Below are 227,000 nucleotides of genomic sequence, written 5' to 3' on the forward strand. Positions count from 1 at the left end.
AGGCCAGCGGCGAATTCCGAGACGATGCCGAGCCGCTTGAGCATGGTCGCGATCTGCGGCCCGCCGCCATGCACGACCACGGGATTGATCGCGGTCTGCTCCAGCAGCACGATGTCGCGGGCAAAGTTCTTCGCGGTCTCCTCGTCGCCCATGGCATGGCCGCCATATTTGATGACGATGGTTTCCTCGTCATACTGCTGCATGTGCGGCAGCGCTTCGGACAGGATGCGGGCCTGGTCGAGCGGGGAGATGTCGGTCATGGGGCGGATCTCGCTGGCGGGACTGTCGGTGCGCGTTCTATCCGATTGGCGGGCGCGGCGCAAAGTGTGGCTGGCATGCCGAGCGTAGCCCGGATGGAGCGAAGCGAAATCCGGGGCCGGTGTCTGCGGTAAGAACCCCGGATTGCGCTTCGCTCCATCCGGGCTACGGACTGCGCTTCGCCACCACCGCGGCCAGCGTCACCGCGAGCCAGCCCAAAATCATCACCGTCCCGCCCGTCGGTGCCGCCATGGGAAACAGCGAATGTCCCGCATATTGCCGCAAGGTGAGGTCGCCCGCGAACAGCGCCGCGCCGATCACGAAACCGAATGCGGCGATGAGCCCAATTCCGCCATGCAGAAGGCCGCGCGCGAGCAGGGCCGCGGTCGCGAGTATGGCAGTCGCATGAAACAGCAGCATGGCGCTGGCGGCGGCAAGCCGGCTCGCATCCGCGCCGTGCGCGGAGGCGGCGGCCAGCGCGACGCCGGCGGCGCCCATCAAACCGGCAAGCCCAATCAGCAGGCGGTGCGCCAGCATCACGACGCCCGCTCTTCCAGCAGCTTCGCCATCGCGGCGCGCAGCTCGGCCATGCCGGTTGAGCTGCGCGAGGAGGTCGCGAGCACGTTCGGGAACGCGGCCGGATGCTTTGCCAATGCGGCCTCGGTCTCGGCGATGCGTGATTGCAGCTCGGAGGCCTTCACCTGGTCGGCCTTGGTCAGCACGATCTGGTAGCTGACCGCGGAGCGATCGAGCGTCTTCAGGACTTCGAGATCGACGTCCTTCAGCCCATGCCGCGCGTCGATCAGCACGTAGACGCGCGCGAGGCTGGCGCGGCCCAGCAGGAATTTGTGGATCAGCTCGGTCCAGGACGCGACCTGGCTCTTCGGCGCCTTGGCATAGCCGTAGCCGGGCATGTCGACGAGGCGGAGGTCGCTCTTCCCGGGGACCTCGAAGAAGATCAACTCCTGGGTGCGGCCCGGCGTATGCGAGGTGCGTGCCAGCGCATTGCGACCGGTGAGCGCGTTGATCAGGCTGGACTTGCCGACATTGGACCGTCCGGCAAAGGCGATCTCCAGCCCCGCCATCGGCGGCAGCGTTTGAATCGACGGCGAGGCCCAGATGAACTGCCAGTCGCGCGCGAACAGCTTTCGTCCGGCTTCGATCAGTCGCTCGTCTCTCTTCTCGTCCATGAGAAGGGTCTATCCTCTCGTCATGGCCGGGCAAAAGCGCGAAGCGCGTCTTTCCCAACCAAATGTCCCGGCCATCCACGTCTTCACGGAGCCAGCTTCCAAAACGTGGATGCCCGGGACAAGCCCGGGCATGACGATGTGGAGGCATTGTGCCCGCATGACCGGGCACGCTTCGTGTGAAGCTACGTCGCCTTCCTGGCGAACGTCGCCTTGAGATTGTCGAATAACTCCACCTTCACGCCGTTGCGGCGCATGATGAAGCTCTGCTGCAGCACCGAGAGCAAATTGTTCCAGGCCCAGTAGATGACGAGACCCGCCGGGAAGCCCGCCAGCATGAAGGTGAAGATCAGCGGCATCCAGTTGAAGATGATCTGCTGCGTCGGATCCGGCGGCGTCGGGTTCAGCTTCATCTGGAACCACATCGTGATGCCCATGATGATCGGCCAGATGCCGAGCGCGAGGTAGTGGCCGAACACCGGGATCGTGGTCGGATCGACCGGGATCAGCCCGAACAGGTTGAAGAGGTTGGTCGGATCCGGCGCGGAGAGATCCTTGATCCAGCCGAAGAACGGCGCGTGCCGCATCTCGATGGTGACGAACAGCACCTTGTAGAGCGAGAAGAACACCGGGATCTGGATCACCACGGGAAGACAGCCGGCGACCGGATTGATCTTCTCCTTGCGGTAGATCTCCATCATCTCCTGCTGCTGCTTCACCTTGTCATCGGGATAGCGCTCCTTCAGCGCCTGAAGCTGCGGCTGGATCGACTTCATCTTCGCCATCGAGGCGTAGGACTTGTTCGCCAGCGGGAAGAACAACAGCTTCACGATCACGGTCACGAGCAGGATCGAGATGCCGAAATTGCCGAAGAAGCGGTAGAAGAAGTCGAGGCCGAGGAACATCGGCTTGGTGATGAAGTAGAACCAGCCCCAGTCGATCAACAGATCGAAATGGTTGAGGCCGAGCTCCTTGTTGTAGCCGCCGAGGCCGGCGAACGGGAACACGCCGACGACGCCGGCTTCCTTGGCACCCGCGAACAGCCGCGCGTTCGCGGTGGCCGTGCCACCGATCGCGACGGTGACGGGATCGAGCAGATAGTCGGTCTGGTAGGTGTGGACGTTGCCGGTGAGGTTCGAGGAGAACTTCGCCTGAAGTTGCGCGCTGGTGTCGGGCAGCAGCGCCGAGGCCCAGTACTTGTCGGTGATGCCGAGCCAGCCATTGGTGGCCTTGAAGTTGACCGTCTTGGCTTCGTCGATCTTTTTGTAGGCGTATTCCTGCAGGCCGTGCTCGCCGAGATAGCCTATCAGGCCCTCATGCAGGATGTAGTAGCCCGAGACCTGCGGCGTGCCGTGGCGGGAGATCAGCGCGTAAGGGTAGAGCGTGACCGGCGCATTGCCGACATTGCTCACGTCGTCCTTGATGGAGAAGAGATAGTGGTCGTCGACCGAGATGGTGCGGCGGAAGGTGAGACCTTCGCCGTTGTCCCACTTCAGGACCACAGGCGTCGTCGGGGTCAGGCTGCCGCTGCCGTCCTGCTGCCAGATGGTCTGGGCATCAGGCATCTTGGCGGTCACGCCCGTGGCGGCCACCCAGCCGAACTCGGCGTAATAGGGCTCAGCCGTGCCCGAGGGCGAATAGAGGATGATCGGCGGCGATTTCGGGTCGACCGTCTCGCGGTATTGCACCAGCGCGAGGTCGTCGATGCGGCCGCCCTTCAGCGAGACGCTGCCGGCAAGCCGCGGCGTGTCGATCTTGACGCGCGGGCTGGCTTCGATCGCGGCGCTGCGGGCAACGACCGGCTGGGCCTGCTGGTTGCCCGGCGCCGCGGCGGGCGCGGGCGCATTGCCGGCCTGCGGCGTCGCGCCCGGCGTTGCGGTGGCGGTCGGCTGCGGCGTGTTCTTCTGGAGCTCGGCCTGCGCCTGCTGCTGGGCGCGCTGCTTCTCCATCTGCGGCACGTTGTAGAAATATTGCCAGGCGATCAGGACGAGGCCCGACAGAATGACGGCGAGGATGGTATTGCGATTGTCGGTCATCTCTAATGTCTCGTCATCAATCCGGTTTGCGGCCGGCAGGCGCGGTGGCGCCTGGCCTCTGGCCGCGTCCCTTTGCGGGTGCTTTGGCCGTATGCCGCGCGGGCTTCGTGAACGCTATGCGCAGATCGTCGAGCATGGTGGCGAAGTCGCGCGAGAGCGCGTCCCTCCGGCCGACCAGTACATAGTCATGATGGGGCTGCATCGACACCGGATCGAGCCGCTTCACCAATTCGCGAAGCCGGCGCCGGATGCGATTGCGCTCGGGGGCGTTGCCGTTCTTTTTTGTAACGGTGAAGCCGATCCGGATCGGACCAGAATCGTCGCGGCGGCGGCTTTGCAGGACGAACGCGGGACTATTCGCCCGCGCGCCATTGGCAACGGCGAGGAAATCCGCCCGCTGCCTCAGCCGATCCATGATGAAATCCCAAAAATGGGGGTCCGGCTCAGGCGCTCAGACGCTTGCGGCCGCGGGCGCGGCGGGCGGCGAGGACCTTGCGGCCGCCGGCAGTGGCGAGACGGGCACGGAAACCGTGACGGCGCTTGCGCACCAGTTTGCTGGGTTGATAAGTCCGCTTCACGGGTTTTTCTCCGCTGACCGGGCAATTTGCCTGTAGAATTGATGGTAAAGTCCGGAAGATGCGGCCCAAAACGGGCCCTTTTCGGCCCCAAGAGAGCCGCTCCCGGCGTCACACCGGGTCATCGCGGACAATTCGCGCGGCTTATAAGGGAGCGTCTTGTTTTCGTCAACGCCGCAAGAACGCGCTGTTCCGGTGAATATCGCTGTTTGTGCGGGGTTTTTAACCCTTGAGGTGGCGACTCGCCGCGTCCGTGATTACATCCCACCTCGGCAGATTAGCGATCTGTAATTTGACCGGGCGGGGAGCGGACCGCATCCTTCCTCAGCCAGATCGTTCACCAAGCAAGTTGTTCACTCGGCAAGGCAGCGAGGACGAATTTCGTGGCAGCGACAGACCTCCAGCCGATCCAGGATGCGGATCAGCGGGACCCGGCGGCGACGCGGCCGCGGGGGCCTGACGGGCTTGGGCTGTCGGGCAAGCTGCTGCTGCTCACCGTGCCCCTGGTGATGATCGCGGCCATCCTGCTGTACGTGCCCGCCATCGCCAACTTCTGGGTCAACCGCCTCAACGACCGCGTCGCGGCCGCCAACACGGCGGCGCTGGTGCTGGATGCAGCCCCGCTCGGCATGGTCCCCGATTCGCTGTCGCGCGAGATCCTCAAGAGCATCAATGCCCGCGCCGTCGCCATCAAGATGGGCCAGCAGCGCCGTCTGCTCGCCAGCGACAATCTGCCTACCACGATCGAGCATGACGTCGACCTGCGCGACATGAGCGTGTGGGAGGCGATCACCGGCTCGTTCCAGATGATGCTGGAGACCGGCAACCAGCCGATCCGCATCGTCGGGCCCGGCGTCGGCAATGCCCAGTTCGTCGAGATCGTGACCGACGAATTGCCGCTGCGGCAGTCGATGTACCGCTTCTCCCGCAACGTCGTGGTGGTGGCGCTGATCATCGGCGTGCTGACCGCGGGCCTCGTCTATCTCGCGCTCCATTATCTGTTCGTGCGGCCGATGCGGCGGCTGACCGCGAGCCTGGTCGGGTTCCACGAGAACCCGGAGAGCTCGGCGCGCATCATCGTGCCGAGCCAGCGCAGCGACGAGATCGGCGTCGCCGAACGCGAATTGTCGGACATGCAGCGCGACCTGATGTCGATGCTGAATCAGAAGAGCCGGCTCGCCGCGCTCGGTCTCGCCGTCTCCAAGATCAACCACGATTTGCGCAATCTGCTCGCCTCGGCGCAGCTTCTGTCCGACCAGCTCGCCAGCGTGCCCGATCCGCGGGTGCAGCGCTTTGCGCCAAAACTGGTGCGCTCGCTCGAGCGGGCCATCGCCTTCTGCCAGTCGACGCTGTCCTACGGCCGCGCCCAGGAGGCCGCGCCCGACCGCCGCATGATCCTGATCGAGCCTGTCGTGCTCGAGGTCCGCGAAACGGCGGGGCTTGCCAGCGATGCCTCGATCGCCTGGGTCGCCGCGATCGAGCGCGGGCTCGCCATCGATGCCGACCCCGATCAGCTGTTCCGCGTGCTGCTCAACCTCGTCCGCAACGCCGCCCAGGCGCTGGAAAGCCATTCCTCGGGCGATGGCGGCGCGCAGCAGATCCGGATCACGGGAAAGCGCGAAGGCGCCGTTGCGATTTTGGAGGTCTCCGATACCGGCCCCGGCGTGCCGCAGAAGACGAGGGAACACCTGTTCGAGGCGTTCCAGACCTCCGGCCGCCCCGGCGGCAGCGGGCTCGGCCTTGCGATCGCCGCCGAGCTGGTCCGCGCCCATGGCGGCGAGATCCATCTGGTCGAAGGCACCATCGGCGCCACCTTCCGCATCGTCATCCCCGACCGCCCCGTGGAACTCCTCTCCATCCGCAACGAGCGGCAGAGGGCGTAGTCGGCCGGAGGCCGAGTAACGACGTCATTCCGGGGGCAATCCCAGCTCTCTCCTCGTCATTCCGGGGCGCGACGAAGTCGCGAGCCCGGAATCCATAACCACCAGCTGGGGTTATGGATTCCGGGCCTGGCCCTTCGGGCCATCCCGGAATGACGGCCAAACCGTCATCTCCCTGCAAAATCTCCCCATCCCGGACCTTGCCAATCGGGACAAGAGCGGTTAGTCAGAGCGCTCTTTCGCACCCCTCCGGCGCTGTCCGGAGGCTGCGTGTGGGCTAAAGCCCGCACAATCAGCGAAAAACGCGCCCGTAGCTCAGCTGGATAGAGCATCAGACTACGAATCTGAGGGTCGGACGTTCGAATCGTTCCGGGCGCGCCATTTATGTCATTGATTGGCATCGCGTTTTTCTTTCTTGTCCGATTCGTTGGCTGCGCTGGTTTGCAGCTGGTTTGCAAACTTTGTTCGGGGGCTGTTCTCGAAATTGAAGATCGCCTGCTCGGCGAGGCCGCGGGTCCGAGCAAGGTACCGTTCCAGGATCTTGTGAACCGTCTTAAGGCTGTGACCCGTGATGGTGGCGATCTGCTGCGGCGTGCAGTTGGCCTCTGACAGCAGAGTCACGGCGGTGCCGCGCAGGTCGTGGAAGTGCAGCTCAACCAGCTCTTCCTGACCGGGCAAGCCGACCGATTGCAATCCGGCCTTCGTCATGGTCCGGTCCCACATCGCGCCGAAGTAGCGAGCCTTAAAGGCGCGGCCGGTCTTCGTGGTGAGGATCAGCGGTGAGGTTTGCTTCATGCCTTCGAGCATGCGGCGAAGGGCGGCGGTGCACGGGATCTGGATCAGGGGCGCCATCTGCCCATGCCGGCGCGCCTTGCCCTGCCTAAGCTCAATGTGAGTGTCCTTGTAGGCTGACCATGGCAGACGCAAGAGATCGCCTTCGCGCTGCCCCGTGTGGAGCGCCAGGATCAGGGCGCGCTGCATCTCGAGCGGCGCCACCTTCATGAAGGCGGCTATATGCTCTGGCAACCAAATGATTTCCGACCTGTCGACGTGATAAAGCCGTTTAAAGCCGCGTAGGTGGTTGGCCGTCAGCGTCCCACGGTCGATGGACCATGTCAGCATCGCGGAGATCGCGGACAGCCGGTTGTCGGCCTCGCGTTGTCCGGATGTCCGCGCGACTTTCTCGCGCCAGTCGAGTAGGTCTTTGCGGACGCGGGGGTCATCGAGTGCGGCAATCGGCATGGTGCCAAACTCGCCCTCCGCCCTTGTCAGCATCCGCTTGTATTCGCCCTGCGTACTGGGCGCGAGCTTCTGCTCGAACTCGATGGAGGTGGTGTAGGAGCGGACAAGGCTATTGAACGTGCCGGCGTGCCGATCGCGCAACGTCTTCTCGGCCGCGGCGAGATCGCCGATGAACTCGGCGGATCCTGGTACCCCGTGCAGTCGTTTGCTTGTCGCGCGGTGATACCAGTATGTTTTGCGAGTGCCATCCTTCAGGGTCTTGTAGGTGGAAAAGACGCCATCGATCTTAGCCCTGACCACGATCAGATCTCCATCGTTCAAGGGCGCTTTCCTCAGCGGGTACTACCGTTGCCGGCTCGAAGATTGCGGCTCCGTTGGGCTGCAGCGTCACGCGGAATGGTACATTCTCGCGTTGGTAGGCGCGGATGATCCTTTGAACGTCTGCCTGGTTCACATTGGCTGGACGGCGAGGCATTGTCGCGCTTCCCGACGCAAGATAAAGGGCTGCGAGGAACATAAATTTATAGCCTCAGCGGTTCAACACTGAAGACCGTATAAGTATTTGATTTCAATCGAAAATCTGCACCTGATCGGTGCATCTTACCGGCTAAGTCTATGATTCTACGGGCACCGACTCGGTGCACCTGGTCGCCATCACGTTCCCGTTATTTCGCGGCGCGGCTAATGGAGGAGCGCCCTTGTGGTCAGGTGTGGCCCCTCGCGTGAGCGGCACCACTTTCGCTGCTATTGAGCTTGGAACACTTCTTGGGTGATGGTTCGATATGGCGGATGCCCAGTTAGACCGCACGCGAAGATCGCTTGAGCGCATCCAAGCGTTCGATGTGTCGAGCTTGCCGCGCACAACCGGACTGGGGTTGAGGTTGAACTTCCAAGAGGCGGTAGCGCCGGCAACCCGCCTGGTCAAATCTGTTCACACGATTCCCGATCCAGTTTCTCGACGAGATCCCGGCGAACCAGCTTGTCACGCTGCAGCAACAAGCCGATGCGAATTTGAACATCTTCGATCAGATGCTTAAGTTCGATCCTTCTCAGACGCCTGACTCCAACGGTCAGCGCAACAGTTTGATCGCCAGTTTAAACGCTCAAGTACCAGCCAACTTTCGATCTTCCAATGCCAGTCGCCACATGGCGCATCCAACAGGGTACCGACGCCGAGCTCTGCAATGAGCGTCGGCACCTCCACGCGAATTACAGACGTCTGCTTGAGGTTGGATCCTTCACCGGATCTGGACTCGGAAACACTAAAGACGTTGTGCTCGTAAACCTCTGTGAACTTTGACTTGATGTCCAGGTAGGCGACGTCAGAAGGCCCCGCCGAACCCGTAAGCAGAGTCGTGAAAATGCCCGATGACCGAAAATCTGTCCTTGTCGGCGGCGCTTGATTTGTTGATCGGGTGTGCTGTAAGGCTGCTGCAATCAATAGGCGAGCGCTCTCGAGCGCTTCGTCGCGGGGCGGCGACGAGCGTTGAATCTCAAGCGAAGCATTCACGGCCAACTAACGAACGGCTCTGATGAAAGAGTTGCGTGTCGACGTCTCACCGCCAGGCATCGACACGAGCTATTTCTATTGGAGTACGTGAGCTGCTTTCTTCGATCGACTACTATAGCTGCGAGTGTCACAGAGACGTTGAGATCGCTAAAAGTCTGCGGATGGGTGCCGAGGTGCTGCCGGTCAAGCCAAATTCCGGCGGCTTTGACCTGCCGGTCGTCAAGCAATTGCGTTCGCTGCGCCTGCCATCCAAACGTCGTCTCATCATGGTCAAGGGCTACCAGCATTTCGCGGGCCGGGCACTTGTTGCGCTCGATGCCCTCGCGAAAGCCTCTGATGCGTTGACCGGCTACAAGATCCTGGTTTTCTCTCCTTCGGAGCCGATCTATCTGCGCGTTGACGAACTGCGGAAATACTACGATCTGGACATCGAAATCCTGCAATATGCCGACCACGGAAGGATGCTACGGCTGTTTGCTGCGGCACGGTGCTACCTTGGCCTCAGCGTCTCAGATGCAATAAGCACGTCGATGCTCGAGGCGATGGCCCAGCGCGCGCAACTTCGCTTTGCGACATGCACGCGGAGATTACATTGCCTTCCAGGACTCCGATGACCTTTATCCCGGCAAAACTGGCGAAGCAGGTGCAGTTCCTTGATGAGCACCCGGATTATGCTGCCGTCTACACCTCTGCCTCGTGCATCGGTGACAACGGAGACAGCCTTAACTTCGTCTATCGCGCCTCGGTTTCCGGAAACATTTACCCCGACATCGCATTCTTCCAGCCCGTGACCATCACACTCCCCACCGTGATGGTGCGCCATGGGGGGTTAGACGAGACGGGGGTCTTCGATGAAGCAATGCATCGCTTTGAGGATACGGATTTGTGGCGGCGAATCGCCAAGCATCACCTGTTCGGAGCTATCGACGAAGTGACATGTCTGGTGCGCACTCACTCAGGCAACACTCTCGGTAGCCAGGATCCCGAAACATTGGCCGCCGCTGTTAACCTGTACGTGTCCAAGGTCATGACAGAAGACAGTGACATTCCTCCTGGCATTCTGGAGGCCGGCGCAAGGCGACTTTACAAGCGCTATGGATTTGCGATGGCAACCGACCCCCGCTTTGCTCCAGCCGGCAAGGCCCTCTCTGACAAAGCCGCGCTCTACTTCCAGCCAAAAGTCTCCATCGTCATTCCGGTCTACAACGGCGCCGACTTCCTCCGGGAAGCGATCGATAGCGCCATAAGGCAGACGTATCCCAATATCGAAATTGTCGTCGTCAATGACGGCTCAAATGATGACGGAGCGACTGAAGCCATCGCGCTTAGCTACGGCAAACGCATCCATTACGTTCGCAAGCCGAATGGCGGCGTGGCCTCTGCGCTCAACCGTGAGATCCGTGAAATGTCGGCCGAACTGTTCTCCTGGCTCAGCCACGATGATCTCTATTCCGCCGAAAAGGTCGCCAGTCAGGTAGAATTCCTTGCAGAGCAGAGCGCCAGCTTTGGCAGTGGCCAGGCCGAAATCTACGAGGTCTCTCTTACCGATCCCGACGGGCAGCGGCCAAGCTGGATCGAGGGTGGTGAGCATCTGCTGATTACTGCCCGCATCAACATCCAAGCCGAGACCTATGCTCCCATCGCCGGCTTCATCATCAAGGATCGGCTCGGCCAGCCCCTGCTCGGGGACAATACCTTTCTCCGCTATGCATCGGCACCGCTGTTGTGCCGACCAGGCGACCGGCTGGAGGCTCGTTTTGGGTTCCGATTACCCAACCTTGGCACAGGCCGATACTCGATCACGCTGGCGCTCGCGTCGGGCACTCCCGAAGAGCATGTGCAGCATCACTGGCTCCATGATGCCATTTTCTTCGACGTCCACTCCCCCTTCCGAAATGGCGTGATGATCGCGGTGGAAATGGCCAAAATGTCTTTGACCCAGACGGTCCCGGCTGCAGGAGGCGAATTGATATTGAGTTCTGGTCCTACGCAAGATCCGTCCCTAGAAGAGCGCATTCTCTCTCAGGAGTGGTTCTACGATTTTGCGCTGCCATCCGGTCGCCGGACGAAGCTCTACATTCCCGAAGTGGTCGAGCACATCCACCGCACCCGTCGCGATATGATGCTCACCGAGCTGAAGCCGCTGTTCGCGAAATATCCGGACTCTCTTTCGGCAATCGACGTTGGGTCTCACCAGGGATGGTTTTCCCTTGAACTGGCGAAGCACTGCAAATCCGTCCTTGGCATCGAGTACCAGGCCAGGCATGTCGATAGCGCCAAGCTGATGGCGAAGTGCCTGTGCGCTGATCGCGTCAAGTTCGTCCAGGACAACGTAGAGACAATGCCGGCAGGAAAGTTCGAGCCGGCTGACATCGTCATCAACTTTGGCCTCATGTATAATCTTGAGAACCCGATCGGCGTGTTGCGCCGCTGCCGTGAGATGACGCGTAAGGTGCTTCTGATCGAGACCCAATGCACCATTCTGGACCTGGAAGAGCGTATCGACTCAGGGGACTGGACGGCAACCAACTACATGCACGGGTACTGGGGCATCTTCGCGGGCAATCCCGACAACATCGACGGCAGCGCAGGCGACATCGTTTTCTATCCGTCGCCGAAAGGGCTATGCTGGACGCTGAGCCGCTTAGGATTCCAGGATGTTCGCATTCTCGAGCCCCCGCCGGGCGCTTACCAGCAACTCGCTACAGGCAAGCGCATCATGGTTGCCGCCTATCTGTAGCGTTAGGCGCGCGAGTGGCGGGTCGATGAATTTGGCGGGAAGGCGGCGCGGAACGGGACTTTGGCGGGGTCTCTTCCCCAGATCAAGGCTCATCCTAGAGAATGTTCTCGCGGCCGAGCGCAACTGCCGACGAAGGAAGGAGCTACGGACGCGTCTATTTCTCCTGCACGGCCGCGCATACCTGCACTGGAAACGGCAACGCCATGGTGTTGCGTGCAGGCCTGCCGCTCGAAGACATGGAGTTCACGCAATTTCACCCGAGCGGCATCTACGGCTCGGGTTGTTTGATCACTGAGGGCGCGCGGCGAGGGCGGCTACTTCACAAACTCGGAAGGGGTGCGCTTCATGGAGCGCTATGCGCCAAGCGCAAAGGATCTCGCTGGTCGGGATGTCGTATGCCGTGCGATGACCATCGAAATCAATGAGCCGCCACCAGCCAGCTCGCCCAGACCACGTTGCGCTCGGTGCTTGGCAAGCACGAGCTCGACGAGATGCAGCACGCGCGCACGCTGCTGGAGACGAGATGCATGGCGGCCCTTCGCCTGGCGCCGCAAAGAAAACAGGAACGTATGGAAGCACGGACTGCTATAGTGCTGAACCGATTGCCCGTCGGAGGTCCATGTCGCAGTTGATTGCGCCAATAAGGTCTTTGGCTCAAGAACCGAAAAAGTACGACTGGTAAAGCGAGCCGCCGATTTATACTTTTCTCAAAGGGTACGAGCTTCAGCGCGTGGCCTCTTGATCAATTTCCATTGGAAATGTTTGGCGATCAGAATCGCCGCATCCATGGCGTCGGTGCCGCGCGCGAAATGCGGGTAGATCTCCGCCTCGATCAGGGCGTTGAGCGCCTTCCTGTATTCTCTGGTGATGTAGCCGCTGACGCTTTCGCGGTATTCATCCCACACCATTCGATGCGCGATCTCGGCGGCTGCTTGCGAGGCGGTCAAGCCCCAGTAGGGCAACAGGCTGTGCGCGGCGTCGTTGTCCCAGCGGCGAAATCGCCGGTAATGCCAGTCCTTGCATTTCGACAGTATGGCGGCGACGTCCTGACACCAGCGCGCGATCTCGACGGGATCGGCATTGATTCCAGGGTTCGAATCCAGCCATTCATTGACCTGTCGTAACGGCTCGTGGATTCGCCAGTCGAACGCCTCCATCTCGGTGCGACGTTCGGCGTCGGGCAGCCATTCGAACAGCACTCGGAATTTGGTGTCGAGTTCGAGCGTCGAGTGCGCATTGAATGACAGACGCGACTTGCGGGCCCGCAGCAACTGTAGAACCTCGCGCTCGCCGTAGGTCAGGCGCGCCAGGAAATTCAGGGTCTTGCCGCTGTTGTCTGCGCGATAGTGTGACTCAGCGACATGGTCATCACGGCGCGGCTGGACCGTAACCACGAGGTCGATGTCGCCGAGATCGTTGCCGTTAGTGAGGTACGATCCGAACGCTGTGATCTTGTGTACGAAGAACACCAGCTCGTCGCGCATGTTGATCTCGTTCGCGCGCGCGATCAGGGCAGCCACCTCGTTGTCTGCCTTGGCGCGATCAAAGCGTTTCGTCAGGTTCGCAGCCGCGAGCCGGCGACCCTTTATGCTGGTCTGGTATTTGGATTTGTCGAGCTTGTGCCCTGGTTCGTTCGGTTCAAGGTAGCCCTCGGCGAGCAGTGCCGCGAAAACGCGCTTGGCCTCGGTAGCCTTGATCGGCTTGAACTTGAAGCCCCAGATTCTGCACATCTCCTTGCGGTCATAGTCTCGCGTGCGAATGCTGGCAGGAATTCTCGGATCGGCCTTACGGGCAGACTCTACCGTGCTGCGCCAATGCTCGGTATCGAGGAAGTCAAGCACCGTCTCTGCGTCCGCGCGGTATTCGTTGAGGTGGCGCATCAGGTCGCGGGCCGTCTTAATTGGCAGCCCGGCGATGCTGTTCTGGGGATCGAGTTTCATTTGGTTTGGTGTTGCTCCTGCGTGCTCGTCACCAAGTCCGGGCTGACACTAGCTCTCGAAAATCTCAAGTTCGGGCTGACGATCCGGCTCGGCAGCATGATCGTCGCTGGCATCGTCGCGATGGCCGTCCTGCAGGGGCTGCACTGAAACACCCGTGGTACAGCGCCTTGTTGCGGTTGATCATCCACGTCCCAACCTGTCTTGTCAAAGCACCACACTGGTGCAGCTGCTTGCACCGATTAGGTGCAACGGTCGAGATGATGCCAACGCTCGCGCAGACCGGTGGACGCAGGCGCATGGCGTGATCGCATTTCAAGTCCTGGGACACACCAAACGTCCAGGGCTACATCTATGAAGATCGAGTTGAGGGCAGGCCTGGGAAGGGCGGCGACGAGTGCCTCGACCCGAAGGCTGCAATTGCGACTGTACCGGCGAGCGGATGACCCTTCGTCAGAAGGCCGCCCTCGCGCCTTTCTCATCCGCTGCAGGGCGAGCGGTAGTAGTGGGTCAAGCAGCCCTCGCGCCGTCTCGGCCGCGCTTCACTTGGACGGCGCTGTCGCTTCGCAAGCCGAACGCCAGCTCCGCCGCCGTTCTCTGGGATAAACTCTATATCGCCTTCTCGGAGCGCGGCTACGAGAGCGTCTCCGGTCTCTGCTCGGCCACCAAGATCTCCCTCAGAGGCCCGGGTCGCTGGCCGCAAGGCGGCATCCGTGCCAGCGCCGCCCGATCCAGATAGGTCGTGAATATTGGGTCCGCTTCGACCCCCAGCACGATGTTGGTCGCGAACTCGCGGCTGTGGCCCAACTGATAGCCGCCGATCAGAGCCGTCGGACTGTGTGGAAAGAGCACACTTTGCAAGAGGAGCGGATTCAGGCTGCCGCCGCCGTAGTCGAAATGGCCGCCGACATAGAATCCGGTCCAATCGTACACCGCCCTGAGTGCCGGCGCCTCGAGCGGCAGGTCGGCGGCTAAGGCCGGACTTCCGCATTCCAGCACGAGGCCGAGCCCTAATCCGACCGATGCATTCCGCCCGCTGCAGCCGCGCGCGTCGCCAAGCTTTTCCCAGGCAAACATTTCGATCGTCTCTTTCCCCAAGCCTTCAAGGTCGTGGCGACGCGCCGACGCCTCGGAAGCACAGCCCCATGGTGTTGACCCAATGCGGCAGCCAGCCAAGCGCATGGAGCACAAGCGCAATTCACGCGGGGCGGATCGCAACTCCAAGCAGGTCGTCCCACGCCGGAGTCAGATGGCACCGGCAAGTGAAGTGCGTGCAACACCGCGGAGAGCCGGCCGCAGGCGCGCCCGGCTCTCCGATGGACCGCAGCCCATCGGTCAGCCAAACCGGCCTGCTCGCGGATGTCGATATGAGAGATCGAAGAAGGTTTTGCGGAAACCCGCCGGGCCGGCGATCGTTGCCCGGGCGAGCGGCCGGTTCATCGGAGCTTTCGAGCCCCCAGCGGCAACCGAGGCGACTCGTCCCATCGATTTGGACCAGCGGCAAACCAGTCGCGCCCGCTTCGGATGCGGTCGGAGACAAGGACTCGTTCGTCGGGTCACACCGGACTTATGCAACGCAGCAGTTTCGGTTCTGTTCGATCACTTCTTCAGCCTGCCCCAGCCGAGAGACTGGACACGCGACCAGTAGTTGTCCTGAGTTTACGTATTCGGATTTCGAAAAGGGAATTTCCAATGAGCGAAATGATCCTTTTGGATACCGCCCATCGCGAGGTTGTCCGGGGCATTGTCAAAGATAGCTCAGTCCTTTGCACCACCACCAGCGCTCCCGATGTGTATGTTCACGCTATCACCAAGGAAGATAAGGCCGAACTTCATCAGGGCGATGGCACGGTCATCCCCCAGATGACGCGGACAAGATTTTATGTCTTCAGATCAAATACGGGACGAACCGTTCTCCGCCACGGTCACTGTAACCGGCACGACAGCCAGGACAGAGGCCAAGAAACTTGCGAGCTTGGTGCCCTTTTCCGGCAAGCTAGATAGATTATCAAGCCAGCCCATCTGGCTCTCCTTGGTCGATCGGTTGATTGAGGGCGACAGCGCGGTAAGAATTTTTGTGCGCGTACAATCCGGAGACCCGGGCTCCTCAGGAAATGATGCAGGGCTGCTGCGCTGTGCTCCAGCCCTGCATCCTGTTGCGGGGCGTTCTACGCTGCGATGGACGTGTGCGCCGGTGCTTGCGTCAAGGCAGTGACCAATTCTTTCACGTCCGGAGCTCCCAACCCAGTGACGCGGTCATAGCCGGGAGTAGCTGTAAACTCGCCATTGGTGCCATGACTTATGTCTCGGAAGCATGCGGTGCCGTTCAGTGGGTAGATGAGCGGGTTCAAATAAGGTAGCGAAGGTAGGCCGGCCTTGTGACGGGCTTCATTGATCAGCGCGCACAAGCCGGCCCAAATGGGCGCGGCCCAGCTCGTCCCACCAATTCCGGTGGGCTGTCCATGCAGGACCAAAAAGGCTCCTTCATTCGGATCAGCAGCCGCGCTCACGTCGGGGACCGAGCGTTTGGGTCCGGTCGGGACACCTTTGCCAGTTTGCCAAACGGGACGGCTGAAGAAGACGCTATCCCCACCACCGCTCCCGGCCCAGCCGTCCTCCTGCGCGACAGCCCCGTGCGCCGGTGCAAGCTTCAAGCTTGTCCCGCCGACCGCGACGACCGCTGTATCTGAGGCTGCATACTCCGCCTGAAGAGGTCCATCGGCGGTTTGGCCGTCGATGCCCGGATTGGATCCAGCGTCGCCGCTCGATACGAAGACGTTTACGCCCATCGCCGCGAGCCTGAGGAATTTCTGATGTTGTGTCGCGACCTCGCCATTTGGCCCGCCCATGAAGGTTTCCCCGAGCCCCAGGCTAATCGACAACTGTCTCATGCTTGGATCGCTCGACGCGTCCGCAATGATGCGATCGAGCGCCTTGTCGAGCGCGACAAACTGAAGTGAACCGGTCGCGTAGATCTTAATCTTCGCGCCGCGAGCGATTCCACTGGTCCAGGAGACGTCGAGTGTCTCCTCGCCTTCGGGGGCCGGAAGATGGCCGGCGCCCACTTTGATCTTGCCAATCCTGGTCAGGTCAACTGCGATCTCGTTGGCTTTCCAGAATTCGATAATGTCATGATCGTTCGGAAAGGTGTCAATCAGTATCGCAATCGTCTGTCCTGCGCCGGTGACGCCCAGCGCGTCCGCGCCGTACGCACGAAGAATCTCGGAAACAAGATAGGGTGGAGAATTGGCGACATTCGGCGAAGGCAGCCCGTGCCGATCCAAAGTAGCGCGATTGTTGTGGCTGATCTTGTGCGCCAAGTGCTTCTGAGCGTGACGGAAGGGTTGCAAGCCGATGATAGCGTGAACCGGCGCGCCGACCGACATGGGGAGGCTGGGAGCACTCTGCGCGGCAGTGTAAGTAACCCCTTTCTTGGTGACCTTCACCATTTTGACGTCGAGACTTTGTTCGATCTGACCGACAGTGGCCTTGGCGTATATACCGGTGCCGTCTGGGCTCTCGCCTATGACATCGAAACCCTGCTCATTTAGCCAAGTCTTGAGCGCATCGACGTCCGCCTTCGTTGCACTGTACCTCTGGTTCAGTTGCTCTGTAGACAACACCTGCCCCTCAGCGACACGTTTCTCAAGCTCGTCTTTGTCAGGCATCTCCAGTGAAAAGAGCAATTCCATCGTTTCGTTGCGGGCGTCGCGCTTTGCTGGTGCCACCAGCAGCCCGTGCTTAGTTAATCCGGGTTGAGTAGGTAATTCAGCAACGCTGTCTGTAAACACCTTGCGATCGCTCATGGACATTCTCCCTCAATGAGGTGGGTGGAATGATCGTCCGCGGCTGGGTTCAAGAGCCGTGCGCGCTACAACTCGTAGTTTTGCATCTTTATCGTTTCCAGGTGCGGCTCTTTGTGCCTTGGTTCACATTTGCAAAAAATCTCACGAGAGTCAGACTGAAGAGATTTCAGAGGCCGTTGCACGCTGTGAACGACGGGTGAGCTTCATTGACCCACTTTTTACCGGTCCGAGACTTAACAGGTTAATTGTCGCCGCTTCCGATTTTTTGCTCTCGAATTGATCCCGGGATTGCGACGCACCGAGGTTCTTGGCCTTCGAAACCGTCGCAGCATACCTAGTCCCCTCGCGCGCCGGATTTACCTCTTGCCACATGTTCGATCTCTGCGACCGTAACAAACGGTATTATGGCAGCCTCAATGGCCCGCGGAATCAGCGAAGCGTATTCTGCAACCTCGTGAGTTGAGTATTGATTGAGCTTGTTAGCAGCTGCTGTAAGAAATCATGTGCGTAAGGATTGTAGCGGTTGCGCGCTCTCGCTACGCGCATCGGCTTTCCGACGTTCGGACCAAGTGCGAACGCGAGAGTGATCTTGTCCGTGTTCACCTGAGAAAAATCTGCTAGTGCAGAGATGTTGTTGAATCTCACAAGCGTCCACGTCGGTCCTGTCGCGGTAATCTTCTTTGTGACCACGAATTGGATTGAGCCGCCAAAAACTCCAGCGTCTGTCAGCTTGCGACTTTCGTCCAAATCTGCGGTGCTGTTGGCCATTGCGACCATGTCGATAATACCAAGCGTTCCGGCGAGGGGGGTGTCCGCAACAAGCGGGCATTCATGAGGATCGACGCCGTTCTTCCAGTCCAGGAAAATCTTCCGAGTCGAAAGCTGAATGTTTTCGGTGAAATTATGCTCGCGCGATTCGCTCAAATTGGCACTGCCAGCAACGGTTAACGTAGTGGCAGCAGCAGCCAGTGGGGTTACATAAGAAAGGCTAGGTGTAAGGCCGCCGGTGTCATTTACATCGAGTGATAACGACACCTCTACATCGTAGTCACCATCCAGCAAGAAATTTCGACTGAACGTCACGGGATCGGTAGGTCGATCATCCCGAACCATATCCCGAATCTCGCATTGAACTCGAGCTACGATCGACGCAACCGTTGGCTGGCCTGCCTTGTCATAAGGAACGTCGTAACGGGGAACGGCACAGCCGGAGCACGCGCCGAGTAAAATGAGGATTAGAGTAAATCGGTGCGCGTAATGCAATCGCTTGCCCCCCAACAATTAGTTGCAAGTGCGTTTATCGCACTAACCTAAGCGCATTCACCCGGTCTCCAGTGGCACACAGCGCCCAAGGCTCTCGCCCGCTCGCAGCAGTCTTTCTTCGTGAGATGAGGAATATGAAAGTCTGCCTCCCCTGGAGGCTTGATCGTGCAGCAACCAAGCGGTCCCATGCTCTCTGGTACTGCCGCGCGTACCTGCGCGGTGGTTGCAGCCTTCTTCGTTGCGGTCTTTCGTTTGGCGACCTTCTTCTTGCGAGCCGTTTTAAGTATACGCCTTTTGGCGGCTGCTTTCTTTCCACGAGAACCGCGCTTTGACGGCCTTTTCATCAGAGCCCCTCAGAAAAACTTGAGCCCGGCAATGTAAAGTTGTTAAAACATCAGCAGATAACAATCACGCCAAAATTGCAATAGCGAAGAATAGTGTGCTGGCGTCAGAGCCCTAGGCCGTAATGCCCTAGTGCTCCGTCTTGTCGCTTTGTTGACCTGCTGTTCGCTGTTCTCGGCTAAGCCCATGCGAGCTGCGCTGCAGAAGTTCGAAACTCTTTTGGGAATGTTTGGCGTATCCCCACAGCACCAGTCTGAGTTCGTGTGGCCGCTCCGACCAATATCTCGGGCGAACCAAGTGCTGCAGCATACGTCAATATCGTCCTGCGGCGCGTGACCTCCATCGTTTTCCCAGTCGGATCCCCCAAAGTCGGCGCGACGCGTTACATTCAATCGGGGCATCCTTGATTGATCCAGTCGACGATCTCCAGGACTTGAGGGTCGGGTATGAACGGGCCGCCCTTGGGCATCCGAAGCGCGGGGCTGCTGATACCCGTTCGCAGATCCACGACCAGATTCGTGCTCGCTCCGTCGTGCCCGATCAGCTCAGGTTGGATTAGGCGCTTTCCGTGCCCAATCGCTGCGAGGAGGTTTGCCTTTGTATCCCATTTGAAACTGGCACCGTGGCCACTGAGATCGGCTTCCCCGTTGGCTTGCTGCCACGTCGCCATACCTTGATCGAGAATTTCCTTCACTCGCAGAAAACCCATTTTCCCCTCCGTCGCGGCTACTTTGAATCGATGACGAACTTAGAGAATATGTGACTGACGTTCAGTTTCTTCGCCTTCAGGACGACGTTGCCGTTCAGATCCTTTACGCGCGGGTATCGTGACAACTGAAACAGTTCACGAAACTGTTCTGAGTGAAGGACTCCATGGCCATACTGGAGAGTAGGAGCAAGAATAGACGGAGCAGGCCGAGGGAAACGGAAATACACGCCGACGCCAAAGGTGAATAGAGAAAATGAGCCGCTAATACGGCTCTGTTCGCATTTGCGAAAAGCTCTCATCCCGCAATCCAGCGAACCTCTAGTCGCGTTATGGCCCAGCTCTTCGGGCAGCGGATGTCCAGCGCTGTCTGGCTCTCTAAGGCGATCAAGACTCAAGCATACTGACGGTTGCACTGCAAAATGAATTGCCGCACCGAGAACAATCGATAGTGCTGACCCATTCTGGGCGGACATACTTCACCGATGGTCGCGAGAGCTTGCAGTCTTCAGATGATGCTTGAGAATTAATCTTGGCCTCCGACAAAACTATTTGAAGGTTAAAGGACTGCGGTATAGCTTTGCGATACCAAGCTTCGATGAAAGCCTTAGAAGTGCCGTCTCATCGGCGGGTTCACCTGCACTCGCCCCGCAACATGGCACTTGCGCCCAGAGATCGTGTATCATGTCAGGTCCCAGCAAGATTGCGCTCTTCATCGATGGGGCCAATCTCCATGCTACAGCGAAGGCGCTCGGCTTCGATGTCGACTACAAGCGCTTGCTGAGCGAATTTCAGAGTCGGGGCGCGCTCCTGCGCGCGTTCTACTACACCGCGATCATCGAGGATCAGGAATACTCCTCGATCCGTCCGCTGATCGACTGGTTGGACTACAACGGCTACACCGTCGTCACTAAGGCGACCAAGGAATTCATCGACGCCTCCGGCCGCCGCAAGGTCAAGGGCAACATGGACATCGAGCTCGCCGTCGACGCTATGGAGCTCGCCGAGCACATCGATGAGATGGTGCTGTTCTCAGGTGACGGAGCCTTCCGCTCCCTGGTCGAGGCCGTCCAGCGCCGCGGCGCGCGCGTCACCGTAGTCTCCACGACCGCCAGCCATCCCCCTATGATCGCCGACGAGCTGCGCCGCCAAGCCGACGTGTTCACCGATCTTATCGAGCTCCAAGCTAAGATCGGTCGGAATCCGTCCGAACGGTCGGTGTCGCGTGAGCGCGAGACGCGCTCTCGCTCACCCCAGGTCCCAGAGCGAGAAACCATCGCAGGACTTAGGGGAAATGATAGCGTGCTCGATGAGTGAGCTCGAACCCGACCGCTGGTCGGCCATCCAGTCGCTGGTATAGCTCGATAGCTGGTGACGGCCCCGGAGCGCGACGAATAAGCCCGGCATTTGCGCCGGGCTGACCGCCGATATGGATCGGTTCTCAGCAACAGACGGGATCAAAGAATAATCCACGCGCACCGTCGGTTCGGATTCTGACATTGCGGTGCTTGCCAAACGAGCTTCGTACATCGTGTTGCTGTTCCGCACGCTGCTTGATGCGGTGGCGATTGCTGCGAGGTGCGCTTTGACGCGCGCAAGGCCTCAGCAAATTGCATTCGAAACTGATGTGAAGTCCAAACCAAAACAGTTCCGGTCAGCGGCCTCGGCGGAACCCAACTGGCTGCCACTAAACGATAAATTTGGTTATGGACTATAGCCATGATGACTCCGTCGCGAATTTGAAAAATATGTTTGGGGAAAACACGGGAGGTTGGAATGGAAGTTGCCCGCCGCTTTCGCGCGATGGCTTTGCTTTGCCGGCAGACTGCCGCGCGACAACCTGAGAGGAGCTGGAAACTGCTCGCAGAGGCAGAGTACTGGGAGCATCTGGCGGCTGCTGCTCTAGCTCATTGAGCGTTGCCCTCTAGATCTTTCGCCCTTCTCTTTTCGTCCCCTCGTGGTTCAAGTCCTTTTCTGAGGCATGCGATTGCCAGCACGCAGCACATTCGTATTTGTGCTGTTCTGAGTGAAGGACTGCAAGCGCTTGCGGTAGACCTGAGAGAAGTGGAGAAGCTTCGAAGCAGACTCCGACATGTGAAAGCGACACCAATCAGCAGAAGGCGGCAACCAAACCGGGCAGCAGAGCAAGAGGTGTGAGCTCGAACGTGTACGCGTCAGCGCCGAGCCCCAGCGTGATCGAAGCGAGTTAGAGGGCAGGGCAAGCTCAACGTGAACTCGGCAAGGAGGGCGCTTTGGAGACCATCCGCCTGAAAGCAGACGTTCTGTCGAGTTTGAGACGCGACCTAGAAGAGGGCTCTATAAAAGACCAACAAAGCCGGGTTGCGATACGCCAAAACCTGAGGCGGTTGGCCACATCTAACATGAATAAAGGGCTTGCCGCGTTTTCCCGGTCTACTGTAGAATCTTCTTGGTGTGAGGATTTCGAGGGAATAGCTACCGTTCAGCTCCAGATTTCGCAAATTCATTCATTTGAAGGATACTGTGGGGGACACGCGATGGCTAAGCCTGCCGTTTCCCGTGAGGCCTTTCGTGGGTGGTTCGCCTTTTATGCGGCCAAGGCCCACCATGATCATAACGGTGTCGCCGAAGGCCGGCTTCTCAAGCTATTTGGATCAAGCGAACACATCCCGGACGGGCTGTTGGAGTTGTGGTCATCACGGACCGAGCTGATTGGCTCGGAGGCCATTGGCAACATAATGTCACCGCTCGCTCATCAGATCCTGGACGGCGGCGCACAATACAACCACGCCAGCGACTTCCTTCATCGACTGTTGCGAGAGTTAGACCGAGGCGACCATTAACCGCGATTACGAGTGGCTGACGCTGAGCTGTGGGAGGCTACTCTGACAGCGTTGGTCCATCGCCGCGATTTTCGTTCGACGCTGCACCTCGAAACACGGTGACGAGCCGATCGCCGTCCCAAAGCTCAACGTCGTGCTGGCGATACATTTGTTCGGCTTGACGTCTCGCCGCCCGCTCGTCGATGCAGTCGAGCTTTGCGGCGCAGATCACTCGCCGGTTGCTGTCCACCACGAACACTTTGTACCGCATGATGGAAGTCCCATCCTCTAGAGGACCGCCATCGTAGTCGAAGGTTCGTTTAAGGCGGTGCCAAAGTAACCGCTGTCGCGAGGAACGTTTGTACGTGTGGCAATTCGGCTACCGGCGCCTCGGAACTCTTCGATCCCGACGGCGCAAACGGTAATCCGGCCCGGTGCAGTGCGCCTCAGGAGCGTAACCTGAACGCGCGCCGAAAGCGAACGGCTCGAGCTCAAGATGGAGAGCATTCCCAGCATCATCAGTAGTACGCTCAGCCAAGTTGCCGTCCGCCTCGGCGCCAACCCGTTGCGAACCTGCAAAGGAGATCGTTGCACCGCCGATCGTGCGGTCGGTCCGCACAACGGAGAGCCAGGCCTCTGGCGCAGGAATTAATCTGATTTTAAAGTGATAGGGCCACGATAATTGATATGAAAGTTGTAGGCGCATTATTTTTGCTCTCCTCGCGCTCATCGTGGACGAGCAGTACAAGAGTGGCCGCTATATACGACCGGCGACTATGATTTTGCTGCAAATCACTGGCTGAACGCAGAGCGAGCGAATGGGAGGCAGTCGCTTCGATAAGATCCCACCGCGTGACCGGTACATTGCAATTGTTGCGGAGCTCGACGAGTTGGTCAGCGCACGGCCGGCATCGAAACCGCTCTACAGCAAAGAATTAGCCGAGGAAATTGGCACGTCGGTGCGCACCTTGCACTCGGCATCGCTTTCCGTCGTGGGCATGAGCTTGCATTCCTACCTTCGTCTCAAGAGGCTATTGCAGGTGCGGCGGCAACTTTCCGCGGGCGCGACTAGCGTCAAGGCGGCGGCCCTTGCTAATGGCTTTTGGCACTTGGGGGATTTCTCTCGCGTCTACCGTCGCGCTTTTGACGAGTTGCCGTCGCAAACGCTCGCACGGTCTAAGCAAGATGAAGAACTTGATCTGCGGACGCCCGTCGACACGAAAGCAAGCTGACGCTGGGCTTACCGTTCGCAGCCGCCCTTTCAAGCAGCATAGTCTTGGCGTTTTGCGGATTCCCATCTGGCTCCAGGACGGTGTTGAGTTTTGCGAGAAATATCCGGTTCAGTTGTTTCGCGCATTTTGGTCCGAGTGGCAGGATTCGAATCTGCGGCCCCCGCGTCCCGGACGCGGTGCTCTGGCCGGGCTGAGCTGCACTCCGGAGAAGACTTGTGCGACAGCCCCCGCGTGAAGATGTTTGCTTGCATACCAAATTCCACCACAAGCGCGTAAAGTCGTTCACATGTTTCAGTCCGCTCGATGCGATGAATGCGAAGAGGATCTCCCGCCCGAGGCGCTCATGGCGCTTCCGACACCGGACGTAGGAGATCCTGTGCTGATCTGCGAGCCTGCCCGCGGGGTATAGACGCGCACGTGGCCATCGTGCGTTCGCACCATGAGCCGGCAACCGTCGTGGTTGATTTCGTACACCCAATCCGACCCGGCGGGAGCCGGCTTCGCTTCCGTCGGAATGCAGGGTTCGATGAGGCCGGGTGCGGGGCGTACGCTGGAACTGGGTCACCATCGTATGGCTATGAAATAGAGATGAATTTCTCTTTTCCCAGTCGGAGCCGGCGTCCTGCTTTCCGCACGTTAGCAAGGCTCCCGCTCCATTTCGTCGCGGCTTGCGGCAATCCGGACGCGGACGTTGCCTTCCGCGACAGAGCGCATATTATTCGAGGGTTTTTTGGAACTGAACCGCTAGAATGAAGTCTTTTCTTTCCGGGTACAGCGTTGGAGGCTAAATGATTACCGCCACGCAATGCTTAGAACTGGCACATCACTACAGGAGACTCTCTCAAACGCCGGGCCTCTCTGAACACGGCGCCGCCCTGGCGAAGAACATCGCTAGGACTCTTACCGGGCTGGCGGGCCAATTGGATCGACTTGATGCGCTGGTAAGGGCGGAGCAGCGAGGATGCACGGTGATTACTGAGGGACCGGAGCGCGAAGCCCGGCCTGCGTAAGTCCAATTTGTGTCAGTAGTTTATTCATACCACCGGCCGAGGCACTGCCCGTAGGCGCCCGGTGACCAGCTTGCGTTCCCGCCTGCACAGCGAAGGGAGCGTCGCTATGGCCGCGCGTAATTTATCGCATCTGCTGCAGCCAAAGCCGAGATTCGCAGATGGCGGAGCAAGCCAAGCAACAAGCCGTGCGGGTACTGAAGGACAACCCGCCACCGGACGCGTTCTTGGAACGTAAAACCTCTCGGCCGCGACAGTAGCGAGCCAATTGCCGAAGCGCTGACACGTCGCAACACCCCCTTTGTGTTTGCAACCGGATACGGCAATGCTGGGCTGCCGGAAGCATTTCATGATGGGTCATACCTAAGCCGTTTCGCGAGGAGGAGCCCGAACGCTGTATTTGCAAGCTCTTGCCAGCCGCTTGATGCGGAACGCGTGCGTAGGAATCGCGTTGCAGCTTTAGATTCTCATGGCGTCCGCGATGCCCCGCTATTTTTTTCACGTCCGACGCGAACAAAGGCAAATCGATAAAGAGGGCGAGGAGTTGCCTGACGAGCGTGCGGCTCGGAATGAGGCCACGATGATGGCCGGTCAAATGCTGCAAGGCATGGCCGGGCAACTGCAGCCCGGGAGCGAATGGCGGATGGAAGTCGCGGACGAGTTTCAAAACGTTCTTTTTGTTCTTCACGTCAAGGCTGAAAAACCTTCGAGTGATGACCGATAAGAGCCAGTCCAACTTCCATCATCAGAAGGCGCAAGAAACCGAGATGCCGCGACCCGAGAAGTCGTTGACGACAGTCGCCGACCTAGGAACTTTCTCAGGATGGAATTCGGCATTAGCCGACGTGATAGATCAAATGGCTCACGATTGAGCCATGGCACGTGGCGGTGGCCGCATGACTGCCGAGCTAAACGCGAGACTGGATGCGATCACGCACGAGGGCATTGTCTATTACTGCATCGTTTCGTTGGGCTTGCCCTACGCGCTGACAAATTGATCATGTCGTCTGTTGTGAAGGGTTTCGGATGCCGGCCCCATGAAGGTGGTGCGGCGCACGTCGGGGTCGGCGTCCGAAAGCCTCCAAAGGAGGAAACCGCGCTGCGGGGACGTAGGACGATGCCGCGCGATCGCCAAACCGAACTTCGCCACAGGCGCCATGTGTGGACGGCTCCGGGTCGGCAAGGGTTTTCGTTCAAACCGGCGCTTTTGACCCATATCGGACCCTCGGCGCTCGGGTGCGTAGCTTCTTAGTTGCCAAGTAGCGACGCGCGCACCCGTCTCGATCGAAACGCTGCTCTGCGAAGAGGGCGAAGAGCTGTCAGTTTGTCAGGCGCGCCCTATCGAGGAAGAGCTGCACCTCATGAAAGAGCTGGAGCCGGTTCTTCTCCAACAGCACGAAATGGCTTCCCTCGCCAAGCATGACAAGCCGCTTGTCGGGGCCGCTCGGCAGCCTGCGGAAAATGGCTTGCGCGCCCTCCGGAGGATTCAGTCCATCCCACTCAGCGACCACCACCAGCGTAGGGACCTTGATCCGCGACGGATCATAATATGGCTTGCCTGCCTCCCAGTAATTCCGGGTGTCCTGAATTACACCTGCCGGGCTGCGTAGCACCGGGGGGGCCTGCTTCGAGCCAATGGGGTCGGAGGCGATAGCGGCCGCGGCCCACGCCTCGAAACCCGGCATCAAGTCGGCCTTTCGATCATCGGGGGCGCCGGCTTGCAAGCGATCCCGTCTGGGCGGAGCTGCAATGTAAGCTCCCAACGCGGGCGCCGCAGCTTGCGACGGGGTTCGCAGCCATCTGGGCGCATAGAACACGAGGTTGTCGACCCTGTCGTTGCGGTCAGCCGCGTAAGCGCCGATGACGTCCGTCCCCCACGACCAACCCACGAGACTGAGCTTGGAGACACCTCGCCGCTGAAGGATGAAATCGATTGCGGAGCCCGCATCCCTGACCGCGACATCGGTTGTGACGATCGGAGGATTACTGGCTGCTGGCTGATCCATTTCCGGCGGCCGCGTCGAACGACCGTAGCCGCGCACGTCCACCAGATACACATCCCAGCCGCGCTGGGCTATGTAGTCCATCCAGGATAGTCCTTCGATTGGAAAATCGAATGTCGCCTCGCCTGGTAAGGTCGCGCCATGGACAAACAGCAACGTTTTCTGTGCTGCAAACTGCGTCATGCCCTCCGGGCGCTTGTTTCTGACGTACAGCTTTATCCCAGGATCGACAGCGTCGATCATGAGGTGCTCGGTCAAGAGTTTCGGGGTCTGGTCAGCCGCTCTGCCGGACGGGAACGCTACGAACGTGGCCAAAGCCGCGGCTGTCAGCAACGTGACGATTTGTGCTCTGTAGGACATCGTTCTAGACCTCCAAAAAGGTGGCAAGGCCCCCACCGTTTTGTTTGGACGGTGTTTGGCGATCGATGTTCGTTCGCGAAGTCGCGGCCCATATGGCCCCAAGTGCAGGCGATTTACCTTCACTCTGCCGCGCGATCACGCGCAGACCGTCAAGTCATATCGGAACCGACTAACCCTCCGTCAGGCTTGGGTCCGTTACAAGGCAGCATGTCTGCCCAAATCTTGCGATGGCATTTCTTCGACCGGCAGCAAACCGCGCTAGGTCGTTTAATGGCCATTGCTGCCGGGTCCCACGGCCAAGAATACATCTGTCAGGGGTAGACCGGACCTAACTTAAACCGGGCCAAACCGTCGCGATTGACCTACTTGTATGGTCCGGCCGCGCGTTGCAAGCGGTTTCGTCAACCTGGCAGATGCGGTCTTGCATCAATGTATCCGGCGTCTGATTGGAGCGTGTTGGGCTCCGGGCCATCATGGATATCAGCGCGCATTCGAGCTGATTAGCGGACAGGCCGGTCGCCAGTGTTCGCATGCGCCGGGAAGACCGATCCTCCATGGTCGTCTCATCCTCTCGCAGACCTCGGCGGGTAAGGGATGTTGGTTACGTCATCGATGGGCTCCTCACTTCGCGCTGTTCCTTTGTTCGTGCCTGGCGGCCCGTTCCTTCGTCCCGGCCTGCGCGCGCAGACGCGCCGCGCGCAAGGGCCGTCAAGGCCGGCCGTCGTGCTGTCATCGACTACAAGCGCCTGCTGAGCGAATTTCAGAGTCGGGGCGCGCTCCTGCGCGCGTTCTACTACACCGCGATCATCGAGGATCAGGAATACTCCTCGATCCGCCCGCTGATCGACTGGCTGGACTACAACGGCTACACCGTCGTCACCAAGGCGACCAAAGGAATTCATCGACGCCTCCGGCCGCCGCAAGGTCAAGGGCAACATGGACATCGAGCTCGCCGTCGACGCCATGGAGCTCGCCGAGCACATCGACCAGATGGTGCTGTTCTCGGGTGACGGAGCCTTCCGCTCCCTGGTCGAGGCCGTCCAGCGCCGCGGCGCGCGCGTCACCGTAGTCTCCACGACCGCCAGCCATCCCCCTATGATCGCCGACGAGCTGCGCCGCCAAGCCGACGTGTTCACCGATCTTATCGAGCTCCAAGCTAAGATCGGTCGGAATCCGTCCGAACGGTCGGTGTCGCGTGAGCGCGAGACGCGCTCTCGCTCGCACCAGGTCCCAGGGCGTGAAACCATCCCAGCGGTCAGGGGAAATGACAGCGTGCTCGAGGACTGAGTTGCGAAGAGACACCAGTCGTGTGATCCCGAAGTCCCTTACGACCGGCTGGTCGGCGCACGTGCTCATCCTTTCGAGTGAGCCGCGGAGACGAGCGCAACGAAAAAGCCCGGCATTTGCGCCGGGCTGATCGCTAATATAGTTCGGTTCTGAGCAACGGCCGAAGTAGACAAGACGCGGTCGCGTTCAGTCGGTTCGGATTCTGACATTGCAATGGTTGCGCAGGAGCTACGCATAGCTTGTTGCTACTCCGCGGCCCTCGCAACAACGCCCTCGCGATGGGCGGCAGGCGCCCTTGGACTCGCAGGAAGAGCCCAGCAAGGAAAATTCGGAGCTGATGTGAAGCCTGGGCCGCGTATCAGGCCGCCCAAGGCCACAAGCGGCCCGCTCGGCGGCATCCACGCCACCTCCCATCATCGAACGGCAGCAAGACCGCAGAGTGCGGCGCCGTGACGCTCCATTGATGCATGTCAAGCGTCTGGAGCCGGTTAGCGAAACCGTCACACCATGGACCGTTACACCCTATACTTCAGCCTAGCGCTGATCTGGTTGACGGTGGTCCTCGGTTGGCTGACTTTTATCCTGATGCATTGAGGCGCCTCGGTTCGCGGCCTCTCTTCCGCTGATGGGCCTATTGCTGACTTGTCCTCTTGGCCTGCATGGTCCGCTCCGAAGCTTGAGCGGAACGCCATTGTGGGGGCGCCGAGGGTAAGCCTTTGACCCTCAACGGACATGCAGGCATTGTCCCTCAGGAGGCCGCATTTCAAGTCAGCCAGCACGCTGGCTGCTCTCCGAAGTGCTACTCAGGCCTGTGCTAAGGCGCACAACGGGACATACGTGTGTTTGCCGCCTTTGAATTTTACGCCATACAGATGCTCGTCCTTCCACACAACTTTGCACCTCAGAGTACTCTTGAACCCGTCAACCGACAGGTCAAGCTCATCGGCGAAAATGCGGACCGGAGAGCTAAGGCAGGCTCCTTCTTCGCTGAGATTTCTCACAACACATGGATGAACTCCACGAATGTTGCCAAAGCGCAGCAGCGCGGGTTGATTGACTGAAAGCCGTTGTGAGGCACGACGTTCTTTCATCTTTTTCCTTCCGTGCTGATTTGGAGTGGCTTCCTGGCACGTCTGCGTTGCACTCGGCAGACCGTCGCCGGTTCATAGCGGCATGTTACGTAAGCGCAATTGGGAATGATGTTAAAGGCTGAGAGGCGCTATCGTTCCGACTCACGACCAACCATGTATTTTCTCTCAAATGGGGTCGGCTACTTGCTAATTCTTCGGCCAGTCTTTGAGCCGCGCGGAAGGCATCTATTTCGCGCTCAAAGACGAGGCCGCCGGGATCATTGACGTTTTCTGTACCGCAAAGGCCGAAGAAGAATCGCGCCATCTGAGCACCAAGCTAGCCGGAGGGTCCGTCTGGTGCTTTGGACGTCAAGCAGCCGTTGAGGAGCTGGGAAAGCGCCGTCACCAGCTGCACGGGCGCGAACGGTTTCTGAAGCATTATGCTGTTGGGAACGCCCTGTACCGGCCATTCGTCAGCAGCCACGCCGGACATATAGATCACGGGGAAGCTCGGGTCGACCTCACGTGCTGCGCGCGCCACCTCCCAACCGTTGAACCTTCCCAGCAGATTGATGTCAGTCACGAGGCCGCGGTATGTAACGAGTCCCCCTTTAAGGAGGGTCACGGCTTCCTCGCCGGTACTTGCGACAGCGGTCTCGAAGCCACCCTCGTTCAGCGCATCCTCCACAAGGCTCTGAATCGCGTCGTCATCCTCGATGACAAGGATGGATGGCATTTCCGTCAAGGCTTCCCCCAGTACTCACACGCTGGATGTTACAAAGTGCACAGAAGCAAAAGGTTCCATTGTCCGGGAAAATTTGGCATGCGGGATGTTTGGCAGGGCGCGACGCCTGGTCGGATCAAGCCGGAGATTTCGTCGCCTTAGACTTTTGGCGAAGGAAGCTGACCTCCAATTCCTCGCCATTCACTCGCTCAAGCTGGCATCGGCGATAGGCAAGTCCCGTCGAGGAGAGCAGAAGAAAGAACTCCTTCAAGGCTAGCCCTTCAATCGCTGCTTCAACTTGAAGGGTGGCACCGAGTTCAGACACATCTTTGAGGCTACACGAACGACGCCAGGTGCCGTCGATCGCCATCTTTGCGCTGGCAAGCGGTGCTCAAAGGTGACCCGTCGGCTTTCTTGTTCTTTGTCTTGACGCATGGGCAATTGAACCGTTGCCGCAAGGTAGTGAGAAGCAACTAAGGAAGTCGTAACCACATTCGGGAAAATTCGGCAAGTTGGTTCTAGGACGAGGGGCCAAACCAAAGATAAAGATGAGGTTGCCGCGTGAACGGTCTACTTCTGATGCTGTGGATGGCTCCTCCTCGGGCACGAGAGTGCCAAAGAGTGGGCGCCGTTTAAAGCTCCCACGATTCGGAGAAGCAGCCTATGCAGTCAATTTTCGACGACGCGCTGCGAGCCGGTCTGGTCCGCAGAGGGCGGCTGTTGCCTGGCTAATCGCCAAGCCGGCGCAAAAAAGACCGCCCGAAAGCGGTCTTTTAGTGCAACGCACCGGGCCAAACAAATTAATCGGGATCAAACGTACTCGGCCCAGGATGCCCGCAAGCTAACCATCATTCAGCTCGCGCTGCCTTACAAAAATAGTTGCAGTTCTGAAATGGAGAGAGTGCGCTTTGCCAATTTGAGAACGTGCGCAGGTCACGGGCAGACTGGCGTACTTCACGCAAAAACGGCTTCGGTTGTGAGACCGGAGCCACAGTCAATGGCCGCGTGGACCGCGGGGGAAGGGGACGACATCACCGCCCGCCGCTCGGATCACTGCCTAGGCCATCGCCATCGGGTCGAACGCCAGATTTGAGACCACCTCGGCCACGGATTGCTCCACCCCCTTTTAACATGCCAACACTGTGAGCCTTGGTCACTCCCGGCTGGCAGCTGAGCAGCCCGCGCGGCTAAGGTCCTCATTCCGAAGTATCAGCTTGCGGTCCGAGCTTCAGCTATCGAGTCTGCCTTTGGCGACTTGGCTACCATTCGGGATCGTCGAAGCTACCATAGTCCCGCACGATGTACTCCCGCGAGAAGCGCTCGACCGGTCGCCAGTGCTCGCGAATGACGATTGCCGGAGTCGGGGGCCGCCAATAGTCAGGCTGGATGACAATGGTCGGCGCCGGTGCATATGCATAGGCAGCGGGGACGCGCCAGCAGACGTCTCCCCTACACGCAATAGCGGCGGAGGCGCTCGTACTGGAGAGCCCAAGAAGACCGGCAGCAACGCTAGCGGCTAGAAGAGCGTTCCTGCCCAATGACCGGTTCAGCTCGTTCATGTTTCCCTCCTCAGCAACAGCGTTTCTTCTTTGCTGTCTCGAAACAAACCTCAGCAGAAACCGCCTAGTTTCAAGCTCCCAACATTAAAATTCACCTGACTTCCCAGGGCAGCGATCAAGTCCTCCAGCAAACTAGGATGCGCGGCAGACCGTTCTCAATGCACGATTCAAGAAAGAGCGCGGCCGACGCCCGAGCGTTCAGGTTCGTGTGCTGGGCCAACGAGGATTTTGTAGGCTCGCTCTGCCTGCTCCTTCGTCAAATTGGCTGCCCAGTCGGTCCCAACCAACGCCGGGCCCCGGCGCTCTCGATCGTAAACCATCCAACCGACGCGCCCCATCCGAACGATGAATCTGCACATTGGCGGTGCCCGTTCGCTCACCATGGCCTCCTGCTCGCTTGGCCATTCGGGAAAGGCCCGCCAGCGTGAACCGACGGGCTTAAGATCAACGCCACAGCGTGGGTGCATTCAGGGCCTCGCGGCCCACCGTTCTCAATGCGTCGCTCGAAAGCTGTCCCTGTGCCGCGGCCTCAAGGATCTTCGTCGCAACATGCGTTCGGGCGCCGACTTCGCTAACGGGGATGTTTTCGCAGACTTCTTCAAGGACTGCTATAAGGACCGCAGTAGTTTCAGCACTGAACATGCACCAACCTCAAAATAAGAGACCATATTGCACACTGCTCGCGCGGGGTATGTACGCCGGGCAGCGTTCGCAAATGCATTCCAGTCTGGGTACTGAAATCCCAACTGCCAGACGCTTGCACACGTCCGTCAAGGTTTTGTGACAAAGCGCGACGGTTGTGAATCAGCCAATCGTGTTGCCCTTTTTGGACCTTTCAAAAACTCCGCCGGCCTTCGTCGTCTTATGACCAGTCAGCTCCCTAAGGGTAACGGCTCGGTGAACGACACCATTTACCGCTTCCTCGAAGCGGGCCGGAAACAATTTGAGTCCAGCCTACCATCGTGAACGGAGGCGACTCAGATGCTTGCACTTAAAGTGGTTGGCGTTGTCCTTGGTGTAGGGATTCTGTTGGCGACGTATTCGGGTGATCTTGGCGCAGACGTTGTACTCGCCATCGTGGCTTGTCTCTCTTAACGCCACCGTAAATTTGCGGGGCGGCTTGGGGTGCAGTTAAAGGCAAGACGTCCGCTTTGCGGGTCTAAGCATAACTTCTCAGTCAATCAGAGTATTGCGGGCTTTGACCCCGAGCCGACGTCGACCAGCCGTCAGCTGCGCAATCGTTTGCGAGGCGATCCTGCGGGAGGCGGCCTGAAGTTTGTACCCTCTGCGCGCGTTTGAACTGATAATATAGGCAGCGTTAGGCTCAGCTCATTGCTCCTCGCTATAGCCGAGGAGGTACTCACGCGGCGCCGCGATATTATCGCCGGGCTGCTCGTCGCTGCGGCTTTCGGGGGCGCGCGGGCGCAACCGACTGCAACGAAGATCCCGCGCATCGGCTATCTAGGAACCAACATTGGTCCCGCCTCCCTGCCGCCCATCGAGGCGTTCCGCGAGGGGCTACGCCAACTTGGCTACATAGAAGGCAAGAACAGTGTGGTCGAATACCGCTGGGCGAGCGGTCAAGCGGACCCGCTCGCAGCCGCCAAGGCCGCGGAGTTGGTGCGGCTCGATCTCGATCTCATCGTTGGCTGCGAACACGACTTATATTCGTTCGCTGCGGCAAGCGGGCAACGCCGTCCCAACCGTATTCTGCTTCAGTGCCGACCCTGTCGCCGAAGGGATCGTCGCAAGCTTGGCGCGGCCAGGCGAGAACCTGACCGGCTTTGGGCTTTTTGGCCCGGAGATTTTCGAGATGTTGGCGCGAGCCGTGCCCAGCGCCAGGCGGATCGCGATCCTCTGGGATTCGACATACGAGCAGCATAAGGTCGCGATGCCGTCGATCGAGGTTGCGGCGCAGAAGCTGGCGGTCACATTGCAACTCGTGCCCGCCAGAACGGTCGAGGAGTTTGATACCGCGTTCGCTAGCGCTGCCGTTCCCGCTCTATCTCGTATCTTTGCCCTTGCTGTTGAATACGCTGCTGCTCTTGATGCCGCAGGTATTCAAGGTATTGATTCCTGATTATTTCCTTCTGTGAGTCTGATACAAAAAGGTTGGAAGGGTCTAAGGAACGTTCAACTTGCTCACGGTAGGCGTTGTCGTCGCGGTAAGCGATACCGGACCAGGATTGCTGGCGGATAGTCCTGTTCCAATCCGAAGCATGAACAGGCGATAGTATGATCAGGACAAAGACTAGGGCTATCGTAACGCGGTTCATTACTATTCCTCTCCTCTGCTTTCACTACCAGTGCCCCACCCGCAACCACAGGCAATAGTGACGTATCTGTCATTCCGCGATGGATAGGGCGCACGCCGAAGCCATGGTGGCGCCTGGCTCGTCGCTTGCTTACAGCCATCGGGCGCGTTTGGGCGACCTTGCGCGCGAGCACCGTCTGCCGAGCGTGCTTCTTAGCGATGCAGGCGGTCTCTTGAGTTACATGCCTAACATCAAAGCCATTTTCGGCCAATGCGCCGGTTACGTCGACAAGAAACCTAAGGGGCCAAAGCCTTCCGATCTGCCCGTCCAGGAGCCGACCAAAATTGATCTGATTGTCAATCTAAAGATCGCCAAGACGCTGGGTATCACAATCCCGCCTTCGATCCTCGCCCGCGCCGACGAGGTGATCGAGTGAACCTTGTATTTCCGGTTATGGCCCGAAGCGACGAAGTGTCCTGTGCGCTGTCAGGTCCGGTATGTGGGTCGGAGCGGACCCGTTGTGCTCGTCATAAGTTCTTCGGCGATTGACACATTGCGGACTTCGCCGCGCCGAGGGGGACGATAGGTAAGCAACGTATTTGACGTTGTTGAAATTCGCCTATCCTGGGCACAGAATGGCGCGGCCAATCGAAGGTTCAACCAAGCGAGGAGGAGACCATGCGCGTACCATTGACGACAGTGGCGGTTCTCGCGTTCTCGGGCACTGCGCTCGCACAGCAAGGCGGCACAGAACAAGAGGCGCGGGCGATGCTCGACAAGGCCATTGCGGCGGTCAAAGCGGATCAAGTCGTGGCCCTGATCAAGTTCACTAAGGGCGAGGACGGATTCCTCGATCGCGATCTTTATCCGTTCTGTTTCCGAATCTCAGACGCCAAGACGCTCGCGACGCCGAAAGCGGTCAAGGCTGGCACCGATGTTCGCACGCTCAAAGACAATAAGGGCGAAGCCTACGGCGAAGCGCTTTATGCCGCCGCGCAGAAACCGGAAGGCCAAATCACCGAAATCAAGCCATATATGTTTCCCAAGCCCGGCACCACGGAGCCGCTGTTTCCAAAAATCAGCTTCGTCACGAAAGTTGGCGAGCTAGGATGCGGTGTCGGTTACTACAAGTAAAATATCCGACAACGACTACAAGCAGCTCGAAGCGCTGGTAGGCAAAGTGACAGGATGGAGCGCGGATCGTGGTCGAGACCTTGGATGCCAACTATCTGCACCGCGATCCGGCTCTCGCCGAGAGCGCAATCCGAAAGCTTGAAAGAGGGGTGTAAAATCTCCCGAGCAATGACCCGACCGGACAAAGGCCGTACGATCAAACCGAGAGAAAGGCCCGCGAAATCAAAATATACGGACTCGGCTCGAGCCCGCACCAACGGTGCATGAGTCCGGTTATGGGCCTTCGCTGCTTATTGCAGCGCCGCGTGATCTCGGTCGTGAACGGGGAATAGCGGAAGCCGACGAGCGGCCCTCTATCGCAGAGGGCAACGCTCGTGACGCATAGCGGTCCTTGACACGCAGCCGATCGAAGGTGGCCCGTCTGAAGAGGGGCCGCTCTGCCTTTTGCTCCGGCGCCACTATTCAGCCAATGGACTCTCGTACGGATTGGCGCAATCCTGCAATCGCAAGTGGTCCAAGCGCAGGGGGCTAACTATTTAGTCAACCACCAGATATCGGGAGGACAACAACATGAGGACGCAGGGCAAGACGCTAGTGGCCTCCATCCTGGCTGCCGTGATATTCACGGCAACAGCCAGCGCTCAACAGGCGCCATCCCCACCTCCGATAACGCCTTATGGAGCGCCACTTGGGCTTGAGGCGGCCAAGAAAGTGATGGCTGCCGCGGAAGCGGAGGCCGTAAAGAACAACTGGGCAATGGCCATCGTCGTCCTCGACAGCACGGGCCACATGGTGATGTTGCACAAGCTCGACAATACCCAATACGGCTCTCTCATGGCTGCCGAGGACAAGGCACAGAGCGCGATTAACTACAGGCGCCCCAGCAAGGTGTTCGAGGATCTCGTGGCTCAGGGCGGCATCGGTTTGCGTTCCTTGGCACTCCGTGGGGCATCCCCGCTAGAAGGCGGCATTCCCATTAATGTGGATGGCAAGATTGTCGGGGCGATCGGCGTCTCTGGCGGGACGTCAGTTCAGGATGGCCAAGTTGCAAAGGCGGGTGCCGACGCAGCGAAGTGAAACCCGCCGCTTGCTCGCAATCACCGAGGCCATCCCGTCGGGCGGCCTCAACGCGTGCTCTATGTCGCTTAGTCCTCACGCAATTGGCCCACGTCCGTTGTTGGCCCGAAGCCGCCCATCGCAGCAACTCCCGCTTGGCTGCTCTTCCGAGCAGAGCGGACGTACGACAGAACTGACCCCCACAGCCCGTTTTGGACCCGTTGCGGACCATCCCTTTCACAAACCGTTCCTAGCTGCCGGTTCGTTCCTAATGCGGATTTGAATTTCGTCTGCGTTCATTTTCGGTTCATCCGTTCTGTTGAATCTACTTGGGCTAGCATTCCGAGCGGCCTCAGAGGGATGGCGACTGTTCCGGGATGTTAGGGACCCGCTGAGTCCCATTGAGAGCCGACGAGTGCGAGGAACGCGCCGATAGGGCTCAGGATAAGACGGTGGCCCACTCGCTCAGGAACGGCGCTGGGCAATGGCGCAGCATGGCGGTCCAAATGGACCTGTTGGAACGAGAGCCTTGCTTCCACCGGTTACGCAACCGGCCAGAGTGAGCCGGAACTACAGGCTGCCCATATGACGCGCGATGCATGGCTCTTCCGCCTAAAACGCGCTCTCGCGGTAAGGCCGCCTCAGTTGGCGGCCATCGCTGCCGTATCCCACGGCAGAGGATATGTCGGCTGTCAGACGTAGACCGGATCTAACTTAAACCGGGCCAAACCGTCGCGATTGACCCACTGTGGAACCTTCTGAGCCTAGTGAGACGACTTAACGGACTTGTACAAGCGCATCCGCTATCATCGCGACTTTGAAAGGTGCGGAGCCCATCCCAGGCGCTGCTCTTGCGCACAGAGCTGCTTCGCCGAAAATCGAAAGCATTAGGTCGGTGTAACCATCGACGATTTCAGCATGCTGCGTAAAGCTGGGCACAGCGTGGACCCGACCAATCATTTTCACAAACCTGACTACGCGATCCAATGTCCCCAAATGGTGCTTCGATCGCTAGTGTATTCAGGCCGACCTGTCTTGCCGCTACTATGCCTTGCTCAATTGTTAGTTCGCTACCAATTTTTCCCGTCACAGGAATGCCTTCGACCCGGGCAGGTCCATGCCCAGCAATGTGAAGCATATCGCCAAACAGAACCGCCTGAACGTATTTTCCGACCGTCCTTGGGTACTCTGGAAGTCTAATGCCTAGCTCAATAAGTCTCGCTTCCGCATTCATGTGGGTCTCCGATCAAATTCAATCTCGCAATACTGTCTCCGGCCCATAACAGGCAGACTACGCCAATCAACGATGTCGCCAAATAGCCCATCTGCGAAGTTGCGCCGTGTATGCCGGAGGTCCGCGCATCGCGCCCAAGCGGACCAGCTTTGCTCAACCTGAGTTCTTCGCATTTTGACCCAAGCACGACATTGCCCGTCTCTCGCTCCGAGGCTTCCAATCTGCTAATCTGAACCAAGACAACTCGTTCTCGGTCGTGGGGCAATCTATGAGGCGACGCGAGTTCATTGCGCTTCTCGGTACCACTGCATTGCCGTGGACACTCACGGCCCGAGCAGAGCCAAGACGGAAGATCGCCAAAGTCGGCGTACTCTGGCATGCCGGCAGCGCGGAAGAGGAACGGGAGTACCTCACCGTGCTCGTCAAGGCGTTCAGCGATCTCGGTTACATCGAGGGCAAGAACGTCGAATTCCTTCACAAGTTTCCCGCCGAGCAGCTTGATCGGTATCCTGTTCTCGCAAGGGAGCTGGTCGAAAGCAACGTCGACGTCGCCATCGCTGTAACGGCAAATGGCGCCGTTGCGTTGAAGCAGATCACAAGCACGATTCCCATCGTGTTTGTCATTGTGCCGGACCCGGTTGCCAACGGACTCGTCGCAAGTCTGGCGCATTCCGGCGGCAACCTGACCGGGCTTGCGCTGGTGTTGAATGACCTGTCCGGCAAAATTCTGGCGCTTCTCGAGGAGGCCGTTCCGAGCCTGTCCAGCGTCGCAGTATTTTGGGACTCCCCAGTTCGAGTAAAAGGGGGGATGCGGGTGGTGCCGGCCCTTGCGGCCGCGGCAAAGGCGCTCGGACTTGCGTTTCGTTCGATCGAAATTCCGGCTCCTGACGCCATCGAGCCGGCATTCGCACAAGCGCAGATCGATCACGTCGACGGTGTCGTTGTCATCGGAGCGATGTTGTTCAACGAGCGAGCCCGCGTTGGCGTAGCGGCCCTTGGGCACAGAATGCCGACGATCACTTATATCGCGGAAATGGTCCCGTACGGTCTCCTGATGTCGTACGGACAGGACTTTCCCGACTATTTCCGCAAGGCCGCCGGCTACGCCGACAGGATACTGCGCGGGGCCAAGCCCGCCGACCTGCCGGTCGAGCAGCCGACCCGCTTCAAGCAGGTGATCAATCTCAAGGTGGCCAAGGCCCTTGGGCTGGCGATTCCATCATCCCTGCTAGTCACCGCCGATGAGGTGATCGAGTAAGCGCTCCCTTGTTGCGGCGCATGAGTCCGAAAATGGCCCATCAGCGAAGTGGCGACACCCCTCACTGAGGTCGAGCTTAGTGGGGCGCAGCGGACGAGATTTGCTCAACGCAGGGGTGCTGCGTTTATGCGTAAGTTTCCAACCTCCGGAGTGGCTATGTTAAAGCGCTCTTCGCTTTTGGAATCACGGCGGTCCTTGCACTTGCACCCACCGTAGCTTCGGCGCAACGCGGCTTTCATGGCGCGGGTTTCACGGCGGCTGGGGCGGAGGCGGCTGGCGAGGCGGTGGATGGGGCTGGGGTGCGCCGGCCGTCGGGCTCGGGCTCGCCAGCGCCGCAGCTTGGGGACCCGGCTGGGGATGGGGACCGGGTTGGGACGGGTGTACGAGATGGCGTCGGGGCTGGGGCTGGCGCGTCGTTCCCGTGAACGTTTGTTGGTGACGATTGATGGAGGCCAAACCGGTAGGGGGCTTGCATCTTAAGCGATGCGAGCACGAGAACGGCTCATGGGAAAATCGTATGCGGGTGTAGCGCGAGATCGATCAGGACCGGCTCCCGCGCCGTCTCATTTGGCAGCTGTTGTTCCAAAACGCCCCGCATCCAGCGGTTTCAAATCCGGTGCCCAACTCGACATCGCTCAGGTCACGTCAGCTTCCTTTCCGCACCGGTGGTTCCGGCAGCTCGCCCGGCCGATAGTCGGGCAGGCGTCCGGCCGGAATAATCGAGAGCAGCGCCAAACCGGCCAGTATCAGCAGACCGATCTTCAACGCGCGCTGGCGCGCTTCCGTGTTGACCCGCACAGCTTCGGCGACCTGCGCCGGCGTTGCCGTAGTGCCTGACAGGACGGTCTGCAGCCGATCATTGCTGATGAAGTTGATGCTATCGAGATCCACCTGCGCCTGCAGCTCGGGCGTGAGCTTCGGGCTCGCCGCGATGCCGCCGAGCGCAATCGCGCTCAGCAGGCCAACCAGCAGTGCGCCGGCTGTAGCCGTTCCGACGGCGGAAGCGAGGTTTTGCGTGGTGCCACGCAGCGATCCGACGTCACCAGCGAGTTCCTTTGGCGAGGAGGTCACCAGCACGTTGAATACCAGCGTGACCAGCGAGCCCTGCCCGATGCCGAAAATGATCAGGCCGAGCAGCACCGGCCACTCATTCCAGTCGTTGCGGACAACGAAAGCCAGCCACACCAGGGCGATGGCGCAGAGCGTGAAGCCGTAGCGGCCAATCTGGCGCGGCGTCAGACGGCCGTAAAGCCGCACGATCAGCATGGCGGCGAAGAAGACCGTGAGGTTGAAGGGCATCATCGCGATCGCGGTCGCAATCGGCGTGCGGCCCTGCACGATCTGGATGTAGAGGGGGACTGTGAAATTGAGGGAGGCCTCGAGCGCGACGACGGCAAACATCGCATACACCGCGGCGCGTTCCTCGACCGAATCGAGAACCTCAAGAGAAAGCAGCGGGGTCTTTCCGGTTTGCTGGCGCCTGCGCGTCCACATCAGGAAACCCTGCCCGAGAACGATGCCGATCACGATCAGGATCGGCGCGGGCGACATCCCAAGCAGATCGAACGGTGCGTTCGGTGTCGCGAGCGCGAGGCCCCATCGGTTCAGATTATTGAATCCGAACACGGTGAAAACGATGGCGGCCGCGGCCAGCACGACGCCGACCATGTCGATGGTCACGTCGGGACGTGCTTCATCCGCCTTCAGTTTGAAGCTCAGCAGAAAGACAATGGCCGAAACCGCAATCAGAATCCCGAACACCGGGCGCCATCCGATATAGGTGCCGAGGATACCGCCGATGATGAATGCGAGCACACCGGCAGCCGCACGTGCAGAACCAAGCGCGCCCACGGCCGTTGCCTGCTGCTGCCCTGAATAATTCTCTGCAATCAGCGCGACCAGGGCCGGCACGATCACGGCGGCGGACGCCCCGATCAGCCCTTGCGCCGTGATCATCACCGTAGCGGTGGGACTCAACGTCATCAAAACCTGGGAGGCGCAGAACACCACGACGGCGATCCGAAACACCCGGCTCGGACCGAAGCGCTGAAGGAGCTTCGCGCCAAGCATCACCAGGCCGGCTACGAGCATCCCGTAGACTACGATGCCGGTCGCTACCGTCGTCGGCGGAACGCCGAAACTCTCCACCATGCCGCCCAGCGACACCGGCAGCGCCGCGACATTGAAGGACATGATCATCTGGGAGAGCGCGATCGCGATCATCGGCAGCCAGGAGGCGCGCACCTCGGTCTCAGCGTGCTGGGCTGGAATAGCTTGTACCGACATGGCCGATCTCCTGTTCGAGGATCAGCGCAGCGGAGTACGCGGCGCGTCACGTTTCAGCGTTCGAGACGAACAAATCCATCCCCAGGCTCTGCGAGAGGAATTTAGCGGCAAGCTGCCCCTTGACGCTGTTGCCGGCGGCGTCGAGCCGCGGAGCAAAGGTTCCGAAGCCGCCCTTGCCGGGTGACACCGCAACTATGCCGCCGCCGATGCCACTCTTCCCCGGTAGCCCGATGTCGTAGAGCCAGTCTCCGGAGGTTTCGTACAATCCCGCCGTCGCCATCGCGGCGAGCGTGTAGTGGCAAACGGACACGTCGACCACGCGCTGCCTGGTCAGCGGATTGACGCCGCCGTCAGCGAGCGTTGCGCCCATCACCGCGAGGTCTTTTGCGCAGACGTTGAGCGAGCACTGACGGGTATAGAGGTCGGTCGCTACCTTCGGATCGCTGTAGATGCGATTATAGCTCTGGAGCAGCCGGGCCAGGCCCCGGTTGCGGAAGTTGGTCGCCGATGCCGAGGCATAGACTTCCTCGTTCAGCGGCAGGGTTCGCCCGGCGAATTTCGACAGGCCCTCATGGATGAACTTCCATTTGTCCGCTTCGGACGCGCCCGGGACCAGACTGGTCGTCGCGATCGCGCCTGAGTTCACCATCGGGTTGGTCCGCGCCTCCGGCATCTGCTCGACCGCGCCGAGCGAGTTGAATGCAAGGCCGGTGGCGTTGGCGCCAAGCTTGTCGCGCGCTTCCTCGGGCCCGATGACGTCGCACACTAGCGCGAAGACGAACGGCTTGGACACGCTCATGATCGTGAAATCGTAGTCGGTATGTCCCGCCGCGTAGATTTGCCCGCGGGTGCCCGCGATGCACACGCCAAACAGGTCGCTCGGCGCTCGCTCGAGCGCCGGATACACCTTGGAGTTCTCGCCCTCATTGTTCGATCGGAAACGGGCGTGCGCTTCGCGCACGAGGTCCTGCACCGTCTCGGCTTCAGGCAGATGCCCGGTCGATATGTAGGGCCAGTGCCCGTGCTTAGGCGGCGAGAACGTATCCATCACGTCAGATCCTGTCAGGCAATGGCCGGGCACCCGGCCGACCCGGCACCCTGTCGGGGAGCGGCCGGGGACGCTGCATTCCCGGCGGGCCCGGCTTCGGCGGACGAGCCACCGGGCGGCCTGGGTGTTGCCATCCGTGCCAGCCGGCGGGACCACCCCAGCCATGACCGCGCCGCCAGTTAAAGCCGCACCGATACCAGCCGGCGCCGCGCCATCCGCGGCTGTACCAACAGTAGCGGTGGCCTCTCCAGCGGAATTGGACAGTCTCCGCAAGCCGAAGATCATCGGCGGCCTCATGCAGGCCCAGCGGTCCTCCGACAATTCCGGCATGCGAGCGACTGCCCGTCGTCGTCACCCCTGCCAACGCAGCCGCAAGAGCGAGCATCCAAAAATTCGATTTGCGCACGATTTCCTCATCGGCTCTTGCTCCCAGGAAGAGAACTCGCCAAACGGCAGACCCGAATGCTCGGTCGGCTCTTTCGCAAGCGAAACTGAACAACACCTATGCCGCTCGCGCGCTGACCCGGCGCTGCGGGTCAGCGACAAGGACGTCGGGGGGCTGCTGTGACGGCGAAGACTGCTTTGGGGTTGAGCTCCAACCCAGGCCTTTGCCTCACACGCCTAGGCAGCCTTGGCTTGGGTAGCGGCGGCAAGAGTGTCGCGGAGATGCTGTTCTTTCTTTTCATCGAGAGAGGTTTTCAGGACGGTCCCTCCCGCGTCCTTGATTTCGTTGAGGACCTTGTCTGCAGTCATGCTCTTGATCAGCAGGAACAGAACGGCATCCCCGGATTTCACCTTCGAGCTGAGGTCCTTCATGAACTGGTCGTTTATGCCGAAATCGGTCAGCGCGCCGCCCAATGCGCCGGCGCCGGCACCAAGAGCTACGCCGATAAGCGGATTCAGGAACACGATTCCGAACAGCAGCCCCCAGAAGCTTCCTCCTGCGGCGCCCGCCATGGTCGTGCTCACCAGTTGATTGAGTTTGACCGTTTCGCCGGTTTTTACTGCGATCACCGCATCTTGGATCGCGATCAGATATTCTTTCTGGAGGTTAAGGATTTTCTGTCGAACTTCTTCTGCTTTGGCCTCGGATGGATACACGATCGCGACTAGATCCGACATGGAACTCTCCCGAACGATGTGGTGTCCCGCCCCTCCACGCACGCTGGAGCGTGCGCCCGAAACCTAACACCGAACCGAGAAATCCTTGCCTCAAACGCGGCCTGCCTATTCACAATTACGAGATGTGATGCACTCTCAACGCAATTGAGTAATCATAGCTGCCATATGCGCTGGTGGGGCTAGTGGGAGGTTCGGATAGCGCGAACTTGCAACGAAAAAAGCTGCCGCGGGCGCGGTAACATGGCCGCCGCCTCTCTTAGCCTCATCGCGGAAGCATGACAGTTATGGTGCTGCAGCATTCCGAAGTGAGTGCTCCTTTCGGGCGATCCTCATTCTAGCTGGCAGGGCGTAAGGTCTGCTGCTCTCCGGTTCTAGCCACCTCCGGCCGACCCGGAGCGCAGGCGGCCTCGCCATGTGTAACAGCGTTGGCGGGGCCGCTGCGTGGTTGGACACCGGCCCGTTCATCCGGCCTTCATGAAATAACCGCGAGAGACAAGCCTTACGGACCGAGCTGTTTGACCGCGAGGGCGGCGATCTCTCGCGCTTTGCGAGTAGGAGCGGCGGCCCCAATATCAAGGACCTTGCGGGCTACGATCTCGCAGATCGGATCGTTGCGATCAACCAAATGCAACCCCCGCAAGGCTAAATCGAACGCCTGTCTCAGTCGTTCGACTTCGTTCGGAGGCAGCTCCCTACCTTGCAGTAGTCGATTGATCGGCATTAGTCCCGCGCCCGCTTTAGCCGGGGATAAACCGGAGGCGCTCCGGCATTGCTCGAAACGGCACTACTCAACCCGGACATAGGAAGTTGGGGCTCCATTCCAGTTGGCTTGACTGCCAAGCCAGTGAGCAACAGGCTGTTTTACGTTATCACACCGAGACCTGCCTTCAATGTCAACGCGAGAAGAACATCTTAAACGGAGCAAGGAAGCCGCGCTCGCGCTTCTGAGCGCCGGCCGCATGCGCGAGGCGGTTTCTTCGAAAAAGCCCAAGCAGCGCATTGCCTCATGAAATTCATGCATTCGGCATCTGTGCTGCCGCGGCTGGCGACACAAGGGCGGTGCGAGAGTACATCGAAGGCTTTATCTGATATCCCTCGGCTCTATGCCCGCCGTTGCTCCGATGCTGCCTAGCTCGAAGCTCGCCCGAGGGTCGGCCTCGGTGTAGACCGGAAACAGCTTGGAGACGGGCGGACCGCCGATCCCGCCCCGAAGCGGACGAACCTCTTTCATGTTGCGTTAGACGCCGAGTGCCGGACTATTCCGAAGCCGGTGCCCTAGATTGCTCACTGCTCAGTCTTAAAAAGCAGTACTATTGGCTGCCGGATCATCGGCAAGCAACTGAGAGGAAGTCATGAGAATACAACATTCGATGACATTGCTCGCAGGCATCGCAATCGGCGCCATCGCTGTCCAGGGCCTCCACGCTCAAGGGGCCAAGCTGAAAGCATACGTCATCAGCGAAAATGAAATCCTCGATGCGTCGGCCCAAGCCGCTTACCTGCCTGCGGCCCGCAATCTGATAGCAGACGCTCATGGTCGCGCTTTGCGTACTGCGGCCGGAAGGGTTATTCAGATAGAGGGGGGCGCACCCCCCAAGAGTGCAGCACTCACCGAATGGGACAGCGTAGATGACGCGGTGGCATTCTATAAATCGAAAGCCTGGGCGGCCCTTGCTCCCCAGCGTGACAAGGCAGTCAAGGTCGTGCGCAGGTATGCCGTCGAAGTCGAGAAATAGCCCCCAGACCGCGTGCCGCAATAACCGACCAGGAGGCCGCCCGCCTTGGCGGCCTTCCTTCCAACGTCGACAGCGCGGCTCGCTCGGAACGGCCTAACATACGGCCGCTTCACTAAACGTCGGCCCCTTCTAGATGGAAGTCGTACCTTGGACCGACATAAGCGCAAATCATGTGGTGAAATATTGGAAAGCGCTGCAGGCCCGCGGTGCCGCAGATTGGGCATACCGTCTGTTCGCGTTCGACTTGCATGCTCTGCTGCCCGGATCTGATGCTGCCCTCAGTAAAGGCCGAAGACCACTTACAAGCGTCCCGGCGATGCGCGCGACGACTTCGCTGTAATGCATGTGAATATAAACGGTGGAGTTGAGCGGTGGCGGAGACGTGCCTGGATCGAAGCGGATTCGCGCAATCTGCGTCGCGGGGCGATCTCTGAGCTGCACTTGCGCGCCGGCATACACGGCCAAGACCGGCAGGATCTGCGCGATGCTTCCGGGAATGCGGCGGTTCCCGAAACAGGACAAAAACTTCTTTACCCACTTTGGGTCAATCAGACGCTCATTCGGAATATACCAGTCAACAAAGGTATCGGTCGGATCAAGGATTTCCGCGATTGAAGCACCCGCCGTCAAGGATTGACCAACATGCGCGATGCCGGTCGAAACGACCCCGGCAACCGGCGCAAAGACTTTCCCTTGGCCGAAATGGCTTTGCACGTCACCTAAGCGGGCTCGGAGTTGATCGATGAAATCATCCAGCGAGGCGAGTTGAACGGCCGATTCTGCCACTTCGGCCTCATGGGAGACCACAGTTTTGCCAGCAGAGGCGCGCTCGCGCAACACTTCCATGCGGAACGTCACCGTAGCGGAGGACATGGCTTCCACTTGCTTCGCTGCGTCTTCGGTTACTTTCAGGTAGGCGCGCGCTGCATTCAGCGATTCCTGCGCGACGCGGGCCTGAATGCGCAACTCTGCTGTGCAGCCGTTGATATCGGCCAGCGCCCTCATATAGGTTGCGACGATGCTGTCCTGCTCCGGCGAAACCACCTCGGCAATTTCCTCGCCTGCTTTGACGACCGCACCTGGCTCCAGGTCCATTTTGGCGATCTGTACGGTGTAGGGCAGCGATACGATCTGGCGCGGCGAGGTGACGGTGCCGGGTCCGCCGAGGTAAACGAAGGGCGCGCCGAAATAGATAACGAAGAATGCAAGGACTCCAAACACGATCAGCGCGTAGGCGAAACGTACCACCCGCCCCGCCGCGCGGCGGCGACTTTCGATCGGATCCGGGACGTTGGGACCGAGACGATTGATCATGATGTCCATGGTTCTGCCCTCAACCGCGATCGTCCAGAAGTGCACGACGAACTCGCGGCGGCACGAAGTCGTCGTGGCGCGATGTCGCGAAGATGATCTCCGATGAATAGGAAAAGAACCGAGCGCATTTCAGATAGACGCCTTGATAGAAGGGAAAGATCAGCGACGCGCTCAGAGCAAAAAAGCCGATGGATCGATTGAACATGACGAATGCAAGCGCCATGTTGAAAAATGAAATCCACAGAAGCGACACATAGATCGCGCCGAGAAATAAGGCGGCCCTCGGCCCGAACAACAGAACGACGTTGATCAGGTATAACGGCAATGTCAGTGTCGGGACGAGATCGAAGACAATAAAATCCAACCTTTGCAACGTGTCCGGCAAGCGCTCCAAGGGATGAGAGAAGCTCAACTCACCGTACATCATGAAACGGATTCTCAGCGCGTCACGATCCCATCGCGCACGCTGGCGCAACAAGCCTATGCCGCTTGCGGGGCCGTCCGTCTCGGCCCAAGCGTCCGGTACGAAGCGAATGAGATAGCCAAGGCGGCGAAGGCGCAAGCTATACTCCAGGTCTTCGCCCGGGCCGACATCGAGGCCACCGTTGCGCAGGAACGTCTCGCGACAATACATCGAGCAGGCGCCCGACAGGCAAGCGATGGCACCAACGACATCCAAGATAGATCGGCCGGCGCTGATCGACATCAGGTACTCGACGCTTTGCAGCCCTGTCCATAGCGAGTCGCGTTCGTTGCTGATGGCAATGTTGCAACTCGCGCCACCGACGCGGGGATCGCGAAATGCATCCGCAAGCCGAGCCACCGCGGGGGATCGAAAATCGTATCGGCATCGACGGTCAGAATGAGCTCGCCGCTCGCAAATCGCGCACCGGCATTGATCGCTGGGCTACGGCCGCAGCGCGTCCCGTGCCAGATCACCATATCTACAAGGCCGAGTGCTCGCGCCTGTTCGGCAATGGCACGCGTCTGATCGGTCGGGCCATCGTCCACAACAATGATTTCCACCGGTCGCAACGTCTGCTGGCGCAGCGATGCAATTGTCGGCTCGAGACCGGAACCGCCATTGAAGGTTGGGATGATGACACTAACCGCAGGCGCCTTGGCAGTCGCGTCGATCCTTGAGGACTTGCGCATCCCAAAGATTGCGAGCGAGAGCAGCGACAGCGTGAAGCGGGAATATCGAAGATCAGCACGGCAAGAAAAAGCTGCAATGGGTCGCTCCTCGCGACGAGCTGCAACATCTCGAACATGGAGCCTCCCACAAAGGCTGACCAGGCGGCTGGCAAGAAGTAGGACGGTGGGCTCGTTGTGCTTTGAGATGGATCAAGGCACGAGGGCCGGCGTCCGTCTTGGTGATTTTCTGAAGTTTTTAATCAAGAGAGGAGTTGTTTCTCCCAGGAGCCGAATGATCCAAGGTCGGACCAACTGTTACTCGCAATGTCTCGGTATCCTGAATGACCGAGGCGTCACGCCGCCGCGCGGTGGCAAGTGGCAGGCTACGCAAGTAATCAGGCTGCTCAGTCGCCTGCAGTTCTCAGGTGATGACCTCAGACTCAGCTCGGATCGTCCGATTTGACCTTTGCCGGCGGAATCATCAGCATCGTGTCCGGGCTGAGGCCGCCCCCCCGCGGCGATGCGATACAACTCGGCATCACTCAGCTCCTCGATCGGCACGTCGCGCCGGTCAACGACCTGCACGGGCTTATCATCCAGGCGATCCACAAGCTCCCCAATGTAGGCAAGATTGCCTTGCTCCGCCTTGTCCAGCAGTTGGTCGGCGACCCTGCGCATCGCGAGGGGACGGTTGCGAAGCGCGATCCGGAGCGTGTCATTGCGCTACTGGAGGTCACGTCGGTTTGCGAGGACCGGCTAGTCATAGAGCCTGAATGAAGATCCCGGGGTCTACCGTTCGGCAACCAGTTGCACCGTTTGACGTCCACCGTTTAGCGCTCTGAGTCGGTTTATGTATTCTTCAGGCTTCAACAAATGGAATGGAGCCTTCAGGCCCATAAAACTCGCTATGCGACCGATGAAATTGGTGCAGTTGGTTGTTCCCGCGTTCCACACCGGCGAGGTCGCCTGAAGACGCTGGATGTAAGCAAATACCTTTTTGGCGTCAGCCTCATTCAAGTAGACTCGATAGCTCGCTGTCAAATATTGCTCATCGAGGTCGCCGTAGCTCGCGCCCGTTTCAGAAGGCACAAACATGAAATGTCCCAATACGTACGGCAACGTGTCGCCTGCTGGATGCAGGCCGGCAACTTCGACCGCCCTTTGGCTCGTCTTGCCGTACCAGACAAATGCGTGTCCGTAGGATGCAGCAGTGCGTGCACGAAAATCAACGTAGTAGGGTCCTTTAACTGAAGATGCCCGGGCCGGCTTTGCATCCGACGTGGCTGGCGGGTTGCTTGGCGCAGCCGCGGCCGTTTTCGTAGCGGAGTTAATTGAAGCCTTGGGGGCAGTGTCCGGTCGCTGCTGAAGATCAGCGCGCGCCATGAGTTGCTGTGCACCAGCGCTTCCCACGGAAGCCGCAAAAATTGCCATTCCGACAAACAATCGCAGATCGCGGTATTCCCAGATCACTCTTGCCACGCACGCCCCCCTCTTGGGCCCAGCACAGCCCAAGCGACAACTAGTCCGCTTATCGGAGGTGAACGCCTCCGGCCCCCGACGGGCCGAAGGCGCTCGAATCCGCAGGCTTAACCTTTGGTGACTAACGGAGCCGGCGCCGGAGCCTTGCCGATCGGGTATTTGCCGACTGGAGTTTTGCCGACGGGATATTTACCAATCGGCGCGGTCTGGACGACGGGTTGCGGACGAGGCAGATCCGCGGCAGCTGCCGCTCCCACCAAAGCCAAAGACGCAGCACCCGCAATTACGAATTTCAGCATCAAGTCTCCCCTGAAGTTGCCCACTACCCTTACCGATTCTGAGCCTACCCGGACGTTCTCCTCACGCAATAAATAGAGGCCCATGAGGGCAGTCGCGCGATCTCTTTTCTGGCAAATGTTGCAGAAGGGGCACGCTTTTAACGGATTGATGGGAAAATCTTGCCGATCCGCGCCATATACTCGCGATAGCTGTCGCCGAACGTCTGCAGCATCATTCGCTCTTCTCTTGCGACGCGGCCAAAGAACAAGATCCCGAAGCCGGCCAGGCCCGCTAAACCGGCAATCCAATTAGGCAGCAATGCCTGGGCGATAGCCCATAACCAAAATGCCGAATACATCGGGTGCCGAACTCTCCGGTAAATCCCTTCCGTCACGAGTTCATGGTTCTCCCGCAAGTCGAGACTTACTTACCGACCAATTCCGGCCGAGTGCACGGTGCGCCAGGTGGGACACGCCCAAAGCCGCAATCGCAAAGAGACCCCAGCCAAGTCAGCGAGGGATAAAGATGTGAGCTGCAAAACGAGGTATTCGTATCGCGACGTAGGCGAGCGGAACAAGTCCAAGCCCCAAAAGAGATATCAGCAAAAGCGCAGTTTCCAGGGGGGCGCCGTGCTCCGCACAATCCTCGCACGACGGGAACGCCGCGCGTACTTGTAGCGTATGAGATACCAGCCGATCGCCAAGGCAACGAAGATGACTTTCGAGATGGTGGCGTCATTTGAATTAGGCTGCCGCGCCCGGGTGACCTGGCAGTTCGCCTTCTAGCAGCGCCGCGCTCGCAATAAGTTCGCCGCCCTCAGCGATCATCGACACGGCGCCATCCGAGGCGAGCGTCTGGGATTTGGCTGAAACAGGTCCGCATGTGAGCATGAAGTAATCGTACGATGTTCGCTTATCATTTCCACTGACGAACTGGTTGTGCAAGCGGAAGAAGTGGAAGCGGATGCGTCGATAGATGTCGTCGTCGAGCATTCGGCTCACGACCCTGACGGTCGCTTCGTTTTCCCTCGATAAGCCCATTTCGGCCATCGGCCGGCTTTTGTAGAAGTTCAACGGGTCGACGAGGGCCTGATAATCGCCCCAGAAGATCGTGCGCGACTTGGCGACGCGTTCCATCGTCGCGCGAAAGCGTGTTGCCTTCGGATGCAGGCCGACCTTGAGTATGGATGATCCAACGCTCAAGAACGTGACGGGAATTTGGTTCCTACCGGGCTCAGGGTCCTGCTTCAAGGCGCGATCAAGTAGATCAACCGCAAGTACGGCGCCAAGACTGTGCTCCATGACCACAATTTCGTCTGCGGCGGAATTGCTCGTCGCAGCCACGAGCTCGGTGGCCAGCCTCTCTAGCCTTTGCTCGAGTTTCGAATTGCCGAATCGAATATACTCGCGCGAAAAAATCCAGTCGTCGAACAAGTCGCCCAGGTGCAGCCAGCGCCACGGGCCCGCCAAAACGGCTGCGAACCCGAAGAGCCCACCAACAGCAGCAACGGGAGTTGACCCGGTGACTTTGAATGCAAGCACGCCAATCAAGACGGCGGTCGCGATGAGCAGTCCGAACATGACGAATGGATAGAGAAAGAAAAGTGCGTAACGCCAGTTGGTCAGCAAGTAACGCCAGAGAGTGCCGGCCAAAACGAAATCTAGGAAGGCAAGGAAGCCGAGAGGAATTCGTGAACCGATGCTTCGTCGGCTAAACCCTTCAATGACATCGTCCCATCGAACCAAATGGTAGTCGGTTTCGACCCGCCAATCGGGGCCGGTGGTCGTCACATTCCACTTGGTCTGATCCGCGCTGTCGCGCAAATTGTCAACGATCGCTTTCACTGTCCAGGTGCGCTGAAACCTTTCAATTTCGCGTAGAAAGCGTCGTTCCGCGCCGGCAGGTGGCGTGGTTGGATCATAGCCGCCAATATGAAAAACCAGGCGCTTCGCCACGGGCGCTCCGGGTGTATTGTCACCCGCAACAACTTCTGTCCGCGAACTTCTGATGTTGCTCATCGTACACGCGTCAATCGAGCTGTAATAGCAAAGACCTAACGAACGTCTGGCGCCAAGGGTTGTCAAGAGAGAAGCGACCTTCGTTTGATGCGGCTCACTGCGCGCGCATGGCAAGTTTGTCGATCGGGCGCGTTGAGCTGGCAAAGGAATTGCGCGGCCGTGCAGGGGTTTCAGTCCATTTGAGCATTGGGGAGGATGCTATGACCAAAGTTGATTTCAGCCAGAGGTGTCGGAGTCGGAGCATGTGTGGGAGGAGCTTGAAGGGCATCGACATCCGAACGTCTATGCCTGCAATAGCTGTTTGGCCTATGCGAACATGACGGTGATCATGTGCGCCGAGCCCAGGTGCTCCAGCCCAGCAGAGATGTACATGGAGCCGGAGAAAAAGTGGGTCTGCGAAACCCATTTCGTTGGGGGTGATCATTCCCTGAAGCCCGGCCAGGACGCGTCGTGCAATAGGCCACTTGTCTGGGTACATCCGAAGGGAAACCATAAACTGCCTTGCGCCTTCAGGCTCCCGTCGTGACCTCCTACCCGCAGTCCGCAGACATTAGCTGGCCGATGCCTGCTTTTGGCCCACAGCCGGTAATCCGATGCTCGTATTAAGTCGGCTGTTGGAGCCGGATATGACTCCCGGTGGGCGAACCACAGCGTCGGCCTTCAGTGGATGCTTGCCGAGCTCAATTCCGGCGATGGCGTAGAAAGGCGTCTCGCAGCGGTAACGGTCCGCGATTCGCCGCGCTGGTTGCTGTTTACGGGCTCTTCTCCGATCCCACGACGATCGGCAAGCATCTCGATCAGCTTGGTGGATTCCTCCCGGGCGGAGCGATCAACATTGCGAAAGAGCAGCTTACCCGTGTGGCATCCAAGGGCTCCAACACCCTCGGCATCACCTTTCTGATCGGACTGGCGACATCTCTATGGAGCGCAAACGCGGCTATGAAATCGCTGTTTGACACCTTGAACATCGTGCACGGCGAGGAAGAGAGACGCGGGTTCTTCAAGCTCAACGCAGTTTCGCTGAGCTTCACGATCGGCGGGATCTTGTTCATAGTCGCGGCGCTCGGCTCGATCGTCGCTGTTCCCGTGCTTCTCAACTATGTGGGCTTGTCCAACGCCGGCGATCTTCTGCTCAGGATCGGCAGGTGGCCTGCAATGCTCGTTGTACTCACTTTGGCCTTGGCGGTGATCTACCGGGCCCAAGCCGGGAAGCAGCCTTATGGCGATGGGTGACGTGGGATAGCGCAATCGCGGCGGTTCTTTGGCTGGCAATATCCGGCTTGGTCTCTTGGTACGCCGCCAGTTTCGGCAAGTTCAACGAGACGTACGGTTCGCTCGGAGCCGTCATCGGCTTTATGACCTGGCTGTGGATCTCAGCAGTCGTGGTTCTCCTTGGCGCGGAATCGACGCCGAAATGGAGCATCAAACAGCGCGCGACACCACGACCGGGCCCCCGACCGGGCTAGGAGCCCGTGGGGCGCGGGTCGCCGACACGGTTGGCGCGGCACAAGGCAAGTAAGCTACCGTTCGTCTCGCCTGGTTAAGAGCGGCCTTCCGCCAAGGCTGCTGGTCGCGTCGCCTTCTGAGCTTCAGCTAAACACGTATTCACAGCAGCCTTCAGGTAAGTGACGTAATGATCAGCACGACACTGCCTTGTCTCTAAGAACCTCATTATCCGCGGGCCATAAACGTTCCGCGCGCAGACATGTCTGGGAAAAGCAGGCGTAGTGGTGGCTAAAAAAGAGGACCAACTCCCTCCTTCATGCCGATCTAAGGTGCCTCTCACATCTGTGTCGTGCCCTCTAGGAGCCCGGTTAGCGCGACGCTTCCAGTGCTTGGCGCATAGGAACAGAGCTGGCTCCTCCGAGTTCGAGCTGTCTAACCTATTGAGGAGCCATAAGATGAGCCGCGGAATGCCGTCCATGACCGCACTTCTCGGAATGCTGGCAATCGCCGGGTATCAGAATCGGGACAAGTTGGCGGAGTTGCTCAGAGGGCCGGGTGCTGGATCGCTTCAGCCAGCCAACGCCCAGCAACCGCTTGGTGGCCTGCTCGGAAATCTCACAGGTATGTTGAGTGGCGCAGGGGTCGGGGGACTGCTCCAAGGTGGAATTGGCGAACTTCTGGAGAAGTTCAACCAAAATGGCCATGGAGATGCGGCTAGGTCTTGGGTCAGTTCTGGGCCAAACAAGGAGCTCTCCCCCCTGCAACTGCAGGAAGCAATCGGACCCGACGTGTTGGACAGGCTTGAGAAGGAGACCGGCTTATCTCAAGAGGAAATACTCGCAAGATTGTCGCGCGAACTGCCCCAGGCAATCGACCAATACACGCCCGAGGGACGCCTACCCACATGATAGCAGCCGGATTGTCGCCGGCTTCAAGAGGAGGAGAGAATGAGCATTCTTTGGACGATCCTCATCGGCTTTATTGCGGGCGTGATTGCAAAATTCATCATGCCAGGTGACAACGAACCCTCCGGGTTCATCCTCACCACTATCCTCGGCATCGTCGGCGCCTTCGTTGCCACCTACCTCGGCCAGGCACTTGGCTGGTACCGTCCGGGAGAGGGGGCCGGACTCATTGGTGCTGTGGTCGGCGCCATCATCGTGCTCTTCGTATATGGTCTCTTCGCCGGACGACAAAGGCGTGTCATTTGAAAGAGCAGGAAGTCAGGCCACGCGGAGCGATCCGTGTGTCCATCTCGCTTGACCTGCGTGGAGAAGCGCCCCGTCATCCGCGCGCTCCTCCAATTATTTCACGAAGGCAACTTCACCTCGGCGCGCGCGGCTGCCGCGGCGTCCATACCTGCCTGCCTAACCCGGTCCACGACTTCGGCCCCGGTGTCCCCGATTTCTGCGACGACGGTGTCTGAAGCCTCCCGCAGCGCCTGTGAGACCGCACCGGCGCGTCGATTTAGGTCGGCCTTAACGTCGTCGCTGGCTTCGCCGATATACTTGTTCTCAATGTCGGACGCGCGAAACGCGCCTGCAACCGCGGCACCGACCGCGATGCCCACGATCCCGAGGACGAGGGGTTGCCGTTCCAACATCTCTGCGAGTGACGACTTGGCGCTGTTCACGGTGTCCTTGTTCGGAAGCGGGTTGCCGAGCTTGCTGAATTGCTCCTGCGCGTAGGCAAGGCCTTCGTCGAAACGATCCCCGAGGCTATCGGTAGCCTGCGAGACAGTATCGGAAACGGCAGCGGTCGCGCCACGCAGGGTGTCTCCGATCCCTTGGGAGCCGTCGTCGTCCATTTCGGGTGCGGTCGGCGGCGCCACGGTCTGCTTGATCGCGGACGCTGCCGACTTAAAACCACTCGTCCCTCTATCGGTCAGGGGTTCGACGGCTTCGGCAGCGGAACGCGCCACAGTTTTCAGCCTCTTGTCGTCCGCCAACAGCCAGAGCGCTCCTGCTCCGATGAGCGCCGCGGCAAGCGGATTGTCCTTGGCAGCCGCCACCAGATTGTCGATAAAGCCGGTCTTTGTGCTAGTCATCGCACCATTCCCTTCACGGTATCCTTGTCTTTTTCCAGCTGGCCGATCGTTTCGCGCGGGGCAAGCTGACGCATGTCAAGCCGGTTCATGCCCATTGCGACCAGCGCGCCGGCTACGGCTGCGGCGATAACCGCCGATGTCAGATATGACAGCGGCTGCGACCATCCCGCGGAGATCAATGCCGCGGATAGGGCAAACAGGGCCATGACGATAGCTGGGATCACCATAACGGCGCCGCCTATGATCAAGCCCAGCGCGCCGCCTATCTTCTGGAGCTTGTCGCCAACCTCCGCCTTTGCCAGGTCGATCTCGTTCTGGAACAGCTTGGCGAACTGCGACATGGCGTCACCAAGCAGCGTCGAGATTTCCCTGAACTCGCTTTGACTCGTTTTGATATCGCGCTCGATGCTCATGGTACGCTGCCCTGCGAGGATGACGCTTGTTGCGTATGGGGGTTACCTTTCTTGGCCTCCTGACTCCAGTTTTGCTCTCCCGCCGAAAACGAGGTCCCACTCGATGTCTGTCCGCTCCCCGACGTGCTGCCAGTGGTGTTGCGCTGCCCTTGGGATGACGACTGTCCGCCCGAAGCTTTCAGAAAGCGCACGGCCGCGAAGCCTGCCAGCACCGATATTCCGAGAAACGCCGCAGGCTGACGTCTGGCGAAATCGGTTGCGCTTTCGACGAGATCTCGGAAGCTTCCATCCCGGATCTTCTGCGCAGCGTCCTCGACATAGTCGGCGGCGGAGCCGATGCCACGTGCGGCGAACGGAACGTCGCTCTCGAAAGCCCGGCCGGCTTCGCGGATGTTGTCTGCGAGGCGCTCGACGAAATCTGCGCCCGAACGTTGCTGCTCGCGCGCCTGGCTCTGGATCTGCTCGACGGTTCCTTCCGCGACCCCCTTTGCTGCATCCGCGGCCTCACCGAACTTGTCTCGCGCGACGTCGGCCGAGGCCCGGAAAGCGTCGCCGGCGCGCTGTTTCACCTCCGCTCCGGCATCATTCATCTGCTCCTTGATGTTTTTTGCGGTGCCCTTGTCCTGGTTCTTTGCGAACTGCGTCACGTTGTCCGGGTCCAAATCGCTCATAATGATTTCCTTCAAGTGTGGGGGTGAGAGGGACTAAAGGCAGCTTTGACCACGTCGTCGGCGGCCTCTTTCAATGTGTCAGCCATGTTCTGGGTCACACGGCTGGCATGGCTGCCGAGATCTGCCTCGGCAAGCTTTTGCGTCGCAGCATCGGCCGCAGATGTCGTCGCGTCTCTCGCTGCCTCAAATCCGGATTCCATCGCGTCGGTCGCAGCCTGCTTCACTCCATCACTTGCTTCGCCCATCACCTTGGCTTCAGCCTTGGTCTCGGGAAGAGCCGCAGCAATGATGGCTCCGATCGCAATGCCCAAGCCTCCGATCAGCGCGGCATTGTCGCCGATGGTCTGCCGGGCCTGGTCGGGCGCGCTCGCAGCGGCATCCTTGGCTGCGTCCATGCCGCTCTTGAGCTTTTCACTCGCAAAGCTGCCAGCCTGGGCCGCGCTCGCCCGCACGTCAGCGGCGAGACCTGCGGCCTTGTCCTGGGCGTCATCAGCCATGCCGGCGGCTCGGCTTTGGGCGGAGGATAGCGTTTCCTTGGCGTCGCCTTGCATGGACCGCGCGCCCTCTGTCATCTCCTCAAGCATGCGCCCCGCTCTATCCATGACCGGACCGGTGGCGTCCGCAGCGCGATCCCGCACTGTCTTCGACGTCAGGGCCAGCCCGGCCCCGATCATAAGAAGTGGCAGCGACATACCCCGTGCCAGCCTCAGCAGCGGAACGCCCACTGCGGCGCCCGCGGCCACTGCGCGCATTGGGTTGTCCATGATCTGTTGCTTAAGCCCTTCGACCCAACTCTGGGTCTTGTGGCTGACGAATTCGGTAACTTCGGATTTGATGTGCTGCGGCGAGACTTTGTGGCGAATGTCGTCGGCCGTGTCCGATATCTGCTCCTTCAACCGTCCTACTGTCGCCGCCAGCTCCGCGCGGCTACGCTCGGACTCGCGTCTCAGCTCCTCCACGGATCGTGTCATCGCGTTACCCTCTTGCTTTGATTCCAGGATTTAAGGTCGAACTCACGGTTTGTTTAATCGTTCCTTGCGCTACCTGGCGCCTTCGGGCGCGACAAAGAACCAATTCGGCAAGGGCTAGGGAATGCGGCGGTTGAGACTGCCAGCCGGATGCCGTGCTGGACGGCTTTGGCTGGGACAACCCGTCGCGGGCGATGTTAGGAGTTTGAGCCTGCAGACGCGATTGTGGTCGACGCAGATGCGGGCACTAGCCTCGGTTCTCGAAGCCGTACTCGCGACGCCGGCGGCCAGCATTCTCGGAAGTGCGACGGCCGGTGCGACTTAAGGCGTGGCAGAGCCCTGGCCATCGGCGGGACCCATGACCGGGTACGTTGACACTCGACTGCGCGCGATTCCGCTGCGACCACCTTTAGGTGAGACAGGACTCACGATCCGTCGCGATGCGGTACTTCCTGAACGACGTCGTGGAGAAAGTCTTCCGGTCGCCGTCGGGTCCGGTCGCCTTCAGCTATCTTGCGAGGACTTCACGCAGGCGCACAACCATGCCCTCGCAATCGGCATCATAGTCAACGCGCTCGTCACGAATTCGACGAAGTACGGCTTCCCCGACCAAAGCGCCCGCCACGTCACTGTCTCGCTTTCGAACCGACGGAAATCGAGTTGACCGCACGGAGAACGGCGTCGGTCATCGCTGGCGCTGCCCCCCGTCAGATTGGGCTCGCGGATCGTGCAGTTGCTCACGCAGCAACTCGAGGGGACCATCGAATACGAGAACGTCTCGATCCCCGGCTGCGCGTCAGGGTGCGCGCGCGGCCCGCCTAAGCCAAAGCGGTGCGGAACCGTTCGAAGGTTTGCCGTCTTCTAGGCGGAGAGGGAGGAGGGACCGCCATGTCGACCGTCGCAAAGCTGTTGGCGCAGAAGCAACCTGGAACAACTCGCAGACGATCCGGGGCCGAACGAGCGGGAGGAACTGGAGCCTCTGCTGGCTAAGGTAGAAACCGCGCTCAGTTGGCTGGAATCCGACAATACCGATCCGGAGCGCTGAGACTACCTGATCAGCGAACTTTCCCTGGAACGGAGCCTCGCTTGCAGGCTTTTCCCGAAGTGGACAACGGCTGTCGATACAGCAGTCCGGATACGGATGGGGATGCCATGAAGAACGCAGTTTTGGCCGCCATGCTGGTGCTCGTCGCGCCGGCGTATGACTCGGTGGCACAGCCGGTGCGCTGGACGAGATATTCAATCCCAGAAACAGGCACGGCCATCGACTTCCCGGCCTCCATCTTCACCGAGCAAGCAGGTAAGCCCGACGGATACGGTCAGCGATTCCGGACCTCCGACCGCCGAGCCGATATCACGATACAGGCCGCCCCGAACGTCTCGAACGATTCTCCGGCAGCCTTCCTTGAGAAGAAGAGCCCTCCGGCGCGGATTCAGTACAAACGGGTGACCTCCCGGTTTTTCGCGGTGTCGAGTTACAAGGGCGACAAGGTTTGGTACGACCGCTGCAACTTCACCGGCCGACTGGTCCACTGCGTGCTGATCAATTATCCGGCCACTGAAGAGCACGATTGGGACAGAATCATCACCCGCATCAGTCTTTCGCTGCGGGGCAACTAACCAGAAGCCGGGCGCTCTTTGGCCAGGCCTCAGTGCCTCAGTTCGGAACGCGACGAAATCTCTCGGTGAGACGCCCTTGCTCCTCGATGTCGGAGCGGACCATTTGCCGAAGCTCATCCGTCCCCCGCTCGGCGGCGGGCGGCCGTCTGCTGGAATTGGCGTTCTGTCTCCCATGGTCCGGAACGATCTATCCGAAGTATTTGAGGAGCTGACAGCGGTAGCAACGCAAGGCCTTCCGGCGAGGCCGCTAACGCGCACAACTTCTGGATTCAGGATTTGGCCCGGGGAGGCGGGCTCAGACTCCATCGTCGGCCTTCTCCGCCTTTTCGTCCGTTCCTCCGTAAGTTCAAAAATGCACACAGCAGTTCCAAAAACTGGGCGTCTTTGGACCTTTGAGAGATTTGACGGGCACCGAAACTGGAGCAGGTCTCGGAGAGCAGCTTGGAGTTCATCGATCTTGAAGGGCTTCCGCAGTATTCGCGAGCGTTCGCCGCGCGCGGAACTGACGGCGTCCGTTTGGGAGAAGCCGCTTGCCAATAGGGCCGGAAGCTCGGGCAAGCGTTCTCTCAGGAGTGTGGCGACGTCCGCGCCATTCATGCCCGGCATCGCAAAATCGAGTATTGCAGCCACGGGTGCTTCGCCTTTGATGGCCTCGAGAGCGGCCAGGCCGTCTGCGCGGACGTCCGGATCATCGTCCACGACGAGAATGTTCGCCCGCCGGATTTCATGATCGTGGGGACGGCGAAGTCTCCGGCGTCTCTTGGTGCCAGGTCGGTCCTGCGGAGGAGCAGTAGCACGGTCGTGCCGCGTCCAGACGCGCTGTCGACTTCAGCGAGGCCGCCGGACTGCTTCAGAGTGCCACAGACTTGGCTGAGGCCGAGTCCGGTGCCCTTGAAGAACGGTTCGAAGGCGTGCTCCACGACGTCCGCAGTCATGCCGGAGCCCGTGTCCGTGACCGCAAGCTTGATATAGTCTCCCGCAGCGAGAGCCGCGTCGCCTAGGGTCATACCCATGTCATCTAATTTCCCTCCAACAAAAAAGAGGGGGCTCGAGGCGATCAACAACGCCTTCATGTGTCAGCACCGCAGTAGCGGTGTCATTCGGCCTGCAATATGCCCCCTAAGCCGGGGATCGGCGTCCAAAATTGCCCCCTACAGATGGTCTGCTGCGCTGCCTGCTTTGGAACGAAGCATTGGTGGGGATGCTGATCGTGGAGACGATGCCCGGATCCGGCGCGAGCACTTCACCAAGGGCAAACGATCAAGGAGATCGCCGTGACCTGAAGGTGTCGCGGAACACGGTTCGGAAGGTGCTGAGGTCGGGAGAGACCTCCTTCGAGTACGAGCGGCAGGTGCAGCCGCGGCTATGACGGCGGTTACGATGCGGTGCGGCGTTACGCTAGGCGGTGGAGCAAAGAACGCGGGCAATCGACCGCGCGGCCGCTTATGTCCCGCTGAGCATTGCCCCAGGCGAAGCCTACTAGTTGGACTGGAGCCACGAGGTGGTCTTGCTGAGCGGCACCACGGTGATGGTGAAGGCCGCCCATGTCCGGCTCTGTCAAAGCCGCATGCTGTTCGTGCGGCCCTTCCGCGGGAGACGCAGGAGATGATGTTCGAAGCCCACCCACCGCGCGTTCGCCTGTTCAAGAGCATGCGCGGGAGCGGTTGTGCGACTTGAGGAGCAACCTCACTTTCAACGCGCTTTTCCTCAGGCACTCATTTTGATGACACGACCGTACTCATTTAACCGGTCGAGTTCGTCCACCAACTCGGTCAATGCCGCCTGCCGCCACTCCCAGATCGCACAAAGAAGCGGGGGTCACCGTCAAACGTTCATCGTACGGGATCCGGGACGCGCGCTGCGGCTCGGTTCACCGCTCTGCGGTCCCGTCGGTCTCAGGAGCGAGCTCCACGACCGCGATCGCTCGGCCGGGATCGTCAGTGGACTTCCTCGAGTTGTTCGTCCACTGCCAGAGCACGGATCCTTTATTTTACCGCCTAAAAAAGAGAGCGCGGGGGCGACGCGTTCGCCTTGGGACGTCACGCTTTGTGCTGAGCCCCGGTGTGTTGAGCCGAGCCTTTTCACTTCGGTATATACCCACTGTCGTAACTATCGGTAGAACTGAACTAATCAATCACGCATCTGATCGTGCCAATCTGGGTTCCCCATGTAACAGCGTCAGCTCGCGTCGAGCAGGGATATCCCGGGGTAGATGCGGGCGAGGCAACCCGATGTTTCCGCCTGCTTCGCCGCCGACGATAAGGTGGTGGAGCCCAGCTCAGTGGTAATAGCAATGAAATGCTCTTCTTCACCGCCAGCGGCCAAATAGCACCGCAACGCCTCCGCTCGCATCGCTGCCGGATCAGTAACAGTAAGAGTGATCGTGAAGGTCCCTTTGTTGTCGGTTGGCTGACTCATTTAATGTCCTCGCAAGTATCGGGCAGAAGAAGTGACCAGCCATTCGGCGACTCGCTCCCGCATCCCTGACATGGTGGCGCAAGGGTGCGATCGGCATCAACGGCGTGGGACGGCTGCTCTTTAGGCCCGCTTCCGCCTAGATTCCCGCCAAGAGCGCCAAGAACTGCGGTAAGGCCGGCGTGCACCTGCCGGGAGGCTGGCGAAGGAGAAGCTAGCATCCTCTCCCGGAGGGCTTCCATCAGCGTCATAGCGTGGGTCAGTTCCATTTTCTCAGCTATAAGCCGCAGCCGATCCATTTCTGTCGTGTCGATGCGCCGTGCTTGGCCGTACCAGATGTCTCTCGTTCTGTTGAAGGATAGTCCAAGCCGGCGTGAGGAGCGCAGGATCGCCGCCTTCACCTGGTCACCAGCCGGACGCGGTTCTGCGCAACGTCGCACGAGAGCCCGCGCTTCCGCGATAGAGGAAGGGTAAGTCGGTGGATTCTGATTAAAGCTGGCCATTTCCTGAACCTCGTTCCGCACGACATGGCTCTGCCGGTCACCGTGAAGGCTATCAACGGCTAGAGACTTGCCGATTGATGCATTGTTTGATACGGAAAGTATCGCATGGGGGTGGGGACATGTCAATACTAAAAGTATCAATTCGTCAGATCAAAGCGGCCAGGGCGCTGCTCGGTTGGTCTCAAGGTGATTTGGCGAAGAACTCTGGGATATCCGCGCCGACGATCAAGAGACTCGAGGCTGCCGAAGGAGACATTGGTGGGAGGGCGGAAACAGGAGAGTCGCTCGTAGCCGCACTTCAAAAAGCCGGCGTCGAGTTTATTGCAGAGAATGGCGGTGGTGTCGGCGTTCGGCTTGCGAAGCGACAGCGACGTTCGAAGTGATGTGGCATCTGGAAGATTCGTTGCCGTAATCGGCTAAACCGTCTCGGCAGGTCCCGCGGGAGAAGCACGCGCCGACGCGGCGATGTGTCGTTCTGTAGCCGACAGCCGGATCCGGGGGCCCGGCGAAGGCCATTGGCCTGACGATCCCGCCTACGCTCCTCGCCCGCGCGACGAGGTGATCGAATAGGGGAGTGTCCGTTCATCGCCCGAATGCGAAGTTCTGGCGGCGTCCTTGCCGTCGGCTCATCGGGGTAGACCGGAAGCAACTGGCTGACCTACCAAACGACGCTTATGACCCGCACCAGAGGAGAGGCCGTTGCAATGTCGAGGTGATGTGGCTGCTGGGTCGGCTCGCTCCCGATCACAAGACGATTGCGGACTTTCGCAAGGATAACGGCCTGGCGCTGCGCAATGTATGCGCGCGCTTCGTCGAACTTTGCCGGGAGATGGGCCTGCTCGCGACAGCCATCCGCAGCGGGAGCGCCAGCTGGATGCCGATCGCGCGGCCGAGCTGGCTCTCGAGGAAGTCCCTCAAGGTCTCGGAGATCTCGTGGCCTTCGGCGCCAATGCGGCGTTCGAGTTCGCGCGCCACATCTTCGGAGGCGTCCCGGGACCATCCCTCGACCGGATTGAATGCTGACGCGAAGCACCTGATCGTATTGCCCCGTGAGCATGTCTCCGATCAGGCTGGAGTAGGTGGCGCCTTCATCGGTCTCGCGAAACGCCGCGCCGTCCCGGAACTCCTCCAGGACCAAATAGAAATCCTTGTCGAGGCGATCGTTCGGGATGATTGACGGCGAGGCCATATGCGAAACTCCAGTGACCTGGGATCAGAGATAAGGGCCCAAAGAGCCAAAATGCGAATCTATTGATCTGCTTCGATGCCCCGCTCAGCAAGGTCGGCAGAGTGATCATCCGCGCTCAGGCGGAACGCGGCTCCGGCCCTTTGCGACCTCCCATCAGTGCCTCCAGGCGGCCGGAGCCGCTGTTCCTTGTTCTTCCGGTTCGACGGGCTGCGGTCGATGAGCTTGAGGGGTAGTTCTTCCCCCTCTGCGGCTTGCAAAAAAAGGGCCCCAGCTCGCAAGGGGGGCGATGGAGCTGGGGCCGGCTTGGGGTCACCCTTGAAAAGGGGTATCGGGAAAACCTGGCGATCGCCAAAACGTTCCTGTCCTAATTTCAAATCGCGGGTGTAGGACCGACGCGGCGCAGGCCGCCAGAGCTCTTTCAAGACCAGCACCTTCGGCTTGTTTTGGGGGCACTTTTAGGCCGCCTCCGCATTTTTCAGCTCATAGAAGATGACGCGGCCAGATACCTCCGCCGAGCAAAGGCTTGCCTCAGAGGCAGAGAAGGCCAACCGCGCTGCCGACAAGAAGGCATGGCTGAGCTGGCCGAAGAGTGGATGGCGATGGCGGAGAAAGCGCAAAGGCAGACCACTCACGAGCATTAAGCGGCGCTGGCCGACGTCAAAGTTACGGCTGGATGCTCGGCGGCTGCCTCAAGGGTCTCAAGAAGATGGTGGACGAACGCCGCGGCCGAGTGGCGCAAGTGCCGCGCGCTGAGCAGATCGCAACGAGGTATGCTCAGCTTTCGCCCGGGATCAGGCGATCGCGTCGGCCGAGATCCGCCGGATCCTGGCGGAGCGCGACTAGTGAAGCTGCGCCAATCACATCGCACCCGCAACCGTCAGCGGCCGGCGGCTCGTGCCAGATGGCTGAGGCGGTAAGGATACAAAAGGGCGCGGGACCGAAGCCTCGCGCCCTTTTTCAAAAGAGCGCTGAAGACCTGCAGCAACGGTTCAACAACGGGCAAAACCCAAGGCGCGTGAGATTACTTGCTCGCTGGGAGCCTTGGCGGTTCCACCGCCAAATGCCCATGATTGCCAATGGCCACTGTTCTCCGTACTTGTTTTCCAATGACCATCGATAAGCTGGAGAGACCACTTGAGATCGTAGGGCGCGTCATCCTGCCACTTCGGTACATTCTCCCAGTCATGCCAACATGGCGGTGGATTGAGCGCACCAAGAGCGCTCGACTCTCTTGCTTTACGATGGGCTGCTATATTGACGAGTATGCTACCTTTCCAAGTCACACCGTTGAGCTGATCGGCTCGCGTGAGGCTCTCTTCCTTCACTTGCCAACGAAAGCCATCGAGGTGCCAATAGCTTGTGCCGGTACCGTAACCAACGGGCTCTCGAGGATCCGGCGGGTCATACAAGAGCGCACTTCCGTCGGGTCTAATTGCAAATTGGCTCTGGATGAACCGTTGGGCTTCGGCCTTGGCTTGATCTGTCTCGCCGGACAAAGCCACGTTCGTCGCGAGCATAAAGCTCCAAAGCGCGCAGCCAGTGGAGAGCAAATTCCTGAGTGAATCGAGCGCCATCTACGCCTACTCCGGCGAGCTTCATGGAGGTGCGTTACACGATCACGAAGAAGACCTATTGAATAACTAGACGTAGTTTCGCAGCAAATCTGGCGCCAGCCGGTCTCACGCTAGCGGGCCTCAATCCGACATCTGGGTCGATAGCCCCATTGATTCCACGTCGTCGAAGGTCGCTATCGAAAACGCGACCCACCCAAGAACGACCCAAGGATGAGTCGAGCGATCACCCGCCGCCGCAACACCACTCGTCGGCTCAGCAGCGCTGGGAAACACCCTTGGGCCGGCTCCGCACCGATGGCGCCAGCAGCCCGCGCAACATCAGCAGGCGCCTCCTGTGGCTCGCGAGCGCCTCCATGGGATCCGATCCGACGCGGCATGGCGGGCGGCAGAGCAGTGCGAGGCGGCTTGCGATGCTGAGCCATGGCGAAGGCAAAGCAGAAGCCCGGCACCCGCAAAGGCGGTCTTCAACCAGATTTTCACGGCATGCTACCCGAGCCGACATCGCAACGCGCTCATGGGAAGGTTATCACCGTCGGGGGTCATATGCCTAAAGCCCAGGACGAGTGCCCCAAGCACAATAGCCACGCCGGCGACGATCCCGAAGCAGACCGACATCTCGACGCCACCCAGTCCAGGGGGACTTTTCGCACATGCAGTATCCTGCCCCGCTCCATCGCCGGGGCTTGGGGGCTGATTAGCGATGGAGCGGGAGTCAAGGCTTTGACCTGCTAGCGGTGCTAGTTCGACCGCGGCCTCGACGTCTTCCAATTTGCGATTGTGATTCTGGCGAGCTGTCGGCCAATGTACGGCGCCATTTGTGCTGTGAACGGCCAATACTCTCCTCAGCGGGCCATAAAACCGATCTCACGCTACGTTTTGCTTCCGTTTTGTGCTGCAGCGATATTCCCCAGCCGAACGTTGGTGTTTCCAACTGTGCCGGGTCCTGTGATGGCGCGGGCGTTGAGACGCCGCCGGCTTCCGGGCGGCTCGGCCTTTTCTTGGCGCCTGGAAGGGCTAGAATGCCATCATGGCGGAGCAGGTCACAATCTTCTTCTATGGATTGTTTATGGATCCGGAGGCCCTCCAGGCGAAAGGACTGCGTCCGCGCCAGGTTAGGCAGGCTTATGTCGAGCGTTTTGCGCTGAAGCTTGGCGCACGTGCCACGCTGGTCGCAAGCAGAGACGGCCCGGTCTACGGCACAATAATGCGGCTTACTCACGCCGAGGTCGACCAGCTATATTCGGACCCCAGCGTCGCTGCGTATCGGCCGGAGCCTGTTCTTGCGCAGCTGGCCGACGGCTCAGCCGAGCTCGCTCTCTGTTTCAATCTGCCCACTCCGCCGCAGGGCGCGGGCAGAAATCCGGAATATGCCACTGCGTTGCAAGCTGTCGCGCGGAAAATGGGATTGCCAGACCACTATGTCGCAGGGCTGTGCAACTGAGGCGACCCCGCCGGTTCGACGCGGGCCGCAGCGAACTCGATCGCTGCGGCCGGCGCACGGTCAATGAACCGGGTGGAACGATCTAGGTGCAACTATGCGGCCAGCCCCGGTTTGGCGAGTATTCCCCACCCATCTCGGATCGCATTTGTTCCGGTAGCAGAGATCGGCATGCCGGTTGACCGATCTTCCCATCGAAGGACGAGCCTTCTTTTTTGGGAAATTAAACCGAGGTCCCGGTGGCGGTGTTCTTCTTCCCCAAGGCGCCGCAGGTGCCGCCGGTGGAGCAGTCGTTCCGAACCCTCCCGGCCGACGACTTCGCCGCCATTCCCCGTACCGTGCGCCTGCTCCTGCGTCGCGGCCAGAGCATGCAGGTCAACCTGGCTGAGCTCAACGATGGTAAGAACCCCGCGCAGAGGCTCATCACGCGCGACCTCCAGTTTTCCCCCAACGCTTCGCTCGATGCCATTGCGACCGACGTGCGGGCCTATCTGGGCAGCCTTGAACAGCAAGCGAGTTGGAAAAGCGTGGAGGATGCACTGGAGGCCTGGCGCGAAGTGTTCGCGCAAGCGGGCATCTACGTCTTCAAGGGATGCCTTCCACTCGGACAACCACTTCGGGTTCTGCCTGTACGACGACGAGTTTCCGATTATCTACGTCAACAACAGCTCAGCGAAGTCGAGGCGGATCTTCACGCTCTTCCACGAACTGGGGCACCTGCTTTTCCACACGAGCGGGATCGACATCGTTGACGATCGGATCATCCAGCACCTGGGCGGCGATGAGCGGAAAATCGAGATCATCTGCAACGGCCTCGCGGCGCGCATCCTGGTGCCCGACGAGGTGCTTACCAACATGCTCAGCGGCAGGCAGCCGAACCGCGAAGCAGCGGCCGACCTAGCCAACCACTTCAGCGTTAGCCGTGAAGTCATCTATCGCAAATTCCTCGACCGTGGCATGATCGACGCCGGCGAGTACACGGAGGCCGCGAAGGAGTGGGAAGCGCAGCTCAAGCCGAAGGAGTCAGGCTCAGGAAACTACTACAACGGCCAGCATGCCTACCTGGGGCAGCGCTACATCGATCTGGCCTTCACGCGCTACCATCAAGGCCGCTTCGATGAGGGCGCGCTTGCCCAGTACCTCAACATCAAGCCAAAGAACCTCCCGACTTTCGAGGCTAAGTTTGGGGGAGGCCACTGATGTATGTACTCGACAACCTCGGTGATTTCATCCCTGCACCGCAACTACTACCGGCCGCATTTCGTGTCGCTTTGGAATGCCTTCGACGGCATGCTCGCCAGTGGGCGGTTCACTTCGACGCGAGAGGCGCTGCGCGAGTTGGAAGACCATGGAAGCGAACCGCTCGATTGGGCCAACGCCAACCCGACCTTGTTCAGCACCCCCGACGCGAACGAGGGTGCCGTTGTCGCTTCCATCTATGCCATCGATCACTTCCAAACCAATATCGAGCGTCAGAAGATACTGCAGGGCGGTCGCAACGCCGACACCTTCCTGATCGCCCGCGCGGCCGTGCTCGGCGCACGGTGGTGACCATGGAGCAGTTCAAGCCGACCGCGGCGAAGATCCCCAACATCTGCAAGCACTTCAATGTGCCGTGCGTGGACTTGCGCGGCTTCATGGCGAAGGAAAGTTGGGTGTTCTAAGCAAATTGGCCTGGAATGGAATCAGCCGTCAGCCCATTCTTGACGGTGGTCGCTGCGATGCAGACCAAGAACATTCCGAAGAAGACGTCGGCCCAACCCAAGCCATAACTTTTATGACCGGTCAAGCACACGGCAGCGGTCAGCAGGACGAGAAAAGAAGCGGTGAAAACCGAACCGGCCCCAATCAAGCCATGGCAAAAATCAGTATGGGACCGATCGAGACAAATACCGGCAGATTTCCCAACAGGGATGATTTCGTTAGTCGGAAATTTCCTCGGACCGATCTCCCGATCGGGTCGACGGATGGCGATTCTTGGGCCGTGTGTCGAGGAGATCCGGCAACGGCGGCATTTGCGGGCGCGCCTCCTGACTCGGCTGGCCGTCCGGATCGTCCTGGGCCGCCTCCATCTGCCTGCGGCTGATCAACCACCCAATCAGTCCGACAATCACCAGCAATGCGCCCGCCACCATCAGCCAGTGCGGATATCGCATGTCGGAGAGGATGCTCAATTGGCACCTCCGATGTTTTGGCCGATCACGGTTGAGCTCAAGCTGGACCAGCCAGCGGATGTTCCCGCAACCCGAGCGCGCGTGCAAGTGCCATTCGTCAGCGCGTTAGATGCATCAGGAAAGCCTCGCAGGCATTCTCGGCATCGGCGAAGGTGTTGAAGGGCGAACCGCCCACCTTAATCGCGCACTTGTTCTGGTAGAGGGGACGCCAGCTTGCGATGTAACCGGGGCGGCCGTGAAAGCCGGGTCCAGTAGAGGCTTCGTGACTGATCACGAACGAGAAGCCGCCGCTGCTCGCGCTCCATACTTCCAGATCCTTGAGGGGACTGATGATGCGGCTGAATTGCATGATGTCCCTCCCGACGGCAGACCCCAGCCCATTGGAATAGGACAGTCCTTTCGCTGATTCGGAAATGCAGCGCGGCGGTTTTCTCCATCGCGGGCACAGGCGCGCCGAAGCGCCTCTAGAGGGGGTGGATTTTTAACCAAATCAGTGGTGCACTGAGGGCGGAGCTTCGAAACTCCCGCAAAAAGCCCTTGCCGGGGCTGAAAGCGCGACCGCAAGGTGGGTCTTGCCAACGCCAGGTGGCCCAAGCAGCAGCACGTTCTCGCCATTGGCGATCCAGCGGGCGCTCGCAAGCTCGCGTATCTGCTTGGGATCCAGCGAGGGCTGGGCCCAGAAGTCGAAGCCCGACAGATCGCGAATGAACGGGAAGCGAGCAAGTTTGAGCGTCATCTCGATGCGCCGCTCATCCTTGCGGGCGATCTCGCGTTCGAACAGCAGCACCAGGGTCTCGCGTAGGCTCAGCTCTTGACGGCCGGCTTCATCCAACAACCCATCCAGCTGGTCGCGGACAGCCGTCAGCGGCAGGCGCGTCAGCATATCGCTCAGGCGATCGGGAAGAAGCCCCCTCCCACAATCGCTTCGTACTCGCCGAGTGGTCGCAGCAGCGTCGGCGACGGCGGCGCGAGAGGCGATAATGCGAGCTCGCCAGCACGGCTCGGTTTAAAGCCAGTCAGACCCTCAAAGTGTTTAGGATCAGCAACGCGATGGCGCCGACCGACACAGATCGGATGAACGGCCACCTCATGGATCCGTGGTGGATGCGCACCACGCCATCGGCGATCGTCGCTCTCACCGTCTCGCCGATCAGCCGCCATGGCACAGAGTAGGCGTTGCCATCGATCTCGACCGCGCAGTCGGCCTGCACGCGCCGGATCAGATCACGTGAAGGGCGGTCTGGCGCGACGACATGCAGCGGGGTGCATCGTGAAGCGCTGGCGCCGAACCCACAGGAAGCGCAACCGGCAGCGGCTGGCTGCCCATGCCTGCCGGCTGAGGCGGTAAAAGCTAGGGCGCGCCGGTTCACGCTGGGCGAGGTAACTCAACATAAATAGCTGATGGGTATAGTTAAGGCATCGCGGATTGGTGACGAGTACCGCGGTACGCATGGGCATTGAGAACCCGCCGGCTCCCAGGTCGGCGGGTTTTTCAATCGCCTAGCCCTCCTGGCTGGTGATGCCGAGGCTGTCGCAAATGAGTACGAACGACTCTTTCGGTTTAGGATCTTCAAAACAAAACCTAATGCCGATCTCCGCGCGGTCGGTCCACCAACCTACGTTAGCAGCTTTTGCGATGCGGGAAGCTTCGCCCCGCAACAGGTCAAGTTGTTTCCCGGCAGCACGAACAATCAGGCAATTCTCCTTGGGCATAAAAGTCTCTCCAACAGTGAATTGGGCGGCGTCCCCGTCAGTACGAAGGCCGCAGCAGGGGGACTGCTGCAGCCAGCGCGATGGTCAAAATAGACCGGGTGAAAAGGTCTAAGTGAAATATGGAGCCAGCCCCGGTAAAACGGAGCATACCCAGCCTTTTTGTTTGCAATATGATCTACTTCACAATGTTCCGCAGGCCTAACGTTGCATAGAAGGCCCGCCGTGGCTGGCGAGCTCGCGGGTCTTTGTTGGAACACCGCTTGGTTCTGTGGCCGACTCGGTTGATGCGCATTATCTTGTGTTTCGATCCCCGTTACAGCCATCTGAGGATTACCCCGTCCGGCCGAACGTCAGCGCCGCGCGATCCGCAGCCTTCAGACAACCGCGGCTCGATATCTGACAGCCGGACATCATCAGGCCAGCGATCGGCGCTCAGCGCGACATGATGTCCGCAATGGCAGTAGACCAGGACGCCGCGCAAGCCCATCTCGCGCATCTCGCCGAACGTGATCTTGAGCGGCCGGCCGTCGGGGTGCATAGGTGTCTGGCGTCGGATTGGTCGAGGCATGCCGCCATAAAAGCGCTATCCGAGGCCCCCCACCAAATTTATCAATCCTCGGAATCAGCGTGAGCCACTGCGCGTCGTTGTAAGGTCGGTGTCACGGTCTGGATGGCATATGATTCAAACCCAGATCGTTGATCCGATGCTCGATCCCTCGCAAGACTTGTCAGATGACGTTCAGTTGGTGCAGGTGCGGCTGCCGACAAGGATAAGGAACGCTCTTGCACTGCACGGGTTCAGGACGATTGGTGACGTTCGCTTGGCTTCAGACAAGACGCTACTCAGCCTGCCTGATTTGGGGCGAACATCAGTCGCTCACCTTCGGGCGGGCTTTGGTCTGGACAGCAAACCATAGGGGTCTCAATGCGTGTAGTGGTCATGCTCGCATCGGCCCTAATTCTGGTCGGGTGCCGCGACGACCAAGCGACCGGCTCTTTGAACACTTCCTGCGTTGAGAAGCTTTACTCGTCATACAATCCAAAGATCAGTGTGTCACCGTATGCAATCGTTGTGAGCGGGGCACTACTGCAACGTGCGCAACCTCTTGTCGGCTGAAGGGCGCTCAGTAGAGCAGCGGGGGCATGCCTTCGTGCAAGGACGAAGGCCCGCGGTGCGCGCTGGCAGTCCTGCCCTCGATCGAAGGAACTTTTCGCATTTTGATATTTTGCCTTGGGTAACTGATTTTGTGGAGGTGGGAAGATGTCGCATTTTGTCCGCCGCTGGACCCCAGACGATATTGAGAAGCTCAAAGCGATGGCTGGGAAGCGTTCCCGTAAAAAGATTGCCGCTGAATTGGGACGGGGCCCGTCAGCTATCGCCGTGAAGGCGCATCAACTTCGCATTTCTTTACGATGTAAGGGGACAGACCACCTGGCCAACGAGAATGGACCTGCATCCACTCCGGCGACCACGGGGGACGTGTAATTCTCAAGTAAAAAGGCCCCCGCTCAGTTGGGGTCAGAGTGAGCTGGGGCTAGCGAGCGCCCTTATTCAGGGACTCGGGAGGCAATACGCCCGAGGATCCGGCTCGGAGTACGGATGGCCGATATACCGCCGACGGGCGACGCCGCGGGCGGGACGTCGGCCGACCATCGATGGTGCGAATGGCTAGCTTCGGATCGCTTCGCTGAGGCACATCAACAACGAAATCTCGGTGATCGGGGCGTCGTTCCGAGCGAGAAGGCGGGAAATGGCTACAGAGACTCTCCAGGCGCGGGCTGACGCTAGGACTCAGACTTGGCGCCGATCATCAGGCAGCTACAGGTGGCCGGCAAAACGAGTTTGAGAGCCATTGCTCAGGGGTTGAACGAGGCAGGGATTCTAACACAAGAGCAAATGGTCTGCGGTCCAAGTACAGCGCGTATTAGGCCGATTTAATGGTGGCCGAAGTCTGCGGCCGCCGCCGGGCTCTAATACATTGTCACGGCGGCGGTGTTCATTTTCCCGACAAGAACACTGCGTTGTTTCAGCCGTGTTTCGTCCCGCAAGGGAAATGCTGTTCCTTTCTAGAAACTTAGGCCATGTGGCTGGCTGCTGCTGGCGCGCCTTCGCCCCAAGCAAAAGACCGGGCCCGCAATCCCCTAGGTCGGAAGCTCAGCGGCGGGTGGGAAAAAAACGCGCAGCGTGCTGTTCGCCGGAGGCTAGAAACCGGATGGACTGAATCGCTTCTACGGTTATCGCGCTGTTGCTGCTCTTTGTGGCAGCTAAGTTGTTTTGGAAATGGCTCCCAAAGTAACGGTGCGGCCGTTTCGATCCGCTGATTGTGGTGAAACGGACTAAATTTGCTCACCGCGAGTTCTTCGCTTGTTGACCCCACGGCAAAGAAGCTGGGAATGCCCCGCCGGGTCCGATGTCAGGGCTAGCCTCGACCTTCTTCCTCGTAATCTAGGCTGGCTCTTTGACCGGTTGCAGCATCCAGGTCTCACGCTCTTGCGCCAAAAAGCACATCCCTTGCAAAACTGCGCTTGAGCTACGCAAAAGCTGTGTGAGAGCGCTCCAAATCGTAGCTTGACTCAACGACTTCATAGCCGAATTTGAGTAAGCGGAGCGCATTTCGCTATCATAACGCTCTTCGAAGACTCGCTTTCGCTTACGATCTCAGAGAACCGACCTGCCAGGGCGAGCTAGACATAGCCGCTCACGGTTTTACGTAAGTCCAACCCGTCTCCTGCAGTTCCATCACCCGCACCACGCCTGACTTTACCACCTGCGCCTGAGAAACAATCGGTATGTCCTTGTGCTCGGCTTCGTGCATCTTTTCTTGGGTGTTACCGCAAGCCTTGAATGATACCTCCGGCATGCTCAGCGCCATCTGCTCAATTCGAGCTTTCACCGGCGACGTGTCATCGCGAAGCATATGCAGTCCGGGGCCGAACGTGATCACCTCGATTTTAACTTTCTCCCCGAGCTCCCCATAATGTTGCGTAACGTTCGCGGCGTTGTTCAACGCGAGATTCATCGCGCCAGGGTCATTCGTGTTGACCTGAAGGATCAAACGGTGCGTTTTGGACGCGGGGATGTCCGCGGCCATCGCCTCGAGAGAGGGTCGCTTCCGCGGCTGCTTGGCAGCGAACCGTTTCGTCGAATTTTTCACCAGCGATCGCCCCTGCGGGGCTCGATTCGTCTTGGTCTTATCGGAGGTGGGAGCTGAGGGGGTTGTCAGCGCCGGGTACGGGGCCGGCGTCATAGTTGTCGGCTCGGAATATTGGCCTGACGGTCTCCAGTATGAGCCGGCGCCCGTCGTTTTCGGCACCCAGTATCGTCCGCCTTGCTCTGCCGCCGCCATCTGAGCGGCAAGCAGGACCGCGAAGGCTCCTATAGCTGCGGCTTTCGCAATGCGCTGCGAGATGCTCATCGTATTTCTCCCTCGTAGTTTTGCTGAGATAGTCAAATAGCCAGGCGTTTCGCGCGGCATGTTGCCCGGCATCGCGGTCATCCAATTGAGAACCATGTGATGGGCACCGAATTCGACGCCCGGCTTCGTATCGCAGACCCGCCTACCGGGCTACGCCTCGTTGATGAGGTCGCTAGTCGCATGATTATCGCCGCGGCCTCCGATTGTCGGTTTAGCGTGGCCGCCACTGCAACTGATTGAGAACCCGCGTCTAAATTCGCTCGACTTTCGTTCATGATGGTGAGCTTGCGGGCGAACGCCTTGCTCCCGTTCCATCGATCAGTGACTTCCACGAATCGCTGCAAAGTCACAGCAGTGTTACGAGCGGGGCTATACGCTGTCCTATGCCTCTTAGGGAGAACTCACGTAACCATTTCGGGGTAGGCTGCGAACCCGCCAGCCTAAAGAGACATGTTCCGCGTGTCGCGCGGCGAATTTGGACTTTTGATCCAGTGGAGTTGGCGTATAGAGAATTCCACATCCAACTTGCGCGGAAGTGGGAGTGGCGTTCGACCTGCTCCGCCGCAAAGTGGTTGTGGAAATATCTTTAGTGGGAAGACTTCCCGCAATGGTCGTAGGTCCGATAGAGGACTTTGTGCATCGTCATTCATGACTTCCGAAGGGAATCCACAGTGGAGCCTGTTCTCGGCGATCCGCCCGTGATTTGGCTGGGCGTCCCGGAGGGCATGTCGAAACTCGAAGTCTCTAAGAACGATCACGGCGGTTCCGACGGTCGCTCTTTCAGTGCGACACCTGCCGCAAAGTAAGAGATCCTTCCGTGTCGACGAAATCGCGCGGCCCTTAAACGCAAGAAACGAGACGCGCCGGCGTTCATGATATGCGCCGGATCAAAGGTGACCTTGATAGGGCGCTTCGCAGCGATGCCGCCGACATGGCCGTATCGCTCCAGTTCCGCCTTTAGACGTCAGGTGCGGCGTCTGAGCAATCCGCTCGACGATGAAGGCGCGTGCGGATCAAGGAGGGGGGAGCGGACACCGCGCATCTTGCCAGGCGCAACCGAGCCGGTCCCCGCTGCCGCTTTGACCACTTCACAACCGACGAGACCGCAACTCCCACAGACCGGCGGCTCGCGCCCACCAAAACCGACGCCACCACACGCTCGCGAAGATCCAGGGAAAGAGGTGGGGTTTTGCGATGCTGGCGCCTGCAATCCAGTCAGCATCTTGAATCACACTCCGCCAAAGAGGTGAGGGCCGCCTGCCGGACGGTGTCGTTTTGGAGAGCAGAGCATGCAGGGCACACGTTCAGCGGCTCAAGTTGGGTCCTTTCCTCCTCACTCGCTGAGCGGAGACGGAAGTAGGCGGTGGTCGGCATGACCGACCTACAGTACTTGCTTGGAGGCGCTCGGAGTGCTGGCGGAACGGAGAAGCAGGCCGACAGTTCGTCAACCGGGCGGGCGGATCACTTGATCCGACTGGTCTGTGCGGCCAAACTCCGCTTTCGGATCCAGCTCCGTTTGAATTGCGCTTTGGCGCCGCGTTCGCGCTCCACGCAGGCTATAGAGCAACCGCTAAGGCTCCTGTGCGCATTCCCGCACCAATCGCCTATATAGTCCTCTACGTCGCGTTATACGCGGCGTTCGGCGCCGCATCTCCATTCTGGCCAAAATTCTTCGAAACGAGAGCTCTGGCGTCTCAGCAGATCGGTCTGATCCTCGCTGCCGCAATGCTGATGCGGCTCGTTTCCGGACCGTTGCTTGCTAGGCTGGCGGATCAGCTCGGGTCATTGCGCCTCGTGCTCGCAGGCTGTGCTGCCGTGGCGGCCTCAGCAGCGGTCGCATTGCTCTGGGCCGATAGATACCGGTGGCTGCTTCTTGTCGCGTTGGTTCAGGCTGCCGCTCTCGCCCCTACCACCTCGATCGCCGATGCGTTATCGGTCAATACAGCGAGGCCTCGCTTCGCCGGAAGGCCATTCGAGTACGGGTGGATACGGGGGGCTGCTTCCGCAGCTTTCGTCCTGGGAACACTGGTCGCCGGACAACTCGTCAGCCCGGCCGATCTCACGCCGGTTATCTGGATGAACGCTGTCTTCCTGATCGGCGCCACCGGTGCCACTGCATTGCTACCTCGCCAAACCCGATCGCAGAGGTCGCCGTCCTTCGCTGTGTCAGGGCTGAAAGCGCTGATGAGCGTGTCGCAGTTTCGCATCATGATTATCGCATCGGCTTTGATCTATGGCAGTCATGCACTGCACGATGCATTTGCAGTGATCAGGTGGAGCGATGCGGACATCAGCACTTCGGCGATTAGCTTTTTGTGGTCGGAAGCGGTGGTCGCTGAAGTGTTCGTGTTCATGCTGGCCGGTCCGGCACTCCTGGATAGGTTTGGCGTGCGTGGCGCGGCTATCTTGGCAGCTGCGGCTGGAATCGTTCGCTGGTCCGTAGCGGGCGTGACCACCTCCGTGTTGCTGCTCTCGCTGATACAGCCGTTGCATGGATTAACGTTCGCTCTGCTCCATCTCGCTTGCATGCGGATGATGGGAACACTGGTCGCACCAAGCGTCGCCGCAACTGCGCAAGCTCTCTATGCGTTTGGCTCAGGATTGCTAACGGCAGTACTGACCTTGTTGTCCGGCGCACTGTATGCTTCCTATGCCGGGGCGGCGTTCTTCCCCATGGCGGCGCTCTGCATCATCGCGCTCCCATTAGCCTGGTTTGGCTTCGCCAATGGGAGGGACTGATACTCGGTCGAGCGAACGGGGGCAAGGATCGCCACTCTACGCTCCGCCGAAAGCGCATCCGGGCTGCATCTTCTGTCTCGCGCGGTTGCTCACTTCGGCAGTCGGACGAGCTGCGAGTTCAGTGGCCGGTTTCTGTCGTCATGGGAGCCTTGCAGAAAGGTGTCCCCATCGAGAGCTCGTCTTGGATCTCCGCTATGTCAATCTTTCGCCGATGTCCAAGCGAGGACCATTGCGGCTCAACCAAGGAGCCGACTTCGCCCGAACATGAAACCAGTCGGTGCGAACCTTCTGGCCACCTCGAGCGCGTGGTTCTCGCTGCATTCCAGCGCGATCTTTTGTGAAAGCATAACATCTCCGACCGGCAGATTGCCACGCGGCATGAAACACAGGCCCCGCATCGCGCGCCCTTTTTCGTCGACCTCGCAGACGTTCGTCGACGCGCCCGCGTAGATCCTATATTTCCTGCCAGTATCGCCGCCGGTGACCTCGAAGTAACCCTTTTCCGTGAACTGTGCACGCTGGGCCGGCGATAGCCACGCCCGCAAGAGCTGCAGCGAGCGGCCCTCCGGAGTTCGTTCGGCGCCGTGTCTGATAAAGAGAGCCCGAATAGCTCTCGCGCGCCGGCCTTCACGCGGGGGAGAAAAGCCCAACATGGCGCGGGCCGATCACCCGCCGACCAGCCTGGGGAAGAAGACGGTTTCTTCCGCGTTCGGGTCGAACGATCGCATTTGCAATACTTGACCCGGACCCGTCCGGACTGCCGCGGTGAAGCCGCCGTCGGTCAATTTGTGGAATCGCTGCTCGGCCTTTGCGAGCTCTCGCGCGTCTTCTGGATTGAAAAAGTGACGGCTATCGCCGGTACTGTCCATCACGATCTGGATCGCCATGATCGTCTTCCTCGGAATGATGATGGGCAAGACTTGTCCAAGTATCCCGCCGAAGTCGCGAAGTTTCAAGACAAGAAATTGCCGACTAGCCCAGACCTTCTCTTGGCGGCTGGCAAGGATGCCTGGCGCGCCACACCGAACCGTACACCGTCGAGCCCTCAAACAACGTCTGAGTCGGCTTCCCAGCCCGCTAGCTCGTCGGGATTTAGCGGCCGCTTACGAGTTACGATGCAAGCGCCAAGGCTGAGATCAGCTGCTCGATTGAGCCTTTTGGTGGGCGTCTCCTTTTCGTGACCGTGGCCTGCAATGAAGCCGCAATCAAGATGACGGCAAAGCTCGCCTTCGACACGCTGGCAAGGGAAGCTTCGCCAGGGTGTCAGGTTTTGCCGCCAAGTCGGGCGAGTTCGCGACCCCTTACCTCGACAACATGGAGGCCCGCTTTGAAGAACAGGACCGGATGACGGTGCGTAGTGAACCGGCTGAGCGGTATTAAATCCGATCGTGTAAATACACAGGGCGTGCGGCGAATGCTTGAGCGCTCCGAGCCGAGCATGTTCCCGCCAGCTAGGAACCAGCCGGAGCCAGGAGATTTATTCGTTAGACGTATTTCGAAGGGTGTACCAATGGCGATCGATGCTTTTAGAGGCACAACGCCGCTGTTTCTTCCTGAACGTTTTTTCGTCGGGCGGCTAGAAGGTTGGGCAGTGCTAGAAAGTCTAGTTGGCGGACTACTGAAGCGCGCAACAATTGCCGGTCACGGCGAACTAGATGCCGACACTGATACAGTGCTGTTCATCGAGGCATATACATTTGACGATGGTCACAGCGATACTTTGCATTGGACGATCCGAAAGGGTGAGGAAGGCAAGTACACCGGCTTAGAAAACAGACTGGAAGGTGAGGCCATTGGGGAGCAAGGCGGTTGCGCATTCCACTGGAAATACACTCGCGATACGCCGCAAGGGGGCGGTAGATCGTTCAAGCTGAATTTCGACAATTGGTTTTACGGAATCGATGAACGAGCTTGCATAGTCCGCGGCCGTGCTGGCCGTGCTGGTATCCCGTTTGCGACGGCGCACGTGACTTACCGTAAGCTTTAGCCTCGCTGGTGTCTGCCGCTGCCACAGGCGAGATCAGGTGGGAGGCACAGGGAAAATTGGACCGCGGGCGCAGGTTGTCGGCAACTGCTGGCAGACGTCTCCGTATGCTTCGCAAAGCTCCGAGGGCGGCTTTATCGAAAATGACGGCTAGTTTCACTCAGCAGGATGCCGGTCGAGCTACCATCAACAACACGACTTATTGCCAAAGTGTACAGCCGCGTTTTTAGCGCGACTGCACCCGAAGCACGGTAAGCCGCCCTGCCATACTCGTTGTGCAATGAGCCTGCGATGTGCCCCTCTTGAGCGAAGCTTCCAGTCTTCCGTACGTCGGCTTGTGGCCCCAATGCGGGCTTTGCCGCGCTACCCACCGACCGTCAGGTTATCTGCTTATCGGACATGCGCGTGCGGTTCGTCCGAGATCAGATTTGCGCCAGTAGACGCTTTCGCTTTAACGGAACTGGAACAATGGCGAAGTGATCTGATTTGAGTTTGTTACGGCTCAGCTGGGATAGACCCCGACTATTCCTGGAGAAGCTTTGTTCATCAGGGAAGGTGCTTCACATGAATAGCGAAGGAAATCATCAAAAGCGGGGGAACGGGCTGCTGAAGGCTTGCGAGGCGAGTGCTAGGGAAGAAGCGAAGAACGAGAGCAAGACGGGCCACGATTAGCTAAGGGCGCTGATCGCTTCGATGAACGCGCTAAAAGCTCCGATGGAAGAAGCGCGAAAGAAAAACAAAAAGGGTGACTTCATACAGCAGACCCGGCACGGTGTTTCCGTGGAAGAACCCTCATGCAGCGGCGATAGCTGACGGAGGTGACCGCCTGTTGGCGCTGCTGGCCTCCATCACGAAGAATGCAACGCCGGTCGCTTAGTGAAAGCAGTTGCTTGAAACGACGCCGTTTTCCCGATCACGCCTCCCCTTTTTGACCCGGCGCGATCCCGCTGCATCCGCCGCGCCGTCTTCGATTGCACCGTGGAGAGCAATATGATGGCGCCGCGCGCGCGGCGTGTGACGCAATCGAGTTCGCCTATCGAATCGATCTGCTTTGCGGCGAGGCGCAGCTGTTCGAAACCATGATCTTCGGAGGCTGGCTCGATCACTTCCAGAACCGCTGCTCTACCTGGGTCGAGGCCGAGGCGATGCATGCCGAAGCGGTCGATCAGGTTCGCCGGGGCCATCTGCGGGTGATCATATGACCGACGAGAGCGTGCTTCATCTGCCCTATCGCTACCGGCTGGCGATCAACATGCTCGCAATCATCAACTCGATGTTCGGGCGCGACATACGGATGACCGCGCTGTTGACCCTGCTGCGCGGCGAGATCGAGGACGCCGGCGAAGGCGATGCCGGTCGATTTGAGGCTTTGGCGGATGCTGTCGGTTATGTGCTGATCGCCCACCGAAAAAGCGGCCCCACTCAGGGGGCTGAAGTGGGGCCGTCACTACGCCGGGACCAGCCAATGGGGATTAACTGGGCTCGGGCGTTCTAGCGACATACCATTCGTTGTATGGGGTGGCGCGACCGGCTTGCGTCGGAACTTGGAACTAGAATTCCAAGCACGTCGCACGGGAAAGGCGGCCCTAACTCGCTGGGTGGGCAAAGTTGGGGCCGAGAAAGCTGTTCGAAGGGGCATGATGCTGGCCCAGCCCCCAGCATCAAGCTGCCCAGCTCCCAACATGCATCCGGCTCGGTAATCTGGCGATATGGCAATCGATGTATGGGGTGGCGCGACGAGGCCGCCTCCTGTTAGGACGCTGCCATGACCGCGCTGACCCGACGCCAAGCGACAACGAGCACCACGAAACCTGGCACATCTATTCCGGCGATGTCCGCATAGGGACCATCGGCATCCGTGCTGGCGTCCCGACGAGCGTGGATCAGTGGAGCTCTGGAGTATCGGGTTCTATCCGGGCATGGAGCCCGGCACGCAGCGCTCCGGCTCGTCCACGACATTCGATGAAGCCCGTGCCCAGTTCGAACGCGCATGGCTGGAGGTGGAGGCGACGCTTCGGGAAGACGATTTTGAAGCTTGGCGACGCGACCGCGACTTCCACGCATGGAAATATTGCATGCAGGCTGTGGGGTGCCGGATGCCGACGCAGAACACAAACGGGTGGTCGAAGTGTTTTTGCGGTGAGCCGATCCCAATCGCCTGCGAGGACCACATCCACACAGTTCATCGAGGGATCGGATCGGCGCATGAAGCACGTTGAGAAGCGGCCCTATGCAGAGCCGGAGGCAGCCGCGCGCAAGCTGATCAACTCGCCGCCAGCATTCCCCCCGTCCAAGACGGCCGCATCCACATCGAGAAGCTCAACGCGCCGTTCCTCTACGCGCTCAAGGCCACCGGGCCGGAGTTCGGCGCAGGCATCAAGTACGCCATCGAGAAGGGTTGGCTCGAAATGCACGAGAGCGGAACCTATGTTCGCTTGCTCCAACGCGAAGACCTGCAGCATGAAGGGAGGTCCGACATGACTTGCGCGCGCTGCGACGGCACGCACTGGGTTTGCGAGAACTACCCCGAGCGCCCGTGGGAAGGACCGAAGGCCTGCGGCTGCAGCGGCGCGGGCGCGCCTGCCCGGTCTGCAACAGGGTCGGCCCCGACGAGATGCCGGTGCTGCCAAACGGGTTCGAGACCAGCTTTATGACCGCCGACGTCATGCGTCCATTTCTTCGCAAGCCAACGAAATATAAACGCTCCTCTAGGCTTGAGGAACCAATGTCCACTTTTGAACTTGTGCACCAAATTCCGTCGCAGGAGGGCATCCCGATGCGGATGGTGCTCATTATGGTCGCCGGAGGCGGGGCGGTTCTCGCGATCACCTTCGGCCTATTTGAAGTCGCAGACGCTTTGGGAAGGCGGCGCTCACGTCTCCACCATTCGAGCCGAGCAGGCGTATCCACCACAGCGGTTAAATGCGTCCGGCAGGCCCATGCGACGTTTGCAAAGGATCGCGGCCCATCGGGCCGGCCGGCCTCGTAGGCATCGCGCACGGCGGCATCGGTGCGCGCTCGCTCCGCAGCGTCCAGCGCTGCACATACTTGCCGAGCGGCCCTTCGCCAGCGGCAATCGGAGCCCAATAGTCGGCAAAGTCTTGGTAGTCCATGCGGATCATCAGCTCCATTTCCGCAATGTCCACGAGACCCTGTTCGGCAAATGTCCGTCTCAGTTCGCCTGGCTGCATCATCGGTTGAAAGCAATAGCGACGGCGCAGCTCGCGTCCGCTTTCTCCGAATGCCGCCACCGTGTCGACCATCATGCGCATGCCGGGCATGCCGCCGAGATGGATCCCACACCGTTGCCGCGACCGCGCCGCCCGGCCGAACGACGCGGCGCATCTCGGCCACTGCCTTGCCGGCTTCGGGAACGAAGTGGAGCACGAGAAGCGCCAAAGCGCGGTCGAACGCGCCCCGCTCGAAGGGCAGGGCGCAGGCATCCGCCTGTCGGACTTTTATTCGCGGGTTCGTGTTGCGCCGGATCACCTCCTCGACAAAGACTGGTGAACAGTCGACCGCGTCAATCTCGGCGAGGTCGGCGGCTTTGACGAGCGCGAAGGTCAAGCTCCCGCTGCCGCAGCCGAGGTCGAGAATCCTTTCGCCGTCGGCAACCCCTGTGAAGTCGATGAATAGCGGCGCGAGTCTTCGGCTCCAGCGGCCCATGAGTTGCTCATAGCCCGCAGCGTTGTGGACGTTGAATTCCGAGGTCATCGAAGTCTCCGTGCGCTCGCCAAATTCTTGGACCTCGACGAGGTGGTTACCAAGCCGCTAAAGCAATCGCATTGCAATCGCGGCGAGCACGCAGTGCGGCTGCTCTATGACGCGTATGAGAAGATCTGCCACGGCGGGCTCCATTTGACGGCTACCATGCCTCCTCGAGGCCGAGATGCTCGAACACCTCGCGACGAAGCTCAACGAAATGCGGATCGCCCCGGTGGCGAGGATAGGGCTGGCTGTTGACGACTTCGGCCTTGATCCGTGCAGGTCGGTCGCTCAGCACGATGACGCGGCCGGCGAGCAGGAGCGCCTCCTCGACATCGTGCGTGACCAACAGCGCTGTGAAGCTCGAGCGCTGCCAAAGTGATACAAGTTCCGCCTGCATCGCAATGCGAGTGAGCGAGTCGAGCTGGCCCAAAGGTTCGTCGAGGATGAGCAGCGTCGGGTCGTTGACAAGCGCACGCGCCAGAGCCGCGCGCTGTGCCATGCCGCCGGAAAGCTGGTGCGGGTAGGCATTGGCGAAGCCCGTGAGCCCCACCAGGCGCAAGGCGTCTTCGATACGTCCGCGATGGGTGCGCAGCAAGCCGCGGGCTTCCAGACCGAGCGCAACGTTGCTCCATACTGTCCGCCATGGATAAAGCGTGGGGTCTTGAAAAACGACGACGCGCGACGGATCGGGTGCTTCGATCTCCCTTCCCTCCGTTAGCAGGGCGCCGGCTGTTGGAGTGTCGAGCCCCGCGACCAGTCGGAGCAAGGTCGATTTTCCGCATCCACTCGGTCCAAGGATAGCGACAAATTCGCCGCGGCCGACCTGCAGGCTGATGCGGTCCAACACCGGTAGGGGCTGCCCTTCGAAATTGAAGCGATGGCTCACTTCGCGGAGTGTTAGCGTCAATCCACGGACCGAGTGATCGCCTGCCATCGCCGCTACCATCGCACCAGACCTTTCTGCCAGGATAGCAGGCGATCCCGGAAGCGGAACAACAGCGTGATCAGCCCTGAGCACAAGAACGCCATGAGCAGCAGCGCGGCATACATATTGGCATAGGCCGCCCAACCCTGCGCCCATTGCAGATACCAGCCGAGCCCCGCCTTCACGCCCAGCATTTCGGCTACCACAAGAACCGCGAACGAGTTGCCCAGACCCATGAACAGGCCAACAAAGACATGTGGCATTGCCGCCGGAATGGCGACCTTGAGCACGAGAAAGCGCTGGGTTGCGCCCAAGGTCCGCGCAATATCGTAATAGGCGCTCTTCACGCCGGCGACGCCCGACCAGGTGAGTACGGTGACCGGAAACCCGGTGGCGAGCGCGATCAGGAAAATGCTGGCGCTGAAGCTCGACGGGAAAACGAAAAATGCGAGCGGCAGCCAAGCCGTGGCGGGCAGCGGCCCGATGAACCGCAAGACTGGGTGAAGCCAGTAGCCGGCGAGCGGCGACCAGCCGATCGCCACGCCGGTCACGAACCCCACCGTCGCACCGAGAAAATAGCCGGTCGCTAGCAGACGAGCTGAGGCGAAGATGCCCTCAGCCAGCCGCCCCCAATCGTCGATTACGACTTCGATGATCGCCTGCGGCGGTGGAAAAAATGGCAACGGCAGCAATCCGAGCTTTGCCGTGACGGTCTCCCAAGCAGCCAAAACCACCGCCAGCGCGAACAGCCACGGAAAAAGCCGCTGGAGGCGCTGAAAAGCAACGAAACGAACGCCGACAAGGGCCGCCAAGGCAAGGACAAGAGCCAATGCGCCGCACGCAATGGCGAAGCCGCCCGTGTAGGCCCAATCGCTTTCGAGCTTATCTGGCCAGAACGCAGTGAGCGCGGCGACCATAGACCATGCGGCGGCCACAGACAGTCCGCCGATTAGCGACCGAGCTGTTGAACTTTCAAAAAAGCCGAAACCCGATTTCTTTGATGGCCTCGGCACTTCATCGATGACCGAGCTCACTGCGGATGTTCCCAATCGGCTCAGCTTAGAACGTCAAGATAGATGCGGTCGGCGAACTTGGCCGGGTCAGTGCTTCGCTTGATGACGTTCACTGCCTTGAGTTCATCGGTATAGAGTAAAAGTTGCTTCTTAAGCACCGCCCCGACGGGATGATTGTGGTGAGTATGGCTGCGATACATGGTGGCGAGATCCTCTACGGACCCTCTCCCGCCGTAGCCCGAATAGATTGTTGCGGCATCGGCGGGATCGCTGGCAACTCGGTCCGCCCCCTCTAGTATCGACCGTGTCAGAGCGGCCGCCACCGCCATTTCGCTTCGGGTGAGGCTGCCACGTATCGCGAGAACGCAGCAGGTGCGGTCGGCGAATTCACCCGATAAGTTCGTCGCGATCTCGTTAAGTTTGCCTTCCTTAAGCCAGATGTAGGGCAGCGGATCTATCTCGGCTAGCGCCTGCACTTCGCCCTTATCGACGGCAAGCGCTAGCAGATTGGCCGGGTACTGGCGCCACTCTACCTCTTGGGCCGGATCGATGCCCTTCTTGGCGAGATAGATCGAAAAGAAGTTCTTCGCCGGGCTCGCCTGATCGCTAATCGCGATAGCCTTGCCGCGCAGGGATTCCAGGCTGTCAATATTCGCGGCCTTGGAGCCGAGGAGCCGGATGCAGCCGCCGTGCACACCCGCGGTGATCCGAACATCGAAACCTTGCTCCAACGGTTTGAGCCAGCGCAGGGCCAATCCCAAACCGGCATCGGCCTTGCCAGTCGCAATCGCCTCCAACAACTGGTCGGTCGAACCGCCGAAATTGACGAAATCGACATCGAGATTGTGCTTGGCGAAGATACCCCGTTCTTTTGCGACCGGCGCAGCGACCGTGCACGCCGCGTTCGCGTTCCAGGCGAGCTTTAGGTGCCGGGGTGGGCCCTGCAGCTCTTCGCTGTTCGCCGCGGTGCGGCAAATAAAAGGCGCGCCAGGAATATAAGCCAGCGATCCAGTCCCGGATGCCGTCAGCGCGCGAGCCGCTCCGAACATCCCAAACGGCGCCGCGGCGCCGAGGGTGCAAACCAACGACAGCACCGAGCGGCGGGAGAAGGCGCCCCGCTTCGCTTCGGACAGATCTTTCGTTAAACTGTTGCCAATTTCGCGCTTTTCCATGTGTCGCTCCCAAACTCGCGTGTGAATGGAATGGAACTGGGTGGCGCTTTGCGGGACCGTAGCTCCCCTCTCTTCGGGCATCATGCGAACCCGTCTGCTACACCAGCGTGAAGCGCTTCACATTACCGCAAAAAAATTGAAAGCATATAGCTGCGCGGCGATTAAGGCCCCCGTCAATCGTGTTGACCTACTCACGGCAGCGTCTGTCGCTTTTGACCGCGATCGGCGAGAGCGGATGATGGATCTTTCGGTGGGTGCGCACGCACCAGCATGGAGCCTCTGTGTTGCGCGAATTGAGGGATGCTATTCCAACTATTATAGGGTGAGGCTGAACTTCTAACGTTAGGTCCAGCAGGCTCTGGAATAGTCGGATCGTCTCAGTAGAAGGCTAACGATTCGTTCGGCTTTGCGCCTTTGACCCATGTCGGCTTCCCGCTTCGCTTGCTTGATCGCGGGAATGCCTCAATGTTGCGGTCGGAGGCATCCTTACAAGGAGGTCGCATGATTACCGCCGTTGTACGATACAAACTGCCGCCGCGGATCGACTGCGCCGCGTGTCGCGAACACTTTCACAAGATCGCACCTAACTTCCGCGGGGTGACGGGGCTGATCAGCAAGCACTTCATCTGGTCCGAAAGCGGCTGGGCCGGCGGCGTGTACCAGTGGGAGCGCATCGAGGACGCCAAGGCGTTCTACACCGGGCCGTGGCTCGACGGCATCATCCAACGCTATGGCATGAAGCCGCAGATCGATTTCTACGAGGTCTTTGCGGTGACAGACAACACGTGCGGCAAGGTTGAGCTCTTCAAGGAGGCCGTTGCCTCCAAATGAACCCTGAGCAGATCTCGCTGATCTGCTGTGCGAGAGGTGGCGGTCCGTCGCGCAGGCGAATGCCGGCGCTCGCTTCCGCCTGTGGGGGCGAGCTCTTGACGCAATCCGGCGCGCCGCAGGCTGCACCGCGACGCGCAGTGTCCGCCTAGGCGAGGCTCATAAAGTCGCGGACGTCAGCTTTCGACGACCAAGCGGAAATCCTACGATCAGTCAGAGCATTGCCGCTCGTGACCCAACTCCCACACGGCGACGTGCGTCGTCGTGCAGCCGATTAACTCGATTCTACCACATTGAAGCCCCGAGCTGACGTTCGCCGTGCCGCTGGTCTCGAGGTACGGCGGCGTTCACGCGCGTCACCGCGCGCTGCCCGTGGTAAGCTCTTGCGAGTGCACCGGGATCATCAGGTGCTCATTGGGTTTGCCGGGGAACATGACGTAAGGCTGGGTCGCGTCCTTGACGTCCAGATCGCGCGGATAGGGACTGAGCATCTCACGTGCTGCGCCCCCGACAATCATCACGTGCGGGCCGGTCTGGACCCAATGCTTGTGCGTGTGGCGTTCGGCATGATCATGATTGCTCGTGCCGGTGTCCCCGGCCAGCATGAAAATCAGGCCGATCTTGTTCGGCGGCTCCTGTTTGGCCTGTAGAGCTTTGCGCCATTCCATGGCGTTCTGGTCATCGCATTCGGGCGTTCCGTCCGTGCCGATAAAGCACGTGAAACCGTTCGATCCGGTTTGGACGGTCTTAGAAGACCCATCCGCCTGCGGCATGGTGATCGTCGCGTTATTCACGACCGACGGCGGGGCGGCGGTCTTCACCTTGGCGATGTACTCTGGTTCGGTCTTCGGGACTTCCTCCGTTGGAAGAGCCGATGCCGAAGTGGTGGTGAAGGCTGCGAAAGCTACGCAGAACCCAACCGACGCGAGAGCATAGAACCTATTCATGGCTTACCTCCTGCAAGTGGGGCAACCGCACGAATTGTACACCGAAACCGAGCGGGTGCATCCTCCGAAAAGTATGGCAGGGAAATCTTCGAGTTCCGCCGCCGCCAAGTCGGGGGAAACTAGCTACCGTTGAGCTAGTGCATTAAATCAATCTTTGAGCGGACGCGACTTCACTAGAAGCTCAGCACCCACGTGCTCAACATGTCGATCACGGTTCAAAGACAGCAGAGACTCCCACCAAGGTGCGCCATGCGGGCGTGGCTTGCACGCCGTTGTAGTCGTTGACGACTGGGATGCCGACAAGCACGTAGCTCGACCAGTTATCGACCGTCAGCCGAAGACCCGGCGAAACGAAGATCGTGTTGCCGCCCGAATTGGGATCACTGATCCCGGCAATTCGCTGTCTGTCATGCCATTCGCCATTGATCTCGAGTAGCGCATCGAGCGCAATGTGGCCGTGCGGTGCGGCGACAGTCGGAGCCTTGGTTACCATCGCGTGGCTACGACCAGCATGCGCATAAGCTTTCCGTGGATCGTGCGTATGCGGCTCATTCGTGGTCTCGCCGAAAACCCGGTAAGAAAGCGCGGCGTTATAATGGAAACGGTTGCCAAGGTTGGTATTTTGCGTTCCGGTGCCAGTAGCAATCGCGAGCACGTTGGCATGGAGGCTCAACGCTGAGGTTAGACGCTGGCTTAACGCTGCGCCGAATAGCCCGTCCCAAGAGCCCGATCCCGGCTGAAATTCGGCATCGAAGAGTTCACCAAACCTGTTAACGAGATCGGTTGTACCCGTCGGAGCCTTGACCCCAAACAGCACTGCCGCTTGCGTTCTGCTTACCTGATTGTTCACGAAGCGGTACCATGCAAGTAGTGTGACATCACCAAATCCCGATGTACTGCTACGGTCACGCACAGCGGCCGGATCCGCCGGGTCTTCCTGCACGGCTTCGAGGATGCCGGTGCGGCGTACCCACGGCAAGCGCACGGACACGGTGAGATCATTGGTGATACCATAGGCAAGCGCAACAGCGTAGCTCTCGACCGTTTGCAAACCATGGACGTCGTTGCCGACGTTCGCGAGCAGCGTCGGTTCGCTCAGTTGTTTGAGCCGCAGATAATCGACATAAGTTGAAAACGCGAACTGGCCCTCGTCGAGGGTGCCAGCGCCTATTGTGAAGATACCGCCTGCGCCACCGATACCGCCGATTCCGGGATGATGCGCGGATGCGTCGCTCACGCCAATGGTTATCCACCCAATCAGGGCCGCCGCGAACCGGAGGCGATTTGCCATGCTTGAATCCCCCTCCTACATTTTCGGCCGACCCTCGTGGAACGGTCCGGCGGACTTACAATAATTGCCGATCAGTTGCGACCGTTGCTTGATAGTGCGGAATTCTATCTCGACGGCGTGTCGCTCGTAGGAGACACGACGCGCGTATCAACAGGTGGCCTTTGTCTAGGCTGGTAGAGAGCCACGTGAGCTTGACGGCGTTGCTCCGTCATGGATCGTTATCGGCCCATCGGCGAAGTGGCGGCTCGCCGCCTTGAGGTCTGCTCCGCGGGATCTAGCAGACCTGAATTGCTCACGTTGAGTTTTTCGCATTTTAACCCTGACGGACCCGCCATGCGGGCGCTGCAATAAATTGGAGGGCGTGGTAGACTTTCTGTCCCCTCGGTCCGGACTGGATAGCGTGAAGTCCTAGGGGGCCGCGATGCAGCAGGTTGCCGACTGGCTCGAAAAGCTCGGCATGTCCGAGTACGCCCAGCGTTTTGCTGAAAACCGCATTGATTTCTCGGTCCTTCGTGAACTGACCGATCAGGACCTGAAAGACCTCGGGGTCGTCCTCGGTGATCGCCGAAAAATATTGCGCGCGATTGCCGACATCGACGATATCGAGAAGAACGCACCAGCCGCGCCCGCCAGGGCGACTGCAGCGCAGCGTCGTACACCCATCGCGTCAGAGCCAATCCCCACCGCGTCGCCACCGCCGATCTCCGCCGAGGCTAGCGGCGAGCGCCGCTATGTCACGGTGATGTTCTGTGATCTCGTCGGCTCGACCGCCATTTCCGCGGCGCTCGACGCCGAGGAGTGGCGCGACCTCGTCGGCGGCTATCTCGATGCCGCGTGCGCTGCGGCGACCGAGATGGGCGGCCATGTCGCCAAGAAGTTGGGCGACGGGCTCATGGTGCTGTTCGGCTATCCGGTGGCGCAGGAGAACGACGCCGAACGCGCGGCGCGGGCGGCGCTCTTGATCCAGCGCGCACTCGTCGACGTGAACCGCGAGGATACTGAGGCGGGCAAGCCAGCGCTTAACGCGCGCATCGGGATTGAAACTGGAGCGGTCGTGATCGATGCGGCGGGCGAGATTTACGGTGACGCGCCGAACGTTGCGGCACGGGTGCAGGCGCTGGCGGAGCCGGGTACGGTCGTGGTGACGGCGCGGGTGCAGCACCAGGTCGCCGGGCTGTTCGTCGTTGAGGACCGCGGCAGCCATGAACTTAAGGGCGTGCCGAAGCCGGTGACACTGTACCGGCTGGTGCGGGCAAGCGGTGGCGGGCGCCGCGCGGGACAGCGCCATCTCGCGCCGCTGGTGGGTCGCGAAGAAGAGATCGCGATGTTAATGCGGCGCTGGGACCGGGCGCGGCGGGGCGACGGTCAGTTGGTGATGATCGTGGGCGAGCCAGGATTGGGAAAATCCCGCCTGATCGAGGAATTCCACCCGCGGCTGCGCGAGGTGCCGCACACTTGGGTCGAATGGAGTTGCTCGCAGCTTCTGCAGAACACGCCGCTGCACCCGATCGCCGATTGGGGTCGGCAGCGCTTCGGCGGCGCCGACATACCCGCCGAGCGGCGTCTCGCGGACCTGGAGAATACGCTGGCGCTGGTCAAACTCGACCCGGCGGAGAATGTCACCTTGCTCGCGCCATTATTGGACATCCCCTTGCCGCGGGACCGTACGCCGACTTTAGAGCCGGAAGAATTGCGGCGCCGACAGCTGACAGCGCTCACCAATTGGGTCATGGCGGGCGCGCGAACTCAGCCGGTGGTGCTGGCACTTGAAGATGTGCACTGGGCTGATCCGACCACGCTCGAACTGTGCGCGGCATCGCCGAACGCGGTGCGCTGGCGCCCTTGCTCGTTCTCATCACCGCCCGGCCGGAGTTCCGGCCGCCATGGGGCATGCGCTCGCATCACAGCACAATCTCCCTGGCTCCGCTCGATCGCTCGCAGGTGCGCCAGATGGTCGGCGAGCTTGCCTCTCGCTATGCGCTGTCAAGGGAAGTGGTTGACGGCGTGACCCAGCGCACGGGCGGCGTGCCGCTGTTTGTCGAGGAGGTGACACGGCTCTTGCTGGAGAGCGGCGGGCGGGGCATCCAGGCGATTCCGCCGACCCTGCAGCAATCGTTGACAGCGCGGCTCGACCGGCTTGGCCCGGCGCGCGAGGTGGCCCAGATCGGTGCCGTTATCGGGCGCGACTTTTCCTACACACTCATTCGCGCCGTAACCGCTATGGAGGACAGGCCGCTACAGATTGCGCTGGAACGGCTCGCCGAGGCGGACATTCTGCTGGTGCAGGGCCTACCGCCCGATGCCGATTATCGCTTCAAGCACTTGCTGATCCAGGATGCAGCGTATGAGAATTTGCTTAAGAGCCGGCGCCAGGTTTTGCACCGCCGCGTCGGCGAAGTGTTACGCGATGATTTTGCCGCCACCGCCGCGGTCGAGCCGGAACTGTTGGCGCATCACTTCACAGCGGCCGGACGCAGTGATGCCGCAGTCGAGTATTGGCAACGGGCGGGGGATTTGGCGATGGTGCGCTCGGGACACGCCGAGGCTATTCATCACTTTTCCGTTGCGCTGGACCTCTTGAGCAAGCTCGGTGACAAGCCCGATCGTGCAGCGAAAGAGTTGGAGTTATGCGTCAAGCTCGGGCCGGCCCTTATGATGGTGAAGGGGCCAGGGTCATCGGAGGTCGAAGCAATCTATAGCCGCGCCGTCGCTCTCGAGGCGGGTGAAGAAAATTCAGCGCGGTTCAAGGCATTGTGGGGCCTCTACTATCATTCGATGAGCTCCGGACGCTTGCGTGCGGCGACCGCTCATGCCGACGAGCTTCTCGGGCTCGCGCAGCGCTTGGGCGCTGATGATCTCGTCCTAGAGGGCCATCACGCGAAGTGGGCGACGTCGCTTTGGTGCGGCAACTTGGCCGCTGCAGGCGATCATTCTCAAAAAGGCATTTCACAATACGACTGCACCCGGCATCATGCTCTCGCGTTCGCGTTCAGTGGTCATGATCCTGGCGTGTGCGCTCACGCGGCCGGCGCGATCAACCTGGCGCTGTTGGGCTTCCCTCAAAAGGCAATGAATCTCAGTGCCGAGGCCGTCACGTTGGCTCGGACCTTGTCCCATCCGTACAGCCTCGCCCTGGCAATGTGGTTCTGTGCGATCGTCCTTCAGATCGCCCGCCAGAGACAATCCTGCCGCGATCTTGCAACTGAGCTGATCGAATTGTCGCGAGAGCACGACTTTCCCATGATGCGCGGCGCTGGGATCTTCTTCTTGGGGTGGGCGACCGCGGATGGCGGCGAACTCGAGCACGGAATCGCTTCGATGGAACAGGGTCTCGCGCTCTTTTCGGCTGTCCGCCAAGTCACCAGACCTTACATGCTGGCCGTTTTGGCAAGCGCTAAAGCAGATCTCAGCAGGCCGGACGAAGGGCTCGAATTGCTGAAGGATGCGCTCGCCTTGACAGCGGTGAGCGGTGAAGTTTGGTGGCAGGCCGAAATGCACAGCCTTAGGGGTCGGCTACTTGCGGCGCGCGGGCAAACCGACGAGAGCGAAGCCTGTTTTCGATGCGCAATCGAAGTCAGCCGCGGACAGAGTGCGAAGACGCTGGAGCTGCGTGCTGCCACAAGCCTCGCGCGGCTCTGGAGCGACCGAGGCAGGAACGCCGAAGCCCGGGATCTCCTCGCCCCGATCTACGGCTGGTTCACCGAGGGTTTCGGCACGCCCGACTTGCAGGACGCCAAAATGTTACTCGACGCGCTGGCGCCATGAGGGCGCCGATGCTCGCGAGGTCTGTAAGGAACGTCCGCAGTTGGCCCGAAAGCGAAGTGGACGGCGCCGAGCCCTGAGGTCGGCTCATGTTTGCGCAGCGGACGGGATTTGCTTGGCCAGAGTTCTTCCCACTTTGACCCAACTCGGACATCAGAGACACTGGTTTTGACCAGAAGCTCGTGCGACATCCTTGCCAAATTCGGATGGACGTAGTCTTCTTTAGAGCTGCTTTTCGAGACGGGACGTGCCGACGTCTCCGTTCGACGCGAATGGCAGGAATGCCGTCGGCAGGCATCACACTCTCAATAAAACCGACAGTCCTTTTGTGCCGGTCTCACGAGCACTGGCCGTGCGCGCGGACACGCGAGTTCATTTGACCGCAACGAAGGAGTGCTGCTCATGGTTGGAAAAACTCATCCCGAACCAGGCGATCGGGCGGCCGGCAATGGAATTCTAAGCCGCCGCATTTTTCTTGAAGGCGCGCTCGTTGTTGGTGCGACTGGTGCGGGCCTGTCCTGCGGATCGGCGGAACAACTTACGGTGCAGCCGTGGATGAAGGTGCCGGGTCTCGGATTTGCGGGCTACGGCCAGCCCTCACCATTCGAGAGCAAGGTCGTCAAAGTCTTTCCGCCGCCCCCCAACCCGGCCGGTGTCGGCTCGTCACGCACGCCGCTGCACATGCTCGAAGGAATGATCACACCATCTGGGCTGCATTTCGAGCGTAGCCATTCCGGCAGCCCAGAAATCGATCCCGATCAACACCGGCTAGTGATCCATGGACTTGTGAAGCGCCCGCTTGTGTTTACGGTCGAAGCGCTGTCGCGCTATCCGATGCAATCGCGCATCGCCTTCATCGAGTGTGGCGGCAACAGCCAGGCGCTCAACGCGCCTCAGGCCCAGCCGCTCAATGTGGCGGCTATTCACGGCCTACTGGGTTGCGCGGAATGGACCGGTGTGCGGCTCTCCACGTTGCTCGACGAAGCTGGCATCGAACCTGGGGCGCGCTGGGTGATCGCCGAGGGGGCTGACGCCGCCGCCATGAGCCGCAGCATCCCGCTCACCAAGGCGATGGATGATGCGCTGCTCTGTCTCTATCAGAACGGCGAGCGAGTGCGGCCTTCGAATGGCTACCCGGTGCGGCTGTTGCTGCCTGGTTTCGAGGGCAACATGAACGTGAAGTGGCTGCGCCGGCTCAAGCTGACCGCAGGCCCCGCCATGACCAAAGACGAAACATCGAAATACACGATCTTGCTCAAGGATGAAAAGGCCTGGCAGTTCGTGTTCCCGATCGAAGTAAAATCCATCATCACGCGTCCGTCGCCGGGACTCGCGCTGAAGGGACCGGGATTCTATGAGATTTCCGGGCTCGCCTGGTCGGGCAACGGCAGCATCCGGCAGGTCGACGTGTCGGCTGACGGCGGACGAAGCTGGGCGCCGGCAGCTTTGCAGGGCCCGATCCTGCCAAAGGCGCCCGTGCGCTTCCGCGCAGCGTGGCAATGGAACGGCGGTCCCGCCGTGCTGCAGAGTCGCGCCACCGACGACACGGGCATGGTGCAGCCAACGCGTGCTCAGTTCGCCGACGAGCGCGGCTTGCGTGGGGTCTACCACTACAACGCCATCGCAAGCTGGCGCATCGACGAGATGGGGGAGGCCAGCAATGTTTACGCTTAAACCCATTGCAGTAGTCTGCGTATCTATGCTGACCATTGCACCGGCGGCCCTGGCCCAGGCCCCGCAGTTCGGGCAACCGATCGCGCCCCCTGACATCGCAGCGTGGGACATCAGCATCGGACCGGATGGAGCAGGTCTGCCGCCTGGTCGTGGCACCGCAATCGAGGGGGAAGCCATCTATGTAGCGAAATGTCAGGCCTGTCACGGCGAGAAGGGAATCAGTCCCAGTGTCGCGCTCGCTGGGGCGCTTGCCGGCGGCATGGGCACACTGGCGCCGGACAAAACACCGATAAAGACTGTGGGAAGTTTCTGGCCCTATGCAACAACGCTGTTCGACTACATCCGCCGCGCAATGCCATTCCAAGAGTCGAAATCGCTCACCGCGGACGAACTCTACGCGGTATCGGCCTATATCCTCAATCTCAACGGGATCGTCGGATCGAACGATGTGATCGACGCGCAGTCGCTGCCCAACGTGAAAATGCCGAACCGGGACGGGTTCATCCTGTTCCCGCGCAATCCGAAGTAGCTCGGGCCGGGCCTTTCCGCTTCTGGCCGATTCTGTTGAAAAAACGGCTGTTGCGACGCAGAGATATCAGTGATTCAGTCTGTCTAGTTGGCAGGACTGAAGATCATGATGGGGCATCGACAAGTCGAACAGGCCGCGTTGTTCTATGAGTTCTCGCTCGAAAGACATATCCCGACTGATCACTTACTGCGGTTGATCGACAGGTTTGTCGATCTTGAACAGGTCCGGCGGGACCTGGCGCCTTTCTACAGCAGCATCGGTCGGCCCTCGATCGATCCCGAGCTGATGATCCGGATGCTCTTGATCGGTTACTGCTTCGGCATCCGATCGGAGCGGCGCCTGTGCGATGAGATTCATTTCAATTTGGCCTACCGGTGGTTTTGCCGGCTCGGTCTGGATGGGGCGGTGCCGGATCATTCGACATTCTCCAAGAACAGGCATGGCCGCTTCCGGCAGAGCGACCTCTTCCGTCGCGTGTTCGAAAGCGTGCTGCGCCGCTGCATCGAGGAGCGACTGGTCGGCGGTGAAGGATTTGCCGTCGATGCGAGCCTAATCAAGGCCGATGCCAATCGGCAGCAGGGGATCGAAGGCGATAAGGGCCTTCCGCCGGAGGCTGCCGGCCGAGCAATCGATGAGTATCTGGCTGTTCTTGATGATGCCGCTTTCGGAGCCGCGACCGAGGTTACCCCGAAGTTCGTATTGCCTTCCGATCCGGCGGCGCGCAGGAGGGAGCGCACGGCGGCCAAGCGTTTTTCGCCTATTCGACGAACTATCTGGTCGACATCGAGAACGCGATCATCGTCGATGTTGAAGCAACGACGGCAATCCGGCAGGCGGAGGTATTAGCCGCTAAGCGCATGATTGAGCGCTCGCTGGAGCGGTTTGATCTCTATCCGAGCCGGCTCCTCGGTGACAGCGGCTATGGTTCGGCCGAGATGCTCGCCTGGCTGGTCTATGAGCACTGCATCGCGCCGCACGTTACAGTCTTCGACAAGTCGGCCCGCACAGACGGGCTCTTCTCGCGCGACGACTTCACCTATGACCATGCTGGGGACGTCTATCGTTGCCCTGATGGCAAAGTTCTTACCACGACCGGAACGTTGGTGAATGATGATGCCACCATGCTTTACCTCGCCAGTAAGCGCGATTGTGATCGATGCGCATTGAAGGCTCGGTGTTGCCCCAAACAGGCTTGAGGGAGAGTGCCGCGCTCGATCTACGAGGGCGCTCGCGACATGGCGCGCCAGATCGCGAGATCGTGGGAGGGGGGCACCTCGCGCCGGCTCCGCAAGAAAATCGAGATGTTGTTCGCGTACCTCAAGCGAATTCTCAAGCTCGACCGTTTGCGTCTACGATGTCCAAACGGCGCGCGCGACGAGTTCATCCTCGCAGCCACCGCCCAGAACCTTCGAAAGATGGCCAAGCTGATCCCGATGCACCCGAGGCTCGGATAAGGATCGGTAGAGCAGTTCGGCCACGTCGGGACGGAGCTATTACAACGAAATACTGCCGGCTTTTTTCAACGGAATCGGCCCATCAGCGAAGTTGCGCCTCATCTAGCGGACGCCCGCTCCTTGCGGCTAAGCGGACCAGATTTGCTCGTTCTTCGCATTTTGACCCTTTCGGACTCTCGGCGCTCGTTTGCGTAGCTTCTTAGTTGCCAAAGTAGCCGGCGCCCCAACGACGCGCGCAACCGTCTCGATCGAAACGCTGCTCTGCGAAGAGGACGAAGAGCTGTCAGTTTGTCAGGCGCACCCCATCGAGGAAGAGCTGCACCTCATGAAAAAGTTGGAGCCGGTCCTTCTCCAACAGCACGAAATGGCTTTCCTCGCCAAGCATGACAAGCCGCTTGTCGGGGCCGCTTGGCAGCCTGCGGAAAATGGCTTGTGCGCCCTCCGGAGGATTCAGTCCATCCCACTCCGCGACCACCACCAGCGTGGGGACCTTGATCCGCCCCGGATCATAATATGGTTTGCCTGCCTCCCAGTAATTCCGGGTGTCCTGAATTACACCTGCCGGGCTGCGTAGCACCGGCGGGTCCTGCTTCGAGCCAACGGGGTCGGAGGCGATAGCGGCCGCGACCCACGCCTCGAAACCCGGCATCAAGTCGGCCTTTCGATCATCGGGGGCGCCGGCTTGCAAGCGATCCCGTCTGGGCGGAGCTGCAATGTAAGCTCCCAACGCGGGCGCCGCAGCTTGCGACGGGGTTCGCAGCCATCTGGGCGCATAGAACACGAGGTTGTCGACCTTGTCGTTGCGGTCAGCCGCGTAAGCGCCGATGACGTCCGTCCCCCACGACCAGCCCACGAGACTGAGCTTGGAGACACCTCGCTGCTGAAGGATGAAATCGATTGCGGAGCCCGCATCCCTGACCGCGACATCGGTCGTGACGATGGGAGGATTACTGGCTGCTGGCTGATCCATTTCCGGCGGCCGCGTCGAACGACCGTAGCCACGCAAGTCCACCAGATACACATCCCAGCCGCGCTGGGCTATGTAGTCCATCCAGGATAGTCCTTCGATTGGAAAATCGAATGTCGCCTCGCCTGGTAAGGTCGCGCCATGGACAAACAGCAACGTTTTCGCGGGCGAGCGTTTCCGCATAGTCTCCCAGATAGCCGCTATAGCCGTGCTGCGCGGCATAGGCCCGGATCTCGTCCTCCTCGATGCGCTTCAGAAGCTGGCCGAGCCGAAGCACGCCGCTGCCGATGATGCAGGCGAAGCCTTCGATCTTGGTGTAGTGGAAAAACTCCCCGCTCGGCACCAGGTCGCAGATCCGGTCCGACAGGGCCTGGCTTGCCGTCTGCCGACATCAGGCCGCTTGCCCCGATGTCGGCGGCGGATGTAACTGCCTCCGTAGCTGACTGCGCCGCGGCCTTCGGTCTTTGGTCGCCGGCCAGCAGCTAAAGCATTCCGCCTCCGATCAGCGCGGCGGCAAACGGGTTTTCCCGGGCGGCGAGGCGGGGTTGCCTGAATGAGCCAGCACAAGCTTGTTTCTCCGACCGAGTAACCCGACTGTGCTGATGATCGATCGCGTTTCTCGCAGAAGTGGAGCTCGCCCTGTATGTCACCCTAATGATCCAGGATCTGCGAGCCGAATTGACCGTCGCGAGAAGTCGATCTTGGCTAGTGCTTCACCCGGGTTACGATTGGCGCCACCGTTGCCGCGATGGTCGGACGGCTCGGGGCAATCGTGCTTCTCTAGCTGGTTGCCGTCTTGGTGCGGCTGGCAGCCGTTGTTCTTGGCGCGCCTGCAGTCACCAACGTACTTGGAGTGGTCCCACTCGCCGTCTTTCGAGTAGTTGTCGGTCCCGGCATGATTCGAGTTATCGCTCGTGCGGCCGTGATCGCAGCAGACATCGTGGCCCTCCGCGGCCGATGCGGCTTCGGCCGATCTACCACCCTCCACGGCAAGCCTGGCCGAACCAGCATCGCCCGGAGGAGCCGCTGCTGGGCTGCGGCTTGCAATGCCTACTTGGGACGCCTCGTTCGCCGAGGCAAGATGGATGATCATATCCGCTCCCTGGGTAATTTCGGGTCGGTGCGCTACGCTCACCCGCGTCATGTTTAGGTGTCGGAGATTCGCATTGATTTCTTTTTCTTTCTCAGTGTCGAGATGTGCCGTGCCCTCGTCCAGAAACAGGATCTTTGGTCGGCGATAGAGCGCGCGCGCAAGCAATACTCTCTGTTTCTGCCCGCTAGATAACGAGCTTCCCATGTCACCGATGAGGCTGTTGTAGCTCATTGGCATTGCCATGATGTCGTCGTGAATGCCTGCAACCCGCGCGCACTCGATCATCCCTTGCAAATCGAATGTTGTGTCAAAAAAGCAGATGTTATCGGCAATCGATCCCGACAGCAATTGATCCTCCTGCATCACCGCGCCAATTTGCTCGCGATAAGCCCGCGGTCCGATCTGGCCCAGCGGAAGGCCGTCGATCAGAACCTCCCCGCTCGTCGGCTCGAGCAGCCCGAGCATGATCTTGACAAGAGTGGACTTGCCGCAGCCCGAGGGTCCCATGATCGTCACGAATTGTCCGGGAGCAACGCGCAGATTGACGTTATTGAGAATCAGAGACTCTCCTTCTGCATACCGGAAGCACACGTTGCGCAGTTCGATCGCGCCGCCAATCTGTCGGATGTACGACAGGTCCCGATCGTGCCCACGCTCCAGCGGAGTGAGCGCAATGTCGGCGAGACGCTCCAAGTGCAATCCGAGAATGCGAACATCCACCAGCTTCTCGATTAGCAGCGCTGTTCGCTCGGCGAACTGCAGCTTGTAGCTGACAAACGCGAATATCATCCCAACCGTGATGAGGTTGTCCAGTGCGAGGCGAGCGGCGAGGTAGATTGTGATGACGTTTTCCAGGCCGAAAACCGTGTCGTTCATCGCTTTGAAGCTGATCCTCGCGCGACCGAGCCGCACGACGGCATTTATATACGCAGCATAGCGGTTCAGCCATTGGCTCTCTCGTTCGTTTTCTCGGTTAAGCAACTTTAGGCTTTGTACGGCGCGCACGGTTTCGATGAAGGTGGAGTTCTCGTCTGCCTTACTGTGAATGGCCGCTTCGCTCCGTTGTCGGAACATCCTGAAAAGTGCGAGCCGCAAGGCGGCATACAACGCGAACGCGAGCAGGACGACGAGTCCGAGCTGGACGCTGTAGGTGAACATCAAGGCCAGCATCAACACCGACATGAGACCGTCGATCAAGCCCGTGATCAGTCCTTCCGCGAGCACGTTGCGGATCGGCTCGATCGAGTTGAAGCGAGACAGGATGTCGCCGATGTGCCGCTTTTCGAAGAATGAGAGTGGCAAACGCACCAGATGATGAAACAGCCGTGCGCCGATTTGAAAGCTCAAGGTGTTCTGCAGAACAAGAATAATGAACGAGCGGGTCGCGGCTGACGCGACTCGTATTAGGAGAAGGAGCGCGAATCCTAGCCCGAGTACCAGCAGGAGATCGACATCCCCTCTGGCTATGACCTCGTCAACGGTGAGCTGCATATAGAAAGGGGCGGCAAGGAGAAGAATTTCGATGACCACTGACAGAACTAATATTTGGGCGAGGGCATAAGTGTTTCCGTTCATTCCGCTCCAGAATACCGAGAACGGCAATCGCATCCTCTCGTCTGTGCGGCAGAACTCTTCAGTGGGCGAGAGTTCGAGAGCGACCCCTGTGAGATGTCTAGATGCTTCAGTGAGGGGAAACCACTTCTCGCCGCCCGCCGGATCGTGGACCACGATCCCCTTCTTCCTGTACGCTTTCAGTACAACGAAATGAGCCATGTCCCAGTGCAGAATGGCCGGCAAACGCAACTGGCAGAGATGGCCGATTTCGATTCGGAGCGGCCGGCATGCCAGCTTTAGGTGAGCTGCTATCTCCATGAGGTCGCGGAGAGTGACGCCTTTCAGGGATACTGGATGCCGGCGCCGCAGGCTGCTCAGGTCAGTTTGATGACCGTGATAGGACGCTACCATGGCGAGGCAGGCAAGCCCGCATTCCGCCGCCTCCGTCTGTCTGATCACCGGGAGAAATCTGCGTCCGCTGAAATTTAGTAGACCCTGCATGCGCTACATCCTTGCGCTTAGCACCGGATCAAGCAGCCACCTCATCAAGGACCGCTGCTCAAGGATAACGTCGGCCCTAAGCAGCATGTCCGGCTGAAGCGACATCTTACGGCCATAGGCGTCGATGTCGGGCCGCTCGAGAGCCGCAGTCACACGGTAAGCAGGTTCCTTGAGGGTGATCGGCCCGGTCGTTTCGTTGGCGGTCAGAATCGTGTGAGAGACTTTTGTCACGCTGCCGCGGTACGTGCCGAATTTCTGATAGGGAAATGCATCGTAAAGTATCCTAACCTGCTGGCCGGGACGCACGAAGCCAAACGCGCGTGTCGGAAAGAACAGCTCCGCCTGCAACTGCGCATCAAGGGGAATAATTTCGAGCTGCATATGCCGTGGATCGGCGACCTGGCCAACAGTCGCCTGCAGCGTGGACACGCGCCCATTCGTTGGCGCCCTGATGACGTAAGCCTGCCGCCCGTTCACCTCGGCGACGCGCTGTTCGATCGAGGATAGATCATTGCGCAGCACCCGGATCCTCTCTGCAGCAACGGTCGGGAGTTGCTCGAGTGTATGCTGAGCGTCTGTCAATTGGGTGCGTCGCGCGATGATCTGCTGATCGAGCGATACCACGCTCTGCTTTTGCTCGAGTGCAGCCTGTTCGCGGCGCTTCAGCTCAATCGCTGGCAATGCTCCGCTCGCAGTTAGCTTAGCGCCGGTTGATACGAAACCCTCGGAAAGCTTCAGTCGCTCGTTTTGGATGTTTCGCTGGTCCTCGAGCTGAGCAATCTCTCCTTCAATCCCTTGGATCGTGGAAGCGAGGCGATCCCGTTCCGAGGCGGTTCGGCGATCCTCCGCATCGAGTTGTCGCTCGACCACATTGCGTTGCTGGGTCAGCACTCCAAGTACGGTGGCATTGACGTCATCGCCATTGGCGGTGATTTGGGAAGTGACTACGGTCAGGAGCGGATCACCCTCTGCTACCTCCTGCCCCTCCTTCACATGTATCCCTTTGACGAAACCTGATTGTAGCACGAAAATCTTAGCCGTGCCGGAGGTGGGCGTGAGATACCCGAAAACTGTCTCCTTGCGCGCGTATTGCGCGATGGAGAGAAAACACAAGATGAGCACAACGAGCGCTCCAAGGCTCCAGCTAAGGAGCGTGCTCGATAGCGGCTGCAGCAATACGACCTCACCCCAGCTGTGGCGCTGACGTAGAAAGTCGATTGCTTCCTGGCGAAAGAGAGCTGGTCGAGCCGCCATGGATGCACCTAGTTAGCTTCGTTCGTCAAGTTAAGGGCTACGCGTGGTATCGCTCTCCACCTGATTAGCTTCCGCCGCGCCATAGCTGCGACTGGTACGCACAATGCGGTGGAGAACCGCGCCTCATTATCGGGAAAGTGGTTCGCCCAGCGTCGGGACGAAAGAAACTGACCTGCGACGGCAGTGCGGCAGCGATGTAGATCATTGTAGCACGCTCCTTCGGCCCCCTGGGCGGCGCTGCACCGCCCAGGGGACGAGCAGATTGGGTCGCTACGTTCTTTGGACGGCGACGTTTCCAGCTCCAACCTGAATCGCGACATTGTTGTCGTTGAGGAATCCGATGCCGACGAGGCCGCCAATGCCGCCGTTGTTTTCGTTTCCTCCAGAACACCGATGGCCGCCGCCGCCCGCAACCAGATCGATTTCCTGATCAGACAGCTCCATAGGATGAGTAAACTTGTCCATCTTCTCCATGTTGGTCTCCTTTCGATGTAAGTGGTGGGATATTGCTGTGACTGCTGCCACGTTCTAACTAGTTGCACGGCGCAAATCTGGATGCACTGTCGAAGAAGTTTTCTGTGGGATGCACCGTCGGTCATATTCGCGCAGATTACTGTGTGGCACGTGCTAGGCGCTCGTTTTCATCGTGAATCGACAGCGACGTAAGCATGGCGCCTTGAAGTTCGGGTCAGTGCGGTTTCGTCAGTGAGTCGGCGCTCTGATTAACCGACATCTTCGACGGCGGCGGCAGAGATGCGACATCGTGCCTTCCGAAGCAAAATGCGTTGCGGCGCCATGGGCTGGTGCGCCCCCGAGAAGCGGCTTGACTTGCATTGATAGCCGCACTCACCGCAATGGCGGCGCACGTTCGCAGCTCCGATGAGCAGCGCAAGGGTTTGGACTCGTGGCAGCGTGAGCGCGTGCGGGCAGGTTTGCATCGGGCAGGTTTGCATAGAGGGTGGAAAATGTGAGGGTAGCGATACCGATCTTTTTGAAGGGCTGCGAATGACCCTCGAAGGATTCGCGCCTGCCCTGAAGTTGTAAAACGCCTTAGCGGACGGGACCACCACCCGGCGGCGGCCGCTGCGCCTCTCTTCGACAAAGCCGCGCTAAGTGACAACGTCGAAGACGTCTCGCTCAAGAACATGGCGTCGGCCCGCAAGCGGCTGCGCGCAAACCTGGTTTGCAACGGCTTCGGCGGGCCTGAAAGGGCAATACGAATGACGGGCCGCCCTCTCGCCAAACAGAGTGAATTCACGTTGCTGCTTGCGGTCGGCTCACCTAGCCAGCGGGCTTGAGTTTGCGGCCGCTTGCGCCCCGTCGATAAAAATTTTTGAAAAAGTGTCGGAACGAAGTCGACTCTGCTGACTTGAGTTCGCCGATAGCCGATTCCGTATTTTAGAATTTGACAATCTAATACGTGCAACAATTGGAATGCAGTAGGGCAGTCTCCCTGCGCGGGAAGAGTAATAGCGTACCTGCTTTATGAGGGGTGACTTCGACCATGCCCCATCCATGCGTTGGTTTCACGAAGGCAGAGTTTCGCTCCGGTGCAGCGCGGCATGACACCTATCATCATCATCGCGAGACGGCTCTTAACTACGAAATAGCGCTTCTTGACTGCGCCTCGGGGTCGCAGTCGGCCCTCGGCAAAATCTACGCCCGTGAGAAGGACCAGTTGCGCGCGATGGCGCACCGCATCGTCCACGACAGGTCGCGTGCGGAAGACGTCGTCCACGATGCATTCGCGCAAATTCTCCGATATGCCAAAAACTTCGATCCTGCCCGCGGATCCGCCCGAGGCTGGATCTACACGATCGTCCGCAACACGGCACTCAAGATGCAGGAGAACGCCAGGCGCGAATTCGCCCTGGAGGACGAGACATTGAACGCCATCTGCGCGCGGGAACAGACCCTTCGGAACCCCGCCGCCTGTATCCCAGATAGCATGACGCTCAGGACCCTGCTCGATCAACTCGAGCCAAAGCGCCGCGCGACCCTGCTTCTGGCGATCGTCGACGGGCGCACGCATGAAGAGATCGCCGAATACCTCCAGGTTCCGGTCGGAACCGTTAAGGCGTGGATCCGGAGAGAGCTCATGGCCCTGCGGCGGCAGCTCGCATGAGGCGTGAAATTTTTCTTCGCCGCTGCATCCATCGGTGTGCGTCGGCGACAGTAGGGGTGATGGCCAAGTGATGCGGGGGCATGTGCCCATGACGCATGTGCCCTTGCCGTCGCAAACCTGCGGGGAGGAGCGCAATCATGTCTATCCTGAGCAGCATTACTAGCATTTTCGGGTTGGCAAAGAGTTTGGGGATCGGTGTCCCAACGGAGGAATGCGCGCCAAGCAAGCCAGATGACTGCAGCGACGGCAAGCAGTCCAAGTGGAATGACGATCATGGAGGGCGCGGCGTCTACTCGAAGAATGGCGACAACGACGAGTATTCCAGCGGAAAGGACGACTCGTCGAAAGATGGCCCGGGCGACTACTCCAAGCACTATGGTGGCTGGATGGACGCCAAGGACCACAACTATCAGCCGAAGGATTCTTGCGACCTCCGGTCCGACGATGCCGGCGGGGGTGACACCTATGGTAATCCCGGTGAAGCGCTGGCCAGGTTCGATTTCTCGCATGGTGATTTCGGCTCGCACAGTCCGGATCATGTGAGTGACATACACGGCGCGCTCGCTTCGATGTCGTCCGACGATGCGCTCGAATACGCCATCGGCCAGATGGGCCCGGTGGACGCGGATCACGTCGACGTGGGGCATTTCGACGCGGCAACGGACACGTCACACAACACGGACGCCTGATGCGCCGAAGGAGCGGCGCTCGGCGGTGAATGCCGCTAGGTGCGAGTTGCTTTGTAACGAACGAGATGAACGGTGGCGATCATGCACGATGTAGAAAAGCGTGAACTGTTCGAACAAGAGCGAAAGATCTTCGAGGCTGGGTCGCGGCGTTTGGACAAGCGAATCGGCTCTTTCAGTTTCTTGACCTGGCCGTTCTTCATTGCCATTGCCCCCTTGATGGCTAGAGAAGAGCTTCTTGCTGCTACGTTCAATTCCGCGACGGCCGAGGAGGAGGATGCGAAAGCCGCTCAGGCAGGCGCGCCGCACGTGACAAACGATGCTCAGTCGATGGGTGATGCCCGGAAAACAAGTGCAGAGGATGAGATGGCCAAGGGAGCCGCTCACTCGTCGCAGGCGCATGCGACCCAGCTCGATCCAATCGGACTTCAAGCGGAGCTACATGAAGGGGCGGCTACGCCGAGCTCCTCCCGCAGTGAGGCAGTCGCGGCCGTGTTGGGCGGGGACGGCGGAGGCGGCGATGATGCCGATGTCTCCGAGCAGGACGCTCCACCCTCAATCGACGTCAGTTCCGTCAACGCGCTGTCAGCGAATTCCCACCTCGGAAACAGCCAACTGCTTGGAATGGTCGGCAATTTCGACAATGGCGCGGGGGGAGGGACCCCGCCGGTCGAGGCGGCAGCGCAGCCGGTGCTCACGACCGTGGCGGACGCCGCCAGCACGCTGCCCAGCGACGTGGCCGGCACCATTGCGCCAGTCGAGACGGTGGCGCAGCCGGTGCTCACGACCGCGTCCGACACCATCAGTACGCCGCCCCATGATATGGCCGGCGCGATTGCGCCGGTCGCGCCGGAGGTGCAGCCGGCGCTCACGACCGCAGCCGACACGGTCAGCACGCTGCCGCACGACGTGGCCGGCGCGATTGCGCCGGTGGAGGCCGGGGTGCAGCTGGTGCTCACGATCGCGTCCGACACCATCAGCACACCGACCCAAGACATGGCCGGCGCGATTGCGCCGGTCGCGGCGGAGGTGCAGCCGGCGCTCACGACCGCAGCCGACACCGTCAGCACGCTGCCTCACGACATGGGCGGCGCGATTGCACCGGTCGAGGCGGTGGTGCAGCCGGTGCTCACGACCGTGGCCGACACCGTCAGCACGCTGCCTCACGAGATGGCCGGCGCGATCGCGCCGATCGCGGCGGAGGTGCAGTCGGCTCTTACGACTGCAGCCGACACGGTCAGCACGCTGCCTCACGACGTGGGCGGCACGATTGCACCGGTCGAGGCGGAGGTGCAGCCGGTGCTCACGACCGTGGCCGACACCGTCAGCACGGTGCCCCACGACATGGCTGGTGCGATCGCGCCGGTCGCGGCGGAGGTGCAGCCGGCGCTCACGACTGCAGCCGACACGGTCAGCACGCTGCCTCACGACGTGGGCGGCACGATTGCACCGGTCGAGGCGGAGGTGCAGCCGGCGCTCACGACTGCAGCCGACACGGTCAGCACGCTGCCTCACGACGTGGGCGGCACGATTGCACCGGTCGAGGCGGAGGTGCAGCCGGCGCTCACGACTGCAGCCGACACGGTCAGCACGCTGCCTCACGACGTGGGCGGCACGATTGCACCGGTCGAGGCGGAGGTGCAGCCGGTGCTCACGACCGTGGCCGACACCGTCAGCACGGTGCCCCACGACATGGCTGGTGCGATCGCGCCGGTCGCGGCGGAGGTGCAGTCGGCGCTTACGATCGTGAGCGACACCGCCGGCACGCTGGCAAGCGAGGTGGCCGACGCGATTGCGCCGGTGGAGGCGACGGTGCAACCGGTGCTCACGACCGTGGCCGACACCGTCAGCACGGTGCCCCACGACATGGCTGGTGCGATCGCGCCGATCGCGGCGGAGGTGCAGTCGGCTCTTACGATGGTGAGCGACACCGCCGGTACGCTGGCAAGCGACGTGGCCGGCGCGATTGCGCCGGCGGAGCCGGCGGTGCAGCCGGCGCTCACCACCGCAGCCGAAACCGTCAGCACGCTGCCTCACGACATGGCCGGCGCGATCGCGCCGATCGCGGCGGAGGTGCAGCCGGCTCTTACGATGGTGAGCGACACCGCCGGTACGCTGGCAAGCGACGTGGCCGGCGCGATTGCGCCGGTGGAGGCGACGGTGCAGCCGGCGCTCACGACCGCAGCCGAAACCGTCAGCGCGATGCCTCACGACATGGCAGGCGCGATCGCGGCGGAGGTGCAGCCGGCTCTTACGATGGTGAGTGACACCGCCGGTACGCTGGCAAGCGACGTGGCCGGCGCGATTGCGCCGGTGGAGGCGGTGGTGCAGCCGGTGCTCACGACCGTGGCCGACACCGTCAGCACGGTGCCCCACGACATGGCTGGTGCGATCGCGCCGATCGCGGCGGAGGTGCAGTCGGCTCTTACGATGGTGAGCGACACCGCCGGTACGCTGGCAAGCGACGTGGCCGGCCCGATTGCGCCGGCGGAGCCGGCGGTGCAGCCGGCGCTCACCACCGCAGCCGAAACCGTCAGCACGCTGCCTCACGACATGGCCGGCGCGATCGCGCCGATCGCGGCGGAGGTGCAGCCGGCTCTTACGATGGTGAGCGACACCGCCGGTACGCTGGCAAGCGACGTGGCCGGCGCGATTGCGCCGGTGGAGGCGACGGTGCAGCCGGCGCTCACGACCGCAGCCGAAACCGTCAGCGCGATGCCTCACGACATGGCAGGCGCGATCGCGGCGGAGGTGCAGCCGGCTCTTACGATGGTGAGTGACACCGCCGGTACGCTGGCAAGCGAGGTGGCCGACGCGATTGCGCCGGTGGAGGCGACGGTGCAGCCGGCGCTCACGACCGTGGCCGACACCGTCAGCACGGTGCCCTACGACATGGCCGGTGCGATCCCGCCGGTCGCGGCGGAGGTGCAGCCGGCGCTTACGTTGGTGAGCGACACCGCCAGCACGCTGGCAAGCGAGGCGGCCGACGCGATTGCGCCGGTGGAGGCGACGGTGCAGCCGGTGCTCACGACCGTGGCCGACACCGTCAGCACGGTGCCCCACGACATGGCTGGTGCGATCGCGCCGGTCGCGGCGGAGGTGCAGTCGGCGCTTACGATGGTGAGCGACACCGCCGGCACGCTGGCAAGCGAGGTGGCCGACGCGATTGCGCCGGTGGAGGCGGAGGTGCAGCCGGTGCTCACGACCGTGGCCGACACCGTCAGCACGGTGCCCCACGACATGGCCGGCCCGACGACGGGTGCAGCTAGCCAATCGACCTCGTTGTCGCAAATGGCTGCATTGGACAGCGCCGGCGCTGACACCCTTGACAGTTCGGCGCCAGCTCTTGAGATCACGGGGTCGGCCCTGGCTGCGCGTATTGCGACCAGTGACGAGCCGGAGCTCGCCAAAGCAGCTGGCGATGCCGTTGCGACTGCCGCACCCGTTGATATGATCGAGCCGGCGCTCACCCCAACGGCTGCCATCCTGGCCAATCCTAGCAGCGACGTGTCACATCCGGCCGACACCGGGATAGCTGGCGAGGCTCTTGCGAGTTCAACGCTGGTCGCTGACCCGACCGAACCGGTGCTCACCCCAACGGCTGCTGCTTCGACCAATTCGAGCAGCGACGCGTCACATCCGGCCGACGCTGCGAACGTGGCCAGCGACGCTGTTGCGAATGCCGCGCCGATCGCTGACCCGACCGAACCGGTGCTCACCCCAACGGCTGCTGCTTCGACCAATCCGAGCAGCGACGCGTCACATCCGGCCGACGCTGCGAACGTGGCCAGCGACGCTGTTGCGAATGCCGCACCGGTCGCTGACCCGACCGAGCCGGTGCTCGCCAACACAGCTGCCGCTCCGGCTAATCCGGCCAGCGACGCGTCACATCCGGCCGACGCTGCGAACGTGGCCAGCGACGCTGTTGCCAATGCCGCCCCGATCGCTGACCCGACCGAGCCGGTGCTCACCTCAACGGCTGCCGCTTCGACCAATGCGAGCAGCGACGCGTCACATCCGGCCGACGCTGCGAACGTGGCCAGCGACGCTGTTGCCAATGCCGCCCCGATCGCTGACCCGACCGAGCCGGTGCTCACCTCAACGGCTGCTGCTTCGACCAATGCGAGCAGCGACGCGTCGCATCCGGCCGACGCTGCGAACGAGGCCAGCGATGCTGTTGCGAATGCCGCGCCGATCGCTGACCCGACCGAGCCCGTGCTCACCAACACAGCTGCCGCTCCGGCCAATCCGCCCAGCGACGCGTCACATCCGGCCGACGCCGGTAATGTAGCCGGCGACACTCTCGCCAGTGCAGCGCCTGCCAATGCAGCGTCGGTGGTTAATACGACCGTGCCGGACTCAAGCAGTGCTCCACCCCCCGGATCAGCCGACACCCTTCTCGCGCTCGCCACCGCAACGGACGTACCGAACCAGAGTCCTACATCCGCGACTTCAGTCGCGGACAATCTCGCAACGGACACATCGAATGCGGCGGCGACCGTCGACCCGAGCGCCGTCTCTGGCGATGTGATCGCCTTGAACGATGCTCCGCCGCCTCCGTCAAATGCGCTGTTCACCGGAACTCAGTATACCGACTATGGCGTCGCGCTCAGCAGCGACACCGCGGCTCCCGCTCAGAATGCTGTCTTTCCGGGGGACGCCGCCTCGGCTCACGACACCTCGCCGCCAGTGGTTGCCGACATCCAAAAACCCGCGCCGCCTCCTGACCCCGTCGATACCACTCATCCGATCGATCACATTGCATCTCACGACGCCATCCTGTAGCAGGAGGCAAACATGGCGGCCGTCGAGACACTGGACAATCCGCCGCGCAACGATCTTGCAGATCACCCTCGCGTCGCACCCGACGGCGAACCCCGCGACTATGTCGGACCTGTTAACGCGCTGGTCACCTGGCGTTCGGTGGCGCGCGCCAGCCTGATAGCGGTCGCGGCATTTTCGCTTGTTGTGAATCTGCTGATGCTCACGCTGCCGATCTACCTGTTCCAGATATCCGATCGCGTGCTGACGAGCCGCAGTCTCGAGACCCTGCTAATGCTCTCGGCTCTCGCGCTGGCGTTCATCGGCATCCTCTCGATCGTCGACATTCTGCGTCGGCAGGTGCTGGGGCGTCTTGCGACCAAGATGGAGGCGGTGCTCGGCGGCGCGGTGCTGGCGAGTAGCATCAATAGCGCCAGGGCCGGCGAGGGCGGGACCATTCAGGCGATCCGTAGTCTTCATCAGGTGCGGGGCTTCATCTCGAGCCCTATCATGCTTCTGCTGATGGACGCGCCGCTCTCGCCCCTCTACTTCGGAGTCATTTTCCTCGTTCACCGCCATCTCGGCTGGATCGCAGTCATATCGGGCTTGGCTCTTGCGGTGATTGCGCTGATCAACCAGAAAGCGACCTCGGAACGTTTGAGCGAGGCAGCCCTGCACGCCGCAGAGGCCGATGCGGCTGCGGAGTCGCTGGCCCGAAATTCGCAAGTGATCAACGCCATGGGAATGCTGAACGAAAGCATTCTGCATTGGGGCCAGCGGCAGGCTCCGGCGCTGACGGTGCAGAGCCAGGCTCTTGACCGGAATTTCTGGATTAGCGGTGCGTCGAAGTTCGTCCGGCTCGTAGCCCAGATTACGATCCTCGGCACTGGTGCGTATCTGGCCCTCCACGCCGAGATCACCGGGGGCATGATGATCGCAGCTTCGATCATTGCCGGACGCGCCCTGCAGCCGCTCGAGGGTTTGATCGAGGGATGGCGCAGCTGCGTGCAGGCGCGATCGGCGTACGCGCGCGTCAAGCAGGCGGTCGAGTCATTTCAGCGCGAGACGCCCAAGCTGCGCTTGCCCAAACCGCAAGGGCGCCTGAGCGTTGATCGGGTCTTATATCTGCCGCCCGGCTCGAAGGAGCCGGTGCTCAATGGCATATCGCTTGACCTGGCGCCCGGAGAATCTTTGGCCATTGTCGGACCGTCCGGATCGGGCAAGTCGACTCTCGCGCGCATTCTGGTGGGCTGTCTGGTGCCGACCGCCGGCAAGGTCAGGCTGGACGGAACGGAGCTGCGCAACTGGGATCGCCGCCAGTTCGGGGAATATAGCGGCTACTTGCCTCAGGAGGTCGAGCTGTTTCCCGGCACCATCAAGCAGAACATCTGCCGCATGCGCGACGACCTTCCTGATGCGAGTATTTATGAGGCGGCGATGTTGTCGGGCATCCACGATATGGTCTGCCAGCTGCCGCAAGGATACGAGACCGTGCTCGACCGCGGCGGCGGGCCACTCTCAGGAGGGCAGAAGCAGCGCATCGCGCTCGCCCGGGCTTTCTTCGGTAGTCCGTCCCTTGTCGTGCTCGATGAGCCCAATTCGAATCTCGATGCGGCCGGCGAGCAGGCTCTGACCGAGACCCTGCAGCGCGCCAAGAGGCGAGGGGTGACTGCAGTGGTCGTAACCTTGCGCCCGGCGCTGCTGAACAATGTGGATAAAGTGCTCATTCTGCGGGCCGGGCGCGCGGAAGCATTCGGATCTCCGAGTGACGTGTTGCATCGCCTGGTTCGGACGCCAGGCGGGGCGGGCGGAGATAAGTCGGAGCAGCCACAACGCAATGGAATCCTCGGGCCAATGACCAGTGCGGGAGGATAGCATGAGGGCGGACGACCGCATCGGCGAATGGTATCGCGGCGTTCCGTTGAGCGCCAAGTGGCCCATCTTCACCGGCCTTGCCATCCTGGTAGTTTGGCTCGGGTGTTTCGGTCTTTGGGCCGCAGTCGCTCCACTGAACAGTGCGGTCGTCGCCTCGGGTACGTTCGTGGCAACCGGACAAAACAAGCTCGTCCAGCACTTCGAGGGCGGTATCATCCGCGAGATTGCGGTCAATGACGGTGATATCGTCGAGGCGAACCAGGTCCTCGTTCGCATGGATGACACGGCTGCCAACGCCAAGCTGAGGCGATTGGTTTTGAAAAAGTATCGACTCCTCGCTATGAAGGCGCGTCTTGAAGCTGAAATGAGCTCTTCGGACCATATCGAAACTCCGGTCGCATTCAGCGAGAGCGCACGCGATCCGGAAATCAAAGCGATTCTCGAACGGCAACGTGCCGAACTCTGGGCACGCCGAGCTAGTCGGATGACCGAGGAAAGCGTTCTTGTGAAGCAAATCGCTGGGCTGGAGGAAAGCATTCGCGGATATCAGGCGCAAGTACAGTCCACCAAAGAGCGCATTGCCTTGTTCGCCGAAGAGCTGAAGGACAAGAACGCGCTCCTTGGTCAGCAGTTGGTCCGCAAGTCAGATGTGCTGGCGCTGCGACGCTCCGAGGCAGGCCTCGGGGGCGAGCTCGGCGAGTATCTCGGCCGCATCGCCGATGCGAAGGAGCGGATTGCTCAGGCGAATGAAAGAATAGTGCAGCTCCATGCGACGGCGCTCCGCGATGCGACCAAGGAGCTGCGCGAGACCGAGGCGGATCTGGACGACGTCGAGGAGCAGATCCGCGCCGCGCAGGACGTGGTCGACCGGATCGATGTTCGTTCGCCAGTCCGGGGCATCGTGGTAAAGAAGAACTTTCACACGCCGGGCGGCGTCGTCTCTCCCGGCGCCGTGATCCTTGAGCTTCTACCGATTGGCGACGAGCGCATCATCGAAGCCCATGTGAATCCCAAGGACATTTCGCACGTGAGCATTGGCCAAGAGGCGCTGGTGCGGCTGTCCGCGCTCAACCAGCGCATCACGCCCATGGTCGCGGCGAGCGTCATCTACGTGTCGGCGGATGCCTTGGCGGCAGAGCAAGTACAGGTGAAGACCGAAACCCGCTCCGACGGTGACACGCGTCGGGAGTTCTATGTCGTTCGGGTGCGTTTGGACCAAGACGATATTCTCAGGCGCATGCCTGAATTCATCCCGACGCCCGGGATGCCCGCCGACGTCTACATCAAGACCGGAGAGCGCACCTTTTTCGAGTACATCATGAAGCCGGTCCTCGACAGCTTCTCCCGCGCTTTCCGCGAAACCTGAAATGGACGAGCAGCGGCGGCATATCAGCGCGCTCATGACGTCACCGTCCGTGCTGTGTGTTGGCGCTAACCAGGAACGGAGGGGTCGCGCGTGAGGGTCACAGCAAGAAAAATCAACAATTTAGAAGATATTCACCGCGTTCGGGACGCAGGCGCCGGCTTAGTCAGATCGCAACTTGCACCGAATCGGTATCGGTGGTTGCGCCTCCCTAATCATCCCCCAGAGCTGACATTTTCAATGTCTTAATTCGCTCCCCTCCGCGAGCGCGACCACGAATTTCCGCGATCGAGGCGACCGGCGCGCGTGACGATCGCACGAGCACGTCAATCCGCGGATGCATCCCCGTTGGTCCAGGCGCATCGCCGCCACCTCCGCCTTATCAGCAAGGACATCCCAATGCGCGAGGAAGAAATCCGGGTCGGCACTGCGAAACACAACGACCTTAACATCCGCATCGATTTTCATGGCAGAGAGCAGATCCTGCAGCTCGCCAATCGTATCTGGATCGATCAGGTTTATGAGCGGATTGTTCACAGTCCTTTAATAGACGGTCGGTCGATCGTGATCTGGGGCATGGACAACTCCATTTGTCTAAGAGATGACTTCGTCCGCGCCTGCAAGCAGGTTTGCCGATACTTCGATTCCGGCCGCGGCGGCCGTATTGAGGTTGATGACGATTTCGAAGGTTGCCGGTTGAACGAGGATAGTCATGCCCCTAGGACGCGCTGGCGAGGCCGTACAGCGGCTTTGGTGCTTGGCCGGTTTGAGCTGGCGTGGAAAGGGCCAAGGCCCTATATCAGCATCGTTCTCTACAACACCTGGGCACGAACCTGAGCCACGCCACGATCCGTAATCCCTAAGCTGTGCGCGGCGGCCAATGATAGGTCTAGAATGCGACCCCGGACCCATGGCCCGCGGTCATTGACGGTGACAATGACGCTTCGATTGCCGTGAGTGACGCGTAACTTGGTGCCGAACGGCAGGTGGCGGTGCGCCGCGGTCATTAGATTTCGATCAAACGATGAACCGCTCGCTGTCCTGCCTTTGGCATACGAATAGTAGGAAGCCTTTCCGGAAAAGACCCGCTTGAAAGATTGAGCTGGATTATCGTTCGAGGGCTCTTGCGCCGGTTGCGCTTGCTGTGTCGTCGGAGGTTGCGATTGCGGCTCATCCTTCTTTGTCTGATCAAGTCCGTCAGGGGTTGGCTCCGCGTGAGCCTTTGGGATGATGGACCACCTGTCATCGAAGGACTGCGCCACAGCAGGATTCGCATGAATCGCCATCCACGCCGGCATTGTTGCAATCGCGATCATTCCGCAAAGAAGTCGCATGGTCGGCCTCACGCACAAATGACACTGATGGACAATGCAAACTCATTCGCCCGCGTTCCTGCGCACGCATTCACGTGCATAACAAAGGTGAATTCGTACCGATGGTGAACGTGATGATGTTCCGGAGATGTTTAGGAGCGGCGCAGCAAACGGCTAATTTGCTCCAGGCATGGCTGCCGCCCCGGCCCACCGGCGCTCAGCATTTGCCGATATCATTCGCGAGCGCGTGACGACAACAGATCAAAAGGGCGCGGTCGTCGAGGCTGCGGCCATATTCAATCGGAACGGGGGAGCTGCGCTGCAACGACCGCGAAGCTTTCGGCTCATGTCGGTCCGATTGGGCCCGCCTCGGTCAGGTCCCGTGGATCGCCGCCCACAGCGCGCTTCATGACCCTACTGACCGCCCCATCCGTGTCACGCGGAAGCCGCCGCCCGCCCCGCGACGGTGATGCGATACTCGATATCTCCGGATGGAAGCGGTTCGGTTTCCACGAGACCCAGCTCCACGAGCCGCGCCACGATTTCGTGGTCGAACGTCGGCTGGCTGACCCAGGATTCGCCGAGGAGCTTCCTCAGAAAATCGCGCTCCAGATCGGTCAGCTCCATGCTCTAACTCCGCTCGTCGTCCGGCACATTGCGGCGCGTCAGCCGATCCGACCGCTACATCCCTGGGAAATCAGCATTTCACCGCGGATTGTGCCGGGAACGGAGGCATCGTCCCACCGTTGATTTCCGAAGACAACATCCAGGAGGTCAACATGGCGACGATGGAAGATCGCGAGACGTTCAGCCTGATCGGCAGCGACAAGGTGGAGGGCACGAACGTGTACGGGGCCGATAGGGAAAAGGTCGGCTACATCGAGCGCGTCATGATCGACAAGGTCAGCGGCAAGGTTTCGTACGCGGTGCTCAGCTTCGGCGGGCTGCTCGGGATCGGCGACGATCACTATCCGCTGCCCTGGCAAGCGCTGAAATACGACACCAACCTCGGCGGCTACATCACCGGCATCACGCAGGACCAGCTCCGCGGCGCCCCCAAATACGCCGACGAGAGCAGTTGGAATTGGAGCGATCCCGCGACCACCCGGTCCGTGAATGCCTATTACGGTGTGCCGGTGGCTTGAGGCCGCACCACGCGCCTGGCTGCCCGACGGCGAAGCTCGCTCTTCTGCCCGACCGCGGGCCAACCAACGCAACCGCCGCACGCCCGACGACCCGGCTTGATCGCCGAGGAGACTTGAAAGTGAGTGATGCCGTTCGAGTTTTAGTGGTGGAGGATGAAGCTCTCATCGCCAGCTTCGTCGAGGACGCCTTGTCCGACGGCGGTTTCGAGGCCTGCTCGGTTCATTCGGGGGAGGAGGCCATGTCCACTTTTTGCGATGGCCGCGAGGGATGTCGAGTCCTGCTGACGGACGTCAACCTGGGTGGTGGCCTCAGCGGCTGGGAGCTGGCGCGGCAGATCAGGGAAATCCCGCCTGGCTTTCCTGTGGTCTGCATGACGAGCGCCAGCGCGCCTGACTGGCAACCGCAGGGCGTCGACGGCAGCGTCCTGATTCAGAAACCCTTTGCGCCGGCGCAATTGGCTGCCGCCGTCTCGCAGCTGCTCGGTGGCGCGACATCGCGGGTTTAACTGGCCAATCGTCTTGAAACCGCTCTTCACAGGGTGAAAGCAGGCGCAGGTGTCAGGCTTCGCCGGATCCGGAGAAGAGCACCGTCGGAGGAGTTGCGCGCGGCGGTGGCGATGGCCGCCCGTAGCTTGAGCCCGGTTTACCCTTGAGCTCGTACCTCTGAGCCAGATCGAGAAGCCGCCGCCTAGTGAACGGGTCGGCCTTCTCCGCCAGATCGCGCGCCCACTGCGCGAAGCCGCTGTAGAACTCTTCCATGACGCCACCCCACAACATCACCGAATGCCGATCTTCGATGGTAGATGAGGCTCACGTCAAGAGATCGCTTGGGCCCGCCCGGCAAAGGGCACTACGCTGACCGAGGCGGGGGAAGCCAAATGTCGCTGCAGCGTCCAATCCGGAAGCCTTGCCCGCACTGTGGGCGGGCGATGAAGCTGGTGCTCGACCAGGGCGCCAGAGGCGGAGAGCGCTACGCCTGCTCCGATTGCCGCGTAGTCGACCTACGATCTTGGTGGGAACACGAATTCGCTGACGCGCTGGCGCATGGCTTATGCGTTTGCATCGAGACGCTGCTGCACAGCCTCGAGCAGATGCTCAGGCGTCCACGGGTCAGCTGGCTTAGATCGGACGGTCCGGCCCCAAAGGATGGCTCATCGATCCACGGCGTCCCGCGCGTCAGCGCGTTTATCCACGCGTCCGGATGTTGAGAGACGACCGCACGCGCGCGGTTGTGCGCGCGCTCCAGAGCTACCTGCGATTCCCGCGAGTTCTCGATTAGGTCGAGGTCGGGGATTCTGCGTCCCCGAGGTGAAAGCATAGCTTCGCCTTGCGGCGGCAAAACCATGCTCTCGGCATAGCGGATCCGACGCAACCTCGATTGAGGGAGGCCGGGGTCATGCGGTCGGCCTTTACACGCGCTTGTTGACGCGGAATCACCGCCGTGCCGAATCCGCGGCAGGCGGTTGTCTGTGGGTCGCAAGCAATACGTTGCCCACTCCTGCGGGCCGACGTGCCTTAGCTTGACGTCGTTAAACCCACTTGTGTTGTTGGCCGCTGCGCGAGACGTTGGCGGTCTCGCGATTGCCCTTCGCGGCTGTTTCAAGTCCGGTCCTGTATTCCGGAGCATGTCCCCTATAAGCGGGGCTGGCTATGGCTTCCCCCAATCGACCGATTGGTTAGTGAGGAGGTCCTCCAGTCAGGTGATAGATGTTTGAGTTGGCTGGACCGCCACCACCAGCGATCATGCTGACGTGGCCCATGGCGACCAGGGTGCGCACCGCGCGCTCGCACGAGCCTCGGGACAAGCCTGTGGCCGACGTGATCGAGCGGAATGACGGGCTCGCGAAGCCCGTTCGCATGTCGAAGTTGTCTCGGAGAAGATGGCGGCGTTACGAGTCAGACTGCGATCGGCGAGAACGCGGAAGATCCGGGGATTGAGCCGCGCATTGGCGGCTGTCTTTTTCTGCGCCTGATCGGTGCGTCCCCCTTGATCGAGGGGGAGCGTGTCGCTATGTTTGGGATACACGGTTATGGTCCTTCTCGATTGGCATTGGGTGGTCCTTCGTGTCCCACTTGGCGGTGGGTGTTGGTGACAGACTTCAATTTGAAACCCTCGACACTTCGCAGGTGTCGGGGGTTTTCGATTCTCAGGTATGTATCCGGCGTCGCGTTTTCAAATCGTCGCTCGCTTCGGTCTTGCGCGTCGTCTTCACGTAGACGCTGCGCGATGAGATCAGGAACGGCGACCAGATCCACGAGTCGATTGTCTTGCGCATCTGGCGTAGGTTGATCCGCTCGGTGATCTTTTCCTCGATCGTGACGCTGTACTCGTCACCGTCGAGCGCCAGCTCACCGCTGATGAAGCCGGCGCGCAACCGCTCCTCCTCGGCTTCCAATGCCTTGATCTCCTCGCGTAGCGCGTGGAGCCGATCCGCTGGCCTGATCTGGTTTGCAATTGGCCCGTTAACCCCTTGATCGATCTGGGGCGATATAGGGTCCGGTTTGCAGGATTCGTGAGTGTTTTCCGAGTGCCGGGTTAGACTACGAATCTGAGGGTCGGACGTTCGAATCGTTCCGGGCGCGCCATTTCGGTACAACACTGGGCACTCCAAAACTTGCCGTTTTTGCGCTCGAAGCAGCGACGAGCGTGCGTAGGAGCGCGCTTTTCGACCCCATGATGCGAACTTCTTTCGCGTCCACTTCGACGCGCTGAGCCAGTGGCCGCGCTGTTCGGCGGCTTCCACGACGCGGTAGCCGATCGGCGGTAGCGCGCCATTCCAGAAGCCTTGCCGCGCATTCTCCTTCATCGCCCGCAGCGTGTGCTTGGCGTTCTCCTTGGACTGGTATTCGTCGAACAGCGCCATGATCTGGCGGATCATGTTGCTCATCGGATCATCGCCGAGCTCCTGGGTGATCGACACCAGACGGACGCCGTTCTTGGCCAGCCGGCGGACGTAAAACTCAAGCTGGAACTGGTCGCGGAAGAAGCGGCTGAAGCTGTGGACCAGGATCACGCACGCACCCAGACAGCACGCACACGAATGCCGAAGCGATGAAAATTGCTCGTAGCATAGTTTCCTTAGCCGAATAGAAGGCGTCGATGCAGTGATGGAATGAAGTCGGACGGTCAACCAAAACGGGAATCCCTTTGATCGCATATCTTGCGGACGATACCGTCGCCTCTTGGCCCATCACGCCGTTGCCGGGATCAATCGTAAGGGCCGCTGTCGAAGGGTAACCGGACCAGCCGCGAGATCGGGAAGACCGCCGCCTGTGAGCAGGATCGGAGATCATCGCAGATTGTGAGGTCGGAGCGCTTGGTCTGCATCATAGCGCCACGGCAAAGCAATAGTGCCCATCTTCATCGGCCGTGGCGCGCCATTTCACCGCCTGCGCGGCGGCAGCAACGTTTCCGCTGATAGTCCCATTCAAATGTCAAAGAGCCTAAGCGGGCGCAGCACGTCGCGTTCTCGCGACGGGAATCTACCCGAGTTGCGCTTGCTTGCATCGCCTTCCCCAAGAGGAGGGCGCAGGGAATGCCGGGTGCAGGCCGCACCCATGGCCCGCTTGCAACAAAGAAAGCGCAGGTGGCAGTCACCACAGGTTCAGCCGGAACGACCGGCATTCCCTGCGGGATGGTTTACGGCTTTGACGTGGTCTCCCTGGAGTGCCGGGCTTGTTAGCCTCCGTCGCTCTCGCGAACGTCTCGCCAACGGAAACGCTGAAAGGTAGATTTCAGAAATTTTCAGAACGTTCCCGTCGCTTTGTCTGGACGTCCCCCCGTCCGAATGAGACGTAGAGGCTGCCGCGGCAGCCTCGAATCTTCGGCTGCCCGGCGCGCGGGGCTGTGCGAGGGGCGTGATGTCGCGGATTGTGAAGCATAAAAAGAGTGCGTTGCGAGCCGCCTTGCTGGCCTCGACGGCCCTGGCGGCGATGCTGCCGGCCACGGGGCCGGCGCGTGCACAGAACGCGACCTGGCTGCTCAACCCGGCCAACGGCGACTTCAACACCGCCGCCAACTGGGTCCCCGCGACGGTGCCGACCGGCACCGCCGTCTTCGGCGCCTCCAACAGGACCCTGCTGACGTTCTCGGCCGACACCTCGGTTGGCGGCTGGACGTTCAACGCGGGCGCGTCGAACTATCGCTTCTTCACCGGCCGTCTTCTCCTTTTCCAGGGCGCCGGCATAGACATTCAGGGCGGCAGCGCCGCCATCACCAATACCGGCGAACTGCGTTTCACCAACACCGCCACCGCCGGCAGTGTCGCCATCACCAATAACAGCGCCCTGAATTTTTTTGACACCAGCACAGCCGGCAACGCCGCCATCACCAACAACGGCGGCCTAACTTTTTTTGACGCCACCACCGCCGGCAGCGCCACCATTACCAATGGCAGCTTCGCCAGTCTGTTTTTTGCGGCATCAACCACCGCCGGCAGCGCTGTTATCACCAATACCAATAGCGGCACTGTGCAGTTCCTGGACAACAGTACGGCCGGCAACGCCGTTATCACCAATAGCGGCACTGTGCAGTTCCTAGACAACAGTACGGCCGGCAACGCTGCCATCACCGATACCGCTTCCGGCAGCGTGGATTTCACCGCCTCGACCGGGCCCAACAACGATCACAAGCTCAGCGCCGGCTCGCTCGACGGCAGCGGCACCTTCAGCCTCGGACGAAACGAACTGACGGTCGGCGGCAACAATCGCTCGACCAACGTCACCGGCGTCATCAACGACGGCGGCCTTGGCGGCTCGCTGGTGAAGGCCGGCACCGGCACCATGATCCTGTCGGGTATCAACACCTACACCGGGGGCACGACCGTCTCCGCCGGCACGCTGCAGATCGGCAATGGCGGCACCACCGGTTCGATCGTCGGCAATGTCGCCGACAACGGCACGCTCGCCTTCAACCGGTCGGACGCTGTGAGCTTCGGCGGCGTGATCTCCGGCACCGGCGCGTTGCAGCAGAGTGGCACGGGCACGCTGACGCTATCGGGCGTCAACACCTATACCGGGGCCACTACGGTCAACAGCGGAACGTTGCGCGCTGGATCCGCGGATGCGTTCGGGGCCAGCAGCACGTTCGCCATCGCCGCCGGCTCGTTCCTGGATCTGAATGGTTTCAATAGGACGTTCGGTTCCTTGAGCGGCGCCGGTACCGTTACCGGCGCCAACAGCACGATCAGCGGGACGTTCGCGCCGGGCAACGGCACGCCGGGCTCGTCCATGGCAATGGTCGGCAACCTCGCGTTCCAGTCCGTCGCGCAATACCTGGTGCGGATCAATCCGGCGACGGCGAGCTTCGCCAACGTCACCGGCACGGCGACACTGGGCGGCGCGACGGTCAATGCGGCATTCGCCCCGGGCAGTTATGTCGCCAGGCAATACACCATTTTGACGGCCGGCAGCGTCAGCGGCACGTTCAACACCGTGGCCAACACCAACCTGCCGTCGAACTTACACACCACGTTGAGTTACGACGCCGGCAACGTCTTTCTGAACCTGGCGTTGAGCTTCGCGATCGCGTCGGGCCTCCAGGGCAACCAGACGAAGGTCGGCAACGCGCTGACCAATTTCTTCAACACGACCGGCGGCATCCCCATGACGTTCGCGGCGCTGACGCCGGGACAATTGACGCAGGCCTCCGGCGAGGGTGCAACGGGTTCGCAGCAGACCACGTTCGGCGCGATGAACCAGTTCATGGGCATCATGACCGATCCGTTCGTCGCCGGGCGCGGCGACGCCGTCGGCGCGCCTCCGCTTGCTTATGCCGAAGAGCATTCGGTCGCGAACGCCTATGCGATGTTCACCAAGGCGCCGCTCGCCAACCATGACGATCCGCGCTGGAACGTCTGGGCGGCGGGCTTTGGTGGATCGCAGAGCACGGATGGCAACAATGCGCTGGGATCCAACGCCACCACGAGCCGTCTGGTCGGGACCGCCGCCGGCGCCGATTACTGGGTTTCGCCACGGACGCTCGCCGGCTTCGCGCTGGCCGGCGGCGGCACCAGCTTCAGCGTGACGGGTGGCGGCAGCGGCCGCTCCGACCTGTTCCAGGCCGGCGCCTTCGTCCGCCACACGGTCGGCGCGGCCTATCTCTCGGGCGCGCTGGCCTATGGCTGGCAGGATGTCACCACCGATCGCACGGTGACGATTGCCGGCGTCGACCGGTTGCGCGCGCAGTTCAACGCCACCGCCTTCTCCGGCCGTGCCGAAGGCGGCTACCGCTACGTGACGCCGTGGATCGGCGGCGTCGGCCTCACGCCTTACGCTGCCGCGCAGTTCACGACCTTCGATCTGCCCGCTTACGCCGAACGGGCCGTCTCCGGCGCCAATACCTTCGCGCTGGCCTACGGCGCGCAGAGCGTCACCGACACCCGCGGCGAGCTCGGCCTGCGCGCCGATAAATCCTACGCGATGCCGAACGCCGTCCTCACCTTGCGGGGGCGGGCCGCATGGGCCCACGACTTCAATCCGGACCGCGCCATCGGCGCCACCTTCCAGACGCTGCCCGGCGCGAGCTTCGTCGTCAACGGCGCGGCCCAGGCCGCCAATTCCGCGCTCACCACCGCCTCCGCCGAAATGGAATGGATCAACGGCTGGTCGGTGGCGGCAACCTTCGAAGGCGAGTTCTCCAACCTCACCCGCAGCTATGCCGGCAAGGGCGCCGTTCGCTATCAGTGGTGAGAGATCCAGAAACTATAATGTAATTTCAAATACAAACGAGTTCGCAGTTTTATTCTGAATGGCGCGCCATTTCATTCTCCGTACATGCGCCATAGGCGCATTCCATTGTCCTCCCCTCCACCATGCGCGCCGGCCTCATCGTTCTGACCGTGTTCGTCTGTGCAAACTTTGCGCAGGCTGCGGGAAGCCGGGCGCGCCTAGCTGCTGCGCTTGCGATCTTTGTCGCCGAACTTGCTGCCGAAAAGACGCTCGGTCCGTGCCTCATCGACGGCGATGCATGGATGGAATATGCGGTTCCCGTCGGCCTCGCACGAAAATACCTCCGCCTGAGGGCGCACGAGGACGTTGCCCCCGTGCCGCCGCCCCCGCCGATCGCTACGCTTGACCCGGACGGCGCGCGACGCGAAGTCTTTTGCAGCAAACAGGAAAGTCGCGCACGTCGCGACGCGGCGGTCGCCACGCTTCGGCCGGGAGAGCGGACCGTCCACCTGACCCTCGGCTATGCATTCCCGGTATTCGATGCCGCGGTCCACACGGCGATTGTGATCGTCGGGCGCGACGTCAACACATGGCATCGCGGCGATGGCGGCTCCGACCCGCGGTCGTCAGGGGAAATGTTTGGCATCGCGCATGTCTACAGGAAGCGCGGCGACCGCTGGGATCTCATCGTCGACGAGGAGGTCTATTCGGGACTTTATTGACCAGGAAATGCTGACGACGCTCTTCGAGTTTTGCGCACTGTACCTGGGCACCAATACGCAATACGCGCCAGCCGGCGGGCATGGTTCCCTCTGGTATTGTTTAGGACCTTTGGGGCGCGGCGAGCGTTAAGTCGATGGTACCGGGGCAGGACCGCGAACCCCGGAGTTCGGATCATGAGCACGATCCCTGCGGACCTCGAAAGAAAGTTCGAACAACGGTGGGCCGCCAGATTGGCGCGACCCGTTCCACCGGCCCCGTTTGTGCGCCCCGCCTGTCCGAGGTGCAAGGCCCAGATGATGCTCGTCAGCATCGAGCCAGAAAGCCCAAGCGTGGACTTGCACATGTTTCGATGCGCTGTCTGCAATCACGAACTTACGATCTTCGCAGCGCATGAAGATCCAATGCATTCCAAGGCCCTTGGCCGCTGGCTTCAAGGCGATTTGCACCTACGGAAGTAACCCACGCTGCAAGTCGTGGCCGAAGGCGAGATGCCGCGGCTGCCAGAGGGTTTCAGGGGTGAGCTCGACAAGAACGGTTGGTCGACTTGCACGAAGCGGCGATGTCCTCAATGCATCCGCCGCTCTGACTGGTCTTCACCAACCCGCCGGCCGGGTATGGCATGACCATGTCCGATGACTGGACCAAACGAGCGACGAACATCCTTCGAGAACTTCATGCTGCTGAGGCAGAGTTAATCGGCAGGGGTATTATCCTGACCGACGGTAAGGCGGGGACGGTTGATCACGTCTTCCTTGACGAGGTGCACGGGCTCCGGATCTCGATCGGTGGCCACGACGGCAAGTGGCCGATTTCGACTGTGAAGCTTCTAGACTCCGGTTCCACCGGATAGCGCAGGCAGTCGATCCCGGGATTGACCAAGAAGGCCGCTGTCGAGGGGTAACCTAACCGGACCACCCTGCGAAACAGGGGAGACAGCCGGCGATGACGAGCAGCGGAAGGATCGTAGGCCGTCGCGGCTGGAGCGAGTAGTCGGCCATCGCATCACAGCGCTACGGCGAAGTAATAGTGCGCATCTTCATCGGCCGTGGCGCGCCATTTCCGCTTCGCTTGCGATGCCGCCAATCAATGGTGGCCTTTGCTGCGCTTCCCGTGGCTTACGGGATCCTTGCGGCGACGTTGGGCCGGTTCTGTTTGAGCCAGGCAACGGCCTCGGGTCCATCGACGACGCACTCGAAGGTTTCCCAGGTCGGGTCCTCCAGGGATTCCGATTGCAGTCGCTTCACCGCATATTCGACGAGGTCGTGCAGGCCTTCGTATCCCCGTCGGTGCTCGAGGGACTCTGCAATCGCCGTGCTGGTCCATCCTCGTTGGGCCAAATCGACGATGCTCGGAGGATCAGCCTCGCTGAACCACGGCGTGGCATCGAACTCGATGCAGCGGACATTGTCGGCGGTATGGCAAGTGGCGTGGATCATTGGATTCCTCCGTCCTGCGCTAAAGCATGATCCGGAAAAGTGCGTAGCGGTTTTCCGAAAAGATCATGCTCAAACAACAACCTAAAGCGCGATGATGATTCATCTTCATGCCATCGCGCTCTAGCATTGCACGTCTCGCACGCCCTCAGGCTTTGACCAGGTCCCCCAGCAGGTTCGCCGCCACCATCAGCTTGGCGAGCGTCAGGCCGCCGGCGGCAATCTCTTCGACCGCACGGCGGATGCGCGTCGCCTCGGGATGAGCTGCAAGCCAGGTCTCCGCAGCCTGCTGACCGGATTGGCCGATCGTCAGCATGTCTGCGGCCAGGCGTCTTTCGGCAGCCGCGATCAGGTCGACGGCGCGGTCGATGGCGAGGCGTTCGAAATGATCGCCTGCCGGCACGTTGCGCGCAGCGGCGGTGATGCGGTCGAGACGGAAATTGGCCTCGGCGGCAAAGAACGTCGCGGCGGCATCACCGATGCTACGGCCGGTGCGCTCGGCGACCGTCACGATATCAGGCGCCGAGACCAGGGCATCGAGATCGGCGAGCTCGCCGGCAAGGCCGGCCGGGACGCCAGCTTCGGTGAGATCCTGCCGACGCTTGCTGCGCACGGCCTGCATGTCCGGTGGCAAGGAATTGTCGAGGGAGGCTCTGATCTCCCGGATACCCGGGCCGAAACGCGCGATCACTGCCTCCAGGCCATCCCCAAAATCGACATTGCGCACGTACCAGACCATGCGGGAGAGCAGGAGATCCTGGATCGCCGCGTAGAGGCTGAGCTGCAACTGTCCGTCGATGAGGGTGTCGAGCGCGTCGATCGCGTCATTGAGTCGCCTGAGCTCGTAGATCGCGTCCACCGCCACCTGGGCCATGACGATGGTCGAGATATCGGCGTCGGTCTCGTCGGTCAGGCGCACGATGCAGGCCGGGCCCCCGCGGTTGATCACGGCATTGACGAGACTGGTCGCGATGATCTCGCGTCGGAGTCGATGGAGCTCGACCGCGGCCGGGAATTTGTCGAGAACCTCGCGCGGAAAATACAGCGACAGTCTGCGGGCGAGATAAGGATCGTCAGGCACGCCGGTTTCGAGCAGGTCACTGTAGAGCGTCAGCTTGGCGTAGGCGAGCAGCACGGCGAGCTCGGGCCGTGTCAGGGACTGTCCGCGCCTGGTGCGTTCGGCGATCGCGGCGTCGTCAGGCAGGAATTCGACGGCGCGGCTGAGCAGGCTGCGTTGCTCGAGCGACTGCATCAGGCGCGTGAGGAAGCCGGTCTCGGCCATGCCCTTGCGTTCGGCGAGCGAGAGCGCCAGCGTCTGCAGATAGTTGTTGCGCAGGACCAGCTCACCGACTTCGCCGGTCATCGCGGCAAGCAGCGTGTTGCGGTCAGCCGGGCTGAGGCGTCCCTCGCGCTCGGGGCGCGCCAATGCGATCTTGATGTTGACCTCGACGTCGGACGTATTCACGCCGGCCGAATTGTCGATCGCGTCGGTGTTGAGCTTGACGCCCTTCTGCGCCGCTTCGATGCGCCCGCGCTGGGTGACGCCGAGATTGGCGCCTTCGCCGATCACCCTGGCGCGAACGTCGCTCCCGCTGATGCGGATCGGATCGTTGGCGCGGTCGCCGGCCTGATCGTCGCTCTCCGCCGACGACCGGACATAGGTGCCGATGCCGCCGAACCACAAGAGGTCCGCGCGCGCCTTCAGGATCGCCGTCATCACCTCGAAGGGCGTGGCCTGCTCCTTGTCGAGATCGAGCAGGGCGCGCACTTCGCCCGCGAGCGGGATCGCCTTGAGCGAGCGCGAGAACACGCCGCCGCCCTGCGAGATCAGCGATTTGTTGTAGTCCTGCCAGCTCGATCGCGGCAGGTCGAACAGGCGCTTGCGTTCGGTGAAGCTGATCGCCGGGTCGGGGGAGGGATCGATGAAGATGTCGCGGTGATCGAACGCGGCAACGAGCTTCGTCGCCGGCGAGAGCAGCATGCCGTTGCCGAAGACGTCGCCGGACATGTCGCCGACGCCGACCACGGTGAAAGGCATGGTCTGAATGTCGGTGCCGAGCTCGCGGAAGTGGCGCTTGACCGCCTCCCAGGCGCCGCGCGCCGTGATCCCCATCTTCTTGTGGTCGTAGCCCTGGCTGCCGCCGGAGGCGAAGGCATCGCCGAGCCAATGGTTCTTCTCGGCCGAGATCGCGTTGGCGACGTCGGAGAAGGTGGCGGTGCCCTTGTCGGCGGCGACGACCAGATAGGGATCGTCGCCGTCATGCCGCACGGTCAAGTCGGGCGGCACCACGATGTCGCCGTCGAGATTGTCGGTGAGTTCGAGCAGCGAGCGCACGAAGATGCGATAGGCTTCGGTGCCCTCCGCGAGCCACGCCTCGCGATCGGAGGGCGGCGGCAGGCGCTTGGGCACGAAGCCGCCCTTGGCGCCGACCGGCACGATCACGGCGTTCTTGACTTGCTGCGCTTTCACGAGGCCGAGGATCTCGGTGCGGAAATCCTGCGGCCGGTCGGACCAGCGCAAGCCGCCGCGCGCAACCTTGCCGAAGCGCAGGTGAATGCCTTCGACGCGCGGTGAATAGACGAAAATCTCGTAGAGCGGTCGGGGAGGGGGCAGATCCTCGATCTTGCGCGCGTCGAACTTGAAGGAGATCACCGGGCGCGGATGTCCGTCCGCGCCGACCTGCCACAAATTGGTGCGGATGGTCGACTGCACCAGATTGGTGAAACGGCGCAGGATGCGGTCTTCATCGAGCGAGGCGACGGATTTGAGCTGCTCCTCGATCTCGGCAAGGAGAGTTATCTCGCGCGCCGAACGCTCGCGATCGGTCAGGACGAGGCGCGGATCGCGGCGGGCCTGGAACAGCGCGACGAGGTTGGCCGTGATCGCGGCGTTCTTGCGCAAGGTCTCCCACATATAGTCCTGGGTGAACGGTGCGCGGATCTGGTGCAAGTAGCGCGACAGCGCCCGGATGGTCGAGACTTCCCGCCAGCCCAGAGCCGTTCGCAGGATCAAGGCATTGTACCCGTCGGATTCGGCGCGATCGGTGACCACCGCCATGATCGAGGCCTCCAGGCGGTGGCTGAAGTCCCTGCTGATCTCGATCGGCTGGCCGTCGCTGGTCTCGATCGTCATGTCGTGCAGCCAGACCGGCTCGGGCCTGTTGCCGGGCACGATCTGATAGGTGCGTTCGTTGACCACGCGCAGGCCGTGATTTTCGATCACCGGCACGCGGTAGGACAGCGACAGCGGCGCGGCATCCGAAAACACCTTCAGGCCGAAGCGCCTGGGATCGTCCTCCTCGAAGCGGTGAACCGAAATCGTCACCGGGCGGGCTGGCGTGAGCCTCTCGACGGTGGCGATATCGGCGATCGCCTGTTCCGCCGTGGAAGCCTCGGTATAGCCGCCGCTGAAGGCTTGGGCGTAGCGATTTGCGAGCATGCGCGCCCGCATGCCGTCGGTCGATGCAGTCAGCGCGGCCTTCAGCTTGTCGGCCCAGGTCGCGGCAATGGCGCTGATCCCGGCTTCCAGCGTAGCGCGCTCGACGGCGGGGGTCTTACCTTCATAGCGTCCGATGATGTAGTGGACGCGCGCCAATGCTCCTTCGGGGAAGGACACGTAGGAGGCCGACAGTGTCCCCTTGTAGCGCTGCGACAGGAAGGCGCCGACGCGCATGCGCACGTCGGTGTCGTATTTGTCGCGCGGAATGAACACGAGGATGGAAACGAAGCGGTCGAACTTGTCGACCCGCGCCAGCGCCCGGACGCGGGGGCGCTCATAGAGGATCAGGATCTCCATGACGAAATCGAAGAGGGTGTCGACGTCGATCTGGAACAGCTCGTCGCGCGGATATTCCTCGAGAATATGCTGGAGAGCCTTGCCGGAATGGCTGTTCGGGTCGAAGCCGGCGCGCTGGAGCACCCGCGATACCTTGTGGCGAACATAGGGGATCTGTCGTGCCGAGCGCGTATAGGCACCCGAGGTGAACAGGCCGACGACCCGCAATTCGCCCTCGAGCCGGCCGTCGGGCGTATAGAGCTTGATGCCGACATAATCCATCCGGATGCGGCGATGAACGCGGCTGCTCACATTGGCCTTGATGACGATGAGCAAGGTCGGCTCGCGCATGAACTCGCGAATCTCCGACGTCATCACCACCATTTCGCTGCCGCGGCGCAGGACCTTAACATCGGGATCGCGGAGGATGCCGAGGCCCTCGGCCGTCGTGATGTCGTCCGACGCATCGCGGCCGGGCAGGAAGCGATATTCGCGCACGCCGAGAAAGGTGAAATTGTCCGCGCACAGCCATTGCAGGAACTGGTTGGCCTCGGCGACCTCGTCGATCGGCAGCGGTGGCGGATTGGACGAGAACGTCTTGATCGCATCCTCGACGCGGTCGCGCATGGCGCGCCAGTCCGTGACGCAGGCGCGCACGTCGCTCAGCGTCCTGGTGAGGCCGTCAATCAGCCTCTCGCGGTCCGCGTCGGCGTCCAGGCGGGTGATGTGGAGGTGAATCAGGCTCTCTCGCGCGCCCTTTGCCCCTTCCGGCAGTGTCTCGCCGTAGAAGCGCAGGAGCTTGCCTTCGTCATCGCGCTCCACCGCGATGATGGGGTGAGCGACGAGGGCGACTTCGATGCCCTGCTCGGTGAGCTCCGCCATGGTGGAATCGAACAGGAAGGGCATGTTGTCGTTGAGGATTTCGAGCACGGAGATCTCGCGCCCGTCCGGCATCAGCGGATTGACGATGCGGATATCGGCACGCCCCGCCGTGCGCCGCTGCACATGCTCCCAGGCTTGCTCGGCCAGGAAGGCAAGCGAGGAGGCATCGTGACTGGCGAGATCCTCGACATTGGTGAAGGCGAACAGAAGCTCGGCAAAGCTTGGTGGGGCCTTGCCCGGCTGCACGCTTCCGGCTGCTTCGCGGATCAGAGTTGCCCGGGCCTTGTCGTCGCGCCATGCCATAGCGTCCTCCATGTCCCAGCCGACGAACCGCAATGACGGTCGGGCGTTGTTCTTGGAGTGCGCCTCTTCGAGCGCATCTTCTTGACCGCGTTTCAATCGCCTCGGCGAAATCTTCGGTCTTGCGGCTTCGACGATATTAGCATTCCGCAGCCGTTATGGCGCGCGGAGTTGTGAGGCGCTTGGGGCGGAAAATCGGTGCCAACGACCATCGCGTCATTTGGTGCTCTGCAAAATGACGAGGAATTTCATTGTGTATGAGTTCGTGATTGTATTCTGAAGGACGCGCCCGTTTCAGTCCAAAACCGGGCACTCCAGAACCTGCCGTTTCTGCGCCGGACGAGATCGTCGCACGGCTGCTCACTATTCGTAACCGCGGCCGGAACGCTTGCTCGGCTACAGCATCATGGCGCCGCGGCGAACCCGTAGTGCCCATCTTTATGGGCCGTGGTGCGTCACTTAGACTAGGTACTCGCCAGAGACGCCTGGACATGTCGGTGAATCCGGAGATGACCCATGAAACTCGCGCATGACGGCATCCAGCTGTCCTTCGACGTCGCCGGGGCAGGACCGCTTCAATTCCTGTTCGTCCATGGCCTGGGCGGGGATCGCACGCATTTTGCGCCGCAGATGGAATATTTCGCCCGTCAAGGTCGGGCGTTGAATGCCGAGCTGCGGGGACATGGTGAGAGCGACAAGCCGCAACAGGCGTATTCGATCGAAGGCTTCGCCGATGATCTCGTCTTTCTGTGCAACCGACAGCAGATCACAAAGCCGGTCATCGTGGGTCAAAGCATGGGTGGCAACATGGCGCTTGAAATCGCCGCCCGCTATCCGGACTTTCCTGCGGGCCTGGTGCTGCTCGATTCAGGGGTGCTGTTCCCAGCCTCGGCAGGGACGGTGTTCGCCGGATATCTGGAAGGCTTGAAGGGCGCCAATTTTGCGGACGAGGCGCGGAAGATCGTGGCGGACTCCTGTCTGCCGACCGACAGATGCCGCGCCCATGTCGAACAGACTTTTCTGGCGACGCCGCAGCATGTGCTGGTATCCACGTTTACAAGTCTGTTCCCCTGGGATGTGCATCGGGCGCGTGAGTGCGTGCAGGCGTGCCGGGTCCCGGTGCTCTACATCGAAGCGGCCCACCGGCTCGCGGATCTGGATCGCTTTGCGGCGCTGTGCCCGCAACTGGTCACGGCCAAAGCCGTCGGCTCCGGGCATTTCCTGTCGCTGGAAGTGCCGGAGCAGATCAACCCGATGATCGACCGGTTTATCTCGCTCTACGTGCGAAGAGCTGGGTAAGCTTCGTCGCGGCGGGATAGCCGTGCGCGGGTCGGCGAGATTCATCATAGAGTCACGGCGAACCAATAGTGCCCGCCTTCATTGGCCGTGACGCGCCATTTGCGGTAGTAAGTACTCCCATGCCTCTTATCAATCGTCTGTTCTCCCGCCTCGTTCTGCTCCTTGCATTCGCAGCCGTCCTGGTGCTTCCCGCGCGCGCGGCCGAAACCTGCCCGTTCATCAGCGCCAAGGAGCTTGCCGGCGCGATGCCGGCGCTCAAATGGTCATTGATCTCAAATCAGGACGGCCGCGGCTGCATCTACCAGGCCGGGCACGGCGACACGATGATGCTGAGCGTGTTCCGCAATCCCGACAAGGACCGCGCCAGGGAATTGTACGCGACCTTCGTCAAGACGCTCGGCGAGCGCATGCCGCTCAACGCAGTCGCGGGGATCGGCGACGAAGGCCAGCGCGGGACCAGCGCCGCCGGCGCAGAGCGCCAGGAGGCCTCGGTCGTCGCCGTGTCCGGCGATACCATTCTGCAGATCACCGTCTATCCGATCGGCCGGCGTGCCGACGATGCGCTGCTCGGACCGCTCACCGAAACAGCGCGCCTCGCCATCGTCAACGTGAGCAAGAGCAGTGAGCGGTTCGGCGATTGCGAGTGGCTCATGGCCGCCGATGCCGACGGCTTTCTGGACAAGAGCACGCTGACGGTACAGCGGACCGGCGCGGGCAGCTGCATGATGTTCGATCGCGAGGCCAACACCATGACCGCCGCGGTGATCGCGACCTCGCGCGATACCGCCGTCAGCATGATGAAACGCGCGGGCCCCTGCAAGCACGTGGCGATACCCGAGCTCGGCAGTGAAGCGTTCGGCGAGCATTCCTGCACCAAGGGCAACGGCAACGCCGTCAACATCTACGTCTGGAGGAACGGCAGGCAGGCTTCGATCCTGTTCGCGCCGGTCAAGCCGCATCCCGAGTCCGGCTCGGTCGAGCGCCTGAAGGCGGTCGCCGCGCGAGTCTATGGAAAACTGTAACGGCGCCGCGCGACTTGGCCGGCGCGTGCGCTTGTAGCTTGCCCTTTTCGATCTTCCGCACCCGAGCCATTGGCTGTCTCCCCGCACCAACTACGCAAAAAGTTCGCCACCAACCGCGAGTGCGATCGGCATTCACCAGGCGAGATCCATGTGCTCCTTTGCGTTCAGCGTCGGGTGTCCTCCGCGCGGCATCGGCAGCACTCCGTAGCGGATCGTAACGCTGAGGCCGGTCAGTCCGAGATGATCGCCGCTACCTCGATCTCGACCCGGGCCGAAGCCGGCGTGAGGGCGCTGACCTGGACGAGCGTGCTCGCCGGGCGTACGGTATCAAAGGCTTCAGAGTGGGCGCGCGCCACAGGCTCAGTGTCCGCCATGTCGATCACATACACCACGGTACGGACGACATGCTGCATACCGGCGCCAGCCTGGGCCAATGCGTCGGCGATCAATGCCAGTGCGGCCCTGGCTTGCAGGTAGGCATCGCCGTCGAGGTGCGGCGGACGAGCTGTTGTGCCGGAGACAAAGACCTGGTTTCCGACGCGGACGGCTCGGGAGTAGCCATAGGCATCTTCAAACGCATACCCCGATGAGATATTTTGCCTCGCCAACGATGCGCTCCTGTGGGTTCCGGGCTGCTACGCCGAACTATCATCGCTGCCCTTTTCCGACGAAAACCGCAAGTGACGTTGCAAGTCCGTGCAGGTTCTACTTTTGGGGAGACGAATTGGCACGGCTGACTTCCGGCGGTGGATAAGTCGAAGCGAACAAGCAATCACGCATCCACGGCTGATCGGTCATCCTTGGTTGAATATCCGGGTCGTATCTCCAGAGACCGCCCGCGCGCGGGGCCGGCAACTCGTTGGATGGCTTCGGGTCCGCGTTCCAGTGAGCAAAGGCCTTGGCTTCGGCGTCGTCGTCAGGCTCGGGACATTGTTCGCTCGTCTCGGCATAGCCGGTGGAGCAACTCGCCACGGGCCGAGGCTCGCCGTTTCTCAGGACGCTGACGAGCCGGTATTCCGTCGTGTGACCGCTGGCCCATTCCGTTGCGACGCTGCAAACTCGGCCGTTATGCTGGCGATGCGCAGCGCCCAGGCAGACGTAACTCCAATTGCCATAGGGTGGGGGCGAGAAGAAGCACGAGGAAGTCTGGTAGCCAGCGAACGAACCGCCGCTGTCTTTCGCCGCGATTTTTCGCTGTTCCTCCATCGCGCGGATCGGCTTGGCTGTTCGGAGGAAGTTGAGCCGGTCGCGCGTCATTGCCAGCAGAACCTTGCGGTCGTCGGTTCGGTCGTTTTCCGCCGCTCCAAATCGGTCAGCACCATGCGAACGCACCTCCAACCATCGCCGCTGGCTGCGGATCAGCGCCTCGTGGAAATTCGGGTCCGTGGTGTCGCGCAAGAGTTTGGAATATGCGGTGCTCATCGCCTCGTCGGCCTTCTTCAGCTCCGGGGTGGCACAGAATAGCTTTTCGACCGGCAGGGATGCCTTCCCGCAGTCAAGCGCATGCACGGGACAAAGGTTGGCAACGACGAGAACGCCCAAAACCAGAAAAAAAGACAGTTTCATGGTGATCACCAGAGAAGATTCGCCCGCGCGCACCATCAGCCGACGGTGCTGTGATCGGTCGGTTCGAGTGCTGAACCGCTGGCCAACACCCGCATCCACTCGCTCGGAGTGATACCCAGCATGCGGCGGAAAGCCGTCGTCATGTGGGCGTGGCTTGAGAATCCGGTCGCGGCCGCAACCTCTGCGAGGTTTGTGCGGGTACCGTGGCGTGTGGCAGCTTCGATCAGCGAGCGGGCTCGTGCGATCCGCCGCTCCATCAGCGCCGCATGCAGCGTCGTGCCAGTTGCTGCCCGGAACGTGCGTGCGAGATAGCATTCCGAGAGGCCGGTGTCGCTTGCAAGGTCCACGAGGCGGATATCTTCGGCGAGTCGAGCCTCGAAATGGTCGAGAATTCGCTTCAAGCGTCGAGAAGTCATGCAACGTTCGGGTTGGGCTCTCTGCGCGCCGGCGGCGAACAGCACCGAGATCCGTTCGACCGTAGCAGCGACTAAGGTTTCCATCGCCAAACGTGGCGCTACCGCGCCAAGCACGGTGGCTCGCCGCAAGCCAGTGGCCAACGGAGTGAAGAGGGGATCAGCCACGTTGGTAAACTGTTGTAGGTGACTGGTCGCAATCCCCGGTGCAAGTCGTGCAAATGTCTCCGGCGCAACGCTCAACACCAAGTACTCTCCGCCCCTGTCCGAGGCCGAAAAAACGTCGCAGCCTGCCGGCGTGAAGGCGAGCCGCCAAGGCTCCGCGTCAAAGGGGCGCCGCCGCGCGCCACCGAAGGCGTCGACACCCCGCTGCCGCTCGAACGTGAACCCAATCACGTGGCGAGTGGGCACGTAGCTCACCTGGTAGGGCGACGCCGGCAGCACCGTAACCGCAAACCCCGGTTCCTCACAGTGCAAAGCCGACCGATGCGGCGCAGTTACCAAATTCAGCTCCTGTTTCCGACATGACATCCGCCCTAGCCCGAAGCGCTCGCGACAGCAATGGTCTCAACGCGCGGTCGGGCCCATGCGCCATTATAGATCAAGCACGTGAAAGCGCATCGAGCCCATCGAGCTAATATCGACGGGCTTGCTCGGAGGTTTTCGATGGCTATGTCCGACCCGCTCTTTACTCTCGGCGAATTGGAAGCTGCGGCTCAACTCGTGCATCGTGCGGTACCACCGACCCCGCAGTATGCTTGGCCGCTTCTTGCCAAGCGGACGGGTTGCGAGGTGTGGGTGAAGCACGAGAATCACACGCCGACTTGCGCTTTCAAAGTACGTGGCGGCATCGTCTACATGGACAATCTGAGCCGCTCACCGACAAAAGTGACGGGGGTTATCTCGGCCACGAGAGGCAATCATGGCCAATCCATCGCATTCTCCGCCTCTCGGGCAGGTATTCCGGCCACGATCTACGTGCCTCGCGGCAACTCAACGGACCAGAATGCCGCCATGCGCGCATTCGGTGCCGCCGTTGTCGAATTCGGCAGAGATTTCGACCAGGCGCTCGCCGAATGCCATCGGGTCGCGCATGAGCAAGGGCTGCATTTCATCCCGCCGTTCAACCGAGACCAAGTCAAGGGCGTCGCGACATACGCGCTCGAATTGTTTCGCGCCATCGCCGACCTCGATACCGTGTATGTGCCGATCGGCATGGGATCTGGCATCTGTGGTTTGATCACGACCCGCGATCTTCTCGGCCTCAAGACCGAAATTGTTGCCGTCGTAGCCCGCCAAGCTCCGGCAATGGCGCTGTCGTTCGCTGCCGGAGAGCCAGTTCCAACAAACTCGGCGCAAACGTTTGCCGATGGGGTGGCGACACGCGATCCGTGTCAAGAGGCCGTCGCCATCATCAAACGCGGCGCTGCCCGCGTCTTGCAGCTCAGCGAGGACGATATCGCTGAAGCGGTACGGTCCTATTTCCAGGATACTCACAACGTTGCGGAAGGCGCGGGCGCCGCCCCGCTTGCTGGGCTTATGCAAGAGCGCGCCCGCATGGCCGGAAAGAGGGTTGCAGTGATTTTGTCCGGCGGCAATATCGATGCATCGGTCTATTTGCGGATCTTGGCGGGCGAGACGCCGAAGGTCGGCTGACATGCGGCGGCATTTGCTCTATTCGCTACGCTCGTCGGGAGCAGATGGAACGTGGTGCTGAAAGTCCATTCTATCGTGGAGGATACGCACGATTTCGATCGTTCTGTTCGCCGCAGCCCGGTACATCAGGAAGTGGCTTCCGCGGCGACCTCGTCGCGCGACGTGAAGCGTACGAAGGCCTGACATGATCTCGTCACGGGCCCTTGAGCCTGCGGCATCGGGACCGTCGGCGAGTTCGCCAATCGCCTGAATGAGCGTATCGCGATAGACGCGTGCTTGCCGCGCGCCAAAATTCTCAGCGGTCCATTTGAGGATGTTGGCAAAGTCGACTTCTGCGGCAGCGCCGAGGCCAACGCGCCATCTCCGCTCGGCCATGAGAGCTCTATTCGGTCGTTCCGGAGATGATCTTCTCCGAGAGGTCATTCAAATAGGTTTGAAGTTCCTCGATATCGTCAAACTGCTTGAATTCTCCTCGATCCAGCGCTCCTACGCCGGTGCGAGCAGCTGCTCTCAAGGCCTTCAGTCTGCCCGCATCCTCCGCCTCGCGTTGCTCCACGAGCCGTAAACCATCACGGAGCACTTCGCTGGCGTTCTGGTAGCGGCCGGACTTGACGAGGGTCTCGAGGAGCTCTTCCTGACGCTCCGTCAGTACGACATTTCTCGTGGGCACTGGCGTCCTCTGATCGTTGAAAGCGGGCTCGCGCTTATGGCATAATATGCCATAGCCTCATGAATTCAACCGGGATAGTGGCGCTGCTGGTCCAGCCGCCGCGTGTGACCGCCGTTCCCATCGCGGCGTCACCGGCCCGCCAGCGCCTCCTTGCACTTGGCCGCAAAAGCGTTGAGGTACGAGCCCATCTCGCTCGCCAGCGCGTCGGACCGATCCACATTTTGCAGGCTCATGTTGAGTGCGTAGACCGGAAGCCCGTCCAGCACGATGGGCGTTGCGACGGCAAGAACGCCGGGCTGCCACGACACCGCGCAATAGCCGTCGCGTGCGACGCAGCGGATCGACGTCCTGACGTCTGCAAGCAGCGCCTTGGTGGCAGCCGTGCTGCGCCGCTTGAACAGTCTTAGCAATCGCTCGCGCTCGGTCTCGGCGATGCCGGCGAGGTAAGCGCGACCCAGCGACGTCAGCTCCATCGGGACCTGCTGGCCGGCGACCACGTTGCGCAGCGCCGCGCGCGGGCTGTAGCGGATCGACTCCAGGTAAACCATCATGGTCCTATCAGCGGCAGCTAACCCGACGTTCAGCCGGCGCTTCGCCGACTCCGCCCGCATCATCGGGCCGATCGCGTTGAGCACCGGTGATCCCGTCCGCATGGCGTGGCCGATGCTGATGACGGACGCGGCAAGGCGGTACGTCCGCTCGCTGCGCACCTCGTCGAGCATTCCGGAATTGACCAGCGTTCGCGTCAGCCGGCTGACCGTCGATCGCGGCAATCCTGTTCGCTCCGCAATCTCGCCGTTGCCCAGCGTGTCGACGCCGGGCCGGAACGCCCGGAGGATCTCGATGCCCCTTTCGAGCGACCGGTTGCCGTCAACCCCGCCCGCATATCTGCGCGCCTGTGCCAAATCCACCCCTCCCGGCATTTCCACTCAGTGGAATAGGGGGATGTTCGGGATGACGCAAGCCGCGATACTTTCAAGACACGACCAATGCCTCGCAGCGCACGCCAACCACGGGCCTTGCCATGTCCTATCAGCTCATCGAATTCTCTGTCGAAGCCGGTGTCGCGACCATTGCATTCAACCGGCCGGAGCGGCGCAACGCCATGAGCGACGAGATGCGCGCCGAGTTCGTCAGTGCGCTCGAAACCGTCGCCCGCGACAAGGCCATCAAGGCCCTGGTGCTGACCGGGCGCGGCAACGCCTTCTGTGCCGGTGGCGATATCAGCGGAATGAAGCGCCGGCTCGCCGCGCCGCAGGGCGAGGTTGCCTTCAACGGCTGGAGCCGTCAGCAGGGCGTGCACTACGTTCAATCGTTCCTGCTGGGCCTGCCGAAGCCGACGATTGCCGCCGTCAACGGCGCCGCGGCGGGGCTCGGCGCGGACACCGCGCTCGCCTGCGATTTCGTGATGGGAACGGAACGATCGAAATTCACCTGGTCCTACATCAAGCGCGGCTTGATCCCCGATGGCGGCGGCCTGTATTTCCTGCCGCGCCGGGTCGGGCTTCCCAGGGCAAAGGAGCTGATCTTCACCGGCCGCGTCGTCGAGGCTGACGAAGCGCTCGCGCTCGGCATCGTCGATCGCAAGGTGGCGTCGGCCGAGCTCCTGCCCGCCGCGCAGGCCTGGGCGGCCGAACTGGCTCAAGGGTCTGCCACCGCGCTCGCGCTGGGCAAGAAGATCCTGAACGAGACCTTCGAGCATTCCGCGCACGATATCTTCAGTCTCGGCAGCCAGGCGCAGGCGATCTGCTACACCAGTGCCGAGCATCGCGACGCCGTGACGGCGTTCCTTGCGCAATCCTCGTCTAAGGATTGAGCCATGGACGCGATAGAACGCCTGATCCGGCCGCGCAGTGTCGCAATCATCGGCGCGTCTGCGGACCCGACCAAGACGTCGGGGCGGCCGGTCGCCTATCTCCAGAAGCATGGCTTTGCGGGTGACATCTATCCCGTCAATCCGAAGGTCGCGGAGATCGGCGGTCTCGCCTGCTACCCCGACGTCGCGTCGCTGCCTGATGTGCCTGATGTCGGCATTGTCCTGCTCGGTGCCGAGCGCGCCCACATCGCGGTGCGCGAATTGTCCGAGCGCGGGACTGCCGCGGCGATCGTTCTCGCCAGCGGCTTCACTGAAATGGGGGCGGAGGGCGCCGCGCGCCAGCAGCAGCTGATGCAAGCCGCCGGATCCATGCGCCTGCTCGGGCCGAACACCATCGGTCTCGTCAATCTCACGGACAACATCGTGCTTTCGGCGTCCGGCGCGCTGGCGATGGATCGCTTTCCGTCGGGCCCCATCGGCCTCGTCTCGCAAAGCGGAGGCATTTTGGGCGCCTTGCTGTCGCGCGCCGCAGCGCGCGGCATCGGACTGTCCAAGCTGGTGTCGACCAGCAACGAAGCCGATCTCGAGCTCGCCGACTTCATCGACTTTCTGGCCGGTGACAATGCGACCACGGTCGTCGCGCTCTATATCGAGGCGATCCGCAATCCGGCCCGCTTTCGCGAAGCCGTTCTCAAGGCGCAGCGCGCCGGCAAGCCAATCGTCGCCTTCAAGATCGGGCGGTCGGAGGCGGGCGCAAAGGCGGCGATCTCGCACACGGGCGCGCTCGCGGGCTCCGATCGCATGTACGACGCCCTGTTCAGGCAACTCGGCGTGATCCGCGCCAGGACGTTCGAAGATCTGCTCGACATTCCTGCGCTGCTTGTGGCCGGACGGGCGCTGCGCGGCCGGCGCGTGGCGATCCTCACCTCCACCGGCGGCGCCGGCACGATCGTATCGGACAGTCTCGGCGTCGCAGGCTTCACAACGCCCGCCCCCGATGCCGAGACGGCCGCGCAATTGCGCGCATTGCAGTCGGGATCGCATGCCGCGCTCGATCGCAATCCGATCGACGTGACCCTGGCCGGCCTGCAGCCGGATCTGCTCCGCGCCGCAATCAAGATCCTGCTCGCCAGTCCCTCCTACGATGCGCTCGCGGTCATTGCCGGCTCGTCGGCGGTGGGATCGCCGGCTTTGATGGCCGATGCCATTCACGATTGCCTGCCGCTCAGCGACAAGCCCGTCGTTGCCTATGTGAGCCCCTACGCGCCCGACGTGGTCTCCGTCCTCACCCGGCGCGGCGTCCCGGCCTACACATCCGCCGAAAGCTGCGCCGCTGCGCTCGACGGGCTTTTGCAGGCCGGAATGCCGAACGAGGTCCAGACCTCCGGTTCGATTGCGACGACGGCCGATGTCAGCGACTTTCCGGCGGGATCGCTGGATGAGGCACAAGCGAAAGCACTCTTCGCCCGCTTCGGTGTTCCGGTCGTGGCGGAGAAAGTGGTCGCAACGCCAGGCGACGGGGAACAGGCTGCGCGAGACTTTGGCGGCCGGGTCGTGCTCAAGATTCTCTCGCACGAGATCGCGCACAAGAGCGACGTCGGCGGTGTCGCGGTCAACCTGACCGCTGAAACGATTGGCGCCCGCCTGGCGGCGATGGCTGACGAGGTTGCGCTCAGGACCGGCAATCGGCCTGAACGCTTCCTGGTTCAGGAGATGATCTCAGGCGGCGTCGAGATCATTCTCGGGATGCATCGCGATCCCCTGGGCACAGCGATCCTGCTCGGAATGGGCGGCGTCACCGCCGAGCTGTTCAAGGACACGACGATGCGCCTGCTTCCCCCCGAAGGCGGCCTCAGCCTCGTCGAGGCTCGCACGATGGCGCGCGATCTCGTCACGTGGCCGTCGCTGGACGGTTTTCGCGGTCGGCCGAAATGCGATGTCGAAGCGCTCGCAGCAACGATCGTTGCCTTCTCGCGCATGGTTGCGCAGCTCGGCGACCGCCTTGTCGAGGCCGAAATCAATCCGGTCTTCGTGCTGCCGGCGGGCCAGGGCGTGAAGGCAGCAGACGGATTGGTTGTTCTCAATGTCTGAACAAAATCGGATGGAGCTCCAGATGGCCTTTGGCGAAATCATCAATGACGACGGCGCTCGCGGGAAGGGCTTTGCCGCGTGGCGCTGGCTGAGCCTCGCCATCCTCGCCTGTACTGTCTTGCCAGTCGCTGCCGGCATGGGAATTGCGCCGGCGCGGGCCGAATTTCCCGAGAAGATCATCAAGATCGTGGTGCCGTTCGCGGCCGGTGGCGGAACCGACATCATCGCGCGAACGACGGCCCAGGAAATCCAGACGGACCTCGGCAAATCCGTCATCATCGAGAACAAGCCGGGCGCCGGCACCATCATCGGCACCCAGACGGTCGCCACCAGCGAGCCCGACGGCTATTCGCTGCTGATGGCGACCTTCGCGCATGCGGTCAATCCGAGCCTGTACAACAAGCTGCCGTTCGATCCGCACAAGGATTTTTCGGCGGTCTCGCTGATCGCGCGTTCCTTCAACATCGTCGTCGTGAACCCGGCATCCAAGATCAACTCGATCGCCGATCTGATCGCGGAGGCCAAGGCCAATCCGGGCAAGCTCAATTTCGGCACGTTCGGCACCGGCACCTCGGCCCATCTCGCCGGCGAGCTGTTCAATTCCATGGCGAAGGTCAAGATGACGGCGGTGCCCTACAAGGGCGCGGCGCCTGCGATCAGCGATCTCCTCGGCGGGCAGATCGACGTGATGTTCACCACCGTGGCAAGTGCGGCCTCGCTGGTGGCTGCAGATCAGCTCCGGGCGCTGGCCGTCACATCGGCCGAACGTTCGGCAGCGTTTCCGCAATTGCCGACCGTCGCTGAGGCCGGCGTGCCCGGCTACGCCGCCGAGTCCTGGTACGGATTGTACGCTCCGGCCAAAACGCCGGCTCCGGTGATTGCGCGGCTGAACCAGGCAGTCGCAAAGGCGGTCAAGTCAGGTGGTTTCAAGCAGCTGGAGGCGAACGAAGGCCTCATCATGGTTGGAAGCGCTCCGGAAGAGCTCGATCGCTATGTCGGGCAGGAGGAGGAGCGCTGGCGCAAGCTGGTCAAGGACGCCAACATCGAGGTGCAATAGGTTCGGCATTCCGAGCTGATACGCGTTACGGGGCGCGGGTCAGCTCCACGCTATCGCCGGCGTTCAGCGCAGACCCTGTTCGTCGATGAGAATGCGATGGATCTCGATGCGCTCCGGCAGCTCGATCAGGAATTCCGGATCGCGTGCGAGATGATGCACCTTGCTCGGCTCGCCCTTGGTGAATGCCGTCATCGCCATGATATCGGCCCAGTAGGAGATGGTCGTGAACCACGTCTCCTCATCACGGTCCTCGCGCAACTGCTGCACGCCGAGAGCCGTCTTCATCAGCGGGGGAATGCCCTCGGCTTGCAGATAGGCCTGGTAGGCGTCAGCGACATCGCGGCGGGTGCGGCCGCGCCAGATGCGCGCGATGGTCGGTTTGGTTGGCATATGTATTCCCTTCGGTGCGCGGAACCCGGGGGCCGATCAACCTAGAGCATGATCCGGAAAAGTGCGTAGCGGCTTTCCGAAAAGATCATGCTCAAACAATAACCTAAAGCGCGATGACGATTCGTCCTGATCTCATCGCGCTTTTAGCCGAATGCCGTCGCCCCCGCATCAGTTCACATCGTCTGGTGCAGTGTTTCGTCGCAGTCCCAAGGGGGAGGACCGCCGGGTGGGGATTTTCGGCGCCACGCAGGAACTTCCAACCTTGCTCCCGACGTTGATCATGGACATGTCGAGCTACGGATCGCGGGTCAGCTCCACGCCGTCGACCACCATCTTCCATGTCCCCGCATCCTGATGAGGCGGCGTCGACACCTCGAAGGTCGTCGAAATGAATGGAATTCCGACGACGAAATTGTCGCCCTCGAACCGCCGCAGCGGGGCCTTGATGGTCGTCGTGGCCTCTCCGATCGCGGTGCCATGCCTGACGCGCTTGTAGCGCACCATCCCGTCCTTGGTGAGCTCGACGTCCATCGCCGGCGCGTGCCACTCGCCGACATAAGCGGCCTTGTCCTCCGGCACCGGCTGCCCGCACGCCGTCAGCAACGGCAGGGCGGCAACGAGGATCATTACGGAAATTCGCCTTCTCATGTTTTGCTCGACAGCGGGAGGTGTCGCGGAAGATGCGACAGAACCCACCTTCGTCGGCCCTCGCACTATTCGGGTTCAAGAGCGACGGCCATCGATCGCCGTGCATGCCGGGCTCGAAGCGCGATCGGGATCGCGATGAATGGTTAGCGCGCTTCCGGTTGTCGTTTGCGCATGAACTCTTCGCAGCGCTGACGTGGCCCTTCAGTCCGGATCATGCCTCAGTGCGCGCCGGGTTCAAATGAGCTGGCCCGTGCGCGCAATTCGTCGCGGATGCGATCAAGCACGCTCTCATACTCACGCGTCTCGGTCTGCCGGAACAGCCGCATGCTGGGGTACCAGGGGCTGTCTGTGCGGTCGAGCAGCCAGCGATAGTCGGGCGTCCATGGCAAAAGGAGCCAGGTCGGACGGCCAAGGGCGCCGGCGAGATGGGCGATGCTGGTGTCGACGGTGATCACGAGATCAAGGCAGCTCATCAAGGCGGCGGTCTCGATGAAATCGGTGAGGTCGGCGGTCAGGTCGACGATGTCGTTTCTCTCCCGCAGCACTGCGGCGTCGCTCGGGCGTGGCCCCTTCTGGAGGCTGACAAAAGTGGCATCGGCGTCGAGGATACGGGACAGCGTCCGCAGCGGAATGGAGCGCGCCTGATCGTTGACGTGGGCCGGATCGCCGGACCAGGCGAGGCCGACCCGGAGCCTGGTTCGAGGACCGAGACGATTGTCCCAGGCCTGAATACGGTCGTCCGGAGGCGAGGGCAGATACGGCATGTCCGCCGGGATCGTATCGAGGCGGGTGCCGAAGGCGAGCGGAAGGCTGGATATCGGGCAGTGCAAATCGAAATGCGGCAGCGTGCCTGCAGCCGACATCGGGACGTGATGGGATACGCCGCTCAGAGGAGACATCAGCCGACGCAGCGGGTCCTGAACGGCAAGAATAACGCGCGCCCCCCGCGCCGCCAGCATGGGGACGTAGCGGACGAAGTGAATCGTGTCCCCCAGTCCCTCATCCGCGGCGACCAGGATCGTCTTTCCTGCGATGTCTTCGCCACCGAGCCACATCGGTTGTGCGAACTCGGCGTATTTTGCCGAAGGCAGCTTCAATCGGGTCTGGTGCCCGCGCCAGCCGGCCTCGAAATCGCCTGTCAGGAGATGAGCCAGGGCCACATTCCAGTCTGTCACAGTATCATTCAGCCCGAGCGACTTCATGTGCTCGGACAACGCGAAGACCTCGTCGAAGCGATGCAGGTGGAACAGCGTGGTCAGCTTGTTGTTGAAGGCCGCCCCCACGTGCGGCTCCATCGCGATGGCTTTTTCGAACCATGCCAACGCCTCTTCATCCCTGCCGAGGCGGCGCAGCGAAAGGCCGAGATTGTTGCAGGTGTCGGCCTTGTCGGGAGCGAGCTGGTGCGCGCGCTTGCCCTCGGCCGCGGACTCCTCGAACCGCTTCAGCGTGTAGAGAATCCATGCGCGCGCTTGCAGCGTCGGAGCATGGTTCGGGAACAGCCTGTCGCTGAGGTCCAGATGCGCGATAGCCTCCTCGTTCCGCCCGAGCTTGTGGAGGAGAGTCCCGCTCTTGCGCAGGGCGTCGTGATGATTCGGATCGAGCTTGAGCGCGTGCTGGAAGCTCGCGAGGGCCTGATCGAGGCGCGACAGCTGAGAGAGGATGTCGCCGCGCTGTCGCCACAAGCCGGCGTCGTCAGGCCGGAGCTGGATCGCGTTGTCGACGACGTTGAGCGCCTCCTCGAAGCGCCCATGCTGCTGCAACGCCGTCCCGAAGCTTGCAAGATATTCGGGCTTGGGCGCCCGACGGATCGCGCGGACGATCCACTCCAGGGCGTCATTGTAGTGTTTGTCGTGGAGACACAGCAGGCCCATGAGATGCTGGGCGTCCGTGTGCTCCGCATCCATCGTGAGGGCCTGCTCGCAGCAAGCACGGGCGTCGAGATGCCGTCCGGCCCGGAGATGCTGAAGGCCCGCTTCACAGTAAGCGGCTGGTGTTTCCATCGCTGGCACGTTGCGGGCTGTCATTGAGCTCTTGCTGGCGGCGCGGCACTAGCGATGTCCGGCCAATTCGACTTTTGACGTTGAGGCCGGCAAAAATGCATGATTCTGCTCATAGTAGAAAGCTGGGCAGCCGGCGGTTACGATCGTCTTCACAAGCCTCGCGCAAGGAGACGGACGCGTGATCGAACACATTCTCAGATTCATGACGCTTGGCACGGTCATCGTTGGTATGGCGGCGATCTATGCGGCGCTCCATACCAACAACCGGCGCCTGGGCGCGGACATCTTCCTGCGATATTCCGACCGGGTCTCCGACCTGCGGCGCCGCCTTCCGGTCGGAGTGTTCCTCGAGCGAGGGGCCGCCGGCGACCTCGAAATCACGGCGGAAGAGCAGCGGGCCGTGCATGAGATCATCCACGCGATCTTCGAGCTCTACGAGCTCAAGGTGCACGGCTTCTTTCCAGCGGAGATCTGGAAGATCAGGGAGCCCGACATCGAAAGGCTGCTGTCGCTGCCGGTCTTTCAGCAGGAACTGGCGGACCTGCAAGCCCGATACGCCAGACATCCGCGCCTGACGGCCTGGCTCGAGAAGATCAGGAGGCAGTCAGAGATGGCCTGACCTGCGCAGTAGAGCGGTCGGGCCGCCTCACCGCCACCCCAGCGCCGGCGCGACATGCGTCAGGATCGCCTCGATCGCATGCGCGCAATAGGCGACGCCGAGCTGGTTCGGAATCGTCAGCAGCAGCGTGTCGGCTTCCGCGATCGCCTCGTCCTGGCGCAACTGCTCGATCAGCACGTCAGGCTCAGCCGCATAACTCCGTCCGAAGATCGCCCGGGTCTGCGGGTCGATGAAGCCGATCTGGTCCTCGCCGCCGCGTTCGCCGCCGAAATAGGCGCGGTCGCGATCGTCCATCAGCGCGAAGATGCTGCGGCTCACCGACACGCGCGGCTCGCGGCTGTGGCCGGCTTCCTTCCATGCGGCGCGATAGCTACGAATCTGCGCAGCCTGCTGCACGTGAAAGGCTTCGCCGGTCTCGTCGTTCTTCAGCGTCGAGCTCTGCAAATTCATGCCGAGCTTGGCCGCCCACACCGCGGTCGAGTTCGAGCCGGCGCCCCACCAGATCCGTTCGCGTAAGCCCGCCGAATGCGGTTCGAGCCGCAACAGTCCCGGCGGATTGGGAAACATCGGCTGCGGATTGGGCTCGGCAAAACCTTCGCCGCGCAGGAGGTCCAAAAAGACTTCGGCATGACGGCGGCCCATGTCGGCATCGCTCTGGCTTTCCGCCGGCCGGTACCCAAAATAGCGCCAGCCATCGATCACCTGCTCCGGCGAGCCGCGGCTGATGCCGAGCTGAAGCCGCCCGCCGGCGATGAGATCGGCGCTTCCTGCATCCTCCACCATGTAGAGCGGGTTCTCGTAGCGCATGTCGATCACGGCGGTGCCGATCTCGATCTTGCTGGTCCTGGCGCCGACGGCCGCGAGCAGGGGGAAGGGCGAAGCCAGCTGCCGCGCGAAATGATGCACGCGAAAATAGGCGCCGTCCGCCCCCAACTGCTCGGCCGCAACGGCCAGCTCGATCGATTGCAGCAGCGTGTCCCCGGCCGAGCGGGTCTGCGATTGCGGCGAGGGCGTCCAGTGCCCGAAGGAGAGGAATCCGATCTTTTTCATGGGAGCAATTTAGGGATGGTCGCGGCGATTTGCGATGGGCCTCTCGGAGGAAACCTGCTCACGAGCTGGCCCGTCGCCTGCGTCGTGGTCCCGTTCGGGGGTGTCCAGGGCGCGCCATTGCCTCGGCGTCATTCCGGTCCAGCGCTTGAACGCGTGAGTGAACGCGCTGACTTCGCCGTAGCCGAGCAGCCAGGCTGTCTGCGAAATAGGCAGTTCATCGTTCTTCAGATAGCTCTTGGCAAGGTCGATCTTCATCTCGTCAAGGATGCCACTGAAGGTCAGCCCCTCCAAAGCGAGGCGCCGCACCAGCGTGCGATGACTCATCCCCAGGCGGCGGGCGATCTCTTCGACCCGTGCCTCACGATGCGGGAGCAATGGGGCGATTGCATTCTCAACGCTCGATCTGAGCGGCACACCGACGGATTTCCGGTGCGCGAGCGCCTGCTCGCAATACGTCACCAGCAGATCGTTCAGATAGTGGTCAGCACTTTCGATCCGCATCGGCCCCACGGATACCGGGAAAGCGAGCTCGTCGACATCGGACCCGAACTCGATCTCGCGCCCAAGGAACGATCTGACCTCTGTGGGCGTCGTTCGACGGCGATGTACCACTTTGAGCCGGCTCGGGATCAGGCGGCGATTGGTCAGGGCGCGGTTCATGCGAATGATTGAGGTCAGCCAGAATTCGATCTGGTGCTGGTCCGAGTGCCGTTCTACACCGACATATTTCAGCGTGATCGTCATCTCTTTCGCGGCGAATCGCAGCGAAATCCCCTCGTTGGCGAGACGGCAATAGCGCTCGGCCTTTGCGAAGGCTTCGGCGATCGTGCCAGAGGATGCTGCCACGTAATAGAGCAGGCCAATTTCACGAAGGTCGAAGTCTCGTGCCAGGTGGAAGCCGAGGCTGTCGTCTTGCAGCGCCTCGGCCCCAAGTTCCAGAAACCTGATCTGGCTCTCGACGCTCAGGCGCGCCTTGCGATCCTCGATCTGCTTGAGAGTCAAACCAGCCCTGGACAGCAGACCGTCCGCCTCGATGCCGGCGGCCCGCAGGCGTGCCCATACCAGGCGGGCGATTCCGCCGGTCGCGCTGGGCATTGTTTCAAAATGGGGCGAATGGGCAGCCGGCACACCGAACCCTTTCGTCGTTGCCGCTGCGGGCCTCGCTCTTTGGGCTCGCCGATCGTGACCACGGCATGAAAAATCAACTTATTGGCTCACGATAACAAGAAACCGGGGGGCGTGTGACTTAAATCGCTTGTCTGCCCTCAGACTGGTCTTGCGTTCTCGGGGCAACCCCCTCCCCGAAAGTTACGATGGCCTTGATGTCCAGCAGTGACGGCGCCGCGCCGCCCATCAACGTGAAGATTTTACGAGGTTACGGAAAGTTGCTCGGAATTCCTCATATCGCCCATTGCTCCCGGACGATTGCGCTCGAGCGGGTCGGGGATTGCGAGATCAGCATGTTTGAAGCGCTTGGGGCGGGACTGCCCGAGAGCCCGTTGTTCTGGATGGAGCTGTTCGACCTCAGCGTTCATGCGTCGCTCGACAGTCGCGGCTGTCACAACATGCGCGATGCGGTCGCAGCGTTCGAGGACTTTGCTTCGCAAGCGAGCCGTTTGGCGGAAGCGCCGCTTTGTGCAGACAGCGAAACGGTAGGCTGACAATCGCTGCGCAGACCGCCAGCTCCCGGCAAAGCCGTACAGCTGATTTACCTCAGGCGTAAGCCACCCAGCCACGGAAGGCGAAGCCGGTGTAGAACAGCGTCGGCTCGGAGAAACCGGCCTCGCGCAAGATCACCTCGTCGTGAGTGGGCGCCAGAATCTGCAGATGGTTGCTGACGGCATCCTGTGCGGCCGCGGCCTGCTCCGGCTCGACGCCGGATGCGGCCAGGAACGCCGAGTACCGCGCCAGCCACAGCGGACGTTCCTTCTCTCCATCGGGCGCGCTCAGATGCGCGACCACGAACGGTGCGCGCGGTTTGAGCCGGCGGCGGATCTCCGAGGCGATCCGGCGTCGTTCGGCGACATTCACGAAATGGAGGGTCAAGAGGCAGGTGGCGCCGTCGAACGGTCCCTCCGGGGCATCATCGATGTAGCCTTGGTGAAAGCGCGCACGTGCTGCGAGCTCTCCCAGAGTCTGCCCGGCCAGCGCCAGCATCGGCCCAGAGGGGTCGACGCCATCGAAGCGCCAACCGGGATGTGCCTGTGCAAAGGCTTTGAGCTCCAGGCCGCCGCCGGCGCCGAGGACGAGCACCTGCCCATCGCTGGGGACGCTCTCGGCCAGCAGAATTGACGCCATGGACTGCATGGCGTCATAGCCCGGCACGAACCGCCGTGGCCCTTCGGTATATCGAGCTACGAATTGCGGATCCGAGAACGCAGCTTGAATGTCGGTCATGATGTTGTCCCCGTGAATGGAGCCGCTCACGCGCCATGCGCGCTGATGTGGTGGATCTTTCGAGACCCGAGCCGCTTGCGCAGATCATCGCCCAGCATCGCCAGCGTCACCTCGCCAAAGCGCGCCAGCAGCAGCGCTTCGGCGTCGTGAAAGGCCTGATCGAGCGCGGCATTGACCGCCTGCTCGACAAGGCAGCCCGGAGCCTCCGTTCGGTTGCCCATGGCGAGCAGCGAGGGACTGCCGAGCGCAACGTAGACGTCCCGCAGCGTCACCTTCGACAAGTCGCAAGCAAGCGTCCAGCCGCCGCCATGCCCCTTCTCGGAGCGGACGTAACCGAGCTCGCGCAGGCCCGCCATGATGCGGCGGATCACCACCGGGTTGGTGTCCATCGCCTTCGCCAGGGTTTCGGACGTGAAGGGCCCGGGCTGCTGCGCCATGTGCAGGAGTACGTGGAGTACGCCGGATAGACGGCTATCTCGTTTCATGTAACTTCATATGTTACATGATGGCGCCGAGGTCAACAAGTTTCTCCGCGCGCTCTGTTCGTGGACGAGTATGGCCGGTGATACGGGCCGGAGTGCAATTCTGTCGGATCAATCGCGACGGCAGTCGCTTGATCTACGACGAAACAACCAGTGCATGCGATGATGCCATCTTGCGCCTGTTTTGCCCGACGGGTCAACCGATTTCGCAAAATCGGAAAGTGCGCAACAACGACTTTCCCGAAGGGCTACGCCTCGCAGATACAAGCGAAGGCGAGCCAACAACGTATCTCAAGCTCGTCGCGCTTCAAGTCGTTGATTTTGCTGCCCCCGGCTACTGTGCATGGGGTTGTTTTCGAATTTTATCTTAAGAGGCACCAAAGCAACGGGCTCTTGCCCGCTACTTCATCACCCGCAGGCCCTTGGTCGTGAAGCGCTGCGTCTTGCCGCCGGGGCGAACGGGGCGCTTGGTGCCGGCGGCCTTGCCCGTGCCGGGCGGCTGGTGCGCTGGGACCAACTGGTGGGGCTGCGAGCCGATCAGGTCGCGGCGGCCCATCTCAATCAAGGCCTCGCGCAGCACCGGCCAATTGTCGGGGTCGTGATAGCGCAGGAACGCCTTGTGCAGTCTTCGCTGGCGCAGGCCCTTGATCGCCTCGACCTTGTCGCTGCCGCCGTGGCGGACGCCGCGCAGCGGGTTGACACCGGTGTGGTACATCGCGGTGGCGGTTGCCATCGGCGAGGGCAGGAAGGTCTGCACCTGATCGGCGCGATAGCGGTTCTTCTTGAGCCACAGCGCGAGGTTCATCATGTCCTCGTCGGTCGTGCCCGGATGCGCCGCGATGAAATAGGGGATCAGATAGTATTTCTTGCCGGCCCGCTCCGCCGCTTCATCGAACATCCGCTTGAACTTGTTGTAGGCGCCGATGCCCGGCTTCATCATCTTGTCGAGCGGGCCGCGCTCGGTATGCTCAGGGGCGATCTTGAGGTAGCCGCCGACGTGATGGGTGACGAGCTCCTTGATGTATTCGGGGCTCTCGACCGCGAGGTCATAGCGCACGCCGGAGGCGACCATCACCTTCTTGATGCCCTTGGTCTCGCGCACCTTGCGATAGAGCCGGATCAGATCGTCATGCGAGGTGTTGAGGTTCGGGCAGATCTCGGGGAAGACGCAGGACGGCCGCCGGCACGCGGCCTCGACCTTCGGATCCTTGCACGCCATCCGGTACATGTTGGCGGTCGGGCCGCCGATGTCGGAGATCACGCCGGTGAAGCCCGGCGTCTTGTCGCGGATTTTTTCGATCTCGCGCAGGATCGAGCCTTCGGAGCGGTTCTGGATGATGCGGCCCTCGTGCTCGGTGATCGAGCAGAAGGTGCAGCCGCCAAAGCAGCCGCGCATGATCGTCACCGAGAATTTGATCATCTCCCAGGCGGGGATGCGTGCCTCGCCATAGGACGGATGCGGCGCGCGGGCGTAAGGCAGGTCGTAGACCGCGTCCATCTCCTCGGTGGTGAGCGGGATCGGCGGCGGGTTGAGCCAGAGATCACGGTCGCCATGACGCTGCACCAGCGGCCGCGCGTTGCCGGGATTGCTCTCCCGGTGCAGCACGCGTGACGCACGCGCATAAGCTTCCTTGTCCTGCTCGACCTGCTCCAGCGCCGGCAGCCGGATCACGGTCGCGCCCTTCTGGCGCGTTGCGCCCTCGTCGGCGGAATCGAGATCGTCGGCGTGCAACTCGGAATAGTCCTCAGGCACGCGGCGGAACAGCGCGACGCCCCTGACGTCGTCGAGCTCGCGCGGCGCCTCGCCGGCGGCGAGCCGCTGCGCTACCTCGACCACGGCGCGCTCGGCATTGCCGTACAGCAGCAAGTCCGCCTTGGCGTCGGCCAGCACCGAGCGGCGCACCTTGTCGGACCAGTAGTCGTAATGCGCGATCCGCCGCAGCGAGGCCTCGATGCCGCCGAGCACGATCGGAACGTCCTTGAACGCCTCGCGGCAGCGCTGCGCGTAGACGATGGTGCAGCGGTCCGGCCGCTTGCCGCCTTCGCCGCCCGCCGTATAGGCATCGTCGCTGCGGATACGCCGGTCGGCGGTGTAGCGGTTCACCATGGAGTCCATGTTGCCGCCGGTGACGCCGAAGAACACTCTTGGCTTGCCGAGCGCCTTGAACGGCTCGGCCGAGTGCCAGTCCGGCTGCGCGATGATGCCGACCCGGAATCCCTGCGCCTCCAGCAGGCGGCCGATGATCGCCATGCCGAAGCTCGGATGGTCGACATAGGCGTCCCCGGTCACCAGCACGATGTCGCATTCATCCCAGCCGAGCGCCTCCATCTCGGCGCGGCTCATCGGGAGGAACGGCGCCGGCTTGCGCGGTCGCGCCTTCGCCATCAGGGGCTTCTCGGCGGTGATGATCTGGATATCCATGGCGCCAAGGGATAAGACCCCGGGCGCGCGAATTCAACCGACGGACGCGTGAAAGATTGAGGTTCCCCTAACGCGATCCGGGCGCTTCAACCCCCGGCAAGCACCCGCCGGACCTCGGCTGTCGCGGCCGGTTCGCCACCATGCTCGCGGACCATCCGCACGGCGTCCTCAACCAGGCGCAGATTGGTCACTGTGGAGCCCAGCAGCGCATCCTCGAGCCCGACGCGGACATGGCCGCCGCGCGCCACCGCTTCGCCGATCAGCGGCGTGATGTCGACGCCGAGGCCGGAGACCATCCAGGGCGCGCCGCGCGCTTCTTCCTCCGTCAGCGTGACCAGCGCTGCGAGGCCATATGGCTTCGGCGGAAAGCAGAAGGCGAATTGCTGCGAGAACATGAAGCGGTAGACCGGTGTCTTCACGCCGCTCGCGCGCGCCAGCGCTGCGCCGGCGCGGATGAAGCCCGGCTCGTAGATCGCGAAGGCGGGGTGGATGCCGTGGCGTCTGGCGACGTCGAGCCCGTGCCGGATATGGGTCTCCGGATTGAGATAGGTCTCCGCCGGCTTCGCCTGCGCCTTGGTCGGGTCAGCGTGAAATTGACGCTGCCAGGATCGACCACCGCGAATTCGAGCAAGCCGCGTTCGGCCAGTCGCTCGATATGGGCAAAGCGCGCCTTTGGATCGGCGACATTGCCGCGCGCATCGAGGCCGGGGATGGAGGGATAGACAGGCACGTCGATCTTGGCGCGAATGCCCTCGATGATGCGGGCGTAGACCTGCCAGTCGAACGTCTGCGGTCCGCCGCCGTCATAGGCATGGGTGTGAATGATCGCCGCGCCGGCTTCCGCGCAGGCGATACCCTCGGCGACGATCGCCTCGATCGTGTCGGGTATGCCGGGCTGAAGCGCGCGGCTCCACGGTCCATTCAGTGCCGCCTCGATCCAGACCTTGCGCATGGCGCGCTTCCCTCATTTGCCCGAATGGCGGTGCTTGTTTTGCGGGAGCGTATCACGCCCGCCTTGCGAGGACAGCGCCATCCGGTGTGTGAGACCATCCACATACCGGCCGCGCGGGCCTCGGCATCCTCGCATCAGTTTCAAGGGAGAGATCCATGTTGTTTCTGATCGACGCGCTGCTGATCTTGGCGATGTTGTTTTTCCTGTTCCTGCCGGTCTCCGATCGCAGGACGGTGCGGATGAGGCTCTCGATGCTCTGCGTGCTGCTGGCGGTGTTCTCGGTCTCCGTCACCCGCACCCATGTGGCTCCGGTGCAGCTCGCGGGCATGGTCACGGTGCGGTGAGCGCTGAAATTGTCACATGTGCCCAGCATTGTGGTTCGCTCGCAGGAACCAACAGTCTCCGCGAACATTCTGACCTAGGCACCCGCGCGAGCCGTGCTCGCGCGTGCCTCGACGATTCCGGCGCCAGTGCCTGTGACCGGACTTCTGCCCCGATGCTCGCTTCGGGGCGATGGGGGAGCTGTGAGTACGGTCATAGAGAACTTGCTGGCGCGAAAGCAGAAGCTGGTGGAACTGCTCGAAAAGGCGCAAGCCGTCGAGGACCGCGACAAAATTGAGCACCAGCTCGAGCAGATCAACACCGCGCTGGATTTTCTGGACAGGCCGGGATCGAAGGACGCGCGATAGTCGCGCTCAATCCGCCTTCGGCCTCTCCACCTTCAGCGCCTTGGCATAGACCACGCCCGAATTGGTGATGTGCGTCGTCATCAGCGCTTCGAAGGCGGTGAACTCGCCGCGCGCGAACAAATCGAGCAGCCTGCGATGCTCGTCGAAGGACGAGCGGGTGCGCACGTCGATCGGCGAGGTCAGATTGGTGCGTAGCGCAGCGACGCGGCCGGAGACGAGCTGGTAGGATTCGGCGAGGTAGCGGTTGCCGCAACGGGTGAACAGCGCCTCGTGAAAGGCGGCGTCCGCGCGGCCATAGGCGATGTTGTCCTTGGCCGCGACTGCAGGCTCCATCGCCGCGATCGCCTCGCTCATCGCTGCAATTGCGCCATCGCGATCGTGGCGAAAGGCGAGCGCGGCGGCCTTGGGCTCGAGCGCGATTCTGAACGTGCAGAGCGCTTCGATATCCTCTGCGCTCGGCGTGAACACGAAGCTGCCGACCTGCGGACGGATCACCACGAGACCCTGCGCCTGCAACTGACCCATTGCCTCGCGCACCGGCGTGCGGCTGACGCCGAAGGCGTTCGCCACCATCTCCTCGGAGATGGCGGCGCCCAACGCGAACTCGCCGTCGATGATGGCCTGCCGCAGCCGCAGCACCACCCGCTGCGACAGCGATTTCGGCGTATCGAGCTTGAGCGATCTCATGCGCTCGCCCGCTCAGATCACCTTGCCGGGATTGAGCAGATGATCGGGATCGAGCGCGGCCTTCAGCGTCCGCATCAGCGCGATCTCGGCCTCGCTCCTGGCATGGCCCAGCCATCTCTTCTTCAGCGTGCCGATGCCGTGCTCGGCGGAGACGCTGCCGCCCAGCTCGCGCACGAGACCATAGATGATCGCGTCCATCTCCTCCTTCGGCTGCTGCTCGACGGGCAGGCCCGCGACCCAGGAGACGAGATGCAGGTTGCCGTCGCCGATATGGCCGTAATAGACGCTCTCGCAGCCCTTGATGCCGGAAGCCAGCGCCGCCTTGCAGCGCGTGGCGAACTCGTCCATGCGCGCCGCCGCAAGGCCGATGTCGTAGGAGATGTGGGGCCCCAGCACCTGGCCGAACTCGGCGCAGATGTCGCGCACGCGCCAGAAGCTCTGCGTCTGCGCCAGCGATTGCGCCACGGCCGCATCGGCCAGCAGCCCGCGCTCCATCAGCTCTTCGAGCCAATTCTGGAAGCGCGGCGCGTCGATGCTCTCGTCGGTGCCTTGCGCTTCCACCAGCACGTAGAGGCCGTGGCCTGCCGCGACTGGCGGCTTCACGCCGGCGCGATTCGTGATGACGTCCCAATAGTCCGGCCACATCACCTCGAACGCCGACAGCAGCGGGCCGAGCCCGCTGCGCGCGGCGCCGAGCAGGTCGATCACCGCGGCATAGTCCTTCAGCGCGCAGAGCGCCGCCATGGTCGAGCGCGGCTTCGGGAACAGTTTGAGCACCACGCGGGTGATGATGCCGAGCGTGCCCTCGGAGCCGATGAAGAGATGCTTCAGGTCATAGCCGGCATTGTTCTTCATCAGCTTGTTGAGGCCCGTGATGATGGTGCCGTCGGGTAGCACCGCCTCGAGGCCAAGCACCAGCTCGCGCGTCATGCCGTAGCGGATCACGCGGTTGCCGCCGGCATTGGTGGAGAGATTGCCGCCGATGGCGCAGGAGCCGCGCGAGCCGAGGTCGAGCGGAAAGAAGAAGCCGGCCTCATCCGCGGCCTTCTGGATCGTCTCCAGCGGGGTGCCTGCCTTGACCGTCATCGTCATCGAGGCAGGGTCGATCTCCTCGATGCCGGTCATGCGCTCCAGAGAGATCGCGACCCAGCCCGCTTCAGGCGAGGCGCCGCGGCACAGCCCGGTCAATCCGCCCTGCGGCACGAATGGCAGCCGCGCCTTCCGGCAGGTCAGGATCGCGTCCGCAACGCCCTGCGCGTCGAGCGGACGGATCACCGCCAGCGGCGTCTGCGGCAGGCTCGCGCTCCAGTCGTTGCAATTGCGCGTGGGCACGTCCGCGCCGGTCAGCACCGCCGCCGCGCCGAGCTTGTCGCGCAAGGCGCCGAGCAATCGGTCGGGATGCTCGATGGGGGTCACCATGTTCATGCGAGACCTCCTCTAAATTCAGCTGCGCCTCATGCGCGCCGTGACGGTGGAAAGGGTTTGCGTCTGCCTTGTATGTAAGGTACAAGACGGAAAGTAAAGTAAAAACAAGGCTTGGGAAAGCCTCCTCAGGTCGTTGGAGATCAGGGGCTTGGTCCGGGATCGAACAATATGAAGGGTTGTGAGATGGCAGAGGCAATTCGCGGGTTCTGGGTGGCATCGGCGACGCCGCTGGCGGCTGACGGGAGCGTGGACTGCGCCAAGCTCGCGGCCCATGCCAAGCAGCTCTTCAGCAAGGGCGTCGACGGCGTCGTGCTGTTCGGCACCACCGGCGAGGGCACCTCGTTCAACGTCATTGAGCGCGTCGCGACCATCGAGGCCATGCTCAAGGCCGGCGTTGCGGCGGAACGTATCGGCATCGGCGGCGGCTTTCCCGCCATCAGCGACAGCATCGCGCTGACGCGCGCCGTGCTCGGCCTCGGCCTGCGTCACGTCCTGTTGCTGCCGCCCTATTTCGATCGCAGCGTCACGCCCGAGGGCATCGAGGATGCGTTTGCCGCGATCATCGACGGCGTCGCCGACGATCGGCTGCGCGCCTACCTCTATCACATCCCGCAGGTCTCGGGCGTTGCGATCCCGACCAGCGTCGCTGCGAACCTGCGCAAGCGCTACGGCAAGGTGGTCGCTGGCCTGAAGGACTCCAGCGGCGATTTCAAGCAATTCCAGGCGTTCCGTGCAGCGGCCCCTGAGCTCGCCATCACCGTCGGCAATGAAGTCGACATCGCCCGCGCGATCGCCGCCGGCGGCGCCGGCACCATCTGCGGCATGGCCAATGTCGTGCCCGATCTGGTCAAGGGCATGATCGACGGGCGGGATGTCGAGGCGCGCATGCAGGCCGCAGTCGACGTCGTCGCGAAGACGCCGTCGTTCCTCCCGACGCTGAAGGCGATCCTGGCGACGCAGACGGGTGACGCAGCCTGGCTGCGCGTGCGTCCGCCGCTTCGCGCGCTGTCCGATGGCACCGCATTCAAGCGGAAGCTCGACGAGCTGATCGCTCCTGCCATCGCGTGAGATCGCGCAACGCCGCGACATGCTGCCGCGAGTTCTCGCGCAACGTGTCGTGATTGGTGCGATGGCAATTGGTGATTGCCGTGACGCCGCGATCTGCTCTTAGAATGATTCAACACTAGAGCGATTCAATCCCGCCTACGGTTCTCTTCACGTCCGGCGGCTGTTAGACGCGCCAGCTTCAATGCTGTGTCTGACTTGGAAGTGAATCGAACGTGCGTGCTCATCTGGATGGCCGCGAAAGCGGCCATCGAACCGGCGCCGGCAAGCGCCGTGCAGGTCTTCTCATCGGTGCAGCCGTTCTGCTCGCCGAATGCCCCTCCAACGCGAGCGCGCAGGCGCAATCGACACTGCCGCCGGTGACGGTGGAAGCCCCGGTGCAGCGGCCGAAGCCGGCGCGTGCATCGGACCAATCTCCGCGGCGTGCGCAAGCCGTTGCGCGCCGTCAACCCGATCGCAGTTCCGCACCCGCAGCGCCAACATTGTCGGAACGCGCGGCAGCCGAAGCGGCCGCGCAACAGGCTGCCAAGCTCGGCTACCGAGCGATGCCGAGCTCAACCACGCTGCGCAGCGGCGCTTCGCCGCTCGATACGTCGCAGTCCGTCAACGTCGTCCCGGCGCAGGTGCTGAAGGACCAGCTCCCGCGCAACATCGACGACGCGCTCGTCAACATCTCCGGCATCACCCAGACCAACACGCTCGCGGGCACCCAGGACGCCGTCATCCGCCGCGGTTTCGGCGACAACCGCGACGGCTCGATCATGCGCAACGGCATGCCGCTGGTGCAGGGCCGCAGCCTGAACGCCGCAGTCGAGAGTGTCGAAGTGCTGAAAGGGCCGGCCTCGCTGCTCTACGGCATCATGGATCCCGGCGGCATCGTCAACACCATCAGCAAGCGTCCGGAGCTCTACCAGCACGGCTCGGTGACGTTGCTCGGCTCGACCTACGCGAACAACCGTAGCGGCGCCGACGGCACGCTCGACATCACCGGCCCGATCGGCGACGGCGGTCTCGCCTATCGCTTCATCGGCTACGGCGTCAGTGAGGACTATTGGCGCAATTTCGGCCGTCACCGCGAGATGCTGGTGAACCCATCGCTGGCCTGGTACGGCGAGACCACGACGGTTCAGCTCACCTACGAGCATCGCGAGTTCATCACTCCGTTCGACCGCGGTATCGCCTTCGTGAACGGCGCGCCACTGGCGATCCCGAAAACGCGCCGGCTCGACGAGCCCTTCAACAACATGTGGGGCACCTCCGACCTGGTGCAGGCCTCCGTCGAGCAGAAGCTGGACGACAATTGGAAGGTCACGGCGGCCTACAGCTACAACACCGAGACCTACAGCGCCAATCAGCTGCGCATCACCGGCGTCAACGCCAAGACCGGCGTCGAGACGCGGAGCAATGACGGCACGCAGAATTCGCTGAGCAACGCCAGTTACGGCACCTCCTATCTGCAGGGCGATGTCTGGGTGGGTGGCTTCCGCAACGAGATCCTGTTCGGTGGCGAGGCACTCTATCGCACGATCGATCGCCACGATTTGATTCGCCAGGCGACGCCGAGCTTCAATTTCTACAATCCGGTCTACGGATTGGTCGTGCCGGGCACGACCGTTTCGGCAACCGATAGCGAGCAGACCGACAAGCTCGGCACCCGCGGCTTCTTCGCCCAGGACACGTTCCATGTGACCAACTGGCTGTCCGTGGTCGGCGGCGTGCGCTGGATGGAATACGAGCAGCTTGCCGGAAAAGGCCGGCCCAAATTCATCACCAACACTGATCTCGCGGGAAACAAGGTGCTGCCGCTCGGCGGCGTCATCTTCAAGCTGAACGACCAGCTCTCGTATTACGTGAGCTACACGCAATCGCTGAAGCCGACCTCGACCATTGCGCAGTTCGCGGGCACCACCATAGGCTTCGTGGTCACCGGAAATCTCCCGCCCGAGGAAGGCACACAGTGGGAAACCGGCTTTAAATTTGACGTCAACAAGCGGCTGTCGGGTACCCTGGCGTTCTACGACATCCAGAAGAAGAACGTGCTGGTTCGGGACGATCTCGGCAACGGCACGGTTTCGGCGCGAACGTCCGGCGCAGCCCGGTCGCGCGGAGTCGAGTTGGACGTGACCGGCAAGCTGACTGACGATTGGAGCATGATCGGAAGTTACGGCTATACCGATGCGCGCTTGATCAACGATCCCGATGTCGGCAACGCCAAGCTGTTCAACGCCGCGATGAACACGGCCTCGCTCTATCTCGTCTACGATTTCGGCGACAGGTTGCCCGGCCGTCTGCGGCTCGGCGGCGGCGCGCATTATGTCGGCGACCGGCCCGGCGACTCCGCGAACACCTTCTTCATGCCGGCCTATACCGTCGCGGATGTCTTTGCGACCTATGACACCAGGATCGACAATCTGCCGGTGACCTATCAGTTCAACGTCAAGAACCTGTTCGACAAGGTCTACTATGCGTCCACCACCGGAAGCGCTCTGAACGTCGCACTCGGTGATGCGCGGCGCTTCTCGCTGTCGGCGACGGTGAAGTTCTAGCGATGGCAGCGCGGCTCGGGCACAGCATCAAGGCGGTTCTGCTCCAGATCCATTCCATTGCGGGCCTCGTGCTCGCGCTGCTGCTTGCCCTGATCGCGCTGACCGGCGCGATCATGAGCTTTGAGGACGAGGTCGTCGAGCATCTCAACGCCGGCATCATGCATGTCGTGCCGCGCGAGAGGCCGGCGCTTACCCCAGATGAATTGGTCGCGCGGCTGAAGGCGGGGCAAGACGTCGGGCAAGTCTCCGCTGTCATGCTGTCGAGTGATCCGACTGCCGCGGTGCGTGTCCGCTTCGCCCGCGACGAGCAGGGCGGCCGGCCGACATCGCTCTATGTCGATCCCTATGACGCTCACGCACTGGGCTCGCCGCGCGGCGAGGAATTTTTCGCGACCGTCCGCAGGCTGCATCGCTGGCTGCTGATCCCCGGCGACGCCAAGGGTTGGGGCCGCCAGATCACCGGCGTTGCCGCGCTCGGCCTCATCGTCATGTTGGTTTCGGGGCTGGTACTGCGCTGGCCGCGTCGCGCCACGAGTGCAAAGCTGTGGCTGAAACCGAATCTGGCGCTCAGCGGCCGCGGCCTGCATCGATCGTTGCACGCCGTGATCGGCACCTGGGTCCTGCCGATTTATGTGGTGATGACGCTGACCGGCCTCTGGTACTCGTTCGACTGGTACAAAGACGGCGTCGTCTGGCTGCTGGCGCGCCCGGAGGTCACCGCTGCGAAGATGCAGCCCAAGATGGCTGCAAAGACGCCGCGCGCGTCGGTCCGGACCGAACCGGCTCAAGCGGTCGGATTCGATCAGGCATGGACCACGCTCCGCCGTGAGCAGGGCGACCGCTTTTCCAGGGCTCTGCTGACGCTGCCCGCCGGCCCCGGGACAGTGATCCGGATCCGGTCGTGGCCGAAGGACTCGACGCTCGAGACCACGCGCGACGAATTCCGCGTCGATGCGGTCACCGGTCAGGTGGTCTCCGCGGAGCGTTATGCCGACAAGACGTTCGGCGAGAAGATCATCGCGGCCATCTACGACATTCATCGCGGCGCGATCCTGGGGTGGCCGGGCAAGCTCGCCTTCATGATCGCCGCGGCCCTGATGCCGCTGTTCTCGGTCACCGGCGTTCTGCTTTATCTGTCGCGCCGCAAGCTGCGGCGCCCGGCGCAGCCGCCGCTCGGGCGGCTTGCTCCGGGCGAGTGAGCCGACCCGCCGCTGTTCAGGTCCGCCTGGATCGAGACGTGATATTTGCTGGACGCGTCACTTCGGTTGCATGCGCCGTTCACCAATGACGACGTCGTTGTTGACGGCGTAGACAAAGCAGCCGCCATCCCTGCCATTCCGCGCGGGATCGCTGTTGCATTTTGCTAGTGCTGAAGCCTGGGCATCTCCCACGCTCGGATCGCCCGCCGAGATAAACAGCTTTCCCCAGGGGTGGATTGCCATCGCCTTGGGCTCCATGGCCTTATCGTAATTCTGCACGTCGGGACGCTGCCTTGTCACCCGCCGGATGATCGGGATCTGGGATAGGTCATACTTGCCCGCATAATGCAGTCGCGGCATGTCCCGCGCCGTCAGCTCACCTTCCACGACGATTTCTTCGTTCACCGCCAGCAGAGCGCAGGGTTTGCCATAGCGTAACTGACACGCTTCCAGTGAGCGCTCGCCGGTGACCGACGCGTCCTCGTGTTCACAGGACCGAAAATAGCTCGCGCTGATGAGCTCCACGGCCTGCCCCTTGTTGGGCTTGCAGGCGACGTAGTCCTTGATCAGCGTGTCGCGGACAAAGCCGAACACGGTCGGCGTCGTCGCCGCTATGATCGACGACATCGCCCGCTCGAATTGGGACTTGCGCTCCGCATTGGTCAGGGCGGCCATGGCCGCACCCGGAAGCACCAGAAACACCACCAGGAATTTTATGATTCGCATGCTGCCCCCCAACGCACGAATCGGAACTTTACCCGCCCCGCGCCCGCGGACAACATGCTTCTTTTCCGCGGCTCCGCGGGATTGCGCGCAGCAGAGCCGTGGGGCATGCCTTCGTTGAGCTGGTCAAGCGACCTGCAATCGGTCAAAAGCGGCCTGTTCAAACTTCGAAGGCTGCCTGTCCGATGAAGCTCCCCACCGCCACCCCCGCCGATATCCGCCGCGCGCTGCTGCTACGGGAGGAGATCGCGCTGCTTGATCTCAGGCACGAGGCTGGCTTTGCCACCGGCCATCCGCTGTTCGCCGCCAACATGGCCGCGGACCGGATCGAGATCGAGGCCGAGCTGAGGCTGCCGCGCAAGGACGTGGCAATCGTGCTCTATGATGACGGCGAAGGCCTGGTGGCAACCGGCGCCGAACGGCTTGCCGCGCTCGGCTAAACCAAGATCAGCGCGCTCGATGGCGGGTTGAAGGCCTGGCGCGCGGCGGGCTATCAAATGTTCGAGGACGTCAACTCGTACTCCAAGGCGTTCGGCGAGCTGGTCGAAGCGCGCCGGCACACGCCCTCGCTCAGCGCCGACGAGGTGGCAAAGCTGATCGCCGACGAGGCGAACATCGCCATCCTCGACGTTCGCCGCTTCGACGAATATGCGACCATGAACATTCCGGGCTCGGTCAGTGTGCCCGGTGCTGAGCTGGTGCTGCGGGCAGGGCAGGCCGCGCCCGATCCCGACACCACCATCATCGTCAATTGCGCCGGCCGCACCCGCTCGATCATCGGCACGCAGTCGCTGATCAATGCCGGCGTGCCCAACAAAGTCCGCGCGCTGCGCAACGGCACCATCGGCTGGACGCTGGCGCGGCATACGCTCAACCATGGCGCCGACCGGCGCGGTGCGATCGGACCGTTCGAAGGCGGCCCGGCCAATGCGCGCGATGTCGCCTATCGCGCCGGCGTCCGCCACGTCGGCGCGAGCGAGATGGCGGCGCTGCTCGCCGACCGAGATCGCACGCTGTATCGCTTCGACGTGCGCGACGCCGAGGAATACGCGGCAGGACATCTTCCCGGCTTCCGCCACTATCCGGGTGGGCAGCTCGTCCAGGAAACCGATATGGCCGCGCCAGTGCGCGGCGCGCGCATTCTTCTGACCGACGACAAGAGCGTGCGCGCCGACATGACGGCGTCATGGCTCGCGCAGATGGGCTGGGAGGTCTATGTGCGCGAAGGCGGCTATGACGGCGCGCTCGAGATCGGCCCGCCGCGCGTGCTGCCGAAGCCCGACCCGGCGCATCGCTACCGCCGGCCCTATGAGGGCACTGATGTCGCGGAGAAGGCGATGCAGGCCTATCTCGATTGGGAATATGGTCTCGTCGAGCAGCTCAGGCTTGACGGCACGCACGGGTTTTACGTGATTTGACGGACGATCGAGTAGCTCCGTCACCCCTGAGGTGGTCGCCTCTTGGCGGCCCTCGAAGGGCGACGGCCCCGGCTGCATCGGGGGCCGTTCATCCTTCGAGGCTCCCGATGGGGCGCTACGCGCCCCAACACTCGCACCTCTGGATGACGGGGCGGCGATTGTGCGTGCGGGGATAGCTGAGCTGGTGGGATGCCAAGCATACCTCTCGCCCCGCCATCTTCTCCCCGTATCCAAACCCTATTGTGCTGGATGTCGTCCGCGGTCTAAGAGCTGCGGCAAAGCCGTCACCTATGGAGATTTCATGCCAGCCCCAGGCCAAAGCCCTGAGCGGAGTGCGAAGGCGCTGCTGCTCGAAGGTGTCAATGACAGCGCTGTCGACCTGTTCAAAAGCGCGGGCTTCACCAATATCGAGCGGCTGACCAAGGCGCTGGACGGCGAGGACCTGCGCCGAGCGCTCAAGGGCGTGTCGCTGCTCGGCATCCGCTCGCGCACCCAGATCACCGATGAGGTGCTCGCGGCCACGGACGGGCTGCTCGCGGTCGGTTGCTTCAGTGTCGGCACCAACCAGGTCGATCTCCTGGCGGCGCGCAAGCGCGGTATTCCCGTGTTCAATGCGCCGTTCTCCAACACCCGCAGCGTCGCCGAGCTCGTGATCGGCGAGATCGTGATGCTGCTGCGGCGGATCTTCCCGCGTTCGGTCTCGGCGCATGAAGGCGGCTGGGACAAGTCGGCGACCGGCAGCCGCGAGGTGCGCGGCCGCACGCTCGGCATCGTCGGCTACGGCAATATCGGCTCGCAGCTCTCGACCCTGGCCGAAGCGATGGGCATGCGCGTGATCTATTTCGACCGCACCGACAAGCTCCGCCACGGCAACACCGAGCCGGTCGAGAAGCTCGAAGAGCTCTTGGCGCAGAGCGACGTCGTCAGCCTGCACGTGCCGGAGACGCCGGAGACATCAGGCATGATCGGCGAGAGCGAGCTGCGCGCGATGAAACCGGGCTCTTTCCTGATCAACAACAGCCGCGGCACCGTGGTCGATCTCGACGCGCTCGCGCGCTCCTTACGCGACGGCCATCTCGCCGGCGCGGCCATCGACGTGTTTCCGGTCGAGCCGTCCTCGAACGCCGACCGCTTCAAGAGCCCGGTGCAGGGCCTCGAGAACGTCATCCTCACCCCGCATATCGGCGGCTCGACCGAGGAGGCGCAGGAGCGCATCGGCGGCGAGGTCGCGCGCAAGCTGGTCGACTATTTCATCACGGGATCGACCATGGGCGCGGTGAATTTTCCGGAGGTGCAGCTGCACTTACGCCCCTCCGGCGCGCGCTTCAGCCACGTCCATCGCAACGTGCCGGGCATGCTGCGGCGTCTGAACGAGGTCTTCCTCCAGCGCGACATCAACATCGCCGCGCAATATCTCGAGACGGCCGGCGACCTCGGCTATGTCGTGCTCGACGCCGACCTTGCGGGTCAGGATTCCGGAACCCTGCTCCAGCAGATCCGCAGCCTCGAAGGCACGGTGGGCGCAAGGCTGGTGTTCGAGCACTAAAGCCTGACCCGGAAAAGTGCGAAGCGGTTTTCTGGAAAAGATCATGCGCAAACAACAACCTAAAGCGCGATGACGATTCATCCAAATCTCATCGCGCTTTAGGCGGACACGACGTTCTGGTTGCATTTTGCGGCCTCCGCTCCATACACTGTCGTCATCGTCGGCGCGGAACAATTCGCGTCGAATTTGAGCTTCAGTTGCGTCGGTGCTGCGATGGAACGGGATCCCGTACTCGTCGACCTCGCACTTCAGGGCGGCGGCTCGCACGGCGCCTTCGCCTGGGGCGTGCTCGATCGCCTGCTGGAGGAGAAGTGGCTCAGTATTGCCGCGATCTCCGGAACCTCGGCAGGCGCGATGAATGCGGCGGTGCTGGCGGACGGCTGGACCGCCGGCGGCGCCGAGGGCGCGCGTGAGGCGCTCGCGAACTATTGGCGCCGCGTGTCGAAGGCCGCGGCCCTCAGTCCGCTCCAGCGCTCGCCGCTCGACCGGTTGATGGGACGTTGGACGCTCGACACCTCGCCCTTCTACGTCTTGACCGATTTGATGTCGCGCGTGCTCTCGCCCTACGATCTCAATTGGACCGGCTACAATCCATTGCGCGCGGTGCTGGCCGAGAGCATCGATTTCGAGCGGCTGGCGCGCTCGCCGATCATGCTGTTCATCACCGCGACGAGGGTGCGCACCGGGCGCGGGCGCATCTTCCGCAATGCGGAGATCACGGCCGACGTCCTGCTCGCATCGGCCTGCCTGCCGACCATGTTCCGCGCCATCGAGATCGACGGCGAGCCCTATTGGGACGGTGGCTTTGCCGGCAATCCGACCATCACGCCGCTGGTGCGCGAGAGCGACGCGCACGACACCATCCTGGTCCAGATCAACCCGACGGAGCGGCCGGAGGCGCCGCGGACGGCTGCGGAGATCCTCAACCGCCTCAACGAGATCTCCTTCAACTCGCCGCTGATGAAGGAGCTGCGCATGATCGCGCTGCTGCGCCAGGCCGCCGATCCCGGCAGCGGCGAGGGCGCGCGCTGGGCCATGATGCGGACGCATCGGATCAAGAGCGACATGCTGGCGAAGTTCGGCGCGTCGTCCAAGCTCAACGCGGAGTGGGAGTTCGTCTCGATGCTGCGCGCCGAGGGGCGTCTCGCCGCGGACGCGTTTCTCGGCGAGCATGGCGCGGATATCGGCCGGCAATCGACGGCCGATCTCGACGTGCTGCTGTCGGAGTGCTGAGGCATGGGTCTGCTCGGCCTCCTCGTCGGGCTCGGTCTGCTCGTGCTGTTTGCGTTTCGCGGCTGGAGCGTGCTCCTGCTCGCGCCGTTCGCCGCGCTCGTCGCCGCACTATTCGGCGGCGAGCCGCTGCTTGCGAACCTGACCCAGGTCTTCATGGTGAATGCTGGCGGCTTCGTGGCGCAGTTCTTCCCGATCTTCCTGCTCGGCGCCGTGTTCGGCAAGCTGATGGACGACAGCGGCGCGGTCACGTCGGTGGCCGGCTTCATGGCCGAGCGCCTCGGCGAGCGCCGCGTGATCCTCGCGGTCGTGCTGGCCGGCGCGGCCGTGACCTTTGGCGGCGTCAGCCTGTTCGTCGCGTTCTTCGTGATCGTCCCGATGGCGCGTTCGCTGTTTCGCGCGGCAGCGATTCCGCGCCGTCTGATCCCGGCGGCCATCGTGCTGGGCACGTCCACTTTCACCATGTCGGCGCTGCCGGGCACGCCGTCGATCCAGAATGCGATTCCGATGCCGTTCTTCGGCACCACGCCGTTTGCCGCGCCGGGCCTCGGCATCATCGCGTCCCTCATCATGCTAGGTGCGGGATTGTGGTGGCTGCATCGCGCCGAGGCCGCGGCCAGGCGCGCCGGGGAGGGCTATGGCGATGATGTCGATGATGCGGCCGAGCGCGCGGCCGCCGACGAACTCGTGCGCGAGCGCGCGACGACGGCGCGCGAGTTCGACCCGGCAGAGTTGAGGCGCGGGCAACGCAGCAGCGGACCGTCGCCAGTGATGAGCGCGATCCTGCCATTGGTCGTCGTCGTCGCAGTCAATCTCGTGATGTCGCTCGTCGTGCTGCCGCGGCTCGATGTCTACTATCTCGCCGAGCAGCGCTTTGGCGCGACGTCGCTCGCCGCGGTCGCGGGCGTGTGGTCGGTCGCGGTCGCGCTGGCCGCGGCCATTGCCACGACGATCGCGCTGAACTGGGCGCGCCTACCGGCATTGCGGCAGACCATGGATGCCGGGGCCAATGCCTCGGTGCTGCCGGCATTCAGCGTCGCCAGCCTCGTTGGATTCGGCGCGGTGGTGGCCGCGCTGCCGGCCTTCACCATCGTGCGCGACTGGGTGCTTGCGATCGAAGGTGGTCCGCTGGTCTCGCTTGCGGTCGCGACCAACATCCTTGCCGCACTGACCGGATCGGCGTCAGGCGGCCTCACCATCGCCCTCGACGCGCTCGGCCCGACCTATGTCGAGCTCGCCGCGCGCAGCGGTATCGACCTTGCGCTGATGCATCGTGTGGCCGTGATCGGCTCGGGTACCCTCGATATCCTGCCGCACAATGGTGCGGTGGTCAGCCTGCTAGCGATCTGCGGCCTGACGCATCGCGACAGCTATTTCGACATCGTGATGGTCGGCATCGTGACGTCGCTCGTGGCGCTGGTGGCCGTGATTGCACTCGGCAGCGCAGCTGGATCGTTCTGAACGAACTGCCTACGCCGCCAGCCGGTCGAGCAGGGCCAGCATGACCGGCGCGTCGGGCATCGGCAGCACGGCGTCGATCCGCTCCAGCAGGCGCGATTGCAACAGCGCGTTGCGCGCCTTGCCGATGGTGCCGAGCGGACCGCGAAAACCGTGGTCCTCCCAGGCCATTTCAAGCAGGCTCTCGCTCGTCAGCGCCTCGATCAGGTCGTCGGCCTGGCGCTCGATGCTGATCAGCGGATGGGCCGAGAACACGGTGGGCTGCGGATAGAGGATGACGGGCTTGGCCGGTGCATTGGCCTCGAGTCGCTTCCAGCGCTCCGCATCCTGGAGCACCCATTCGACCAGCTGGTTCTCGTAGCCGACGATCAGCGGCTGCGCGCCGGCGCCGCCCGCGACATAGTCATCGAACAATTTGCCCGATGATGGCGGCTTGAAGCCCATGCGGCGGAACACGGTGGCGACATCGCCGTCGATCCGGCTCAGCGTCTCAGGCATCACCACGTCGCCGGACAACAGGCTCGCGGCAAGGCCGGCGAACATGAAGCCGGAATTGGACTTGTTCGGATCGGTGCAGACCACGCGGGCGCGGCCGAACAGATCGGCGACGCCGATCGCCGACCAGTTCTCGCCGGCGATGATGGCCTTGAGCAGCTTCGACAAGTCCACCGTGTAGCGCGGTCCGCCGGCGGGCTGAGCGATGCCGCCCTTCACCAGGCCGTCGGCGATGCGATCCCAGGAATAGAGCACGATCGGCGAGTTGAAGATCACCTGATCGCGCGAGATTTTCACGCCGGACGAACGCGCCACCTCGACCAGCACGGACGACGACGGCCACAAAAATTGCGGCTTCTGGTCGAGCAGCGCACGCTCGCGCACCATTTCCACCGAGCCGGCGCGGCGGCCGTCGAGGACGAGGCCGAAGCGCCGCTCCAGCGTATTCTTGACGCGGGCATTGGCAAGAAAACCTTCCTTCTCGCCGCCGGCAAAGCCGAACAGCCGCTTGGCTTCGCCGAAGCGGCCGGCGATTTCAGGGTGCTCGCGCAGATAGACATAGCCGCCGGTCGCCGCCGCGCTCGCAGCGACGAGGCCGATGCCGAAGGCGCGGCGCGAGATAGCCATCAGGACGTTCCTCTCTTGGTCTCGGCGGGAGCGGCCGGTGGCGTCGGGCCGATGTCCTCGTCGAGCGAGCTTTTGAGCAGTTTCAGCTCGATATCAAGCTTGTCGAGGTCGGCGTCCCTGAGATTGGCCGCATAGCGGGTGAAGGCGCCGTCGAGCCGTTCGATCATGTCGCCGGTGGCGGTGAGGCGTGCGGTGTCGGGCACCGCGCTCTTCTCCAGCGAACGGTAGGCCTCTGCGATCTCGGCGGCACGCGGCAGATAGTAGGTCAGGAACCGGCGCACGCGGTCGAGCCGCAAGGGATCGCTCTCGATCGCCGCAAAAATGTCGCGTGCGATCTGCACGAGATGACGGATGCGATCGGCGACCGCGCGGGTGCGGATTTCGGATGCGGTGTATTCCATCCGCTCGGCGAGCGGCTCCGCTTCGGCGAGGAGCTCGTTGGCAAACTCGATCTTGCCGCGCGCCACCCCGCTGGCTTCCAGAGCGGCGAATCGATTTCGTGGCGCCAGCGCCGCGACGATGCCGCCGCCGGCGACCGCGCTGATCGCGAGCGCGATCAGGAACGGCATGCCGAGCCCGATCGCGAGCGACGGCAACAGCGCTGCGGCTGTCACCCCACCCGCGATCCAGCCAAGCCCGGACGGCATTGTGGCCATTCAGTTGTATCCTCGTACGGCGCGGAACGCGTCGGTGAGACTCTTGCTGCCGTCGAACACGCGGCCTCCGGTCAGCTTTGCCAGATTGTCGAGCTGGGCCCGGTCGACCTCGGAGCCGAACGTCACGCCGAACACCGGCACGCGATGACCATCCGCGCGCCAGGCCGACTCGAAGGTCGACATATAGCCCTGACTTTTGCCGTCGGTCATGATGACGATGGCCGGCAGATGCTGGCCGTCGGCGAGCCGCGGCTTCATCAGGGCGAGCGCCTGCGCGGCACAGGTGTAGAAGTCCGTGCCGCCGCCGGCGCGCAGTTCGAGCGCACGGGCGAGCAGGCCGGTCTGCTCGTTCTCGTCGCCGGTGGCCCGCGCCGTCCAGAGGATGTGATCGCTGAACGGCAGCACCAGGATCTCGTCCGATTTGGTCCACTGCACCAGCACCTCGCGGGTGCGCGCGGGCGTGAGCAGGAAGCGCATGGCATCGAGCAATTGGGCCTCGCCCGGACCCTGCATGCTGCCGGAGACGTCGAGGCAGAGCGCGGTGAGCGAGGGCCGGCGCAGCGCTTCCTGGTAGATCAGGAGCGCCTTCTGGATCACGGCCGGCTCGGGCGGACGGATCACGGTCACGGGGCGCGACGGATCGAGGTTCGTCTTCGGATCCGCTGCAAGCGGCGTGGCGCGGCCGATCTCGACGCGCCGGCCGGTCTTGGCGATCTTGCCTTGCGTATCGCCATTGAGCAGGAACGCCTGGAGGTCGGTGAAGAAGCTCTCGACCTCCTTGCCGCGGCCGCGGTCGACGAAGCCGAGCGGCGAATCGGCGACCGCCACGCCGTCGGCGGGATAGATCGCATAGAGCGGCTCGTGATTGTCGGCGACCAGCTTGTCGTTGGTCTCCTTGATGACGGTCTCGTAGTTCCAGATCGCCTGGTAATGCGCGCCGCTGCGCTCGCCGTCGCGGTAGAGGTCGGCGAGCCAGCCGCTGGAGCCGGCACTGCGCTCGACGCCCTTCAGGAGGCCGCGCGCCGTCGCCAGCACCTCGGGCTTGTCGAGATCGCCGGCCTCGATCAGGTCGGGCTTGCCAATGCCGGCCGCGAGCATCGCGAGATAGGCGGCGGCTCCGGAATTCGACTGCGTCGCCGACGTCATCAGGAATTTCAGCTTGCCGCCCTCGACCGCGCCGAGGATGTCCTTGGCGATCACCTTGGCGCCGATCCAGCCGAGCTCCTGCGCCTTGGAGCGACGCACGCCGAGGATGACCGGCATCTGCACGATCGACTTGACCATCTTCACGCGCCGCGTGGTGTCGAACATGTCGATCCAGATCGAGGCGGCCGGCCACACGGCATCAGTTCCGGGATCGCCGGCCTTCAGCGCAAGCGCGATGTCGAGCGATCCCTGATAGCGCATGGTGCAGGTCGCGTTGCGCGACTTGCAGAACTCCTGCACCAGCGGCTCGAGGATGTCGTTCTCCGAGCCCGAGAGGATGGTGAATTGCGGCCCCGGGCCGCCGCAGCCCGACAGCAGTGCGGCCATCAACGGCACGGCGAGCAACGCCAACGGACGCCGCAGGAAACCGAAAGTCCTCATGCGCGAGCCTTCATGCAGCAGCCCTCATGCAGATGCTTCATGGAGAAACCATTACAACGCACGCATCAAGGCGCAGCCTTCGCGATCGCGGTCTTCAGTTCGTCCGTCAGCTGCGACATCCGCTGCTCGATCTCGGCGCGCTTGGTGCGGCCCTGCTCCTGCACGGTGAGCACGCCGGAGATGGTGTCGATCAGGTCGCGGTTGGTCTTCTCCAGGGTCTGGATGTCGACGATGCCGCGCTGCGACTGCTTCTCGATCTCGATCGCCTGGGTCTTCATCATCTCGGAAGCCTGGCGCATCATCTCGTTGGTCGCGTCGGTGACCGTCTTCTGCAGCTCCAGCGCTGACTTCTGCCGGTTGAGGCCGAGCAGCAGGATCATCTTCTGCTTCCACACCGGGATCGTCAGCTCGGTCGTCGCCTGCAAATTCTCGATCAGCGTCTCGTCGCCGGACTGGACGATGCGGATCTGCGGCAGCTGCTGGATGCCGATCTGGCGCGCCTGCTGGAGATAGAACACGCGCTTCTCGAGCCGGTCGAGCGCCTGGAGCGCATCCTGATAGGTCTGTGCGGCGAGCATGGCGTCACTGCCGGCGCCTTGCGCCTTCGCGTTCCGCTCCATCTCGATGAGCTTGCCGCCGCGGAATTCCTCGGTGAACGCCTTGCCGGCGGCGATGTGCATGTCGAGCTGGCCGAGCGCGCCCCTTGTCTGCTCGTAGAGATCGTCGAGCAGGGCAATGTCGCGGCGCAGGACCTCCTTGTTACGGTCGAGCTCGACGCAGACGCGGTCGACCTGCGAGGCGACGTCGTTGAACTGTTCGGTGAAGCGGCGCAGCCGCGCCTCCGCAGACGAGAACAGGCGGGTGAGGAAACCCTCGTCCTTGAGGTCGGCCGGATCGAGCCCGCGCGCCTTGCCGAGGATGTCGGTCAGCAGCTTGCCGGTGGCGCCGAGCTCGCGGTTCTGGGTCTGGGCGAGGATGCGGTCGGCGAACTCGACCACCGAGCGCTGGGCGCGCTCGCCGAACGTGACGAGGCGCGAGCGATCCGAAATGTCGATCTCGGACTTGATGCGTGCGACGGCGGACGCATCGGTCGGTAGCGCCGGGACATTGATCGTTTCGCTCACCACTCGCTCCTTGGTTCGTGCCGCAGCCAGGATCGCGACCTGCCGCTTGGGCAGGAAAGCCCGGCTCGTCTGACAGATTGATGACAGCCCTGTGGACTTAGTCGGTGCACAGGCTGTCCGAGTCCGGGGGTGGGGCAAAATTTCACATTGGCATCAATTCGTTAGCGCGGCGGCGTACGCGCTCCGGTGCGCAAGCCGCGATCTTCCTTGGCGCGATTGGTGCGGGCTGTGGCAATTGACGGGCGGCGGTCAGTTGCATTGAATTGGTCGGCCGATCGGCTGAACGATATCAAGACAGTGGGGATGGAAACGATGGCGCGCAAGATTGCGAAGCTGTGTGCGTGGCTCGCCGGTGCTGCGGCCGCGATGGGTGCAAGCGCCGGCTCGGCGGCGACGCTGGCGGAGGATGCTGACACGGTCTGCAAAGGGCTCATCGCCGGGGCCGATGCCGCGAAGATCGATTCCGCGACATTGCTGGCGCCGTCGCAGCTCACTGTTGCCGAGCGCGGACGACGCCGTCGGGGCGCATCACGCCGGCCAATCCCGCTTTCTGCAAGGTGCTCGGCCATATCGATCCGGTCGATCCCAAGGCACCGCCGATCAAATTCCAGGTCAATCTCCCGGTCGAATGGAACGGCCGCTCGCTGCAATATGGTGGCGGCGGCGGTTTCAACGGCGTGCTGATCACGGGCCTCACCCTGCCGCCGGCCTATCCTTTCGACAAGCCGTCGCCGCTGGCGCGCGGCTTCGTCACCTACGGCACCGATTCCGGCCACGAATCCAAGCCGGGCGAGCCGCCGCAGCTGTTCGCGCTGAATGACGAAGCCTTCGAGAATTTCGCGCACCGCGCCTACAAGAAGGTGCGCGACGCCGCCGTCGCGCTGATGCAGCGTGCCTACGGCAAGAAGCCGGACAAGATGTATTTCATGGGCTCGTCCGAAGGCGGCCGCGAAGGCCTCACCATGGCGCAGCGCTACCCCGATGATTTCGACGGCATCTTTTCGCGTGTGCCCGTCATCAACTGGGTCGGCTTGCAGCATGCCGGCACGCGCTCAGGACTTGCGACCATGGGCGAGGGCTGGATTAATCCTGCACAGGTCAAGCTCGTCGCCGATGCGGTGCGGACGGCTTGCGACAAGGCCGATGGCGCTGGCAATGCGCTCGTGCGGGATCCCGTCGCCTGCAAGGCCGCCTTCAAGGTCGAGGCGCTGCGCTGTGAGGCCGGCAAGACAGGCGATCAATGCCTCACCGAGCCGCAGGTCAAGGCGGTGCACACGCTGCATGGGACCTACAAATTCCCGTTCGCGCTGGCCAACGAGCTCGACGATTATCCGGGTTGGGGGATCTCGGGCGAGGACACGCCTGCCATCGGGCCGACCGGCGGCTGGACCGCGTGGTGGCTCGGCACCGCGCCGCCGGCACAGCCGCCTGCGCCCAACAACGGCATCGCCTGGATCTACGGCGCCGGCGGCATGCAATATGTGTTCGCGCGCGATCCCAAGCTCGACGTCGCGACCTACAAGGTGGAGGACCACAAGGCGCGGCTGCTCGAGGTCTCCAGCCTGATGGACTCGACCGACCCGGATCTAAGCCGCTTTCGCGCGCGCGGCGGCCGGCTGATCATGCTCGAGCACATGGCCGACTACGCGCAGAGCCCCTATGCCGGCATCCGCTATTTCGAGAGCGTCGAGCGCAAGCTCGGCAAGGCCGAGACGGCCGAGTTCGCGCGGCTCTACACCGCGCCCGGCGTCGACCATGTCGGTTCCGGCGCGCCGGCCAATATCGACATGTTGAGCGTGCTGGTCGATTGGGTCGAAAAGGGCAAGGTGCCGGGCGATCTGGAGGTCAGCGAGCAGAAGGTCGAGGCACCGTTATTTGCCGTGCTGCGCGCACTGCCGTTGTGCCGCTGGCCGGCCTGGCCGCAGTACAGGAGCGGCCCGGTGGGCGAGGCTGCGAGCTTCAGCTGCGCGCCGTAGGGCACCGACCGTGCCACACCGTCATGGCCGGGCTTGTCCCGGCCATCCACGCATTGCCGCGCGGCGCGAAGAACGTGGATGCCCGGGCCAAGCCCGGGCATGACGACCTGTTGTGGTGGCGAGATTAATGCGCGCCCCCGCCGCCCGCCGCCTTCACCCGCCGCGTCAGAAGCACCGCGATCGCGGCCAGCACCAGCACGACGCCGATGACGGCAAACGTGTCGGAATAGCCCATCACCAGCGCCTGGCGCTTGACGGTCTTGCCGAGCGCGATGATGGCCTGCTCGCGCGCGGCGTTGGGGTCGGGCACGCCGTGCGCGATGAAGTAATTGGTCATCTGCGCGATGCGGTCACGGACTTCCTCGCGGCCGAGCGTGACGGAATGGCCGATGATGTTGGAGTGGAACTGCTCGCGCTTGGTGACGATGGTGGCGAGCACCGCGGTGCCGATGGCGCCGCCGAGGTTGCGCATCATGTTGGAGATGCCGGAGGCCGCGGGCGCGTCTTGCGGCGCGACGCTGCCGAGGCTGAGCGCAGACAACGGCGCCAGGGTGAGAGCCTGACCCACGGCGCGCACGACGTTGGGGATGAAGAACTGATCGCCTGAATAGTCGAGCGACATCTGGATGTTCAGGAACGAGCTCGCCGCGAACAGCAAGAGGCCAACCGTCGCGATATAGCGCGCATCGAACCGCTGCATCAGCTTCGGCACCAGCGGAATCAGCAGGAGCTGCGGCAGGCCGGTCCAGGCCAGCACATTGCCGATCTGCTCGGCATTGTAGCCCTGCACCTGGCCGAGATAGGCGGGCAGCAGATAGACGGAGCCGAACAGCGCGAAACCGAGGAAGATCGCGGCGAACGTGCCGATGCCGAAATTCCACTGCGTCAGCAGGCGCAGGCGGAGCAGCGGCTTCTCGACCACGAGCTCGTTATAGACGAACAGCGACAGGCTGACCGCGGAGATGACCGCAAGCCGCACGATGAAGGGCGAGCCAAACCAGTCGTCCTTGTTGCCTTCCTCCAGAACGGCCTGGAGCGAGGCGAGGCCGACCGCCATGGTGGCGATGCCGAACCAGTCGCCTTCACGCAACAGGCCAAGGTTCAGCGGCTGGCGCTCCAGCGTGAAGAACAGCGTGGTCACCATGACCGCGGTGGGCAGCACGTTGACGAAGAAGATGGTCTGCCAGCCGTAATTCTCGGTGAGATAGCCGCCGATGGTCGGGCCGATGGCCGGAGCGAAGGTCACGGCAAGCGAGAACATGGCAAGGCCGATCGGCTGCTGGCCCTTCGGCAGCTTGGTGAAAACCAGCGTGAACGCCATCGGGATCAGCACGCCGCCAAAGAAGCCTTGCAAGCCGCGCATCGCGATCATCGACGGCAGATCGTGGGTGAAGGCACAGGCGACCGAGAATGCCGCGAACAGCGTCGCGAAGCTCAGGATGATGTTGCGGAACGAGAACACCCGCGACAGGTAGTCGGTCAGCGGAATGACGATGATCTCGCCGATCAGATAGGACGTCGAGATCCAGGATCCGTTGTCGACACCGGTGCCGATGCCGCCCTCGATGTTGAGCAGCGAGGCGTTGGTGATCTGGATGTTCAGGATCGCCATGAAGGCGCCGATCATCGCCGCGAAGACGGCGATCCAGACCGTGGCACTGGCGCGATTGGGATCGGCGACGACGCGCTCAGACGTCGCGGCCGGAATTGCTTGTGCGGGCGTCGAGATTGAGAGGCTGTTTGACATGGCACGACCCTCCGGAAACGAGCTTTGCCTTGGGTTTTGCTTGGGGCGTCGTTGCCGCTTGCGCGGTCGGCGCTGAACGGGTTGCAATCGTCGGGATCACGGACATGCCGGGCCGCAGCGCGATCGCAGGCGCGGTCTCTGCATCGAGCGCGATCTTCACGGGGATGCGCTGCACGATCTTGGTGAAATTGCCGGTGGCGTTGTCGGGCGGCAGCAGCGCGAATTCCTGGCCGCTGGCCGGCGCGATGGAATCGACGTGGCCGTGCACGACCTGGCCCGGGAATGTGTCGACCTCGATCTCGACGGTCTGGCCCGCGCGCACATGGGTGAGCTGGGTCTCCTTGAAATTGGCGACCACATAGGCGCCCTCGGCCGGCACGATCGACATCAGCTGCGTTCCGGCCTGCACATATTGGCCGACGCGCAAGGTGCGGTTGCCGACGACGCCGTCGATCGGCGAGACGATCGTGGTGTAGCCGAGATTGAGCTCGGCCTGATGCTGAATGGCGTCGGCGCGGGCGGCGGCCGCGCGCGCCTGCGTGATCTCGGCCTTCAGCAGATCGACCTGTTTGAGCGCGGAGGCGAGATTGGCATTGTCGCGCGCGATTGCGGCGTCTGCGCCGGCGTCACGCGCCTGCGCCTGCTGCGCGTTCTGGACGCTGCCATAGCCGGTCTTGGCGAGATCGCTGTAGCGCTTGTTCTCCTGCTGCGCGAAGACCTTCGCGGCCGTGTCGACATCGATGGTCGCCTTCGCCGCGGCGATCACGGCCTCCTGGACGTCGAGCTGCGCCTGCTTGCTCGTCACCGTCGCATTCGCGGCGGCGACGTCGGCCCTGGCCTGATCGAGCGCGACGCGGAAATCGCGGTCGTCGATCCGGGCCAGCACCTGGCCGGCCTTCACATGCTCGTTATCGCCGACCAGGACACGGTCGAGATAGCCGCTGACTTTCGGCGCGATGGTGGTGTTGTCGGCCTTCACATAGGCGTCATCGGTGGAGACGAGGAAGCGGCCGACGGTCCAGTAATCGTAGCCGTACCAGGTCGCGCCGGCGAGGGCTGCGGCGGCCACGCCTGCCAGCAACAGCTTGCGAAGGTTTAGCTTTTGGCGGCGCGCCGGTTGCGACGGGGCGGGCAGGATGCCCTCCAGCCCAGGGGGCGGAACCACGGTGGCTTCAGTCTTGGACGGGGTGGTGTGCACGGTCATGGCCGGCTCCCTCGAATTAGGAAACTTGACGATTTCCAAAATAGGACTAGGTTTGGGACTGTCAATGGAATGACAGGCATCATCTAAAAACATGGCTCAGGCAAAACCTTCATCAGAATGTCGCCCGCGCGGGCGGCCGCCGGTGCGCAGCGACGACGAGACGAAGCGAATCGTCCTCGAAGCTGCACGGCACGCCTTCGCCGTCGACGGCTACGCAGCCACCAGCACCGAAGAGCTGGCGCGCGGCGCCGGCATCTCCACCAAGACTCTGTACCGGCTGTTTCCGGGCAAGGCGGCCTTGTTCGAAGCAATGTGCGCGGACCGGCTCGACCGGTTGCTCTCCGACGTCAATCTTCAGGCCAGCAATCAGGCCGACATCGAAACGAGCCTGACCGCCGTGCTGGTCGCTTGTGCTGATCTCGCGCTCGATCCGGAAGTCGTGGCGCTCCAGCGTATGGTGCTGCAGCAATCGGCCACGTTCCCCGACCTCGCTGCGAATTTCTACAGGGATGGCATCGCCCGTACCGCGGCGGCGCTCACGGGCTGGCTCCGCGATCAAGTCAAGACGAAGCGCATCGCACTCGATAACGTCGATGAAGCTGCCGGAATGATGATTGGCATGATGGTGTCAGCGCCGCAGCGCGCGGCGATCTATGCCAGCCTGACACTGCCTTCGCGCAAGGAAATCGAGAGGCGGGCGCGGGTATGCGCCGCAATTCTGCTCGACGGCTGCCGCGGGACGTCGGGCAGCTAGCGGCGGCAGTTTTGACAATCCGCCGGAGTGCGGTTATATGCTTCGCATGCGAAATAAAATGCCCGAGGCGAGACACCACCGGCTGATCTACCTGCTGAGCGTCGCGCAACGCCGACTGCAGCGCTGGATGGCAGCGCAGCCCTCGAACGAGGTGACGCCGGCGCAGGCGGGGCTGTTGTTCATCCTCGGCAAGCAGGACGGCGTGCTGATGGGCGAGGCGGCAGCCGCGCTCGATATGGGACCGGCTGGTATCTCGGGGCTGGTCGATCGCTCTGCCGCGGCGAGGCTGGTCGAGCGGCGGGCCGATCGCGAGGACGGACGCGCCTTTCGCGTCTGGCTGACGCCGAAGGGGCGCACCGTGCTGACCCAGGCGAAGACTGAAGCTGCAGAGATCAACGCGGCGCTGACGGAAGGATTTACGGCTGCGGAGATCGACATCGTCGCGCGTTGGCTGACGAGCATTCAGGACAAGTTTCCAAGAGAAAGAGATTCAGAGGACTAAGGAGAGACCCATGACCGAGCATGTGCGAGTCGAGAACAACGGCGGAATTCTCACGCTCACTTTGGCGCGCCCCGACAAGAAGAACGCGCTGACCGATGCGATGTACGGCAAGCTCGCCGACAGCATCGAATCCGCCGAATTCGATCCGTCAGCCCGCGTGATCCTGATCCGCGGCGAGGGCGACATGTTCACCGCCGGAAACGACGTCGGCGAGTTCGCCGCCGTCGCATCCGGCAAGTCGGAAGGCAGCCGCAACGTCGTGCGCTTCATCCAGTCGCTGGCGCGCTGTACCCGGCCGCTGGTCGCGGCGGTGCAGGGCCGCGCGGTCGGCGTCGGCACCACGATGCTGCTGCATTGCGATCTCGTCGTGCTCGCCGACAATGCGCAATTGTCGACGCCCTTCGTCAGCCTCGCGCTGGTGCCGGAAGCCGCCTCCAGCCTGTTGATGCCGGCGCGGATCGGCTATGCCCGCGCCTACGAGATGTTCGCGCTCGGCGAGACCGTGCCGGCGAAGTCCGCGCTGGAATGGGGCCTTGCCAACCGCGTGGTGCCGCTCGACAAGCTCGATGCCGAGGCGCTCGCGTTGGCGCAGCGCCTTGCCCGCCAGCCCGCCGGCGCGCTCACCGCGACCAAGAAGCTGATGCGCAATGGCGAGGCGCTGGTGGCGCAGATGCAGGCCGAGGGCGAGCACTTCGCTCAGCGCCTGCGCACCGCGGAGGCGCGCGAAGCGTTCACGGCATTTGCCGAGCGCCGCCCGCCGGATTTCACCAAGGTTGCCTAGCGAGCCCCGGCCTGGCGCAGGCGGCGGCAGGCCGGAAGGCTGGTATTTGACTACAACCTTAACGAACCATTGGCAGGTTGCGATGCAAGGTGGCCACTCGTGAAGAGTAGGCCCCTGACCCCATGGCAATGTTTAAGAAATCGGTAAGCTCGCTTCTCCTGACCTTGATGGCCCTGCTGGCCGTGGGCGCGCTGGCCTCGACGGCGATCCAGATGGTCGGGGCCTTCGGCCGCTACGGCGACAGTCTCGAGACTGCGCGGCTTGCTGCCGCCGACAAGGCGATCTTCCATGGCGTGCTGTCCTTGCGCAACAATCGTGGCGACGCCCAGAGCGCCATCCTCGGCGAGGACGATCCCAAGGCAAAGCTCGCCGAAGCCGAGAAGGCCGAGCAGGCCGGCTATGATGGCATCATCGCCGCGCTTGCCACCGTTGAATTCGCCCGCCGCGACGAGCTCGCCGGCACGCTGAAGCAGCGCTGGAACGACGCCGCACCGCAGTTCCAGCTGTTCTACGACGAGGCCAAGCGTCCGCGCGCCGAGCGCAGGATCGAGCGGACCAATTCCTGGTACGACGCCGTCACCAAGGTGATTGACACGGCGAACCTCGCCTCCACGGCGGTGTCGAACCGCGCCTGGATGAACGATCCCTACATCGCCCGCATGATCCAGGTCCGCCGCTTCGCCTGGCAGGTGCGCGATCGCTACGGCGTCCATTGCTCGCAGCTCCGCTCGAACGTCAACAGCAGCAAGCCGCTCGACGACGCCCAGAAGCGGTCGGTGGCGCAATGGGACGGCACGATCGCCTCCGGCTGGGCGGGCATGGCGGAGCTATTGGCTGCACCCGACGTGACGGCGGAACTGGTGACGGCCGCATCGGACGCGAAGGCCAAGACCGACGCCGTCCTCAAGCAGATCGGTGATCTCACCAGGAATTTTGACGGCAGCGGCAAACCCGCAATGCCGGCGTCCGAATGGAACACGCTGTGCCAGTCGCCGTTCCCGCTGATCGTCGGCGTCGCGACCAAGGCGCTGGACCAGTCGATCGCGCGCGCCGAGACCGTTCAGACGACGGCGCTGACCAAGCTCATCGTGCAGTCGCTCGCCTTCCTGCTGGCGCTCGCCGTGACCTTGGCGGGCGTGTACGTCGTGCGCAATCGCCTGATGCGGCCGGTGCGCGCCATCCTGGACGCGATCGCGCGCATCAGCGCCCGCGACTACGCGACGCCGGTGCCGCAATCCAGATATCCCGACGAGTTCGGCACCATGGCCGCGGCACTCGAAAGCCTGCGCGAGAGCGCGGCAACCGCCGAGCGTCTCGGCCAGGAGCGCGAATCGCAGCAGGCGCTGCAGCTCGCCCGCTCCGGCACTGTCGATGCGGCGTGCCGCAGCTTCGACGACACCGTGCAGGCGGTGATCCAGAGCGTGGTGGCCTCGACCAAGGAACTCGATGCCACCGCAACCGGCGTGCGCTCGCTGGTTTCAGAATCGAGCAGCCAGACCGCGGCGGTCTCGTCCGCCGCCGAGCAGGCCACCAACAATCTCGAGACCATCGCGGCGGCGACCGAGGAGCTCTCGGCGTCCGTCGGCGAGATCTCCGCGCAGGTGCAGTCCAGCGCCCGCGAGGCGCGCGAGGCCGTGTCGCAGGCCGAGCAGACCAACGCGACGGTCGAGATCCTCGACCAGACCGCAAGCCGCATCGGCGAGGTCGTGAAGATGATCAACGCCATCGCTGGCCAGACCAATCTCCTCGCGCTGAACGCCACCATCGAGGCCGCGCGCGCGGGCGAAGCGGGCCGCGGCTTCGCCGTGGTCGCCGGCGAGGTCAAGAGCCTTGCGGCGCAGACCGCGACCGCGACCGAAGAGATCTCCCGCCAGGTCGAGGAGATCCAGGGTGCGACCGGCGAGGCGGTTGCCGCGATCCGCTCGATCGGCGGTGCCATCAGCGGCATCGACGAGAAGATGACGGCGATTGCGGCGGCGGTCGAGCAGCAACGCGCGGCCACCACCGAGATCTCGCGCAACTTCCAGCAGGCCGCCCAAGGCACCCGCGAGGTCACCGACACCATCGGCAGCGTCGCCAGGCTGAACGAGGAGACCGGCAACGCCGGCACGGTGCTGTCGGAGTCCGTGAAGAAGATGTCGGCCGACGCCGATCGTCTCCGCGTCGCGGTCGAGGGCTTCCTCGGCGCGGTGAAGACCGCCTAGTTGCGATCATCCTCCATCCCGCCGTCGCGCGGGCATTGCCGCCGGTCCGCGCGACGGGTACACCTGTGCCGCCGCGCGAGCGCGGCACCAGACGCAAGACACCTCAGGGATGGAGAGTTCGATGCCGGTCACCCCACACAAGGCCCAGCGCCCCTATCGCGGCGTGTTCCCGGTCGCGCCCACCATCTTCGACGAGCGCGGCGAGCTCGATCTGGAGGGCCAGCGCCGCTGCATCGATTTCATGATCGATGCTGGCTCGCACGGCCTCTGCATCCTCGCAAATTTTTCCGAACAGTTCGTGCTGACCGATGCCGAGCGCGAGACCGTGATGCATGCGGTGCTGGAGCATGTCGCCGGCCGGGTTCCCGTCATCGTCACCACCACGCATTTCAGCTCCGCCGTCTGCGCGGCGCGCAGCAAGCAGGCCGAGGCGGCGGGTGCTGCCATGGTGATGGTGATGCCGCCCTACCACGGCGCGACGTTCCGCGTGCCCGAGAAGGGCATCGTCGAATTCTTCAAGGTGCTCTCCGGCGCGATCACCATTCCGATCATGATCCAGGACGCGCCGGTCGCGGGCACGCCGCTGTCGGTCGAACTGCTGGCGCGGCTGTCGCGCGAATTCGCCAACATCCGCTATTTCAAGATTGAGGTGCCCGGCGCCGCCTCAAAGCTCCGCAGCCTAATCGAAGCCGGTGGCAAGGATATCGAAGGTCCCTGGGACGGCGAGGAGGCGATCACGCTGCTCGCCGATCTCGACGCCGGCGCGACCGGCGCGATGACCGGCGGCGGCTATCCCGACGGCATCCGCCAGATCATCGATCCCTATTTCGCCGGCGACCGCGAAAAGGCGAAAGCCGCCTATGAGCGCTGGCTGCCGCTGATCAACTACGAGAACCGTCAATGCGGCCTGATCGCCTGCAAGGCGATGATGCAGGCCGGCGGCGTGATCAAGTCGGAGGCGGTGCGCCATCCCTTGCAGCCGCTGCATCCGGCGACGCGGGCGGGGTTGCTGGAACTCGCCAAGGAACGCGACGCGCTGGCACTGCGGTGGGGCAAGTAGCGCCAAACATTCAGCAGTCGTAGGGTGGGCAAAGGCGCGGAGCGCCGTGCCCACACTTTTACCGACGGCGATGGGTGGTGGGCACGCTCCGCTTTGCCCACCCTACGAAGGCCGTCATTGCGAGGCTCGACTTGTCCTCCGTAGCTCGAAGAGCGAAGGCGGAAGCGACGAAGCAATCCAGTTTGCGGAGAAATCTGGGTTGCTTCGCATGACGGGGGCTGCCCATTTCGGCTGAAGGCGTCGAATTGGCGCGGCTCGGGCCGTTTCCCGCGGCCCGGCGATGACATATTGTACGCTCGCCGACCAAGCCCGCGGGACGCATTTCAAGACATCGCGGAACAGTTCTTCATTATGCCGCTATCCCGAGCCAGGTTGGCGCGAACCGACAGAACAGGGAGGCAGTGCCATGACGATGAGGCCGGATCCCACCTTTCACGCATCGCCCAAGCTTGCGATGGAAGCACCAGCGGAGAACTTTGCCTACACCTTGCTGCTCAGTCCGGATTTCTCAAAGCCGGATGCTCTCGCGGTCATCGACGTCAAGCCGGGATCGCCGACCTATAGCCAGATCGTTCACACCGTGACGATGCCCAACAAGGGCGACGAGTTTCATCATTTCGGCTGGAATGCCTGCTCCTCCGCCTTGTCGCCGCTTACCGGACACGCCTTCATCGAGCGGCGCTATCTGATCATCCCCGGGCTGCGCTCGTCGCGGATCTACATCATCGATACCAAGCCAGATCCGACCCAGGCCAAGATCCACAAGATCATCGAACCGGAGGAGGTCTTCAGGAAGACCGGTTACTCGCGGCCGCATACGATCCATTGCGGGCCGGGCGGCGTCTATGTGAGCACGCTGGGCGGTGGCGGCAAGGACGGCACCAACGGACCTCCTGGTGTCTTCATCATGGATTGCGAAACGTTCGAGGTCCTTGGGCGATGGGAGATCGACCGGGGCCCGCAGACGCTGCATTATGATTTCTGGTGGAATCTGCCGCGCGATTACATGGTGACGAGCGAATGGGCGTTGCCGCCGCAGTTCGAGAACGGGATCGTGCCGGAGGATCTGCTGTCGAACAAGTATGGCCATCGTCTCCACTTCTGGGATCTCCGCGCCCGCCGCAACGTGCAGACCATCGATCTCGGCGCCAATCACCAGATGGCGCTGGAGGTGCGGCCAGCGCACGATCCGGTTCGCGAGTACGGCTTTGCCGGCGTGGTGGTCGACACCACCAATCTCGAAGGTTCGATCTGGACCTGGTGGCGCGAGGGCGGAAAATTCCATGCCGAGAAGACGGCGACGATTCCACCGGAGCCCGCAGACAAGGAGAAGCTTCCGCCGCTGCTGCAGGGCTTTGGCGCGGTGCCGCCACTGGTGACCGATATCGACCTGTCGATGGACGATAGATTCCTCTACGTCTCCTGTTGGGGCACCGGCGAGATGCGCCAGTACGATGTCAGCGATCCCAGAAAGCCCAAGCTTGCGGGCTCGGTGCATACCGGAGGTATCGTGCGCCGCGCGCCGCATCCGAACGGCAAGGCATATGCAGGTGGCCCGCAGATGGTCGAGATCAGCCGCGACGGCCGGCGCGTGTACTGGACCAATTCGCTCTATTCCACCTGGGACGACCAGTTCTATCCCGACGGGGTTCCGGGCGTGGAGGTCATGGCCAATGTCGGTCGTAACGGCGGCCTCGAGCTCGACAAGGACTATTTCGTGAGCTTCCCCGACGGATATCGCGCGCACCAGATCAGGCTCGAGGGTGGCGATTGTTCGACGGACTCCTTTTGCTACCCGTCGGTCTAGATTGGGGGCACGCGAGCCCGGCCGTCGGCTGGCTGTGGCTCGCGCTTGTTGCGAGCGGTCTCTACCACGGCGTCAATCCGGGAATGGGATGGCCGCTCGCCGTTTCGGCCGGGCTCATGGACAAGAGTCCACGCGCGCTCATTCGCGCGTTGTGGGCCCTGGCGGCCGGGCATCTCCTGGCAACACTTCTCGTGCTGCTGCCATTCGCCTTCCTGCTCGTGCTGGCCGCGTGGCAGCGTCCAATCCAGCTGGTCGCGAGCCTTGTCGTCATCGGCTTCGGCATCTATCGGTTGATCGACCGGCGCCATCCCCGCGCGCTGGCTCGAATTCCGCCGACGCAATTGGCGCTCTGGTCGTTTGCCGTCGCCATTGCTCACGGCGCCGCCTTGATGCTCGTGCCGATCTATCTCGGGCTCTGTCAGGCCTTTGAGCTCGATGCCGGCCATGAGGCGGCGGGCGCGCTGATGAAGGCAAGTCTCGGGATGGCGGTGCTCGTGTCGCTGGTTCACGTGACCGCCATGGTTGGCGCCGGCGGATGTCTGGCGTGGCTGGTCTACCGCTATCTGGGATTGAAGTTCGTCTCGCGAAGCTGGTTCAATCTGGATGCAGTCTGGGCGTCCAGCCTCGTTCTGGTCGGCGCGGTGGCGCTCGCCTTCAATCTTGCGAGCTGGCGCTGAGCTTCACCGCGCCAAAGCCCATTCGCCGATGACGCGAAAGCGCGCCTCGGCGTCATCCTGCTTGAACAGCGCGATGCGATCGACCGTCAGCGTATCGAGCTTCAGCGCCGCAAATCGCTCGCGCAGCATCTGCAGAATCGGCCCGCGCCGCTCCGCGTCCAATCGCCCAGTTAGCGTCATGTGGAAACGGAATTCTTCCATCACGTAGGGATAGCCCCAGCGGTCGAGATAATCGCGCTGGCGCTCACTCAGTCTTTCGGGCCTCCGACGGGCGCGATCTTCCGCGGTCAGGGCCAGACGCAAGGAATCGAACTCGCGAACGCAATCGGCAGCGAGCTGTTGAAGCGCATCCACCGGCGCTGCCGGAATGACCGCGATGAAGCCGCTGATCGAATCCACGATCGGGCTGATCGCCGGGATCGGCCGCGCCTTGCCGGCGAAGCTCGCGCAGGCAGCCGACAACTCGGCCTCGGTCTTCCCGGCCGCCAGCGCCATCGGCGCCTTCAGCGTGGCATGAAAGCCGTATTTGCGGGGATCGCTGGTGACGTCGCGCCAGTCCGGTGCGATGCGCAATGCATCCGCGGGAAACGGCAGCTCGTCGCCTGTATAGGCATCGTAGCCGAGCAGCTCGGCGCCGAACCGAGTGAGGGCGCTGTCGGCGCCGGCCGCAAAATAGATCGCGTAGCGGGGAAGGCCTGTCATTGCCCGAACATAACCGGTTTATGCCGCAACGACAGCCTCGCGCGGCATCGGCACTGCTGCGTGCAGCCGCGTCGCATCGGTGAGGTGCACGAGCTTGCCGCCTGATATCACGGCGATCAGCCGCGGCCGCAGCGGCATGGTGTCGTCGACCAGCAGGATGTCGGCGCGGCGACCTTCTGCAAGCACGCCGCGATCGGTGAGGCCGGTTGCGCGCGCAGGTCCCGCAGAAATCAGGCTCCAGGCTTCGGTCAGCGGCAACACGCCGTCGGCGGCGAGACGGAACGCGGCGAGCAGCTGCGCGGGATAGTAATAGTCCGACGCCAGCACAGAGCAGAGCCCCTTGGCGATCATGTCGGATGCCTTGGTCCACCCGGTGTGGCTGCCGCCGCGCACGACGTTTGGCGCACCGTAGACGATGGCATCGCCGTGGCTTGCTGCGGCGCGCGCCGTCTCCTCGTTGATCGGGAACTCCGCGATGTCAGCGCCGAGCTCGCGAAACTCCTGGCGCATCTCCGGCGTCGCATCGTCATGCGAGAGCATCCGTACTTCGGCGGCCCGGGCCGCGGCGGCCAGCCGCGATACGGATGCCGGGACCTCAGAGGCGCGGGACACGACATGTCCGACCAGCCGGTCGAACGCCTCGCTCGACAGCCCGGTGCGCTCGACCATGCGGTTGCGCTTGCGCGGATTGGAGATGTCGGCAACGACCCCGTCCATGTGGTCGTTGAAGGCGAACAGGTCGACGCGGCCCTCGGCGAGCCATTGAGTCATCTCGGCCTCGGCGTCGAGATTGTAGGTCTCGTGCCGCAAATGGAAACGGGTGTCGGCGGCGAATTGCGGACGCTGCCGCTCGATCGCCTCCATCAGGCCGCGCGCATTGTCGGCGCTGCGTAGGCCCGGCTCCCACGAGCAGGTCGTGGCGTGAAACACCGTGGTGATGCCGTTGCTGACCGCCTGGCGGTCGCTGTCGGCGAGCGCGACGTCGATCGGAAAGTCGACGCCGGCCCGCGGCATCATCTGCCGCTCGAACGCATCGCCATGCAGGTCGACGATGCCGGGCAGCACCAGGAGATTGCGCGCATCGATCGAAAGCCGCGTCCGGCCGCGCGAGGCATCGACCTCGGCGATATCAGTTCCGGACACGAGAAGCGACGTCTCGACGAGCTCGGTGCCGATCAGGGCCCGGCCGCCCTCAAGGAAAATGTCTGTCACGCGACCGCGCTTCGTTTGCTGGTTGTGGAATTCGTCCGTGCTTCGTATGTCGCGAGGAAATCTTCAATCCCGAGTTTGCGGAAATTGGGTAGCGCCTCACGCAATTTGTCGTGATCCCAATCCCACCACGCGAGCCTTGCGAGCCGTCCGGCGATCTGTTCGGAGAACCGCCGGCGCACGATCCGCGCCGGATTGCCGGCGACGATGGTGTAGGCCGGCACGTCCTTGGTGACGATGGCGCCGGCCGCGATCACTGCGCCGGTGCCGATGTTGCGGCCCGGCAGCACGATCGCGCCATGGCCGATCCAGACGTCATGACCGATATGGACGTGGTGCTGGCGCCGCCAGTCGAAGAACTCGGTGTCGTCGCTCTCGTCTTCGAAATAGGCGCTAGAACGATAGGTGAAGTGCGCCTGCGTGGCCCGATGCATCGGATGATTGCCCGGATTGATCCGCGTCATCGCCGCGATCGAGCAGAACTTTCCGATCGTCGTGTAGGTGATCTGGGCGTCGTTCACGACATAGGAGTAATCGCCCATCGCCACTTCATGCAGGATGGTGCGCGCGCCGACCTCGGTATAGGCGCCGAGCCTGGTTTCATGCAGTTTTGCGGAAGCATCGATGGTCGGTTGAACCGAAAGCTTCTTACCGGCCATGTTACATCCGTAATGCGAGGGCGGGCACTCCTCTTCGAGTGGCTTGATGACGATGTCATGACGCGGTGATGACAGGGGACGAGGTGTGTAGGATCGCCGCACCGCAATGCGCGTGTCACACAAGTGTCAAGCGCCGGGGTTAGCGGTGGGCTCCAGCTACTCTGGAGCCCTACATGCTGGTGGTTGAAGGTCTGACGTGCCGCTTCGGCGCAAAAGCCGCGGTGGACGACGCTTCGTTTCAAATTTCCCCCGGCGGCTTCGTCGGTGTGATCGGGCGCTCCGGCGCCGGCAAGTCGACCCTGCTGCGGACCATCAACCGTCTCGTGACGCCGACGCAGGGCCGCATCCTGTTCGACGGTCTGGACGTCACCGCGTTGCGCGGCAAGGAACTGCGGCAGTGGCGGGCGCGCTCGGCCATGATCTTCCAGCAGTTCAATCTGGTCGGCCGGCTCGATGTGCTGACCAATGTCCTGATGGGGCGCCTCGCCACCATTCCGGCCTGGCGCTCGCTCTCGCAGATCTGGCCCGAGCAAGACAAGGCGCTGGCGATGTCCGCGCTCGAGCAGTTCGACATCGCCTCGCTCGCCGCGCAGCGCGCCGACCAGCTTTCCGGCGGCCAGCAGCAGCGCGTCGCGATCGCCCGCGCGCTGGTGCAGCAGCCCGACATCATCCTCGCGGACGAGCCGATCGCCTCGCTCGATCCGCGCAACACCAAGATCGTGATGGATGCGCTTTTGCGCATCAACAAGCACTTCGGCATCACCGTGCTCTGCAACCTGCATTCGCTCGATCTGGCGCGCACCTATTGCGATCGCCTGATCGGCATGGCGGCGGGCCGCGTGGTGTTCGACGGCGCCCCGTCGGCGCTGACCGACCTCGTTGCGCGTGAGCTCTATGATCTCGAAGCCGCCGACGTCATGGGCGGAACATCTGCACCGGCGCCCGAGGGCGTTCCGGCGCTCGGAACCGCTGCGGCGGCCTGAGCCGCGTCGCACCTGTTCAATTGCCAGTTTTGCGTCAACCGATCCCAACCGATGAAGAGGGTATCATGATCACTCGCAGACTCGTTCTTGCCGGCGCTGCCGCGCTCGCCTTCACCGCTTCTGCCTCCGCCGAGGACTGGAAAGCAAAATATCCCGAGCTGACATTCGCGGTCATTCCGGCGGAAAACGCCTCGGGCGTGACCGAGCGCTGGGCGCCGTTCATGAGCTATCTCTCCAAGGAGCTGGGCGTGAAGGTCACGCTGCGCATCGCCAACGACTACGCGGCCGTCATCGAAGGCCAGCGCGCCGGCAACATCCATATCGCCAGCTACGGCTCGGCCTCGTTCGCCCGCGCCCGCCTGACCGGCGTCAAGACCGACGCCTTTGCCAACGACATCAACGCTGACGGTTCGACCGGCTACTACTCGGTGTTCTTCGTCAAGGCGAACAGCCCCTACAAGAAGATCGATGACCTCAAGGGCAAGAACCTCGGCCTCGTCGACCCGAACTCGACGTCCGGCAACAACGTGCCGCGCTTCGAGCTCGACAAGATGGGCATCGCAGACGCCGACACCTATTTCAGCAAGGTCGTCTTCACCGGCAGCCACGAGAACGCGATGCTGGCGCTGGCGCAGGGCACGGTCGACGTTGCCGCCAACCAGTGGACCAGCGACGACGATTCGACGCTCGCGCAGATGCTGACCAAGGGCATGCTGAAGAACGCCGACGGCTCGCCGATGAAGAAGGACGATTTCCGCATCATCCACAAGTCGGCGCCGATCATCAACGGCCCCTACGCCTATAACTCCGACCTGCCGGAAGACGCCAAGGCGGCGATCGCCAAGGCGTTCTTCGACGCGCCGGCCAAGGACAAGGCGGCCTTCGACCGCCTCCAGGACGGCCAGAAGAAGGGTTTTCATCCCGCCAGCACCAAGGACTGGGATGGCACGATCGAGCTGATCAAGTTCGTCGATGCGCTGCGTAAGAAGAAGGCGTCCTGAGCTTTCGGGACGAGTCACTTGAGCCGGGTCGATGGACCCGGCTCTTTCTCTTTTTTGACCGAGCACTGTTCCCGATCCGATGACCGTCGCGGTTTCGATCCTCCCCGAGCAGCAGCTGGCCGCGTTGAACGCCGCCCATCGCCAGGCGGTTGCGCGCAAGCGGCTTCGTCTCCTGCTCGGATTTGCGGTGTTCGCCGCCGCGCTGGTTCTCGCCGGCATCGGCGCCGAAGTGAACCTGCGCACGCTGTTCACCCATTTCGGCAATTTCATCAGCTATTTCGACCGCATCCTCACGCTCGACAACGGCCAGCGGGTCTGGACCGATTTCGGCGAGTGGCTCTGGGGCTGGCGTAAATGGCTGAAGATGCTGGGCGAGACCCTGCTGATCTCCTATGTCGGCACGCTGATCGGCGCGACCTTCGCCTTTGGCCTGAACTTCTTCGCAGCTGAAAACACCTCGCCGTCGTCCTGGCTGCGCTTCGTGGTCCGCCGCCTGCTTGAATTCGCGCGCACTGTGCCCGGCATCGTGTTCGCGCTGGTCTTCGTGATCGCCTTCGGGCTCGGGCCGATGGCCGGCGTGCTCGCGATCGCGATCCACTCCACCGGCGCGCTCGGCAAGCTGTTTTCCGAGATCGTCGAGAACGCCGACATGAAGCCGGTCGAGGGCATCCGCTCGACCGGCGCGAGCTGGCTCGCCTGCATGCGCTTCGCCATTCTGCCGCAGGTGACCGCGGGCTATGCCAGCTATGCGCTGCTGCGTTTCGAGATCAACGTCCGTGAGGCCTCGGTGATGGGTTTTGTCGGCGCCGGCGGCATCGGTCAGGAACTCGTCGTCGCGATCCGCAAGTTCTACTACTCAGACGTCAGTGCGATCCTGCTGTTCATCATCATCACCGTCTTCATCATCGACATCTCCACCGGCTGGCTACGCGGCCGGCTGTTCGGCAAGGAGGCGCGGACGTGACGAAGCCGCAGGAGGTCGATACGCGCGAGATGCGCGCGCGCTACCCTGATGTGTTCGACCGGCCGGCTTCGGCGCGGCTGGCCATGCCGGCGATGATCGTCGGTGCGTTCGCGATCCTGATCTACGGCCTCGTCGACCTCGATTTCTCGCCGTCGCGGTTCTTCGCAGGCCTGAGCCAGCTCGGCTGGATCAGCTTGATGATGATCCCGCCGGATCCAGGCTCGTCGCTGCCGATCTATCTGAAGGCGCTCGGCGAGACGCTCTCGATCGCGCTGCTCGGCACCACGCTTGCGGCACTGTTCGCGTTGCCGGTCAGCCTGCTCGCCGCCCGCAACGTGGTGCCGTCGACCATTCTTCGCTTTCCCGTGCGGCGTTTCCTCGATTCGATCCGCGGCGTCGATACGCTGATCTGGGCGCTGGTGTGGATCAACGTCGTCGGGCTCGGCCCGTTCGCCGGCGTGCTCGCCATCGCGGTGTCGGATTTCGGCGCGTTCGGAAAACTGTTCTCGGAGGCGATCGAGGGTGCCGACCAGAAGCAGGTCGAAGGCATCCGCGCCTCCGGCGGCAGTGCGCTGCACGAGATCCGTTTTGGTCTGTTGCCGCAGGTCCTCCCCGTGATCGCCGGCCAGGTGCTCTATTTCATTGAATCCAACACTCGCTCGGCCACCATCATCGGCATCGTCGGCGCCGGTGGCATCGGCCTCCAGCTCGCCGAGCAGATCCGCGTCCTGGAATGGCAGAAGGTGTCGTTCCTGATCCTGATGATCCTGGTCGCGGTCGCCGCGATCGACTTCATCTCGGGCAAGCTGCGGTTTGCGATCATTGGGCGGCGGGCTGTGGCCTGATCTTACTTTCTTCCCTTCTCCCCTTGCGGGAGAAGGTGGCGCGAAGCGCCGGATGAGGGGTATGTCTCCCCAAACTCAGATCGGTATTTGAGGAGACATACCCCTCACCCGACTCGCCGCTGCGCGGCGAGCCACCCTCTCCCGCAAGGGGAGAGGGTAAGGAAGCCCCCTACGACTCCACCAGGAACTCCACCCGTTCCGCCGCGAAGCGTGAGTGCTTCGTCACCAGCGGCTTGCCGCCGAGATCGTGGTCGGTCGCATCCACCACCAGGATCGGCCGGCCCAGCGGCAGGTCGAGCCGTGCGGCGTCGGTGGCATCGACGATGCCGGCGGTGATGCGCGTCGCGCCGCGGCGATAGTCGCGCACGCCGAAATGCTCGAGCATCTTCGTCATCGAGTGTGTGGCGGCAAACACCGTGCCCGCGCCCGGAAACCGCTCCGCTGACAGCCACGTCGTGGAGACGCAGATCGGCGTGCGGTCGGCGAGCCGGATCGCCTCGATCCGCACCAATGGCGCGCCGGTCTTGAGGCCGAGCTCCCGCGCCAGCTCGCGCGTTGCGACGTCACCGGTCGCCTCGATCAGGCGGCCATGCGGCTCGCGGCCGTCGGCGCCGACGATCTCGGAGAAGCGCGTGCGCGAGCGCAAGGGATAAGCAAGCTTCTGCGCCTCGACATAGGTGCCGCTGCCTCGCTCGGCGCGCACGAGGCCACGCTCGGCAAGCGCCGCCAGCGCACGCCGCACGGTGTGGCGGTTCACGCGATAGGTTTCGGCGATCTCCATCTCGCCCGGCAATTTGTCGCCGGCCGCAAAGCGGCCGTCGGCAATGCCGCGTTCGATGCCATCGGCAACGAGGCGCCATAGCGCGACGCCCGAGGAGGCGGTGTCCTGCATACTCATGTCGCCGGAAAGCCTACTCCAGAAATCACACGTTCGTCACGAAACAGTCATGGCGCTTCCGTATCAAGTTGTCTATTATCATAGACAACTTGGATTCGGCAAGTTGTGTCGAAAAGCTCGGTGGATCAGGTGACCCAGCACAACAACCAGCAAGCCCAGCGCCAGGCCGCGATGGCCGTGCTGGCGCACGCGGAGGCGGGCGAGATCGCCGCCCGCCTCGGCGCCATAGCACTGCCCGATCATCGGGATCTGCGCGCGCCCGAGAACGGCCTCGTGATGCTACGCGGCCGCGTCGGCGGTGACGGCGCGCCGTTCAATCTCGGGGAAGCCACGGTGTCACGTGCCGCGGTGAGGCTTGCGAGCGGCGAGGTCGGCTTCGGCTACACGCTCGGACGCGACGGCGAGAAGGCGCGGCTGATCGCGCTGTGCGACGCGCTGGTGCAGTCGCGCGACTTCGGCGCCGCCGTCGAGCGCGACGTAATCGCGCCGTTGCGCGAACAGCTTATGGTCGAGCGCAAGCAGGTCGCGGAAGAGACCGCCGCGACGAAGGTTGATTTCTACACCATGGTGCGCGGTGAGGGGTGAGGCCATGACCACGATTGCGGAACTGCCGCCGGGGTTCGCCGACAAGGTGTTGTCGGCGCAATCGACCTTTCGCTCGGTGATGGACGCGATGGCGCGGCCGGGCTCGGTCCAGCGCATCGTGCCGATGGCGGGCGCGCCTGACATGATGATGCGCGGCACCGCCGCGATCGCACTGACGCTGTTCGACCACGACACGCCGCTCTGGCTCGATGCGCGGATCTCGGAAAGCTCCGACGTGACGAAGTGGCTGAAGTTCCACACCGGCGCGCCGGTGATCCAGGATTCGTCGATTGCAAGCTTCGCGCTGATCAGCGACGGCGTCTTGCTGCCGGCGCTCGAGCGCTTCGCGCTCGGCACCAATGAATATCCGGATCGTTCGACCACGGTGATCATCCAGGTCGAGAGCCTCGACTCTGGGCGTGGCTTCGAGCTGCGCGGCCCCGGCATCGACGGCGTCGCGACGCTCCAGGCCTCGATCAAGCCGGCCGATCTGTTCGAGCGGCTGAAGTTCAACGAGACGCTGTTTCCACGTGGCATCGACGTGGTTCTGGTCGCCGATGACGCCGTGGTTGCGATCCCGCGCACGACGCGTGTCGCGAACAAGGGAAGCTGAAGCATGTATGTCGCAGTCAAAGGCGGCGAACGCGCCATCGAGAACGCCCATCGCCTGCTCGCCAATGCCAGGCGCGGCGACCAGAGCGTTCCGGAGGTCACCCTCGACCAGATCTCGGAGCAGCTCGGCCTCGCCGTCGATCGCGTCATGAGCGAAGGCTCGCTCTACGACCGCGAGCTCGCGGCGCTCGCGATCAAGCAGGCGCGCGGCGATTTGATCGAGGCGATCTTCCTGGTCCGCGCCTTCCGCGCCACCTTGCCGCGCTTCGGTGTCAGCGAGCCGGTCGATACCGGCGCGATGCGCGTGCAGCGCCGGGTGTCCTCGACCTTCAAGGACATCCCGGGCGGCCAGATCCTCGGGCCGACCTTCGACTACACGCACCGTTTGCTCGATCCCACGCTCGCCGAGGGATTTGTGCCGGAGGCGCCCGCTACGGCCGAAGCCTCGAGCGCGGCGACGCCGCGCGTGACCGACATTCTCGGCCGCGACGGGCTGATCGAATCCTCGCCGCAGGCCGAGGACGGCGCCAGCGTCGGCGATCTCACCCGCGAGCCGCTGAACTTCCCGGCCGATCGCGATCTGCGCTTGCAAAACCTCGCGCGCGGCGACGAGGGCTTCCTGCTGGCGATGGGCTATTCGACCCAGCGCGGCTATGGCCGCAACCATCCCTTCGCCGGCGAGATCCGCTTCGGCGAGGTCGAGGTCGAATTCTTCGCGGAAGACGTCGGCTTTGCCGTGCCGCTCGGCTCGATCGAGCTCACCGAGTGCCAGATGGTCAACCAGTTCAAGGGCTCTGCGACCGAAGCGCCGTGCTTCACTCGCGGCTATGGCCTCGCCTTCGGCCAGAGCGAGCGCAAGACCATGTCGATGGCGCTGGTCGATCGCGCGCTGCGCGCCCGCGAGCTCGGCGAAGAGGCCGTGGCCCCCGCGCAAGATGAAGAATTCGTGATGTCGCATTCGGACAACGTCCAGGCGACCGGCTTCGTCGAGCATCTGAAGCTGCCGCATTACGTCGACTTCCAGTCCGAGCTCGGCCTCTTGCGCAAGCTGCGCCAAGAATTTTCCAAAGCGTCTGCCGAGGCCAATGCGCCCGATGCCATGAAGGAGGCCGCGGAATGAACGCGCCCGCCTACAATTTCGCCTATCTCGACGAGCAGACCAAGCGGATGATCCGCCGCGCGATCCTCAAGGCGATCGCGATTCCCGGCTATCAGGTGCCGTTCGCCAGCCGCGAGATGCCGATGCCCTATGGCTGGGGCACCGGCGGCGTGCAGGTGACGGCCGCGATCCTCGGTCCCGCCGACGTGCTCAAGGTGATCGATCAAGGCTCCGACGACACCACCAACGCGATCTCGATCCGCAAATTCTTCGCCAAGACCGCCGGCGTCGCGACCACGACGGTGACGGACGAGGCGACGGTGATCCAGACTCGCCACCGCATTCCCGAGACGACGCTGCACGCGAACCAGGTGCTGGTCTATCAGGTGCCGATCCCGGAACCCTTGCGCTTCCTCGAGCCGCGCGAGACCGAGACGCGGCGCATGCATGCGCTCGCCGAATACGGCCTGATGCATGTGAAGCTCTATGAGGACATCGCCCGCTTCGGCCACATCGCGACGGCCTACGCCTATCCCGTGAAGGTCAACGCGCGCTACGTGATGGACCCGTCGCCAACGCCGAAATTCGACAATCCCAAGATGGACAATTGCGCGGCGCTGCAGCTGTTCGGCGCCGGCCGCGAGAAGCGCATCTACGCGATCCCGCCTTATACGCAGGTGGTGTCGCTCGATTTCGAGGATCACCCGTTCGAGCCCTACCGCTTCAACGCGCCCTGCGCACTGTGCGGCGCCGAGAATTCCTATCTCGACGAGATCGTGACCGACGACAAGGGCGGGCGCATGTTCGTCTGCTCCGACACCGATTATTGCGAGGGCCGCCAGGCCGAGGGCCATCATGGCGCCCTCAGCGCCGCGCCGTACAAGGAGAAGGCGCAGGGGAGTTCAAATGGCTGATCTCGATACGCTCGAAAACGACCAGCCGCTGCTGGTCGCCGAAAGCCTCAGCAAGTCCTATGGCCGCATCGCCGCCTGCCGCGACGTGTCGTTCGCGCTCTATCCCGGCGAGGTGCTGGCGATCGTCGGCGAGTCCGGCTCGGGCAAGTCGACCCTGTTGCAGATGCTGTCGGGCCAGCTCACGCCGAGCGCGGGCCAGGTTTCCTACCGCATGCGCGACGGAATCACCCGCGATCTCACGACGCTGGGCGAGGCCGAGCGGCGGTTTTTGTTCCGCACCGATTGGGGCTACGTGCACCAGGATCCCGCGCAGGGCCTGCGCATGGCGGTCTCGGCGGGCGCCAATGTCGGCGAGCGGCTGATGGCGGTGGGCTGGAATCACTATGGCCGCATCCGCGACACCGCATCCGATTGGCTCACCCGCGTCGAGATCGACACAGCCCGCATCGACGATGCCCCGCGCACCTATTCCGGCGGCATGCGCCAGCGTCTCCAGATCGCGCGCAACCTCGTCACCGAGCCGCGGCTGGTGTTCATGGACGAGCCGACCGGCGGCCTCGACGTCTCCGTGCAGGCGCGCCTGCTGGACCTGTTGCGCAGCCTCGTCGCCGAGCTGCATCTCGCCGTCATCATCGTCACCCACGATCTCGCGGTGGCGCGCCTGTTGTCGCACCGCGTGATGGTGATGAAGGGCGGCCGCGTCATCGAGACCGGACTCACCGACCAGGTGCTCGATGATCCCCGCGAGCCCTATACCCAGCTCCTCGTCTCCTCGATTCTGCCGCCATGAGCCTTCCAACAAGAGCCTTCCGATGACCGCCATGATCGACATCACCGACGCCGGCAAGACTTTTACGATGCACCTGCAAGGCGGCATCGAGCTGCCGGTCGTGCGCGGCGTCACCTTCCAGGTCAAGCCGGGCGAATGCGTCGTGCTGTCGGGGCCATCCGGCGCCGGCAAATCGTCGATCCTGAAGATGATCTTCGGCAACTACCGCTGCGATAGCGGCCGCATCGGCATCCGCCATCGCGGCGCGGTGGTCGATCTCGCCACCGCCGAGCCGCGGCAGGTTCTGAATATCCGCCGTTCAACCATCGGCTATGTCAGCCAGTTCCTGCGCGCCGTGCCGCGGGTTGCCACCATCGACGTCGTCGCCGAGCCGCTGATCGTGAACGGCATGGCGCGAGCCGATGCACAGGACCGCGCCGGCGAGCTGCTGCATCGTCTCAACATCCCTGAGCGCCTCTGGCAGCTGCCGCCCGCGACCTTCTCCGGCGGCGAGCAGCAGCGCGTTAACATCGCCCGCGGCTTCATCTCGGACCTGCCGATCCTGCTGCTGGACGAGCCGACCGCTTCGCTCGATGCCGCCAACCGCGCCGTCGTGGTCGAGCTCGTCGCCGAGAAGAAACGCCAGGGCGTTGCCATGGTCGCCATTGTCCACGACGACGAAATCCGTCATCTGATTGCCGACCGCATCGTCGACGTCACCAGCTTTGCCGCCGCGGCCTGAAGGGAATGGACATGAAGCCGAAGGAAACTGTGATCGCCAATGCCAGGGTCGTGCTGGCTGACCGGGTGATCGAGCAGGGCTGGCTCGCTCTTGCCGACGGACGCATTGCGGAGATCGGCGAGGGGACTGCACCCGCGGGCGCGGAAGATGCCGGCGGCGACCTGATCATGCCCGGCCTGATCGAGCTTCACACCGACCATCTCGAAGCGCATTACGTGCCGCGCCCGAAAGTGTTCTGGAATCCGGTCGCCGCCGTGATCTCCTATGACGGCCAGCTCGCGACGTCAGGCATCACCACCGTGTTCGATTCGCTCCGGGTCTGGCGCGAGGACGGCGCCGAGGAGGTCGACGGCCGCGCCGGTGTGCTCGCCGCCGCGATCACGACGGCGCGCAACGCCAATCTGCTGCGCGCCGACCACTTCCTGCATCTGCGCTGCGAAATCCCGATGCCGAGCGTGGTCGAGGAGGCCAAGGAGCTGATCGATCGTCCCGACGTCAAGCTGATGTCGCTGATGGATCACACCCCCGGCCAGCGCCAGTTCCGTGACGAGGTCAAGCTGCGCGACTATTACCGTGGCAAGGGCGGCGGCAAGACCGATGCCGAGCTCGACGAGCTGTTCGCCAAGCGCTTCGAATATCAGAGGCTCTATGCAGCGGCCAACATGCGCGAGATCGTGGCGCTGGCGCACGAGTACAAGATCCCGCTCGCGAGCCACGACGACACCACCGAGGAGAACGTCGCGGATGCCGTGCGCGATCGCGTGTCGGTGGCGGAATTCCCGACCACGCTGGAAGCCGCCCGCGGCCTGCACCAGGCCGGCATCGACATCCTGATGGGCGCGCCGAACGTGGTGCGCGGCGGCTCGCATTCCGGCAACATCGCCGCGGTCGATCTCGCGCGCGAAGGCCTGCTCGACATTCTCTCGTCCGATTACATTCCGTCGAGCCTCTTGATGGCCGCGCTGCAATTGCCCGAGCATGTCCCCGCCATCAGCCTTCCGGCGGCGGTTCGCACCGTGACCAAGGCGCCGGCCGAGGCGGTCGGCCTCATCGATCGCGGCGAGGTCGCGACCGGCAAGCGCGCGGACCTGATCCGCGTGCACGTCGCAGGCCATGTTCCCGTCGTCCGCAGCGTCTGGCGTGAAGGACACCGCGTCGCATGAGCGAGACCGCGACCATGGCGCAGGATGAGACGGGCGCGATCGGCCCCGGGCGGCTTGTGCTCGTGGTCGGTCCCAGCGGCGCCGGCAAAGACACGCTCCTGCGGCTGGCGCAAGCGGCCTGCATCGAGGATCACGGCATCGTCTTCCCACGCCGCGTCGTGACCCGCGAATCCTCCGCGGCCGAAGACAACATCGCGATGAGTTTTGACGAATTCCGCCGCGCGCTCGATCACGGCGATTTCGCCGTGCACTGGGAGGCGCACGGGCATTCCTACGCCCTGCCGCTCGAAATCAACGACGACATCCGCGCCGGCCGCGCCGTCGTCGTCAACGTCTCGCGCACGGTGATCGGCGCGCTGCGCAAGACCTATGCGAACGTTGTCGTGGTCGCGATCACCGCACCGCCGGACGTGCTGGCGCAACGGCTCGCCGCGCGGGCGCGCGTGAGCGACGGCAATATCGCGGACCGCCTCGCGCGCAGCGTCGACGATGTGGCCACGCTGGCCGATGTCACCATCCTCAACGCCGGCAGCGCGGACTACCATAGCCGCCAGCTCGTGCGGGTGATCAGGAACGAATGCTGGCACGATTAGCCAGCGCAACCAGGAGAACGGAATGTCGGTGATCAATACGGTCGAGGAGCTAGAGGCCATCTACGGCGTCACCAACGACGCCTCGACCGTGAAAGTCGCCGACCACGTCACCCCGCTCTACCGCATCTTCATCGAGAAGGCGCCGTTCGCGGCGCTCGCGACCATCGGCCCCGAGGGCATCGACTGCTCGCCGCGCGGCAATCTCCCCGGCTTCGTCCGCATCCATGATCCGAAGACGCTGATGCTGCCGGATCGCCGCGGCAACAACCGGGTCGATTCCCTGCGCAACATCGTGCGCGATCCGCGCGTATCGCTGATGTTCCTGATTCCCGGCTCCGGCAACGCGATCCGCGCCAATGGCCGCGCGCATCTCTCGATCGATCCCGATCTGCTAGATTCGTTCAAGGTCGACGGCAAGGCGCCGCGCAGCGTCATGGTGATGGCGGTGGACGAGATCTACTTCCAGTGCGCCCGCGCCATCGTCCGCTCCGACCTCTGGAATCCGGACAAGCGCATCGACCCCAAGACACTGCCGACGCCGGGCCAGATCCTCGCCGAGATGAGCGAGAACAAGGTCGGCGGCGAGGAGTACGATCGGATCTGGCCGACGCGCGCTGCCGCCACGATGTGGTGAGCCTTTCTTACCCTCTCCCCTTGTGGGAGAGGGTGGCTCGCCGCGATAGCGGCGAGACGGGTGAGGGGTCTCTGTCCCCACGAAAAGCGTTGCGCGTGGATAGATACCCCTCATCCGGCGCTTCGCGCCACCTTCTCCCACAAGGGGAGAAGGAAGAGGGTACACGTCGCGCCCGCCATGCCCGCTAGTTAAACGCCATCCCGCCGCTCAGCGCGATGGTCTGCCCGGTCATGTAGGCATTGTCGACCAGCAGCATCACGGCTTTCGCCACCTCGTCCGCCGTGCCGAAACGGCCGAGCGGAATGCGGCTGATGAGTTGCGGCTGGCCGCTCATCATGTCGGTCTCGATCAGCGACGGCGCCACGGCATTGACGGTGATGCCTTCCTTGACGAGCCGCGCCGCATAACCGCGCGTGAGCCCCTCCATGCCGGCCTTGGACGCGTTATAGTGCGGGCCGATCGAGCCGGCGCCACGCGCCGCACCGGAGGAGATGTTGACGATGCGGCCCCATTCGCGTGCGCGCATCGAGGGCAGCACGGCCTGCGTGCACAGGAACACCGACTTCAGATTGACCAGTATGGTGCGGTCGAAATCGTCCTCGGTGAGATCGTCGATACCGCGCGTGATGGCGATGCCGGCATTGTTGACGAGGATGTCGATGGGGCCGAGCCCGCCGCTGACGCGCTCCACCATGTCAGCGACGGCCTCGCGCTGCGAGACGTCGGCGGCGACGACGATGGCGCGGCCGCCCTGCCGGCTGATCTCGCCCGCCAATTGCTCGGCCTGGCCGATCTGTTCGCGGCAGTTGATCGCCACGGCGGCGCCGGCCTCGGCCAGCGCGCGACAGACGGCGGCGCCGATTCCGCGCGAGCCGCCGGTGACGAGCGCCGTGCGCCCCTTCAGATCATTTGCCATACCCGTATCTCCCGATTTTCTCTTGCGCCCACCGGGAACGTAGCATGCCGGCCGCGCGGCCGTGTTGAACTCATCGCGAGATGAATCCGGCTGCGGGCGCTTGCCGCGGGAGAAGCGCTCCAGCGCGCTCACGACAAATATGGATGGCCATTTCATTGACCAATCGTGCCAACCGCTCGATATTCGAAGCGTCGAAACTGCTCCTCGAGCCTGAAGCCGCGATATGAGAACCGATCACCAGCGTAACAGAGGCGACATGCATGCGTGCATGACGCGGCGCTGTTTCTCGGCCGCCACAGGCGCCTGTTGCTGTTGCTGACCGCCTCCTAGCAACACCTCACACCGCAAATCCCAAGACAGGAACGCCGAGACCTCGGCGAACGAGCAGCCATGTCCCAGACCCTATCGAACGCCTACATCATCGAAATCCACGACCGCGCCGCCGGCATCATCACCCGCGATGAACGCGGCTTCCGCTTCTTCTCCTCCGAGCGTCTGTTCGACAGTCTCGAAGGCCGCCAGTTCCGATCGGCGCGCGAAGCCGAGCGCGCTGCCCGCGCCGTGTTCTCCGAGCGGCGCCGCCGCGCGAATTTCCAACTGTTCGCCAACTGACCCCAGCGAAAGGACCGCGATATGATCAGCCGACGATACATCCTTGCGACGACACTCCTGCTCGCGACCGCGCTGGCCGCACCTGCGCGCGCCGAGGACAAGCCGGCGGAAATTCGCATCGGCACACAGAAGGGCGGCTTCTTTCCAGCGGTGCGCCAGCGTCAGACGCTCGAGAACGCCTTCAGGCCGCTCGGCATCGAGATCAAATGGATCGACTTCCAGTTCGGTCCGCCGCTGCTGGAGGCCATCAATGTCGGCAGCGTCGATTTCGGCTATGTCGGCGACTCACCGCCGATCTTCGCGCAGGCCGGCGGCGCCAAGATCCGTTACGTCGCCGCGGTGAAATCGGAAGGCAACACCCAGGCGATCATCGTGCCGAAGGACTCACCCATCAAGACGCTCGCCGATCTCAAGGGCAAGCGCGTCGCCTTCGGCAAGGGATCGAGCGCGCACAATCTTCTGGTTGCGACGCTCGAAAAGGCCGGCCTGTCCTGGTCCGACATCACGCCGGCGCCGCTCGCGCCAGCGGACGCGACGGCCGCCTTCGTGAAGGGCTCCGTCGATGCCTGGTCGATCTGGGACCCGTATCTGGCGCTCGCGGAGTTGAAGGAGAACGCGCGCGTGATCGCCTTCGACAAGGACGTGCACAAGCCGAATGCGTTCTACATCGCCAACACGGATTTCGTGGAGAAATATCCGTCGCTGGTCGCGAAGCTCAACACGACCTTCGCCGCGGAAGGCGTGTGGGCGGAGGCGCATCACGAGGAGGTCGCGAAGGCGCAGTCCGAGGCGACCGGCGTGGACATCGAGGCCGTCCGCCGCTTCGTCAATCGATCGACCTATAGCGTGGTGCCGCTCGATGCCGAGGTGATCAAGACCCAGCAGGCCGTCGCTGACCGCTTTGCGAAACTCGGGCTGATCCCGAAACCGGTCAACGTCTCCGATATCGTCTGGAAATGGACGCCGGGGTCGTGAGGGGTGCAGCGACCGGACGTCGTCATGCCCGGGCTTGTCCCGGGCATCCACGTTCTTTCTTCTGTGCGGCTAGGCGGGGATGGCCGGGACAAGCCCGGCCATGACGATCGTGGAGGCCGTCTTGGTCCAAACTCTTACGTCGGAGGCGACTCCGACCTCATCCTGAGGAGCCCCGCCTAAGCGGGCGTCTCGAAGGATGCGCCGCGGGGAACTGCTTCTCACATGCGGCCGTGCTGGCTCCGGAATCAACTCCTGCGCCGCGCCCGGGTGCGCGCCGCTTTCTTTGCGGCAGCGGAGCGGGCTGTTGCGCCCTTGGTGGAGCTCGCTTTCCGCGCGGCCGCTGAGCGGGACGCTGCGGTTCGCCGGCTTGCGGCGCGCTTGCCCTGCTTCGACAGCGCGCTCCGCGACGCGGTCGAGCGCGGCTCCTTCCTCAACACGCCTTCGACAGCGCGCGACACCTTTGGCCGGCGCTTCGGCGTGCGTTTGCCCTGACCGACCTCATAGGCGTATTTGGCGCTGCGGCGCGTCGACTTCTTGGTGCGCCCTTTGCGCGGCGGCGGCAGGTCGATGCCGGCGCGGCGCGCCTCGGACAGGCCGATGGCGATGGCCTGCTTGGTCGAGCGCGCCCCGTGCTTGCCCTTCCTGATCTTGTCGATCTCGTCCTTGACGAACTCGCCGGCCTGCGTGCTGGCCGATTTGCCGGCACGCTTGTCCTGCTTCGCTTTGCGGATGACTTCCTGTCTTGGCATGGGTCAAAATCCCGTTTCAGTCACAGGGGTGTCTGACCGCAACGCACGACGCGGAAGATTGATCCTATCAGCCTCTCAATGCTGCGAGCAGCTCATCCGGGCGTTCGGCCATGATCATGTGGCCTGCGCCCGGCACCACGACGGTCTTCGCGTGCGGGATCGCGGCCGCGAGCGCCTTGCCCGCCTTCGCCGGTGTCATCATGTCCCGCTCGCCGAGGATGAGCGTCGTCGGCACCTTCACGCTCGCGGCCGCGGCAAGCGCATTCGCATAGGCATTGCAGGCCGACAAATCCCTGAACAGCACGCCCGGCTCGCATGACTTCAGGACCGCCTGCGCGCCGCCATGCATCCACAGGCCAGGCGCAAGACTGCCGCCGAGCTCGGCATTGAAGCCGAGCCCCCAGATCGAGACCATGTCGTTGGCATCCTGCGAATTGGCTTCGGCGGCCTTGAGCAGATCCGGGCCGACCGTCATGGTCGCGGCGGTGCCGATCAGGCTCAGCGCCGACACCTTGTCGGGATGCCGCGCCGCCGTCTCCAGCGAGATCAGCGATCCCATGGAATGTCCGATCAGATGCGCCTTCGCAGCTCCTGCCGCATCGAGCAGCGCCGCCGTCCAGTCGGCCATCTCGGCGATGCTGCCGAGCGAAGGGCCGGGGGAGCGACCGTGACCGGGCAGGTCGGGCGCCAGCACGCCAAAGCCGTGATGCGCAAACCAGCGCGTGTGTAGCGCCCAGGTCGAATGATCGAAGCCGGCGCCGTGAATGAAGACCACGGTCGGCAGGGACTTGTCGAAGTCGCGGCCGCCATTCGCGACGAACACATCGGTGGCGTTGACGGAGAGGTTCATGGCGTCAGACCTTTTGCGAGATGCGCAGCGCCTGCGCCAGATCGTCGATGATGTCGGAGGCGGTCTCGATGCCGACCGAGAGCCGCACCAGCTCCTCGCCGATGCCGGCCGCCTTGAGCTGCTCGGCGTCCATCTGCTGATGCGTGGTCGAGGCGGGGTGGATCACCAGCGTCTTGGCGTCGCCGACATTGGCGAGATGGCTGATCATGCGCAGCGATTCGATGAACTTGCGCCCGGCAGGCCGGCCGCCCTTGATGCCGAAGGAGACGATCGAGCCGGCGCCGCGCGGCAGCAATGTCTTTGCGAGTTGATAGTCCGTGTGATCCTCAAGCGAGGGGTGCAGCACCCAGTCGACGGCCTTGTTGGCTTTCAGCGCCTCCAGCACCAGATGCGTGTTCTGCATGTGCCGGTCCATGCGCACGCCGAGCGTCTCGACGCCCTGCAAGAGCTGGAACGCGTTGGTCGGTGACAGGCAGGCGCCGAAATCGCGCAGGCCCTCGGTGCGCGCCCGCATGATGAAAGCGGCGGTGCCGAACTGCTCGTCGAAGACGATGCCGTGATAGCCGCCATACGGCTCGGTCAGCACAGCAAACTTGCCTGAGTCGCGCCAGTCGAAGCGGCCGCCGTCGACGATGGCGCCGCCGATCGCGATGCCGTGGCCGCCGATCCATTTGGTCGCCGAATGCATCACGATGTCGGCGCCCAGCTCGATCGGGCGGCTGAGATAGGGCGTGGCAAAGGTGTTGTCGATCAAGAGCGGAATCTTTGCCTCATGCGCGATCGCCGCGACCTTGGGAATGTCGAGCACCTCGAGCCCGGGATTGCCGATGGTCTCGCCGATCACAAGCTTCGTGTTCGGCTTGATCGCCGCACGGAACGCGTCGAGATCCCGCGGCTTCACGAACGTGGTGGTGATGCCGAAGCGCGGCAGCGTATGCGCCAGAAGGTTGATGGTGCCGCCATAGAGCGAGCTCGACGCCACGATATGGTCGCCTGCATTGAGCAGCGTCGCGATGGCCAGATGCAGCGCGGCCATGCCGCTCGCGGTGCAGATCGCGCCCACGCCCCCTTCGAGCGCCGCGAGCCGCTCCTCCAGCACGCCGGTGGTCGGATTGGAGATGCGCGTATAGATGTGGCCGGCGCGCTCCAGGTTGAACAGCGCAGCCGCGTGGTCGGAATCCTGGAACACGTAGGACGTGGTCTGGTAGATCGGCACCGCCCGGGCGCCGGTCGCGGGATCCGGATGCTGGCCCGCATGCAGGCTCAGGGTCTCGAAGGCAGGCGGTTTCGGCGCGGGCATGCGTGGCCTCGTTGGTCCGTCGGCGAGGCGGCTCTTGTGCCACAAAACGGAGCGGCACGTCAGCCCATTGACTCCTCACACGGGCTCGTCATGGCCGGGCTTGTCCCGGGCATCCACGTTCTACGTGCGATTGAAAAAGGCGTGGATGGCCGGGACAAGCCCGGCCATGACGCTGAGGAAGCTTCGCGCCTTAGCCAAGGCTACCCGCCGATCGCCTGCTCGATGATCCGCGCCTCCCGCAGCAAAATCTCCGCGACCTCCTGCTCGCGCCTTGGCCCGAGCCTCGTCCGAACGGCGGAGACCGTCATCGCTGCCGCCGGCTGGCCATCCGGAGTCTTGATCCAGGTCGAGATCGATTTCGTGCCCTGTATGAGGCCGATCTCTCTCATGTAGTAGCCGCGCTTGCGCGCCGCGGTGACCTCGCCCAGCACGGTCGCGGCGTCGGTGTGATAGGCCTCGAACCGCTTCTCGTTGGCTGCGACGATTTTTCGCGCGTCCTGTGCCGGCATCGCGGCGAGGATGGCGACGCCGGCGCTGGAGACGCCGAGCGGCCGGCGTGCACCGATCTCGATCGACAGCACCTGGATCGGATAGACCCCGATCCTGCGATCGACGCACAGCGTGTCGTTGCCAGTCCGAACCGTCAGGAACAGCGTGTCGCCGATCTCGGTGGAGGCGCGCCGCAGCGACGGATTGGCGGCCACTAGCAGCCGCGACGGTCGCGGTCGCGCGAGCGCCAATTCCGGCACCTGGTTGCCGATGGCATAGCGGCCGCTTCGCTCGTTCCGCTCGACGATACCTTCCTCGATCAGCACGTGGACGATGCGATGCACGGTCGGACGGGTGAGGCCGGTCGCCTGCACGACCTCGGCCAGCGGCACGCCGTCCTCGCGCCCCGCGGCAAGAATGCGCAGCACCGCGAGCGCGCGCCGGATCGTTTGTGCGCCTTGCCGCGGTTCCATCGCGCTGCGGATCGATTTTGCTCTGTCCATAATATGGACAAGAACGCCACAATTCCCTCGACAGGTAAAGCGCGCATCTGGAGATTGCGCTCCGATCGGGATGCCTTGCCGTCAGGGCAACCGACCTGAAATTGGAAGCGCCGCCGGGAGGTTAACATGAGATTAATCTGGATTGCCATAGCTGCCGCAGCCGCGATGCTGGCGGGCCCCGCATCGGCCCAGCAATGGCCGGCGCGCAACGTCAAACTGATCGTGCCCTATCCCGCCGGCGGCAATGTCGACAGCGCCGCGCGCATCATCGCCGACAAGCTTCAGGAAAAGCTCGGCCAGCCCTTCATCATCGAGAACAAGGCCGGCGCCGGCGGCATGATCGCGGGCGAAGCCTTCGCGAAGTCGGCGCCCGATGGCTACACGCTGTTCGTCGGCGCCAACGGGCCGGTGCTGTTCGCGACCGAGATCAACAAGCGCGAGGCCTATAACTGGAAGAAGGACTTCCTCCCCATTTCGACGATCTCGATGACGCCGCTGGTGCTCGAGGTGCATCCGTCGGTGCAGGCTAATACCTTCAAGGAATTCATCGAGCTCGCCAAGCGCGAGCCCGGCAAGCTGACCATGGCCTCGCCCGGCCCCGGCACCACCAACCATCTGCTCAGCGAGCTGATGCAGTCGAACCTCGACCTGCAATGGGTCACCGCGCACTACCGCGGCAACGCGCCGGCCATCAACGACCTCCTGGGCGGCCAGGTGCAGTTCGCATTCGACCAGCTCACGGTCAGCCTCCAGCACATCAAGGCCGGCCTGTTCCGCGCGCTTGCGGTCACCAGCCCGCACCGGCTGAAGTCGCTGCCTGACGTGCCGACCTTCGCCGAGCTCGGCTACAAGGATTTCGACGGCCAGACCTTTACCGGCCTGTTCGCGCCGGCTGGCACGCCGGGCCCGATCGTGGACAAGCTGCACGAGACGCTGGTCGCGATCCTGAAAGATCCCGGCGTGGTCGACAAGTTCGAGAAGCTCGGCGGCGAAGCAACAATGATGACGCCCGCGGAGTTCAGGGCTTATCTGGAGCGCGAGGACGCCAAGTGGATTCCGGTCGTGCGCAAAGCCAACATCAAGGCTGACTGATCGCATGCGCATCGATCCCACCGAGCTCGGCGCGGAGCGCATCTACCGCCTGATGACCGGCATCGTGGTGCCGCGCCCGATCGCGTGGGTGACGAGCCTCTCGAGCAAGGGTGTGCTCAACCTCGCGCCGTTCAGCGCCTTCACCTTCGTCTCGCAGAAGCCGCCGATGCTTGCCATCAGCGTCGGCCGCAAGGGCGCCGACTACAAGGACACCGCGCACAACATCCTCGATACCGAGGAATATGTGATCCACATCGCCGATACCCCGCTGATGTCGGCGGTGCACGACAGCTCGGTCGAGCACCCGCCCGAAATCAGCGAGGTCGAGCATCTCGGGCTGGAGACGGTGCCGTGCGAGCGCATCAAGGTGCCGCGGCTTGCAGCGGCGCCGGTCGCGATGGAATGCCGCTTCCGCCAGTGCCTCGAATTCGGCGAGGCCAAGAGCCGGCTCATCGTCGGCGAGGTCGTGATGTTCCACTTGCGCGACGGCCTCGTCAACGACGGCAAGGTCGAGACCAAAGCGCTCGACCCGATCGCGCGCATCGGCGGGCCGCGCTACGCCCGGCTCGGTGAGATCGTGACGCTGAACACCGTGTTCCAGACGCCCAAATCGAAGGACTGAGCGCGCGGCCAAGCGCGGCGGCCTGCGGATGAAAATCATTGGAGGAAACGACAATGCGACTCGTAAGCTATCTCCTGGACGGAGAGCCGCGCTATGGCGCGGCCGTCGAAGGCGGCGTGGTCGATCTGACCAAACGGATCGGCCGCGACTTTTCCGACGTGAAGGCGCTGATCGCGGCGAACGCGCTGGCCGACGCACAAGAGGCCGCGGCCGGACAGAAGCCGGATCACGCACTGGAAGATCTCGTCCTGCTGCCGCCGGTGCTGGCGCCGGAAAAGCTGTGGTGCATCGGCGTCAACTACGCCGAGCGTAACGCGGAATACAAGGACAATTCCGACCTGCCCAAATATCCGAGCCTGTTCGTGCGCAGCATGTCGTCGATGACCGGCTCCGGCCAGCCGCTGGAGAAGCCTGATGTCTCCGACCAGCTCGACTACGAAGGCGAGCTCGTCATCGTGATCGGGCAGGGCGGCCGTCACATCCCGCGCGAGAAAGCCTGGGCGCACATCTTCGGCATGACGCTGTGCAACGAGGGCACGATCCGCGACTGGCTGCGCCACGGCAAGTTCAACGTCACGCAGGGCAAGAATTTCGACCGCTCCGGCAGCATCGGGCCGTGGATCGTCACCGCGGACGAGCTCGATCCGCGCGGGCCGCACGACATCGTCACCCGCGTCAACGGCGAGGTGCGCCAGCAGGACACGACCGAGCGGCTGATGTTCCCGTTCGACTTCCTGATCTCCTATCTCTCCACCTTCGCCACGCTGAAGCCCGGCGACATGATCGTGACGGGCACGCCGACCGGCGCCGGCGCACGCTTCGATCCGCCGCGCTGGCTCAAGGTGGGCGACGTCGTCGAGGTCGAGTCCAGCCGCATCGGCGTGCTGCGCAACACCGTCGCCGCGGAGAGTTAAATCATGCTGGACAGCGCGACGATCGAACGCCTGGCCGCGTGCCTCGATGAGGCCGAGCGCAGCAAGGCGCTGATCCCGATGTTCTCGAAGGAATATCCCGATTTCAGCATCGAGGACGCCTACGCCATCCAGCGCGCCTGGACCAAACTCCAGCTCGGCCGTGGCCGCGTCATCAAGGGCCACAAGATCGGCCTGACCTCGAAGGCGATGCAGAACGCAGTCGGCATCAACGAGCCCGATTACGGCGTGCTGTTCGCCGACATGTTCTATGCCGATGCGACGCCGATCCCGTTCGACCGCTTCCATGCGCCAAGAATCGAGGTCGAGCTCGCCTTCGTGCTGAAGGCGCCGCTGCGCGGGCCCGACTGCACCATCTTCGACGTGCTCAACGCCACCGACTACGTCACGCCGGCGCTGGAGATTTTGGAGACGCGCATGCACCGCGTCGATCCCGAGACCGGTAAGACGCGCAAAGTCATGGACACGATCTCGGACAACGCGGCCAACGCCGCGCTGGTGCTCGGCGGCCGGCCGATCCGCCCGATGGATGCGGATTTGCGCTGGATCGGCGCGCTGTTGTTCCGCAACGGCGAGGTCGAGGAGACCGGGCTTGCCGCCGGCGTGCTCAATCACCCCGCCAACGGCATCGCCTGGCTCGCTAACCGCCTCGCGCCGCATGACGAGCATCTCGCCGCCGGCGAGGTGGTGCTGGCGGGATCGTTCACGCGTCCGGTCGACATCCGCCGCGGCGACACGTTCCACGCGGATTATGGCGCGTTCGGCTCGGTGTCGTGCCAATTCGTCTGAACCAACAACAAAAAGGAAGCGCATCATGACGGGTCACACGCGGCGCAAGAGCATCCATATCGGCGGGTTCAAGCACGCCAATCCGATCCCGAACGCCTGCCGCGTCGGCAATCTCGTGATGTCGGGCGTCATCCTCGGCCGCGACGCGGCCGGCGTGATGCCCGAGAGCCTCGACGCGCAATGCGCCAACATGTTCGCGCATATGAAGGCGACCGTGGAGGCCGCCGGCGGCACCACCGACGACATCATCAAGATGACGGTGTGGCTGAAGGACCGCACGCAGCGCGGCCCGGTCAATGTCGAGTGGCTCAAGATGTTTCCGGACGAGCATTCGCGCCCGGCGCGCCACGCGCTGCCGATGGACAACATGGATGGCGGCGCGCTGGTGCAGTGCGACTTCACCGCCGTGATCGACTGAAGGAGTTTTGCGCATGCCGACCTATCTGCCGTTCGATCCCAATCCGCGCCGCCCGGTCAAGGCGCCGCCGCCGAAGACCATCGACAGCCAGTTCCACGTGCTCGGGCCCATCGACAAATATCCGGAACGTCCTGGTGCTGCCTATCGGATGCCGACCGCGACCTGGGAAGCGGCGCTTCGCATGCACAAGGCGCTCGGCATCGAGCGCGGCATCATCGTGCAGACCACGACCTACGGCGCCGACCATGCCGTCGTGCTCGACGCTCTCGCCGCGATGGGTCCGAACTATCGCGGCTGCGCCAACGCGCTGGTGTTCGCCGAGGCGAGCGACTCCTATCTCGGCAAGCTGCATGACGCCGGCGTGCGCGGCGCGCGCTTCAGCTTCCGCCAGGAGCTCGGCGCGGTGCTGTCGGACGCCGATTTCGCGCGTGCGATTGCGCGCATCCGCGAGCTCGGCTGGTACGTCAAGATCCAGCCGGAGAAGGACGGCATCGTCTCCAGCGTCGCCAAGTACGAAAATCTCGACGTGCCCGTGCTGATCGACCACATGGCGCGGCCTGATCCCGAGGCCGGCAAGAACGATCCGAACCTGCGCAAGATGCTGGAACTGCTCAAGAAGGGCAATTTCTGGGTGATGCTGTCGCTCGGCGAGAAGACCTCGAAGGCCGGCGCTCCCTACGACGACGTGATCCCGATCGCGCGCGCCTATATCGAGGCCGCCATCGACCGCTGCGTCTGGGCCAGCGACTGGCCACACCCGGTCTCCGTCAAGCAGCCGCCGAACGATGCCGATTTGCTCGAGCTGATGTATCGCTACGCGCCCGATCAGGCGGAGCTCGAGAAGATCCTGGTGCACAATCCGGCGAAGCTGTTCGGGTTTCCGGACTAGAGGCCTCGGACCTCGCCGCGAACGCGGTGCACTCGCTCTCCCGCTTGCGGGAGAGGGTCGGGGTGAGGGCTCTTTCCTCTCGGGGATTGTCCCATTGCGGAGACACCCTCTCCCCAACCCTCCCCCGCGCGCGGGGGAGGGAGCGCAGTTCCGCTAGAGGCGATGCACAGCCCTCACACCGCCGGCTGCTTCGCCAGCCGATCCCGCACCTCGGCTGCGATCTCGAACGAGCGCAGGCGCGCGGCGTGGTCGTAGATCTGGCCCGTGGTCATCAATTCGTCCGCGCCGGTCTCGGCGATCAGCGCCTTCAGCTTCGCTTCGACCACTTCCGGCGAGCCAACCGCGGAGCAGGACAGCGACTGCCCGACGCCGGCCTTCTCGGCCGGCGACCACAGCGCGTCCATGTCGTCGGCCGGCGGCGGCAGGGGCCCCGGCGTGCCGCGGCGCAGATTGATGAACTGCTGCTGCAGCGAGGAGAACATGCGCCGTGCCTCCGCGTCGCTGTCGGCGGCGAACACGTTGACGCCCACCATCGCATAGGGCTTGTCGAGCTGGGCCGAGGGCTCGAAACGCGCGCGATATTCGCGCAGCGCCGGCATCATCATCTGCGGCGCGAAATGCGAGGCGAAAGCGAACGGCAGGCCGAGCATGGCCGCAAGCTGCGCGCCGAACGTGCTCGAGCCCAGGATCCAGAGCGGCACCTTCGTCCCCATGCCGGGCACGGCGCGGATCGCCTGGTTCGGCTGCACATCGCCGAGCAGCGCCTGCAATTCCAGCACGTCATGCGGAAAATTCTCGGACGTGGTGGCGAGGTCGCGCCGCAGCGCCCGCGCGGTGAACTGGTCGGTGCCCGGCGCGCGGCCAAGGCCGAGATCGATCCGCCCGGGATAGAGCGATTCCAGCGTGCCGAACTGTTCGGCGATGACAAGCGGCGAATGGTTCGGCAGCATGACCCCGCCGGAGCCGACGCGGATCGTCTTGGTGCCGCCCGCGACATGCCCGATCACCACCGATGTGGCGGCGCTCGCGATCCCCGTCATGTTGTGATGCTCGGCGAGCCAGAAGCGTTTGAAGCCCCAGCGTTCGGCATGTTGCGCGAGATCGAGCGAATTGCGGAACGCCTGCGACGCATCGCCGCCCTGACGGATGGGTGCGAGGTCGAGCACGGAGAAGGGGATCATGGAAACGTCCGGGTGGAGCGCGATGCGCGCAGGGACCTCACATGTAATGCCGGACGGGGCAAATGGTAGCGCGACACGGTGCTCGAACGGCGGCGCAACGATGCCATTCAAAATTGCCGTGCCTGATACGGGCCTCTCGGCGCGAACCGTCGCGAGACGGAGCGGCAATCACGTTTTCCCGCGCGGGTCTTTCAGGAGATTGGGGGCGACACGACCGCCGTCACCGAATGCGCCCAGAACCTCACTGCAAAACGCACCGATCTCGGCAGCGTCGGCTCGCACCGCATACTCGGCGTCTGCTTTTTCCCGCGCCACATCGTCCGCAATCCCTTCGGGCGTAGCGTGCTGCGAATTTGGTCCGTTGCGCAGAAATTCGGTCCACGACGCGCGACCGGCCGCGATGATCGCTTCTGCGGCCTGTGTATTCGCCCCGACGCCTGCGCATTTGCCGGGAACGGCGAGCGCGTAATACGCTGCGAAAACGGAACTCAATGACTTGTTTGCAGTGGGCTCTTCGTCCGGTCGCAGCCCGATTCCCGCAATTGCGTCGGCCTTCGTGCATCGGGCCAATGTCTCCGGCGGACCGGGCTTGGTCAGGGACGTGACCTCAATGACGCCGTTGTCGAGCACCTTCACCTTCTTACGCCACCCCGACGGATTGCCGGGGCCCTTCAGCTTGAGGATGTATCCGTCCTTCAGCTTCTGGTGCGACACGATGTCGGCGCCGCACATGGAGCCGCCGCAAAACTCGTAACTTGTCGCGCTGATCGAGGTGAGATTGTCGGACTTGCGGTGGTAGGACTGACATTGAACGGGACTGTTGCCGTATTTGCCGATCAGCTCGCGGGGGGCGTTGGGATAGGCTTTCGCCTCGCCGGCCTCTGCCGCCATCTGTCCGACGAAGACCGATAGCAAGGTGATCGCAAACAGCTCTTTCATCGTCCCACGCCCCATCGATGTATGAATGCTAGCTCTCGTTGTCCGTGGATGATGCCACGCTCAATGGGCGAACCTACGACCGCGTCAGCCGGCCTTCAAGCGGTAGGATGGGTAGAGCGCAGCAAAACCCATCATGTTTCGTCCTCGAACAGAGCCTCTGCCCAGGCAACGTTTTGATCCAGCGGACTTCAGCGCAGGTTTGACTTACGTCAACATTCGGAACCTGGCTTCATTTTCATTGTCAGCATTGCCTGCTTCGATCTTCTTCCAGGAGAGACATCATGGCCGATCCGACCAAGCTCTCGGTTGAGAAAGCGCTCGAAAAGATACGTCAGCGTGACGAGCCGAAATCAGAGAATTCACGCCTTGATGAAAAAACCGACGCTCTCAATGAAGAGATAAAGCGTATGAGAGCACAAAGACTCCGCCTTGAACGAGGACAGGGCAAGCGTGGCTGAACGGTGCGGCTCGGTAGATGGATAAGGGCGCATTCTGAGAGACCCGCGGGTCGCCATGTCGCTTGGCGTCCGTCTGCGACGACGCGGCCTTCGTTCACAACCCTGTTATTCCGGCCTGTGGCGCCGTTCGTCCCAACTGGGCGTTTCGCCCCTGTTGTTGTACCCTCGCCGGAGCCAAGCCCTTGCATGGCCGCCCGGAGGAACCGACATGACCACGGTCGTCTTCAATCGCCGCACCCTCCTCACCGCTGGCGGCACTCTCCTTGCTGCCGGCGCGTCCGGGCTTCTGTTGCCGGTCCGTGCCGAAGGCCTCGCGCCGACCGAAACGATGTCGGGCGGAGCGAACAATTATCGCAGGGGCGCGGCGATCGTGGAGCGGATCGGCAAGGGCGGCTTCTGGATGAGCGGCACGGTGCGCCGCGCCGGCGACGGGGCTCCGCTCGCGGGACAGCGCATCCAGATCTGGGCGCACACGGTCGAAGGGCAGGAGCACGAGCCGCAGAGCCACGGCGCTACGCTCACCGACAAGGACGGCAAGTTCCGGCTCGAGATGCCGCAGATCATTCCGATCTTCGGCCAGCCGCATGGCCACCTCGCCTATGACAGCGGTGAATTCAAGACCGTGTTCCTGCGGCCGGTGATGCGGAGCCCGAAGGAAACCAGCCTCGAGGCGCATTTCGTCCTTGCGCCGGCCTGAGCGAACCAGCGAATGACGGGGTGGAAGCTCGCCCGGGTGATCCTGATCTGGGCCGCGCTCGTTTTGGCCATCGGCATGCCGATCGCCGCTGCAGCAACAAGCGAGCAGCTCGCCTGGCGCGGCCCGGTCTACATCCTCGCCGGCTTCGCCGGGATCGTTGCGCTCGCTCTCGTGCTGGTTCAGCCCTTGTTGATCGGCGGATATCTGCCGGGCCTCTCGGCCTATCGCGGTCGGCGCGCGCATCACTGGATCGGCGGCGCGCTGGCCCTGGCGATCGTGATCCACGTCGCTGGCCTCTGGATCACCAGTCCCCCTGATATGATCGACGCGCTGACCTACACATCGCCGACGCCGTTCTCTCCCTTCGGCGTCACCGCCATGTGGGCCATCTTCGCCGTCGCGCTGCTGGCCCTGCTGCGCCGGCGATTGGGTTTGCGGCCGCGAACCTGGCGCTTCGTTCATATGCCGCTGGCGATCGTCATCGTTGCCGGCAGCGTCGCCCATTGTCTGCTGATCGAGGGAACGATGGAGACGATCTCGAAGGCGGCGCTGTGCGCGCTGGTGCTTGCGGCGACCGTCAAGGCCATGATTGACCTGCAGGTGTGGCGGAAGCGAAGGACGCTCCGCGGCAGTGAGCCCGCGTAGGATGGGTAGAGCGAAGCGAAACCCATCATGCGTCAGCGCTGATGAAGCGCGATGGGTTTCGCTTCGCTCTACCCATCCTACGCGCCGATGCCTGCTCTCCTTGCCGCAGATTGCAGCGGGGCGTATCCTCGCGCAATGGCTGTCACTGCCCCCGACCTGAAAGCGTTCCTGCTCGCAACGCCATTCTTCGGTGGTCTTGCGGATCAAAGTCTAGACCTCCTGAGGTCGATGCTGGTCGAACGACGTTTCGATCCCGGCGCAACGGTCGTGGCCGAGGGCGAGCCGGGTCGCTCGCTGTTCATCATCGAATCCGGCCGGCTCGCGGTGAGCAAACGGGCGAATGCGGGAGGCATCATCCCGATTTCCGTTCTGGAGCGCGGCGATTTCTTCGGCGAGATGACCCTGATCGAAATGCAGAACCGCTCCGCCACGGTGATCGCAGAAAGTCCGACGGTGCTGTACGAGCTGACCGCCCAAAATCTCTACGCCTGCTACAAGGCCGACATCCACGCCTATGTGATCGTCCTGCAGAACATCAATCGCGAGCTGTGCCGGCGGCTGCGAAGGGCCGATGATCGGTTCGCCGGGCGCGAGGTGGGTGACGACAATTGATCGTGCGTAGGATGGGTAGAGCACTTGCGAAACCCATCATGCTTCGCCACGGAGCAGTTTCGTCACGGAGCAAGGCTTCGACGGCATTCGCTTCCACCTTCGCTCGATGAGCTACTGCGGACAAGTCGCTCCGCCCGTCCTGCTAGCGGGAGGTCACGACTTATCGTGCGCGTACTTCTCCAGGAGCAGCCGATTATATTCGTCTCTCACGGCTCTCTTCGAAACATGCCCTTTTCGGTCTTTGGCAATCTTCAGAAGATCACGATCAGTTGGTGCCCGTGATTTCCGCCTGAATTTCGCGAAGAGTGGGGTCGTAGGAGCCGACGTCCTTCCAAACAGCCCGTCAAACCATCCCATTGTGTCCTCCCGGACAGACCGCGAGGTATGAGACTATCACTCTGAATTTGGAGGGCAAACGGACAGTGCGACTGCATCTTTCTCGAAAGGCTCGCCACCACATGGTCCGCGACGGGGGCTGGCCTCAAGCGACGCAGTTCAAATGCCGGTGAGCGGCTGGGCCGCGGCTCAGGCGCGTCGATGAGCTGCAACTCCTTGCTTCGCGGATTCATGCAATATATTCGAGGTTGTGGTGCGCGAGATGCGTTGGAGAGACGCTGATGCGCGCCAGTTCCTTGATCCTCGCCTTGATCATGCAAAGCGTCGTGACGGTATCTCTTGCGCAGGGCGCCAAGAGAGCCGCGGACGTCAATGGATCTGTCAGTGCGTAGGATGGGTAGAGCGAAGCGAAACCCATCATTTTGCATGTTCGCACGAGCCCTTGATGGGTTTCGCTACGCTCTACCCATCCTACGAGCTGCGCCGGACCGATGACAGGTTTGCCGGACACAAAATGGGCGAAGCGGATTGATCGTGCGTAGGAACTCGCTCGCTGATGCGATTACAGCAGCGCCATCGAGTGCAGCGAGTTTCTATGAAAGCCGAAGGCAACGATGCCGGACAGAAGCAACGCAATCCCAGTCACGATCAGGCAACACGCAAACACTATCGAAGCCTCTTGCTCGTCATCCACGGCAAGGACGATAATAGATAAAATCTTACCGACAATCGAAAGGAAGAATTAACCTTACCCGCGCGGTGCAATCTCGACCCGTCCGGCAACACACCTCCTGCGCGTGTCGGGTTTTTGGATCGCAAGCGCGGTCGCGGACCGCGCAAGGAGAGTCCAGTGTACCCCTGACTCCAGACGTCGGGGGACTTTTCAAGGTCTTCTGCTCGGGGCCAAGAGCGGCCCTTTGGGTCAAATACTTCCAGCCAGCCTCGCGTCCTGCCGGATGTGAATTTGTGGACGTTGAAAGTCCTCGTTGAGGAACAGAGCGTCGGCATTCTTCTCGGGCGCACACAAGCGTTCATAAAGATCGAATGCGGGACGGTATCTCTCAGCATAGAGCCGTCGCGCGATGACCTCATCACCGAGGTGAACGGCATCACGGGTCACACCTCTATGTTCAGAAGTTTGCTCCGACGTCTTTACGAAAATCGTTACATCCCAATCGTCGCGCAGTTCAGGTCGCTGAAGAAACGTGCCATCGACAATAAGAATGGCATTGGCTGGTGCCAATTGTGGTTCCTGTCCGATGGGCAAGTCATTTTCCAGATCGAAGGATTGCGTGCGATACAGACGGTTTCCCTTCGGCCCCAGTGGAGCAAGCAGGAGCGTCTTCACCGCAGCCAGATCGCGCGCATCGTAGTAATAGCCTTCGGCTGAATAGCGACCGCGGGCATAGCGCTCGGCCCTGGGACGATGAAAGCCGTCGATCGACGTTCTAATAACAGGACAACCTTTGCTGCGAACGCGCGACGCGATCTCGTCAGCCAGAGTCGTCTTGCCGGAAGCAGTGCGGCCATCGATCGCCACCCTGACAGGCCGTCCCAACGAAACACGCAAGAGCCTTGTTGCGAGTTTTTCCAGAATTGTTGCCTTGTCCGCCGTCATAAATCCGTTTCTTTTCGTTTCGAAGCCGTCGAGAAATTTGCTTACCTCATCGAGAGGGAAACATACCGGGGCCGTGCACGTTTTGGTAGTCGATCAATGAGCTTGCGCGTGCCGCGCTGAACTGAGCTGAAAGCCGTGCGTCGTCGCCAGTGCTGATCATCGGCGCCAATCCGGCCTGTCGGGCAATACACCTCGGCTCCCGCCAGAACCCGTCAATCCTCCCTCGCAAAAATATTCTACTTTACCGAAATTCGGATTTGCGGCACTATCCCGCCATCCCGGTCCCCGGAGAGGGGCGATCGTACGTCGTGTCGAACGTGGATCGGGGTGCGGTGGACGCGGCAGCGCCGGGCACGGGTATGCGGAACCAGGGCGAGATGAACCTCGTGAGGTCTTCGCTCCGTGCGGACGGACGGCGCTGTGTCCGGCGAAGCTACTCAAGCGAAGCCGGGCCAGCTGCGTACGGCGAAAGCGCGTGGTCCTGACCGTCGTTGCTACGGTCAAGCCTTGCGGAGATGGATCGAGGCTCAACCGGGTTTCGGGACGTCGCCAATTCGCGAGGTGACGGAGGCCAGAAGGAACTCGGCTCCGGGGAGAGCGCGTATAAGCCGTCAGATCATCGCGCAGGGAAGGCCGGGTGTTTTCCGGCCCACCTGTTTCCCGCCTGCGCATTTGCGTGTGCAATTCTTCGCGCAGCGGATCATGGGTGCCAGTCGGCACCCGGCCTTCCCTGCGCCCTCTTCATTGGAAGAGGGCGAAAGAGGAGAGCAAAACTCGGGCGTCTGGTGCCGCGAGAATGCTGATCTGCGCGTGATTGACCGAAGAAAATGGTGCTGCCAGACAGGATTGAACTGTCGACCTCTCCATTACCAAAAGTGTGCCCCTGCTCCGCGTGATTCCGCGCGAGCCCGCTCGTTCCCGAAAGTACTGGGCAATCAGTGGCTTCCGTGAGACACTAACCCGACATAGCCCCCGCAAGCCCGCAAATTGGTGTTTCCGGGGTGCTTCCGGCTAGTAGAGGCAAAGAAAATGCAGAACCGGGTGAACCTCACCGAGGAGCGCATCAAAGCGCTGAAGCCAGAAGAGGGCCGCGAGGTGGTCCTTTGGGATTCAGAGGTGCGCGGCTTTGGTGTTCGCTGCTGGCCGTCGGGCCGCAAGCTTTTCATCCTGCTGTACCGAGCTGGTGGTGGCGGGCGCAAAGCGCCCCAGCGGCGCATGACCCTTGGCGAGGTCGGTTCTGTCCGATTGGCAGATGCCAGGACGGCCGCCCGCAAATTTGCCGGCCAAATTGCAGGGGGACTAGACCCTCAAAGCCAACGGAAGGAGGCCTTGCGCCGCGATGCGGCGCGCTTGGACCGTGCGATCGATGCTTACGAAGAGCATCTCAAGGGTCGGCATGTAGTCAACACGGTGCACATCGTCTCTCTACTGCGCCGGGAACTGCTGGGACCGCTGGGGAAGGTCGACGTGCAGACGATAGACCGGCAATCTGTTGCGAACCAAGTCGCCAAGCTCGAGGAGCGAAAGAAGCCTGGAGCCGCACAGGATCTGCGCTCAAAGGCCGCGACCTTCCTCAATTGGTGCGTCAACCGCGGCTTACTCCACGCGAACCCTTTGGCCGGCTGGCGCCGCGATCGCAAGACGCGCGCTCAATTCACTTCAAGGACGGGAAGGGCGATTCCAGAAGGAGAGCTCAAGCTCATCTGGCGCGGCTGCAGCGCGGTTTCTGCGCCCTATGGGGACTATGTACGGATTCTTTTGCTGTTGGGCCAGCGGCGGAAAGAAACGGCCCTCATGAAGCGATCAGACGTCGACTTCACGAAAGGTGTTTGGACCATTCCCGGACATCAAACGAAGAATGGCCGAGAGCATCGCGTACCGCTGCCTTCGTTCGCACTGGCGATTTTGCAGCGTCAGAAGAAGTGGGCAAAGAGCGACTACGTTTTCTCGGGCGCCGGCGGCAAGCGCATGACGGGGTGGTCAAAGCGCCAGCCCGACCTAGTGAAGAAATGCGGCGTTAAATTTCATCTGCACGACTGCCGCCGCACCTTTCGTTCAGGGCTTTCCGCCGCGGGCGTAGAAGAGGAGGTCGCCGAGATGATGCTCAACCACACGCGCGAAGAGCTTCTCGAAACATACGATCGCGAACCGCGATGGAGAGAGCGCGTCGATGCGGCGGATCGGTGGGCAAAATATGTGGCCCGTGTTGTCGACGACGCTGTGATTACAGATCTCGCCGCGACGGGTTGAAAATATTCTCGCTCGCATTTTCAACGCCAGAACTCCCCTTGCAAAGCTTCTTTTGTCTGGTTTGTCGATTTTGGCGATTTGACGTTTTCGAGGTTGTGCCCGATCCTAACGCCATGTTCCCTTTTATAGAGGATGTGGCACGATGAACACCGCTACTGCCCCAGCTCAAAACCCTTCTGAAGTGCTCGCGGGCAAGCTCACCTTGGGCGCGATCGCGCGCTTAGACCCGGAAACCCTATTGCGGGAAAGCGAGGCCGCGGAGGTTCTCCGGCTGAGCGAACGCACACTGGAGCGGTGGCGCTCCCGTGGTGAAGGTCCGAAGGCCAAAAAGATCGGCGCGCGCCGCATTGCTTACACGGTGGGTTCAATCCTCGAATTCGTGGGTGTGGCTGCCTGAAATAGCGATCCGCACATCTGCAAGCGCATTTGCCCGCGGCTCCAATCGCGCTCATTCCAGTCTCACAGCTCATTCGGCAATCCGTCTTCTCAAAAAAGCCCTTCTGCGGCGCCGTCGAAAAACACTTCGGCCCCGCACAGCGTGTGGCGCGCTGAACGAGGGCCGAAGGAATGCTTTGAATGAGCCTAGAGTTTACCACGCAACGCGTGGATTTTCCAGTGCACCTAATGTCGACCGCTGAGGGCAACTACCACGCGCCCTGGCGCGACATGGCGCCGTGGCCCGGCAAATCCACGGTCAAATTTTATGAGCCGCCGCCAGATGCAAGTTCGGCAGACTTGGACGAACACGCAAGCAGCGTCATTCTTTACCTGGGACCGGGGCTGCGCGTCACAACTGCCACGAAGCGTCTTTTCCATCAGTGCGTCGCAAAAGCGCTTCCCGACCGCGTCGAGATCGAGTTCTCGAGCCCAGCCGGCGAACTGTCTATGCCAAGCGTATTCAAATCGTCGGCCGTAGACTGGGCCTTGGGTGAATGCGACGAAGTCTTGATTGCTGTCGACCGAGAGCGCGGGCTTGCAGCGGGCGAGGCGCACCGAGTTTTGGCGCCGAAGCAGCTTGTGTTTCGGTGCCGCGAGCACGAAGTTGAGGTCTGGACCCAGTTCCTGAAGCCACGCCTCAAGGGTAGGCACCGACTCAGCGTCATTCATCTCGCCGCGGGCCTCGCCTGATGAGCGACACGGTAACGGTTCTAACGTCGCTCAGCCGACCGCTGACAAAAACGATCGTCAAAGGTAGCGCCGGCGGCATTGAGACGCGCACTCAGCAAAACGTTAAATTCTATGTGGGCGAGGAATTCACGGTTTCCGACATCCGCTCCCTTGCCGACCTCCTCGAGAAGATATCGGCCGATCCGCGCAAGTGTGTTGTGCGCGGGGCGATCGCCCCCGGCACCGACCGCGAGCGGATGCTGCGTCGCAAGTTTCCAAAGGATGGTGAACCGGCAACTTTGATCGAAACGCCGCGGCAATGGATCTTGTTCGATGTCGACGGCGTCGCACTGCCTCCGGCTTTCGATCCGTTGGCAAGCCCTGCTGACACCGTGAAGTTCGTGCGCACCAAGCTGCCGGAGTGCTTTCACGGCGTTACCTGTTGGTATCAATACACTGGCAGCGCGGGCATCAAGCCCGGCCTGCATATTCGGCTCGGCTTTTGGCTTGATCGCCCTCTCGGCGACGAGGAGCTCAAACGGTGGCTTGGCCAGAAAGTCCCAGAGGCTGGCAAGACAGCAAAAGCTTGGTTTCGAGAATATCCCGTCGATCCAGCTGTTTTCGCCACAGCCCAGCCGATCTATGTGGCAGCACCGATCATCGAGGCCGGCGCACAAGATCCTTTAGCCGGCCGATGTAAGCGGTCGGGAGTAATCGGCGGTGCTGCTGAAATCGTTATTGTGCCGCACATTGAGACGAGCCCGACGGGCCGTGCGCCGGAAGGTGCTGCTTTCGCCGGCCCGATCGGCGCGACATTCGCCGAATGTTTGGCAGCCATAGGCGATCATGACGGGGGAGCGGGCTGCCACCACGCGTTGAAACATTGCGTAGCCGTGTATTGGCGTCGGAACGGGTCGAGCGCCAGCCCGGAGAAGCTGAAGCGACTGTTGACCGAGCGGGTTGCCGCCGCCGAATGGGATCCAGCGGCTCATCCGCCGGCTTATCGCCGAACGGAACTCGACCGTATCGACACGCTGATCGATTCGGTCCGCGGTCAACAGCGGGCGTCTGAGCAAGCCGAGGAGGAACGCCGCGCGCGCGCATCATGCCCTTGGCCGGACCAGGGAATGCCGCTGGCTGAGGCCCGGCCAGTGCTGCAAGCAGCCATAGCGCGCTTCTTTGACGAAGCGGTGCCGAAGGGGCTCGCCGACGGCGAAGCGTACGAAGACGCCCTTGAGGAGCACCGCGCGGCGCAAGGGCAGCTTTCGGCCGAAGTCGAGTTCGGGGAAATCGACCCGGAAAGCATCTTTGCATCAGACGACGAACCCACACCCCCGCAATACGCTCAATGGGGCATTAGGATCACACCGGGTGCTGGCAAGACATACACCGCGATTGAAAGAATCGTTCGCTATGCGAAGCAAACCGGTCGTGGCGTTGTCTATGCCGTACCGACGCACTCCAAAGCCGAAGAGATTGAAGCGGACATCAATCGGCTCGCAGGCGAAGAGCTCGCCTCCACATGGCGCGGCATTGATCGGGAGGATTCCTCGCGACCTGGCGTGAAACTCTGCCGGCGCGGTGAGCTGGTCAAAGCTGTCGTGAAGTCGTCAGGCTCGATAAACGACGTGTGCGGCTCTCCAAGCCGCGGCTTCTGCCCCTTCCGCAGTGATTGCGGGTACCGACGACAGGCCGACTTGGCCCCCCGGGTGTGGGTGACGACGCATGCTGCGCTCGGAACGAAGCCCCAGGGCTCGATGAAAGATGCAGCCGCCCTGATCGTCGACGAGGCTCTGACGTTGAGCAACGGTCGGGACGACGAATTGCCGATCTCGGACTTCTCTGTTCCTCGGAGTAAGCATGCCCGCCTTGAAGGGTGGTTGCAGCGGGCACAGACCGCCGCGGAGCGGGTTGCGCCGGGCTATCTGCCGCGGGGGCCGTTTGAAGCCGAAGGCCTCAGTGAAGCTTCCTGCATGGCTCTCAGCGCCGGCGAGGCCTACGGCTATGCTCCGGTAGCCAAGACGTTCGATCCCCGCGCAGACGACGATATCATCCAGGCGATAATCGAGCCGGTGGCCGTTGCAAACGGGCTGGTGCGCGTCCGCCAGACTTTCTGGCAAAACCTCGGCGAAATGCTCGGGGGCGAAGAGCCCACTTCAGCCCGCATGAAGGTGCTGGCGGGTGAGGAGCGAGCGATCCGGATCGCGACGCCGGCGCGGCCGCACCCGGATTGGCTCAAGCGACCGGTTCTCCACTTAGACGCGACGCTCAATGAAATCGTCGTCTCAACCTGGCTCCCCCATTTCGAACTGGTGGCCGACATCCGTGTAGAGCGCGGTGAGGGTGTGACGGTACATCAGATCGTTGACCAGGCTGTGAGCTATGGGCGGGTGGTGCCCGGCGCCGGAGGCGACAAGAGCCCGGAGAAACGATCTTCGCAGGAGACCCACGCGCAAAGGATCATGCGCGCCATCGAGGTGAAAGCTGCCGAAGATCGCAAAGCGGGGGGGAAGACTGGCGTGATCGCCCCGAAGGCCCTTGAGGAATACATGGAGACGACGTGGAGTGTGTGGAACTCCCGTCCTCCTAATTTGATCCTGAACCACTACGGAAACATCCGAGGGATGAACAACCTTGAGGACTGCTTGCGCGAGATCTTGATGTCGCGCACCCAGCCGCCGGCGGGCGAGGTCGAACGAGCGACGAGGGTGGAATTCGGGCGACATCCAACCGCGTCGATAGGGGCAGGCTTCTACCCCGACCGCGTCATCGCGTTGCGAAGCCCGGGCAATGCAGTCGTCTCTATCGAACACCCATACCATCCAGACAGACGGGCGGACGCGCTCCTGGAGCAAATTCGGGATGCCGAGGTCACCCAGGCCGTGCACCGCGCGCGGCCGGTGCGGCGCTGCCGAGACCGGCCCTTGACCATTGAGATCGTTGCAGGGGTTCCGGTCGACATCACGGTTGACAGCACGGGGACCTTTGAAGAGTGGCTGGAGACCTCTCCAACCCATCTCCTCGCAGCGAGAGGGTTTTGGCCGAGCAGTTGGGAAGGCAAACAAGCGGTTTTGAAGGACCTTTACCCCACTCCCACCGCCGCGCGCCGCTGGTTTGAGAAGAATCCCACCGAAATGGCATTGCGCGAGGTGGTCGACGCAGTGCTGGCGGCGAAAGGTGCCCTTCGTCCTTATAAAGATATTCTTATAAGGGCGGAGGGCACGTTACAGCAGGTCGGGCTCTGGCCGCTGTATCGGTACCGAATTGCCGGCTCAAGGCGGTCGCATCTGGTTTCGGTCGATCCAGCACTTCATTTAGATCGTGCTACGGCGTGGTCTGATCGGCTGGGCAAGCCGCTCGACATCTTTGAGCTCATAGATGAAGAGGACGAGCCTGCGGTCGCCGAAACCTGCCCTCCGCTGGTCCTGCAGCTCCCTAGGGCCCCGTCGATCGTATCCGACATCTTTGGCACCGATCGCCGCGACCTCACCGCGGCGCCCTTCCCGGCGGCGCCGTTACATGTCCGGACGGCCGCCGGTGATGTTCGTTTCTGGCCTAACGAGGATGAGGGGCGCCCCATTCTGGCGCGCTCGCTCCCGACTCAGACGCCGGCGTCCGACGCGCAACCGGTCCTCACGGTAGAGCTCATCTGCGATCATCTCGGCATCTCTCGCTTTGCGCTCAAAAACCAAATGGGCAAGTCTCGCTTCCGGAAGCTGATCGGCCCGGATCGAGAGCGCGCAGCCATTCAATGGATGACGCTCAAGGTCGGCCGCGACCAATTCATCACAGCCGTGCGCGCACTCGCCGAGCAGATCCGACAAGCGGGACCGGCGTGAACCCGTCGGTAGAGCCCCGCGCTGAGCACTCCACTGGTTGCAGCTTGCAGGCGATCCTGCATGCTCAAGCGACGAGGAGGAGGGGCACATGAAGACGAGGATCGCGATCGCCAGCGCCATGCTCAGCATGGGGATCTGCGCTTGGAATAGCCACGCGGATGCAAACGAGAAGCTCGGCCTGGTCGTAAGGCGGCTCGCAGATGCCTGCGTCGGGTCGATCATCTCGAATGGTGCCTCGAAAAGGTCGCTAGGTCCGGGGTCACCGCGACAGTCGTTTGCAGCTGCGCTGCGGAAATCGAGGTCGCGCGTGGAAACTTCCCGAAGGAAGGCTTCGACGCTTGGGCAGTGCAAGCCCAATTCAAAGAGACGCTAGTGCGCTGCGCTGGAGCTCAATGAAAAGTGACGTTCGACGCGACGCCGGTTCGCAGTAACCCGCAGCGGCGAACGCCTTGCCGACAAAGCAACATCCAGCGTCAAAGTCATCCGAACGAACCGCGCAAATCGACAAAACGAAGAACCAAATATGGCCCCTGATAGTTCCGCCGCCGTTATCTCGTTGCACCAAGCTTCGCCGAAAGCCAAGGCCATGACAGGCGCCGAGCGGGCCAAGGCCTACCGAGACCGAAAGCGGAAAGCGAAGCTTGCCCCGGCCAATGCCGACACGCCCGCGAGCTCCAGCGCGTCCGTCACGCCGCTGGTCGCCGTCACGGCGCCCGTCATGCCTGAGAAGCTGCCGGCTTGCACGCCGGCGCCCGTGACGCCCCCTATCGAGGCGCCTCGCGTCACGCCGTCAGGCCTTTCATTCGCCTCCCTAATCTTGCTTGTGGCCGCCCTCGCGCTCACCGCCGTCGGAGTGGCCATCAATGGGTGGTTCGCCCGGTCGCTCGGCTCGACCGACACTGCTGGATGGCTCTTCCTCGCGCTTGGCGTGGCCGCTGACCTCATAGCACTGGGAATGCCTTCATGTGCCGCCAATCTCTGGCAAATGGGACGCCGCGGGACCGCTGTCCTCGGGTGGGCTCTCTGGCTGGTCACCTTCGTCTTTGCAGTCACCGCCGGGCTCGGCTTCGCGTCGTCCAACGTCAGTGACGTGACGCTTGCGCGTGCGTCACGCGTCACACCTGCCGTGACGGCGGCCCAAGCCGCTCTTGCCGACGCTATTGCCGCTCGAGACCGTGAGTGCAAAGGCGGCGTAGGAAAATTCTGCCGGGAGCGAGAAGCTGCAGTAGTGGAGCGACGCCAAGTTCTCGAGACGGCTCAAGCGGCGGTCAGCCAGCGAGCAGATCCCCAGACAGATGCGGCGAGCAGGCTGATCGTCTGGACGTCTCGCGGCTCGTTGCGGCCGACGCCGGAAGACTTTGAGATGCTTCGGTTGATGTTGCTGGCTCTGCTGCCGCAGATTGGCGGGCTGCTGATGATGGTCGCGCGTAGCCGCGCGGCAGAAACTTAGGTCAGCAACGACACTGGTACTCTGGAACCTGCTCGGATTGAATCCTTGTTAACCCTCAGCTCGCAGGATGCCGTTCCTAATCGGAGGGATACAGATGTCTGATTTAGAACAAACGATTCGCGCGCGCGCCTACCAGCTCTGGCAGGAAGGAGGTCAGCAGGACGGCAACGCCGAGACGCACTGGCTCGAGGCTCAGCGCGAAATCCTCGCCGCGTCGCTCAGCTCCGTCGCACGTGTTTCGAAGGTCACGCGTGAAAAGGCGAGGCCGGCGGGCTCGCGAAAGAAGCGCCGCGCAGCTTGATCCGCAGGGACAGGGGGAATGAAAAGCCCCGCCGTTGACCGGCGGGGCTGCGTAGGAACCGGTGCGCTTCGCCAACGCTTGCTTTCGAAAGGAGGAAGTTATGGCTGGTCTAAGCGAAGAAGAAATCCGCGTTCGAGCGTATCATCTCTGGACAGAGGCCGGGGAGCCGGCGGGACAGATGGACACATTTTGGTACGAGGCCGAGAAGCAGCTTCTTGCCGAACGCCGGGAATTGGGCGAAGTGCCCCCTGGGATGACTGACAATCTGCCGGTCTGATCTGTCACAAGGCGTTGGTACAGATCGTGCCGACCTCCAGCCTGCCGAGATTATGCAAGATACCCTCTCGGGGCTGGAAAGCCGCCGCCCGCGGTCACTTAAGAGCCGCTTTTTGCGTCTGAGCGTCCGGGCGTGCAGGAACGAATGTGCACTTTCGTACTTGGGCCGTTAGCTTCCACTGGCGAGGGTGGAACTATGGTGGAAGCATTGCCGAGTGCCGAGTACTATTTCAAGCAAGCTGAGATCGGCATCCGTTTGGTAGAACAGCATCGATTGTATGCTTGAGCGTATCTGACGTGCAGGGTTTAACTAGGACAGGCATATCTTCAAACCCCTTGGGCAGGCCGCTGCTCCCGTATCCGCTCAAGAAAAACAGGGGCAGTCCTCGGTCCCTTACGACCTCGGCAACTGGCTGCACGTTGGCACCTTGCAAATTTACATCGAGAATCGCGAGATCGTAGCTTTCGATTTCTGCAAGAGATCGTGCTTCATCCACAGTCCCTGCTTCAGCGATGACCCGGTGCCCGAGTTCCTCGACCATCTCGGCAAGCATCATCCGAATGAGCGCTTCATCTTCGATGAGGAGGATCGCTGCTTGGGTCATGTCTTCGCCTCACGCTTTGCTCGAACCGATCGTCGAGAGCCCGTTCAGGAGATGTGAGACCGCAGTTGTAAGCTGCGCGGGCGCAAACGGCTTGCGAAGCATTATGCTGTTGGGGACGCCTTGCGTCGGCCATTCGTCGGCGGCAACCCCCGACATGTACACCACGGGGACGTTTGGATCGACCTCACGTGCTGCCCGCGCCACCTCCCAGCCGGTGAACCTACCCAATAGATTGATGTCAGTCACAAGGGCATGGTACGCAAAGAGCCGTCCCTTCAGCAGTGTAACCGCCTCCTCGCCGGACTTGGCGATGGCCGTCTCGAAGCCTCCCTCTCGCAAAGCATCTTCGACGATGCCCTGGATTGCATCGTCATCCTCGATGACAAGGATGGTTGGCATTTCCGTCACAATGTCACCCCGCGCGACCACAGGCCAAATGCTACAAAGTGCACACAAGACGAAAGTTCCAGATGAAGCCGGGAAAATTCGGTACTCGTCAACTTTAGCCGGGAGGCTTCTTGGCCTTGGCCTTCTGGCGGAGGAAGCTGATCTCTAGAAGGTCGCCATTCACCCGATCGAGCTGGCACCGGCGATATGCAAGGCCGGTTGAGGAGAGCAGAAGAAAGAACTCCGTCAGGACGAGGCCCTGAATTGAGGCCTCTACTTGCAGCGTAGCGCCCATGTCAGAGACCACCTTGAGATGACACGAGCGCCGCCAAGTTCCGTCGATGGCCATCATTTGGGCCGGCACTGGGTGCTCGAACGTCACACGCCGGCTTTCTTGTTCTTTTTCCTGAGGCATGGTTACCGAACCGCCGCCAGACCAATAAGGCGAAGCAACTAAGATCTCGTAACCATTGCCGGGAAAACTCGGCAATTGGATCAAAGGCGAAGTTGTTGGCGAGCCTGCGGGCTGGACCACCTAGCGTGAAGATGGAATCTGCTAAGGTCACAGGCAGTCGAGGCGAGGGCAGCAACCGTGGTTCTCGCCTTGAAAGCGAGCCCTTGCTCGGCGCTCACGGGGACAGCTTCGGACCAGAAGGAGAGGCGCTCGGCTGAGAGTGCCGGTTCACATCACTCAGTTCGAGGCGGCCTTCGGTTATTTCTTCTTCGCCGGCCCGAAATCCGGCTGCCAGGCGGCGTCCTTGCGGCTTGGCGCCGCGGCGATCACCTTGGCCTTCTCCTTCTTCGGTTTCTTGGCTTCGCGGTTGCCGCGTTGCCGTCCCTTGGCCATGTCGCTCTCCCGTGGTTCGAGTTCGCTGAGTTCGTCGGCTTGCAGCACGCGCCCGCTCGGCGTGCAGATGCGCACGTCCATGTAGCCGTCGCGCAGCAGCTTGCGGGCCAACCGCAGCGCGACGGTGGCGCTGCCGCGGCCGACATTGGCGCAACCATATTCGTTTGTTCCAGTGACGAGGTAGGGCACGCGGATCGCCCTAGCCATGGAAGAGCGCCGCCGCGGCGACAAGCAGCAGAAGGAACAGGGGAACGATGACGGGCGGAACGATCCATTCCGAGGCACGAAAACGCGGCATCGCTGCTCCTGCACGAGCACGACGAAGTCGTGCTTCAGTGACTGGTTTCTCGGCGGGAGCGCACGTGACCCTCAGTCACCGGTCGATGCCGTAGCGGAACATGCGGTGATGCGGATGAGCCTACGCCTGCATCAAGCAGATAGCGAGGACTAAAACGCCGCGCGCCTTGTGGCTCGATAGTGCTGGCTATTGCCGCCCGAGAAGCGCATGCTCGCACGGCTGGTATCGGTTGGGACCGCTCTCGCAGAAAGGCAGGCGCGCATGACCATCCGTTCGCGGCGGGAAACCGTCACATTCAGGCATCCGTTCCACATCCGCGGCATCGCGCGCGAGTTGCCGGCCGGCCCCTATGAGGTCGTCACCGACGAAGAGATGATCGATGGACTCTCGTTTGCGGTCTGGCGCCGTGTCGCCACCCTGATTACGGTGCCGTCCGAAGCCGTGCAGGGCGCGACGGAGGTGCGCTCGATTGGCTCGGTCGACCTCGCGGACGCTCAACGCGCCGATGTGAACCGCCGATGATCGACCTCCCCGTCGAGCTCGACAAGCACCGCGGCATGGCCGCGCAGAAGGCCACCGACCTGCGCCGCGCGCTGGCCGAGATCGAGAATAATGTCAGGGAGCTGCGCGAGCGCGAGTCCGATCTGGAAAATCGCATGATGACGGTACCTGCCGCGTCGTGGCCGGAGGCGGCGGTGAAAGCGCGCCATCTGCTTAACCTTTACACCGCGAGCCTGCCCGCTGAGGACGCGCGGCACCGCGCACTGGTTGCAGCGCTGTTCGACGATTTCCTCCGGCTCGGCGGAGAGGGTTGAGGCGACTAACACGCATTGGAGTAAGCTATATGACATTGACCAGCGGCCCGCTTTATCAGTCACGAGTATGACCGGATGATCGTACGGTGCTCGATGCATGACGGCGCCAAAGAGATTCCTTGCGCGATATCGACTCTGCGATGGACTATCTCGAGCGCGGCCCGCAAGTCAGGCCCGGGCAGCGGAAGCTCAGTTCATCCGCCTGCGGGACAAGCACGGCAATCGAATATCGCGCGACGGAGTTCGAAGGCACCCCGCCCGGCATCGTGCTGCGAGGCGTCGACTTTAGGCCTTAGGCAAAGCTGCAACAGGGGCGCACTTATGTATGCGGGCTGCCTTGGCGCCTGCTGCGTGCAATGTCTTTCCAGCTCAAGCAAAAACGCCGCCCGCTTAAACAAAAGCGCAGGCGGCGGCTTACCAGCCCCGGGAGGGTGAGAGTAAAATCCCGATAAAGGTTGGTCTTCTCCTGGCATGCTGACGTTCATCAGTTCGACAAAAAAGACACCTAACTCAAGATGGCGGCTGTAGTCCCGGCGAGGTCAGCCAGTTGTTGATCTCTCCGGCAACATCGATCTGACGGGCTCTTCGCAGTAGCTCCGTGCGGCGGACGCCAGCCGGCATGCCCCTGGCCTGTAGGCGGAGGTTGATCGCCTCTTGCGCGAGGCGGTATTCGAATGTCAAGGATTGTCCTGGGGACCGTTGAGCCGGCATGTTTGACGCTCCGCTTGGGTTGAGCGGGAGCGCAACTTGCGTTCACACCACCGATAGATGCTAAGGGCCGCTCGATGGTAATGAGACAGTGCGCCTTTATCCGCCGAATAGCGAGCGCTTTGTTCGGATCCTGGACGGGAGCTTTGGCGGTTTGCTGGAGCTATCGATGATCTGTAACGGTACAGGCGGGGACCGACTCTCTTGCAATTCTCCGCGACCTGTTTTCGAGCTTTTGCGACCCACACTTGCGCCTTGCGACGCCGGCGTCGAGAGACAACATGCCGAGAACGGTGACTCGATTCATCTTGAAGCAGGAGATGCAAACCGAGCGCCTCTATTGGCGTTACTGATCTCTGATCGCTTGGCTGATTGCTCGTTCGGCTGCGCTGACAGCCTCCGCTCGATTGAAGGCAATTCCGGTTCGGGGTGAGCGACCTTCTCGCTCAAACGACCACTTCCAACCGGGCGGATTGATCGTCTGGACCAGAGTGTATTTGACGCCCTGATGTTCCATGCGCCATCAACGACTCTGCGTGCTGAGCAACGTACGCGGCGACAAACCTCGGTCACTCAGCATCGTTTGGAGTCTTCTTCGAACGATCGACGCGGACCGCTTTGAATTCCGCTGGCCCGTCAAGCAAGCGCTGCTTTCTGGCCGATTGGTCCTTAGAACTCGCGGAGCGGTCTGCCTTCCCATCCAAAACCGTGCCAGCCAAGTGAAGGGCACGCTTTCGTTGGCGGACCACTCGGCGACCTTTAGCATCGTTCGTCATCTTACAGGGTCTCTAAATTGGCGCGCATGTTCGGAAACGAAACTCAGCAACCGCGGCAAATATTCTTGAGCTTCGCGGCGGTTCGGGCTTCTTCCGCAAGAAATGGATCCTTGTAGCCCGACGATGAGTCGATGCCGGCTTCGGCGGGCTTCCTGGCTTTTGGAGGAAATGCCGCGTCGTAACAGGAAAGGCGGACGCTGGTGCTTTCGATCGCACGGCAGTTCGGCTCCGCGGCAACAGCCGCCGGCGTGAATGTGCCCAGTGCGGATGTCAGCAAAAGCGCCGCGGTCCCTGTTCGAACCATCCTCATGCTGAGTACTCCGTAGCTATTTGGTTTTACTCGCCCAGGTGGGACTCTCGCCGGTCCAGGCCGGAAGAGTATCCCATTCGGACCACCGCATCCGGCGCTCCTCACCTCCGACCCGCACGAAAACAAAGGGCGCATCGTCCCGGCCAGTCTTCGAACCAACGAAGATTGCCGGAACCCCGTAGGCATCCCTGATGATTGCCGTGTTTGCCATTTTGGGTCTCCTGTTTGTCTTTGAACTGGCTCAACGCCCCGGTTTGCAGGTCTGACGCATGGTGATCGACGGACTTGCCGCTATAAAATGGCCGTCACCGCAATCAGCAGTACGAGAAAGACCGGTACCAACAAAGGTGGTACGAGCCACTCACGAATGTCGAATTTGTCGGAATTTGA

At 62.2% G+C, this 227,000-nt stretch carries 202 protein-coding genes, 2 tRNA genes and 15 pseudogenes (1 of these 219 only partly in view); 111 read left to right on the forward strand and 108 right to left on the reverse strand.

Annotated features, from left to right (window positions below; genetic code table 11):
* From argB to rpmH, 6 genes are all read right to left on the reverse strand, one after another.
* Nucleotides 1-260, reverse strand: partial view of an acetylglutamate kinase gene (argB, locus tag AAFG16_RS02680; protein ID WP_283083455.1) — the start only. 628 nt of this gene lie to the left of the window's left edge; only the first 260 of its 888 coding nucleotides appear in the window; its start codon is at nt 258-260; its stop codon lies beyond the left edge, outside the window.
* A 163-nt stretch (nt 261-423) separates the two neighbouring features.
* The gene (locus AAFG16_RS02685) at nt 424-795 is read right to left on the reverse strand and encodes a DUF423 domain-containing protein (protein WP_342740838.1); all 372 of its coding nucleotides are present in this window, start codon (nt 793-795) and stop codon (nt 424-426) included.
* A complete protein-coding gene (gene yihA / locus AAFG16_RS02690; protein ID WP_283083456.1) occupies nt 795-1,448 on the reverse strand; it encodes a ribosome biogenesis GTP-binding protein YihA/YsxC in 654 nt (217 codons plus the stop codon). Before yihA ends, AAFG16_RS02685 begins: the two co-directional genes overlap by 1 nt.
* A gap of 182 nt (nt 1,449-1,630) precedes the next feature.
* Nucleotides 1,631-3,481: a membrane protein insertase YidC gene (gene yidC, locus AAFG16_RS02695; protein ID WP_283083457.1), complete on the reverse strand. Its 1,851-nt coding sequence runs from the start codon at nt 3,479-3,481 to the stop codon at nt 1,631-1,633.
* A gap of 16 nt (nt 3,482-3,497) precedes the next feature.
* Nucleotides 3,498-3,896, reverse strand: a complete 399-nt coding sequence (gene rnpA, locus AAFG16_RS02700) for a ribonuclease P protein component (protein ID WP_283083458.1) — start codon at nt 3,894-3,896, stop codon at nt 3,498-3,500.
* Between the two features lie 28 nt (nt 3,897-3,924).
* Complete coding sequence (gene rpmH, locus AAFG16_RS02705; RefSeq protein ID WP_008542748.1) at nt 3,925-4,059, reverse strand: 50S ribosomal protein L34; 135 nt, start codon at nt 4,057-4,059, stop codon at nt 3,925-3,927.
* Nucleotides 4,060-4,439: 380 nt separating this feature from the next.
* On the opposite strand from rpmH, the gene AAFG16_RS02710 reads away from it, so the two are divergent.
* Nucleotides 4,440-5,939: a HAMP domain-containing sensor histidine kinase gene (locus AAFG16_RS02710; RefSeq protein ID WP_283083459.1), complete on the forward strand. Its 1,500-nt coding sequence runs from the start codon at nt 4,440-4,442 to the stop codon at nt 5,937-5,939.
* Nucleotides 5,940-6,240: 301 nt separating this feature from the next.
* Nucleotides 6,241-6,317 (forward strand) — tRNA-Arg (locus AAFG16_RS02715).
* A 6-nt stretch (nt 6,318-6,323) separates the two neighbouring features.
* Here AAFG16_RS02715 and AAFG16_RS02720 read toward each other — a convergent pair.
* Nucleotides 6,324-7,499, reverse strand: coding sequence for a tyrosine-type recombinase/integrase (locus AAFG16_RS02720; RefSeq protein ID WP_342737080.1), 1,176 nt, complete (start codon nt 7,497-7,499; stop codon nt 6,324-6,326).
* A 1,350-nt stretch (nt 7,500-8,849) separates the two neighbouring features.
* On the opposite strand from AAFG16_RS02720, the gene AAFG16_RS02725 reads away from it, so the two are divergent.
* From AAFG16_RS02725 to AAFG16_RS02735, 3 genes and pseudogenes are all read left to right on the forward strand, one after another.
* Entirely contained in the window at nt 8,850-9,302 is a 453-nt protein-coding gene (locus AAFG16_RS02725; protein ID WP_342737082.1) for a hypothetical protein, read from the forward strand.
* Complete coding sequence (locus tag AAFG16_RS02730; protein WP_342737084.1) at nt 9,299-11,428, forward strand: Wzt carbohydrate-binding domain-containing protein; 2,130 nt, start codon at nt 9,299-9,301, stop codon at nt 11,426-11,428. The genes AAFG16_RS02725 and AAFG16_RS02730 overlap by 4 nt, the downstream gene beginning before the upstream one ends.
* 143 nt (nt 11,429-11,571) lie before the next feature.
* Nucleotides 11,572-11,854 (forward strand): annotated as a pseudogene (locus AAFG16_RS02735) (FAD-binding protein); the annotation flags it as partial.
* Nucleotides 11,855-12,135: 281 nt separating this feature from the next.
* Here the strand turns inward: AAFG16_RS02735 and AAFG16_RS02740 are convergent.
* Nucleotides 12,136-13,368 (reverse strand): hypothetical protein, encoded by a 1,233-nt coding sequence (locus AAFG16_RS02740; protein WP_342737086.1) that lies wholly within the window; start codon nt 13,366-13,368, stop codon nt 12,136-12,138.
* Nucleotides 13,369-13,389: 21 nt separating this feature from the next.
* On the opposite strand from AAFG16_RS02740, the gene AAFG16_RS02745 reads away from it, so the two are divergent.
* A complete protein-coding gene (locus tag AAFG16_RS02745) occupies nt 13,390-13,515 on the forward strand; it encodes a hypothetical protein (protein ID WP_342737088.1) in 126 nt (41 codons plus the stop codon).
* Between the two features lie 483 nt (nt 13,516-13,998).
* Here AAFG16_RS02745 and AAFG16_RS02750 read toward each other — a convergent pair whose 3' ends face one another.
* The gene (locus AAFG16_RS02750; protein ID WP_342737089.1) at nt 13,999-14,442 is read right to left on the reverse strand and encodes a hypothetical protein; all 444 of its coding nucleotides are present in this window, start codon (nt 14,440-14,442) and stop codon (nt 13,999-14,001) included.
* 615 nt (nt 14,443-15,057) lie between these two features.
* Here AAFG16_RS02750 and AAFG16_RS02755 point away from each other — a divergent pair.
* A complete protein-coding gene (locus AAFG16_RS02755) occupies nt 15,058-15,369 on the forward strand; it encodes a hypothetical protein (protein ID WP_342737091.1) in 312 nt (103 codons plus the stop codon).
* 164 nt (nt 15,370-15,533) lie between these two features.
* Here the strand turns inward: AAFG16_RS02755 and AAFG16_RS02760 are convergent, their stop codons facing one another.
* The 3 genes from AAFG16_RS02760 to AAFG16_RS02770 form a co-directional block, all read right to left on the reverse strand.
* Nucleotides 15,534-17,171, reverse strand: a complete 1,638-nt coding sequence (locus AAFG16_RS02760) for a S53 family peptidase (protein ID WP_342737093.1) — start codon at nt 17,169-17,171, stop codon at nt 15,534-15,536.
* Nucleotides 17,172-17,600: 429 nt separating this feature from the next.
* A complete protein-coding gene (locus AAFG16_RS02765) occupies nt 17,601-18,284 on the reverse strand; it encodes a hypothetical protein (RefSeq protein WP_141263418.1) in 684 nt (227 codons plus the stop codon).
* Between the two features lie 880 nt (nt 18,285-19,164).
* Complete coding sequence (locus tag AAFG16_RS02770; RefSeq protein ID WP_342737099.1) at nt 19,165-19,485, reverse strand: hypothetical protein; 321 nt, start codon at nt 19,483-19,485, stop codon at nt 19,165-19,167.
* 681 nt (nt 19,486-20,166) lie between these two features.
* Between AAFG16_RS02770 and AAFG16_RS02775 the strand changes: the two genes are divergently transcribed.
* Together AAFG16_RS02775 and AAFG16_RS02780 are read left to right on the forward strand one after the other, a co-directional pair.
* A complete protein-coding gene (locus tag AAFG16_RS02775; protein ID WP_342737101.1) occupies nt 20,167-20,799 on the forward strand; it encodes an NYN domain-containing protein in 633 nt (210 codons plus the stop codon).
* Nucleotides 20,800-21,734: 935 nt separating this feature from the next.
* Entirely contained in the window at nt 21,735-22,304 is a 570-nt protein-coding gene (locus AAFG16_RS02780) for a hypothetical protein (RefSeq protein WP_342737103.1), read from the forward strand.
* A 37-nt stretch (nt 22,305-22,341) separates the two neighbouring features.
* On the opposite strand, the gene AAFG16_RS02785 is transcribed toward AAFG16_RS02780, so the two are convergent.
* On the reverse strand, nt 22,342-22,554 hold the full coding sequence (locus AAFG16_RS02785) for a hypothetical protein (RefSeq protein WP_342737105.1): 213 nt from the start codon (nt 22,552-22,554) through the stop codon (nt 22,342-22,344).
* A 547-nt stretch (nt 22,555-23,101) separates the two neighbouring features.
* Here AAFG16_RS02785 and AAFG16_RS02790 point away from each other — a divergent pair.
* Complete coding sequence (locus tag AAFG16_RS02790; protein ID WP_342737107.1) at nt 23,102-23,515, forward strand: helix-turn-helix transcriptional regulator; 414 nt, start codon at nt 23,102-23,104, stop codon at nt 23,513-23,515.
* A gap of 127 nt (nt 23,516-23,642) precedes the next feature.
* Here AAFG16_RS02790 and AAFG16_RS02795 read toward each other — a convergent pair.
* A tRNA-Pro gene (locus AAFG16_RS02795) sits at nt 23,643-23,720 on the reverse strand.
* A gap of 1,283 nt (nt 23,721-25,003) precedes the next feature.
* Between AAFG16_RS02795 and AAFG16_RS02800 the strand changes: the two genes are divergently transcribed.
* Nucleotides 25,004-25,246 carry a hypothetical protein gene (locus AAFG16_RS02800; protein ID WP_342737109.1) on the forward strand — a complete coding sequence of 81 codons (243 nt, stop codon included), beginning with the start codon at nt 25,004-25,006 and terminating at the stop codon, nt 25,244-25,246.
* A gap of 595 nt (nt 25,247-25,841) precedes the next feature.
* On the opposite strand, the gene AAFG16_RS02805 is transcribed toward AAFG16_RS02800, so the two are convergent.
* Nucleotides 25,842-26,885 (reverse strand): alpha/beta fold hydrolase, encoded by a 1,044-nt coding sequence (locus tag AAFG16_RS02805; RefSeq protein ID WP_342737111.1) that lies wholly within the window; start codon nt 26,883-26,885, stop codon nt 25,842-25,844.
* A 731-nt stretch (nt 26,886-27,616) separates the two neighbouring features.
* On the opposite strand from AAFG16_RS02805, the pseudogene AAFG16_RS02810 reads away from it, so the two are divergent.
* Nucleotides 27,617-28,172: pseudogene (locus tag AAFG16_RS02810) on the forward strand (NYN domain-containing protein); the annotation flags it as partial.
* An 803-nt stretch (nt 28,173-28,975) separates the two neighbouring features.
* Here AAFG16_RS02810 and AAFG16_RS02815 read toward each other — a convergent pair.
* From AAFG16_RS02815 to AAFG16_RS02825, 3 genes and pseudogenes are all read right to left on the reverse strand, one after another.
* On the reverse strand, nt 28,976-29,263 hold the full coding sequence (locus tag AAFG16_RS02815; RefSeq protein ID WP_342737113.1) for a PilZ domain-containing protein: 288 nt from the start codon (nt 29,261-29,263) through the stop codon (nt 28,976-28,978).
* Between the two features lie 316 nt (nt 29,264-29,579).
* On the reverse strand, nt 29,580-29,978 hold the full coding sequence (locus AAFG16_RS02820) for a response regulator (protein WP_342740839.1): 399 nt from the start codon (nt 29,976-29,978) through the stop codon (nt 29,580-29,582).
* Nucleotides 29,979-30,102: 124 nt separating this feature from the next.
* Nucleotides 30,103-30,401, reverse strand: a pseudogene (locus AAFG16_RS02825) (hypothetical protein).
* 2,769 nt (nt 30,402-33,170) lie between these two features.
* Between AAFG16_RS02825 and AAFG16_RS02830 the strand changes: the two are divergent.
* From AAFG16_RS02830 to AAFG16_RS02845, 4 genes are all read left to right on the forward strand, one after another.
* A complete protein-coding gene (locus tag AAFG16_RS02830) occupies nt 33,171-33,605 on the forward strand; it encodes an ABC transporter substrate binding protein (protein WP_342737115.1) in 435 nt (144 codons plus the stop codon).
* A 275-nt stretch (nt 33,606-33,880) separates the two neighbouring features.
* Nucleotides 33,881-34,216, forward strand: a complete 336-nt coding sequence (locus tag AAFG16_RS02835) for an ABC transporter substrate binding protein (protein ID WP_342737117.1) — start codon at nt 33,881-33,883, stop codon at nt 34,214-34,216.
* 242 nt (nt 34,217-34,458) lie between these two features.
* A complete protein-coding gene (locus tag AAFG16_RS02840) occupies nt 34,459-34,914 on the forward strand; it encodes a cache domain-containing protein (RefSeq protein ID WP_283085592.1) in 456 nt (151 codons plus the stop codon).
* Nucleotides 34,915-35,484: 570 nt separating this feature from the next.
* Nucleotides 35,485-35,991, forward strand: coding sequence for a heme-binding protein (locus AAFG16_RS02845; RefSeq protein WP_283081124.1), 507 nt, complete (start codon nt 35,485-35,487; stop codon nt 35,989-35,991).
* A gap of 892 nt (nt 35,992-36,883) precedes the next feature.
* On the opposite strand, the gene AAFG16_RS02850 is transcribed toward AAFG16_RS02845, so the two are convergent.
* Entirely contained in the window at nt 36,884-37,204 is a 321-nt protein-coding gene (locus tag AAFG16_RS02850; RefSeq protein ID WP_342737121.1) for a RidA family protein, read from the reverse strand.
* Between the two features lie 268 nt (nt 37,205-37,472).
* On the opposite strand from AAFG16_RS02850, the gene AAFG16_RS02855 reads away from it, so the two are divergent.
* A complete protein-coding gene (locus AAFG16_RS02855; RefSeq protein WP_342737123.1) occupies nt 37,473-38,462 on the forward strand; it encodes an ABC transporter substrate-binding protein in 990 nt (329 codons plus the stop codon).
* Nucleotides 38,463-39,107: 645 nt separating this feature from the next.
* On the opposite strand, the gene AAFG16_RS02860 is transcribed toward AAFG16_RS02855, so the two are convergent.
* The 3 genes from AAFG16_RS02860 to AAFG16_RS02870 form a co-directional block, all read right to left on the reverse strand.
* Complete coding sequence (locus tag AAFG16_RS02860) at nt 39,108-40,706, reverse strand: MFS transporter (protein WP_342737125.1); 1,599 nt, start codon at nt 40,704-40,706, stop codon at nt 39,108-39,110.
* An 88-nt stretch (nt 40,707-40,794) separates the two neighbouring features.
* The gene (gene glsA / locus AAFG16_RS02865; protein WP_342737127.1) at nt 40,795-42,081 is read right to left on the reverse strand and encodes a glutaminase A; all 1,287 of its coding nucleotides are present in this window, start codon (nt 42,079-42,081) and stop codon (nt 40,795-40,797) included.
* Between the two features lie 336 nt (nt 42,082-42,417).
* A complete protein-coding gene (locus AAFG16_RS02870) occupies nt 42,418-42,918 on the reverse strand; it encodes a DUF1269 domain-containing protein (protein WP_342737129.1) in 501 nt (166 codons plus the stop codon).
* Nucleotides 42,919-44,270: 1,352 nt separating this feature from the next.
* Between AAFG16_RS02870 and AAFG16_RS02875 the strand changes: the two genes are divergently transcribed.
* Nucleotides 44,271-44,654, forward strand: coding sequence for a DUF1330 domain-containing protein (locus AAFG16_RS02875; RefSeq protein ID WP_342737131.1), 384 nt, complete (start codon nt 44,271-44,273; stop codon nt 44,652-44,654).
* 168 nt (nt 44,655-44,822) lie between these two features.
* On the opposite strand, the gene AAFG16_RS02880 is transcribed toward AAFG16_RS02875, so the two are convergent.
* The 3 genes from AAFG16_RS02880 to AAFG16_RS02890 are packed head-to-tail and all read right to left on the reverse strand — an operon-like array spanning nt 44,823 to nt 47,123.
* Nucleotides 44,823-45,977 carry an HlyD family efflux transporter periplasmic adaptor subunit gene (locus tag AAFG16_RS02880; RefSeq protein ID WP_342737133.1) on the reverse strand — a complete coding sequence of 385 codons (1,155 nt, stop codon included), beginning with the start codon at nt 45,975-45,977 and terminating at the stop codon, nt 44,823-44,825.
* Nucleotides 45,978-45,987: 10 nt separating this feature from the next.
* Nucleotides 45,988-46,791, reverse strand: a complete 804-nt coding sequence (locus AAFG16_RS02885; RefSeq protein WP_342737135.1) for a glycosyltransferase family 2 protein — start codon at nt 46,789-46,791, stop codon at nt 45,988-45,990.
* A complete protein-coding gene (locus AAFG16_RS02890; protein WP_342737137.1) occupies nt 46,674-47,123 on the reverse strand; it encodes a glycosyltransferase family 2 protein in 450 nt (149 codons plus the stop codon). The genes AAFG16_RS02885 and AAFG16_RS02890 overlap by 118 nt, the downstream gene beginning before the upstream one ends.
* Nucleotides 47,124-47,561: 438 nt before the next feature.
* On the opposite strand from AAFG16_RS02890, the gene AAFG16_RS02895 reads away from it, so the two are divergent.
* Nucleotides 47,562-47,879, forward strand: coding sequence for a hypothetical protein (locus tag AAFG16_RS02895; protein ID WP_342737139.1), 318 nt, complete (start codon nt 47,562-47,564; stop codon nt 47,877-47,879).
* 12 nt (nt 47,880-47,891) lie between these two features.
* Here the strand turns inward: AAFG16_RS02895 and AAFG16_RS02900 are convergent, their stop codons facing one another.
* The 4 genes and pseudogenes from AAFG16_RS02900 to AAFG16_RS02915 all read right to left on the reverse strand — a co-directional run bounded on the left by AAFG16_RS02900 (nt 47,892) and on the right by AAFG16_RS02915 (nt 50,815).
* The gene (locus AAFG16_RS02900; RefSeq protein ID WP_342740840.1) at nt 47,892-48,533 is read right to left on the reverse strand and encodes a hypothetical protein; all 642 of its coding nucleotides are present in this window, start codon (nt 48,531-48,533) and stop codon (nt 47,892-47,894) included.
* 155 nt (nt 48,534-48,688) lie between these two features.
* Nucleotides 48,689-48,880 (reverse strand): hypothetical protein, encoded by a 192-nt coding sequence (locus AAFG16_RS02905; RefSeq protein ID WP_028154154.1) that lies wholly within the window; start codon nt 48,878-48,880, stop codon nt 48,689-48,691.
* Nucleotides 48,881-49,017: 137 nt separating this feature from the next.
* Nucleotides 49,018-49,587 (reverse strand): annotated as a pseudogene (locus AAFG16_RS02910) (protein-S-isoprenylcysteine O-methyltransferase).
* A 16-nt stretch (nt 49,588-49,603) separates the two neighbouring features.
* A complete protein-coding gene (locus tag AAFG16_RS02915; RefSeq protein ID WP_342737141.1) occupies nt 49,604-50,815 on the reverse strand; it encodes a hypothetical protein in 1,212 nt (403 codons plus the stop codon).
* A gap of 798 nt (nt 50,816-51,613) precedes the next feature.
* On the opposite strand from AAFG16_RS02915, the pseudogene AAFG16_RS02920 reads away from it, so the two are divergent.
* The 3 genes and pseudogenes from AAFG16_RS02920 to AAFG16_RS02930 form a co-directional block, all read left to right on the forward strand.
* Nucleotides 51,614-52,397, forward strand: a pseudogene (locus tag AAFG16_RS02920) (YihY/virulence factor BrkB family protein); the annotation flags it as partial.
* Nucleotides 52,398-52,779: 382 nt separating this feature from the next.
* Nucleotides 52,780-53,232, forward strand: coding sequence for a YidB family protein (locus tag AAFG16_RS02925; protein WP_342737143.1), 453 nt, complete (start codon nt 52,780-52,782; stop codon nt 53,230-53,232).
* 39 nt (nt 53,233-53,271) lie between these two features.
* The gene (locus tag AAFG16_RS02930; RefSeq protein WP_342737145.1) at nt 53,272-53,535 is read left to right on the forward strand and encodes a GlsB/YeaQ/YmgE family stress response membrane protein; all 264 of its coding nucleotides are present in this window, start codon (nt 53,272-53,274) and stop codon (nt 53,533-53,535) included.
* Between the two features lie 98 nt (nt 53,536-53,633).
* On the opposite strand, the gene AAFG16_RS02935 is transcribed toward AAFG16_RS02930, so the two are convergent.
* The 4 genes from AAFG16_RS02935 to AAFG16_RS02950 are packed head-to-tail and all read right to left on the reverse strand — an operon-like array spanning nt 53,634 to nt 56,351.
* Complete coding sequence (locus tag AAFG16_RS02935) at nt 53,634-54,371, reverse strand: hypothetical protein (RefSeq protein ID WP_342737147.1); 738 nt, start codon at nt 54,369-54,371, stop codon at nt 53,634-53,636.
* A complete protein-coding gene (locus tag AAFG16_RS02940; RefSeq protein ID WP_342737149.1) occupies nt 54,368-54,784 on the reverse strand; it encodes a phage holin family protein in 417 nt (138 codons plus the stop codon). The genes AAFG16_RS02935 and AAFG16_RS02940 overlap by 4 nt, the downstream gene beginning before the upstream one ends.
* On the reverse strand, nt 54,781-55,455 hold the full coding sequence (locus tag AAFG16_RS02945; RefSeq protein WP_342737151.1) for a hypothetical protein: 675 nt from the start codon (nt 55,453-55,455) through the stop codon (nt 54,781-54,783). Before AAFG16_RS02945 ends, AAFG16_RS02940 begins: the two co-directional genes overlap by 4 nt.
* Before the next feature lie 11 nt (nt 55,456-55,466).
* Complete coding sequence (locus tag AAFG16_RS02950) at nt 55,467-56,351, reverse strand: DUF3618 domain-containing protein (RefSeq protein ID WP_342737153.1); 885 nt, start codon at nt 56,349-56,351, stop codon at nt 55,467-55,469.
* A 1,224-nt stretch (nt 56,352-57,575) separates the two neighbouring features.
* On the opposite strand from AAFG16_RS02950, the gene AAFG16_RS02955 reads away from it, so the two are divergent.
* Nucleotides 57,576-58,043, forward strand: coding sequence for a hypothetical protein (locus tag AAFG16_RS02955; RefSeq protein ID WP_342740841.1), 468 nt, complete (start codon nt 57,576-57,578; stop codon nt 58,041-58,043).
* 593 nt (nt 58,044-58,636) lie between these two features.
* Here AAFG16_RS02955 and AAFG16_RS02960 read toward each other — a convergent pair.
* Nucleotides 58,637-59,116, reverse strand: coding sequence for an ATP-binding protein (locus AAFG16_RS02960; protein ID WP_342737155.1), 480 nt, complete (start codon nt 59,114-59,116; stop codon nt 58,637-58,639).
* Nucleotides 59,117-59,234: 118 nt separating this feature from the next.
* Here AAFG16_RS02960 and AAFG16_RS02965 point away from each other — a divergent pair.
* A pseudogene (locus tag AAFG16_RS02965) lies at nt 59,235-59,666 on the forward strand (IS21 family transposase); the annotation flags it as partial.
* A gap of 555 nt (nt 59,667-60,221) precedes the next feature.
* On the opposite strand, the gene AAFG16_RS02970 reads toward AAFG16_RS02965, so the two are convergent.
* On the reverse strand, nt 60,222-60,461 hold the full coding sequence (locus tag AAFG16_RS02970; RefSeq protein WP_342737157.1) for a hypothetical protein: 240 nt from the start codon (nt 60,459-60,461) through the stop codon (nt 60,222-60,224).
* A 619-nt stretch (nt 60,462-61,080) separates the two neighbouring features.
* Between AAFG16_RS02970 and AAFG16_RS02975 the strand changes: the two genes are divergently transcribed.
* Nucleotides 61,081-61,344: a helix-turn-helix domain-containing protein gene (locus tag AAFG16_RS02975; RefSeq protein ID WP_342737159.1), complete on the forward strand. Its 264-nt coding sequence runs from the start codon at nt 61,081-61,083 to the stop codon at nt 61,342-61,344.
* Nucleotides 61,345-61,673: 329 nt separating this feature from the next.
* Nucleotides 61,674-62,138, forward strand: coding sequence for a hypothetical protein (locus tag AAFG16_RS02980; RefSeq protein ID WP_342741115.1), 465 nt, complete (start codon nt 61,674-61,676; stop codon nt 62,136-62,138).
* Nucleotides 62,139-63,139: 1,001 nt separating this feature from the next.
* On the opposite strand, the gene AAFG16_RS02985 is transcribed toward AAFG16_RS02980, so the two are convergent.
* Nucleotides 63,140-63,724: a hypothetical protein gene (locus AAFG16_RS02985; protein ID WP_342737161.1), complete on the reverse strand. Its 585-nt coding sequence runs from the start codon at nt 63,722-63,724 to the stop codon at nt 63,140-63,142.
* A 1,027-nt stretch (nt 63,725-64,751) separates the two neighbouring features.
* Between AAFG16_RS02985 and AAFG16_RS02990 the strand changes: the two genes are divergently transcribed.
* The 4 genes and pseudogenes from AAFG16_RS02990 to AAFG16_RS03005 all read left to right on the forward strand — a co-directional run bounded on the left by AAFG16_RS02990 (nt 64,752) and on the right by AAFG16_RS03005 (nt 66,826).
* Nucleotides 64,752-65,165: a gamma-glutamylcyclotransferase family protein gene (locus AAFG16_RS02990; RefSeq protein ID WP_342737163.1), complete on the forward strand. Its 414-nt coding sequence runs from the start codon at nt 64,752-64,754 to the stop codon at nt 65,163-65,165.
* 236 nt (nt 65,166-65,401) lie between these two features.
* A complete protein-coding gene (locus AAFG16_RS02995) occupies nt 65,402-65,914 on the forward strand; it encodes a hypothetical protein (RefSeq protein ID WP_342741116.1) in 513 nt (170 codons plus the stop codon).
* A complete protein-coding gene (locus AAFG16_RS03000) occupies nt 65,814-66,362 on the forward strand; it encodes an ImmA/IrrE family metallo-endopeptidase (RefSeq protein WP_342740842.1) in 549 nt (182 codons plus the stop codon). Before AAFG16_RS02995 ends, AAFG16_RS03000 begins: the two co-directional genes overlap by 101 nt.
* A gap of 3 nt (nt 66,363-66,365) precedes the next feature.
* Nucleotides 66,366-66,826, forward strand: a pseudogene (locus AAFG16_RS03005) (PIN domain-containing protein).
* A gap of 258 nt (nt 66,827-67,084) precedes the next feature.
* On the opposite strand, the gene AAFG16_RS03010 reads toward AAFG16_RS03005, so the two are convergent.
* The 6 genes and pseudogenes from AAFG16_RS03010 to AAFG16_RS03035 all read right to left on the reverse strand — a co-directional run bounded on the left by AAFG16_RS03010 (nt 67,085) and on the right by AAFG16_RS03035 (nt 69,617).
* Entirely contained in the window at nt 67,085-67,336 is a 252-nt protein-coding gene (locus tag AAFG16_RS03010) for a hypothetical protein (RefSeq protein ID WP_342737165.1), read from the reverse strand.
* A 97-nt stretch (nt 67,337-67,433) separates the two neighbouring features.
* Entirely contained in the window at nt 67,434-67,685 is a 252-nt protein-coding gene (locus AAFG16_RS03015) for a hypothetical protein (RefSeq protein ID WP_342737167.1), read from the reverse strand.
* A gap of 201 nt (nt 67,686-67,886) precedes the next feature.
* A pseudogene (locus AAFG16_RS03020) lies at nt 67,887-68,219 on the reverse strand (ATP-binding protein); the annotation flags it as partial.
* A gap of 133 nt (nt 68,220-68,352) precedes the next feature.
* A complete protein-coding gene (locus AAFG16_RS03025) occupies nt 68,353-68,547 on the reverse strand; it encodes a hypothetical protein (RefSeq protein WP_342737169.1) in 195 nt (64 codons plus the stop codon).
* Between the two features lie 289 nt (nt 68,548-68,836).
* Complete coding sequence (locus AAFG16_RS03030) at nt 68,837-69,049, reverse strand: hypothetical protein (RefSeq protein ID WP_342737171.1); 213 nt, start codon at nt 69,047-69,049, stop codon at nt 68,837-68,839.
* A 313-nt stretch (nt 69,050-69,362) separates the two neighbouring features.
* Complete coding sequence (locus AAFG16_RS03035; RefSeq protein ID WP_342737173.1) at nt 69,363-69,617, reverse strand: hypothetical protein; 255 nt, start codon at nt 69,615-69,617, stop codon at nt 69,363-69,365.
* Nucleotides 69,618-69,726: 109 nt separating this feature from the next.
* Here AAFG16_RS03035 and AAFG16_RS03040 point away from each other — a divergent pair, with 109 nt between their 5' ends.
* Nucleotides 69,727-69,966, forward strand: coding sequence for a DNA-directed RNA polymerase subunit alpha C-terminal domain-containing protein (locus AAFG16_RS03040; RefSeq protein ID WP_342737175.1), 240 nt, complete (start codon nt 69,727-69,729; stop codon nt 69,964-69,966).
* A 1,782-nt stretch (nt 69,967-71,748) separates the two neighbouring features.
* Here AAFG16_RS03040 and AAFG16_RS03045 read toward each other — a convergent pair.
* On the reverse strand, nt 71,749-72,465 hold the full coding sequence (locus AAFG16_RS03045) for a hypothetical protein (protein ID WP_342737177.1): 717 nt from the start codon (nt 72,463-72,465) through the stop codon (nt 71,749-71,751).
* 962 nt (nt 72,466-73,427) lie between these two features.
* Nucleotides 73,428-73,680: pseudogene (locus AAFG16_RS03050) on the reverse strand (hypothetical protein); the annotation flags it as partial.
* 366 nt (nt 73,681-74,046) lie between these two features.
* Here AAFG16_RS03050 and AAFG16_RS03055 point away from each other — a divergent pair.
* Nucleotides 74,047-75,204: an MFS transporter gene (locus AAFG16_RS03055; RefSeq protein ID WP_342737179.1), complete on the forward strand. Its 1,158-nt coding sequence runs from the start codon at nt 74,047-74,049 to the stop codon at nt 75,202-75,204.
* A gap of 236 nt (nt 75,205-75,440) precedes the next feature.
* Here the strand turns inward: AAFG16_RS03055 and AAFG16_RS03060 are convergent, their stop codons facing one another.
* Both AAFG16_RS03060 and AAFG16_RS03065 read right to left on the reverse strand, forming a co-directional pair.
* Nucleotides 75,441-75,857: a hypothetical protein gene (locus AAFG16_RS03060; protein WP_342737181.1), complete on the reverse strand. Its 417-nt coding sequence runs from the start codon at nt 75,855-75,857 to the stop codon at nt 75,441-75,443.
* A 12-nt stretch (nt 75,858-75,869) separates the two neighbouring features.
* Complete coding sequence (locus tag AAFG16_RS03065) at nt 75,870-76,091, reverse strand: hypothetical protein (protein ID WP_342737183.1); 222 nt, start codon at nt 76,089-76,091, stop codon at nt 75,870-75,872.
* 623 nt (nt 76,092-76,714) lie between these two features.
* Here AAFG16_RS03065 and AAFG16_RS03070 point away from each other — a divergent pair.
* Nucleotides 76,715-77,191 (forward strand): DUF3833 family protein, encoded by a 477-nt coding sequence (locus tag AAFG16_RS03070; RefSeq protein WP_342737185.1) that lies wholly within the window; start codon nt 76,715-76,717, stop codon nt 77,189-77,191.
* Between the two features lie 845 nt (nt 77,192-78,036).
* On the opposite strand, the gene AAFG16_RS03075 is transcribed toward AAFG16_RS03070, so the two are convergent.
* Nucleotides 78,037-78,372: a hypothetical protein gene (locus AAFG16_RS03075; protein ID WP_342737187.1), complete on the reverse strand. Its 336-nt coding sequence runs from the start codon at nt 78,370-78,372 to the stop codon at nt 78,037-78,039.
* Nucleotides 78,373-78,386: 14 nt separating this feature from the next.
* Between AAFG16_RS03075 and AAFG16_RS03080 the strand changes: the two genes are divergently transcribed.
* Nucleotides 78,387-78,683: a hypothetical protein gene (locus AAFG16_RS03080; protein ID WP_342737189.1), complete on the forward strand. Its 297-nt coding sequence runs from the start codon at nt 78,387-78,389 to the stop codon at nt 78,681-78,683.
* Between the two features lie 733 nt (nt 78,684-79,416).
* Here the strand turns inward: AAFG16_RS03080 and AAFG16_RS03085 are convergent.
* The 5 genes and pseudogenes from AAFG16_RS03085 to AAFG16_RS03105 form a co-directional block, all read right to left on the reverse strand.
* Entirely contained in the window at nt 79,417-79,650 is a 234-nt protein-coding gene (locus tag AAFG16_RS03085; protein ID WP_342741117.1) for a hypothetical protein, read from the reverse strand.
* Nucleotides 79,651-80,116: 466 nt separating this feature from the next.
* Nucleotides 80,117-80,902 (reverse strand): annotated as a pseudogene (locus AAFG16_RS03090) (methyltransferase domain-containing protein); the annotation flags it as partial.
* A 151-nt stretch (nt 80,903-81,053) separates the two neighbouring features.
* A complete protein-coding gene (locus AAFG16_RS03095; protein WP_342737191.1) occupies nt 81,054-81,830 on the reverse strand; it encodes an ABC transporter ATP-binding protein in 777 nt (258 codons plus the stop codon).
* 5 nt (nt 81,831-81,835) lie between these two features.
* Nucleotides 81,836-82,855: an ABC transporter permease subunit gene (locus AAFG16_RS03100; protein ID WP_342737193.1), complete on the reverse strand. Its 1,020-nt coding sequence runs from the start codon at nt 82,853-82,855 to the stop codon at nt 81,836-81,838.
* 20 nt (nt 82,856-82,875) lie between these two features.
* On the reverse strand, nt 82,876-84,006 hold the full coding sequence (locus AAFG16_RS03105; RefSeq protein WP_342737195.1) for an ABC transporter substrate-binding protein: 1,131 nt from the start codon (nt 84,004-84,006) through the stop codon (nt 82,876-82,878).
* A 501-nt stretch (nt 84,007-84,507) separates the two neighbouring features.
* Between AAFG16_RS03105 and AAFG16_RS03110 the strand changes: the two genes are divergently transcribed.
* Nucleotides 84,508-84,837, forward strand: coding sequence for a hypothetical protein (locus AAFG16_RS03110; RefSeq protein ID WP_342737197.1), 330 nt, complete (start codon nt 84,508-84,510; stop codon nt 84,835-84,837).
* A gap of 353 nt (nt 84,838-85,190) precedes the next feature.
* Here AAFG16_RS03110 and AAFG16_RS03115 read toward each other — a convergent pair whose 3' ends face one another.
* Nucleotides 85,191-85,781 (reverse strand): hypothetical protein, encoded by a 591-nt coding sequence (locus tag AAFG16_RS03115; RefSeq protein ID WP_342737199.1) that lies wholly within the window; start codon nt 85,779-85,781, stop codon nt 85,191-85,193.
* 208 nt (nt 85,782-85,989) lie between these two features.
* Entirely contained in the window at nt 85,990-87,072 is a 1,083-nt protein-coding gene (locus AAFG16_RS03120) for a transporter (protein WP_342737201.1), read from the reverse strand.
* A gap of 421 nt (nt 87,073-87,493) precedes the next feature.
* Here AAFG16_RS03120 and AAFG16_RS03125 point away from each other — a divergent pair, with 421 nt between their 5' ends.
* The 5 genes and pseudogenes from AAFG16_RS03125 to AAFG16_RS03145 all read left to right on the forward strand — a co-directional run bounded on the left by AAFG16_RS03125 (nt 87,494) and on the right by AAFG16_RS03145 (nt 94,491).
* On the forward strand, nt 87,494-89,080 hold the full coding sequence (locus AAFG16_RS03125; protein WP_342737203.1) for an AAA family ATPase: 1,587 nt from the start codon (nt 87,494-87,496) through the stop codon (nt 89,078-89,080).
* A complete protein-coding gene (locus AAFG16_RS03130) occupies nt 89,023-90,837 on the forward strand; it encodes a hypothetical protein (protein ID WP_342737205.1) in 1,815 nt (604 codons plus the stop codon). The genes AAFG16_RS03125 and AAFG16_RS03130 overlap by 58 nt, the downstream gene beginning before the upstream one ends.
* A gap of 399 nt (nt 90,838-91,236) precedes the next feature.
* Complete coding sequence (gene soxC, locus AAFG16_RS03135) at nt 91,237-92,508, forward strand: sulfite dehydrogenase (RefSeq protein ID WP_342737207.1); 1,272 nt, start codon at nt 91,237-91,239, stop codon at nt 92,506-92,508.
* Nucleotides 92,495-93,037 (forward strand): cytochrome c, encoded by a 543-nt coding sequence (locus AAFG16_RS03140; RefSeq protein ID WP_342737209.1) that lies wholly within the window; start codon nt 92,495-92,497, stop codon nt 93,035-93,037. The genes soxC and AAFG16_RS03140 overlap by 14 nt, the downstream gene beginning before the upstream one ends.
* 105 nt (nt 93,038-93,142) lie before the next feature.
* Nucleotides 93,143-94,491, forward strand: a pseudogene (locus AAFG16_RS03145) (IS1182 family transposase).
* Between the two features lie 283 nt (nt 94,492-94,774).
* Here AAFG16_RS03145 and AAFG16_RS03150 read toward each other — a convergent pair.
* The 4 genes from AAFG16_RS03150 to AAFG16_RS03165 form a co-directional block, all read right to left on the reverse strand.
* Entirely contained in the window at nt 94,775-95,680 is a 906-nt protein-coding gene (locus AAFG16_RS03150) for an alpha/beta fold hydrolase (protein WP_342737211.1), read from the reverse strand.
* Between the two features lie 424 nt (nt 95,681-96,104).
* Nucleotides 96,105-98,606 carry a peptidase domain-containing ABC transporter gene (locus tag AAFG16_RS03155; protein ID WP_342737213.1) on the reverse strand — a complete coding sequence of 834 codons (2,502 nt, stop codon included), beginning with the start codon at nt 98,604-98,606 and terminating at the stop codon, nt 96,105-96,107.
* 3 nt (nt 98,607-98,609) lie between these two features.
* On the reverse strand, nt 98,610-99,860 hold the full coding sequence (locus AAFG16_RS03160; RefSeq protein WP_342737215.1) for an HlyD family efflux transporter periplasmic adaptor subunit: 1,251 nt from the start codon (nt 99,858-99,860) through the stop codon (nt 98,610-98,612).
* Between the two features lie 270 nt (nt 99,861-100,130).
* Complete coding sequence (locus AAFG16_RS03165; protein WP_342737217.1) at nt 100,131-100,334, reverse strand: hypothetical protein; 204 nt, start codon at nt 100,332-100,334, stop codon at nt 100,131-100,133.
* A gap of 1,030 nt (nt 100,335-101,364) precedes the next feature.
* Between AAFG16_RS03165 and AAFG16_RS03170 the strand changes: the two genes are divergently transcribed.
* Both AAFG16_RS03170 and AAFG16_RS03175 read left to right on the forward strand, forming a co-directional pair.
* On the forward strand, nt 101,365-101,985 hold the full coding sequence (locus AAFG16_RS03170) for a sigma-70 family RNA polymerase sigma factor (RefSeq protein ID WP_342737219.1): 621 nt from the start codon (nt 101,365-101,367) through the stop codon (nt 101,983-101,985).
* Between the two features lie 137 nt (nt 101,986-102,122).
* Nucleotides 102,123-102,674, forward strand: coding sequence for a hypothetical protein (locus tag AAFG16_RS03175; protein ID WP_342737221.1), 552 nt, complete (start codon nt 102,123-102,125; stop codon nt 102,672-102,674).
* On the opposite strand, the gene AAFG16_RS03180 is transcribed toward AAFG16_RS03175, so the two are convergent.
* On the reverse strand, nt 102,654-103,073 hold the full coding sequence (locus AAFG16_RS03180; protein WP_342737223.1) for a hypothetical protein: 420 nt from the start codon (nt 103,071-103,073) through the stop codon (nt 102,654-102,656). The two genes, AAFG16_RS03175 and AAFG16_RS03180, sit on opposite strands and share 21 nt — an antisense overlap.
* 90 nt (nt 103,074-103,163) lie before the next feature.
* Here AAFG16_RS03180 and AAFG16_RS03185 point away from each other — a divergent pair, with 90 nt between their 5' ends.
* The 4 genes from AAFG16_RS03185 (at nt 103,164) to AAFG16_RS03200 (ending at nt 111,507) form a co-directional block, all read left to right on the forward strand.
* Nucleotides 103,164-107,456, forward strand: coding sequence for a hypothetical protein (locus tag AAFG16_RS03185; protein ID WP_342737225.1), 4,293 nt, complete (start codon nt 103,164-103,166; stop codon nt 107,454-107,456).
* A 12-nt stretch (nt 107,457-107,468) separates the two neighbouring features.
* Nucleotides 107,469-109,307, forward strand: coding sequence for a type I secretion system permease/ATPase (locus AAFG16_RS03190; protein WP_342737227.1), 1,839 nt, complete (start codon nt 107,469-107,471; stop codon nt 109,305-109,307).
* A gap of 1 nt (nt 109,308) precedes the next feature.
* Nucleotides 109,309-110,673: an HlyD family type I secretion periplasmic adaptor subunit gene (locus tag AAFG16_RS03195; RefSeq protein ID WP_342737229.1), complete on the forward strand. Its 1,365-nt coding sequence runs from the start codon at nt 109,309-109,311 to the stop codon at nt 110,671-110,673.
* A 396-nt stretch (nt 110,674-111,069) separates the two neighbouring features.
* Nucleotides 111,070-111,507 carry a hypothetical protein gene (locus tag AAFG16_RS03200; RefSeq protein WP_342737231.1) on the forward strand — a complete coding sequence of 146 codons (438 nt, stop codon included), beginning with the start codon at nt 111,070-111,072 and terminating at the stop codon, nt 111,505-111,507.
* Here AAFG16_RS03200 and AAFG16_RS03205 read toward each other — a convergent pair.
* Nucleotides 111,483-111,758 (reverse strand): annotated as a pseudogene (locus AAFG16_RS03205) (septal ring lytic transglycosylase RlpA family protein); the annotation flags it as partial. The gene AAFG16_RS03200 and the pseudogene AAFG16_RS03205 sit on opposite strands and share 25 nt — an antisense overlap.
* Before the next feature lie 660 nt (nt 111,759-112,418).
* On the reverse strand, nt 112,419-112,610 hold the full coding sequence (locus tag AAFG16_RS03210; RefSeq protein WP_342737233.1) for a hypothetical protein: 192 nt from the start codon (nt 112,608-112,610) through the stop codon (nt 112,419-112,421).
* 152 nt (nt 112,611-112,762) lie between these two features.
* Between AAFG16_RS03210 and AAFG16_RS03215 the strand changes: the two genes are divergently transcribed.
* On the forward strand, nt 112,763-113,128 hold the full coding sequence (locus AAFG16_RS03215) for a PRC-barrel domain-containing protein (RefSeq protein ID WP_342737235.1): 366 nt from the start codon (nt 112,763-112,765) through the stop codon (nt 113,126-113,128).
* Nucleotides 113,129-113,247: 119 nt separating this feature from the next.
* Complete coding sequence (locus tag AAFG16_RS03220) at nt 113,248-113,634, forward strand: response regulator (RefSeq protein WP_342737237.1); 387 nt, start codon at nt 113,248-113,250, stop codon at nt 113,632-113,634.
* A gap of 52 nt (nt 113,635-113,686) precedes the next feature.
* On the opposite strand, the gene AAFG16_RS03225 is transcribed toward AAFG16_RS03220, so the two are convergent.
* The 3 genes and pseudogenes from AAFG16_RS03225 to AAFG16_RS03235 all read right to left on the reverse strand — a co-directional run.
* Complete coding sequence (locus AAFG16_RS03225) at nt 113,687-113,887, reverse strand: hypothetical protein (RefSeq protein ID WP_342737239.1); 201 nt, start codon at nt 113,885-113,887, stop codon at nt 113,687-113,689.
* A 1,388-nt stretch (nt 113,888-115,275) separates the two neighbouring features.
* On the reverse strand, nt 115,276-115,503 hold the full coding sequence (locus AAFG16_RS03230; protein WP_342737241.1) for a hypothetical protein: 228 nt from the start codon (nt 115,501-115,503) through the stop codon (nt 115,276-115,278).
* Between the two features lie 319 nt (nt 115,504-115,822).
* Nucleotides 115,823-116,142 (reverse strand): annotated as a pseudogene (locus AAFG16_RS03235) (recombinase family protein); the annotation flags it as partial.
* An 892-nt stretch (nt 116,143-117,034) separates the two neighbouring features.
* Here AAFG16_RS03235 and AAFG16_RS03240 point away from each other — a divergent pair.
* From AAFG16_RS03240 to AAFG16_RS03250, 3 genes are all read left to right on the forward strand, one after another.
* Nucleotides 117,035-119,818, forward strand: a complete 2,784-nt coding sequence (locus AAFG16_RS03240) for an autotransporter domain-containing protein (protein WP_342737243.1) — start codon at nt 117,035-117,037, stop codon at nt 119,816-119,818.
* A 122-nt stretch (nt 119,819-119,940) separates the two neighbouring features.
* On the forward strand, nt 119,941-120,519 hold the full coding sequence (locus tag AAFG16_RS03245; RefSeq protein WP_342737245.1) for a hypothetical protein: 579 nt from the start codon (nt 119,941-119,943) through the stop codon (nt 120,517-120,519).
* Nucleotides 120,520-121,139: 620 nt separating this feature from the next.
* On the forward strand, nt 121,140-121,370 hold the full coding sequence (locus AAFG16_RS03250; protein WP_342737247.1) for a PRC-barrel domain containing protein: 231 nt from the start codon (nt 121,140-121,142) through the stop codon (nt 121,368-121,370).
* Nucleotides 121,371-121,635: 265 nt separating this feature from the next.
* Here the strand turns inward: AAFG16_RS03250 and AAFG16_RS03255 are convergent, their stop codons facing one another.
* Nucleotides 121,636-121,956: a hypothetical protein gene (locus AAFG16_RS03255; RefSeq protein WP_283083463.1), complete on the reverse strand. Its 321-nt coding sequence runs from the start codon at nt 121,954-121,956 to the stop codon at nt 121,636-121,638.
* Nucleotides 121,957-122,101: 145 nt separating this feature from the next.
* Nucleotides 122,102-126,925 carry an NAD-glutamate dehydrogenase gene (locus AAFG16_RS03260; RefSeq protein WP_342740843.1) on the reverse strand — a complete coding sequence of 1,608 codons (4,824 nt, stop codon included), beginning with the start codon at nt 126,923-126,925 and terminating at the stop codon, nt 122,102-122,104.
* Nucleotides 126,926-127,426: 501 nt separating this feature from the next.
* On the opposite strand from AAFG16_RS03260, the gene AAFG16_RS03265 reads away from it, so the two are divergent.
* Together AAFG16_RS03265 and AAFG16_RS03270 are read left to right on the forward strand one after the other, a co-directional pair.
* A complete protein-coding gene (locus AAFG16_RS03265) occupies nt 127,427-128,209 on the forward strand; it encodes an alpha/beta hydrolase (protein WP_342737249.1) in 783 nt (260 codons plus the stop codon).
* Between the two features lie 119 nt (nt 128,210-128,328).
* Entirely contained in the window at nt 128,329-129,231 is a 903-nt protein-coding gene (locus AAFG16_RS03270; protein ID WP_342737251.1) for a hypothetical protein, read from the forward strand.
* A gap of 230 nt (nt 129,232-129,461) precedes the next feature.
* Here AAFG16_RS03270 and AAFG16_RS03275 read toward each other — a convergent pair whose 3' ends face one another.
* The 3 genes from AAFG16_RS03275 to AAFG16_RS03285 form a co-directional block, all read right to left on the reverse strand.
* The gene (locus AAFG16_RS03275) at nt 129,462-129,839 is read right to left on the reverse strand and encodes a Rid family hydrolase (protein ID WP_342737253.1); all 378 of its coding nucleotides are present in this window, start codon (nt 129,837-129,839) and stop codon (nt 129,462-129,464) included.
* Between the two features lie 97 nt (nt 129,840-129,936).
* A complete protein-coding gene (locus AAFG16_RS03280; RefSeq protein ID WP_342737255.1) occupies nt 129,937-130,833 on the reverse strand; it encodes a lysozyme inhibitor LprI family protein in 897 nt (298 codons plus the stop codon).
* Nucleotides 130,833-131,621, reverse strand: coding sequence for an AraC family transcriptional regulator (locus tag AAFG16_RS03285; RefSeq protein WP_342737257.1), 789 nt, complete (start codon nt 131,619-131,621; stop codon nt 130,833-130,835). Before AAFG16_RS03285 ends, AAFG16_RS03280 begins: the two co-directional genes overlap by 1 nt.
* A gap of 255 nt (nt 131,622-131,876) precedes the next feature.
* Here AAFG16_RS03285 and AAFG16_RS03290 point away from each other — a divergent pair, with 255 nt between their 5' ends.
* On the forward strand, nt 131,877-132,866 hold the full coding sequence (locus AAFG16_RS03290; protein WP_342737259.1) for a threonine dehydratase: 990 nt from the start codon (nt 131,877-131,879) through the stop codon (nt 132,864-132,866).
* An 18-nt stretch (nt 132,867-132,884) separates the two neighbouring features.
* On the opposite strand, the gene AAFG16_RS03295 is transcribed toward AAFG16_RS03290, so the two are convergent.
* The 3 genes from AAFG16_RS03295 to AAFG16_RS03305 all read right to left on the reverse strand — a co-directional run bounded on the left by AAFG16_RS03295 (nt 132,885) and on the right by AAFG16_RS03305 (nt 134,441).
* Nucleotides 132,885-133,289, reverse strand: a complete 405-nt coding sequence (locus tag AAFG16_RS03295) for a type II toxin-antitoxin system RelE/ParE family toxin (protein ID WP_342737261.1) — start codon at nt 133,287-133,289, stop codon at nt 132,885-132,887.
* Nucleotides 133,249-133,536 (reverse strand): type II toxin-antitoxin system ParD family antitoxin, encoded by a 288-nt coding sequence (locus tag AAFG16_RS03300; protein ID WP_342737263.1) that lies wholly within the window; start codon nt 133,534-133,536, stop codon nt 133,249-133,251. Before AAFG16_RS03300 ends, AAFG16_RS03295 begins: the two co-directional genes overlap by 41 nt.
* A gap of 128 nt (nt 133,537-133,664) precedes the next feature.
* Nucleotides 133,665-134,441 carry a helix-turn-helix domain-containing protein gene (locus AAFG16_RS03305; RefSeq protein ID WP_342737265.1) on the reverse strand — a complete coding sequence of 259 codons (777 nt, stop codon included), beginning with the start codon at nt 134,439-134,441 and terminating at the stop codon, nt 133,665-133,667.
* 119 nt (nt 134,442-134,560) lie between these two features.
* On the opposite strand from AAFG16_RS03305, the gene AAFG16_RS03310 reads away from it, so the two are divergent.
* The 3 genes from AAFG16_RS03310 to AAFG16_RS03320 are packed head-to-tail and all read left to right on the forward strand — an operon-like array spanning nt 134,561 to nt 138,500.
* Nucleotides 134,561-135,352, forward strand: coding sequence for an enoyl-CoA hydratase/isomerase family protein (locus AAFG16_RS03310; protein ID WP_342737267.1), 792 nt, complete (start codon nt 134,561-134,563; stop codon nt 135,350-135,352).
* A 3-nt stretch (nt 135,353-135,355) separates the two neighbouring features.
* Complete coding sequence (locus tag AAFG16_RS03315; RefSeq protein ID WP_342737269.1) at nt 135,356-137,443, forward strand: acetate--CoA ligase family protein; 2,088 nt, start codon at nt 135,356-135,358, stop codon at nt 137,441-137,443.
* The gene (locus tag AAFG16_RS03320) at nt 137,436-138,500 is read left to right on the forward strand and encodes a tripartite tricarboxylate transporter substrate binding protein (protein WP_342737271.1); all 1,065 of its coding nucleotides are present in this window, start codon (nt 137,436-137,438) and stop codon (nt 138,498-138,500) included. The genes AAFG16_RS03315 and AAFG16_RS03320 overlap by 8 nt, the downstream gene beginning before the upstream one ends.
* Nucleotides 138,501-138,563: 63 nt before the next feature.
* On the opposite strand, the gene AAFG16_RS03325 is transcribed toward AAFG16_RS03320, so the two are convergent.
* From AAFG16_RS03325 to AAFG16_RS03335, 3 genes are all read right to left on the reverse strand, one after another.
* Complete coding sequence (locus tag AAFG16_RS03325) at nt 138,564-138,890, reverse strand: hypothetical protein (RefSeq protein WP_283083477.1); 327 nt, start codon at nt 138,888-138,890, stop codon at nt 138,564-138,566.
* A gap of 294 nt (nt 138,891-139,184) precedes the next feature.
* On the reverse strand, nt 139,185-139,538 hold the full coding sequence (locus tag AAFG16_RS03330; RefSeq protein ID WP_283083478.1) for a hypothetical protein: 354 nt from the start codon (nt 139,536-139,538) through the stop codon (nt 139,185-139,187).
* 218 nt (nt 139,539-139,756) lie between these two features.
* The gene (locus AAFG16_RS03335) at nt 139,757-141,562 is read right to left on the reverse strand and encodes a tetratricopeptide repeat protein (protein WP_342737274.1); all 1,806 of its coding nucleotides are present in this window, start codon (nt 141,560-141,562) and stop codon (nt 139,757-139,759) included.
* 154 nt (nt 141,563-141,716) lie between these two features.
* Between AAFG16_RS03335 and AAFG16_RS03340 the strand changes: the two genes are divergently transcribed.
* Entirely contained in the window at nt 141,717-142,157 is a 441-nt protein-coding gene (locus AAFG16_RS03340) for a hypothetical protein (RefSeq protein ID WP_283083480.1), read from the forward strand.
* A 27-nt stretch (nt 142,158-142,184) separates the two neighbouring features.
* Here the strand turns inward: AAFG16_RS03340 and AAFG16_RS03345 are convergent, their stop codons facing one another.
* Both AAFG16_RS03345 and AAFG16_RS03350 read right to left on the reverse strand, forming a co-directional pair.
* Nucleotides 142,185-143,207: an LLM class flavin-dependent oxidoreductase gene (locus tag AAFG16_RS03345; RefSeq protein ID WP_342737276.1), complete on the reverse strand. Its 1,023-nt coding sequence runs from the start codon at nt 143,205-143,207 to the stop codon at nt 142,185-142,187.
* 9 nt (nt 143,208-143,216) lie between these two features.
* Entirely contained in the window at nt 143,217-144,302 is a 1,086-nt protein-coding gene (locus AAFG16_RS03350; RefSeq protein WP_342737278.1) for an AraC family transcriptional regulator ligand-binding domain-containing protein, read from the reverse strand.
* A gap of 227 nt (nt 144,303-144,529) precedes the next feature.
* Here AAFG16_RS03350 and AAFG16_RS03355 point away from each other — a divergent pair, with 227 nt between their 5' ends.
* Nucleotides 144,530-144,868: a hypothetical protein gene (locus AAFG16_RS03355; RefSeq protein ID WP_342737280.1), complete on the forward strand. Its 339-nt coding sequence runs from the start codon at nt 144,530-144,532 to the stop codon at nt 144,866-144,868.
* A gap of 52 nt (nt 144,869-144,920) precedes the next feature.
* Here AAFG16_RS03355 and AAFG16_RS03360 read toward each other — a convergent pair whose 3' ends face one another.
* Both AAFG16_RS03360 and AAFG16_RS03365 read right to left on the reverse strand, forming a co-directional pair.
* Nucleotides 144,921-145,604, reverse strand: coding sequence for a class I SAM-dependent methyltransferase (locus AAFG16_RS03360; RefSeq protein WP_342737282.1), 684 nt, complete (start codon nt 145,602-145,604; stop codon nt 144,921-144,923).
* Nucleotides 145,605-145,630: 26 nt separating this feature from the next.
* Entirely contained in the window at nt 145,631-146,089 is a 459-nt protein-coding gene (locus AAFG16_RS03365; RefSeq protein ID WP_342737284.1) for an Rrf2 family transcriptional regulator, read from the reverse strand.
* A gap of 128 nt (nt 146,090-146,217) precedes the next feature.
* Between AAFG16_RS03365 and AAFG16_RS03370 the strand changes: the two genes are divergently transcribed.
* Complete coding sequence (locus AAFG16_RS03370) at nt 146,218-146,457, forward strand: hypothetical protein (RefSeq protein WP_342737286.1); 240 nt, start codon at nt 146,218-146,220, stop codon at nt 146,455-146,457.
* A gap of 29 nt (nt 146,458-146,486) precedes the next feature.
* Here the strand turns inward: AAFG16_RS03370 and AAFG16_RS03375 are convergent, their stop codons facing one another.
* The 3 genes from AAFG16_RS03375 to AAFG16_RS03385 form a co-directional block, all read right to left on the reverse strand.
* Nucleotides 146,487-148,508 carry a YgiQ family radical SAM protein gene (locus tag AAFG16_RS03375; protein ID WP_342737288.1) on the reverse strand — a complete coding sequence of 674 codons (2,022 nt, stop codon included), beginning with the start codon at nt 148,506-148,508 and terminating at the stop codon, nt 146,487-146,489.
* A gap of 86 nt (nt 148,509-148,594) precedes the next feature.
* On the reverse strand, nt 148,595-149,035 hold the full coding sequence (locus AAFG16_RS03380) for a 3-keto-5-aminohexanoate cleavage protein (protein WP_342740844.1): 441 nt from the start codon (nt 149,033-149,035) through the stop codon (nt 148,595-148,597).
* Nucleotides 148,924-149,460: a 3-keto-5-aminohexanoate cleavage protein gene (locus AAFG16_RS03385; protein WP_342737290.1), complete on the reverse strand. Its 537-nt coding sequence runs from the start codon at nt 149,458-149,460 to the stop codon at nt 148,924-148,926. The genes AAFG16_RS03380 and AAFG16_RS03385 overlap by 112 nt, the downstream gene beginning before the upstream one ends.
* Before the next feature lie 155 nt (nt 149,461-149,615).
* Here AAFG16_RS03385 and AAFG16_RS03390 point away from each other — a divergent pair, with 155 nt between their 5' ends.
* A complete protein-coding gene (locus tag AAFG16_RS03390; protein ID WP_283083488.1) occupies nt 149,616-149,804 on the forward strand; it encodes a hypothetical protein in 189 nt (62 codons plus the stop codon).
* Between the two features lie 351 nt (nt 149,805-150,155).
* On the opposite strand, the gene AAFG16_RS03395 is transcribed toward AAFG16_RS03390, so the two are convergent.
* Both AAFG16_RS03395 and AAFG16_RS03400 read right to left on the reverse strand, forming a co-directional pair.
* Nucleotides 150,156-150,836, reverse strand: a complete 681-nt coding sequence (locus tag AAFG16_RS03395) for a GntR family transcriptional regulator (RefSeq protein WP_342737292.1) — start codon at nt 150,834-150,836, stop codon at nt 150,156-150,158.
* 12 nt (nt 150,837-150,848) lie between these two features.
* Entirely contained in the window at nt 150,849-152,261 is a 1,413-nt protein-coding gene (locus AAFG16_RS03400; protein ID WP_342737294.1) for an FAD-binding oxidoreductase, read from the reverse strand.
* A gap of 183 nt (nt 152,262-152,444) precedes the next feature.
* Here AAFG16_RS03400 and AAFG16_RS03405 point away from each other — a divergent pair, with 183 nt between their 5' ends.
* The 3 genes from AAFG16_RS03405 to AAFG16_RS03415 all read left to right on the forward strand — a co-directional run bounded on the left by AAFG16_RS03405 (nt 152,445) and on the right by AAFG16_RS03415 (nt 157,071).
* Entirely contained in the window at nt 152,445-153,329 is an 885-nt protein-coding gene (locus AAFG16_RS03405; RefSeq protein ID WP_342737296.1) for a dihydrodipicolinate synthase family protein, read from the forward strand.
* 212 nt (nt 153,330-153,541) lie between these two features.
* Nucleotides 153,542-155,872: a TonB-dependent siderophore receptor gene (locus tag AAFG16_RS03410; RefSeq protein ID WP_342737298.1), complete on the forward strand. Its 2,331-nt coding sequence runs from the start codon at nt 153,542-153,544 to the stop codon at nt 155,870-155,872.
* Nucleotides 155,873-155,874: 2 nt separating this feature from the next.
* Nucleotides 155,875-157,071, forward strand: coding sequence for a PepSY-associated TM helix domain-containing protein (locus tag AAFG16_RS03415; protein ID WP_342737300.1), 1,197 nt, complete (start codon nt 155,875-155,877; stop codon nt 157,069-157,071).
* 57 nt (nt 157,072-157,128) lie between these two features.
* Here AAFG16_RS03415 and AAFG16_RS03420 read toward each other — a convergent pair whose 3' ends face one another.
* A complete protein-coding gene (locus tag AAFG16_RS03420) occupies nt 157,129-157,797 on the reverse strand; it encodes a hypothetical protein (RefSeq protein WP_342737302.1) in 669 nt (222 codons plus the stop codon).
* A 182-nt stretch (nt 157,798-157,979) separates the two neighbouring features.
* On the opposite strand from AAFG16_RS03420, the pseudogene AAFG16_RS03425 reads away from it, so the two are divergent.
* The 4 genes and pseudogenes from AAFG16_RS03425 (at nt 157,980) to AAFG16_RS03440 (ending at nt 163,449) form a co-directional block, all read left to right on the forward strand.
* A pseudogene (locus AAFG16_RS03425) lies at nt 157,980-159,212 on the forward strand (rhodanese-like domain-containing protein).
* Nucleotides 159,213-159,513: 301 nt separating this feature from the next.
* Nucleotides 159,514-160,758, forward strand: a complete 1,245-nt coding sequence (gene serA, locus AAFG16_RS03430) for a phosphoglycerate dehydrogenase (protein WP_342737304.1) — start codon at nt 159,514-159,516, stop codon at nt 160,756-160,758.
* 213 nt (nt 160,759-160,971) lie between these two features.
* Nucleotides 160,972-161,991: a patatin-like phospholipase family protein gene (locus tag AAFG16_RS03435; protein ID WP_342737306.1), complete on the forward strand. Its 1,020-nt coding sequence runs from the start codon at nt 160,972-160,974 to the stop codon at nt 161,989-161,991.
* Between the two features lie 3 nt (nt 161,992-161,994).
* Nucleotides 161,995-163,449, forward strand: coding sequence for a GntP family permease (locus AAFG16_RS03440; protein WP_342737308.1), 1,455 nt, complete (start codon nt 161,995-161,997; stop codon nt 163,447-163,449).
* 9 nt (nt 163,450-163,458) lie between these two features.
* Here AAFG16_RS03440 and AAFG16_RS03445 read toward each other — a convergent pair whose 3' ends face one another.
* The 4 genes from AAFG16_RS03445 to AAFG16_RS03460 form a co-directional block, all read right to left on the reverse strand.
* The gene (locus AAFG16_RS03445) at nt 163,459-164,568 is read right to left on the reverse strand and encodes a hypothetical protein (RefSeq protein ID WP_342737310.1); all 1,110 of its coding nucleotides are present in this window, start codon (nt 164,566-164,568) and stop codon (nt 163,459-163,461) included.
* Nucleotides 164,568-165,224 (reverse strand): 5-bromo-4-chloroindolyl phosphate hydrolysis family protein, encoded by a 657-nt coding sequence (locus AAFG16_RS03450; protein WP_342737312.1) that lies wholly within the window; start codon nt 165,222-165,224, stop codon nt 164,568-164,570. Before AAFG16_RS03450 ends, AAFG16_RS03445 begins: the two co-directional genes overlap by 1 nt.
* A complete protein-coding gene (locus AAFG16_RS03455; protein ID WP_342737314.1) occupies nt 165,225-166,811 on the reverse strand; it encodes a VWA domain-containing protein in 1,587 nt (528 codons plus the stop codon).
* Nucleotides 166,812-166,876: 65 nt separating this feature from the next.
* Entirely contained in the window at nt 166,877-167,935 is a 1,059-nt protein-coding gene (locus AAFG16_RS03460) for a toxic anion resistance protein (protein ID WP_342737316.1), read from the reverse strand.
* 312 nt (nt 167,936-168,247) lie between these two features.
* Between AAFG16_RS03460 and AAFG16_RS03465 the strand changes: the two are divergent.
* Nucleotides 168,248-169,911 (forward strand): annotated as a pseudogene (locus AAFG16_RS03465) (tannase/feruloyl esterase family alpha/beta hydrolase).
* 124 nt (nt 169,912-170,035) lie between these two features.
* Here AAFG16_RS03465 and AAFG16_RS03470 read toward each other — a convergent pair.
* On the reverse strand, nt 170,036-171,538 hold the full coding sequence (locus AAFG16_RS03470; protein WP_283086797.1) for an MDR family MFS transporter: 1,503 nt from the start codon (nt 171,536-171,538) through the stop codon (nt 170,036-170,038).
* Nucleotides 171,539-171,599: 61 nt separating this feature from the next.
* Nucleotides 171,600-172,862, reverse strand: a complete 1,263-nt coding sequence (locus tag AAFG16_RS03475) for an HlyD family secretion protein (RefSeq protein WP_342737318.1) — start codon at nt 172,860-172,862, stop codon at nt 171,600-171,602.
* 142 nt (nt 172,863-173,004) lie between these two features.
* On the opposite strand from AAFG16_RS03475, the gene AAFG16_RS03480 reads away from it, so the two are divergent.
* The 7 genes from AAFG16_RS03480 (at nt 173,005) to AAFG16_RS03510 (ending at nt 180,647) form a co-directional block, all read left to right on the forward strand.
* Entirely contained in the window at nt 173,005-173,616 is a 612-nt protein-coding gene (locus tag AAFG16_RS03480; RefSeq protein ID WP_342737320.1) for a TetR/AcrR family transcriptional regulator, read from the forward strand.
* Between the two features lie 46 nt (nt 173,617-173,662).
* A complete protein-coding gene (locus tag AAFG16_RS03485; protein WP_342740845.1) occupies nt 173,663-174,118 on the forward strand; it encodes a MarR family winged helix-turn-helix transcriptional regulator in 456 nt (151 codons plus the stop codon).
* A 10-nt stretch (nt 174,119-174,128) separates the two neighbouring features.
* Nucleotides 174,129-174,899: an enoyl-CoA hydratase gene (locus AAFG16_RS03490; protein WP_342737322.1), complete on the forward strand. Its 771-nt coding sequence runs from the start codon at nt 174,129-174,131 to the stop codon at nt 174,897-174,899.
* Nucleotides 174,900-175,021: 122 nt separating this feature from the next.
* Complete coding sequence (locus tag AAFG16_RS03495) at nt 175,022-177,103, forward strand: methyl-accepting chemotaxis protein (protein ID WP_342737324.1); 2,082 nt, start codon at nt 175,022-175,024, stop codon at nt 177,101-177,103.
* Between the two features lie 121 nt (nt 177,104-177,224).
* The gene (locus AAFG16_RS03500) at nt 177,225-178,163 is read left to right on the forward strand and encodes a dihydrodipicolinate synthase family protein (RefSeq protein WP_342737326.1); all 939 of its coding nucleotides are present in this window, start codon (nt 177,225-177,227) and stop codon (nt 178,161-178,163) included.
* Between the two features lie 406 nt (nt 178,164-178,569).
* Entirely contained in the window at nt 178,570-179,970 is a 1,401-nt protein-coding gene (locus AAFG16_RS03505) for a selenium-binding protein SBP56-related protein (protein ID WP_342737328.1), read from the forward strand.
* Nucleotides 179,971-180,053: 83 nt separating this feature from the next.
* On the forward strand, nt 180,054-180,647 hold the full coding sequence (locus AAFG16_RS03510) for a hypothetical protein (RefSeq protein ID WP_342740846.1): 594 nt from the start codon (nt 180,054-180,056) through the stop codon (nt 180,645-180,647).
* 3 nt (nt 180,648-180,650) lie between these two features.
* Here AAFG16_RS03510 and AAFG16_RS03515 read toward each other — a convergent pair whose 3' ends face one another.
* Genes AAFG16_RS03515 through AAFG16_RS03525 form a run of 3 tightly spaced genes read right to left on the reverse strand, consistent with a single transcriptional unit; the run spans nt 180,651 to nt 183,217 of the window.
* Complete coding sequence (locus AAFG16_RS03515; protein WP_342737330.1) at nt 180,651-181,349, reverse strand: DUF1045 domain-containing protein; 699 nt, start codon at nt 181,347-181,349, stop codon at nt 180,651-180,653.
* A gap of 18 nt (nt 181,350-181,367) precedes the next feature.
* On the reverse strand, nt 181,368-182,561 hold the full coding sequence (locus AAFG16_RS03520; protein WP_342737332.1) for an alpha-D-ribose 1-methylphosphonate 5-triphosphate diphosphatase: 1,194 nt from the start codon (nt 182,559-182,561) through the stop codon (nt 181,368-181,370).
* Nucleotides 182,558-183,217 (reverse strand): chloramphenicol acetyltransferase, encoded by a 660-nt coding sequence (locus tag AAFG16_RS03525; RefSeq protein WP_342737334.1) that lies wholly within the window; start codon nt 183,215-183,217, stop codon nt 182,558-182,560. Before AAFG16_RS03525 ends, AAFG16_RS03520 begins: the two co-directional genes overlap by 4 nt.
* 173 nt (nt 183,218-183,390) lie before the next feature.
* Between AAFG16_RS03525 and phnC the strand changes: the two genes are divergently transcribed.
* From phnC to phnE (AAFG16_RS03545), 4 genes are all read left to right on the forward strand, one after another.
* The gene (gene phnC, locus AAFG16_RS03530) at nt 183,391-184,200 is read left to right on the forward strand and encodes a phosphonate ABC transporter ATP-binding protein (protein ID WP_283083515.1); all 810 of its coding nucleotides are present in this window, start codon (nt 183,391-183,393) and stop codon (nt 184,198-184,200) included.
* A gap of 65 nt (nt 184,201-184,265) precedes the next feature.
* On the forward strand, nt 184,266-185,201 hold the full coding sequence (gene phnD / locus AAFG16_RS03535; protein ID WP_342737338.1) for a phosphonate ABC transporter substrate-binding protein: 936 nt from the start codon (nt 184,266-184,268) through the stop codon (nt 185,199-185,201).
* 79 nt (nt 185,202-185,280) lie between these two features.
* Nucleotides 185,281-186,165, forward strand: coding sequence for a phosphonate ABC transporter, permease protein PhnE (phnE, locus tag AAFG16_RS03540; protein WP_342737340.1), 885 nt, complete (start codon nt 185,281-185,283; stop codon nt 186,163-186,165).
* Nucleotides 186,162-187,010 (forward strand): phosphonate ABC transporter, permease protein PhnE, encoded by an 849-nt coding sequence (gene phnE / locus AAFG16_RS03545; RefSeq protein WP_283083518.1) that lies wholly within the window; start codon nt 186,162-186,164, stop codon nt 187,008-187,010. Before phnE (AAFG16_RS03540) ends, phnE (AAFG16_RS03545) begins: the two co-directional genes overlap by 4 nt.
* A gap of 169 nt (nt 187,011-187,179) precedes the next feature.
* On the opposite strand, the gene phnF is transcribed toward phnE (AAFG16_RS03545), so the two are convergent.
* Nucleotides 187,180-187,908: a phosphonate metabolism transcriptional regulator PhnF gene (phnF, locus tag AAFG16_RS03550; RefSeq protein WP_342737342.1), complete on the reverse strand. Its 729-nt coding sequence runs from the start codon at nt 187,906-187,908 to the stop codon at nt 187,180-187,182.
* 120 nt (nt 187,909-188,028) lie between these two features.
* Here phnF and phnG point away from each other — a divergent pair, with 120 nt between their 5' ends.
* The 9 genes from phnG to AAFG16_RS03595 are packed head-to-tail and all read left to right on the forward strand — an operon-like array spanning nt 188,029 to nt 195,019.
* Nucleotides 188,029-188,493 (forward strand): phosphonate C-P lyase system protein PhnG, encoded by a 465-nt coding sequence (gene phnG, locus AAFG16_RS03555; RefSeq protein WP_342737344.1) that lies wholly within the window; start codon nt 188,029-188,031, stop codon nt 188,491-188,493.
* Nucleotides 188,494-188,497: 4 nt separating this feature from the next.
* A complete protein-coding gene (phnH, locus tag AAFG16_RS03560; RefSeq protein ID WP_342737346.1) occupies nt 188,498-189,106 on the forward strand; it encodes a phosphonate C-P lyase system protein PhnH in 609 nt (202 codons plus the stop codon).
* 3 nt (nt 189,107-189,109) lie between these two features.
* Nucleotides 189,110-190,225, forward strand: coding sequence for a carbon-phosphorus lyase complex subunit PhnI (locus tag AAFG16_RS03565; RefSeq protein ID WP_342737348.1), 1,116 nt, complete (start codon nt 189,110-189,112; stop codon nt 190,223-190,225).
* The gene (locus AAFG16_RS03570; protein ID WP_342737350.1) at nt 190,222-191,118 is read left to right on the forward strand and encodes an alpha-D-ribose 1-methylphosphonate 5-phosphate C-P-lyase PhnJ; all 897 of its coding nucleotides are present in this window, start codon (nt 190,222-190,224) and stop codon (nt 191,116-191,118) included. Before AAFG16_RS03565 ends, AAFG16_RS03570 begins: the two co-directional genes overlap by 4 nt.
* Nucleotides 191,111-191,908, forward strand: a complete 798-nt coding sequence (gene phnK / locus AAFG16_RS03575; protein ID WP_342737352.1) for a phosphonate C-P lyase system protein PhnK — start codon at nt 191,111-191,113, stop codon at nt 191,906-191,908. Before AAFG16_RS03570 ends, phnK begins: the two co-directional genes overlap by 8 nt.
* A gap of 22 nt (nt 191,909-191,930) precedes the next feature.
* On the forward strand, nt 191,931-192,629 hold the full coding sequence (gene phnL / locus AAFG16_RS03580; protein ID WP_342737354.1) for a phosphonate C-P lyase system protein PhnL: 699 nt from the start codon (nt 191,931-191,933) through the stop codon (nt 192,627-192,629).
* A gap of 5 nt (nt 192,630-192,634) precedes the next feature.
* Nucleotides 192,635-193,792: an alpha-D-ribose 1-methylphosphonate 5-triphosphate diphosphatase gene (locus AAFG16_RS03585; RefSeq protein ID WP_342737356.1), complete on the forward strand. Its 1,158-nt coding sequence runs from the start codon at nt 192,635-192,637 to the stop codon at nt 193,790-193,792.
* Nucleotides 193,789-194,385 (forward strand): phosphonate metabolism protein/1,5-bisphosphokinase (PRPP-forming) PhnN, encoded by a 597-nt coding sequence (gene phnN / locus AAFG16_RS03590; RefSeq protein ID WP_342737358.1) that lies wholly within the window; start codon nt 193,789-193,791, stop codon nt 194,383-194,385. Before AAFG16_RS03585 ends, phnN begins: the two co-directional genes overlap by 4 nt.
* Nucleotides 194,386-194,407: 22 nt before the next feature.
* Nucleotides 194,408-195,019 (forward strand): pyridoxamine 5'-phosphate oxidase family protein, encoded by a 612-nt coding sequence (locus AAFG16_RS03595; RefSeq protein WP_342737360.1) that lies wholly within the window; start codon nt 194,408-194,410, stop codon nt 195,017-195,019.
* 184 nt (nt 195,020-195,203) lie between these two features.
* Here the strand turns inward: AAFG16_RS03595 and AAFG16_RS03600 are convergent, their stop codons facing one another.
* Nucleotides 195,204-195,935, reverse strand: a complete 732-nt coding sequence (locus AAFG16_RS03600) for an SDR family NAD(P)-dependent oxidoreductase (protein ID WP_342737362.1) — start codon at nt 195,933-195,935, stop codon at nt 195,204-195,206.
* Between the two features lie 390 nt (nt 195,936-196,325).
* On the opposite strand from AAFG16_RS03600, the gene AAFG16_RS03605 reads away from it, so the two are divergent.
* Together AAFG16_RS03605 and AAFG16_RS03610 are read left to right on the forward strand one after the other, a co-directional pair.
* Complete coding sequence (locus tag AAFG16_RS03605) at nt 196,326-196,547, forward strand: hypothetical protein (protein ID WP_342737364.1); 222 nt, start codon at nt 196,326-196,328, stop codon at nt 196,545-196,547.
* Nucleotides 196,548-196,568: 21 nt separating this feature from the next.
* Complete coding sequence (locus tag AAFG16_RS03610) at nt 196,569-197,522, forward strand: aliphatic sulfonate ABC transporter substrate-binding protein (RefSeq protein WP_342737366.1); 954 nt, start codon at nt 196,569-196,571, stop codon at nt 197,520-197,522.
* 245 nt (nt 197,523-197,767) lie between these two features.
* Here the strand turns inward: AAFG16_RS03610 and AAFG16_RS03615 are convergent, their stop codons facing one another.
* The 4 genes from AAFG16_RS03615 to AAFG16_RS03630 form a co-directional block, all read right to left on the reverse strand.
* A complete protein-coding gene (locus AAFG16_RS03615) occupies nt 197,768-198,271 on the reverse strand; it encodes a DUF6496 domain-containing protein (protein ID WP_342737368.1) in 504 nt (167 codons plus the stop codon).
* 67 nt (nt 198,272-198,338) lie between these two features.
* Nucleotides 198,339-199,121: an alpha/beta hydrolase gene (locus tag AAFG16_RS03620; protein WP_342737370.1), complete on the reverse strand. Its 783-nt coding sequence runs from the start codon at nt 199,119-199,121 to the stop codon at nt 198,339-198,341.
* Between the two features lie 4 nt (nt 199,122-199,125).
* Nucleotides 199,126-200,421 (reverse strand): O-acetylhomoserine aminocarboxypropyltransferase, encoded by a 1,296-nt coding sequence (locus AAFG16_RS03625; protein WP_342737372.1) that lies wholly within the window; start codon nt 200,419-200,421, stop codon nt 199,126-199,128.
* A 200-nt stretch (nt 200,422-200,621) separates the two neighbouring features.
* Complete coding sequence (locus AAFG16_RS03630) at nt 200,622-201,413, reverse strand: IclR family transcriptional regulator (RefSeq protein WP_283083535.1); 792 nt, start codon at nt 201,411-201,413, stop codon at nt 200,622-200,624.
* Between the two features lie 126 nt (nt 201,414-201,539).
* Here AAFG16_RS03630 and AAFG16_RS03635 point away from each other — a divergent pair, with 126 nt between their 5' ends.
* From AAFG16_RS03635 to AAFG16_RS03660, 6 genes are read left to right on the forward strand one after another with little or no spacing between them, the layout of a single operon-like run.
* On the forward strand, nt 201,540-202,505 hold the full coding sequence (locus AAFG16_RS03635) for a tripartite tricarboxylate transporter substrate binding protein (protein WP_342737374.1): 966 nt from the start codon (nt 201,540-201,542) through the stop codon (nt 202,503-202,505).
* 4 nt (nt 202,506-202,509) lie between these two features.
* Nucleotides 202,510-203,127 (forward strand): flavin reductase family protein, encoded by a 618-nt coding sequence (locus AAFG16_RS03640; protein WP_283083537.1) that lies wholly within the window; start codon nt 202,510-202,512, stop codon nt 203,125-203,127.
* A gap of 53 nt (nt 203,128-203,180) precedes the next feature.
* Entirely contained in the window at nt 203,181-204,041 is an 861-nt protein-coding gene (locus AAFG16_RS03645; protein ID WP_342737376.1) for a fumarylacetoacetate hydrolase family protein, read from the forward strand.
* Nucleotides 204,042-204,044: 3 nt separating this feature from the next.
* Entirely contained in the window at nt 204,045-204,848 is an 804-nt protein-coding gene (hpaH, locus tag AAFG16_RS03650; RefSeq protein WP_342737378.1) for a 2-oxo-hept-4-ene-1,7-dioate hydratase, read from the forward strand.
* A 25-nt stretch (nt 204,849-204,873) separates the two neighbouring features.
* Nucleotides 204,874-205,266: a RidA family protein gene (locus AAFG16_RS03655; protein WP_342737380.1), complete on the forward strand. Its 393-nt coding sequence runs from the start codon at nt 204,874-204,876 to the stop codon at nt 205,264-205,266.
* A 13-nt stretch (nt 205,267-205,279) separates the two neighbouring features.
* On the forward strand, nt 205,280-206,155 hold the full coding sequence (locus AAFG16_RS03660; RefSeq protein ID WP_342737382.1) for an amidohydrolase family protein: 876 nt from the start codon (nt 205,280-205,282) through the stop codon (nt 206,153-206,155).
* 173 nt (nt 206,156-206,328) lie between these two features.
* Here the strand turns inward: AAFG16_RS03660 and AAFG16_RS03665 are convergent, their stop codons facing one another.
* Together AAFG16_RS03665 and AAFG16_RS03670 are read right to left on the reverse strand one after the other, a co-directional pair.
* The gene (locus AAFG16_RS03665; protein ID WP_342737384.1) at nt 206,329-207,336 is read right to left on the reverse strand and encodes an LLM class flavin-dependent oxidoreductase; all 1,008 of its coding nucleotides are present in this window, start codon (nt 207,334-207,336) and stop codon (nt 206,329-206,331) included.
* Between the two features lie 168 nt (nt 207,337-207,504).
* The gene (locus AAFG16_RS03670) at nt 207,505-208,275 is read right to left on the reverse strand and encodes a hypothetical protein (protein ID WP_342737386.1); all 771 of its coding nucleotides are present in this window, start codon (nt 208,273-208,275) and stop codon (nt 207,505-207,507) included.
* A gap of 281 nt (nt 208,276-208,556) precedes the next feature.
* On the opposite strand from AAFG16_RS03670, the gene AAFG16_RS03675 reads away from it, so the two are divergent.
* The 4 genes from AAFG16_RS03675 to AAFG16_RS03690 all read left to right on the forward strand — a co-directional run bounded on the left by AAFG16_RS03675 (nt 208,557) and on the right by AAFG16_RS03690 (nt 210,687).
* Entirely contained in the window at nt 208,557-208,733 is a 177-nt protein-coding gene (locus AAFG16_RS03675) for a hypothetical protein (RefSeq protein WP_283083543.1), read from the forward strand.
* Nucleotides 208,734-208,941: 208 nt separating this feature from the next.
* Nucleotides 208,942-209,430 (forward strand): Twin-arginine translocation pathway signal, encoded by a 489-nt coding sequence (locus AAFG16_RS03680; protein WP_342737388.1) that lies wholly within the window; start codon nt 208,942-208,944, stop codon nt 209,428-209,430.
* Between the two features lie 12 nt (nt 209,431-209,442).
* Nucleotides 209,443-210,075 carry a ferric reductase-like transmembrane domain-containing protein gene (locus AAFG16_RS03685; protein ID WP_342737390.1) on the forward strand — a complete coding sequence of 211 codons (633 nt, stop codon included), beginning with the start codon at nt 209,443-209,445 and terminating at the stop codon, nt 210,073-210,075.
* A gap of 135 nt (nt 210,076-210,210) precedes the next feature.
* Complete coding sequence (locus tag AAFG16_RS03690) at nt 210,211-210,687, forward strand: cyclic nucleotide-binding domain-containing protein (RefSeq protein ID WP_342737392.1); 477 nt, start codon at nt 210,211-210,213, stop codon at nt 210,685-210,687.
* Between the two features lie 1,258 nt (nt 210,688-211,945).
* Here AAFG16_RS03690 and AAFG16_RS03695 read toward each other — a convergent pair.
* A complete protein-coding gene (locus AAFG16_RS03695) occupies nt 211,946-212,641 on the reverse strand; it encodes a uridylate kinase (RefSeq protein ID WP_342737394.1) in 696 nt (231 codons plus the stop codon).
* 1,029 nt (nt 212,642-213,670) lie between these two features.
* On the opposite strand from AAFG16_RS03695, the gene AAFG16_RS03700 reads away from it, so the two are divergent.
* The 7 genes from AAFG16_RS03700 to AAFG16_RS03730 all read left to right on the forward strand — a co-directional run bounded on the left by AAFG16_RS03700 (nt 213,671) and on the right by AAFG16_RS03730 (nt 221,865).
* The gene (locus AAFG16_RS03700) at nt 213,671-214,891 is read left to right on the forward strand and encodes a tyrosine-type recombinase/integrase (protein WP_342737396.1); all 1,221 of its coding nucleotides are present in this window, start codon (nt 213,671-213,673) and stop codon (nt 214,889-214,891) included.
* A 142-nt stretch (nt 214,892-215,033) separates the two neighbouring features.
* Nucleotides 215,034-215,288: a helix-turn-helix domain-containing protein gene (locus AAFG16_RS03705; RefSeq protein WP_342737398.1), complete on the forward strand. Its 255-nt coding sequence runs from the start codon at nt 215,034-215,036 to the stop codon at nt 215,286-215,288.
* Nucleotides 215,289-215,467: 179 nt separating this feature from the next.
* The gene (locus tag AAFG16_RS03710; protein WP_342737400.1) at nt 215,468-216,019 is read left to right on the forward strand and encodes a hypothetical protein; all 552 of its coding nucleotides are present in this window, start codon (nt 215,468-215,470) and stop codon (nt 216,017-216,019) included.
* A complete protein-coding gene (locus tag AAFG16_RS03715) occupies nt 216,019-219,837 on the forward strand; it encodes a hypothetical protein (RefSeq protein WP_342737402.1) in 3,819 nt (1,272 codons plus the stop codon). The genes AAFG16_RS03710 and AAFG16_RS03715 overlap by 1 nt, the downstream gene beginning before the upstream one ends.
* Before the next feature lie 586 nt (nt 219,838-220,423).
* The gene (locus AAFG16_RS03720; RefSeq protein WP_342737404.1) at nt 220,424-221,287 is read left to right on the forward strand and encodes a hypothetical protein; all 864 of its coding nucleotides are present in this window, start codon (nt 220,424-220,426) and stop codon (nt 221,285-221,287) included.
* 94 nt (nt 221,288-221,381) lie between these two features.
* Nucleotides 221,382-221,588, forward strand: coding sequence for a DUF2934 domain-containing protein (locus AAFG16_RS03725; RefSeq protein ID WP_342737406.1), 207 nt, complete (start codon nt 221,382-221,384; stop codon nt 221,586-221,588).
* Nucleotides 221,589-221,688: 100 nt separating this feature from the next.
* Entirely contained in the window at nt 221,689-221,865 is a 177-nt protein-coding gene (locus tag AAFG16_RS03730) for a DUF2934 domain-containing protein (RefSeq protein WP_342737408.1), read from the forward strand.
* 229 nt (nt 221,866-222,094) lie between these two features.
* Here the strand turns inward: AAFG16_RS03730 and AAFG16_RS03735 are convergent, their stop codons facing one another.
* From AAFG16_RS03735 to AAFG16_RS03750, 4 genes are all read right to left on the reverse strand, one after another.
* Nucleotides 222,095-222,469, reverse strand: a complete 375-nt coding sequence (locus AAFG16_RS03735; protein WP_342737410.1) for a response regulator — start codon at nt 222,467-222,469, stop codon at nt 222,095-222,097.
* A 9-nt stretch (nt 222,470-222,478) separates the two neighbouring features.
* Complete coding sequence (locus AAFG16_RS03740) at nt 222,479-222,868, reverse strand: response regulator (protein WP_342737412.1); 390 nt, start codon at nt 222,866-222,868, stop codon at nt 222,479-222,481.
* Between the two features lie 103 nt (nt 222,869-222,971).
* Nucleotides 222,972-223,355 (reverse strand): hypothetical protein, encoded by a 384-nt coding sequence (locus tag AAFG16_RS03745; protein ID WP_342737414.1) that lies wholly within the window; start codon nt 223,353-223,355, stop codon nt 222,972-222,974.
* Nucleotides 223,356-223,568: 213 nt separating this feature from the next.
* Entirely contained in the window at nt 223,569-223,910 is a 342-nt protein-coding gene (locus AAFG16_RS03750; protein WP_342737416.1) for a hypothetical protein, read from the reverse strand.
* 352 nt (nt 223,911-224,262) lie between these two features.
* Between AAFG16_RS03750 and AAFG16_RS03755 the strand changes: the two genes are divergently transcribed.
* The 3 genes from AAFG16_RS03755 (at nt 224,263) to AAFG16_RS03765 (ending at nt 225,112) form a co-directional block, all read left to right on the forward strand.
* Nucleotides 224,263-224,523: a hypothetical protein gene (locus tag AAFG16_RS03755; protein ID WP_342737418.1), complete on the forward strand. Its 261-nt coding sequence runs from the start codon at nt 224,263-224,265 to the stop codon at nt 224,521-224,523.
* The gene (locus AAFG16_RS03760) at nt 224,520-224,816 is read left to right on the forward strand and encodes a hypothetical protein (RefSeq protein WP_342737420.1); all 297 of its coding nucleotides are present in this window, start codon (nt 224,520-224,522) and stop codon (nt 224,814-224,816) included. Before AAFG16_RS03755 ends, AAFG16_RS03760 begins: the two co-directional genes overlap by 4 nt.
* 119 nt (nt 224,817-224,935) lie before the next feature.
* A complete protein-coding gene (locus AAFG16_RS03765; RefSeq protein ID WP_342737422.1) occupies nt 224,936-225,112 on the forward strand; it encodes a hypothetical protein in 177 nt (58 codons plus the stop codon).
* Between the two features lie 1,231 nt (nt 225,113-226,343).
* Here AAFG16_RS03765 and AAFG16_RS03770 read toward each other — a convergent pair.
* Nucleotides 226,344-226,577, reverse strand: a complete 234-nt coding sequence (locus AAFG16_RS03770; protein WP_342737424.1) for a hypothetical protein — start codon at nt 226,575-226,577, stop codon at nt 226,344-226,346.
* Nucleotides 226,578-227,000: the final 423 nt, after the last annotated feature.

Origin of the sequence: Bradyrhizobium sp. B117, assembly GCF_038969555.1 — a bacterium.
In the GTDB taxonomy this organism is placed as follows: Bacteria; Pseudomonadota; Alphaproteobacteria; order Rhizobiales; family Xanthobacteraceae; genus Bradyrhizobium.

What these genes read in the sequence shown, in the direction of transcription:
- AAFG16_RS02765 (WP_141263418.1), bottom strand. Translation starts at nt 18,284, where the DNA reads ATGGTTCGGGATGATCGACCTACCGATCCCGTGACGTTCAGTCGAAAT.
- AAFG16_RS03595 (WP_342737360.1), top strand. Translation starts at nt 194,408, where the DNA reads ATGTCGGTGATCAATACGGTCGAGGAGCTAGAGGCCATCTACGGCGTC.
- AAFG16_RS03525 (WP_342737334.1), bottom strand. Translation starts at nt 183,217, where the DNA reads ATGGCCGGTAAGAAGCTTTCGGTTCAACCGACCATCGATGCTTCCGCA.
- AAFG16_RS02985 (WP_342737161.1), bottom strand. Translation starts at nt 63,724, where the DNA reads ATGGCGCTCGATTCACTCAGGAATTTGCTCTCCACTGGCTGCGCGCTT.
- AAFG16_RS03190 (WP_342737227.1), top strand. Translation starts at nt 107,469, where the DNA reads ATGGCGGCCGTCGAGACACTGGACAATCCGCCGCGCAACGATCTTGCA.
- AAFG16_RS03160 (WP_342737215.1), bottom strand. Translation starts at nt 99,860, where the DNA reads ATGGCGGCTCGACCAGCTCTCTTTCGCCAGGAAGCAATCGACTTTCTA.
- AAFG16_RS03070 (WP_342737185.1), top strand. Translation starts at nt 76,715, where the DNA reads ATGGCGATCGATGCTTTTAGAGGCACAACGCCGCTGTTTCTTCCTGAA.
- AAFG16_RS02725 (WP_342737082.1), top strand. Translation starts at nt 8,850, where the DNA reads ATGGGTGCCGAGGTGCTGCCGGTCAAGCCAAATTCCGGCGGCTTTGAC.
- AAFG16_RS03695 (WP_342737394.1), bottom strand. Translation starts at nt 212,641, where the DNA reads ATGACGGCGGACAAGGCAACAATTCTGGAAAAACTCGCAACAAGGCTC.
- AAFG16_RS02900 (WP_342740840.1), bottom strand. Translation starts at nt 48,533, where the DNA reads ATGGCAATTTTTGCGGCTTCCGTGGGAAGCGCTGGTGCACAGCAACTC.
- AAFG16_RS03500 (WP_342737326.1), top strand. Translation starts at nt 177,225, where the DNA reads ATGCCGGTCACCCCACACAAGGCCCAGCGCCCCTATCGCGGCGTGTTC.
- glsA (WP_342737127.1), bottom strand. Translation starts at nt 42,081, where the DNA reads ATGATCTTCGGCTTGCGGAGACTGTCCAATTCCGCTGGAGAGGCCACC.
- AAFG16_RS02760 (WP_342737093.1), bottom strand. Translation starts at nt 17,171, where the DNA reads ATGAGCGATCGCAAGGTGTTTACAGACAGCGTTGCTGAATTACCTACT.
- AAFG16_RS03120 (WP_342737201.1), bottom strand. Translation starts at nt 87,072, where the DNA reads ATGGCAAATCGCCTCCGGTTCGCGGCGGCCCTGATTGGGTGGATAACC.
- AAFG16_RS03335 (WP_342737274.1), bottom strand. Translation starts at nt 141,562, where the DNA reads ATGACAGCCCGCAACGTGCCAGCGATGGAAACACCAGCCGCTTACTGT.
- AAFG16_RS02815 (WP_342737113.1), bottom strand. Translation starts at nt 29,263, where the DNA reads ATGAAAGAACGTCGTGCCTCACAACGGCTTTCAGTCAATCAACCCGCG.
- AAFG16_RS03065 (WP_342737183.1), bottom strand. Translation starts at nt 76,091, where the DNA reads ATGGCGATCCAGATCGTGATGGACAGTACCGGCGATAGCCGTCACTTT.
- AAFG16_RS02970 (WP_342737157.1), bottom strand. Translation starts at nt 60,461, where the DNA reads ATGAGTCAGCCAACCGACAACAAAGGGACCTTCACGATCACTCTTACT.
- AAFG16_RS03720 (WP_342737404.1), top strand. Translation starts at nt 220,424, where the DNA reads ATGACAGGCGCCGAGCGGGCCAAGGCCTACCGAGACCGAAAGCGGAAA.
- AAFG16_RS03225 (WP_342737239.1), bottom strand. Translation starts at nt 113,887, where the DNA reads ATGGAAGAGTTCTACAGCGGCTTCGCGCAGTGGGCGCGCGATCTGGCG.
- AAFG16_RS03440 (WP_342737308.1), top strand. Translation starts at nt 161,995, where the DNA reads ATGGGTCTGCTCGGCCTCCTCGTCGGGCTCGGTCTGCTCGTGCTGTTT.
- AAFG16_RS02685 (WP_342740838.1), bottom strand. Translation starts at nt 795, where the DNA reads ATGCTGGCGCACCGCCTGCTGATTGGGCTTGCCGGTTTGATGGGCGCC.
- soxC (WP_342737207.1), top strand. Translation starts at nt 91,237, where the DNA reads ATGGTTGGAAAAACTCATCCCGAACCAGGCGATCGGGCGGCCGGCAAT.
- serA (WP_342737304.1), top strand. Translation starts at nt 159,514, where the DNA reads ATGCCAGCCCCAGGCCAAAGCCCTGAGCGGAGTGCGAAGGCGCTGCTG.
- AAFG16_RS03615 (WP_342737368.1), bottom strand. Translation starts at nt 198,271, where the DNA reads ATGCCAAGACAGGAAGTCATCCGCAAAGCGAAGCAGGACAAGCGTGCC.
- AAFG16_RS03685 (WP_342737390.1), top strand. Translation starts at nt 209,443, where the DNA reads ATGACGGGGTGGAAGCTCGCCCGGGTGATCCTGATCTGGGCCGCGCTC.
- AAFG16_RS02805 (WP_342737111.1), bottom strand. Translation starts at nt 26,885, where the DNA reads ATGTCCTACAGAGCACAAATCGTCACGTTGCTGACAGCCGCGGCTTTG.
- AAFG16_RS03295 (WP_342737261.1), bottom strand. Translation starts at nt 133,289, where the DNA reads ATGACCTCTCGGAGAAGATCATCTCCGGAACGACCGAATAGAGCTCTC.
- AAFG16_RS03290 (WP_342737259.1), top strand. Translation starts at nt 131,877, where the DNA reads ATGGCTATGTCCGACCCGCTCTTTACTCTCGGCGAATTGGAAGCTGCG.
- AAFG16_RS02770 (WP_342737099.1), bottom strand. Translation starts at nt 19,485, where the DNA reads ATGGGTTTTCTGCGAGTGAAGGAAATTCTCGATCAAGGTATGGCGACG.
- phnK (WP_342737352.1), top strand. Translation starts at nt 191,111, where the DNA reads ATGGCTGATCTCGATACGCTCGAAAACGACCAGCCGCTGCTGGTCGCC.
- AAFG16_RS03095 (WP_342737191.1), bottom strand. Translation starts at nt 81,830, where the DNA reads ATGGCAGGCGATCACTCGGTCCGTGGATTGACGCTAACACTCCGCGAA.
- AAFG16_RS03195 (WP_342737229.1), top strand. Translation starts at nt 109,309, where the DNA reads ATGAGGGCGGACGACCGCATCGGCGAATGGTATCGCGGCGTTCCGTTG.
- AAFG16_RS03420 (WP_342737302.1), bottom strand. Translation starts at nt 157,797, where the DNA reads ATGCGAATCATAAAATTCCTGGTGGTGTTTCTGGTGCTTCCGGGTGCG.
- AAFG16_RS03085 (WP_342741117.1), bottom strand. Translation starts at nt 79,650, where the DNA reads ATGCTGCAGGTCTTCGCGTTGGAGCAAGCGAACATAGGTTCCGCTCTC.
- AAFG16_RS03210 (WP_342737233.1), bottom strand. Translation starts at nt 112,610, where the DNA reads ATGGAGCTGACCGATCTGGAGCGCGATTTTCTGAGGAAGCTCCTCGGC.
- AAFG16_RS02840 (WP_283085592.1), top strand. Translation starts at nt 34,459, where the DNA reads ATGCGCGTACCATTGACGACAGTGGCGGTTCTCGCGTTCTCGGGCACT.
- AAFG16_RS03390 (WP_283083488.1), top strand. Translation starts at nt 149,616, where the DNA reads ATGTTGTTTCTGATCGACGCGCTGCTGATCTTGGCGATGTTGTTTTTC.
- AAFG16_RS02925 (WP_342737143.1), top strand. Translation starts at nt 52,780, where the DNA reads ATGAGCCGCGGAATGCCGTCCATGACCGCACTTCTCGGAATGCTGGCA.
- AAFG16_RS03080 (WP_342737189.1), top strand. Translation starts at nt 78,387, where the DNA reads ATGACCGACGAGAGCGTGCTTCATCTGCCCTATCGCTACCGGCTGGCG.
- AAFG16_RS03705 (WP_342737398.1), top strand. Translation starts at nt 215,034, where the DNA reads ATGAACACCGCTACTGCCCCAGCTCAAAACCCTTCTGAAGTGCTCGCG.
- AAFG16_RS03600 (WP_342737362.1), bottom strand. Translation starts at nt 195,935, where the DNA reads ATGGCAAATGATCTGAAGGGGCGCACGGCGCTCGTCACCGGCGGCTCG.
- AAFG16_RS03445 (WP_342737310.1), bottom strand. Translation starts at nt 164,568, where the DNA reads ATGGCTATCTCGCGCCGCGCCTTCGGCATCGGCCTCGTCGCTGCGAGC.
- AAFG16_RS02905 (WP_028154154.1), bottom strand. Translation starts at nt 48,880, where the DNA reads ATGCTGAAATTCGTAATTGCGGGTGCTGCGTCTTTGGCTTTGGTGGGA.
- AAFG16_RS03395 (WP_342737292.1), bottom strand. Translation starts at nt 150,836, where the DNA reads ATGAGATCGCTCAAGCTCGATACGCCGAAATCGCTGTCGCAGCGGGTG.
- AAFG16_RS03015 (WP_342737167.1), bottom strand. Translation starts at nt 67,685, where the DNA reads ATGCAATTCAGCCGCATCATCAGTCCCCTCAAGGATCTGGAAGTATGG.
- hpaH (WP_342737378.1), top strand. Translation starts at nt 204,045, where the DNA reads ATGCTGGACAGCGCGACGATCGAACGCCTGGCCGCGTGCCTCGATGAG.
- AAFG16_RS02945 (WP_342737151.1), bottom strand. Translation starts at nt 55,455, where the DNA reads ATGAGCGATTTGGACCCGGACAACGTGACGCAGTTCGCAAAGAACCAG.
- AAFG16_RS03030 (WP_342737171.1), bottom strand. Translation starts at nt 69,049, where the DNA reads ATGCCCAAGGAGAATTGCCTGATTGTTCGTGCTGCCGGGAAACAACTT.
- phnC (WP_283083515.1), top strand. Translation starts at nt 183,391, where the DNA reads ATGCTGGTGGTTGAAGGTCTGACGTGCCGCTTCGGCGCAAAAGCCGCG.
- AAFG16_RS03075 (WP_342737187.1), bottom strand. Translation starts at nt 78,372, where the DNA reads ATGGCCCCGGCGAACCTGATCGACCGCTTCGGCATGCATCGCCTCGGC.
- AAFG16_RS03470 (WP_283086797.1), bottom strand. Translation starts at nt 171,538, where the DNA reads ATGATCGGCGCCTTCATGGCGATCCTGAACATCCAGATCACCAACGCC.
- AAFG16_RS03605 (WP_342737364.1), top strand. Translation starts at nt 196,326, where the DNA reads ATGTCCCAGACCCTATCGAACGCCTACATCATCGAAATCCACGACCGC.
- AAFG16_RS03320 (WP_342737271.1), top strand. Translation starts at nt 137,436, where the DNA reads ATGTCTGAACAAAATCGGATGGAGCTCCAGATGGCCTTTGGCGAAATC.
- AAFG16_RS02940 (WP_342737149.1), bottom strand. Translation starts at nt 54,784, where the DNA reads ATGAGCATCGAGCGCGATATCAAAACGAGTCAAAGCGAGTTCAGGGAA.
- AAFG16_RS02845 (WP_283081124.1), top strand. Translation starts at nt 35,485, where the DNA reads ATGAGGACGCAGGGCAAGACGCTAGTGGCCTCCATCCTGGCTGCCGTG.
- AAFG16_RS03125 (WP_342737203.1), top strand. Translation starts at nt 87,494, where the DNA reads ATGCAGCAGGTTGCCGACTGGCTCGAAAAGCTCGGCATGTCCGAGTAC.
- phnH (WP_342737346.1), top strand. Translation starts at nt 188,498, where the DNA reads ATGACCACGATTGCGGAACTGCCGCCGGGGTTCGCCGACAAGGTGTTG.
- phnL (WP_342737354.1), top strand. Translation starts at nt 191,931, where the DNA reads ATGACCGCCATGATCGACATCACCGACGCCGGCAAGACTTTTACGATG.
- AAFG16_RS03730 (WP_342737408.1), top strand. Translation starts at nt 221,689, where the DNA reads ATGGCTGGTCTAAGCGAAGAAGAAATCCGCGTTCGAGCGTATCATCTC.
- AAFG16_RS03505 (WP_342737328.1), top strand. Translation starts at nt 178,570, where the DNA reads ATGACGATGAGGCCGGATCCCACCTTTCACGCATCGCCCAAGCTTGCG.
- AAFG16_RS03625 (WP_342737372.1), bottom strand. Translation starts at nt 200,421, where the DNA reads ATGCCCGCGCCGAAACCGCCTGCCTTCGAGACCCTGAGCCTGCATGCG.
- AAFG16_RS03455 (WP_342737314.1), bottom strand. Translation starts at nt 166,811, where the DNA reads ATGAGGACTTTCGGTTTCCTGCGGCGTCCGTTGGCGTTGCTCGCCGTG.
- AAFG16_RS03060 (WP_342737181.1), bottom strand. Translation starts at nt 75,857, where the DNA reads ATGTTGGGCTTTTCTCCCCCGCGTGAAGGCCGGCGCGCGAGAGCTATT.
- AAFG16_RS03255 (WP_283083463.1), bottom strand. Translation starts at nt 121,956, where the DNA reads ATGATCCACGCCACTTGCCATACCGCCGACAATGTCCGCTGCATCGAG.
- AAFG16_RS02870 (WP_342737129.1), bottom strand. Translation starts at nt 42,918, where the DNA reads ATGTCGGATCTAGTCGCGATCGTGTATCCATCCGAGGCCAAAGCAGAA.
- AAFG16_RS03405 (WP_342737296.1), top strand. Translation starts at nt 152,445, where the DNA reads ATGGCAGAGGCAATTCGCGGGTTCTGGGTGGCATCGGCGACGCCGCTG.
- phnE (WP_342737340.1), top strand. Translation starts at nt 185,281, where the DNA reads ATGACCGTCGCGGTTTCGATCCTCCCCGAGCAGCAGCTGGCCGCGTTG.
- AAFG16_RS03140 (WP_342737209.1), top strand. Translation starts at nt 92,495, where the DNA reads ATGTTTACGCTTAAACCCATTGCAGTAGTCTGCGTATCTATGCTGACC.
- AAFG16_RS03510 (WP_342740846.1), top strand. Translation starts at nt 180,054, where the DNA reads ATGGGATGGCCGCTCGCCGTTTCGGCCGGGCTCATGGACAAGAGTCCA.
- phnD (WP_342737338.1), top strand. Translation starts at nt 184,266, where the DNA reads ATGATCACTCGCAGACTCGTTCTTGCCGGCGCTGCCGCGCTCGCCTTC.
- AAFG16_RS03270 (WP_342737251.1), top strand. Translation starts at nt 128,329, where the DNA reads ATGCCTCTTATCAATCGTCTGTTCTCCCGCCTCGTTCTGCTCCTTGCA.
- phnF (WP_342737342.1), bottom strand. Translation starts at nt 187,908, where the DNA reads ATGAGTATGCAGGACACCGCCTCCTCGGGCGTCGCGCTATGGCGCCTC.
- AAFG16_RS03740 (WP_342737412.1), bottom strand. Translation starts at nt 222,868, where the DNA reads ATGCCAACCATCCTTGTCATCGAGGATGACGATGCAATCCAGGGCATC.
- AAFG16_RS03495 (WP_342737324.1), top strand. Translation starts at nt 175,022, where the DNA reads ATGGCAATGTTTAAGAAATCGGTAAGCTCGCTTCTCCTGACCTTGATG.
- AAFG16_RS03475 (WP_342737318.1), bottom strand. Translation starts at nt 172,862, where the DNA reads ATGACCGTGCACACCACCCCGTCCAAGACTGAAGCCACCGTGGTTCCG.
- rnpA (WP_283083458.1), bottom strand. Translation starts at nt 3,896, where the DNA reads ATGGATCGGCTGAGGCAGCGGGCGGATTTCCTCGCCGTTGCCAATGGC.
- AAFG16_RS03115 (WP_342737199.1), bottom strand. Translation starts at nt 85,781, where the DNA reads ATGAATAGGTTCTATGCTCTCGCGTCGGTTGGGTTCTGCGTAGCTTTC.
- AAFG16_RS03735 (WP_342737410.1), bottom strand. Translation starts at nt 222,469, where the DNA reads ATGACCCAAGCAGCGATCCTCCTCATCGAAGATGAAGCGCTCATTCGG.
- AAFG16_RS03670 (WP_342737386.1), bottom strand. Translation starts at nt 208,275, where the DNA reads ATGAAAGAGCTGTTTGCGATCACCTTGCTATCGGTCTTCGTCGGACAG.
- AAFG16_RS03105 (WP_342737195.1), bottom strand. Translation starts at nt 84,006, where the DNA reads ATGGAAAAGCGCGAAATTGGCAACAGTTTAACGAAAGATCTGTCCGAA.
- AAFG16_RS02775 (WP_342737101.1), top strand. Translation starts at nt 20,167, where the DNA reads ATGTCAGGTCCCAGCAAGATTGCGCTCTTCATCGATGGGGCCAATCTC.
- AAFG16_RS03680 (WP_342737388.1), top strand. Translation starts at nt 208,942, where the DNA reads ATGACCACGGTCGTCTTCAATCGCCGCACCCTCCTCACCGCTGGCGGC.
- AAFG16_RS03635 (WP_342737374.1), top strand. Translation starts at nt 201,540, where the DNA reads ATGAGATTAATCTGGATTGCCATAGCTGCCGCAGCCGCGATGCTGGCG.
- AAFG16_RS03110 (WP_342737197.1), top strand. Translation starts at nt 84,508, where the DNA reads ATGATTACCGCCGTTGTACGATACAAACTGCCGCCGCGGATCGACTGC.
- AAFG16_RS03200 (WP_342737231.1), top strand. Translation starts at nt 111,070, where the DNA reads ATGCGCGAGGAAGAAATCCGGGTCGGCACTGCGAAACACAACGACCTT.
- AAFG16_RS03375 (WP_342737288.1), bottom strand. Translation starts at nt 148,508, where the DNA reads ATGGATATCCAGATCATCACCGCCGAGAAGCCCCTGATGGCGAAGGCG.
- AAFG16_RS03435 (WP_342737306.1), top strand. Translation starts at nt 160,972, where the DNA reads ATGGAACGGGATCCCGTACTCGTCGACCTCGCACTTCAGGGCGGCGGC.
- yihA (WP_283083456.1), bottom strand. Translation starts at nt 1,448, where the DNA reads ATGGACGAGAAGAGAGACGAGCGACTGATCGAAGCCGGACGAAAGCTG.
- AAFG16_RS02890 (WP_342737137.1), bottom strand. Translation starts at nt 47,123, where the DNA reads ATGCGCAAGTCCTCAAGGATCGACGCGACTGCCAAGGCGCCTGCGGTT.
- AAFG16_RS02850 (WP_342737121.1), bottom strand. Translation starts at nt 37,204, where the DNA reads ATGAATGCGGAAGCGAGACTTATTGAGCTAGGCATTAGACTTCCAGAG.
- AAFG16_RS02800 (WP_342737109.1), top strand. Translation starts at nt 25,004, where the DNA reads ATGCCCCGCTATTTTTTTCACGTCCGACGCGAACAAAGGCAAATCGAT.
- AAFG16_RS03280 (WP_342737255.1), bottom strand. Translation starts at nt 130,833, where the DNA reads ATGGTGCGCGCGGGCGAATCTTCTCTGGTGATCACCATGAAACTGTCT.
- AAFG16_RS02835 (WP_342737117.1), top strand. Translation starts at nt 33,881, where the DNA reads ATGGATAGGGCGCACGCCGAAGCCATGGTGGCGCCTGGCTCGTCGCTT.
- AAFG16_RS03350 (WP_342737278.1), bottom strand. Translation starts at nt 144,302, where the DNA reads ATGCCCAGCGCGACCGGCGGAATCGCCCGCCTGGTATGGGCACGCCTG.
- AAFG16_RS03035 (WP_342737173.1), bottom strand. Translation starts at nt 69,617, where the DNA reads ATGCCTCGACCAATCCGACGCCAGACACCTATGCACCCCGACGGCCGG.
- AAFG16_RS02790 (WP_342737107.1), top strand. Translation starts at nt 23,102, where the DNA reads ATGGGAGGCAGTCGCTTCGATAAGATCCCACCGCGTGACCGGTACATT.
- AAFG16_RS03355 (WP_342737280.1), top strand. Translation starts at nt 144,530, where the DNA reads ATGTCCAGCAGTGACGGCGCCGCGCCGCCCATCAACGTGAAGATTTTA.
- AAFG16_RS02820 (WP_342740839.1), bottom strand. Translation starts at nt 29,978, where the DNA reads ATGCCATCCATCCTTGTCATCGAGGATGACGACGCGATTCAGAGCCTT.
- AAFG16_RS02990 (WP_342737163.1), top strand. Translation starts at nt 64,752, where the DNA reads ATGGCGGAGCAGGTCACAATCTTCTTCTATGGATTGTTTATGGATCCG.
- AAFG16_RS03710 (WP_342737400.1), top strand. Translation starts at nt 215,468, where the DNA reads ATGAGCCTAGAGTTTACCACGCAACGCGTGGATTTTCCAGTGCACCTA.
- AAFG16_RS03180 (WP_342737223.1), bottom strand. Translation starts at nt 103,073, where the DNA reads ATGCGCCTGCGACGAGTGAGCGGCTCCCTTGGCCATCTCATCCTCTGC.
- AAFG16_RS02785 (WP_342737105.1), bottom strand. Translation starts at nt 22,554, where the DNA reads ATGCGGTACAAAGTGTTCGTGGTGGACAGCAACCGGCGAGTGATCTGC.
- AAFG16_RS03570 (WP_342737350.1), top strand. Translation starts at nt 190,222, where the DNA reads ATGAACGCGCCCGCCTACAATTTCGCCTATCTCGACGAGCAGACCAAG.
- AAFG16_RS03645 (WP_342737376.1), top strand. Translation starts at nt 203,181, where the DNA reads ATGCGACTCGTAAGCTATCTCCTGGACGGAGAGCCGCGCTATGGCGCG.
- AAFG16_RS03655 (WP_342737380.1), top strand. Translation starts at nt 204,874, where the DNA reads ATGACGGGTCACACGCGGCGCAAGAGCATCCATATCGGCGGGTTCAAG.
- AAFG16_RS03345 (WP_342737276.1), bottom strand. Translation starts at nt 143,207, where the DNA reads ATGAAAAAGATCGGATTCCTCTCCTTCGGGCACTGGACGCCCTCGCCG.
- AAFG16_RS03175 (WP_342737221.1), top strand. Translation starts at nt 102,123, where the DNA reads ATGTCTATCCTGAGCAGCATTACTAGCATTTTCGGGTTGGCAAAGAGT.
- AAFG16_RS02955 (WP_342740841.1), top strand. Translation starts at nt 57,576, where the DNA reads ATGAAGAACGCAGTTTTGGCCGCCATGCTGGTGCTCGTCGCGCCGGCG.
- AAFG16_RS03750 (WP_342737416.1), bottom strand. Translation starts at nt 223,910, where the DNA reads ATGGCTAGGGCGATCCGCGTGCCCTACCTCGTCACTGGAACAAACGAA.
- AAFG16_RS03250 (WP_342737247.1), top strand. Translation starts at nt 121,140, where the DNA reads ATGACCATGTCCGATGACTGGACCAAACGAGCGACGAACATCCTTCGA.
- AAFG16_RS02750 (WP_342737089.1), bottom strand. Translation starts at nt 14,442, where the DNA reads ATGTTTGCCTGGGAAAAGCTTGGCGACGCGCGCGGCTGCAGCGGGCGG.
- AAFG16_RS03365 (WP_342737284.1), bottom strand. Translation starts at nt 146,089, where the DNA reads ATGAAACGAGATAGCCGTCTATCCGGCGTACTCCACGTACTCCTGCAC.
- AAFG16_RS03450 (WP_342737312.1), bottom strand. Translation starts at nt 165,224, where the DNA reads ATGGCCACAATGCCGTCCGGGCTTGGCTGGATCGCGGGTGGGGTGACA.
- phnN (WP_342737358.1), top strand. Translation starts at nt 193,789, where the DNA reads ATGAGCGAGACCGCGACCATGGCGCAGGATGAGACGGGCGCGATCGGC.
- AAFG16_RS03515 (WP_342737330.1), bottom strand. Translation starts at nt 181,349, where the DNA reads ATGACAGGCCTTCCCCGCTACGCGATCTATTTTGCGGCCGGCGCCGAC.
- AAFG16_RS03130 (WP_342737205.1), top strand. Translation starts at nt 89,023, where the DNA reads ATGGTCGGCGAGCTTGCCTCTCGCTATGCGCTGTCAAGGGAAGTGGTT.
- AAFG16_RS03045 (WP_342737177.1), bottom strand. Translation starts at nt 72,465, where the DNA reads ATGAGCATCTCGCAGCGCATTGCGAAAGCCGCAGCTATAGGAGCCTTC.
- AAFG16_RS02935 (WP_342737147.1), bottom strand. Translation starts at nt 54,371, where the DNA reads ATGACTAGCACAAAGACCGGCTTTATCGACAATCTGGTGGCGGCTGCC.
- AAFG16_RS02855 (WP_342737123.1), top strand. Translation starts at nt 37,473, where the DNA reads ATGAGGCGACGCGAGTTCATTGCGCTTCTCGGTACCACTGCATTGCCG.
- AAFG16_RS03170 (WP_342737219.1), top strand. Translation starts at nt 101,365, where the DNA reads ATGCCCCATCCATGCGTTGGTTTCACGAAGGCAGAGTTTCGCTCCGGT.
- AAFG16_RS03265 (WP_342737249.1), top strand. Translation starts at nt 127,427, where the DNA reads ATGAAACTCGCGCATGACGGCATCCAGCTGTCCTTCGACGTCGCCGGG.
- AAFG16_RS03385 (WP_342737290.1), bottom strand. Translation starts at nt 149,460, where the DNA reads ATGCGCAAGGTCTGGATCGAGGCGGCACTGAATGGACCGTGGAGCCGC.
- AAFG16_RS03400 (WP_342737294.1), bottom strand. Translation starts at nt 152,261, where the DNA reads ATGAACATGGTGACCCCCATCGAGCATCCCGACCGATTGCTCGGCGCC.
- AAFG16_RS02755 (WP_342737091.1), top strand. Translation starts at nt 15,058, where the DNA reads ATGAGCGAAATGATCCTTTTGGATACCGCCCATCGCGAGGTTGTCCGG.
- AAFG16_RS03415 (WP_342737300.1), top strand. Translation starts at nt 155,875, where the DNA reads ATGGCAGCGCGGCTCGGGCACAGCATCAAGGCGGTTCTGCTCCAGATC.
- AAFG16_RS03675 (WP_283083543.1), top strand. Translation starts at nt 208,557, where the DNA reads ATGGCCGATCCGACCAAGCTCTCGGTTGAGAAAGCGCTCGAAAAGATA.
- AAFG16_RS02740 (WP_342737086.1), bottom strand. Translation starts at nt 13,368, where the DNA reads ATGAAACTCGATCCCCAGAACAGCATCGCCGGGCTGCCAATTAAGACG.
- AAFG16_RS02975 (WP_342737159.1), top strand. Translation starts at nt 61,081, where the DNA reads ATGTCAATACTAAAAGTATCAATTCGTCAGATCAAAGCGGCCAGGGCG.
- AAFG16_RS03040 (WP_342737175.1), top strand. Translation starts at nt 69,727, where the DNA reads ATGATTCAAACCCAGATCGTTGATCCGATGCTCGATCCCTCGCAAGAC.
- AAFG16_RS03585 (WP_342737356.1), top strand. Translation starts at nt 192,635, where the DNA reads ATGGACATGAAGCCGAAGGAAACTGTGATCGCCAATGCCAGGGTCGTG.
- AAFG16_RS03485 (WP_342740845.1), top strand. Translation starts at nt 173,663, where the DNA reads ATGCGAAATAAAATGCCCGAGGCGAGACACCACCGGCTGATCTACCTG.
- AAFG16_RS03610 (WP_342737366.1), top strand. Translation starts at nt 196,569, where the DNA reads ATGATCAGCCGACGATACATCCTTGCGACGACACTCCTGCTCGCGACC.
- AAFG16_RS03165 (WP_342737217.1), bottom strand. Translation starts at nt 100,334, where the DNA reads ATGGAGAAGATGGACAAGTTTACTCATCCTATGGAGCTGTCTGATCAG.
- AAFG16_RS03245 (WP_342737245.1), top strand. Translation starts at nt 119,941, where the DNA reads ATGCGCGCCGGCCTCATCGTTCTGACCGTGTTCGTCTGTGCAAACTTT.
- AAFG16_RS03715 (WP_342737402.1), top strand. Translation starts at nt 216,019, where the DNA reads ATGAGCGACACGGTAACGGTTCTAACGTCGCTCAGCCGACCGCTGACA.
- AAFG16_RS03330 (WP_283083478.1), bottom strand. Translation starts at nt 139,538, where the DNA reads ATGAGAAGGCGAATTTCCGTAATGATCCTCGTTGCCGCCCTGCCGTTG.
- AAFG16_RS03640 (WP_283083537.1), top strand. Translation starts at nt 202,510, where the DNA reads ATGCGCATCGATCCCACCGAGCTCGGCGCGGAGCGCATCTACCGCCTG.
- AAFG16_RS03620 (WP_342737370.1), bottom strand. Translation starts at nt 199,121, where the DNA reads ATGAACCTCTCCGTCAACGCCACCGATGTGTTCGTCGCGAATGGCGGC.
- AAFG16_RS02930 (WP_342737145.1), top strand. Translation starts at nt 53,272, where the DNA reads ATGAGCATTCTTTGGACGATCCTCATCGGCTTTATTGCGGGCGTGATT.
- AAFG16_RS03490 (WP_342737322.1), top strand. Translation starts at nt 174,129, where the DNA reads ATGACCGAGCATGTGCGAGTCGAGAACAACGGCGGAATTCTCACGCTC.
- AAFG16_RS02880 (WP_342737133.1), bottom strand. Translation starts at nt 45,977, where the DNA reads ATGGACATCATGATCAATCGTCTCGGTCCCAACGTCCCGGATCCGATC.
- AAFG16_RS03155 (WP_342737213.1), bottom strand. Translation starts at nt 98,606, where the DNA reads ATGCAGGGTCTACTAAATTTCAGCGGACGCAGATTTCTCCCGGTGATC.
- AAFG16_RS03725 (WP_342737406.1), top strand. Translation starts at nt 221,382, where the DNA reads ATGTCTGATTTAGAACAAACGATTCGCGCGCGCGCCTACCAGCTCTGG.
- AAFG16_RS03260 (WP_342740843.1), bottom strand. Translation starts at nt 126,925, where the DNA reads ATGGAGGACGCTATGGCATGGCGCGACGACAAGGCCCGGGCAACTCTG.
- AAFG16_RS03690 (WP_342737392.1), top strand. Translation starts at nt 210,211, where the DNA reads ATGGCTGTCACTGCCCCCGACCTGAAAGCGTTCCTGCTCGCAACGCCA.
- AAFG16_RS03665 (WP_342737384.1), bottom strand. Translation starts at nt 207,336, where the DNA reads ATGATCCCCTTCTCCGTGCTCGACCTCGCACCCATCCGTCAGGGCGGC.
- AAFG16_RS03565 (WP_342737348.1), top strand. Translation starts at nt 189,110, where the DNA reads ATGTATGTCGCAGTCAAAGGCGGCGAACGCGCCATCGAGAACGCCCAT.
- AAFG16_RS03630 (WP_283083535.1), bottom strand. Translation starts at nt 201,413, where the DNA reads ATGGACAGAGCAAAATCGATCCGCAGCGCGATGGAACCGCGGCAAGGC.
- AAFG16_RS03760 (WP_342737420.1), top strand. Translation starts at nt 224,520, where the DNA reads ATGATCGACCTCCCCGTCGAGCTCGACAAGCACCGCGGCATGGCCGCG.
- AAFG16_RS03310 (WP_342737267.1), top strand. Translation starts at nt 134,561, where the DNA reads ATGTCCTATCAGCTCATCGAATTCTCTGTCGAAGCCGGTGTCGCGACC.
- yidC (WP_283083457.1), bottom strand. Translation starts at nt 3,481, where the DNA reads ATGACCGACAATCGCAATACCATCCTCGCCGTCATTCTGTCGGGCCTC.
- AAFG16_RS03360 (WP_342737282.1), bottom strand. Translation starts at nt 145,604, where the DNA reads ATGACCGACATTCAAGCTGCGTTCTCGGATCCGCAATTCGTAGCTCGA.
- AAFG16_RS03660 (WP_342737382.1), top strand. Translation starts at nt 205,280, where the DNA reads ATGCCGACCTATCTGCCGTTCGATCCCAATCCGCGCCGCCCGGTCAAG.
- AAFG16_RS02960 (WP_342737155.1), bottom strand. Translation starts at nt 59,116, where the DNA reads ATGAAGGCGTTGTTGATCGCCTCGAGCCCCCTCTTTTTTGTTGGAGGG.
- AAFG16_RS03700 (WP_342737396.1), top strand. Translation starts at nt 213,671, where the DNA reads ATGCAGAACCGGGTGAACCTCACCGAGGAGCGCATCAAAGCGCTGAAG.
- AAFG16_RS03150 (WP_342737211.1), bottom strand. Translation starts at nt 95,680, where the DNA reads ATGCCGCGCAGCACGGCTATAGCGGCTATCTGGGAGACTATGCGGAAA.
- AAFG16_RS03755 (WP_342737418.1), top strand. Translation starts at nt 224,263, where the DNA reads ATGACCATCCGTTCGCGGCGGGAAACCGTCACATTCAGGCATCCGTTC.
- AAFG16_RS02730 (WP_342737084.1), top strand. Translation starts at nt 9,299, where the DNA reads ATGACCTTTATCCCGGCAAAACTGGCGAAGCAGGTGCAGTTCCTTGAT.
- AAFG16_RS03315 (WP_342737269.1), top strand. Translation starts at nt 135,356, where the DNA reads ATGGACGCGATAGAACGCCTGATCCGGCCGCGCAGTGTCGCAATCATC.
- AAFG16_RS02875 (WP_342737131.1), top strand. Translation starts at nt 44,271, where the DNA reads ATGAGAATACAACATTCGATGACATTGCTCGCAGGCATCGCAATCGGC.
- AAFG16_RS03325 (WP_283083477.1), bottom strand. Translation starts at nt 138,890, where the DNA reads ATGCCAACCAAACCGACCATCGCGCGCATCTGGCGCGGCCGCACCCGC.
- AAFG16_RS03215 (WP_342737235.1), top strand. Translation starts at nt 112,763, where the DNA reads ATGGCGACGATGGAAGATCGCGAGACGTTCAGCCTGATCGGCAGCGAC.